This window comes from Streptomyces sodiiphilus (genome assembly GCF_039529215.1).
GTDB classification, from domain to species: Bacteria; Actinomycetota; Actinomycetes; order Streptomycetales; family Streptomycetaceae; genus Streptomyces; species Streptomyces sodiiphilus.
This window is the reverse complement of the sequence record NZ_BAAAMJ010000008.1, coordinates 113,340-278,849: the sequence shown is the minus strand read 5'-3', so window position 1 is coordinate 278,849 and position 165,510 is coordinate 113,340. Positions and strand designations below refer to the sequence as shown.

The 165,510-nt window shown below is 72.1% G+C and carries 135 protein-coding genes and 2 pseudogenes (1 of these 137 cut by a window edge); 69 read left to right on the top strand and 68 right to left on the bottom strand.

Annotation, left to right across the window (positions count from 1 at the left end):
* Nucleotides 1-30: 30 nt before the first annotated feature.
* From ABD299_RS04530 to ABD299_RS04520, 3 genes are read right to left on the bottom strand one after another with little or no spacing between them, the layout of a single operon-like run.
* Nucleotides 31-249, bottom strand: coding sequence for a YbdD/YjiX family protein (locus tag ABD299_RS04530; protein ID WP_344259001.1), 219 nt, complete (start codon nt 247-249; stop codon nt 31-33).
* Nucleotides 246-2,480, bottom strand: coding sequence for a carbon starvation CstA family protein (locus tag ABD299_RS04525; protein WP_425581248.1), 2,235 nt, complete (start codon nt 2,478-2,480; stop codon nt 246-248). Before ABD299_RS04525 ends, ABD299_RS04530 begins: the two co-directional genes overlap by 4 nt.
* 28 nt (nt 2,481-2,508) lie before the next feature.
* On the bottom strand, nt 2,509-3,330 hold the full coding sequence (locus ABD299_RS04520) for a GntR family transcriptional regulator (RefSeq protein ID WP_344258999.1): 822 nt from the start codon (nt 3,328-3,330) through the stop codon (nt 2,509-2,511).
* A 266-nt stretch (nt 3,331-3,596) separates the two neighbouring features.
* Here ABD299_RS04520 and ABD299_RS04515 point away from each other — a divergent pair, with 266 nt between their 5' ends.
* The 6 genes from ABD299_RS04515 to ABD299_RS04490 all read left to right on the top strand — a co-directional run bounded on the left by ABD299_RS04515 (nt 3,597) and on the right by ABD299_RS04490 (nt 11,353).
* Nucleotides 3,597-4,844, top strand: coding sequence for an extracellular solute-binding protein (locus ABD299_RS04515; protein WP_344258998.1), 1,248 nt, complete (start codon nt 3,597-3,599; stop codon nt 4,842-4,844).
* Between the two features lie 60 nt (nt 4,845-4,904).
* Nucleotides 4,905-5,858 (top strand): carbohydrate ABC transporter permease, encoded by a 954-nt coding sequence (locus ABD299_RS04510; protein WP_344258996.1) that lies wholly within the window; start codon nt 4,905-4,907, stop codon nt 5,856-5,858.
* A complete protein-coding gene (locus tag ABD299_RS04505; protein ID WP_344258995.1) occupies nt 5,855-6,814 on the top strand; it encodes a carbohydrate ABC transporter permease in 960 nt (319 codons plus the stop codon). The genes ABD299_RS04510 and ABD299_RS04505 overlap by 4 nt, the downstream gene beginning before the upstream one ends.
* Nucleotides 6,815-6,823: 9 nt before the next feature.
* Nucleotides 6,824-8,368 (top strand): glycoside hydrolase family 3 protein, encoded by a 1,545-nt coding sequence (locus ABD299_RS04500; RefSeq protein WP_344258994.1) that lies wholly within the window; start codon nt 6,824-6,826, stop codon nt 8,366-8,368.
* Between the two features lie 63 nt (nt 8,369-8,431).
* Nucleotides 8,432-9,505: an SIS domain-containing protein gene (locus ABD299_RS04495; protein ID WP_344258993.1), complete on the top strand. Its 1,074-nt coding sequence runs from the start codon at nt 8,432-8,434 to the stop codon at nt 9,503-9,505.
* 357 nt (nt 9,506-9,862) lie between these two features.
* A complete protein-coding gene (locus tag ABD299_RS04490; protein WP_344258992.1) occupies nt 9,863-11,353 on the top strand; it encodes a sensor histidine kinase in 1,491 nt (496 codons plus the stop codon).
* Between the two features lie 196 nt (nt 11,354-11,549).
* Here ABD299_RS04490 and ABD299_RS04485 read toward each other — a convergent pair whose 3' ends face one another.
* Both ABD299_RS04485 and ABD299_RS04480 read right to left on the bottom strand, forming a co-directional pair.
* On the bottom strand, nt 11,550-11,807 hold the full coding sequence (locus tag ABD299_RS04485; protein WP_019433310.1) for a WhiB family transcriptional regulator: 258 nt from the start codon (nt 11,805-11,807) through the stop codon (nt 11,550-11,552).
* Nucleotides 11,808-12,124: 317 nt separating this feature from the next.
* Nucleotides 12,125-13,093, bottom strand: a complete 969-nt coding sequence (locus ABD299_RS04480; protein WP_344258984.1) for a diacylglycerol/lipid kinase family protein — start codon at nt 13,091-13,093, stop codon at nt 12,125-12,127.
* 72 nt (nt 13,094-13,165) lie between these two features.
* Between ABD299_RS04480 and ABD299_RS04475 the strand changes: the two genes are divergently transcribed.
* Complete coding sequence (locus tag ABD299_RS04475) at nt 13,166-13,675, top strand: hypothetical protein (RefSeq protein WP_344258982.1); 510 nt, start codon at nt 13,166-13,168, stop codon at nt 13,673-13,675.
* Nucleotides 13,676-13,685: 10 nt separating this feature from the next.
* On the opposite strand, the gene ABD299_RS04470 is transcribed toward ABD299_RS04475, so the two are convergent.
* From ABD299_RS04470 to ABD299_RS04460, 3 genes are all read right to left on the bottom strand, one after another.
* The gene (locus ABD299_RS04470; RefSeq protein ID WP_344259036.1) at nt 13,686-14,714 is read right to left on the bottom strand and encodes an RNA polymerase sigma factor SigF; all 1,029 of its coding nucleotides are present in this window, start codon (nt 14,712-14,714) and stop codon (nt 13,686-13,688) included.
* On the bottom strand, nt 14,603-15,016 hold the full coding sequence (locus ABD299_RS04465; RefSeq protein WP_344258981.1) for an ATP-binding protein: 414 nt from the start codon (nt 15,014-15,016) through the stop codon (nt 14,603-14,605). The genes ABD299_RS04470 and ABD299_RS04465 overlap by 112 nt, the downstream gene beginning before the upstream one ends.
* Nucleotides 15,017-15,252: 236 nt before the next feature.
* Nucleotides 15,253-16,233 carry a 1-aminocyclopropane-1-carboxylate deaminase/D-cysteine desulfhydrase gene (locus ABD299_RS04460; protein ID WP_344258979.1) on the bottom strand — a complete coding sequence of 327 codons (981 nt, stop codon included), beginning with the start codon at nt 16,231-16,233 and terminating at the stop codon, nt 15,253-15,255.
* 205 nt (nt 16,234-16,438) lie between these two features.
* Between ABD299_RS04460 and ABD299_RS04455 the strand changes: the two genes are divergently transcribed.
* The 3 genes from ABD299_RS04455 (at nt 16,439) to ABD299_RS04445 (ending at nt 19,720) form a co-directional block, all read left to right on the top strand.
* Complete coding sequence (locus ABD299_RS04455; RefSeq protein ID WP_344258977.1) at nt 16,439-17,746, top strand: extracellular solute-binding protein; 1,308 nt, start codon at nt 16,439-16,441, stop codon at nt 17,744-17,746.
* Between the two features lie 88 nt (nt 17,747-17,834).
* Nucleotides 17,835-18,854, top strand: a complete 1,020-nt coding sequence (locus tag ABD299_RS04450; RefSeq protein WP_344258976.1) for a carbohydrate ABC transporter permease — start codon at nt 17,835-17,837, stop codon at nt 18,852-18,854.
* Complete coding sequence (locus tag ABD299_RS04445) at nt 18,851-19,720, top strand: carbohydrate ABC transporter permease (RefSeq protein ID WP_344258975.1); 870 nt, start codon at nt 18,851-18,853, stop codon at nt 19,718-19,720. Before ABD299_RS04450 ends, ABD299_RS04445 begins: the two co-directional genes overlap by 4 nt.
* Before the next feature lie 51 nt (nt 19,721-19,771).
* Here ABD299_RS04445 and ABD299_RS04440 read toward each other — a convergent pair whose 3' ends face one another.
* From ABD299_RS04440 to ABD299_RS04420, 4 genes and pseudogenes are all read right to left on the bottom strand, one after another.
* A complete protein-coding gene (locus ABD299_RS04440; protein WP_344258973.1) occupies nt 19,772-20,260 on the bottom strand; it encodes an NUDIX domain-containing protein in 489 nt (162 codons plus the stop codon).
* A 72-nt stretch (nt 20,261-20,332) separates the two neighbouring features.
* A complete protein-coding gene (locus ABD299_RS04435) occupies nt 20,333-20,614 on the bottom strand; it encodes a DUF1540 domain-containing protein (protein ID WP_344258971.1) in 282 nt (93 codons plus the stop codon).
* A 254-nt stretch (nt 20,615-20,868) separates the two neighbouring features.
* The gene (locus tag ABD299_RS04430; RefSeq protein ID WP_344258969.1) at nt 20,869-21,069 is read right to left on the bottom strand and encodes a DUF397 domain-containing protein; all 201 of its coding nucleotides are present in this window, start codon (nt 21,067-21,069) and stop codon (nt 20,869-20,871) included.
* Nucleotides 21,066-21,979 (bottom strand): annotated as a pseudogene (locus ABD299_RS04420) (helix-turn-helix domain-containing protein). The gene ABD299_RS04430 and the pseudogene ABD299_RS04420 overlap by 4 nt, the downstream one beginning before the upstream one ends.
* Before the next feature lie 368 nt (nt 21,980-22,347).
* Between ABD299_RS04420 and ABD299_RS04415 the strand changes: the two are divergent.
* The 4 genes from ABD299_RS04415 to ABD299_RS04400 all read left to right on the top strand — a co-directional run bounded on the left by ABD299_RS04415 (nt 22,348) and on the right by ABD299_RS04400 (nt 27,029).
* On the top strand, nt 22,348-22,698 hold the full coding sequence (locus tag ABD299_RS04415; RefSeq protein WP_344258966.1) for a hypothetical protein: 351 nt from the start codon (nt 22,348-22,350) through the stop codon (nt 22,696-22,698).
* Nucleotides 22,698-23,663 carry an ATP-grasp ribosomal peptide maturase gene (gene tgmB, locus ABD299_RS04410; RefSeq protein ID WP_344258965.1) on the top strand — a complete coding sequence of 322 codons (966 nt, stop codon included), beginning with the start codon at nt 22,698-22,700 and terminating at the stop codon, nt 23,661-23,663. The genes ABD299_RS04415 and tgmB overlap by 1 nt, the downstream gene beginning before the upstream one ends.
* Nucleotides 23,660-24,847 (top strand): methyltransferase domain-containing protein, encoded by a 1,188-nt coding sequence (locus tag ABD299_RS04405; protein ID WP_344258964.1) that lies wholly within the window; start codon nt 23,660-23,662, stop codon nt 24,845-24,847. Before tgmB ends, ABD299_RS04405 begins: the two co-directional genes overlap by 4 nt.
* Before the next feature lie 88 nt (nt 24,848-24,935).
* Nucleotides 24,936-27,029 carry an ATP-binding SpoIIE family protein phosphatase gene (locus tag ABD299_RS04400; protein ID WP_344258963.1) on the top strand — a complete coding sequence of 698 codons (2,094 nt, stop codon included), beginning with the start codon at nt 24,936-24,938 and terminating at the stop codon, nt 27,027-27,029.
* 121 nt (nt 27,030-27,150) lie between these two features.
* Here the strand turns inward: ABD299_RS04400 and sodN are convergent, their stop codons facing one another.
* A complete protein-coding gene (sodN, locus tag ABD299_RS04395; RefSeq protein WP_344258962.1) occupies nt 27,151-27,546 on the bottom strand; it encodes a superoxide dismutase, Ni in 396 nt (131 codons plus the stop codon).
* Between the two features lie 160 nt (nt 27,547-27,706).
* Between sodN and sodX the strand changes: the two genes are divergently transcribed.
* Nucleotides 27,707-28,093, top strand: coding sequence for a nickel-type superoxide dismutase maturation protease (sodX, locus tag ABD299_RS04390; RefSeq protein WP_344258961.1), 387 nt, complete (start codon nt 27,707-27,709; stop codon nt 28,091-28,093).
* On the opposite strand, the gene ABD299_RS04385 is transcribed toward sodX, so the two are convergent.
* Entirely contained in the window at nt 28,006-28,626 is a 621-nt protein-coding gene (locus tag ABD299_RS04385; protein ID WP_344258960.1) for a CGNR zinc finger domain-containing protein, read from the bottom strand. The two genes, sodX and ABD299_RS04385, sit on opposite strands and share 88 nt — an antisense overlap.
* Nucleotides 28,627-28,853: 227 nt before the next feature.
* Here ABD299_RS04385 and ABD299_RS04380 point away from each other — a divergent pair, with 227 nt between their 5' ends.
* Nucleotides 28,854-29,036 carry a hypothetical protein gene (locus ABD299_RS04380; RefSeq protein WP_425581247.1) on the top strand — a complete coding sequence of 61 codons (183 nt, stop codon included), beginning with the start codon at nt 28,854-28,856 and terminating at the stop codon, nt 29,034-29,036.
* A gap of 95 nt (nt 29,037-29,131) precedes the next feature.
* Here ABD299_RS04380 and ABD299_RS04375 read toward each other — a convergent pair whose 3' ends face one another.
* Nucleotides 29,132-30,328 (bottom strand): NAD(P)-dependent malic enzyme, encoded by a 1,197-nt coding sequence (locus tag ABD299_RS04375; protein ID WP_344258959.1) that lies wholly within the window; start codon nt 30,326-30,328, stop codon nt 29,132-29,134.
* A 555-nt stretch (nt 30,329-30,883) separates the two neighbouring features.
* Between ABD299_RS04375 and ABD299_RS04370 the strand changes: the two genes are divergently transcribed.
* Genes ABD299_RS04370 through ABD299_RS04360 form a run of 3 tightly spaced genes read left to right on the top strand, consistent with a single transcriptional unit; the run spans nt 30,884 to nt 33,667 of the window.
* Nucleotides 30,884-31,813 carry an ABC transporter substrate-binding protein gene (locus ABD299_RS04370; protein WP_344258957.1) on the top strand — a complete coding sequence of 310 codons (930 nt, stop codon included), beginning with the start codon at nt 30,884-30,886 and terminating at the stop codon, nt 31,811-31,813.
* Between the two features lie 49 nt (nt 31,814-31,862).
* Entirely contained in the window at nt 31,863-32,864 is a 1,002-nt protein-coding gene (locus ABD299_RS04365) for an amino acid ABC transporter permease (protein WP_425581246.1), read from the top strand.
* A 50-nt stretch (nt 32,865-32,914) separates the two neighbouring features.
* Nucleotides 32,915-33,667 (top strand): amino acid ABC transporter ATP-binding protein, encoded by a 753-nt coding sequence (locus ABD299_RS04360; RefSeq protein ID WP_344259033.1) that lies wholly within the window; start codon nt 32,915-32,917, stop codon nt 33,665-33,667.
* Nucleotides 33,668-33,740: 73 nt separating this feature from the next.
* On the opposite strand, the gene ABD299_RS04355 is transcribed toward ABD299_RS04360, so the two are convergent.
* The gene (locus ABD299_RS04355) at nt 33,741-34,274 is read right to left on the bottom strand and encodes a GNAT family N-acetyltransferase (protein WP_344258956.1); all 534 of its coding nucleotides are present in this window, start codon (nt 34,272-34,274) and stop codon (nt 33,741-33,743) included.
* Between the two features lie 274 nt (nt 34,275-34,548).
* Here ABD299_RS04355 and ABD299_RS04350 point away from each other — a divergent pair, with 274 nt between their 5' ends.
* The 3 genes from ABD299_RS04350 (at nt 34,549) to ABD299_RS04340 (ending at nt 38,949) form a co-directional block, all read left to right on the top strand.
* Entirely contained in the window at nt 34,549-35,070 is a 522-nt protein-coding gene (locus ABD299_RS04350; RefSeq protein ID WP_344258955.1) for a DUF6069 family protein, read from the top strand.
* Between the two features lie 118 nt (nt 35,071-35,188).
* Nucleotides 35,189-36,151 (top strand): zinc-binding dehydrogenase, encoded by a 963-nt coding sequence (locus ABD299_RS04345; protein ID WP_344258954.1) that lies wholly within the window; start codon nt 35,189-35,191, stop codon nt 36,149-36,151.
* A gap of 359 nt (nt 36,152-36,510) precedes the next feature.
* A complete protein-coding gene (locus tag ABD299_RS04340) occupies nt 36,511-38,949 on the top strand; it encodes a type 1 periplasmic-binding domain-containing protein (RefSeq protein ID WP_344258953.1) in 2,439 nt (812 codons plus the stop codon).
* Between the two features lie 55 nt (nt 38,950-39,004).
* On the opposite strand, the gene ABD299_RS04335 is transcribed toward ABD299_RS04340, so the two are convergent.
* The 3 genes from ABD299_RS04335 to ABD299_RS04325 form a co-directional block, all read right to left on the bottom strand.
* Complete coding sequence (locus ABD299_RS04335; RefSeq protein ID WP_344258952.1) at nt 39,005-39,886, bottom strand: PadR family transcriptional regulator; 882 nt, start codon at nt 39,884-39,886, stop codon at nt 39,005-39,007.
* Between the two features lies 1 nt (nt 39,887).
* Entirely contained in the window at nt 39,888-40,781 is an 894-nt protein-coding gene (locus tag ABD299_RS04330) for a DUF4097 family beta strand repeat-containing protein (protein ID WP_344258951.1), read from the bottom strand.
* Nucleotides 40,782-40,882: 101 nt separating this feature from the next.
* Complete coding sequence (locus ABD299_RS04325) at nt 40,883-41,068, bottom strand: DUF6104 family protein (protein WP_344258950.1); 186 nt, start codon at nt 41,066-41,068, stop codon at nt 40,883-40,885.
* A 146-nt stretch (nt 41,069-41,214) separates the two neighbouring features.
* On the opposite strand from ABD299_RS04325, the gene ABD299_RS04320 reads away from it, so the two are divergent.
* The 8 genes from ABD299_RS04320 (at nt 41,215) to fxsT (ending at nt 54,559) form a co-directional block, all read left to right on the top strand.
* Nucleotides 41,215-41,613 carry a CU044_2847 family protein gene (locus tag ABD299_RS04320; RefSeq protein ID WP_344258949.1) on the top strand — a complete coding sequence of 133 codons (399 nt, stop codon included), beginning with the start codon at nt 41,215-41,217 and terminating at the stop codon, nt 41,611-41,613.
* A 35-nt stretch (nt 41,614-41,648) separates the two neighbouring features.
* Nucleotides 41,649-43,706, top strand: coding sequence for a VMAP-C domain-containing protein (locus ABD299_RS04315; RefSeq protein ID WP_344258948.1), 2,058 nt, complete (start codon nt 41,649-41,651; stop codon nt 43,704-43,706).
* Between the two features lie 190 nt (nt 43,707-43,896).
* Nucleotides 43,897-44,895 (top strand): AAA family ATPase, encoded by a 999-nt coding sequence (locus ABD299_RS04310; protein ID WP_344259032.1) that lies wholly within the window; start codon nt 43,897-43,899, stop codon nt 44,893-44,895.
* A 6-nt stretch (nt 44,896-44,901) separates the two neighbouring features.
* Nucleotides 44,902-48,237 carry an SAV_2336 N-terminal domain-related protein gene (locus ABD299_RS04305; protein ID WP_344258947.1) on the top strand — a complete coding sequence of 1,112 codons (3,336 nt, stop codon included), beginning with the start codon at nt 44,902-44,904 and terminating at the stop codon, nt 48,235-48,237.
* Nucleotides 48,238-48,407: 170 nt separating this feature from the next.
* Nucleotides 48,408-48,713 carry an FxSxx-COOH cyclophane-containing RiPP peptide gene (fxsA, locus tag ABD299_RS04300; RefSeq protein WP_344258946.1) on the top strand — a complete coding sequence of 102 codons (306 nt, stop codon included), beginning with the start codon at nt 48,408-48,410 and terminating at the stop codon, nt 48,711-48,713.
* A gap of 114 nt (nt 48,714-48,827) precedes the next feature.
* Complete coding sequence (locus ABD299_RS04295; RefSeq protein WP_344258945.1) at nt 48,828-50,030, top strand: FxsB family cyclophane-forming radical SAM/SPASM peptide maturase; 1,203 nt, start codon at nt 48,828-48,830, stop codon at nt 50,028-50,030.
* Nucleotides 50,027-51,433 (top strand): aKG-HExxH-type peptide beta-hydroxylase, encoded by a 1,407-nt coding sequence (locus ABD299_RS04290; protein WP_344258944.1) that lies wholly within the window; start codon nt 50,027-50,029, stop codon nt 51,431-51,433. The genes ABD299_RS04295 and ABD299_RS04290 overlap by 4 nt, the downstream gene beginning before the upstream one ends.
* A 138-nt stretch (nt 51,434-51,571) precedes the next feature.
* Nucleotides 51,572-54,559: an FxSxx-COOH system tetratricopeptide repeat protein gene (gene fxsT / locus ABD299_RS04285; RefSeq protein ID WP_344258942.1), complete on the top strand. Its 2,988-nt coding sequence runs from the start codon at nt 51,572-51,574 to the stop codon at nt 54,557-54,559.
* 124 nt (nt 54,560-54,683) lie between these two features.
* Here the strand turns inward: fxsT and ABD299_RS04280 are convergent, their stop codons facing one another.
* The 5 genes from ABD299_RS04280 to ABD299_RS04260 form a co-directional block, all read right to left on the bottom strand.
* A complete protein-coding gene (locus ABD299_RS04280; protein WP_344258941.1) occupies nt 54,684-58,493 on the bottom strand; it encodes a multifunctional oxoglutarate decarboxylase/oxoglutarate dehydrogenase thiamine pyrophosphate-binding subunit/dihydrolipoyllysine-residue succinyltransferase subunit in 3,810 nt (1,269 codons plus the stop codon).
* A gap of 225 nt (nt 58,494-58,718) precedes the next feature.
* Nucleotides 58,719-59,801 carry a HAMP domain-containing sensor histidine kinase gene (locus tag ABD299_RS04275; protein WP_344258940.1) on the bottom strand — a complete coding sequence of 361 codons (1,083 nt, stop codon included), beginning with the start codon at nt 59,799-59,801 and terminating at the stop codon, nt 58,719-58,721.
* Between the two features lie 4 nt (nt 59,802-59,805).
* On the bottom strand, nt 59,806-60,666 hold the full coding sequence (locus tag ABD299_RS04270) for a response regulator transcription factor (RefSeq protein ID WP_344258939.1): 861 nt from the start codon (nt 60,664-60,666) through the stop codon (nt 59,806-59,808).
* Nucleotides 60,667-60,771: 105 nt separating this feature from the next.
* Complete coding sequence (locus ABD299_RS04265) at nt 60,772-61,458, bottom strand: spermidine synthase family protein (RefSeq protein WP_344258937.1); 687 nt, start codon at nt 61,456-61,458, stop codon at nt 60,772-60,774.
* 49 nt (nt 61,459-61,507) lie between these two features.
* A complete protein-coding gene (locus tag ABD299_RS04260) occupies nt 61,508-62,323 on the bottom strand; it encodes a hypothetical protein (RefSeq protein WP_344258936.1) in 816 nt (271 codons plus the stop codon).
* Between the two features lie 488 nt (nt 62,324-62,811).
* On the opposite strand from ABD299_RS04260, the gene ABD299_RS04255 reads away from it, so the two are divergent.
* Together ABD299_RS04255 and ABD299_RS04250 are read left to right on the top strand one after the other, a co-directional pair.
* Entirely contained in the window at nt 62,812-65,085 is a 2,274-nt protein-coding gene (locus tag ABD299_RS04255; protein WP_344258935.1) for a nitrate- and nitrite sensing domain-containing protein, read from the top strand.
* 86 nt (nt 65,086-65,171) lie between these two features.
* Nucleotides 65,172-65,606 (top strand): annotated as a pseudogene (locus tag ABD299_RS04250) (roadblock/LC7 domain-containing protein); the annotation flags it as partial.
* 116 nt (nt 65,607-65,722) lie between these two features.
* Here the strand turns inward: ABD299_RS04250 and ABD299_RS04245 are convergent.
* The 13 genes from ABD299_RS04245 to ABD299_RS04185 all read right to left on the bottom strand — a co-directional run bounded on the left by ABD299_RS04245 (nt 65,723) and on the right by ABD299_RS04185 (nt 79,307).
* Nucleotides 65,723-66,952 (bottom strand): C40 family peptidase, encoded by a 1,230-nt coding sequence (locus ABD299_RS04245; RefSeq protein ID WP_344258934.1) that lies wholly within the window; start codon nt 66,950-66,952, stop codon nt 65,723-65,725.
* A gap of 142 nt (nt 66,953-67,094) precedes the next feature.
* Nucleotides 67,095-67,364, bottom strand: coding sequence for a hypothetical protein (locus tag ABD299_RS04240; protein WP_344258933.1), 270 nt, complete (start codon nt 67,362-67,364; stop codon nt 67,095-67,097).
* Nucleotides 67,361-68,092, bottom strand: a complete 732-nt coding sequence (locus tag ABD299_RS04235) for a TetR/AcrR family transcriptional regulator (RefSeq protein WP_344258932.1) — start codon at nt 68,090-68,092, stop codon at nt 67,361-67,363. The genes ABD299_RS04240 and ABD299_RS04235 overlap by 4 nt, the downstream gene beginning before the upstream one ends.
* A 31-nt stretch (nt 68,093-68,123) precedes the next feature.
* Nucleotides 68,124-69,059 carry an AurF N-oxygenase family protein gene (locus tag ABD299_RS04230; protein WP_344258930.1) on the bottom strand — a complete coding sequence of 312 codons (936 nt, stop codon included), beginning with the start codon at nt 69,057-69,059 and terminating at the stop codon, nt 68,124-68,126.
* A 142-nt stretch (nt 69,060-69,201) separates the two neighbouring features.
* A complete protein-coding gene (locus ABD299_RS04225) occupies nt 69,202-69,579 on the bottom strand; it encodes an SH3 domain-containing protein (protein WP_344258929.1) in 378 nt (125 codons plus the stop codon).
* 319 nt (nt 69,580-69,898) lie between these two features.
* Complete coding sequence (locus ABD299_RS04220; RefSeq protein WP_344258928.1) at nt 69,899-71,011, bottom strand: cytochrome P450 family protein; 1,113 nt, start codon at nt 71,009-71,011, stop codon at nt 69,899-69,901.
* Nucleotides 70,996-72,441: a cytochrome P450 family protein gene (locus ABD299_RS04215; RefSeq protein WP_344258927.1), complete on the bottom strand. Its 1,446-nt coding sequence runs from the start codon at nt 72,439-72,441 to the stop codon at nt 70,996-70,998. The genes ABD299_RS04220 and ABD299_RS04215 overlap by 16 nt, the downstream gene beginning before the upstream one ends.
* A gap of 19 nt (nt 72,442-72,460) precedes the next feature.
* On the bottom strand, nt 72,461-73,057 hold the full coding sequence (locus ABD299_RS04210) for a GTP-binding protein (protein ID WP_344258926.1): 597 nt from the start codon (nt 73,055-73,057) through the stop codon (nt 72,461-72,463).
* Nucleotides 73,032-73,394: a DUF742 domain-containing protein gene (locus ABD299_RS04205; protein ID WP_344258925.1), complete on the bottom strand. Its 363-nt coding sequence runs from the start codon at nt 73,392-73,394 to the stop codon at nt 73,032-73,034. Before ABD299_RS04205 ends, ABD299_RS04210 begins: the two co-directional genes overlap by 26 nt.
* Nucleotides 73,391-73,801, bottom strand: a complete 411-nt coding sequence (locus ABD299_RS04200) for a roadblock/LC7 domain-containing protein (RefSeq protein WP_344258924.1) — start codon at nt 73,799-73,801, stop codon at nt 73,391-73,393. The genes ABD299_RS04205 and ABD299_RS04200 overlap by 4 nt, the downstream gene beginning before the upstream one ends.
* The gene (locus tag ABD299_RS04195; protein ID WP_344258922.1) at nt 73,798-75,162 is read right to left on the bottom strand and encodes an ATP-binding protein; all 1,365 of its coding nucleotides are present in this window, start codon (nt 75,160-75,162) and stop codon (nt 73,798-73,800) included. Before ABD299_RS04195 ends, ABD299_RS04200 begins: the two co-directional genes overlap by 4 nt.
* A gap of 453 nt (nt 75,163-75,615) precedes the next feature.
* Complete coding sequence (locus tag ABD299_RS04190) at nt 75,616-78,051, bottom strand: ATP-binding SpoIIE family protein phosphatase (RefSeq protein WP_344258920.1); 2,436 nt, start codon at nt 78,049-78,051, stop codon at nt 75,616-75,618.
* Nucleotides 78,052-78,155: 104 nt separating this feature from the next.
* A complete protein-coding gene (locus ABD299_RS04185; protein WP_344258919.1) occupies nt 78,156-79,307 on the bottom strand; it encodes a site-2 protease family protein in 1,152 nt (383 codons plus the stop codon).
* A 222-nt stretch (nt 79,308-79,529) separates the two neighbouring features.
* Here ABD299_RS04185 and ABD299_RS04180 point away from each other — a divergent pair, with 222 nt between their 5' ends.
* Both ABD299_RS04180 and polX read left to right on the top strand, forming a co-directional pair.
* A complete protein-coding gene (locus ABD299_RS04180) occupies nt 79,530-79,955 on the top strand; it encodes a DUF2267 domain-containing protein (RefSeq protein WP_344258917.1) in 426 nt (141 codons plus the stop codon).
* Between the two features lie 12 nt (nt 79,956-79,967).
* Entirely contained in the window at nt 79,968-81,704 is a 1,737-nt protein-coding gene (polX, locus tag ABD299_RS04175; RefSeq protein ID WP_344258915.1) for a DNA polymerase/3'-5' exonuclease PolX, read from the top strand.
* Nucleotides 81,705-81,726: 22 nt separating this feature from the next.
* Here polX and ABD299_RS04170 read toward each other — a convergent pair whose 3' ends face one another.
* The 3 genes from ABD299_RS04170 to ABD299_RS04160 all read right to left on the bottom strand — a co-directional run bounded on the left by ABD299_RS04170 (nt 81,727) and on the right by ABD299_RS04160 (nt 87,117).
* Nucleotides 81,727-83,082, bottom strand: coding sequence for a phosphoribosyltransferase family protein (locus ABD299_RS04170; protein ID WP_344258914.1), 1,356 nt, complete (start codon nt 83,080-83,082; stop codon nt 81,727-81,729).
* A gap of 106 nt (nt 83,083-83,188) precedes the next feature.
* A complete protein-coding gene (locus tag ABD299_RS04165; RefSeq protein ID WP_344258913.1) occupies nt 83,189-85,852 on the bottom strand; it encodes a SpoIIE family protein phosphatase in 2,664 nt (887 codons plus the stop codon).
* A gap of 104 nt (nt 85,853-85,956) precedes the next feature.
* On the bottom strand, nt 85,957-87,117 hold the full coding sequence (locus ABD299_RS04160; RefSeq protein WP_344258912.1) for an alkaline phosphatase PhoX: 1,161 nt from the start codon (nt 87,115-87,117) through the stop codon (nt 85,957-85,959).
* Between the two features lie 469 nt (nt 87,118-87,586).
* Here ABD299_RS04160 and ABD299_RS04155 point away from each other — a divergent pair, with 469 nt between their 5' ends.
* Nucleotides 87,587-88,357: a GAF and ANTAR domain-containing protein gene (locus ABD299_RS04155; protein ID WP_344259030.1), complete on the top strand. Its 771-nt coding sequence runs from the start codon at nt 87,587-87,589 to the stop codon at nt 88,355-88,357.
* Between the two features lie 11 nt (nt 88,358-88,368).
* Here ABD299_RS04155 and ABD299_RS04150 read toward each other — a convergent pair whose 3' ends face one another.
* A complete protein-coding gene (locus ABD299_RS04150; protein ID WP_344258911.1) occupies nt 88,369-89,631 on the bottom strand; it encodes a polysaccharide deacetylase family protein in 1,263 nt (420 codons plus the stop codon).
* A 170-nt stretch (nt 89,632-89,801) separates the two neighbouring features.
* Complete coding sequence (locus tag ABD299_RS04145) at nt 89,802-90,803, bottom strand: NAD(P)/FAD-dependent oxidoreductase (protein WP_344258909.1); 1,002 nt, start codon at nt 90,801-90,803, stop codon at nt 89,802-89,804.
* A gap of 88 nt (nt 90,804-90,891) precedes the next feature.
* Between ABD299_RS04145 and ABD299_RS04140 the strand changes: the two genes are divergently transcribed.
* The gene (locus ABD299_RS04140; RefSeq protein ID WP_344258907.1) at nt 90,892-91,470 is read left to right on the top strand and encodes a helix-turn-helix domain-containing protein; all 579 of its coding nucleotides are present in this window, start codon (nt 90,892-90,894) and stop codon (nt 91,468-91,470) included.
* 147 nt (nt 91,471-91,617) lie between these two features.
* On the top strand, nt 91,618-92,268 hold the full coding sequence (locus tag ABD299_RS04135) for a TMEM175 family protein (RefSeq protein WP_344258906.1): 651 nt from the start codon (nt 91,618-91,620) through the stop codon (nt 92,266-92,268).
* On the opposite strand, the gene ABD299_RS04130 is transcribed toward ABD299_RS04135, so the two are convergent.
* From ABD299_RS04130 to ABD299_RS04120, 3 genes are all read right to left on the bottom strand, one after another.
* The gene (locus ABD299_RS04130; protein ID WP_344258905.1) at nt 92,259-93,236 is read right to left on the bottom strand and encodes a DsbA family protein; all 978 of its coding nucleotides are present in this window, start codon (nt 93,234-93,236) and stop codon (nt 92,259-92,261) included. The genes ABD299_RS04135 and ABD299_RS04130 overlap by 10 nt on opposite strands.
* Before the next feature lie 141 nt (nt 93,237-93,377).
* Entirely contained in the window at nt 93,378-93,581 is a 204-nt protein-coding gene (locus ABD299_RS04125; RefSeq protein ID WP_344258904.1) for a DUF397 domain-containing protein, read from the bottom strand.
* Entirely contained in the window at nt 93,578-94,450 is an 873-nt protein-coding gene (locus ABD299_RS04120) for a helix-turn-helix domain-containing protein (RefSeq protein ID WP_344258903.1), read from the bottom strand. Before ABD299_RS04120 ends, ABD299_RS04125 begins: the two co-directional genes overlap by 4 nt.
* Before the next feature lie 187 nt (nt 94,451-94,637).
* Between ABD299_RS04120 and ABD299_RS04115 the strand changes: the two genes are divergently transcribed.
* The gene (locus tag ABD299_RS04115; protein WP_344258902.1) at nt 94,638-95,258 is read left to right on the top strand and encodes an ATP-binding protein; all 621 of its coding nucleotides are present in this window, start codon (nt 94,638-94,640) and stop codon (nt 95,256-95,258) included.
* A 35-nt stretch (nt 95,259-95,293) separates the two neighbouring features.
* On the opposite strand, the gene ABD299_RS04110 is transcribed toward ABD299_RS04115, so the two are convergent.
* From ABD299_RS04110 to ABD299_RS04090, 5 genes are all read right to left on the bottom strand, one after another.
* On the bottom strand, nt 95,294-96,238 hold the full coding sequence (locus ABD299_RS04110; RefSeq protein WP_344258901.1) for a 3-carboxyethylcatechol 2,3-dioxygenase: 945 nt from the start codon (nt 96,236-96,238) through the stop codon (nt 95,294-95,296).
* Nucleotides 96,235-97,941 (bottom strand): bifunctional 3-(3-hydroxy-phenyl)propionate/3-hydroxycinnamic acid hydroxylase MhpA, encoded by a 1,707-nt coding sequence (mhpA, locus tag ABD299_RS04105; RefSeq protein WP_344258900.1) that lies wholly within the window; start codon nt 97,939-97,941, stop codon nt 96,235-96,237. The genes ABD299_RS04110 and mhpA overlap by 4 nt, the downstream gene beginning before the upstream one ends.
* Nucleotides 97,942-97,960: 19 nt before the next feature.
* Nucleotides 97,961-98,821, bottom strand: coding sequence for an alpha/beta fold hydrolase (locus ABD299_RS04100; protein WP_344258899.1), 861 nt, complete (start codon nt 98,819-98,821; stop codon nt 97,961-97,963).
* 110 nt (nt 98,822-98,931) lie between these two features.
* Nucleotides 98,932-99,612 carry an IclR family transcriptional regulator gene (locus ABD299_RS04095; protein WP_344258898.1) on the bottom strand — a complete coding sequence of 227 codons (681 nt, stop codon included), beginning with the start codon at nt 99,610-99,612 and terminating at the stop codon, nt 98,932-98,934.
* 42 nt (nt 99,613-99,654) lie between these two features.
* Entirely contained in the window at nt 99,655-100,290 is a 636-nt protein-coding gene (locus ABD299_RS04090; protein WP_344258897.1) for a TetR/AcrR family transcriptional regulator, read from the bottom strand.
* Nucleotides 100,291-100,401: 111 nt separating this feature from the next.
* Between ABD299_RS04090 and ABD299_RS04085 the strand changes: the two genes are divergently transcribed.
* Genes ABD299_RS04085 through ABD299_RS04075 form a run of 3 tightly spaced genes read left to right on the top strand, consistent with a single transcriptional unit; the run spans nt 100,402 to nt 103,786 of the window.
* Nucleotides 100,402-101,934 (top strand): FAD-dependent monooxygenase, encoded by a 1,533-nt coding sequence (locus tag ABD299_RS04085; RefSeq protein WP_344258896.1) that lies wholly within the window; start codon nt 100,402-100,404, stop codon nt 101,932-101,934.
* Nucleotides 101,935-101,963: 29 nt separating this feature from the next.
* Nucleotides 101,964-102,929 carry a VOC family protein gene (locus tag ABD299_RS04080; protein WP_344258895.1) on the top strand — a complete coding sequence of 322 codons (966 nt, stop codon included), beginning with the start codon at nt 101,964-101,966 and terminating at the stop codon, nt 102,927-102,929.
* Nucleotides 102,926-103,786 carry an alpha/beta fold hydrolase gene (locus ABD299_RS04075; RefSeq protein ID WP_344258894.1) on the top strand — a complete coding sequence of 287 codons (861 nt, stop codon included), beginning with the start codon at nt 102,926-102,928 and terminating at the stop codon, nt 103,784-103,786. The genes ABD299_RS04080 and ABD299_RS04075 overlap by 4 nt, the downstream gene beginning before the upstream one ends.
* Nucleotides 103,787-103,865: 79 nt before the next feature.
* Here ABD299_RS04075 and ABD299_RS04070 read toward each other — a convergent pair whose 3' ends face one another.
* A complete protein-coding gene (locus ABD299_RS04070; RefSeq protein ID WP_344259028.1) occupies nt 103,866-104,594 on the bottom strand; it encodes an IclR family transcriptional regulator in 729 nt (242 codons plus the stop codon).
* A 115-nt stretch (nt 104,595-104,709) separates the two neighbouring features.
* Here ABD299_RS04070 and ABD299_RS04065 point away from each other — a divergent pair, with 115 nt between their 5' ends.
* The 5 genes from ABD299_RS04065 to ABD299_RS04045 all read left to right on the top strand — a co-directional run bounded on the left by ABD299_RS04065 (nt 104,710) and on the right by ABD299_RS04045 (nt 110,090).
* Complete coding sequence (locus ABD299_RS04065) at nt 104,710-105,582, top strand: 2-keto-4-pentenoate hydratase (RefSeq protein ID WP_344258893.1); 873 nt, start codon at nt 104,710-104,712, stop codon at nt 105,580-105,582.
* Between the two features lie 23 nt (nt 105,583-105,605).
* A complete protein-coding gene (locus tag ABD299_RS04060; protein WP_344259026.1) occupies nt 105,606-106,544 on the top strand; it encodes an acetaldehyde dehydrogenase (acetylating) in 939 nt (312 codons plus the stop codon).
* Entirely contained in the window at nt 106,541-107,575 is a 1,035-nt protein-coding gene (gene dmpG, locus ABD299_RS04055; RefSeq protein ID WP_344258891.1) for a 4-hydroxy-2-oxovalerate aldolase, read from the top strand. Before ABD299_RS04060 ends, dmpG begins: the two co-directional genes overlap by 4 nt.
* A gap of 70 nt (nt 107,576-107,645) precedes the next feature.
* Nucleotides 107,646-108,473 (top strand): DNA-formamidopyrimidine glycosylase family protein, encoded by an 828-nt coding sequence (locus tag ABD299_RS04050; protein WP_344258889.1) that lies wholly within the window; start codon nt 107,646-107,648, stop codon nt 108,471-108,473.
* Nucleotides 108,474-108,560: 87 nt separating this feature from the next.
* Complete coding sequence (locus ABD299_RS04045) at nt 108,561-110,090, top strand: helix-turn-helix domain-containing protein (protein WP_344258888.1); 1,530 nt, start codon at nt 108,561-108,563, stop codon at nt 110,088-110,090.
* A gap of 508 nt (nt 110,091-110,598) precedes the next feature.
* Here the strand turns inward: ABD299_RS04045 and ABD299_RS04040 are convergent.
* The 3 genes from ABD299_RS04040 to ABD299_RS04030 form a co-directional block, all read right to left on the bottom strand.
* A complete protein-coding gene (locus tag ABD299_RS04040; RefSeq protein ID WP_344258887.1) occupies nt 110,599-110,823 on the bottom strand; it encodes a hypothetical protein in 225 nt (74 codons plus the stop codon).
* 67 nt (nt 110,824-110,890) lie between these two features.
* On the bottom strand, nt 110,891-111,418 hold the full coding sequence (locus ABD299_RS04035) for a flavoprotein (protein WP_344258886.1): 528 nt from the start codon (nt 111,416-111,418) through the stop codon (nt 110,891-110,893).
* Nucleotides 111,415-111,723 carry a hypothetical protein gene (locus tag ABD299_RS04030; protein WP_344258885.1) on the bottom strand — a complete coding sequence of 103 codons (309 nt, stop codon included), beginning with the start codon at nt 111,721-111,723 and terminating at the stop codon, nt 111,415-111,417. The genes ABD299_RS04035 and ABD299_RS04030 overlap by 4 nt, the downstream gene beginning before the upstream one ends.
* Before the next feature lie 648 nt (nt 111,724-112,371).
* Between ABD299_RS04030 and amcB the strand changes: the two genes are divergently transcribed.
* The 3 genes from amcB to ABD299_RS04015 all read left to right on the top strand — a co-directional run bounded on the left by amcB (nt 112,372) and on the right by ABD299_RS04015 (nt 114,810).
* The gene (gene amcB / locus ABD299_RS04025; protein WP_344258884.1) at nt 112,372-113,580 is read left to right on the top strand and encodes a cyclophane-forming radical SAM peptide maturase AmcB; all 1,209 of its coding nucleotides are present in this window, start codon (nt 112,372-112,374) and stop codon (nt 113,578-113,580) included.
* Nucleotides 113,577-113,750 carry a multiple cyclophane-containing RiPP AmcA gene (gene amcA, locus ABD299_RS04020; RefSeq protein WP_344258882.1) on the top strand — a complete coding sequence of 58 codons (174 nt, stop codon included), beginning with the start codon at nt 113,577-113,579 and terminating at the stop codon, nt 113,748-113,750. Before amcB ends, amcA begins: the two co-directional genes overlap by 4 nt.
* Before the next feature lie 70 nt (nt 113,751-113,820).
* Nucleotides 113,821-114,810 carry a pentapeptide repeat-containing protein gene (locus ABD299_RS04015; RefSeq protein WP_344258881.1) on the top strand — a complete coding sequence of 330 codons (990 nt, stop codon included), beginning with the start codon at nt 113,821-113,823 and terminating at the stop codon, nt 114,808-114,810.
* Between the two features lie 198 nt (nt 114,811-115,008).
* Here the strand turns inward: ABD299_RS04015 and ABD299_RS04010 are convergent, their stop codons facing one another.
* From ABD299_RS04010 to ABD299_RS04000, 3 genes are all read right to left on the bottom strand, one after another.
* Nucleotides 115,009-115,281: a hypothetical protein gene (locus ABD299_RS04010; protein ID WP_344258879.1), complete on the bottom strand. Its 273-nt coding sequence runs from the start codon at nt 115,279-115,281 to the stop codon at nt 115,009-115,011.
* Nucleotides 115,282-115,434: 153 nt separating this feature from the next.
* The gene (locus ABD299_RS04005; protein WP_344258878.1) at nt 115,435-118,047 is read right to left on the bottom strand and encodes an NACHT domain-containing protein; all 2,613 of its coding nucleotides are present in this window, start codon (nt 118,045-118,047) and stop codon (nt 115,435-115,437) included.
* A 14-nt stretch (nt 118,048-118,061) separates the two neighbouring features.
* A complete protein-coding gene (locus tag ABD299_RS04000; RefSeq protein WP_344258877.1) occupies nt 118,062-118,964 on the bottom strand; it encodes a DMT family transporter in 903 nt (300 codons plus the stop codon).
* 37 nt (nt 118,965-119,001) lie between these two features.
* Here ABD299_RS04000 and ABD299_RS03995 point away from each other — a divergent pair, with 37 nt between their 5' ends.
* Both ABD299_RS03995 and ABD299_RS03990 read left to right on the top strand, forming a co-directional pair.
* Entirely contained in the window at nt 119,002-120,417 is a 1,416-nt protein-coding gene (locus ABD299_RS03995; protein WP_344258876.1) for an aminotransferase-like domain-containing protein, read from the top strand.
* A 308-nt stretch (nt 120,418-120,725) separates the two neighbouring features.
* Nucleotides 120,726-121,070 carry a hypothetical protein gene (locus ABD299_RS03990; protein WP_344258875.1) on the top strand — a complete coding sequence of 115 codons (345 nt, stop codon included), beginning with the start codon at nt 120,726-120,728 and terminating at the stop codon, nt 121,068-121,070.
* A 72-nt stretch (nt 121,071-121,142) separates the two neighbouring features.
* Here the strand turns inward: ABD299_RS03990 and ABD299_RS03985 are convergent, their stop codons facing one another.
* The gene (locus ABD299_RS03985; protein WP_344258874.1) at nt 121,143-121,709 is read right to left on the bottom strand and encodes an ArsR/SmtB family transcription factor; all 567 of its coding nucleotides are present in this window, start codon (nt 121,707-121,709) and stop codon (nt 121,143-121,145) included.
* A gap of 75 nt (nt 121,710-121,784) precedes the next feature.
* Here ABD299_RS03985 and ABD299_RS03980 point away from each other — a divergent pair, with 75 nt between their 5' ends.
* Nucleotides 121,785-123,074, top strand: coding sequence for an MFS transporter (locus ABD299_RS03980; protein ID WP_344258873.1), 1,290 nt, complete (start codon nt 121,785-121,787; stop codon nt 123,072-123,074).
* Nucleotides 123,075-123,099: 25 nt separating this feature from the next.
* Here ABD299_RS03980 and ABD299_RS03975 read toward each other — a convergent pair whose 3' ends face one another.
* Complete coding sequence (locus ABD299_RS03975) at nt 123,100-123,672, bottom strand: helix-turn-helix domain-containing protein (RefSeq protein ID WP_344258872.1); 573 nt, start codon at nt 123,670-123,672, stop codon at nt 123,100-123,102.
* Between the two features lie 74 nt (nt 123,673-123,746).
* On the opposite strand from ABD299_RS03975, the gene ABD299_RS03970 reads away from it, so the two are divergent.
* From ABD299_RS03970 to heR, 3 genes are all read left to right on the top strand, one after another.
* Nucleotides 123,747-124,424, top strand: a complete 678-nt coding sequence (locus ABD299_RS03970) for an AzlC family ABC transporter permease (RefSeq protein ID WP_344258871.1) — start codon at nt 123,747-123,749, stop codon at nt 124,422-124,424.
* 26 nt (nt 124,425-124,450) lie between these two features.
* On the top strand, nt 124,451-124,744 hold the full coding sequence (locus tag ABD299_RS03965) for an AzlD domain-containing protein (RefSeq protein WP_344259024.1): 294 nt from the start codon (nt 124,451-124,453) through the stop codon (nt 124,742-124,744).
* Nucleotides 124,745-124,885: 141 nt separating this feature from the next.
* Nucleotides 124,886-125,668: a heliorhodopsin HeR gene (gene heR / locus ABD299_RS03960; protein WP_344258869.1), complete on the top strand. Its 783-nt coding sequence runs from the start codon at nt 124,886-124,888 to the stop codon at nt 125,666-125,668.
* Between the two features lie 77 nt (nt 125,669-125,745).
* On the opposite strand, the gene ABD299_RS03955 is transcribed toward heR, so the two are convergent.
* The 3 genes from ABD299_RS03955 to ABD299_RS03945 all read right to left on the bottom strand — a co-directional run bounded on the left by ABD299_RS03955 (nt 125,746) and on the right by ABD299_RS03945 (nt 127,134).
* Entirely contained in the window at nt 125,746-126,003 is a 258-nt protein-coding gene (locus tag ABD299_RS03955) for a Txe/YoeB family addiction module toxin (protein WP_344258868.1), read from the bottom strand.
* Nucleotides 126,000-126,281, bottom strand: coding sequence for a type II toxin-antitoxin system Phd/YefM family antitoxin (locus ABD299_RS03950; protein ID WP_344259022.1), 282 nt, complete (start codon nt 126,279-126,281; stop codon nt 126,000-126,002). Before ABD299_RS03950 ends, ABD299_RS03955 begins: the two co-directional genes overlap by 4 nt.
* A gap of 127 nt (nt 126,282-126,408) precedes the next feature.
* Complete coding sequence (locus ABD299_RS03945; protein WP_344259020.1) at nt 126,409-127,134, bottom strand: polysaccharide deacetylase family protein; 726 nt, start codon at nt 127,132-127,134, stop codon at nt 126,409-126,411.
* Between the two features lie 322 nt (nt 127,135-127,456).
* On the opposite strand from ABD299_RS03945, the gene ABD299_RS03940 reads away from it, so the two are divergent.
* From ABD299_RS03940 to ABD299_RS03910, 7 genes are all read left to right on the top strand, one after another.
* The gene (locus ABD299_RS03940) at nt 127,457-129,007 is read left to right on the top strand and encodes a TIGR02677 family protein (RefSeq protein WP_344258866.1); all 1,551 of its coding nucleotides are present in this window, start codon (nt 127,457-127,459) and stop codon (nt 129,005-129,007) included.
* Nucleotides 129,004-130,242 carry a TIGR02678 family protein gene (locus tag ABD299_RS03935; RefSeq protein WP_344258865.1) on the top strand — a complete coding sequence of 413 codons (1,239 nt, stop codon included), beginning with the start codon at nt 129,004-129,006 and terminating at the stop codon, nt 130,240-130,242. Before ABD299_RS03940 ends, ABD299_RS03935 begins: the two co-directional genes overlap by 4 nt.
* Nucleotides 130,239-134,411, top strand: coding sequence for a TIGR02680 family protein (locus ABD299_RS03930; RefSeq protein WP_344258864.1), 4,173 nt, complete (start codon nt 130,239-130,241; stop codon nt 134,409-134,411). The genes ABD299_RS03935 and ABD299_RS03930 overlap by 4 nt, the downstream gene beginning before the upstream one ends.
* A complete protein-coding gene (locus ABD299_RS03925) occupies nt 134,408-135,703 on the top strand; it encodes a TIGR02679 family protein (protein WP_344258863.1) in 1,296 nt (431 codons plus the stop codon). Before ABD299_RS03930 ends, ABD299_RS03925 begins: the two co-directional genes overlap by 4 nt.
* Before the next feature lie 91 nt (nt 135,704-135,794).
* Nucleotides 135,795-136,985: a serine/threonine-protein kinase gene (locus ABD299_RS03920; RefSeq protein WP_344258861.1), complete on the top strand. Its 1,191-nt coding sequence runs from the start codon at nt 135,795-135,797 to the stop codon at nt 136,983-136,985.
* A 106-nt stretch (nt 136,986-137,091) separates the two neighbouring features.
* A complete protein-coding gene (locus ABD299_RS03915; RefSeq protein ID WP_344258859.1) occupies nt 137,092-140,124 on the top strand; it encodes an SNF2-related protein in 3,033 nt (1,010 codons plus the stop codon).
* Nucleotide 140,125: 1 nt separating this feature from the next.
* The gene (locus tag ABD299_RS03910) at nt 140,126-145,672 is read left to right on the top strand and encodes a class I SAM-dependent DNA methyltransferase (RefSeq protein ID WP_344258858.1); all 5,547 of its coding nucleotides are present in this window, start codon (nt 140,126-140,128) and stop codon (nt 145,670-145,672) included.
* Between the two features lie 52 nt (nt 145,673-145,724).
* Here ABD299_RS03910 and ABD299_RS03905 read toward each other — a convergent pair whose 3' ends face one another.
* Both ABD299_RS03905 and ABD299_RS03900 read right to left on the bottom strand, forming a co-directional pair.
* On the bottom strand, nt 145,725-145,913 hold the full coding sequence (locus ABD299_RS03905) for a DUF397 domain-containing protein (protein WP_344258856.1): 189 nt from the start codon (nt 145,911-145,913) through the stop codon (nt 145,725-145,727).
* A complete protein-coding gene (locus tag ABD299_RS03900) occupies nt 145,910-146,746 on the bottom strand; it encodes a helix-turn-helix domain-containing protein (RefSeq protein ID WP_344259018.1) in 837 nt (278 codons plus the stop codon). Before ABD299_RS03900 ends, ABD299_RS03905 begins: the two co-directional genes overlap by 4 nt.
* 373 nt (nt 146,747-147,119) lie before the next feature.
* Here ABD299_RS03900 and ABD299_RS03895 point away from each other — a divergent pair, with 373 nt between their 5' ends.
* The 7 genes from ABD299_RS03895 (at nt 147,120) to ABD299_RS03865 (ending at nt 162,642) form a co-directional block, all read left to right on the top strand.
* Nucleotides 147,120-149,207, top strand: coding sequence for a hypothetical protein (locus ABD299_RS03895; protein ID WP_344258854.1), 2,088 nt, complete (start codon nt 147,120-147,122; stop codon nt 149,205-149,207).
* Between the two features lie 76 nt (nt 149,208-149,283).
* Nucleotides 149,284-149,793, top strand: a complete 510-nt coding sequence (locus tag ABD299_RS03890; RefSeq protein ID WP_344258852.1) for a hypothetical protein — start codon at nt 149,284-149,286, stop codon at nt 149,791-149,793.
* Between the two features lie 168 nt (nt 149,794-149,961).
* Nucleotides 149,962-151,257: a DUF262 domain-containing protein gene (locus tag ABD299_RS03885; protein WP_344258850.1), complete on the top strand. Its 1,296-nt coding sequence runs from the start codon at nt 149,962-149,964 to the stop codon at nt 151,255-151,257.
* Nucleotides 151,254-152,432, top strand: a complete 1,179-nt coding sequence (locus tag ABD299_RS03880; protein WP_344258848.1) for an AAA family ATPase — start codon at nt 151,254-151,256, stop codon at nt 152,430-152,432. Before ABD299_RS03885 ends, ABD299_RS03880 begins: the two co-directional genes overlap by 4 nt.
* Nucleotides 152,433-152,486: 54 nt before the next feature.
* The gene (locus tag ABD299_RS03875) at nt 152,487-153,422 is read left to right on the top strand and encodes a hypothetical protein (protein ID WP_344258846.1); all 936 of its coding nucleotides are present in this window, start codon (nt 152,487-152,489) and stop codon (nt 153,420-153,422) included.
* A gap of 113 nt (nt 153,423-153,535) precedes the next feature.
* Entirely contained in the window at nt 153,536-160,357 is a 6,822-nt protein-coding gene (locus ABD299_RS03870) for a DEAD/DEAH box helicase (RefSeq protein WP_344258844.1), read from the top strand.
* A complete protein-coding gene (locus ABD299_RS03865; protein WP_344258842.1) occupies nt 160,354-162,642 on the top strand; it encodes a UvrD-helicase domain-containing protein in 2,289 nt (762 codons plus the stop codon). Before ABD299_RS03870 ends, ABD299_RS03865 begins: the two co-directional genes overlap by 4 nt.
* A gap of 140 nt (nt 162,643-162,782) precedes the next feature.
* Here ABD299_RS03865 and ABD299_RS03860 read toward each other — a convergent pair whose 3' ends face one another.
* The 4 genes from ABD299_RS03860 to ABD299_RS03845 all read right to left on the bottom strand — a co-directional run.
* Entirely contained in the window at nt 162,783-163,547 is a 765-nt protein-coding gene (locus ABD299_RS03860) for a hypothetical protein (RefSeq protein ID WP_344258840.1), read from the bottom strand.
* Between the two features lie 302 nt (nt 163,548-163,849).
* Entirely contained in the window at nt 163,850-164,626 is a 777-nt protein-coding gene (locus tag ABD299_RS03855; RefSeq protein ID WP_344258838.1) for a hypothetical protein, read from the bottom strand.
* Complete coding sequence (locus ABD299_RS03850) at nt 164,623-165,207, bottom strand: sigma-70 family RNA polymerase sigma factor (protein WP_425581245.1); 585 nt, start codon at nt 165,205-165,207, stop codon at nt 164,623-164,625. The genes ABD299_RS03855 and ABD299_RS03850 overlap by 4 nt, the downstream gene beginning before the upstream one ends.
* Before the next feature lie 140 nt (nt 165,208-165,347).
* A protein-coding gene (locus ABD299_RS03845) for a hypothetical protein (protein WP_344258834.1) crosses the window boundary here: on the bottom strand, nt 165,348-165,510 show its 3' end. Its footprint extends 296 nt past the window's final position; only the last 163 of its 459 coding nucleotides appear in the window; its start codon lies beyond the right edge, outside the window — the gene reads right to left on this strand; it ends in the stop codon at nt 165,348-165,350.

Here is a 165,510-nt window from a genome sequence, read left to right as displayed (position 1 = left end):
CGGACGCCCCTGTGGTGTCCTGCGAGCGGGTCAGCAGCAGCGGGCGCCGCCGCCCGGGTCACGGTCCCGGGCGTCCATCCGGCAGCGCTCGAACTCGCCGCGGCCGGGGACCGGGGCGCCGGGATCTGCCCGGCGGACCCGCTCCACGTGTCTGTGGTAGGCGTTCTCACCGGTCAGTTCGGTGAGATACCACCACACCCAGCGGATTCCCCGGCGCACCCGCCGCAGACCACGTCGCAGGGCGGTCATGCCCGGACCTCCTCCCGTGGTGCACCCGATCCGCCGTCCTCGCCGGGTACCCCTCCGCTGGAGGGCAGTCCGGCAGCGGCCATCTCCGCCCGCTCCTCCTGGGTGGCGACCAGCTCCGCGGGGGCGACGATGCGCGACTTCACGTACGGGGTCTCCAGGTCCTGGACGCTGTCCGGCTGCCGGATCGCCTTGACGCACACCCGCGCCGCGTCCGCGATGATGACCACGACGAGGACGGCGAAGAGCGCGGACAGGATGCCGTCCACGGTGGAGTTGGTGACGATCGCCCGCATCTGCTCCACGGTCTGGCCCGGCAGGACCGGCTCGCCGTTCTCGATGGCCTCCTGGTACCGGGCCCGCTGGGCGAAGAAGCCTACCCGCGGGTCGGCGGAGAACACCTTCTGCCAGCTCGCGGTGAGTGTCACCACGGACACGAAGGCGAGCGGGACCGCGGTGACCCATGCGTACCTGAGCCGCCCCGACTTGATCAGCAGGGTGGTGCAGATGGTGAGCGCGATGGCGGCCAGCAACTGGTTGGAGATGCCGAAGACCGGGAAGAGCGTGTTGATACCGCCCAGTGGATCGTGCACACCGACCCACAGGAAGTACCCCCACAACAGGGCGACCACGGCGCTGGTGATCCACACGCCGGGTTTCCAGCCGTGATCCTTGAACTTCGGGCTGACGCCGCCGATGACCTCCTGGAGCATGTAGCGGCCGATGCGGGTCCCGGAGTCCAGGGTGGTGAGGATGAACAGGACCTCGAACATGATGGCGAAGTGGTACCAGAAGGCCATCATCGCCTCGCCGCCGAGGAACTGGGTGAAGATCGCCGCCACACCCATGGCGAAGGTGGGGGCACCGCCGGTCCGGGAGAGGACCGACTCCTCCTCGATCGACGCCGCGGCGGCCTGGAGTTGCTCGGGGGTGATGGTGTAGCCCCAGGACGTGATGGTCTGCGACGCGGCCTGCACCGTGTCGCCGATGACGGCGGGCGGGGCGTTCATCGCGAAGTACAGCCCCGGGTCGAGTACGGCCGCCGCGATCATCGCGAGCACCGCCACCGAGGACTCCATCAGCATGCCGCCGTAGCCGATCGGGCGGACCTGGGTCTCCTTCTGGAGCATCTTGGGTGTGGTGCCCGAGGAGACCAGGGAGTGGAACCCCGACAGGGCGCCACAGGCGATGGTGATGAAGACGAACGGGAACAGCGAACCGGCGAACACCGGCCCGTCCCCGCGGGTGGCGAACTCGGTGACCGCCTCCATCTTCAGAGAAGGGTTGGCGATCAGCACGCCGGCGAACAGCAGCCCGATGGTGCCGATCTTGAGGAAGGTGGACAGGTAGTCCCGGGGGGCCAGGAGCAGCCAGACCGGCAGCACCGAGGCGATGAAGCCGTAGGCCACCAGCCAGATGACCAGCGTGGCCGGGCTGAGCGTGAAGGTGTCGGCCCAGGACGACTCGGCCACCCACCGTCCCGCCACGATGGCGAACAACAGCATGCCGATGCCGATGGCCGTGGTCTCGACCACCCGCCCGGGTCTGATCCACCGCAGGTAGACGCCCATGAACAGGGCGATGGGGATGGTGAGGGCCGTGGAGAAGACGCCCCAGGGGGAGTCCGCCAGGGCGTTGAGCACCACCAGCGCCAGCACCGCGAGCAGAATGACCAGGATCACGAAGACGGCGACGACGGCGGCGGTGCCGCCGACCGGGCCGATCTCCTCACGGGCCATGCGGCTCAGGGACTTGCCGTCCCGCCGCGCGGAGAAGAACATCGTGACCATGTCCTGGACGGCGCCGGCCAGGATGACGCCCACGATGATCCAGATGGTGCCGGGCAGGTAACCCATCTGCGCCGCCAGCACCGGGCCGACCAGAGGTCCGGCGCCGGAGATCGCGGCGAAGTGGTGTCCCTGAAGCACCCTGCGGTCGGTGGGATGGAAATCCACTCCGTCATTGAGCCGCTCGGCGGGCGTTGCCCGGGTGCTGTCCGCCTTGAGCACGCGGTAGGCGATGAACTTGGAATAGAAGCGGTAACCGATGGCGTAGGAGCCGAGAGCGGCCGCCACCATCCACGCGGCGGAGACCTCCTCTCCGCGGGAAAGTGCCAGCATGGACCAGGCGAACGCGCTGATCAGCGCGACCACCGTCCATACGGCGATTGTCTTCGGGCGTACGTTGCGCACGCTGCCTCCTTTGTGATTCCCCCGATTGTCCCGGCGGGACATTAGGGCAAAGGAGGCGGGAAGACCATGGTCAGGTCAGTCCTTTGACCGGCCTTTCCAGATTCGCCACGAACTTGTAACGGTCGCCGCGGTAGACCGAGCGCACCCATTCCACCGGTTCGCCCGAGGTGTCCCGCGAGTGCCGGGAGAGCATCAGCATGGGCAGTCCGACATCGGTGCCCAGCAGCCCGGCCTCGCGCGGGTTGGCCAGCGAGGTCTCGATGGTCTCCTCGGCGTGTGCCAGGTGGACGTCGTAGACCTCGGCCAGCGCGGTGTACAGGGAGGTGTAGCGCACCAGGCTGCGCCGCAGTGCGGGGAAGCGTTCCTGGGACAGATGGGTGGTCTCTATCGCCATCGGTTCGCCGCTGGCCAGCCGGAGGCGCTCGATGCGCAGCACCCGGCCGCCCTCGGGCAGGCCGAGCAGCCGGCTGAGCCGCTCGTCGGCCGTGATGTAACCGATCTCCAGCAGCTGGGAGGTCGGCTCCAGGCCCTGGGCGCGCATGTCCTCGGTGTAGGAGGTCAGCTGGAGCGCCTGGGAGACCTTCGGCTTGGCGACGAAGGTGCCCTTGCCCTGGATGCGCTCCAGGCGGCCTTCCACGACCAGCTCCTGGAGCGCCTGCCGCACGGTGGTCCGGGAGGTGTCGAACTCGCTGGCGAGGGTCCGCTCCGGAGGTACGGGGGTGCCCGGCGGCATCGTCTCGGTCATCTGCTGGAGGTGCCGCTTGAGCCGGTAGTACTTCGGTACGCGGGCGGTGCGGTTCCGGTCGGCGGCGTCCTTGGGGCCGGCACTTCCGGGAACCGTTCTCCTCGCAGGGTTCACGGCGCCCGCCGGCGCGCCCCCGTCCGTCACCATGGCACGCCTTCCGCCTTGTTCCTGTGCCGCTGTCATCGGCTCCTGCGCAGTGTGGTCGCTGCCATCGTGGCACGGACTAGACCACTGCGGGCACCCGAACAGGTGTCGGTCCGGTAACGGAGCGGGTCGCCTCCCTGTCGGTCCTTGACTCTCCAAGTGGTCTAGTCCAAGCTGCCGGGGGAGTGGTCCAGACCTCTTCCCCGCCCTTCCGGTCACCCGCGTCCCCGCACGTCAGGGGCCTGGCCGCCCCTGAGGAGAGTGACGAGTTGCGCAAGCTCACCGCGGCCCTGGCCGCTGCCGCACTGGCGGCCGTCGCCACCGCCTGCGGCACCGGGAACGGCGGGGGCGGAACCGGCGCGCTGACTGTCTGGCTGATGGACGGCTCGGCCCCCCAGGAGTGGCTGGACGAGCTCAACGCCGCCTTCGAGGAGGAGCACGGCGTGCGGGTCGACGTCGAGATCCAGCAGTGGGACGGCATCCAGGACCGGGTGACCACCGCCCTGTCCGAGGACGGCACCGTGGACGTGCTGGAGATCGGCAACACCCAGACCGTCGGCTACGCCGGCACCGGAGGCCTGGCCGGGCTGTCCGGCCTGGAGGACGAGCCCTGGAACGAGCCGATGCTCGCCTCCGCCCGGCTGGACGGCACGCTCTACGCCGTCCCCTGGTACGGCGCCAACCGCGTGGTCGTCTACGACCGGGCCATCTGGCGGGAGGCCGGGGCCGAGGTCCCCGCCACCCGGAAGGAGTGGCTGCGGGCGCTGGAGACCATCGAGGAGAACACGGACGCCGAGCCGCTGTATCTGCCCGGCCGCAGCTACTACGTGATGGGCGGCTTCGTCGCCGACGAGGGGGGCGGCTTCGCCGTCGAGGAGGACGGACGCTGGAAGGGCGCCCTGAACACCCCCGAGGGCGAGGCCGGCATGGCCTTCTACGCCCGGCTCCACTCCTTCTCCGATGCCCCCGCCGACAACGACGAGGCCTCGCCGCAGCAGTCCACCGAGATCGTCCCCAACCGGCCGGTCGCCTCCTGGATCGGACTGGGCTGGGAGGCCGCCGCCGCCATCGAGGCGATCGGCGAACGCGGGCAGGAGGCCGACTTCGGGTACTTCCCCGTCCCCGGGCCGACGGCGGACCGGCCGGGCCATGTCTTCCTGGGCGGCTCCAACCTGGCCGTGTCCGAGCGCGCCGGCGACAGGGAACTGGCCGAGGCATGGGTGCGAACCGCCACCTCCGCCCGGTGGCACCAGAGGTTCGTCGACGCCTACGACGGGGGCGTGGTCCCGGCCCGCACCGACGTGACCGCCCGGCCCGCCGAGGGCTCCTTCGCCGAGGCCATGGTGGCGTCGGCGGACGCCGGCTATCTGCCGCCGCTCACCGGCGGATGGTCCTACGTCGAGACGGAACCCAATCCGGTCAAGGACCTGATGACCCGCGTGCTGAACGGCGCGGACTACCGGACCGCCGCCGCGGAGGCCGACACCGAGATCACCGCCCGCATCAACCGCGACTGACACCGGCCGGACCCCCGCCCGGCCCGCCCCGCCGTACCGCTTCGAGCGAGGAAGACCCGCATGACCGCGCAGACCGGGCAACGCCCCTCCCCGGCGAGCGCTCCCGCCCGGGAGCGGCTCCGGCGCGGTTCCTCGCTGCCCTACCTGCTGATCGCCCCGGCGGTGCTCGCCCTGGCGGCGGTCCTCGGGTACGCGCTGGTGCGCAACGTGGCCATCTCCTTCCAGGAGTTCGGACGCCGCGAACTGATCTCCCGGACGACCCGGTGGGCGGGTCCCGACAACTACCTGCGGGTGCTGGAGGACCAGCGGTTCTGGTCGGCCACCGCACGCACCTTCGCCTTCATGGCCGTCAATGTGGTGCTCATCATGGTGCTGGGCACCCTGATCGGACTGCTGCTGGGCCGGGTGCGCAAGGCCGTGCGGCTGGTCCTCTCGCTGGCGCTGGTGGCCGCGTGGGCGATGCCGGTGGTGGCCACCGTCACGGTCTTCCGCTGGCTGTTCGACACCCAGTTCGGGGTGGCCAACTGGGCGATGCGCACCGTCGGCCTCAGCGGCTACGACCAGCACAACTGGTTCGGTTCCGGGCTGTCCACCCTGACGGTGGTCACGGTGCTCGTCGTGTGGGCGTCCGTGCCGTTCGTCGCCCTCAACCTGTACGCCGCGCTGACCACCGTGGGGCCGGAGATCTACGAGGCGGCCCGGGTGGACGGCGCGTCCGCCGTGCGGATCTTCGTGTCCGTGGTGGGTCCGATGATGAAGCCGTTCTTCCTCATCACCACGTTCCTCGAGGTCATCTGGGTCTTCAAGGCATTCGTGCAGGTGTACGCGATGAACGGCGGAGGTCCCAACCGGGAGTCCGAGACGCTGCCGGTCATGGCCTACATCGAAGGCATGGGACAGAACCAGTACGGCACCGCTGCCGCGATCTCCGTGCTGACCCTCCTGATCCTGCTGGTGGCGATGTCCTTCTGGTTCCGGCTGATCCTCCGGCAGGAGAAGGAGGGGCAGCCATGAGCACCACCGACCGCGCGGACGGGACCGGTCTGCCGGACCCCGGCCGGACGCCCCCGGCGCCGCCGCCGGCGGTGTCCGCCGGCCCCGCTGCCGCCCGGCCCGGGGCGTGGGGACGGCGCACCGCCCGTCGAGCGGGGCCGCGCCGGCGCCCGCTGTGGCCGGAGGCGCTGGCCCTGCTGCTCGCCGCGGTGTTCGTCTTCCCCGTGTACTGGATGTTCGCCACCTCCTTCAAGAGCAACTCGCAGGTGCTCACCCGCGACCCGGTGCTGTGGTTCACCCCGACCTTCGAGCACTACGCCACCGCGACCGGTGTCGAGCTGTTCTGGGTCTATGTCCGCAACAGCGTCACGGTCACCCTGGGCGCGGTGCTGCTGGCCCTCCTGGTGGCGCTGGCGGCGAGCTTCGCCCTGGCCCGCCTGGACTTCCGCGGCCGGCGCGGCATGGTGCTGGTGGTGATGGCGGCTCAGATGGCGCCCTGGGAAATCCTCATCATCGTGATGTACCTCAACGCCCGGGACCTGCGGATGCTCAACAGTCTGCTGACGCTCACGGTCGTCTACTTCGTGATGGCTCTTCCGTTCACCGTCTGGATGCTGCGTGGTTTCATCGCCGCGGTGCCCAGGGAACTGGAGGAGTCCGCCATGATCGACGGCTGCGGGAGGGGCGGGGCGTTCTTCCGGGTGATCTTCCCGCTCCTGGCTCCCGGTCTCATGGCCACCTCGCTGTTCGGCTTCATCATGGCGTGGAACGAGTACGCCATGGTGCTGGTGCTCAACAAGGCTCCCCAGGCCGCCACGCTGCCGCTGTGGCTGACCAGGTTCCAGACGAACTTCGGCAACGACTGGGGCGCCACCATGGCGGCGTCCTCGATGTTCACCGTTCCGGTACTGCTCGTCTTCCTCATCCTCCAGCGACGGGTCACCGGGGGCATGGCCGCCGGGGCCGTGAAGGGATAACGCACGCCCATGACCAGTTCCATAACCGACACCCTGACGCGGGACGCGCTGGCCGTGCTCCAGCCCGCCTTCGCCGGCACCACCACCGCCCCCGACTGGCTGCTGCGTCAGTTGGACAACGGCATGACCGGCGTCGGAATCTTCGGCCGCAACGTGGTGGACGCCGGACAACTCGCCGGCCTCACCGCCCGCCTGAGGGAAGTGCGCCCCGACGTGCTGGTCTCCATCGACGAGGAGGGCGGCGACGTCACCCGCCTGGAAGTGAATGAAGGGTCCTCGTTCCCCGGCAACCACGCGCTGGGCAGCGTGGACGACACCGGGCTGACGCGGGCGGTGGCCGGTGAACTCGGCCGCCGGCTGGCGGCCTGCGGGATCACCGTCAACTGGGCGCCGTCGGCCGACGTCAACTCCGATCCCCGCAACCCGGTCATCGGGGTGCGTTCCTTCGGCGACGACGAGAAGCTGGTCGCCCGGCACACCGTCGCCTACGTGGAAGGGCTCCAGTCCGCCGGCGTCGCGGCCTGCGTCAAGCACTTCCCCGGGCACGGCGACACCAGCGTGGACTCCCACCACGCCCTGCCGCGCATCGACACCGGACTGGACCTCCTGCACAGCCGGGAACTGGTCCCCTTCAAGGCGGCGGTGGCGGCCGGTACCCGCTGCGTGATGAGCGCCCACATCCTGCTGCCCGCGCTGGACCCCGAGCTGCCCGGCACCCTCAGCCCCGCGGTGCTGGGCGGTCTGCTGCGCGCACCGGCCGCCGAGGGCGGCCTCGGCTTCGAAGGACTGATCTTCACCGACGGCATGGAGATGGAGGCGATCGCCGCCGGATACGGCATGGAGCGCGGCTGCGTGCTGGCCATCGCCGCCGGAGCCGACGCCATCTGCGTGGGCGGCAGCCCCTCCGACGAGGCGGAGGTCCTGCGGCTGCGGGACGCCCTGGTGGCCGGCGTGCGCGGCGGGGAACTTCCTGAGGAACGGCTGCACGACGCCGCCGAGCGGGTCCGGGCGCTGGGCCGCTGGTCGGCCAAGGCCAGAGCCGCCGCCGGACCGGGGGAGGAGGACCCGCACATCGGGCTGGCCGCGGCCCGCCGGGCGCTGCGGGTCACCCGTGATCCGCTGACCGGCGGCCGGGCGCTGCCGCTCACCCGGCCCGCGTACGTCGCCACCCTCACGCCGGTGACCAACGTCGCCGTGGGGTCCGGCACGCCGTGGGGCGTGGGCGCCGAGCTGGAGCGGCTGCTCCCGGGCACCCGGAGCGGCAGTCACACTCGTCAGGAGGCGGACCGCGACGGCGTTCCCGCGCTGGTCGCCCGGGTGCTGGCCGAGGCCGGCGACCGCCCCGTGGTGGCGGTGGTCAGGGACATCCACCGGCACCCCTGGATGGCCGCGGCACTGGCGGCACTGCTCGACGCCCGGCCCGCGACGGCGGTCGTCGAGATGGGCGTGCCGCAGGCCGAGCCGTCCGGTGCCGTGCACCTCGCCACCCACGGCGCCGCCAGGGTCTGCGGCCTGGCCGCCGCCGAAGTTCTCACCGGCCGCCGTGGCGCCTGAACCCGACCGAGTTTCCCCCCGCCCGGCCCTTCGCATCAGTTCCGGCCCTTCCAGGAGGCATCCATGACCGCCACACCGCCCGCCCCGGACCAGCACCGCCCCGGCCGGATCATGTCCCGGGAGATGGCCGAGCAGCCCGCCGTGCTGCGCCGCCTGCTCACGAAGGGCGCCCCGGAGATCCGGGAGACCGCGCGGCGGATAGCCGCCCGGCAGCCGCGCTTCGTCCTGCTGACCGCCCGCGGGACGTCGGACAACGCCGCCCTCTACGCCAAGTACCTGCTGGAGATCCTGCTGGGCAAGCCCTGTGGGCTCACTTCCATGTCCACCACCACCGCCTACGGCGCCCGGCCGGATCTCACGGATGTCCTGGTGATCACCATCAGCCAGTCCGGTGGCTCGCCGGACCTGATCGACTCCACCCGGGCCGCCCGGGAGGCCGGCGCCGTCACCCTGGCGGTGACGAACAACCCGGACTCGCCGCTGGCCGCCGTCAGCGAGTTCCACATCGACATTCTGGCCGGCCCGGAGCGGGCGCTGCCGGCCACCAAGACCTACACGGCCTCGCTGCTGGCGCTCTACCTCTTCGTGGAGGGCCTGCGCGGCGTGGACGGAACCCGGGCGGCGGCCCGGCTGCCGGAGCTGACGGAGGGCATTCTGGCCCGCCGCGAGGAGGTGAGGGTGCTCGCCGGCCGCTACCGGTTCGCCGGGCGCATGGTGCTCACCTCGCGTGGCTACGGCTATCCGACGGCCAAGGAGGCCGCGCTGAAGCTTATGGAGACCAGTTACATCCCGGCCCTGTCCTACTCCGGTGCCGACCTGCTGCACGGCCCGCTGGCGATGGTGGACAACGTCTCGCCGGTCATCGCGATCGTCACCGACGGACGCGGCGGCCGTGCCCTGCAGCCGGTCCTGGAGCGACTGCGGGACCGCGGCGCGGACCTGGTGGTGATCGGCCCGCGGGACCAGGTGGACCTGGCGTCGGCGGGCTTCGCGCTTCCCGCCGAGCAGGTGGCGGAGGAGCTGCAGCCGGTGCTGGAGATTCTGCCGCTGCAGATGCTGGCCCACGAGGTGACCCTCGCCCGCGGGCAGGACCCCGATGCGCCCCGTGCCCTGGCGAAGGTCACCGAGACCCGCTGAGCGCCGGGCGCCCGGTGCGGGAGGGAGGCGCTGGGCCGCCGGGTCGTGACGCACCCAGGGCCGCGGCGCCGGCGAGGGACCCTCAACCCTCCCGGCACCGCAGCCCGGAGCATCGGGCCCGGTTCGCCGTCAGGGCAGAAAGCGCCGGGCCTCGCTCTGCCCTCCTGTGCGGGGAGGGCAGAAGTCTGCGCACTACCCCCGTATTCTCGCCCGCGGGCGGGCCGTGTGTCCATCCTTTGAACGGACTTCCGGATCTTCCCGGTCCTCGCGCCGGTGTGCCGTCATGCTCTGTTCCCACTCTCCGGGACCCGGGCAACAGCGTCCGGGTTTCGAACATGCGCCGGTAAGCTCGCTCCCGTGCCCTCCATGAACGACCTCGTCCGTCAGCACACCGATCTCGACGAGAAGGACCTCGAATGGCTGCATCTGCTCGTCTCGGAGTGGCAGCTGCTCTCCGACCTCTCGTTCGCGGACCTGGTGCTCTGGCTGCCCACCAGTGACGGCACGCGCTACGTCTCGGTCGCCCAGATGCGGCCCAACACCGGCCCCACCTCCTACCAGGACGACATGGTCGGCCACCTGGTGCCCCGCGGCCGCCGGCCGCTGCTGGACGCCGCGCTGGACGAGGGACGGATCGTCCGGGAGGGCGACCCGGAGTGGCGCGAGGAGGTGCCGGTCCGCATCGAGTCGATCCCGGTCCGCCACCAGGAGCGGGTGCTGGGCGTCATCGCCCGCAACACCAACCTGCTGACCGTGCGCACCCCCAGCCGGCTGGAACTGACCTACCTGCAGAGTGCCTCCGACCTGGCCCAGATGATCGCGGGCGGCGCCTTCCCGTTCCCCGGCCAGCAGGTCGGCATGGACAGGGCGCCACGGGTGGGGGACGGCTTCATCCGCCTGGACGCCGAGGGGGTCGTCCAGTACGCCAGTCCGAACGCCCTGTCCGCCTACCACCGGCTGGGGCTGGCCGCGGACCTGGTGGGTCTGCCGCTGGGGCCGACCACCGCCGAACTCGCCCCGACCCGCGGACCCGTGGACGAGTCGCTGGTGAAGCTGGCCAGTGGCTGGGCCCCGCGGGAGGCGGAGATCGAGGGGAACGACTGCGTCGTCCAGCTGCGCGCCATCCCGCTCAAGCCCCGGGGCGAGCGCATCGGCTCCCTGATCCTGCTGCGCGACGTCACCGAACTGCGCCGCCGGGAACGCGAACTGATGACCAAGGACGCCACCATCCGGGAGATCCACCACCGGGTGAAGAACAACCTGCAGACGGTCGCGGCACTGCTGCGGCTGCAGGCCCGCCGCATCGGGGGGACCGGTGACGGCAGTGCGCGGGCCGCGCTGGACGAAGCCGTCCGGCGGGTCGGGTCGATCGCCATCGTGCACGAGACGCTCTCCCAGAACCTGGACGAGCGGGTGGAGTTCGACGAGATCGCCGACCGGGTGCTGGCCATGGTGTCCGAACTCTCCCCCGGCCGGGTGACCGGGCATCGCACGGGCCGCTTCGGGATACTCGACGCGGAGACCGCCACCCCGCTGTCGATGGTCCTCACCGAGATCCTGCAGAACGCGCTGGAGCACGGTTTCGGCCCGGCCGAGCACGGCACGGTGGAGGTCTGTGCGACGCGTGGGGAAGCGGGCCGCGATCCCGGCCGGCTGCTGGTGACAGTGCAGGACGACGGGCGGGGTCTGCCGCCCGGGTTCGACCCGCGGACCGCCGGCAACCTCGGTCTGCAGATCGTTCGCACCCTGGTGGAGGGGGAGCTGGGCGGGCGGTTCGACATGCTCCCGGCGTCCACCGGGGGGACGAAGGTGGTGCTCGATATCCCGCTCACCGCGCACAAGCGTTGATCTGCCCGGCGCGCGGGCCGCGCGCGCCCGGCGCACGGTGCCACGAGCTGCTCCGGAACGGCCGAAGCCCCGGACCGCGGACACCGTGTGAACAGTGTGCGGTCCGGGGCTTCGGCTCAGTGTCGCGTACGCACCGGGGTGCTGCGCGCTGCGGCTCGGGGCAGCGAGTGGCGGGCGGTGGCCGCCGGGCGTGGGCTCAGGCAGTGGCCTTGCGCGCCCGGTTGCGAGCGGCGCGGCGCTTCATCGCGCGGCGCTCGTCCTCGCTCATTCCACCCCAGACACCGGAGTCCTGACCGGACTCCAGCGCCCACTGCAGGCACTGCTCCATGACGGGGCAGCGGCGGCAGACGGCCTTGGCTTCCTCGATCTGCAGCAGCGCGGGACCGGTGTTGCCGATGGGGAAGAAGAGCTCGGGGTCTTCCTCGCGGCAAACGGCGTTGTGACGCCAGTCCATGTCTGCTCCATCTCCTGCAGGGTTGCTTGTGAATGTGAACGCTTTCACGAATCCCTCCGCAGCGAAAGAGCCGCGCCCAAGGTTCTCCATGAAGAGGACCAACGCGGTCCCGTGGGGTGAGGAGGGGGTTCGGGGTCAGGGGGGCCGAAGCTCGGCCGTCCCGATCGCCACGAAAAGACTCGCAAACCTCGGCTTCGGATACAACCCCTTCCCGGAAGTTTTTTTTGATTCCTTGGTGTCGCTTAGCTCACAGCCTCACTTCCCGGGGGTGAGGTCTGGCGTAAACGTTCGACTGGAAGGACTTTGCGCCGATCTGGTCACACAATCACACGCAGTGCACGGCGTACACCTGTGAACGTCACGCTCGTACGCACTCCGAGGTGGTCACCATCAAGCTGGAACGGCAATGGCGCCTGCGATTGCAAGGTGAAGTCCGTTTCGTCGTGCAGCGAGACCACATGCTTGCCGCGCGGCCCCCGCTCGGGTGTGGACCGCAGCAGCTGGGTGCCGTACCGGGTCACCGCCGCAGGGGTCAGCCGGGTGAGAGCCAGCAGGTCAAGGGCGGTGTCGAAGGAAGCGGCCGGGGCGGCGTACACCGGTCTGTTCCCCAGAAAGGTCCACGGGGCGGTGTTGCAGACTATGGACAGCGCCAGCCCCGGCACCGGTTCGGCGCCCGGCCGCCGCAAGGTGATGCTCCCGGGGCCGTGCTGCGCCTGCCCGGCGAACTGTCGCAGCACCTGACGGACATACAGCGAGTGGGTGGAGCGCTTGCCGCGCTCGCGCTGCTGCTCCACCCGGCCCACCACGCCGGCGTCGAAGCCCAGCCCGGCGCAGAAGGTGAACCACCGGCTCGGCACCTCGGCGTCGGCGGTCCCCGGGGTGCCGGTGGCCAGCCCCAGGCCGATGGCCCGCTCCCGGCGGACGTGCAGGGCGTCCAGCAGCGCGCCGGTCGCCTCCACCGCGTCGTTCGGCAGGCCGAGGGCGCGCGCGAAGACGTTCGTGGAGCCGCCGGGCACCACTGCCAGCCGCGGCAGCCGCTCCGGATCCGGTCCGGCGTGCAGCAGCCCGTTGACGACCTCGTTCACCGTGCCGTCACCGCCCAGGGCGACGACCAGGTCGGCGGTGTCGTGTTCAGCGGCCTGCCGGGCGAGCGCGCGGGCGTGCCCGCGGCACTCGGTGGTCGCGACCTCCAGCTCGAGGTCGCTGGCCAGTGCGTGCGTGATGACCTCGCGGGTCCGCGCGGTGGTACTGGTGGCGGCGGGATTGACCACGAGGAGGGCGCGCATGGGGTGCAGCGTACCCAGACGGGAGCCGCGGGAGCGTGCCGGGACGCGGGCTGCGGCCGATACCCTGGCGATGTGAGCGAGCACCCCCCTCCCCCGGCGGAGCCCGCCGGCACCGCCCGGCAGGCCGGGAACAGCACACCGGCACCGTCCGGGCAGCCGGAACACGGCACCCCGGCCGGGCCACCCGCGGGAAGCAGGCCGCGCCGGGTCGCCGTGGCGGCCGCCCTGACCGCCGGGCAGGGCGCGGTGATCGCCGCCTTGGGCCTCTACATGCTGGTGCTGCTGTTCACCAGCACTCCGGACGGCGTGCTCCAGGCGGTCACCGGGGCGCTGACCGTGCTCGTGCTGTCCGTCCTGCCGCTCTCCGCCGCCCGCGGGCTGTGGCTGCTGCGTCGCTGGAGCCGCGGTCCGGCGGTCGCCCTCCAGGTGTTCGCGCTGCCCACCGGCTGGCAGATGATCGTCAGCGGCGGCCCGTGGGTGGCCGCCGGGCTGGCGCTGGGTGCCGTCGCGCTGACCGTGCTGGCCTGCCTGGCCTCGCCGACGGCGGCCAGGGCGCTGGGCATCGGCCCCCGCGCGGCCTGACCGCCGGGCGTCACTCCTCGACCAGCAGCTTGTCCCGCAGCTGCGCGAGGGTGCGGGCCAGCAGCCGGGAGACGTGCATCTGCGAGATGCCCACCTCCTGGGCGATCTGTGACTGGGTCATGTTCCCGAAGAAGCGCAGCAGCAGGATCTTCTTCTCCCGCGGCGGCAGCTCCTCCAGCAAGGGCTTGAGGGACTCCCGGTACTCCACGCCCTCCAGCGCGTCGTCCTCCGCGCCGAGCGTCTCGGCGACGGCGGGCGATTCGTCATCGGTGTCCGGGACGTCCAGCGAGAGGGTGCTGTAGGCGTTCGCCGACTCCAGCCCCTCCAGGACGTCCTCCTCGGAGATGCTCAGCCGCTGGGCCAGTTCGTGGACCGTGGGCGCCCGGCCGTGCTGCTGGGAGAGCTCGGCCGTGGCCGAACTCAGCGACAGCCGGAGCTCCTGCAGCCGCCGCGGCACCCGCACGGCCCAGCCCTTGTCGCGGAAGTGGCGCTTGATCTCGCCGACGACGGTGGGCGTGGCGTAGGTGGAGAACTCCACCCCGCGGTCCGGGTCGAACCGGTCCACCGACTTGATCAGACCGATCGTGGCGACCTGGGTGAGGTCGTCCAGTGGTTCGCCGCGGTTGCGGAACCGCCGGGCGAGGTGTTCCACCAGCGGAAGGTGCATCCGCACCAGGGTGTTGCGCAGCTCGGCGCGCGCGTCCGAGCCCTCCGGGAGCATCCGCAACTCCACGAAGAGGGCGCGGGCGGCCGCCCGGTCCTGCGGGTCGGGAGCGGTACGCCGCTGCCCGCCCTGCTCCGGCACGCTGTGCCGCTCCGGCAGGCCGGTCACCACTGCCTCGCCGGCCGGCGAGGACTCCGTCCGTGCGCCGTGCTCCACGTCACTCACCTCGGCCCCTTCGTCCTCCGACGGCCGCTGGGCGCCCGTCACGGCGCCCCGGGGGCGGCGCCGCGCTTCTTGTGCAGGCTGATTCTGACCGTCCGGTCCTCCGCCACCTCGGACTCCACCTCGCCCGCCAGCGCGGTGAGGACCGTCCAGGCGAAAGTGTCCCGCTCCGGCGCGTGGCCCTCGGTGGTCGGTGCCGAGACCGTCACCCGCAGTGCGTCTCCGACCAGGGTGAAGACGCAGTCGAGGGTACTCCCGGGAAGCGCCTGCTGGAGCAGGATGGCGCAGGCCTCGTCGACCGCGATGCGCAGGTCCTCGATCTCGTCGAGGGTGAAGTCCAGCCGGGCGGCGAGCCCGGCGGTGGCCGTGCGCAGCACGGACAGATACGCGCCTTCCGCGGGGAGCCGGACTTCCACGAAGTCCTGCGATCCGGCCTCACCTGGGATCTGGGACACCCTCACCTCCACAGTGACTTGCACACCTGACGAACCGACCGCACGGAGGGTTCGCGTGCGACGCTACCGTGATCCGCGCCGTGCTGTCGCCCGGAGGGAGGACGGTCCTCCCGGTCCACCTCGATGGCATCACTCATCGTAATGCAGCGGGCGCGTGCGGTGCCCGGCCGGGAGGGCGTCGATCCGTGCACCCGCGATCACGTGGTGCCGCGGGGAAGGCCGCCCGGCGCGGGGGATCAGCCGGTGATCACGGCGGCGAGCACGGTGCCCTCGGTGAAGGCGCCCTGCTGGGCCAGCGCGGTGAGCGCGAACAGCAGTTTGGCGACGTACACGCGGTCCGGAGCGGGCAGGCCGTGCCGGGCGGCGAAGTCCTCGGCGAACGCCTCCAGCGGGGCGGGAACACGGGCGAATCCGCCGTGGTGGTGGCCCTCCGCCAGGGACCAGTCGCCGCGCCGGCCGCCGAAGGCGGCGGTCTGGAGCTCCAGCACGGAGCGGCCGAGGAAGCCGCCGCGCAGGACGGGCACGCCCAGGGCCCGGTGCCGCGGGCCGAGCCCTGCCGCCAGACCGGCCAGCGTGCCGCCGGTGCCGCAGGCCACCGCGGTGACGTCCGGGGGGTGCGGGGCGTCGAGAAGTTCCCGGCCGAGCGCCGCACAGCCGCGCACCGCCGCGGTGTTGCTGCCGCCCTCCGGGACGGCGAAGAAGTCGCCGAAGCGGTCGCGCAGTCCGGCCAGGAAGCCGGGCTCGGTGCGCCGGCGGTAGGCCGCCCGGCTCACGAAGTGCAGCCGCATCCCGTCCGCCGCGCAGCGGGCCAGCGACTCGTTCAGCGGCCGGCCGGCGAGTTCGTCGCCGCGCACCACGCCGATGGTGGCCAGGCCCGTGAGCCGGCCGGCGGCCGCGGTGGCGCGCAGGTGGTTGGACCAGGCGCCGCCGAAGGTCAGCAGCGTGCGGTGGCCGCCCTCGGTGGCGGCGCGGAGGTTGGGGGTCAGCTTGCGCCACTTGTTGCCGGGGAGGTCCGGGTGCAGCAGGTCGTCCCGTTTCAGCAGCAGCCGCACGCCGCGCCGGGCGAAGCGGTCGTCGTGGATTTCCTGCAGCGGTGAGGGGAGGGCCGCCGGGGGGAGTCCGGGGAGGGTGGTCACCGTCTCATTGTTGCCCGGTGCGGCGCACGACCGTGCCGGAGGCCCGGGGCGTGAGGGGGGTGAGGGGCGCGACGCGCACATGTCGTTCCGGTAACGGAGCGGTCTCCGGGCCATCCGGGCCGTTGACCATCGCGGCAGGTCTAGTCCAAGCTCAGGGGCCTGGTCTAAACCAGTAACGGCCAGCCCCGGCCAGTCCCGCAGTCATGCCTGCGACGCCACGCGCGGTCACAGGAGGGGAGACCGCGACCGGCGGACGGGAGATCTCTGGCATCCGAGGAGGATGGAAGTGAATCGCAAGCTCATAGCGGCCATCGGCGCTGCGGCCCTGCTCGGTCTCACCGCCTGCGGGTCCGACGGGAACGACGGCTCCACCGGCTCCGACGCGGCCCCCGAGGACCGCAGCGAGACCCTCACCGTCTGGCTGATGGGTGAGGCCGACAGCACCTGGCCGCATCTCGTCGAGCAGGTCAACGAACAGTTCGCCGAGACGTATCCCAACGTCAAGGTCAACGTGCAGTACCAGCAGTGGGGTGACAAGACCACCAAGCTGGACGCCGCGCTCGGCGGGGACCAGTTCCCCGACATCGTGGAACTCGGCAACACCGAGACCATGCAGTACATCCTCAACGGTGCGCTGGCCGAGATCGACCCCGCGGACTACGAGAACTCCGACACCTGGCTGGAGGGCCTGGAGACGGCCTGCACGGCCGACGGCACCCAGTGGTGCGTCCCCTACTACGCCGGCTCCCGGCTGGGCATCTACAACGCCGAGATGTTCGAGCAGGCCACCGGCTCCGCCGAACTCCCGCAGACCGAGGAGGAACTGCGGGAGGCGCTGGACGCCCTGGCCGAGGAGTTCGGCTCCGACGACTCGTTCTCCGCCCTCTACCTGCCCGGACGCTACTGGTACGCCGCGATGTCCTACGTCTCCGCCTACGGCGGCGCGATCGCCGAGTTCGACGAGGACGCCGGCGAGTGGCGGGCCGCCCTGTCCACCCCCGAGGCCCAGCAGGGCATCGAGCACTTCACCGAACTGGTCAAGACCTACAACAACGGCGACCAGACCAAGGACGAGCAGGACCACGGCCAGGTCATGGCCAACGAGAAGTCCGCGCTGATCTACGGCCCCTCCTGGGAGGCGGGCGTGATCGTCAGCGAGGAGAACGAGGGCAACCCGGAACTCGACGGCAAGATCGCCGTCGCGCCGATGCCCGGCCCCGACGGCCAGGTGCTGCCCACCTTCATCGGCGGCTCCACCCTGGGGATCATCGGGAAATCCAAGGTCCAGGACCTCGCCACCGACTGGATCGCCCTCTTCACCTCCGCCGAGTCCATGGAGGTGCTGGCGGAGACCAGCACGCTGCCGAACAACACCGCGCAACTGGAACTCCTCTCCGGCAACCCTGACATGGCCGCATCGGCAGCCGCCCTGGAGAGCTCCTGGTTCACCCCGATCGCCCCGGGCTGGGCCACCATCGAGCAGCAGGGAGTCCTGCAGAACATGCTCCTGGAGGTACTGCGCGGCACGCCCGTCGAGGAGGCCACCGCAGAGGCCGACCAAAAGATCGACGAGCTGATCAACAGCGACGTCTGATCCGCGGGCGCGCCCCGGGGCGGGACCGGCCACCGGTCCGCCCCGGGGCGCGCCGAGGGCGACCTCCGAGGAACGAAAGGCCCGCACAGTGAGTGCTCCCACCACCGACCGCCCGCCCGAGGCGTCTCCGCCCGGGGCGACGGCGGGCTCGGCCGCAGGCGGCGACAGTGGCGTCGTCCCGCCCCCGGTCCGGCAGCGGCGTCGGCCCGACCCCGGGCACGGCCGCGGCATCCTGCCCTACGCGCTGGTCCTCCCGGCGCTGCTCGCCATCGCAGCCGTCTACTTCTACCCGCTGTTCCGCACGGTGGTGATGTCCTTCCAGGACTACCGCCGCAGGCATCTGTGGAGCGGCGACGCCCCGGACTGGGTCGGCTTCGACCAGTTCACCAACATCTTCTCCGACTCCCACTTCTGGGGCGTCACGCTCAAGACCGTCGTCTTCATGGTGGTCTGCGTCGTGCTCACCATGTCGCTGGGACTGCTCATCGCGCTGATCATGCAGCGGATGTCCGCGTGGGTCCGGCTGCTGGTGACCTTCGCCCTGATCACCGCCTGGGCGATGCCGGTCATCGTGGCCACCTCCATCTTCCGCTGGCTCTCGGACTCCGAGTACGGCCTGTTCAACAACCTGCTCAGCAGAATCCCGGGGCTGGACTTCCGCGGCCACAACTGGTTCCTGGAGACCTGGCAGGGCTTCACGGTGATCGCCGCGGTGGTCGTCTGGGGCGCCATCCCCTTCGTCGCCGTCACCCTGTACGCCGCGCTCACCCAGGTGCCCAAGGAACTCGTCGAGGCCGCCCGGCTGGACGGCGCCGGCCCGCTGGGCATCTTCACCAACGTGGTGTTCCCCGTCATCAAGCCGGTGTTCCAGCTGGTGGCCACGCTGTCGGTGATCTGGGACTTCAACGTCTTCGTCCAGATCTTCCTGATGCGCGGCAACAACGTGGAGCCCCAGTACGAGGTGCTGGGCATCTACTCCTTCCAGCTGGCGTTCCAGAGCGCCTCCTTCAGCCAGGGCACCGCCGTTGCCCTCGTCGCCGTGCTGCTGCTGTCCGGCGTCGCCGTGTACTACCTGCGCCAGCTCATGAGGAGAGGTGAGGTCGAATGAGCGCCACCGCTCCCGAGAATGTCCGGCAGAGGCTGCGCCCTGACCGCAAGAACCGCCGGGCCGGCTACAACCTCGCCGGGCTGCTCGTCTTCGTCGTGATGGCCTTCCCGGTGTACTGGATGGTCGCCACCGCCGTGCGTCCCCCCAGGGAGATCCGCTCCTGGGACCAGACGCTGTGGCCCTCCTCCTTCTCGCTGGACGGCTTCCGCACCGCCATCGAGATGAACTTCTTCTGGAGCTCGGTCCGCACCAGCCTGATCGTCGCGCCGGTCACCGTCCTGGCCGCCATGGTGCTGGCCCTGCTCGCCGCCTTCGCCATCGGCCGCTTCCGGTTCTACGGGCGCCGGGCGCTGCTGATCGTGCTGGTCCTGGTGCAGCTGCTGCCGCCACTGGCCATGCTGATCCCGCTCTACCTCCAGCTGAACGCCATGGGCGGGCTCAACCAGTACTGGTCGCTGATCGTCGTCTACACCGTCGCCGCGCTGCCGTTCAGCGTCTGGATGCTGCGCGGCTTCATCATCAACATCCCCAAGGACCTGGAGGAGTCGGCCATGGTGGACGGCTGCACCCGGATGGGGGCGTTCTGGCGGGTGGTCTTCCCGCTGATCGGCCCCGGGGTCGCGGCCACGTCGGTCTTCGCGCTCGTCAACACCTGGAACGAGTACCTGCTGGCCTATGTGGTGATGCAGGACAACGAGCGGTGGACGCTGCCGGTGTGGATGATGTCGATGACCACCCAGCGGGGGACCAACTACGGCGCGCTGATGGCGGCCTCCATCCTCATCGCGCTCCCCGTGGTCATCTTCTTCATGCTGGTGCAGCGCAAGATGGCCACCGGCCTGACCTCCGGCGCCGTCAAGGGCTGACCCCGCACGCCCGGCGCCGGACCCGGACCGCCCCGCACGCGGGGCGGTCCGTCACGTCCAGCCGTGCAGCGTCACGCCGGGCTCGCCGCCCAGTGCCCGCGTCAGCATCCGGTCGGTGGACAGCACCGTGTCCTCCGGCAGCGCCGAGGTGTCCACCCAGCACACCTCCGCGTGCTTGCCCGGCTCGGCGTTCACCGGTTCACCGTGCCACCGGTGGAGGGCGAAGACCACGGTCAGGAAGCCGTCGGGGGCCGCGGTGCCGCGGGCGGCGTGCACCACGTGGACCAGCCGCAGATCGGCCGGATCGGCGACCAGGCCGGTCTCCTCGCGCAGCTCGCGCACGGCCGCCGCGGTCACCGGCTCGCCCCGGTCGCACTTGCCGACCGGCAGATCCCACAGGCCGGCACCGAAGGACGCCCCCGGGCCGCGCCGCAGCATCAGCACCCGCCCGGCCTCCCGGTCGTGCACGACGACCGCCGCCACCAGCAGCGTCCTGGCCGCCACGGGCAGCACCGGCTCGGCCGGCCCGGTCACAGTCATGCCGTCACTCTATGTGGCCCCTCCCGGGCGGGCCAGGGCATTTCTGGGCCGGTAGCCGGCCGGGAAGCCGGGTCAGGCCGGAGCGTAGGTCATGCACTCGGCCTGGCCGGCGGGCAGACCCACCGAGATCCCGGAGGCCTGGCACTCCAGGTTGACGTTGTGGCGGCAGCCGGCCATCTTGCACGCCCCCACACGTCCCCCGGACGGGTCGCCGCCCGACATCGACGTGGTGAAGAAGGTGTCGCAGTGGGCGTGCCGGGAGTCCCCCACGGTGATGGCCAGGGCCTGGCAGGAGCCGGCGCTGTTGTAGGCGCACGGCTCGGCCGCGCACTCGGTGACATCGGGCATGTCCATGAGATCCTCCTGGTTTCCGGACGACGGTGCCGCTCCCGGCCGTTCCTCCGCTCCGGCTCACCGCGGGCTCCGGCGCCGGCCGGCCCCGGCGGCAGTACCAGGACACATCTCACCGCAGAACCCCGCAAGTCATCCGCAGCCAGACGATTTCCCTCTAAGGGTGGGGGGCCGTCGGCCATCCGGCGGCCTGCACGGTCACGGGCGGCAGTCGCTGATGAGCGAAGGCAGGTCGGGGCGTCTCATCCGGTGAAGTCTCAAAGGCGGGAGGTGGCGGTGAGGAACGCGGTCCATTGGCCGCGCGGGAAGGTGAGGTGCGGACGTCCGGGGTCCTTGGAGTCCCGGACGTGGACGGCGGCTGCGTCGGCGGCGGTCTCGGCGCATTCGGCGCCTTCGCCGTCGCTGTAGCTGCTCTTGTGCCAGACGAGGTCCGCCGGTGCGCCGTGCAGGGTGGTCATAGCTCTCCCGCCAACTGGTCGATGAACCGTGCCGATTCCTCGGTGTCCAGGGCCTGCATGCGGATGATCCCGTGGCGCTGGGCGTAGACCCGCACCTTCGCCCGGTCGGTGATCACGCCGCTCATCCCCTGCGACTCCGTGTACATGACCATACGCCGTCCCGGGTGTCGAGGAGCGTGATCGAGCCGTAAATCCCGTGGTGCTTCCACCGGGAGGTGGGCATCACCTGGACCGAGACGTTCCGCAGCCCGGACATGCCCCGGATCCAGCGCAACTGTTCCCTCATCACCTCCGCTCCGCCCACCGGCCGGCGCAGGACAGCCTCCTCCAGCACGAAGCCCGTCACCACGGCCCGCTGGCTCTCGAAGATGGCGCGCCGTTCCATCCGGGCCGCCACGCGGTCCTCCACGACCTCGTCGGCCAGCGGTGGGCAGTAGTCCCTCATCAGGGCGCGGGCGTACGCCTCGGTCTGCAGCAGCCCAGGAACCGTGAGGGCCGCGTACGAGTAGAGGCTGACCGCTTCCTTCTCCCACCGGGCGAAGTCACGGAACCGTGCCGGGAACCGGGCCTGGCTCACCTCGTCCTCGACGGCGTCCAAGACCCCGCGGGCGTCGAGGACCCGCTCCGACGCCGCCAGGAACTGTGGTTTCGGTGCCCGCCTGCCACGCTCGACCGACGCCACGAGATCCGCCCCGTAGCCGATGGCCCGTCCGAATTCGGGCTGGGTGAGACCGGCCAGCTCCCTGAGCCGTTTGATCTGCTTTCCCACCGTGCGGAGCACGGGGTCGATACCGGGGCGGTCGTCCGGGTTCAGCCGGTCCGCCACCCATTCCTCCGGATCCGGGTGCCGGGGCTCCGGCGTCGTGTGACGCTCCTCTCCGACCGGCACCTGTCGCTTCTCCGCATCCATGCGCTCTTGCCTTCCGCCGTGTACCTGTTCAACGGCGGTGCCGTCGGCAGGTCACTGCGGACCGTCGGTGCGGCCCGGTACGGCTTCCCGTCGTACCGTCCGGGCCTTCGCCGGCGAGGGCGAACGTCCCAATGTCGTCTCGGGGTCTCCCGGACATGCCGGGAGCCTGAGGGGTTCCGTAATGTGTTCCTCCCCTTTCCGGGTATCCCGAGGGGCGCACGGAAAATGGCGCGGAGGATTCCGTTTGCGCCGGAGGTGGTGGAAAGGGCCCCGCAACCGCACGCCGGGCCGGTTTCCTGGGTGATCCGGGCGGGCATAACCGAGCCGCCGACCGGGCGACAAAGATCACTATGACAGGGAAGTGAGTCATGTCCGTCACCACTGAACAGGAACGCGACGCGATTCCCGGCACATTGTGCCTCGACGCGCCGGAATCCCGGTTACCGCTGGAGAGGGGGAGTGCTCCCGATCTGCCCGAACTCGCAGCAGGCCCGGGCCCGGGCCCTTTCGCCCTCCGCTTCCTCACCCCCGTGGGCGATGCGGGGACCGGCGGTGTCCTTCCGCAGGACATCGGCTACGACGAGATGTCGCAGACCGGGACCTATGAAGGGCTTCCCCCCGGGGTCTTCATGACCAAGAACCCGCCGAAGACCTTCGGCCCCACCGACCCCGGCGGGCAGCTCGACGCCCCGGACGATCCCGGCCCCAGTGACGACTGATGAGCAGCGGAGGAACGGTCCTCGTACTCGCCGGCCGTTTCGATCCGACGGCGGACTTGGTGGTGGAGGAGCTGAACCGGCGAGCCGTCCCGGTGTTCCGGGCCGATCTGGCCGGTTTCCCCCAGGAACTCGTGCTGGACGCGACGATGGGGCCGAGCGGCTGGCGCGGCACTCTCCGAAGCCGTAGCCGGACGCTGTGCCTGGAGGCGGTCCGCTCCGTGTACTACCGGCGCCCCGCCCGCCCACGGGTGGCCGAGGGCATGCCGGGGGCGGCCCGTGCGGTGGCCGCGGCGGAGGCCCGGCGGGGGTTCGGCGGGCTGCTGCTGTCGCTGCCGTGCCGCTGGCTTCCTCCGCCGGGCCCGGCCGCCGACGCCGAGTACAAGCCGCTGCAGTTGCGGCTGGCCGCGGAGGCCGGCCTCAGTGTTCCCCGGACTCTGATCACCAACGACCCGGAAGCGGCTGCCCGGTTCTCCGGCACGCTCGACGGGCCCTTGCTGTACAAGCCGTTCTCCCAGGTGCGCGGAACCGTGGACGGTCGCACCGCCGCCGTGTACGCGAGCCTGGTGCCTCCCGGGATGCTGCCGCATCCGGACATCGGAACGACGGCGCACCTGTTCCAGGAATGGGTGCCCAAGGCGTATGACGTCAGGCTGACCGCCGTCGCGGAAAAGCTGTTCGGAGCAGAAATCCACACCACCTCGGAATCCGGCCACGTGGACTGGCGCAGGGACTACGCCTCGCACACGTACCGGATCTGCACGCCCCCGCCGGAGGTGGTGAGGGGGGTGCACAGGCTGCTCGAACGTCTGGCTCTTCCGTATGGAGCCTTCGACTTCGTGGTGACCCCCGAGGGCTCATGGCGGTTCTTGGAAGTGAACCCCAGCGGTCAGTTCGGGTTCGTGGAACAGGCGACCGGCCTTCCCATCACGGCCGCCATCGCCGACTATCTGGAAGCGGAGAAGTGACGGACATTCTTCAGGACGCGCGGCGGCTGGCAGCCGCGAGGATCGCCCTCACCCGGAGCATCGACCGCGGCAGCGTCGTGCTGTCCTCCCGGCTCGCCGAGGTCTTCCTCAACGTCCCCCGGCACCCGTTTGTCCCGGTCTTCTACCGGCGCGACGGCGAGCGCTTCACTCCCTGGCGGGTGACCGACGGTGATCCGGAGGGCTGGCTGGACCAGGTTTACGCGGACGACTCGCTCATCACCGAGGTGGACGGGCTGCACGCCGAGCAGGCGGGTCCTGAGGGCGTCACGGGGGTCCCCACGTCCTCCTCCACTGCGCCCGGACTGATGGCGGACATGCTGGACGCTCTCGACGTCCGGCCGGGAACGACGGTGCTGGAGATCGGCACCGGTTCCGGTTACAACGCGGCGCTGCTGAGCAGGCTGGCGGGCGATGGGTGCGTCGCCAGCGTCGACCGGTCCGCCGCGCTGGTGGCCCTGGCCCGTGACCGCCTGGCGGCCACCGGGCACACACCCTTCGTGCGGCAGGGCGACGGCGCGGCGGGGCTGCCCGGGCGGGCACCGTACGACCGGATCATCGCCACCTGCTCCGTGCGGCACATCCCTCCCGCGTGGCTGGAACAACTGCTCCCCGGCGGGGTGATGGTCGTTCCGGTCAAGGGCGCACTCGCCGGGGGCCTGGTGGTCAGACTCACCAAGCTGCCCGACGGCACGGCCGCCGGGCACGTCCTGCACACACCTGCCTCCTTCATGCCGCTGGAGTCCGGCCCGCGGCGTAGCGTGCCGGGGCCCGGAGCGGTCCCGTCCACAGCCGTGCGCCGTCGGTCACCGCTGCCCGCGAGTGTCCTGGACGACTGGACGTTCTCCTTCTTCGCCGACATCCGATTCCCGGCCGGCACGGTGCGGGGCCACGGCCGGGACAGTGAGGGACGCCGGGTGACGACCTTGTACGACCCCTCGGACGGTTCCGGCGCGCACATCGCGGAGCCGTCCCGTGGCGGGTCGGAGGTGACCGTCTTCGGGCCTCACGACCTGTGGTCAACGGCCGAGGAGGCCCACGAGGAATGGCTCCGGCTCCACCGTCCGCGCCGCGAGTGGTTCACCATCGAGGCCGCTCCCGGCCGTCAGACGCTCGCCCACACGCCCCCCGGCGGGCCTCCCCGTCACTGGCCGCTGACGGGCTGACCGGCCGTGGACGGGCGGAATCGGCCCTGGGCGCCTTTAATGGGAGTGTGGACGTCATGGTCGCTGCTGCCCGTGCGGCAGCGGGTGGATGACCGGCCGGGGCAGGTCACCCGGGAACGGCTCGGCGGGTGCGGGACATTCCGCCGAGCTGGTGCTGGGTGCTCACTGCGCGGTGCTGACGTGCACGCGACCGGCGCTGGAGCTGCTGGGCGGCACGGCCGGGGAGGTCCGTGGCCGGAACCTCGGACTTCTGTTCGAGGGCACCTCGGTGTGGACGAAGCTGCTGGAAGGGGTGGCCGGTGACTGGCAGGGCAGCATGCGTGCGGTGCTGCGGGACCTGGCGGGCGGCAGGACCACCGTCACGCTGGAGGCCGTCCCGCTCGCGGAGGGCACGGACGCCCGCCTCCTGGTCCGGCTGACCCCCGAGGACGAGGACGGCGCGGACGGGCACGTGGCGCTGGCCGGCGGGGGCGTGCTGGTCACCAACCCCCGCGCGCGTCAGCGACTGGACCTGCTGCACGCCGCGGCGGTGCGCATCGGCGGCTCGCTGGACATCACCGAGAACGCCGAGGATCTCGTGGCCATGCTCGTGCCGGCCTTCGCCGACCTCGGGGCCGTGGACGTCACGGAGAGCGTGCTGGCCGGGGAGGAGCCGGGCGAGTTCACCACGAGCACCCCGCTGCGGCGGATCGCGGTGGCGGCAGCGGACGGCCAGTGGCCCGAGGAGATCTACCAGGTCGGGGACCCCATCCGACTGGGGAACATCGAGGCCCAGCACGTCCGCAGGGGCGAGGCGGCCATTCTGCCCAACCTGGAGCAGCTGCGGGCGATCATGCCGGCCTTCGAGCGGTTCTACAGGATCGTCCCCGAGGCCGCGACGTCCTTCCTCATGATTCCTCTCCTGGCCCGGGGGCTGGTCCTCGGCGGCATCCTGCTGTGGCGCACCGGGGACCGTTCGGGCTTCGAACAGGCCGACGGGACCCTGGCGGAGGAGATCGCCTCCCGGCTGTCGCTCAGCCTGGACAACGCCCGGCGCTACACCCGGGAGCGCCGCACCGCCGAGCGGCTGCAGCGCAGCCTCCTGCCGCGCCCCGTGGTGCGTGTCACGGCGGCGGAGACCTCCGGCACGTATCTGCCGGCGAGTACGGCGGCGGGGACCGGCGGCAGCTGGTACGACGTGATCCGGCTCTCCGGCACCCGTATCGCCTTCGTGGTCGGACGGGTGGCCGGCCGGGGCGTGAATGCCGCGGGCGCGATGGGACGGCTGCGCGCGGCCGTGCAGACGCTGGCCGACCTGGACCCGGCCCCCGACGAACTGCTCGGTCACCTGGATGACCTGGTGGTCCGGTTCGGCGAGGACGAGGCACAGCGCAACCCTCGTTCCGCCGACGCCGCCTCACTGCTCAGCGCCACGTGCCTGTACGCCACCTACGACCCGGTCAGCCGCCAGTGCCTGGTCGCGGCGGCGGGGCACCCCCCGCCCCTGCTGGCGCGCGGGGGTGGCGCGGCCGCCGAGGAGGTGAAGCTCAGCCCCGGCCCTCCGCTGGGCACCGGCGGGGAACCCTTCGAGCCGGTGGAGCTGCTGCTGGAGGCGGGCGATGTGCTGGCCTTCCACAGCGGTGGACGGTTCGGCGGGCACCGGGACGCCGACCGGGATGTGGAGCGCATGTACGGGGCCGCACAGGAGGGCGCCGGCCGGACCGGCCCGCTGAGCGACGTGGGGGAGCGGTGGTCGGCCGAGCTGAGAGAGGGGCCGCGCGAGGAGGACCTGGCACTGCTGCTGGCGCGGGTGGGCGAGGTGCCCCCGGGCCGTACCGTCGCCTGGGAACTGCCCGCGGACCCCGGCGCCGTGGCGGGCAGCAGGTCCCAGGTGTCCGCCCAGCTCGGGGAGTGGGGCCTGGAGCAGATGGTCTTCAGCACGGAGCTGATCGTCAGTGAACTGGTGACCAACGCGGTCCGATACGCCGGAGGCCCCATCGGTCTTCGCCTGACCTGGGACGAGCGCCTGATCTGCGAGGTCTCCGACCCGAGCCAGACGCAGCCGCACCTGCGTCGCGCGCAGCTCTCGGACGAGGGCGGCCGCGGCCTGTTCCTCGTCGCCCAGGTCTCCCACCGCTGGGGCAGCCGCTACACCCCCGGCGGCAAGACCATCTGGACCGAACAGATCGTCGAGGAGCTGTGAGCTCCCGGAACGCCCGCACCCGGTCCGTGACACGGACGCCGTGGGCGGCGTGTGTTGCGGACCGGGTGCGGGGACGGCACGGCGGCCGGGAGAGCCGCGGGCCGGGTGGCGTGACGGAGGGTCAGGCCTTCTTGGTCTCCCAGAAGATCTTGTCGATCTGGGCGATGTAGTCCAGGGCCTTCTGCCCGGTGGCCGGGTCGGTGGACCCCTTCGCGGCGCTGAGGGCCTTGAGGGTGTCGTTCACCAGCTGGTGGAGCTCGGGGTACTTCTCGAAGTGCGGAGGCTTGAAGTAGTCGCTCCACAGCACCGAGACGTGGTGCTTGGCCAGCTCCGCGCGCTCCTCCTTGATGGTGGTGGCGCGGGCCCGGTAGTGCGGGTCCTCGTTGGCCTGGTACTTCTCCTGGATGGCCTTGACGGACTCGGCCTCGATGCGGGCCTGGGCCGGGTCGTAGACGCCGCAGGGCAGGTCGCAGTGTGCGCTGACCTTGACCGTGGGGGCGAACAGGCGGGAAAGCATGGAGCTGTCCTTCCTCGTGATCGTCTTCTCACGTGCGAGATTACTCGGTACGGGACGGCAATTTGCGGTGGACCCGGGTCCCCGGCCGGGCTTGGGCCAAAAGTCCGAGGGCCGGCCGGGCTTCCGGACCGGGACGAGAGGAGACGGCGGTGGGCGGCGGATGAGAGTGGGGCTGGCAGAGGTGTACAACCCGTCGATGCTGCCCACCCTGCGTCCGGGGGACCGGCTGCTGCTGCGGTACGGCGGCCGGGTGCGGCCCGGGGACGTGATCGTGGTGCGGCACCCGTTCCAGCACGACCTGCTGATCGTCAAGCGGGCGGTGGAGCGCCGGCCGGGTGGCTGGTGGGTGCGCGGGGACAACCCGCGGGTGACCAACGACAGCCGGGAGTTCGGTGCGGTGCCGGCGGATCTGGTGATGGCCCGCGCGCTGCTGCGGCTGCGGCCGCTGCCGTCGCGGGGTCAGCGCTCGCCGGTCGCGCTGCTGGGCTGGCTGTCCTCCGCGGTGCGGCCGTTCGGTTCGCGTTCCCGGCGTTTGCGGGCGCGGTAGGCGGCGACGTTCGCCCGGGTCGCGCAGCGGTCGGAGCAGTAGCGCTTGGAACGGTTGGTCGAGGTGTCGATGTAGGCGTTGCGGCAGGGAGCGGCCTCGCAGATGCCCAGCCGGTCCACACCGAGATCGGTGAGCTGGAACGCCAGCCCCATGCAGGCGATGGCGGCGTAGCCGGCCGTGGCGTTGGAGGGGTGCTCGGCCAGGTGCAGGTGCCACCGGGGACGGCCGCTGTCGTCCAGGTGGTCGTGGCCGGAGATCTGCGGGCTGGAGGGGTACTCCAGCAGCAGCGAGTTGAGCAGGTCGACAGCCTGTCGCTCGTTGCCCTCGGAGGCTGCGGTGAAGACCGCGCGCAGCCGGGTCCGGACCCCGCGCAGCCGTGTCACGTCGGCCTCGCCGGCCCGGCGGGCCGCGTGCCGGGCCTCCCCGAAGAGGTCCCGGACGGCTTCGACGGAGTTCAGGGTGTCCCGTGCCCGTCCGGGTTCCTCGGTGTTCACCAGACGCACCGCGAAGTCTGCGTAATAGGTCAGTTCCAATTCTGGTCCTTACGGCCCGGCGTGTATGGTCAGCAGCGTACAAGGTAAGTGGTCCATGCGCATGGCATCTATTACGCGAATCGCCGTCCGGCTGCGCCCGGCATGCCCGCGAGCAGCAGGAGTGGTATCTCCCGGACCCCGCGCTCGACAAGGCCCGCCGGGAGGAGGCGAAGGAGGCCGGGGCGCAGGACTGGACGGACTGGTGGCGCGCCGCCGAGGCGGATCCGGTGCTCGCCGGTCCGGTGCGGGAGCGCTATGCCCTCTTCGGCAATCCGGCCGACGGAGATCACTCCGACGGGCAGGCGCAGTCGCCCGGGTGGCACGCCGGAACGCTGCGGAAGGCCGGTTTCGCGGAGGCCCGGCCGGTGTGGGCGTCGCTCAGTGACGCCGTGGTGCTCGCGCTGCGGTGAGCGCGCGGGCCCGGTGACCGCGTCGGCCGCGCCGTCCCCGCCCGGGAAACGGGCGGGAAGGACGCGGCCGGCACGTGCGGGCGCGAAAGGGCCGGTCAGCGCCGGGCGACGCCCTCGTCGCGGGCGCACTGGGCCACCGCGGCGGCCACCGCCGGGGCGACCCGCTCGTCGAACGGCGAGGGGATGACGCAGGACGGGCTCAGCTCGTCGGCGACCACGGCCGCCAGCGCCTCGGCCGCGGCCAGCTTCATGCCCTCGGTGATCCGGGAGGCCCGGACCTGCAGGGCACCGGAGAAGATCCCGGGGAAGGCCAGCACGTTGTTGATCTGGTTCGGGTAGTCGCTGCGCCCGGTGGCCACCACCGAGGCGTACCGCGAGGCGATCTCGGGGTGGATCTCCGGATCCGGGTTGGCCATGGCGAAGATGAAGGCCTCCGGGGCCATCTTGGCGACGGCTGCCTCCGGGACGGTGCCGCCGCTCACGCCGATGAAGACGTCCGCGCCGTCCAGGGCGGTCTCCAGCGGGCCGCTGAGGCCCGCCGAGTTGGTGAGGCCGGCCAGTTCCCGCTTGACGTCGGTGAGATCGTCGCGGTCCCGGGAGACGATGCCCTTGCGGTCGCACAGGGCGACGTCCCCGATGCCGGCGCCGACCAGGATCTTCGCGATGGCCGCGCCGGCGGCGCCCGCGCCGGAGATGACCGCGCGCAGCTCGCCCAGCTGCCGCCCGGTGAGGCGGGCGGCGTTGCGCAACGCGGCGAGGGTGACCACGGCGGTGCCGTGCTGGTCGTCGTGGAAGACCGGGATGTCCACCCGCTCCTGGAGCTTGCGCTCGATCTCGAAGCAGCGCGGCGCGGAGATGTCCTCCAGGTTGATTCCGCCGAAGGAGGGGGCCAGCCGGGCGATGGTCTCCACGATGTCGTCGGTGTCCCGGCAGTCCAGCGCGATCGGGACCGCGTCCACGCCGGCGAACTGCTTGAAAAGGATCGCCTTGCCCTCCATCACCGGCAGCGACGCCTCCGGGCCGATGTCACCCAGTCCGAGCACCGCGCTGCCGTCCGTGATCACAGCGACGACCTGGGACTTCCAGGTGTAGTCGTGCACGAGTTCCGGCTTCTCGGCGATCGCGCCGCACACCCGGGCGACGCCCGGGGTGTAGGCGAGCGAGAGGTCGTCGGCGTCGCGCACCGGCACGGTGGAGCGGACGGCCATCTTGCCGCCGCGGTGCAGCGCGAACGCCGGATCGAGTCCGGTCGCGGTCAGTTCACTCTGTGGATTGATGATCTCCGATGCCACTGGGTTGACCCCTTTTATTTAAGTCTCTGTGCTCGAGGGTGGCCGTCCCCCGGTCGGGGAACGGGCGGGCACCACGTCCGCGGTCCGTCCGGCGAATGGGGCGCTGTCGGGACCGGTGAGCGAACGCCGGACGCGCCGCACACGCGCCCAGGTCCCCGGGTGAGGGGTGTAACGATCTGTTCTACCGGATGGGACGCCTCTCGCACGAGTGGGTTCGTCATCACATGAGCAGGAGTTGACTCACTCCGAAGGCGCCCATGACCTGGAAAACCGGCAGCTGTTCGGGTCTCGCACGAAGGGCGAGGCGGCTCTGGGTGACACATCTCTCACCCGGATGCCGGGCATGCCGCACTCTCGCCAAGGCCCGCGGCGGGGGAGGCTTTTTCGCACCCCCGGTGTCCGGGGCCCGGTGTCCGTTATCCGATCTTGACGTAGCGATGGGTCCGATGAAATGCACCGGATGGCAGGATGCCCCCCACCGGAAACTGTCCGGCCCGTTCGAACGAATGTGCACAGCTTTCCGGCCACTCCACCACTCAGCAGGAGGACCACGCGATGACCGCCAGCACCACCCGCCGCTCCCGCCTCGCCACGCTCGGGGCCCTCGTCGCCGCCGGTGCGCTGCTGCTGACCGGCTGCGGCTCCGACAACGGGGACAACGGCGGTGACACCGTCGGCGAGGCCGGCGGCTCCGACGCGCCGCTGTGGGACCTGCTCCCCGCGGACATCCAGGAGGCCGGCCGGATCAAGGTCGGCTCGGACATCGACTACGCCCCGATCGAGTTCTACGACGAGAACGACGAGGTGGCCGGCATCGACCCGGACATCGCCGCCGCGATGGGCGAGAAGCTGGGTGTGGAGTTCGTCTTCGAGAACGGCACCTTCGACGGCCTGGTGCTGGGCATGAACTCCGGCCGGCACGACATCATCATGTCCGCCATGACGGACACCGCCGACCGGCAGCGGGGCGCGACCGAGGACGCCGAGGGCGGCGCCGACTTCGTGAACTACTTCCAGGCCGGCTCCGCCATCCTGGTGCAGCAGGGGAACCCCGCGGGCATCAAGACGCTGGAGGACATGTGCGGGCAGACCGTCGCCCTCCAGCGCGGCACCGCCAACGAGGACCTCGCGGTCGCGCAGAACGAGGAGTGCGACGACCCGATCCGGATTCTCGACTTCGAGACCGACTCCGACTCGATCACCCAGCTGCAGCAGGGCCGTGCCGACGCCGTCATCACCGACTACCCGGTCGCCCTGTACAACGCGCTGGAGGCCGGCGGCGGTGACCTCTTCGAGGTCGTGGGCGAGCAGATCGACGCCGCCCCCTACGGCATCGCCGTCCCCAAGGACAACCCGGAGCTGCGCGACGCGCTCCAGGCCGCGGTCCAGGCCATCATCGACGACGGCACCTACGCCGAGGTGCTGGCCAAGTGGGACGCGGAGACCGGTGCCATCGACGAGGCCACCGTCAACGCCGGTGAATGACGTCGTAGCGCAGCCGACCAGTTCAGCAGTCAGACAGAGGTAACGCACCGTGTCCGAGCCACACGAACCCGAGGACCGGACGCCCGGTACGGCCCCCTACGCCGATGACGGCGGGGGGGCCGGCGCCGGAGCGCCGGACCACGACCGCACCGGCATACCGCCGGAGGCCATCAAGGCCGTCCCCGTCCGGCACTACGGCCGCTGGATCGGCGCCGCCGTGGTGCTCGGCGCTCTGGCCATGGTGGTGGTGGCCTTCGTCAACGCCAGGATCCGCTGGGAGGTCGTCGGCGACTACCTCTTCTGGCAGACGGTCATCACGGGGGCGCAGAACACCCTGTGGATCACACTGCTCGCCATGCTCCTGGGCGTGTCGCTGGGCATGCTGCTGGCCGTGATGCGGCTGTCCAGCAACCCCGTGCTGAGCAGCGTGGCGTGGGGGTACATCTGGTTCTTCCGCGGCACCCCGGTGCTGGTCCAGCTCTTCCTCTGGTACAACCTGGCGCTGATCTTCCCGAACTTCAACCTCGGGTTCTACGAAGCGCCGATGAACGACGTCATGACCCCGTTCATGGCCGCGCTCCTCGGACTGGGCCTGAACGAGGCCGCCTACATGGCCGAGATCGGCCGGGCCGGCATCCAGTCGGTGGACCGGGGGCAGACCGAGGCCGCCCAGGCCCTGGGCATGACCGGCAACCGCACCATGCGGCGGATCGTGCTCCCGCAGGCGATGCGGGTGATCATCCCGCCGACCGGCAACGAGTTCATCAACATGCTCAAGACGTCCTCCCTGGCCTACGCCATCCAGTACGGCGAACTGATGCTGGCCGGACAGCGGATCTCCTCGCGCAACCTCGCGGTGATGGAGCTTCTGCTGGTCGTCACCATCTGGTACCTGCTGCTCACCACGGTCTTCAGCATCGGCCAGTACTACCTGGAGCGGTATTACGCCAAGGGCTCGGAGCGTGAGCTGCCGCCCACACCGCTGCAGCGCATCAAGGCGCAGCTGACGTCGTTCCGCACGCCGAGCAAGGTGGGAGACGAACGGGTATGAGCGAGAACCCGACGCAGCCGGGCCCGGGCGCGGGCCCCGGTGACGACCTGATGGTCAAGGCCGAGCAGGTGCACAAGTCCTTCGGTCTCATCCATGTGCTCAAGGGCATCGATCTGGAGGTCCGCCGCGGTGAGGTGTTCTGCCTGGTCGGACCTTCCGGGTCGGGCAAGTCCACCTTTCTGCGGTGCATCAACCACCTGGAGAAGATCAGCGCCGGCCGCCTGTACGTGGACGGCGAGCTGGTCGGCTACCGGCAGCGCGGCGAGCGGCTCTACGAGCTGCGCGAGCGGGAGGTCGCCTTCCAGCGCCGGGACATCGGCATGGTCTTCCAGCGCTTCAACCTCTTCCCGCACATGACGGCCGCCGAGAATGTCATGGAGGCGCCGGTCCAGGTAAAGGGAATCGCCCGGGGCGACGCCCGGCGGATCGCCGAGGCCCTGCTGGAGCGGGTGGGGCTGGCCGACCGGATGAACACCTACCCGGCCCAGCTCTCCGGTGGCCAGCAGCAGCGGGTGGCGATCGCCCGCGCCCTGGCGATGGACCCCAAGCTCATGCTGTTCGACGAGCCCACCTCGGCGCTCGACCCCGAACTGGTCGGCGAGGTGCTGGACGTGATGCGCCAGCTCGCCGAGGACGGCATGACGATGGTCGTGGTCACGCACGAGATGGGCTTCGCCCGGGAGGTCGGCGACTCGCTGGTCTTCATGGACGACGGCGTGGTCGTGGAGTCCGGCCACCCCCGGGACGTCCTCACCGACCCGCAGCACGAGCGCACCAAGGCGTTCTTGTCGAAGGTGCTGTAGGGCGGCACGGGGGCGGTGGCGACCGCATGTCCCGCGAAGGAGTGCCGCGGCCGGGCCGCGGCACTCCTTCGCGTCACAGACAGCGGGCCCACGCCTCCAGCGGCGGGATGTCGGCGTGCGGGTTCAGCTCGCCGGCCTTGGCCCAGCCCCACTTCTGGTAGGCGGCCCGGGCCGCCTCGTTCCCCGGCTCGATGACGGTGATCGCCACGGCCGCGTTGGCGCGGTCCAGCAGCCGGTCCTGGAGCTTGGAGGCCACCCCCTTGTGACGCTGCCGCGGCAGCACCATCAGACCCGCCACCGTGAAGATCTGCCGCGAAGCGGTGAGTTCGTCGATCTCCGTGGGAATGCCCTGGAACTGCTCCCACCACCGGCTGTCGCGGTCCACCCGGAAGCCGTACGCGCAGCCGGCCAGCGTGGGGTCGTTGGCGACCAGCATGTCGAACTCCGGCTGCTGCACGTCCTCGGAGAACCGCTCGATGAACTCCTGCCGGGTCAGAGGCTGCGTGCCGGGGGCGTCCCGGTAGCACTCCGTGTACAGATCGGCGAAATCGTCCCGCTCGGTCTCCGCCTGCCAGCGGCTCAGCCGCCGCAGGAACACATTGCCCATGGGAAAACTCCCCCTGCCCTTCCCGGCGGCGCGCGGCCGTCGGGTACTCGTCCGGATCCGACCCTATAGCGTGACAGCTCACGGGAGGTAAGGGGAACCCGGGACGGCCCCGGAGGGGGCGGAGGACGACTCCGCCGGGCATCCGGTGTCCGGCCCGCATACTTCCCGGCTGCCGTGGTAGTCGCCCACTGGCACCCCTCGGGAGGCATTCCATGCGCAGTACAGACCGACCGTCCGCCGGAGCCCCGACGCGGCACCAGCGGGGAGGCACGCCATGACCGGCTCTCCGCCCCCCGGCTACGGCCGGGACCCCTACGGTCCGCCCGGCCCGGACGACCATGACAGCTACCACGAGTACAGCAGCATCCGCGGTTCCGGTGAAGGTCTTGCGGTCCGCTCCCGGCGGCTGTGGACCGGGGGCCTGATGACCGCTCTGGTCGCCGCCCTGGGCGCGGCGGTGGCCCTGATGCTGGTGCGCGGGGTGCTCGGCATTCCGGTACTCGCCCCCGAACAGCACGGCACCCTGGTCCTGGCCACCACCGGTGCGCTGGCACTGGGGGCGGCCGGTGCCGCCCTGGTGGCGACCGCCGTTCTCCAGCTGCTGCTGATCGCCACGCCGCAGCCGCAGCGGTTCCTGCTGTGGATCGTGGGGCTGGCCACCACGGCCGTGGTGCTGCTGCCGTTCACCGTCTACGCCGAATGGCCGACCCGGATCGGCACGGCCGGGGTCTATCTCGTCATCGGGATCATCATCGGCTCGCTGCTGAGCTCGGTCGGCCGCAGCGCCGCACGCTGAGCGGACCGTCTTCGGGGGAGAAGAGGCTGGTGAGGGCCTTGTGAAGTGTGGGGTGATATTGATCGCTTCCCGGAGAGGCCTCTGGTCCGGCGAACCGACCCGCCGGTAGCTTGAGCCCATGTTTGCTGCCTACGCCGCGCGATTCGACAGTGATCAGCCGCTCAACGGCCTGGAGCTGGGTGAGCGTCCCGAGCCTGATGCCCCGCCGAACTGGACGGTCGTCGACGTCAAGGCGGCCTCGCTCAACCACCACGACATCTGGTCGCTGCGCGGGGTGGGTCTGGGCCAGGAGTCGCTGCCGATGATCCTGGGCTGCGACGCGGCCGGGGTGGACGCCGACGGCAACGAGGTCGTCCTGTACTCGGTCGTCGGGGCAACCGGCCACGGCGTGGGCCCCCGTGAGCGGCCCTCGATCCTCACCGAGAAGTACCAGGGCTGCTTCGCCGAGCGGGTCGCGGTGCCGCAGTGGAACGTGCTGCCCAAGCCGAAGGAGCTCTCCTTCGAGGAGGCGGCCTGCCTGCCCACCGCCTGGCTGACGGCCTACCGGATGCTGTTCACCAACGCCGGTGTCCGGCCGGGCGACAGTGTGCTGGTGCAGGGAGCCGGCGGCGGTGTCGCCACCGCGGCCGTCGTGCTCGGCGCGGCCGCCGGGCTGCGGATGTTCGTCACCAGCCGCGACGAGACCAAGCGTCGCCGGGCCCTGGAGCTGGGCGCGGAGGGCGTTTTCGAGAGCGGTGCGCGGCTGCCGCACCGGGTCGACGCGGTGCTGGAGACCGTGGGAGCCGCCACCTGGTCGCACTCGGTGAAGTCCCTGCGGCCCGGTGGCACGCTGGTGATCTCCGGAGCCACCTCCGGCCCCAACCCGGCCGCCGCCGAACTCACCCGGATCTTCTACCTGGAGCTCAAGGTCGTCGGTTCCACGATGGGCAGCAAGGAGGAGCTGGCGGGGCTGCTCAACTTCTGCGCGGCCAAGGGCATCCGGCCCGTCATCGACTCGGTGCTGCCCCTGGACCGGGCCCGCGAGGGGTTCACCCGGATGGCGGAGGGAGAGCTGTTCGGGAAGATCGTCCTGACGGTCTGAGGCGGCCCCGGCTGCGACGCGTGATGCCGGGGCAACAACCGGGCACAAAATCTTTCGAGACCGTTCCCAGGTTCCGGGTGATCCGGTCATCCTTGGGCATGGCCTTATCACCAACCGAAGCGGGCATCCCGCCGTACCCCGGCATCCCGGATTTCCTGGACACGTTTGACGACTTGGTCAAGGACCCCCTGCGGTCCCCCTCGGCACTGATTCTCCTCGCCGGGGACTCGCCCGGGGGGAACGCCCGGGCGATGCTCGATGGTCTGCGAAGGCGGTGCAGCACTGCCGGCAACAATGCTCTGGCCCCGTGCGCCCTCGCCGAGCTGGGTCCGCCGGGCGAAGGCGATACACCAACCGAAGTGTTCGGCTTGATCGTGCCCGGCCTGCGGGAGATGCCGAGGGACGCGGGCAGGCTGAAACTCCCACAGTACGAGCTGCTGCGGGCAGTGGTCAGGATGAAGCAGCTGCCCTCGGACGCGGAGGACCGCGCGAAAAAGCTGCGCTCCCGCCTGTATGACGAGCGTCCCGGGAAGCGGACCCCCGCACTGGACTTGTCACCGAACGCCGGTCCTCTCTGGGCTACGGTGTGGCGGTCCGGTGTCTGGGCATGGCACAACGGGATCGCCAGGCAGCTGTTCGTCCTTCGGACGAACCGCAGGATGACCGGGAGCCGGGCGTGGTTCTCCGACTGGACCAAGCGGCACACGGGTGACCGTGCCACCTCCGGATTCTTCTCCGAGGCGCAGAAGTTGGCTCCCGGCGGTTCGTGGGCGGAGGACGCCGAGCAGGTCCTGATGCGGGCTCTGCTGGCGGACCTGGACGCGGCGGTGAAGCGCCGGCTGTTCTCTCCCTGGCGGGCTCGCCGTACCCGTTTCGTGATCCTGGTGGGCCCGGTGCAGGGTGAGGCGGAGACGGCCCAGCAGCGCGTCGCCGACTTCGTGCGCCTCTACCGCGCCGCGGTCAAGGACTTGTCCACCAAGGCGACGGTGCTGGTGGCGCTGGTCTCGACGGCGCAGCGGGACGCGCTGAGTGTGCCCAAGGCCGACGGCTTCGCCGCTGCCAAGCGGGTTCTGCGGGAGTCCGCGGGCCGCCAGGGCGGCAACACGGCGGAGGTGGCGCTCGACATTCCCGACCCGGCTCAGGCCGCCGATCGCAGTGTCGAGGAGTACCTTCGTACCAAGCCCAAGATCCAGCCGAAGCAGACCATCGGCCTTGTCCCCGCTCTCATGCTGCGCCTGACCGCGCTGCTGACCTTGCTGGCGCTGCTGGCCGGAGCGGCCTGGTGGGCGGGGGCCCCGCTGCCGGTGATCGGCAAGGGGGCGCCGTGTCCCGACGGGCAGTTCCCCGGCTCCGTCGGACACGACTGCGTCGGGCTCAGCGACGGCGGCAGCTACTTCGCCGGCATGTCGGAGAGCTTCGAGCCGCTGTTCGACGCCATTCATGAGACGAACCGGGAAGTCGAGAAGCTGGCGGCCACCGGAACACCGGTGCGCACCGTGGTGCACTTCGAGCCGTACACCAGCCGCTCCCGCCACCCGGGCGCAGTACAGGGGAGCACGCTCACCGAACTGCGCGGGCTCGCGCTCGCCCACCGGCAGATCTGGGCGGACGTGGCGCACTCCGACCAGGTCGTGGCGCTGCGCGTGGTGCTGGCCAACGCGGGTCCGGAGTTCGTCGACGGGGTGCGGGTCGCGGAGCGGATCGTGGAGTCGGCGCGGGAGGAGCAGATCGTCGGTGTGGTGGGGCTGGGGCAGAGCCGGACCAGTACCTTCCGGGCGATGGAGGTCCTGGACGAGCACGCCATCCCCATGGTCGGGACGACCGCCACCGCGGACGACATGACCCTCGTCTCCTCCCGGTACTACCAGCTCGCGCCGTCCAACGACCGTCAGGCGCGCGCGGCGGTGTCCCTGTTGCGGGACGAGCCGATCGTCGAACGGGGGGACGGGGAGGACCCGGTCCGGGCCAGGGCGGCGGTGGTCGTCCGGGACGAGAACGACGTCTACAGCGCCAATCTCGCCGAACGCTTCGCGCACCATTTCCGGGAGGAGACGGGCGGAGAGGTCGAGATGCTGGACTACCGGCCCGGTTACGGCATCCATGCCGAGGTGCCCTCCGACGAACCCGCCCCGGCTCAGGGGTTCGCCCGGATCGCCGACGCCACCTGCGCCTACCTGTTGAACGAGGAGCCCGACTCGGTTCTCTTCTGGGCGGGGCGCGAGGGTGATCTGATGGGATTCCTCAGCCAGTACTCCCGGATACCCGCCTGCGGTTCGCGGATCACGGTGCTGGGCGGCGACGCGGTCGCCAACGCGCTGAACGCGACGCACCCGGTGCGGCAGTACCCGGGCCTCACGCTGTACTACCTGGCCCACGCGGTGCCCGGCCAGGAACAGCTGTCCCCGCTGGCCGAGGCGTTCGTGCACCAGTACGAGGAGGCATACGACCCCGACGAGGTCTCCGTGCGGCTGGACGCCGGGATGGCCGCGCTCGGCCGGGACGGCCTGTACGTGCTGCGGGAGGCGGCGCACCAGGCGCTCAGCCGCCTGGGGGAAAGCAACTTCGACCACACCAACGCGCTCACGATGCTCGCCGACGGCAACGTCTCCCTCCAGGGCGTCACCGGGGTGCTGGAGTTCGAGGCCGAAGGGCTCCGGATTCCGCGGGACAAGCCCGTCTACATCCTGCGGGCCCGGGTCGACAGGCCCGAGGTGGTGCTGCGCTGCGGGCGGTTCGCGACCAGCGAGGTGTACGAGGTCTGGGGCCGTGAGGGACACCCGTGCCCGCGGGACGAGTGAGGCGGGCGAGCGGCCCCGGCGGCCCCGGCGGACGCGGGGCCCGCCCGCGGAGGGCTCAGCCGCGCGGCGGACGCAGCAGCACGCCCAGCCGCGCCGCCACGGCGGACAGCTCGCGGCGGGCCTCCCGCAGCTGCTCCTGGGTGACGCCGTTGTCCCGGGCGGCGTCCCGCACGCCGTCGCGGAAGGAGTCCAGCAGCCGCTCCAGCTCCCGCGCCGGATCGGGGACGTCCGCCGGCTCGGAGGGGGCGGATGCCCCCACGGTCTCCTCCATGAGCCGGCTCCAGCCGCCCACCTCGTGCGTCAGCCCTTCCAGGCCCTCGCGGACGGCGGCCTGCCAGTCACCGGCGGAGACGTGCGAGCGGACCCGCTCCTGGATGCGCCGCGCGGCCTGCTCGAAGTGGTCGCGGGCCGCCTCCTTGGCCTGCTTGTGCGCCTCCCGTGCCTGCCGGGCCTCCTGCCGGGCACGGCGGCTCTCCTCCTTTGCCCGGCGTGCCTCCTCCTGCCAGGCGGTCTTGTTGCCGGTGCCGCCGCCGGCGGCACGGCCGGTTCCGCGGGTGCGTTCGGCGGCCTGCCGCATCTCCTCGCGCAGGTCGCGGGCGGAGCCGCTGACGTCCTCCCGTATGCCGGCGGCCAGCGCGGCCAGGGAGTCCCGGATCTCGCGCTCCAGCCCGGCGAGCTCCTCGGCCCGCCCGGCCAGCTCGGCCTGCCCGGCGGCCGTCAGCGAGTACACCTTGCGGCCGCCCTCCACGGCGTGCGTCACCAGGCCCTCGGCCTCCAGCTTCGCCAGCCGCGGATAGACGGTTCCGGCGGAGGGCGCGTACAGGCCCTGGAAACGCTCCTCCAGCAGCCGGATCACCTCGTAGCCGTGCCGGGGCGCCTCGCTGAGCAGTTTGAGCAGGTACAGGCGCAGCCGGCCGTGGCCGAAGACGGGGGGCATGTCAGGCGTCCTTCCGCAAAGTGGTGGCCGCCGGCGCCTCGTCGGGGCCGGGCGGCCGGCGCAGTACGGCGACGGAGCCGGAGACCGTGGTGACCTGGACCCGGCCGCGGCCGGCCCCGAGCGTCCCGCCGAGCTTCTTGCCGGCCCACTGGCCGGTCGCCGTCAGCTCGTCGAACGCGGAGGAGACCGTGCCGCCGGCGGTACCGGCCGAGACCACCGCGTCGGCGGGGTCCGGCAGCCGGACGGCCACTTCCCCGGATACGGTGCTCAGCCGCAGGTCGGCGGGGGTGTCGGAGGGGGCGAGATCCAGCATCATGGTGCCGCTCATCGAGTCGGCGCGGACGGACGGGCTGCGGCCGTCGATGACGGTGAGCCCTCCGGAGACGGAGCCGAAGCGCAGTTCGCCGCCCAGCCCCTGTGCCTCCACGTCCCCGGAGACGGTGTCGGCCCGGGCCGGGCCGGTCAGCCCCACCAGGGTGGTGCCCCCGGTGACCCCGCGGACCTCGGTCCGTCCGGAGATGCCGGACACCATGGCCGAGGCACCCACCACCCCGACGGTCAGGCGTACCGAGGCCGGGACGGAGACGGACACCACGGCGCTGCGCTCCCAGCCCTTGCCGTCCAGCCATTTCAGGAAGCCCTGCCAGGGCAGGTCGTCGTATCCGACGGTCAGCCGGCCGTCCTGGTAACGGACGGTGACCGGCGCCCCGTGGACCTCGGTGATCTCCACCCTGGCGGCGGGTGCGCCGCCCGCCTCGCCCGCCGCCGCGGGGGCGTCGGTGCCGACCACGTTCACCGTGCCGTTGACGAGGCGTACGTGGAGCTCGTCGACGGGCCGGCCGTCGAAGTCGAGCGTCCGCGCCTCGTCGACCGCCCATGCGGATTGCTGCGCCACGGGACCTCCCCCGCTCGGGTACGCGTCAGGAATATCGCGTCTGAGGCAACACGATATATCGCGTAAGGGGGAAGTCAAGTGCGGGCGGCCCCGCGACGGGCTCAGGCCTCCTCGTCGTCCTCGTCGTCCAGTCGCGCCAGCCACGTCGCCAGCCGCTCGACGGGGACCTCGAAATCGGGGTTCAGGTCGACGAACACCCGCAGCTGCTCGGAGAGCCAGCCGAAGCTGACCTCCTCGTCGCCGCGCCGGTCCTCCAGCTCTTCGATCCCGCGATCGGTGAAATACACAAACTGCTCCCTGCGCACACAATGGACACACGATCAGGGCTTGCCCGCCTCAGGATATGCATGTCTCCCGGGCGCTCTCGCGCCGGTGTCACCCCGGCGGCTACGCTCGGAGCGCCGGGAGAGGGGACCCGGGGGAGGAGGGGGATGTGAGTGGCACTGTCACCGAGGTGATCCTGCCGGACGGCACCCATGTGTGGGCCCGCGTCACCGAGGAGGAGCCACCGCCCGTGGCCGGCCGGCCCGGTCCCTCCGCGGTACCCGGGGCGCCGCCGCCCGGCGGCGGCTACAGCGACACCGGCCTGGGCGGCCGTACCGCGGCCCGTCTGGAAGGGCTGCGGGAACTGGTCACCGGCGTCGCCGGCTCGCTGGCCGAAGGACTGCGCACCGTCCGCCCCGACGAGGTGAAGGTGACCTTCGGCGTGGAGTTCACGGCCCGGGCCGGCAAGGTCGTCGGACTGCTGGCCGACGGGGAGGGAAAGACGGCCGTCACCGTCACCCTCACCTGGAAGGGCACTCCGCCGGGCGCTCCGGGGCAGGCTGGATGAGAGGGGTGGGCACCGGGGGCGCACGGCCGCCGGACGTGGACCCTTTCGAGACCCTGGCACCCCTTGCCGCCGCCGCGACGGTGCGCATCCATGCCCCGCCGGCCGGGTATGCCCCCGACGGGCCGGACCGGCGGCCCTGGGGCAGTGGCTTCTTCATCGCCCCCAACTGGGCGCTCACCTGCGCCCATGTGGCGCTGGCCGGAGGCGGGGGCGAAGGAGGTGGGCGAGAGGTGGGCCTGAGTTTCGCCGGACACACCGCCCGCGGCCGCGTGGAGTGGGCCCAGCCGCGGGAGAACTCCTCGCCGGGGCCCTGGCCCGCCCCGGACCTGGCGCTCATCCGGCTGCTGGAGCCGGTGCCGCACGCCTGCGTCTGGCTCAGCGAGCGCACCGCCAAGGTCTTCACCCGCAGGGATGTCGCGTTCTTCGGCTGCACCGAGGAGAACGGCCAGGTCCACGACGTCAGCGGCGTGTGCTCGATCCGCGGTGAACTGGGCACCGGCGGCTGGCTCAAGCTCGGCAACGAGGACGAGATCCCCGAGGGCGCCTCCGGAGGCCCGCTGGTCGACCTCGAACGCGGCGAGGTGATCGGGGTGCTCAAGGCCCGCCGGTCCTCCGGCCGGGACGGCGGGCTCGCCGTCTCCGTGGTCCAGCTGCGCCGGCTGCCGTCCCCCCGGGGGCCCGTCGCCGCGGGCCGCGACGACCTCTACCAGCGGGTCGTGCACGCCCACGACCAGTACCACGCGGACCGTCACCGCGACGACCACACGCTCGACACCACCTGGACCGATGCCCAGAGCGAGCTGGGAGCCGGAGCCGGCCGCGCGCTGACCCCCGGCCAGCGCACCGAACTCCTGGGTCTGCTGGCCGAACTGCCTCCCCCGGTCAGCACCAAACGGCTGGACGAACTGCTCACGGTGCTCAGCGGGCGCCCGCACGACGGCAGGCTGCCGGCGCCGCGCGGCTGGCGGGACGGTCTGGGACAGCTCTACGGACTCCGGCAGGGCCACCCCGAACTGGAGGCGCTGCTGCGGTACGCCGTCCACGCGGCCACCGCCGAGCGGCCGTTCCCGGCACCGGAGGACGCCGAGCGCCGGCTGTGGGACTGGGTCGCCAGGACCGCCGCGGCCGCAGATCTGCCGCGTTCGTTCCGCGCCACCCTGGCCGACGAGCGGGCCGCGCGGCTCCGCGAGCGCGGCACCCGGGGCGAGGGGGCGCCGCCGCGGCCGCCGGCGGAGACCGGCCGCGCCCGGGCCGCCCCGGGCGCGCTCACCGAACCGTTCGTGCTGCTGGAGATCACCCGGCGCGGCTGGGAGCCGGAGGGCTACGACTGGCGGGTGTGCGTGGGGCAGCCCGAGGGCGAACTCGGCTCCGTCGACGAGGACCTGGGGGCGAAGACCTCGGACGGGCCGCCGGAGCGGCTGCGGGCCGCGCTGGCAGAGGCCTTCCGGCGCGCGGACGAACCCGAGCACCAGGCTCCCCTGCAGGCCGCGCTGCCCTGCGCGCTGCTGGACTTCCCCGTCGACGAGTGGCGGCTCACCCCCGACGGCCCCCCGCTGGGCACCCAACGGCCCGTCGTGGTGCGCCCCTCGGAGCCGCACGCCACCGGGGAGGACGAGCCCGGCGCCCTCGGCGGCGGGCTGCAGGAGCTGTTGCGTCACCGCTGGGAGCGCGCGCACGCGGGGCCGCTGGAGGCCGCGGTGCTCGACTGCGCGGACCACCGCCCGCACCAGGTGCCCGGGCCCGCGGACCTCCGCGCCCGGCGGGCCGGTGTGCTGCCCGTGCTGTGCCGCACCGAGGGGTCGGGTGCCGAACCCGGAGCGCTGTGCCGCGTGGTGGCCGGTGGTCACCCGGTGGTGCTGTGGCGGCGCGAGACGCTGGACCGAGGCACCACCTGCGCGGAGTTCCACCGCGGGGTGCACGGCACGGTGACGGACGCCCGGGGCGCGGGCCTGCTGCCCGGCGCGCTGTGGCGGCTGCGCGCCGCCGTCGGCGACGGCACTCCCGAGGCCTACTGGTCCAAGGGGCTCGCCCTGCTGTACGACGATCCGGCGGGGTCGCCGGCGGGTACGGACGATCCCCTGGAAGCGCCCTGACAGACGGGCTCTTCACCCCGGATCCCGTCCCCCGGCGGCCGGTACCCGGTACCGTCGGGTTCCCCGCCCGGCCCTGCCCCGATGCAACGGACGCACGAGCGACGAGGAGCACGCAGTGGCTGTCCCCGAGCACGACCCCGGCCCTCCGGAGAGCGGCACCCCCGGCGAGCGGGCGGAACGCGAGTGGCTCATCTACCGGGGTGCGGGCGAGCCGCACGACGGCATCCGCAGGCTGCCCGAGCCGCCGCCCTGGCGCGACTTCGACGGCGGCCCGCTGGTGGCGCCCGGTCCGGACATCGACAGCGCCTCCGCCCGCCGGCTGGGCAGCTACCGGTACCTCGCCGAGATGCACCGTCCCGGCGCGGAGGAACTGGAGCTCATCAACGCGGCCCTGTACCTGCGGCGTCCGCTGCTGGTCACCGGAAGTCCCGGCACCGGCAAGAGCACCCTGGCGCACGCCGTGGCCTACGAACTGGGCCTGGGCCGGGTCCTGCGCTGGCCGGTCGTCAGCCGGACCACCCTGGGCGACGGCCTCTACCGCTACGACGCGCTCGCCCGCCTCCAGGACACCCAGATCGCGGCCGGCAGCCGGGCAGCCGGTGCCCCCGGCGCCCCGGTGCCCGGCGGCATCGGCAGCTACCTGCGCCTGGGGCCGCTGGGCACCGCGCTGCTGCCCACCGCGACCCCCCGGGTGCTGCTCGTGGACGAACTGGACAAGAGCGACATCGACCTCCCCAACGACCTGCTGAACGTGCTGGACGAGGGTGAGTTCGCGATCCCCGAGCTGGAGCGCGTCGCCGACCGCGAGCCCGAGGTGGATGTCCTCGACGACGACGGCGCCAAGGTGACCGTCCGGGACGGCCGGATCCGCTGCCGGGCCTTCCCGTTCGTGGTGATGACGAGCAACAGCGAACGCGACTTCCCGGCACCGCTGCTGCGCCGCTGCGTCCACCTGGAGCTGGGCAGGCCCGGCCACGAACGGCTGGCCACCGTCGTCAGGGCCCACCTCGGGGACGAACTGGCCCGCATGGGCGACGACCTCATCGCGCGGTTCCTGGAGCGCTCGCGCAGCGAGCAACTGGCCACCGACCAGCTGCTGAACGCCATCTACCTCACCCACCACGCCGCCCCGCCGACCCGGGACCGGCTGGCGGACCTCCTGATCCAGCGCCTGGACCGGCCGAGGTAGGCGGACATGCCGGACGCACCGGTACCGCCGCCGGACCCGCTCGCCGGACTGATCCGCGCGCTGCGGGACTGCGGTCTCGACCCCGACGGCGCCGGGCTGGCCGACGCCCTGTGGCTCGCCAGGTTTTCCCGGCCGGTGGGAGAGCCCGGCGACGACGGCGGCACCGGGTCGAGGCCGGCCGCCGTCGGCCGGCCCGGACGGGAACACCAGGGTGGCGTACGGCATGCCACCGGGCGGCAAGGCGCCCGGGAAGCGGGGGAGAGGGAGGCGGAGGACGCCGACGGCGGCCGGGCGGCGCGGGAAGCCCCGGGCGGCGCGCCGGTGCCCGGGACCCGGACCCCCGCCGAGGAAGGCCCGCCGGGCAGCACGGTCCGCCTGTACGCCGACCCGGCCGGATCCGGTCCCCGGCTGCCGCCCGGGCCCCTCTCGCCGGTCGGCGTCCCGGAACCGGGCGTCCTCCCCGGCCTGCTCGAACTCGAACGCGCCCTGCGGCCACTGCAGCGCTACCGCTCAGGGGCCCGGCCGCTGCCCGGAGAGCTGGACGAGACGGCCACCGTGGAGCGCAGCGCCCGAGCCGGCGGCGTCCTGCTGCCGGTGTTCCGGCCGCGCCCGCGCTCGGGCGCCGAACTGCGGCTCCTCATCGACGCCACTCCCGCCACCCGGGTGTGGCAGCGGCTGCTCTCCGAGCTCGCCGGGGTCTTCACCAGGCTGGGCGCCTTCCGGGACGTCCAGGTGCATCATCTCCACGAGTCTCCCGACGGGCGGCCGGCGGTCAGCAGCAGCTTCGAGCCGGGTGCCGCAGCGCTGCGCCCGGTCAACCAGCTCGTCGACCCCACCGGCGCCACCGTGACCGTCATGGTCAGCGACTGCGCCGGACCGCTGTGGCGCAGCGGGCAGATCCACCGGCTGCTGCACCGGCTGGCCGGCCACGCCCCGGTGGCGGTGGTGCAGCCGCTGCCGCCGCGGTTGTGGGCCCGCACCCGGCTGCCCGCCTCCCACGGGACCCTGGCCCGCGGCGACGGGCCCGCGGGCGGGGTCCGGCTGCGCTTCACCCCGGAGAGTCCCGCCGTCCGGCCGCCTCCCGGTGCCGTGCCGGTGCCGCTGCTGCCGCCCACCGCCGCCGCGCTGAACGCGTGGGCCCGGCTGCTGTCGGGCAGTGGCGGCGGCCCGGTGCGCGCCGCCGTCGGCTGGGTGAGCGCCGCCCGGCCGCCCGCCCCGCGGGCCCGCGGACGCGCCCCGCTCACCCCCGCCGCCAGGGTCGGCAGGTTCCGCTCCACCGCATCGCCGGGCGCCGTCCGGCTGATGGTGCAGCTGTCCGCCGCCCCGCTGTACCTGCCGGTGATGCAGCTGGTGCAGCGCACCATGCTGCCGGACTCCGGCCCGGCCGAGCTGTCGGAGGTGCTGCTCAGCGGGCTGCTGCGACGCCGCGAGGAGGAGGACGGAGGCGACGGCCGCTGGTACCGGTTCGCCGACGGTGTGCACGACGAACTGCTGCGGTCGCTCGGGCATGACGAGGCGCTGCTCGTCCTCAAGCACTGCTCGGCTTATGTGGAGGCGAACTTCGGCCGGGCCGGCCCGAACTTCCCCGCGCTGGCACTGGCCCAGCTCACCGGCGGCCCCGCCCCGCCCGGCGAGGGAACACCGCCTCCGGCCGCGGACGCCGCGGACCGGGGGGTGCGTGTGCCGCAGCCGTTCGCCGACGTGGCCGCCGAGGTGCTGCGCCGCTATCTGCCCGAATCCGCCTCCCGTCACACGGACCCGGCACCGGAGGCGGCCCCGCCCTCCGCGGCGGTGCGGCAGTCCCGCGCCCTGACCGCCCGCTTCGAGGGCGACGGCCGGGTCGGACACCTGCTGGACGCCGTGCGGCTGCTGCGCCGGGCCGCCGTCCGGCAGCGCGAGGACCGGACCGGAACCGACCCGGGGCTGTGGAGCGAGCTGGCCGGACAGCTGCTGCGGCTGTGGCGGGTGCAGGGGGAGACGGCGCTGCTTGCCGAGGCGCAGGAGGCCGCGCGCACCGCCGCCTCGCACCCCGGCTCGGTGCCGGCCCGGACGGTACTGGCGAGGGTCCTGGACGCCGCGGCACAGGAGCGGCGGGCGGCGGGCGACCCGGAACGCGCCCTGGAGCTGTGGAGGCGCTCGGACCGGGAGTTCGCCGCGGTCTGCGCGACACCGGGACTGCCGCGCAGGGAGGCGGTGGACCTCGTCCTGGAGCGGGTCCGGGTACTGGAGGAGCAGTGGCGGCTGGGCGCGGACACCGCGCTGCTCCAGGAGAGCGTCGGCATGCTGGAGGCGATGGCGGACGCCTGGCCGGACGGGGAGGCGCGGCCGGCCGGGCTCGCGCTGGCCAGGGGCCGGGCCCTGCTGCACCTGGCCGGCGCGGCCGGGGACGGGGAGCGGGCCCTGGTGAACGCCGAGCAGGCGGCGGTCTGGCTCGCGGAGGGGTGCCGGGCGCTGCGGGAGGTTCCCGCCCCGCCGGGTGAACAGGCGGCTGCCCTTCTGCAGCTGGTCGACGCCCTGCTGCTGACGGCGTACGGCTGGACCGCGGCGGGGGAGCACGTCTCGCTCGCGCTCTCGCTGGCCGGCCCCGATCAGCGGGCCGGCTGCCTGGTGCGGTCCGGCCGGCTGGAGATTCGGTGGTACCGGGCCGACCGGGACCCCGCCAGGCTGGAGCGGGCGGCCGGACAGTTCGCCCTGGCGGGACGGTCGGTGGCCCGCGACCGGCCCGAGTACAGCGACCTGCTGGCCGAGTGGGGCGCGGCGGTGCTGGAGCGGGCCGCGCTTCCCGACGGCGCCGGATTCGTCTCCCGGGCGGTGCGGGTGCTGCGGGACTGCCGCACCGAGACCCCGGCCGAGGACCCCAGGACCCCGGACCGGCTGCTGCTGCTCGGACGGGCGCTGACCGTGCGCTACCGGCACGCGGCCGATCTCGTCGACCTGCGGGAGGCCGAACACCTCTTCGCGCTCGCCGCGCAGTCCGCCGGAACCGCACTCGTCCGCGCCCGGGCCTTCCACGCACTCGGGGACACCTTCCGCCGGGCCCACCGGCACACCCGCAGGGCGTTCCGGCTGGACCGGGCGGCCGAGGCGTACCGCAACGCGGCGGTGGCGGCGCAGGAGGCCGCCGGCGCTCCGGCGTCCGCGCGGCAGGCCCGTGAGGCTGTGCGGCTGGCCGCCTCGGCCTGCCGCCGCCGGGGCGAGATGTACGAGGCGGCCGCCCGGCCGCGGGCCGCGGCGGACGCCTACCGGGCGGCGCTCGGCTGGTGGCGCCGCCTGCCGGACGGCCCCGGAGAGGAGGCGGAGCGCACCGCTGACCGGCTCCGGGCACTGGAGGACGAGGGGTAGGAGGCGCGGAGCGCGGGCGGCGCGTGCTCCCCGCGCTCCCGACGTCCCCGCGCCGGCGCGTTTCCGCTCGGTGCCACCCGGGAATCCCCGCTGCGCCGAGCGCGCGGGGCCCGGGGCGCGCCCGCGGGCCGCACAGGCGCGGACCGGGCGGACAGGACGGAGGTGGCGCGGTGACGCGACGGGACGACGTGGGGGAGGACCCGGGCCGGACGGCCGGGCCGGGCAGCGGGGATCCGTCCGCCGCGGGGGAGACCACCGGGGAGCCCGCGGAGGCGGTGCTGCCGGACCTTCCGGACCTGCTGGGGCTGGGCCTGGAGGAACTGCGCCGGCTCGACCACCCGGTGCTGGCCGAGGTGCTGCGGGAACTGCGGGAGCGGGTGGTCGGCCGCCCGGAGCGGCTGTGGGCGTTCGACCAGGCGGCCTACGAGCCGCCGGCCGTTCCGGAAGAGGAGGTTTTCGGTCCGATCCGGCACTGAACGCGTCGGATCGGGGCGGGGTCCGTTTCACCGCGGCGGCAGGGGACAAGTGCTGCCCGGGGGAGCCGGACGGGGGCGGGGCCGGACACGGTCGCGGGGGCGGAGGGAAGCGGAGTGCCGACAGCGGGTGGAGCGGGTGGTCAGGAGCCGGCCGGGCCGGACGCCGCACCGCCACGAGCCCCCGGGGCGCCCACGGAGCCCTTCCGGCAGTTCGTCGTCAAGGTGGCCGGACGCTGCGACCTGGCCTGCCGCTACTGCTACATGTACTTCGCCGCGGACACCGGCTGGCGTGGCCGGCCCGCCGCCGCGCCGCCGGACGTCCTGCGGCAGACCGCCCGCCGGATCGCCGAGCACGCCGCCGCGCACGGCCTGCCGGAGATTTCACTGGTCCTGCACGGCGGCGAGCCGCTGCTGGCCGGGGCGGGCCGGCTGGGGGAGTTCGTGGACCTGGTGCGCCGGCTGGTGCCCGGCGGGTGCGTGGTGCACGCCGGCGTGCAGACGAACGGAACGCTGCTGACCGAGGACCGGCTCCGCGTGCTCGCCGCACACCGGATACGGGTCGCTCTCAGCGTGGACGGCGGACTGCCGGAGCACAACCGGCTCCGGGTGGACCACGCGGGCCGTCCCGCCTGGCCCCGGATCCACCGTGGGCTCCGTCTGCTCGCCGCTCACCCGGACTCCTGGGCCGGACTGGTGTGCGTCGTCGACCCGCGGACCGACCCGGCCGGGGTATACCGCTCGCTGCTGGCCTGGGAGCCGCCCTCGCTGGCCTTTCTCCTGCCGCACGGCAACTGGAGCCGCCCCCCGCCGGGCCTGCCGGCCGGTGCGGACCGGCCCGCCCCGTACGCCGACTGGCTGTGCGCCGTGTTCGACCGGTGGTGGGACGCGGACCGCCGCCGTACCCGGATCAGGCTCTTCCAGGAATGCGTCGCGCTGCTGCTGGGCGCCCCCGCCGCGACCGAGTCGCTGGGGCTGGCACCGTTCACCGCCGTCGTGGTGAACGACGACGGTGCCATCGAGCAGTCCGACGTCCTGCGGACGGCGTACGACGGGGCTGCCGCCACCGGCCTGGACGTCTTCCGGCACAGTTTCGACCGGGTGCTGGAGCATCCCGGTGTGGCCGCCCGGCAGTCCGGCCTCGCCGCCCTGTGCGGCCGGTGCCGCGCCTGCCCGGTGGTCCGCGTCTGCGGCGGCGGCCACTACGCGCACCGGTACCGCGAGGGGCACGGCTTCCGCAACCCGTCCGTCTACTGCCCGGACCTCGCGAGGTTCATCGGACACGTCGCCGGGCGCCTGGCCGAGGCGGCTCCGGCGTGACGGCCGCTCCCGGCGTCCGGGAGATCCAGGGACTCGGCAGCACCGACGCCGACCCCGGTGTGCTCACCCTGCTGGCGCAGCGTCAGCGGACCCGGCGCCTGCTGCTGTTCCGGGTGCTGCTGGACGCGGTGGCCGCCGCTCCCCGGTCCGTCCTGCCGCCCGGAGCCGCCGCACCGGCCCGCGACCACTGCGCGCTGCTGGAGGCCGCCGACCGGGCCGGCGCCGGCCGGGCCCGCCGCGTGCTGTTCTATCCGCTGGCCGGGCCGTGGGCCGAACACTGCCTGCGCCTGCTGCACCACCGGCCCGGGGAACCCCCGCGCCCCGGAGGTCCGGACCCGGTGCCGGCCGCCGTGGCCCACCTGGGGGGAGTGCTCGCCGTCGCCGCGCCCCCCGCCGGACTCGGCTTCAGCACCTCGGTCCCGGTCCACGGCAGCCGGCTCGTGCTGCCCACCCTGGGCGCGCTGCACTGCCCGGTGCCCGACGGCACCGCGGTGACACTGTGGTCCGGCGGTGACACGCTGGTCGTCAGCGCCCCGGGATTACCCGCCGCCGGGCTGCGCCGGGACGGACACGGCGGGCTCACCGGGGACCCGCGCTGGCGCCCGCTGCACCGGCTCACCGGCGGCCCCCGCCCGGTGGTCCTGGACGATCTGGACCCCGGGGGCACCGCGGGGCCCGCCGGCCTCGCCCCCGGTGCCCGGCCAGGCACCGTCCGGGAGCCGCTGGACCGTGCCGCGCGGGAACGCTGGCGGGGAGCGTGGCGGGAGGCCCTGCCGCTGCTGCGCCGCGGAGGTGCCGCCCGGATGGCCGAACTGGCGCTGCTGGACTGCATCGTGCCGCTGACGGCCCCCGGCGGCGGAGCCGGCGCCGGGGCCCATGCCAGCGGCACGCGGGCCGAGGCGTTCGGCGCCGTCCTGTCCAGCCTGCCGGTCACTCCCGTGCTGCTGGCGGCCGGACTGGTGCACGAACTGCAGCACGCCAAGCTCGCCGCGCTCGGCGAGCTGCTCGGCCTGCACCGTGCCGGCGACGAGGCGCGGTACTGGGCACCCTGGCGCCCGGACCCCAGACCCTTCGACGGGCTGCTGCACGGCGCATACGCCCATCTCGCGCTGGCGGACTTCTGGCAGCGCCTGGCACAGGAGTGCGACGATCCGCTGCTGTGCGACCAGGCGTGGGCCGCGCACGCCCGCTGCCGCGCGCAGGTGGGCGCCGTCCTGCCGGTCCTGCACGGCTCGCGTCACCTCACCGCGGCCGGCCGTACCTTCGTCTCCGCGATGGCCGCGCGCCACCGGGAACTGTGCGGCAGGCCGCCGCCGCACGGACACCTGGTCCGGGCCCTCGCCTACGTGGACACCGCCCGGACCATCTGGAGCCGGCGGTATGCCCGGGGGACGGTTGACTGACGGCCCGCCGGTGTATGTTCCCTGCACGGCATGTGACGGCCCGTCACGCAGCGATGCCCGGGGCCCGGCCGCGAACGACCCGAGAGTCCGCACGAGAAGAGAACCGACCGCATCATCCGCTACGAGGGAGAGGGCCGGATGACCGCAGAAGAGGCACCGGGCCCGGCCGCCGGTGGGCCGCAGATCACCATCAGCTACGCCGGCTTCAACAGGGCCTGGGCCGCGTGGATCGCCGACCGCCTGGAGCGTCATGGCTGCCGGGTGATCCAGGAGCGGTGGGACCCGTCCGCCGACGTGCCGCTGGAGGACGCCCTGCGGGACCTGATGTACGCCGACGGCCACATTCTGGTGGTGCTCAGCGACTGGTACTTCCAGCTCGGCCCGCGCACCACCGAGGCGTGGAACACGGCGCTGCGCACCGTCGTGGCGCCCAACGGCCGCCGGTTCACCGCGGTGTCCGTCACCACCGGACCGATGCCCTCGGCGGTGACGGCGTTCGGCGGGGCCGCCCAGCTGTGGGGCGTCGGCGCCCGGGAGGCCGAACGCCGGCTGCTGACCAGGCTGGGCATCGCCCCCGCGGCGGACGAGCAGGCCGACGGCATCGTGCGCCCCCGCGCCCGCTTTCCCTACGAGCAGCCCCGTGTCTGGGGCGGCGTGCCGCGCCGGAACATCCGTTTCACCGGCCGTGAGACGGCCCTGCAGGCGGTCTACCGGCGGCTCCAGGAGTCGGGCACGGTCACCCTGCTGGGAATGTCGGGGGTGGGGAAGAGCCAGATCGCCGCCGAGTTCGTCTACCGCTTCAGCTCGGACTACGACGTGGTGTGGTGGGTGCCGGCCGACCAGCGGGGCACCCTGCGCCAGCGGCTGGCCGAACTCGCCCCCGCCCTCGGGCTGACCACCGGACCCGAGTACGGGGAGCGGCTGCGCGCGGTCCGCGACGCGCTCCGGCGCAGCGCGCCCAACTCCCGCTGGCTGATCGTCCTGGACGGCGCCGACGAGCCCGAGGCCATCGCCGACCTGGTGCCCGAGGGGTCCGGGCACGTCCTCATCACCTCGCAGAACCGCCGGTGGGACGACTACTACAGCTCCCTGCTGGAGGTGCCGGTCTACCAGCGCGGTGAGAGCGTCGCCTTCGTCCGCCGCCGTGCGCGGCGCATCGAGGCGGAGGAGGCGGACATGCTCGCCGAGGCGCTCGGCGACCTGCCGCTTGCGCTGGACCAGACGGCCGGGGCGCTGAACGACACCACCATGCCCGTGGCGCAGTACGTCGGTCTGCTGCGGGCCGGGGCGGACGTCGAAGTGGGGCTGCGCGTCTCGCCCGACTTCCCGATGACCTACTACACCACCTTCTCGATACTCCTGAACCGGCTGCGCGAGACGGTGCCCGAGGCGGTGGACCTGCTGCGGCTGTGCGTGTTCTTCGCCCCCGGCCCCGTGCCGCTGCGGCTGCTGCGCGACACCCCCCTCCGGGACCTGCCGGAGCGGCTGTCCTCACTGATGGAGGACCCGCTGCGGTGGAGTGCCGCGGTCGCCAAACTGGTGCAGTACTCGGTGGTCCACCGGGAGGCCCACGAGGGCGGGGAGCCGGGCAGCGAGCCGGAGACCCTGCATGTGCACCGGATGGTCCACCAGGCGGTGCGGGCCGGGATGTCGGAGGAGGACCGCGACACCTTCTCCCGGGTGGTCCGCCGGGCCCTGGCCGCGGCCGACCCGCGTCAGCCCTCCGATCCGCGGCTGTGGCCGCGCTTCGCCGAACTGGTGCCGCACCTGGAGGCTTCCGGAGCGCTGCACAGCACCCACCGCGAGATGCAGCGTCTGATCATCAACTGTCTGCGCTACCTGTACCTGTCGGGGGAGTACCGGGGCGGGGTCCACCTGGCCGAGCGGGCCGACCGGGCCTGGCGCGAGGTGCTCGGCGAGAACGACCCGCTGCTGTGGGACCTCGCCTCGCACCACGCCACGGCGCTGCGCGCCACCGGGGCGTACGCCCGCACCGCGCGGATCAACCGGGAGGTGATCCGCCATCTCACGGCCGAGCGGGGACCGCGGGACCTCGGGGTGCTGCGGGCCCAGGACGGTCTGGCCGCCGACCTGCGGGGGCTGGGCAGGTACCAGGAGGCGTGGGAGACCGGCCGGCAGGTGCTCGGCGGATACCTGGAGCTGGTGGGGGAGTCCGACACCCGCACCCTGAACGCGCAGAACAACCTCGCCGTGACCCTGCGGCTGCTGGGCCGGTACGGCGAGGCGCTGGAACTGGACCGCAAGACCCTGGAGGCGCGCCGGGCGGCCCTCCACCCGCGGCACGGCTGGTCGCTGTCCTCGGAGACGAACTACGCGCTGGACCTGCGGCTGCTGGGCCGCTACGAGGAGGCGCTGTCGATCCAGGAACGCAACTCCGACCTGCACCGCACCGTTCTCGGCGCGGACAACCCGCAGACCCTGCGCAGCGAACTCAACCTCGGCATGTGCCTGCACCGCAACGGTGACCGGGCCGCGGCCGGCCCGCGGCTGGCCGGGCTGCTGGAGCGGGCCCAGCGGGTGCTGGGCGAGGACTCCCCGCTCACCCTGCGGGCCGCCGCCTGCTACGCCTGCGTGCAGCGGGCCCACGGCGACACCGACCTGGCCCGGAGGATCGGCGAGGACACCCTGGACCGCTACCGCCGCTCCCTCGGGCCCGGCCACCCCTTCACGGTCGGCACGGCGGCCAACCACGCCTTGCTGCTGCGCACCGCCGGGGAGCTGGAGCAGTCCCTGGCGCTGGCCGAGGAGTGCCTGGAGGGCATGACCGCGGCCGTCGGACCGGACCATCCGTGGACGGTGGGCGTCGCGCTGGACGTCGCCGTGGGCCGAAACCTGGAGGGCGACCCGGAGCGGGCCGCCGGACTGAACCGGGAGAACGTGCGCAGGGCCTCGGCCACCCTGGGCGCGGAGCATCCGCTGACGCTGTCCTGCATGCTGGCGCTCGCCTCCGACCTGCGGGCGCTGCGGCGGCGCCAGGAGGCGGAAAGAACGGAGCGGGAGGCGCTCGCCGGGCTCGGCCGCACCCTGGGCCCGCAGCACCCGCATACCGTCTCAGGGCGGTCCCGGGTCCCGGTGTACTGGGACTTCGAGCCCATGCTGACCTGACCTGCCTGGCCGGCCTGACCGTCATCCGCCACGGCAACGCCCCGGGGCGCGTGCCCTCCGCGAGGAAGGACACGCGCCCCGGGGCGTGCCGCCCGGCACCACCGGTGCCGGGCGGGAAACCGGCCTACAGGTCGAAGACCTCGTTGACCAGCTGCTGCTGCTCCGCCTGGTGGCGCTTGGCCGAGCCGACCGCCGGGGAGGAGGACGACGGGCGCGAGACCCGCCGCAGCCGGTCGGCGTTCGGCACCGGCTCGGAGCCGATGATCAGGTCCAGGTGGTCGACCAGGTTGAGCGCGATGAACGGCCACGCGCCCTGGTTGGCCGGCTCCTCCTGGGCCCACACGAACTTCCCGGCCCCGCGGTACTTGGCCATCTCCGCCTGGACCTCCTCGCTGGGCAGCGGGTAGAGCCGCTCCAGCCGGATCAGCGCGGTGTCCGTCACGCCCCGGCGGGTCCGCTCGGCGTCCAGGTCGTAGTAGACCTTGCCGGAGCAGAACACCACCTTGCGGACGTTCTCCGGCTCCACCCGGGTGTCGGGGATCAGCGGCCGGAAGCCGCCGGTGGTGAAGTCCTCCGCCTGGGAGGCGGCCGCCTTCAGCCGCAGCATCGACTTCGGGGTGAAGACGATCAGCGGCTTGTGGTGCGGGTTGTGGACCTGCCAGCGCAGCAGGTGGAAGTAGTTCGCCGGGGTGGTCGGGACCGCCACCGTCATGCTGTTCTGGGCGCACAGCTGGAGGAACCGCTCGATGCGGCCGGAGGAGTGGTCCGGCCCCTGGCCCTCGTAGCCGTGCGGCAGCAGCAGCGTGACGCCGGAGGTCTGGCCCCACTTCTGCTCGGCCGAGGAGATGAACTCGTCGATGGTGATCTGCGCGCCGTTGCCGAAGTCGCCGAACTGCGCCTCCCACATCACCAGCGCCTCGGGCCGGGCCAGCGAGTAGCCGTACTCGAAGCCCATCGCCGCGTACTCGCTCAGCAGCGAGTCGTAGACGTTGAACCGCGCCTGGTCCTCGGACAGGTACAGCAGCGGGGTGTAGTCCTCGCCGGTGTTCCGGTCGATGAGCACCGCGTGCCGCTGGCCGAAGGTGCCGCGCCGGGAGTCCTGGCCGGCCAGCCGCACCGGCGTGCCCTCCATCAGCAGCGAGCCGATGGCCAGGGTCTCGCCCATCGCCCAGTCGATCGTGCCGTCCTCGATCATGGCCGCGCGGCGCTGCATCTGGGGCAGCAGGCGCGGGTGGACGGTGATCCGGTCGGGGATGTTGACCTGCGACTCGGCGATCCGCTTGACGACCTCGTAGCTGACCGCGGTCTCCACGGCCACCGGGAACTCCGCCTGCGGGGCGGGGACCTCGGCGGGGGCCGGGCTGTCGGTGGCCTCCCGGACCTCCTTGAAGACCTTCTCCAGCTGGCCCTGGAAGTCCTGGAGCGCCTGCTCGGCCTCCTCCAGGGTGATGTCGCCCCGGCCGATCAGCGACTCGGTGTACAGCTTGCGCACCGAGCGCTTCTTGTCGATCAGGTCGTACATCAGCGGCTGGGTGAAAGAGGGGTTGTCCGTCTCGTTGTGCCCGCGGCGGCGGTAGCACACCAGGTCGATGACGACGTCCTTGTTGAACGCCTGGCGGTACTCGAAGGCGAGCCGGGCCACCCGGCACACCGCCTCCGGGTCGTCGCCGTTGACGTGGAAGATCGGCGCCTCGATCATCCGCGCGACATCGGTGCAGTACATCGAGGACCGGGCGGCGGCGGCCGTGGCCGTGTAGCCGACCTGGTTGTTGATGACGATGTGCACCGTGCCGCCGCAGCGGTAGCCGCGCAGCTGGGACATGTTCAGGGTCTCGGCCACCACGCCCTGGCCGGCGAACGCCGCGTCGCCGTGGATCAGGATCGGCAGCACGGTGAAGTCGGTGCCGCCCTTGCCGATGATGTCCTGCTTGGCCCGCGCCACACCCTCGACGACCGGGTCGACGGCCTCCAGGTGGGAGGGGTTGGCGGTCATCGTGACCTTGATCTGCTCACCGTTGAGCCCGGTGAAGGTGCCCTCGGTGCCCAGGTGGTACTTCACGTCGCCGGAGCCGTGCATCGACTTCGGGTCGAGGTTTCCCTCGAACTCGCGGAAGATCTGGGCGTAGGACTTGCCGACCACGTTGGCCAGGACGTTGAGCCGGCCGCGGTGCGCCATGCCGATGACGGCCTCGTCCAGCTCGGCCGCCGCGGCCTCGTCCAGCACGGAGTCCAGCAGCGGGATGACGGTCTCGCCGCCCTCCAGGGAGAACCGCTTCTGGCCGACGTACTTGGTCTGCAGGAAGGTCTCGAACGCCTCGGAGGCGTTGAGGCGGCGCAGGATGCGCAGCTGCTCCTCGCGCTCCGGCGGGGTGTGCGGACGCTCCACGCGGTCCTGGATCCAGCGGCGCTCCTTGGGGTCCTGGATGTGCATGTACTCGATGCCGGTGGTGCGGCAGTACGAGTCACGCAGCACGCCCAGGATGTCGCGCAGCTTCAGGACGGACTTCCCCGCGAAGCCGCCGACGGCGAACTCCCGCTCCAGGTCCCACAGGGTGAGCCCGTGCTCCTTGATGTCCAGGTCGGGGTGCTTGCGCTGCTTGTACTCCAGCGGGTCGGTGTCGGCCATCAGGTGGCCGCGGACCCGGTAGGAGTGGATCAGGTCGAAGACCCGGGCGGCCTTGGTGACCTCGTCGTCGTGGCTGACGTCGATGTCGCGGTTCCAGCGGACCGGCTCGTAGGGGATCCGCAGCGCCTCGAAGATGTCGTCGTAGAAGCCGTTCTCGCCCAGCAGCAGCTGACTCATGATCCGCAGGAACTCGCCGGAGGCGGCGCCCTGGATCACCCGGTGGTCGTAGGTGCTGGTCAGCGTCATGATCTTGGAGATGCCCAGCTTGTTCAGGGTGTCCTGTGAGGTGCCCTGGAACTCGGCCGGGTACTCCATCGCGCCCACGCCCAGGATCAGGCCCTGGCCGGGCATCAGCCGCGGCACCGAGTGCACGGTGCCGATGCCGCCCGGGTTGGTCAGCGAGGCGGTGACGCCGGAGAAGTCCTCCATGGTCAGCTTGCCGTTCCTGGCCCGCCGCACGATGTCCTCGTAGGCCTGCCAGAACTCGAAGAAGCTGAGCCTCTCCGCCTTCTTGATCCCGGCGACCACGAGCTGCCGGTCACCGCCCGGCTTCACCAGGTCGATGGCCAGGCCCAGGTTGATGTGCTCGGGCTTGACCAGGGTGGGCTTGCCGTCCCTCTCGGCGTACGAGTGGTTCATCGACGGCATCGCCTTGAGCGCCTGCACCATGGCGTACCCGATGAGGTGGGTGAAGGAGACCTTCCCGCCCCGGGCGCGCTTGAGGTGGTTGTTGATGACGATGCGGTTGTCGAACAGCAGCTTCACCGGGACGGCCCTGACGGACGTGGCTGTCGGCAGGTCCCGGGAGGCGTTCATGTTCCTGACGACGGCGGCGGCCGGGCCGCGCAGCGGCACGTACTCGGTGCCGGCGCCCTCCTGCTTCGCGGCGGGCCCGTCCTTCGCGGCGGGCTTCGCCTTGGCCTTGGCGGGCTCGGGAGCGGGCCGGGCGGCCGGCTCGGCCGGCACGGGCTTCGCGGCGGGCTTCGCCGCCGGGGCGGGTGCCGCTTCCCTCTCCGGAGCCGCGGCCCGGCCGCCGGTGGGCGCGGCCTCACCGCCGCCCGGGGGGGCGGAGGGCGCCGCGGCTCCGGCGCCGTTCTGCTCGCCCTGCCGGTCCGCGGAGGCGGCACCGGGCTTGTAGTCGGCGAAGAAATCCCACCAGGCTCGGTCCACCGAGTTCGGGTCCTGGAGGTACTGCTGGTAGATCTCGTCGACGAGCCACTCATTGGCACCGAAGCCCGCGGCCGGGCTCTTGCCCGGTCCGGCCTGTTCGGTGGAGACACTCGAGGTATTCGGGGACTGTGGCGACACGGCGGCAACCGCCCTCTTCCGCTCCGCAAGGTGATGGACAGCGGGAATCAAGGCTACGCCTGATCCGGCCTCGGCGCAGGGTCCCCCCTGTCAGTCGTCGCGCAGATCACATTCCGCAGAGTGTTTCGGGGGGTGAACCGGTGGGAAAACCGAGAGGTTCGGCCGCGTGCGGCATCGACTGGGAAAGCCGTGGCCACCGGCCGGGTGGCCGCCGCCGACCCTATGTCAACCGCCGGCCGGCCGGTGCCCCGGGAGGGTCAGCCGGATGCGGCAGCCCTTCCGGGACTCGGCCACGCCGATGGTGCCGCCGTGCAGGTCCACCGCCCAGCGGGCGATGGCGAGACCGAGGCCGGTGCCGCCGTCCCGGGGGCCGGACCCTTCGGTGCCGGCCCGCCCGAAGCGCTCGAAGACGATCTGGCGCTGCGCGTGCGGGATGCCCGGGCCTTCGTCCTGGACCTCCAGGACCAGGCTCCCGGGCTGCTGCCCGGGCCGGGCCCGGACACTGACCCGGCCGTTCGGAGGGCTGTGCTTGACCGCGTTGTCGACCAGGTTGGTCACCACCTGGTCCAGGCGCTCCGGGTCCGCGTGCGCGGTCAGGGTGCTCGGCAGCACGTCCAGGTGGAGGCGCACGTCCGTGCGGTCCCGGCCGCGGCCCAGCGCCATGTTGGCCTCGCTGAGGACCCCGAGCAGGTACGGCTCCACCAGGAAGCCGCGCGGCTGGAGCGGGACGACGCCGTTCTCCAGCCGGGAGAGATCGAGCAGCTGTTCGACGAGTCGGCCCAGTCGTTCCGTCTGCCGCAGGGCCAGGGCCATGGTGCGCGGGTCGGCCTCGGAGACCCCGTCGACCACGTTCTCCAGCACGGCCCGCAGCCCCGCGATCGGGGTCCGCAGCTCGTGCGAGACGTTCGCCACCAGTTCCTTGCGGTGCCGGTCCTCGGCCTGGAGATCGGCGGCCATGCGGTTGAACGCCTGCGCCAGGTCACCCAGCTCGTCCCGCCGGGCGACGCGGACCCGCCGGCCGTAGTCGCCGCGGGCCATCGCCCGCGCGGCCGCGGTCATCTCCGTCACCGGCGCCGCCAGGCCGTGCGCGACGAACTGGGTGACCAGCAGCGAGGCGATGATCGCGATGATGGCGATCATGCGCAGCTCGATGGCCGAGCGGTATGCCATGAGGATGAGCGCGGTGGTGATCGCCACCGAAAGGATCACCAGGGCGCCGAGCGCGGCCTTGACCGAGCGGAACGGGTCCAGGGGGCGCACCCCCTCCCAGACCCGGCGCCACCAGGGCAACTGGACGAGCTCGGGCACCTGGTCAGCCCTCGTCGGCCAGGGGACCCCGGACGGCGCTCTCGCCCGCGAACCCGGGAGGCGTCTCCAGGGCGTAGCCCACGCCGTGCACGGTCCGGATGCGCTCCGCCCCGATCTTGCGGCGCAGCGCCTTGACGTGGCTGTCGACCGTGCGGGTGCCGGAGGCGTCCGCCCAGTCCCACACCTCGGCCAGCAGCTGTTCCCTGGTGAGCACCGCGCGTGGGGAGCGGGCCAGGCACATCAGCAGGTCGAATTCGGTGGGGGTGAGGTGGATGTCCTTGCCGGCCGCCCGGACCCGGCGCTGCGTCCGGTCGATCTCCAGGTCGCCCAGGCGGACGCTGCCCGGCCGCGGGGTGGTGGCGGCCACGGCCGCCCGTTCCACCCGGCGCAGCAGGACGTGGGTCCGGGCGACCAGTTCGCGCATGGAGAACGGCTTGGTCATGTAGTCGTCCGCACCCACGCCGAGCCCGACGAGCATGTCGGTCTCGTCGTCCCGGGCCGTCAGCATGAGAACCGGCACCGGGCGCTGGGCCTGCACGCGGCGGCAGACCTCCAGGCCGTCGAAGCCGGGGAGCATGACGTCCAGGACGAGCAGGTCCGGCTGCCAGGCCACGGCGGTCTCCACGGCCGCCGGGCCGTCCGCCGCGGTCTGGACGAGGAAGCCCTCGGCACGGAGCCGGGCGGCGATGGCGTCGACGATGGTGGGGTCATCCTCGACGACCAGGACCCGGCGCTGGGCGCCGGGTGTGGTGGCGGTGGTGGTGTTGTGGGCCCGTTCCCGGGCCTCGGGGTCGGTCCGGTCCTCCGGCTGTTCGGCCGGCAGAGCCCGGTCCGACGGTTGCGATCTGGTGTCTGTCTGATCCATCGTTGTCCCGCCCCGGGATGTCGTACGGCGCCAGTCGGCTGGATCTGGCTGTCACGTCTGCAGATGAACGCTGGCAGCAGCGTAAAGGCCGGAACGGACCTGCGGCTACGCCACTCGGGTGGCGAGATGGATCGCATCGGGAACTCCCCGGACGACAGCAACCTCTTCGGTCCGAACCCTGCCGAATCCGGCATTCCGCAAGGAATCCTCGAATTCTTCCGATGGCTGCGCCGACCATACGGCGAGCACGCCGCCGCGCGTCAGCGCCCTCCGGCAGGCGGCCAGCCCGTCACCGGAGTAGAGCCCCGCGTTGTCCTCGGTCACGGTCCACTGCGGCCCGTTGTCGATGTCCAGGCACAGCGCGTCGTAGCGGGTGCCGGACGCGCGCAGGTGCGCCAGCAGGTCGGTGCGGAGAAGTCCGGTCCGCGGATCGGCGAGGGCCGCGGAGGTGATCGCGGACAGCGGGCCGGTGCGGTGCCAGTCGATGACGGCTTCCTCGCGTTCGGCCACCCGGATCAGGCCCCAGCGCGGCTCGGCGGCGGCCTCGGCGAGCGAGAAACCCACGCCGAGCCCGCCGATCAGCACCGAGGGGGAGCCGCGGTCGTCCAGCGCGTCCAGCGCGGCCCGGACGAGCAGCCGCTCGGAGCGGCCGTCGGAGGTGTCCATCAGGAAGCAGCCATTGGCGATGATCTGGAACAGGCCGCGGTGCCGGCGCAGCACCACCTCGCCGTGCGGTCCCTCCCGGCGGTCGAGGACGACGGGCCGCTCTCCGGAGGCATCCGAGGTGATCATGCTCCCATTCTTCCCGATCGGACGTGTCCGGGGCGCTGCGGTGTCCCGCTCACGGTCCTGCCGCCCGCAGTTCGGCCACGAGGGCCGTGGCGTCGTCGTGGATCTTCCCGCGCGGGAAGGCGGTGCCGCCCGGATCGGACCTCTCGGCCGCCCGCACCTGGCCGATGAGCGCCTCGGGTCCCTCCCCGGCCAGCAGGGCGAACAGCCGTCGCCAGCCGCCGAACCCGAAGACCTCCGTCCACCGGGTCGCGCCGTCGCTCAGGGCGGCCAGCCGGCGGACGCCCCCGGGGTGTACGGTTCCGGTCACCGCACGGCCGGCCACGGCGGGGTCGGCGGCCGCGGTGAAGAATCCGCCCTCGGTGTTGCGCGCCTCCTCGATGAAGGCGGCCCGCTGAGGGCCGGACGGCAGCCGCCGCGCCCGCGCCCGTACCGCGTCGAGCCGGTCGTCCAGCACCGCGCGCACCCCGCCGCCCGGCTCCTCCAGCAGCAGCACCGCGTCACTCAGCACCAGGTACTCCAGTCCGGCATCGCCCCAGCGTGCGGCGGCCACCGTGGCCTGCGGGGTGCGCGGGTGAGAAAGGTCACAGCCCGGCCGGTGTGTCGCGGCCGTCCGGCCGATGGCCTCGGCCAGGCAGCCGGCGAGCGGGACATCTGGGTGCGAAACGGAGAACCCGAGGAGCTCCCCGCCCAGCCTGGAGGTGAACCACGGCACGTCGTGGAGGCAGCCGGAGGGGCCCTGGGGAGGAGTCACGCCGTCCAGAAGTACGACGGCTCCACCGGCTCCTGAGGCGGGCAGGGCGGTGGCGGCGAAGTCCTCGTTGGGGGTGGCGGGGCTGCCGGGATCGGTGGCGTACCGGATGCGCATGACCGCAGTCTGCCGCACAGGCGAAGTGTGCGATATGCCCGATAGGTTCGGGCGTACGGGCGGATACTGCCAGGAGCGGCGCGCGAATTCCAGTCCGGGTGTTCTTCGGTCTTACTCCGTCTAATCTGCGGCTTGTCCGCCAACTCCCGGTTGATGTTCACTCCTTCGGGTGGCCTGACGGGGGAGGACTCCCCCTGCCCTGTCGGCGCTGGCAAGGTCATTGCCACAGCGCGGGACACCGTTTCGCGCGCTCTCGCGCGCGGAGCTCTGGACCACCAGCGGGCCTTCCCGGCTGCCGGACGAGAATGCGAGCACAGGTGCGGAAGAAGAAGTTGCGCGAACCTGCAGGCCCGTCCCCCTCCATACCCTCCGAGGACTCCCCGCCTCCGCCCGCGGCGGCCTCGGAGGACCCCGGCCCGCCAGGCCCTTCCGCCTCCGGCACGGCTCCCGAGGACGTCGGCCGGGCCGCTCGCGGGCGGCGAGCCCGGGTGCGCAACCGCCTCCTGGTGTCGGTGGCCCTCACCGCGACCGCCGTGCTGTCCGCCGGAGCTCCCGCCGTCCTCGGTTCGGCCGACGATCTGCGGCGCTCCCAGCATCTGCTGGAGGACGCCGAACTCGCCCGCCAAGCGGTGTCGCTGTCCCACATCCTGGCCGACGAACGTGACGCCCTGGTGGTGGCGCTGGCCTCCGGTGACCCCGCCGCACCGGGGGCCGCCCTCGACGACTCGGCCCTGGCCCGCGCCGACCGCCGCGCCGGTCAGCTGCGGCCGGAAGCCGGTGCCGGGGTCCGCGAGCAGCTGGACGCCCTGCCGGCCATCCGGGAGGCCGCGCTGTCCGGGGAGAGCACCCCGGCCGAGACCCACGCCGCCTACACCGCGGTCATCGAGGCGCTGGACGGCATCGGCCGGACAGTGGCCCGGGTGAGACCCGGGCGGGCCGCCGACGCCACCGCCGACGCGCTGCCGGACCTGGCCCGCGCGGTCGAGGCGTCCTCGGCGACCCGCGCTCTGCTCCTGGCCGCGCTGGCGCAGGAGGACGGGACGGAGCTCCATCGCCTCGCCCGCACCAGCCATGCCCGGGAGACCGCCGCCCTGGCGGACTTCTCCGCCACCGCCCACCCCGAGGGCCGGGAGCGGTACGGCTCGGCCGTCACCGGCCCCGACGTCGACGCGGCCGAGGACGCCCTGCTGCACCTGCTGCTCCAGCCGTCCCCCGCGGCCGCCGGCCAGGACACGGACCCGGGCCGGGGCACGGTGCCGGGCCAGGAGGTCCTTCCCGGCCAGGACGCGGCACCCGGGGAGGACTCGGCGGGGCAGCCCGCCCCCGATACCCAGGAGGCCGGTGCCGCGCTGGCCGCCCGCACCGAACTGCAGCGCGGCGTGCTGGCCTCGCTGAGCACCGCACAGGTGCAGGCGCTGGAGCAGTTGCGCGACGACGACCTGACCGCCCTTCAGCTGCGGATCGCCCTGGTGGCCGCCGCGCTCCTGCTGGGCGTCGGTGTGAGCGTGCACACCGCCCGGTCGCTGACCCGCCCGCTGGCGGCCGTGCGGCTCGGCAGCCGACGCGTCGCCCAGGACCCGGCAGGCCAGGAGCCGGTCCGCTACACCGGCCGCAACGACGAGTTCGCCGAGGTCGTCGCCTCCGTCAACGCCCTGCACGCCCGTGCGGTCACTCTGGAGGAGCGTGCCTTCGAGGCCGGCGGGCTGCGCGAGGAGCGGGACCGGCTGGCCGCCGAGCGCGAGCAGTTGCTGCGCGAGTGCCGCGATCTGACCGGCCGGCTGGCGGACCTGCACGACGCCGTGCACAGTGCCTTCGCCCACCACGCGCAGCGCACCCTGTCGCTGGTGGGGGAGCAGATGGCCGTCCTGGGACGGCTGGAGGAGCGGGAGACCGACCCCGACCGGCTCGCCGTCCTGTTCACGCTCGACCACCTCTCGGCCCGGGTCCGCCGGCACGCCGAGAACGTGCTGCTGCTGGCGGGGGCCGAGCGGGCCACGCGGAGCGGCGAGCCGGTGGAGCTGATCGACGTGCTGCGCGCGGCCGTCAGCGAGATCGAGCACTACGAGCTGGTCGACCTGGTCCCTCCGCTGCCGGAGGTGGCCATCTCCGGTGCGGTGGCGCGGGACGTGGGTCATCTGATGGCCGAACTGCTGGACAACGCGACGGCTTTCTCCCCCGCCGGTGCCCAGGTGCGGGTGACCGCCCGGCGCGGCGCCGACGGGGGGCTCACCCTGGCGGTGGAGGACGACGGCATCGGGATGGCCGAAGGACGGATCGCCGAGCTCAACGACCGCCTGGCCTCCCCCGCGAACCTGTCGCCCCCCGGCCTGGACGGTGACCCGGTGATGGGCATGGGGCTCTACACCGTGGCCCGGCTCGCCGACCGGCACGGTCTGCGGGCCGCGCTGTCCGCCCGGCAGCGCGGCGGCATCACCGCCGAGGTGACCCTCCCCCGGGCGCTCGTGGAGGAGCTTCCGGGGGCCGGAGCGCTGCCACCGCCGCCCCCTGGCGCGGCAGCCGTGGAGGCGGGCGGCCCCGCCGAGCACGGGCGCGCCGCCGAGGGCCCGGCGGAGCCCGGCACCGGGCATATCGCGACCGCGTCCGCCGGCCGGGGCGATGCCCTGCCGGCGCAGCGGGCCGCCGAGGTGGACCCGGACGAACTGCGCAACCGGCTGGGCGGATTCCAGCGCGGTGCCCGGCAGGGCCACCGGGACGCGGCACGTCCGGCAGCGCCGCCCGCCGGGGAGGAGCTGCCGTCGTGAACGGACCGGACATCGCTGTGGAATCGTCGGTTCCCGGCAGCGGCGAGGCCGGCCCGGGCGGCGAGGGAGCGGGCGATCTGCGCTGGATGCTGGACCGGCTGGTCGAGGAGGTGCCGGGCCTGCTGGCGATCGCGGTGGTCTCCTCCGACGGACTGCCGCTGCTCTCCCAGGAGGCACCCGCCGCACCGGCCCCCGGCCCCGATGAGCGCGCCGGCCGCGCCGGGCCGCGGGGTGCCGCCGCGGGACTGGCCACCGTCGTGTCCGGGCTGGCGGGCCTGACCGCGGGCGCCGCAGAGCTGATGGACGGCGGCGGCGTCCGCCAGACTCTGGTGGCCATGGACACCGGAAGCCTGCTCGTCATGACGATCAGCGCCGGTTCTCTGCTGGGGGCGCACACCTCGCCGGACGCCGATCTGAGCGTCGTCGCCTACCAGCTCGCACTGTTCACCGGGCGGGCCCGGCACCTGCTCACCCCCGGGCTGCGGGCGGAACTGCACGGTGCCGCCGCGAGCAGGGCCGCCGCGCGCGCCGGGTCCGCGAAGGACGGGACCCGGGGCGCGGACGGGACGGGCACCGGCGGTGGTCCCGCCGCGCCGGGGCCGCTGCCGCGCCGCAGGCCCCGGGCGTTCCTGCGGGATCAGGGGCCGGGGGCCGCGGCGTAGTCGTAGCCGCTGTCGTCACCGCCGCCGGCTCCGGCCGGCAGCGGAGGTGGCGCGTAGTGGGCCAGCGGCCGGTCACCGGCGTCCGGGCGCACCGCGCCCAGCACGGGGTTGGCCGTCAGCGGGGAGACCTTCACCCGCGCGCCCGGCCGCGGGGCGTGGACCACCTGCCCGCGCCCGGTGTACAGGCCGACATGGGTCGCGCCGCGGAAGTACACCACCAGGTCGCCCGGGCGCAGCGCGGACAGCGGCACCCGCGGCAGCCGGGCCCACTGCTGCTGGCTGGTGCGCGGAATCGGCCGCCGGGCGTGCGACCAGGCCTGCGAGGTCAGCCCGGAGCAGTCGAAGGAGTCCGGGCCCTGCGCGCCCCACACGTAGGGCTTGCCGATCTGGCCCAGCGCCCAGTCCACCGCCCGGGCGCCCCGGACGGACGGCGGCCGCGCACCCGGGCGGCGGCCCTCCGCGCCGGTGAGCCCGGCGCCGGGCGCTCCCGGAGCCGCCGGCAGACCGGCCGTTCCGCCGGAGCCGCCCGGGTCCGACGGCCCGTCCGGGCCGGCCGCCCCCTCGCCGGGCCGGTCCGGCGAGAGGGCGCGGGCCTCCTCGTCCTCCTCCGCACCGAGCAGGGCCTGGAGTTCCTCGGCCTCGGCGGTCCGGCTGCGGGCCAGGGCGAGCTGTTCCTCCCGCTCCTCGGCCAGTGTCTGACGGCTGTCCAGTGCCTGGCGGGCCTGCCGGGCGAGCCGGACGGCGCGACGCTCCCCGCGTTCCAGCGCTTTCAGGGTCCTGGCCTCGTGCGCGGCCGCGCGCCGCAGCACCGCCCGGTGGCGGAGCGCGCCGGACGGATCGTCGCCGAGGAACAGCGCCAGCGAGGACGGCAGTCCGGTGGCACCCTGCCGGTAGTGTTCCCGCGCCAGGCGTCCCACGGTCTCCTGATGCGACGCCAGCTCGGTGCGGGTCCGGGCCAGGCGGGCCGAGAGCCGCTCGACGCGCTCCTCCTCACGGCGCAGCCGCCGCTCGGCGGCCCGGGACGCCTCGGCGGCCGCACCGGCCTGTTCGTAGAGGGCGCGGAGCTCGGCCGGACCTCCGGAGGGGGCGCCGCGCTCCGGGTACTCCGGGTCGGCGGCCGCCTGCGGGGCGGCCGGCAGCAGCAGCACGACGGCCAGGACCACTGTGCCGAGCCGCACGAGCGGGCGGCGCGGGAGGACGGGCACGGGCACCTCTTTCGCCGGGGCCGGACAGCCGGACCCGACGATCATGGGCACGGGAACGGTCCGGACGCATGCCGGGCGCCCCCGTCCGGGGGACGGCCGCCCCCGGATGGGCGGGAGTGCCGGAACGCCGCCGCGGCGATCCTCAGCGGCCGGGCCGCGACCAGGGCCAGCGGGGGCCGCCGCGGGGGGCCGCGCCGGGTTCGTAGCGGTAGCGCCAGCCGCGCGGCAGGCCCAGCCGCGGGGTGTGGCCGGCGGGCTCCAGCCGGTAGACGTGGACCGTCCCGGTGCGGCCGTCGTCGCCGGGAACCGGCACCTGGTAGGTCTTGGGGGGCCGCCCGGTGGGCCCCACCAGCACCGGCAGCACCCGTCCGTCCAGCGGCCCGCCGATGAACGGGGTGTCCTCGCTTCTCACGGCTCCAGTGTGGCAGCCGTGAGAAGCGGTGCCGCGCGGCGGATCAGTTCGTCGACCCGGCCGCCGGGCGGCTCCGCGGACAGCGCGGCCCGCAGCATCGAGGCGGTCTGCGGGTCGCGGGCGGCCGTGGCCACCAGCGTCGTGACGAAGTGGTCCAGCAGCCAGTCGCGCAGCTCCGTCAGCGGCGGCTCCTTGTTCTCGTCGAGCCAGATCAGCGAGGCGGCTTCCACCGCGGTGATCCAGGTGCGCACCGACATGCGCAGCAGCAGTCCGGGCCGGGTGACCTCCATGTGCCGCAGCACCTGTTCGCTCGCTGCCCGGCGCACTCCGTCCACGATCGCGGTGGTCCGGCCGGTCTCCACCACGCTGCCGCCCTTGAGCAGCGCGGTGAAGCCCTCCCCGTGCTCGTCGACGAATGCCAGGTAACGGTCCAGAGCCTTGGAGAGGCGTTCGCTGAGCGGACCGGTCTTCGGCACCACGAAGCACAGCTCCAGATGCTCGGCCGCGCTGTGCAGCGCGGCCTCGTACAGCTGCTGCTTGCCCCCGGGGAAGTACCGGTAGACCAGCGGCCGGGACACCCCGGCCGCGCGTGCGACGTCGTCGAGGGAGATCTCCTCCGGGGGACGCTGGGCGAACAGCCGCTGCGCGGTGCCGATGAGCTGGCCCCGGCGCTGTTCCACGCTGAGGCGCCGGTAGGCGGGGCCGGGCGGTACGGGGCGGCTGCTCATGGCTGTCAGCGTATCGGGCCGCACCGCCGGGTCAGGCAAGAAGGCCGGACTGCTTCCACATTCTGCGGCCGAGGCCCCGCAGCACCCCGACCTCGTCCAGGAAGTCGGTGAGCTTCCTGGCGCCGGACTGCATCACCTCGCGGCGGTGGCCGCTGGCGCGCACCTGGGCCACGGCTTCGCGGCGGTCCAGCCCGACGTTGGTGTACACCTGCGGGTTGATGAACGCCACGGAGAAGACGCGGGCGAACTCGCCGCAGGTGAGCCGGGTCATCTCGCGCTCCCAGCGGGGGGCCGTGCGCATCTGGCGGCGCAGTTCCTCGCGGGCGTACCGGACGTGGCGGGCCTCCTCCACCACGTGGATCCGGGTCACTCCGCGGACCAGCGGCTGGATCCGCTCGTCGGGGAAGGTCAGCCGCTGCATCCAGTCCAGCACCTCCTCACCGAGGAGGGTGGCGGTGAACGAACCCGGCGTGGTGGAGATGGTCTTGAACAGCCTGCCCAGGTTGTGGTGGAGCCGGGTGACCGGGTAGGCGGGGGTGCCGCTCTTGCCGATGAGGCGGGCGAACATCATCGAGTGCCGGCACTCGTCGGCGATCTCGGTGAGCGCGTAGCGCACGTGCGAGCTGGTCAGCGACTTGTCGTAGATGTGCCGCACCAGCAGCTGCATCAGGATGAGTTCGAACCAGATGCCCAGGGACGCGAGTGCCGCGCTCTCGTGCCGAGAGAGGTCGATGCGCTGTTCCTCGCTCATCTCGTACCACAGCGGGGTGTCGTAGAGGGAGACCAGCTCCGGCGGCCAGTACCACTTGCCCTCCTCCCAGGGGGCCTCCCAGTCCAGTTCGGTGTCCGGGTCGTAGGAGTGCCTGGCCGAGGAGGCCAGCAGCCGTTCGGCCACCTTCTCGCGGTCCTTGAGGGCCCCGAGGGCGTCGCGCAGTGCTTCGAAGTCGATGTCCGGAGCGGTGGTCATGGGGGAGCTCTCCTCACGGTACGACGGCTGCTCCCCTTATGAGACTACGTGTCAACAAGGGCGTCAATCCCCTGTGCGGCACGGGCCCGCCCGGGCCGCTCCGCGGGAGCGGCCCGGGCGGGCGCACGGCAGGGGGCGCCGGTCAGCACCACTCGGGGGTGTGGCGGACCTTGATGTAGTGGGCGGAGGCCCAGGCGTAGTAGCCGTTGCTCAGCAGGTACCACTCGTTGGTGTTGCCCACCCGGTCGGCGAGCGTCCGGCACAGTACGTGCACCCGCTTGCCCGCGGGGAGTGTGCCGATGACCCGGGAGTCCAGGGTCGGTGCTTCGCGGATGTGCAGCGGGGCGGTGGTCACACCGTTGACCTGGCCCCGGTGACGGTCGCGGTCGCGGTCGTGGTGGTAGCCGCGGGTGTCGTCGGCCGCCGGGGTGGCCGCCGCTGCGGGGCCGGTGAGGGTGGCTGCGGCCATGGCGCCGCCGGCCACGGCCAGAGCGGCATTGCGGAACACGGTTCGGAACATCTGATACCTCCTGCGGAGGGGGAATGGCGCCCGCGGGATACGGGAACCAAAGCGGTGCAAATGCGCCGAAATCAGACTAAGTTCCCTCAAGTGGGCCTGCAACTTCACCCGTACGCCAAGGCCGGGGACCTGCGCATACTCCGGATGGTCGATGCGGTGAGTGCCTCGTTCCGGCGAGGCCGCGGGTCCTCGCTCCGGCCGGCCATCCGGGAAGCCGAACCGGTTCAGCGCACATCCGGGGGCGGGGCGGGAGGCGGGAGCCGCCGACGGCGCCANTGCCCCGCGTCACGCGGGGCGGCCCGTTGGGATGCCGGACGGTTCAGCGCAGCAGCACGGGCAGTTCCTGGTGCCCGTTGGCGATGAACGAGACCTGCGGCACCAGTTCCTGAGGGGGAACGGCAAGCCGCATGCCGGGGAAGCGCTCGAAGAGTGCCGGCAGGGCCACGGCCGCCTCCAGGCGGGCCAGCGGTGCGCCGAGGCAGTAGTGCACGCCGTGGCCGAAGGCCAGGTGTTCCTTGTCCTCACGGGTGAGGTCGAAGGTGCCGGCGCTGTCGCCGTGCAGCCCGGGGTCACGGCCGGCGGCGGCGAAGGCGACCAGAATCGGGTCGCCCTTGCGGATCAGCACGCCCTCGCCCAGGTCGATGTCCTCCACGGCGAACCGCATCGGCATGTGGCTGATCGGCCCCTCGGCGCGCAGCGTCTCCTCGATGACATCGTCCCAGGTGGCCTTGCCGCTCTCCAGCAGCAGGCGCTGCTCGGGGTGGGTGAGCAGGGCGTGGGTCGCCTTGGCGATCAGGTTGACGGCGGTCTCCGCGCCGGCGCCGATCATCAGGATCAGGGTGGAGATGAGCTCTTCCTGGCTGAGCCTGGAGCCGCTCTCGTCGTCCCGGGCGGCCAGCAGACCGCTGGTCATGTCGTCCCCGGGGTGCTCGGAGCGGTAGTCGGCGATGGCCCGCATCGCCGCGTACATCCCCTCGACGTTGGCCTGGGCCTCCTCCGGGGTGGCGGAGGTGTCGAGCGCGGCGTCGATGACCCGCATGGTCTCGGCCCGCAGGTGACCGGGGACGCCGAAGAGCTCGCAGATGACCTCGGTGGGCAGCCGGTAGGCGTAGTCGGCGCGCAGGTCGACCGGTTCGCCGGCCGGGGCGGCTTCGAGGCCGGCCAGCAGTCCGGCGACGATCTCCTCGATCCGCGGACGCATCGCCGCGGTGCGGCGGGCGGTGAACGCCTTGGCTATGAGGTTGCGCAGCCGGGCGCGCTCGCTGCCGTAGGAGGTGAACGCGCTGGTGACCGCGACCCAGCTGACCAGCGGCCAGTCCGGGGGAATCTCGCCGTTGTACCAGGCGGGCCAGTGCTGTCTCGGGTCGCGGGAGACCCGGTCGTCCGTCAGGAGTTTCTTGATGACGTCGTAGCGGGTTACTGACCACGCCACCACTTCGCCAGGGAGCTCCACACGCGTTGCGGGCCCCTGGGTCCTGAGCCTGTCGGCCTCGCCGTGGATATCGGTTCCGGAGGGGTCGAGACGGCCGGGGCGGAGCTGGGTGTCGTCCATCGGTATTCTCCAGTGTTCGAGGTGGACTGGACTGAACTGGACAGGGCGGGGAACCTCACCGGGAGCGCGGTCAGCGTCCGGTGGAACGGCCCGGGCCGCCAGGTCAGATGCTCGACCGGGACCGCCAGGTCCATGTCGGGCAACAGGTCGAGCAGCTTCTCGATCGCGGTGGTGGCGATGACGTTGGCCGGGTCCTGGGCCGGGCAGACGTGCGGGCCGGCGCTCCACGCGAGGTGGGCGTGGTTGCCCGCCTTGCGCACGTGCGCCCCCGCCAGGGAGGGGTCGGTGTTGGCGGCGGCGTGGCTGATCAGGACGGGGACGTCCTTGGGGATCAGCACGCCGGGTGCGCCGGGGCGCTCCTTCAGTTCGTAGTCGTCGATGGCGTAGTGGAAGCAGAAGTTGGACATCGGCGACAGGGTCCACAGGACCTCGGTGAGTGCGTCGCCGATGGGCATGCTGCCGCCGGACATCTCACCGGCGAACCGGTCGTCGGTCAGCAGCAGCATCGTGGCCGAGGCGATCCAGGCCGTGGTCGGCACCGATCCGGCGCCGATCAGCACCACGAGCTGGTGGATCATCTCCTCGTCGCTCAGCCGGGCGGGGTGGGCCAGCAGCCAGGAGGTCAGGTCCCGGCCGGGGTGCTGCCGCTTGATGGCGATCAGTTCGCCCAGGCACATCGCCAGGTTGGCGCCCGCCTGCTGGGCGTCCTGGGAGGCGTCGATCATCCCGGCGCAGGCCGTGACCATGCGCTCCACGAGGGAGTCGGGGGCGCCGAACAGCTGGGTGAACACCAGCAGCGGCAGCCGGTCGGCGTACTCCGAGACGAGGTCCGCCGAGCCGCGCTGCGCGAACTCGTCGATGAGCTGGACGGCGCTGTGCTCGACGTATCCGCGCAGGGCGACGGGATCCACCTTGGCCAGGGCGTCGGTGACCGAAGTGCGCAGCCTGCGGTGCCGGTCGCCGTCGGCGAACAGCAGGCTCGGCCGCCAGCCCATCATCGGGATCACCGGGTTGTCCGGCGTCACCCGTCCCTCGTTCAGGGCGCGCCAGCGCCGGGCGTCCTTGACGAAGTTGGGGTGCCGCAGGACCTTGAGCGCCGCGTCGTAGCTGGTGACCAGCATGGCGTCCACACCGGGGGACAGCTCCACCCAGGCGGCCGGTCCCTGCGCACGCAGCTTGTCGTAGGTGCGGTCCGGGTCGGCTGCGAACTCGGGCCCGTACAGCGGGGGACCGGCGGGGGTGTGTCCGCCTCCCCGGTGTGCGGGGCAGCCCGGCGGCGGCGCGTCGATGGGGCCGGGTGGCTGGCTCAATGGTGGCTCCGAGCGGTTGTCAGACGGCCTGGGAAGGCCTGGTGTGCAGATACTGGACAAGGGTGATGAGCGCCTCGGTGGCCGACCTGCGGTCCCGGGCGTCGCAGGTGACGAGGGGGGTGTCCGGGGCGAGGTCGAGCGCCTCCCGGATCTCCTCCATCGGGTGCGGGGGCGCGCCGTCGAACTCGTTCACGGCAACGGCGTAGGGGACGTTGCTCTCCTCCAGGAGGGCGAGCACGGCGTCGGACTCCGCCAGCCGCCGGGTGTCGGCGAGGACGAGGGCCCCCAGGGCACCGCGGCTGAGGTCCTCCCAGAGGGTGGTGAACCGCTGCTGCCCGGGGGCGCCGAACAGGTAGAGCACGAGCTGGTCGCTCAGGGTCAGCCGGCCGAAGTCGAGGGCCACGGTGGTGGTGGTCTTGTGCGGGACGCCCGCGAGGTGGTCGACGTGCGCGCCGGCCTGCGTCATATTCTCTTCGGTGCGCAGCGGGCGTATCTCGGACAGCGAGCCGACGAACGTGGTCTTGCCGACCGCGAAGTGGCCCACGACGAGAAGCTTCACCGCCGTCTGGACGCTGGGCCGCAGGTACGTGTCAGCGGAGTGAACGGCGGAGTCCATCGAGCACCTCCTGCAGAATGTCGATGTCGGGGCGCTCGCTCGCGGGGATGGGCGCCCGGGTGGTGATGTGACCGCTGTCCACGAGGTCGGACAGCAGCACCTTGGTGACGCTGATCGGGAGCTCCAGATGGCTGGCGACCTCGGCGACCGAGAGCGCCCCGCCGTGGCACAGCTCCATGAGCCGGCGCTTCTCCGGGGTCAGCAGGTCCATCGACAGGTCGTTGCTGGCGATCACGAGGGTCACCAGATCGAAGGTGTTGCGGGTGGGGTGGGCGCGGCCGCCGGTCACCACGTACGGCCGGACCAGCCCCTTCCCGTTGCGCTTCCGGGGCGTCATACCGAACTGCCGGTGTGACGGGCGGGAGAGGTCAGTTCCTGCCCGAGTCTGCCGACAAGCTTGTGCATCCGGAAGGTGACCGCCTCGACATCGACCTTCTCCGATGCCGAGACGGCCAGGTAGGCGCCCTCACCAGCGGCGATGAGGAACACGAAGCCCTCGTCGAACTCGATCAGGGTCTGCCGCCACGGGGCGCGGGTGTCGCCCACGAACTCCGCGGTGCTGCGGCTGGTGGACTGCAGTCCGGCCAGGCCCGCGGCCTGCCGGTCGGCCTCGTCGCGGCTGAGGCCGGGGGAGTGGGCCCGTACCAGCCCGTCCGCGGACAGCAGGATCGCGTGACGGCTCTCGGGGACCTGGAGCACGTCGTCGAGCATCCATGCGAGCCGGTCGTTCAGCGAGTCGTTCATGCGTCGTTGTTCCCTTCATCGTGCGAATGGCTGGTGGAGCGGCCGAAGCGGGTGCCGCGCGCGAAGGCCCCGTTGACCGAGGCCGCGTCCTCCGGGGACCGGAGCTGCGTGCTGGTCGGCGGTGCCGCGGGGGTGCGGTCGGCGACCGGCTGACGGCGGCGGCGCCTGGGCAGTCCACCCGTGGTGGCCGGGGGGGCCGCTTCCGCGGTGGGTGCCGGCGCGGGTGCCGGTGCCGGTGCCGGTGCGGGGGCGGTGGCCCGGGCCGGGTCCTGCGCCTGCGCCGGGGCCGCCGGCGGGATGATGCGGGGCGCGGACGCCGGGTCCTGGGCGGTGACCGGTGCGGGAACGGCCACCGGCGGCTGCTCCGCCTCGGGGAAGGTGAGCAGGGAGTCGGGGAGGAACACCACGGCCCGCACGCCGCCGTAGGGCGAGCGGGAGTCGACGGAGACCTCGAAGCCGTAGCGGTTGGCCAGGACGCCGATGGTGGGGAATCCGAACTTCGGCGGGTCGCCCAGCCGGTGGATGTCCACGGTGGCGCGGCCGGTGAGGATGTCGGTGGCCCGCGCCAGCTCCTGCGGGTCCAGGCCGACGCCCGCGTCGTCGATGACGATGGCGAGTCCGTTGTGCGCCGGATGGAAGTTGACCTGGACGGTGGTGTCCGGGCGCGAGTGGCGGGCGGCGTTGTCCAGCAGCTCGGCGATGGTGAGCACCACCGGCTCCACCGCCCGGCTGGCGATCAGCCGCTCCTCCTCGGCGTGCACCTCGATGCGCTGGTAGTCGCGCACCCGGGAGGTGGCGCCGCGCACGACGTCCACCAGCGGCGCTGCGGACCGCTGCCGTCCCGGCCAGGCACCGCAGAGCACGGCGATGGCCTGCGCGCGCCGTCCGAGCTGGGCGTTGGTGTGGTCGATCTCCAGCAGCCCGGCCAGCACCTCGGGGTGGTCGTGCCGTTCCTCCATGCCGGAGATGGCCAGCTGCTGCTCGGTGGCCAGGGCCTGCAGGGCGCGCATCGAGGTGGCCAGGGTGGACTTGGTGGTCTCCCTGGCCCGCTGCCGCACGTCCTCCAGGGACCGGTGGAACAGCGCGGTGACCGACTGCAGATGGTGGGCGTAGGCGCTCCCGGTCAGCTGGGAGTGCTTCAGCCCCGGGGGCTGCTCGTCGGGGAAGTCCGCCAGTGCCGGGAGGCGTTCGGTGACGAGGTGGTGGAGCTCGTCCTCCCGGACACGGACGCTTTCCTCCAGGGCGGCCGCTCTCCTGCGGAGGTTGACGGAGACGTGGCGCTGACGCACCAGCAGAATGGAGAGGATCAAGGCGCCGGCCAGCGAAGACCAGAGCGCCACCTCCAGTATGTTCTGATTCATCGAGTCCTCAGGACGCCTGTGGGGTGAGGGGCTGGGGAGGGGCACCGGGCGCCGGCGGCCGTGCGGCCCGGCCGGACATGCCCGAAGAGCGTGGCCGCGTGCAACCGGCGGTCACGGGACGGAGGTTCGTTGACCGGGGCTCTCCCGCCGTAAGATGCGGCGGTACTCGGGCGCGGCGACTCCGTGAGGATCGCCCAGTCGCATGCAGTGCTCCCGGTTCGTGTCAGGAAACGGTTTCCGCCTCGCCTTGCCTCCTGTTACCCCCCGCGCATGCACCGTGGCGCAGACGCGCCGTCAGTATTCCACAGTCACATGCCGAAGCTCACCCGCAAGAGTGAACTCCTCAACTCGTCCACCGAGTTGACACAGATGGCTGACCAGCACTCATGTTCGACGGCGGCGCCCTCGTGGTGGTGAAAGCAATGGTCGGAGGCGGTCTTGCTGACGGTCCGTCTAGTTCTGGCCGGTGTCCATTTCGGCCCAGATCGTCTTGCCGTCCGCGGTGTGACGTGTGCCCCACGCCCGGCTCAGCTGCGCCACCAGCAGCAGTCCCCGGCCGCCCTCGTCGTAGGTCCGGGCCCGCCGCAGGTGCGGGGCGGTGCTGCTGGAGTCGGACACCTCACAGATGAGCCGGCGGTCGTTGATGAGCCGGAGCCGGATCGGGGCGCGGGCGTGCCGGATGGCGTTGGTGACCAGCTCGCTGGCCACGAGTTCGGCGACGAAACCGGTCTCGTCCAGCCCCCAGGAGGACAGCTGCCCGGTCACCAGTTTCCGCGCCTCGGAGACCACGGCCGGGTCGGCGCGCAGTTCCCAGGTCGCGACCTGCGAGGCGTCCAGCGCCCGGGTGCGCGCCAGCAGCAGCGCCACGTCGTCCTCGGGCCGCACCGGAAGCAGAGAGGAGAGGACCGCGTCCCCGGTGTTCTCCAGCGACAGGGACGGCCGCCGCAGGATCTCGGCCAGCCGGGCGGTCTCCGCCTCGCGGTCCCGGCCGCCCGCCTCGACCAGACCGTCGGTGTAGAGAGCCAGCAGGCTGCCCTCCGGCAGCGGGTACTCGGCCGACTCGAACGGCAGCCCGCCCGTTCCCAGCGGCGGCCCGACGGGCGGTTCGAGCAGCCGGGAGCTGCCGTCCGGCAGGACCAGGACGGGCGGCAGATGCCCGGCCCGGGCCATCGTGCAGACGCGGGAGACCGGGTCGTACACCGCGTACAGGCAACTGGCCCCGGTCTCTCCGACGGTGCCGGCGGGCGGTTCGGCGTCCGGGCCTGCCTCGGCGGCGGCCTCCGCGGCAAGCCTGGCCACCAGGTCGTCGAGATGGGTGAGCAGTTCGTCGGGCGGCAGGTCCACATCGGCCAGCGTCCGCACCGCGGTGCGCAGACGTCCCATCGTCGCCGAGGCCTGGACACCGTGCCCCACCACGTCCCCGACCACCAGTGCCACGCGGGCGCCGGACAGCGGGACCACATCGAACCAGTCGCCGCCGACCCCCTCCTCGACACCGGCCGGAAGATACCGGGAGGCGACCTCCACGGCCGCCTGCTCGGGGAGCTGCCGCGGCAGCAGGCTGCGCTGGAGTGCCAGAGAGGTGTTGCGTTCCCGCGTGTAGCGCCGGGCGTTGTCGATGGACACCCCGGCCCGGGCCGTCATCTCCTCGGCGAGCAGCAGATCGTGCTGGGCGAACGGCTCCGGGTGCCGGTGCCGGATGAACTTCGCCACTCCCAGGGTGATGCCGCGCGCCCTGATGGGCACGGCCATCACCGAGTGCATGCCGAACTCCCGGATGCGGGCGGCGCGCCGGGGGGCCAGCCCGGCCCAGGCGCTGATGGTGGGGGCGGACATCTTCCGCACCACCGCCCGGCCGTCGGACAACGACTCGGCCGCCGGCGAGAGAGGGGGATAGCCGGCCACCTCGCCCAGCTCCACGGCGGCCTCCGGAACCCCTTCCAGGACCGACCGGTGCGCGACGCGGCTCAGCGGAACCGGCCCGGAAAGCCCGCCGGGAGGCGGCTCCCCGCCGTCCAGGACGGCCGGCAGCAGGTCCACGGTGACGAAGTCCGCGAGGCCGGGCACGGCGACCTCGGCCAGCTCCTGGGCGGTCAGGGTGATGTCAAGGGTGCTGCCGATCCGGGCGCCGGCCTCGTTGACGAGCCGCAGCCGCTGGTGGGCCCGGAAGCCACTGGTCTGGTCGTGCGCGGAGAGTACGACCCCGTTCACTCCGCCGCCACCGGGACGGTCCCGCAGCGGTGAGAAGGAGACCGACCAGCGGCTGCGGCGGGTACGGTCCGCGGTGAACAGGGAGAGCTGCAGATACTGCGGGGTGCCCGTCCGCAGCGTCATCGTCATCGCGTCCTCGGCCTCCGTCCCGGCCGGGCCGACGATCTCCGACAGCCGCAGCCCGCGCATCTCGTCCCCGGTCAGCCGCAGCACCCGCTCCATCCGGGCGTTCACCCGCCGCAGCCGCAGGCCGTCGTCGAAGACCGCCATGGCGCAGGGGGCCTGCAGGAAGGCGTCCGCCAGCAGTCCGGCCGGGTCCGGGGAGGCGCCGTCGCCCGGGACCGGGGTCAGCAGCAGCCAGTCGGAGTCCCCCGCCTCCGGCACTCCGCGGTGACCGATCAGGTTCACGTCGACGTCGTGACCGTCGCGGTGGCGCAGCGTCAGCCTGCCGTTCCAGCGCTCCCTCACCGCCAGGTCCTCCGGGAGCAGCGGCGGGTGGTGGCGCTCCGCGAGCAGCCGGGCGGCGGGCATCCCCACCACGTCCGCGGGGCGGTGGCCCAGCAGGCGGTGCGCCCCCTCGCTCCAGGCGGTGACCCGCCCGTGGCCGTCGACGCGCGCCCAGGCGGTGCCGGCGGCCCCGGTGCCGAGGCCGTCCTCACCCGCGTCGTGGTGCGTCATCGCTGCTCATCCCGGAGGCGTTATCGCGAATACCGTTCCTGCCCGTGCTCCATACGATGGCATGGTTCCGGCCGTGATGTCCCCGATCCGGCGATTCCGCCGCGTCACGGCGTTCCGCGGGCCGGCCGGTGGCCCGCGGCCGACATCATCCAGCGCACCGTGCGGTTCACGTCCGACGGGGAGACGATGCCCGCCAGCCGGCCCTCCTCCAGCACCAGCACCCGGTTGTCGGCGCCGGGATCGAGCTGCGGCAGAAGGTCGGTGAGCGCGTCCTGGGGCCGGGCCGTCCGGGCCTCGGCCAGTGGCAGCATCACCTCGTCCACCGTGGTGGTCGCCCGTAGTTCCTCCGGCACCCGGCGTGCCCGCTCCAGTGTCACCAGTCCGGCCGGGGTGCCGTCGGGTCCGGCCACCGGGAACGCGGAGTGCCGGAACCGGTAGCGAGGATCCTCCAGCAGGCCCGTCACCGCGAGCCCGGTGGGAGCCGTCACGGGATCGGGGGTCATGGTCTGCCGCACGGTGACGCCGCCCAGCAGGTCCTGCATCTTGGCCTGCCGACCCTCCATGGTGGCGGCCGAGATCATGAACCAGCCTATGAGTGCGATCCACAGCCCGCCGAACGCCGCGGTCCACAGAAAGAGGTAGAGCCCCAGGGCGACCAGCAGCCAGCCGAAGATCTGGCCCGCCGTGGTCGCCCCGGCGGTCGCCCGCAGCCGGTCGCCGGTCAGCCACCACAGGAAGGCGCGCAGCAGCCGCCCGCCGTCCAGCGGCGCCGCCGGGATGGAGTTGAACAGCGCCAGCAGGATGTTGATCGCCGCCAGCCAGGCCACCGACTCCACGGCCAGCGGCGGGGCCCCGGTCCCGGCCAGCAGCCATGCCACGATGCCGAAGCCCACCCCGAGAAGCAGACTGACCAGCGGGCCGACTCCGGAGATCCGCAGTTCGGCGCCGGGACTGGGAGCCTCCGCCTTCATCCGTGCCGCCCCGCCCAGCAGCCACAGCACGATGTCGTCCACCTCGACGCCGTTGCGCCGGGCGACCAGGGCGTGCGCCAGCTCGTGCGCCAGCAGGGAGGCGAAGAACACCACCGCGGTGATCAGACCGACCGCCGCGTACAGCACCCACGGCCGGTCGGGATGGGCCTGCGGCAGCCGCCCGGCCGCGAGCACGAACGCGATCAGCCCGAAGATCAGCAGGACGCTCCAGTGCACCCCGATTTTGATCCCGCTGATCCGTCCCAGCGCCAGGGTCGGCCGCACCTGCTCTCTCCCCTCGTCGTGCCCGTGAGCACCTGTTCACCGGCCGGGCCGTGTGGTCCGGCCGGTGAGGGGCGGGTACCCGAGCTGCCGGGTCCCATGCGACGCCCTAGCATGGAAGACGGTGGGAAATGCCCGCTTTGTGCTGTTCGCGGGCCGACGCTCCCGGGCAGACGCTCACGAGCAGTCACGGATATCCGTGACCTTCCGGTGAAAGGGAAAACCATGTCCAAACGACCGGACAGCCTCGAGCACGCCCTGCACACCTCGCACACCTGGCTCAACAGCGTGGCCGAGGCGCTGGGAACAACCGACCACCAGCTCGCCTACCGCGCCCTGCGTGCCTGGCTGCACACCTTCCGCGACCGGCTCACCGTCGACGTCGCCGCCAACTTCGCCGCCCAGCTGCCCGAGCTGCTGCGCGGCGTGTACTACGAGGGCTGGGACCCGAGCACGGTTCCCGTCAAGTACGACCGGGAGGCTTTCACCGAGCGCTTCGCCCGGGAGGCGATCATCCCCGTCGAGGAGGTCCCGGACACGCTGTCCTCGATCACCGCGGGACTGCACCAGCGGCTGTCGCCCGGCCAGCTCGAACTGGTGCTCCAGCAGTTCCCGCACGACGTGCGCGCCCTGCTCCAGCCGCTGCCCTGAGGCCGCGGCGCCATGGCCCGCCCCAATGAGGAGGTCGCGGCGGTACTCCAGGAGTACGCCGGCCTCCTCGCCATCACCGGCCAGGACGCCTTCAAGGCCCGCGCCTACGAGAAGGCGGCGCGCGCCGTCGCCGGCCACCCGGCGGACATCGGCCGGCTGGACGAGGCGGACCTGCGGCAGATCCCCGGCGTCGGCCGCTCGATCGCCGGCAAGATCACCGAGTACCTGGAGACCGGCCGGATCCCGGCGCTGGAGGAGACCCGGACACAGATCCCGCCGGGCGTCCGGGAACTCGTCGCGGTGCCCGACCTGGGGCCCCGCAAGGCGATGACGCTCCACCGGGAACTCGGTGTCTCCTCCGTGGACGAACTGGCCGCCGCCGCCCGCGCCGGGCGCGTCCGCGACCTCAAGGGCTTCGGCGAGCGCACCGAGGCCCACATCCTGCACGGCGTGGAGCTGATGCGGCAGGCCGGGGACCGCATCCTGCTGGACGCCGCGACCGGGATCGCCGGGGAGATCGCGGCCGCCCTGCGGGAGGTGCCCGGCTGCGCGGACTGCGCGCCGGCCGGCTCGCTTCGCCGGATGAAGGAGACCGTCGGGGACATCGACATCCTCGTCGCGGCCCGCGACCCAGGACCGTTCATGGAGGCCCTCACCCGGCTCCCCCTGGCCGCGGAGACCGTCGTGCACGGGGACAAGAAGACCTCGGTGCGCACCTCCGCCGGGCTCCAGGTCGACCTGCGGGTGCTGCCCCCCGAGGCCTGGGGCTCCGGACTGCTCTACTTCACCGGCTCCCGGGCCCACAACGTCCGGGTCCGCGAGATCGCCGTCCGCCACGGCCTCAAGCTCTCCGAGTACGGCCTGTTCGACGCCGAGACCGGGAAACCGGTCGCCTCCGCCGCGCGGGAGGAGGACCTCTACGCGGCGCTCGGGCTGCCCTGGATACCGCCGGCCATGCGCGAGGACCGCGGCGAGATCGCCGCCGCGCTCCGCGGTGAGCTGCCCGGCCCGGTCACCGTCGACGATCTTCGCGGCGACCTGCACACGCACACCGACCTGACCGACGGCGTGGCCTCACTGGAGGACATGGCGGCCGCGGCGGCGCGGCGCGGCTACTCCTACTGGGCGGTGACCGACCACGCACCGGGGCTGGCCATGCAGCGCATGACCGACGAGAAGATCCTCCGCCAGCGCGAGCAGCTGCGCGCCCTGGCACGCCGGCACCGGGGCATGCGCCTGCTGCACGGCGCCGAGCTCAACATCGACGAGCACGGAGGGGTGGACTGGCCCGCGGAGTTCCTGGCCGGATTCGACGTGTGCGTCGCCTCCGTGCACTCGCACTTCGGCCTCGGGCGCCGGGAGCAGACCCGCCGTCTGGTGCGTGCCTGCGAGAATCCGCACGTCCACATCATCGGACACCCCACGACGCGCCGGATCGGCCGGCGGCCGGGCATCGACGCCGATCTCGACGAGGTCTTCGCCGCCTGTGCCCGCACCGGGACCGCCCTGGAGATCAACGGCAGCCCGCACCGGCTCGACCTGCGCGACGAGGACATCCTGCGGGCCCGGCGGTACGGCGTGCGGTTCGCGGTCGACAGCGACGCCCACTCCACCGCCGAACTGGACCAGGTGCGCTACGGAGTGGGAACCGCCCAGCGCGGCTGGCTCACCACGGACGACGTCATCAACACCTGGCCGCCGGCCCGGCTGCGCCGCTTCCTGCGCAAGGACCGTGCCCGGGCGGACTGATCCCCCTTCCGTGCCCGGCCGCTCAGCCGCCGGCGCCCTCCTGCCGGGCCGGGGGAGCGGCGAGGTGTCCGGTGAACCAGTCCCTGGCCAGCGCGGCGGCTTCCTCCAGGGTGCCGGGCTCCTCGAACAGGTGCGTGGCACCCGGCACCACCGCCAGCCGGCTCTCCCGGGTGCCCAGCTCCGCCAGTGCCTGGCGGTTCAGGTCCAGCACGACCGGGTCCTGCCCGCCGACGACGAGCAGCACCGGAGTCCGCACGTCCGCCAGCCGCGGCCCGGCCAGGTCGGGCCGGCCGCCCCGGGAGACCACCGCCGCGATCTGCCCGGGCCGGTCCGCGGCCAGCCACAGGGCCGCTCCGGCCCCGGTGCTCGCGCCGAAGCAGCCCACCGGCAGGTCCTGCGCGGCCGGCTGTCCCTTGAGCCATCCGATGACCTCCGACAGACGCCGGGCCAGCAGCCCGGTGTCGAAGACGTTGGCCCGGTCCCGCTCCTCGGCCTCGGTGAGCAGGTCGAACAGCAGCGTTCCCAGCCCCGCCTCCTGCAGCACCCCCGCCACGTAGCGGTTGCGGGGACTGTGCCGGCTGCTGCCGCTGCCGTGCACGAAGACCACCACGCCCGACGCCCCCGGCGGCACTGTCAGCCGCCCCTGGAGCGTCACGTCTCCCGCCCCCACGGCCACCTCGGTGTCCGTACCCGCGCCCGATTCCCCCCGGGGCTCCGGCCCGGCTCCCCCGGTGCGGCCGGCCGCCTCGTCCAGGCAGGCGATGACCTCCTCGTCGCCGGTCTGGGCGAAGTCGGCGTAGAACTGGCCGACCGCCATGAAGTCACGCGGGGTGTCCACGGCCACCAGGTCGTCGGCGTCCTCGCCCAGCCGCTCCTCCCAGCCTCGCGGGGCGACCGGCACCGCGAGAACCACCCGTGCCGCGCCGCGCCTGCGCGCCGACCGGCAGGCGGCGCGGGCGGTGGACCCGGTGGCGATGCCGTCGTCCACCAGCACGGCGGTGCGTCCCGTCAGGTCGGTGCGTTCCCGGCCCCGGCGGTAGTCGTGGGCGCGTCGTTCCAGCTCGGTCCGCTCGCGTGCCTCCACCCGGGCCAGCGCCTCGGACGAGGCGCCGGCCAGCCGGACGACCTCGTCGTTGATGACGCGGACCCCGTCCTCACCGATGGCCCCCATGCCGAGTTCGGGCTGGGAGGGCACACCGAGCTTGCGCACCACTCCCACGTCCAGCGGCGCGTCCAGCGCCGCGGCGACCTCGGCGGCGACCGGCAGTCCGCCGCGGGCGAGCCCGATGACCACCGGCTCCGCGTCGCGCAGCCCGTTCAGCCGCTCCAGCTCCTGGGCCAGTCTGCGCCCGGCCTCGGCACGATCGGTGAAGAACACGGCAGCCACCTCCGTCAGGCCCCCGTCGTCCGCTTCCGGTTCCCGGCGTACCCGCGGGGCACGGGTCCATTCCGTTCAGGGCCCCGCCGCCCCCTTCCGGCGCGTCTCACCCGTTCCCGCCCGGTGGGAAGGCGGTACCGGGCAGGGGCTGCTCGGCCCAGATCACCTTTCCCTCCGGGGTGTAGCGGGTGCCCCAGCGGTCGGCGAACTGGGCGACCAGGAACAGTCCCCTGCCGCCCTCGTCGGTGGCCTCGGCGTACCGCAGGTGCGGCGAGGTGCTGCTGGTGTCGGAGACCTCGCAGATCAGCGCGCGGTCGTGGAGCAGCCGGACCCGGATCGGGCCGCTGGCGTGGCGCAGTGCGTTGGTCACCAGCTCGCTGAGGATCAGCTCGGTGCTGAACGCGATGTCGTCCAGGTCCCAGGCGGTCAGCCGGCGGGAGACGTCCGCGCGGACCCGGGAGACGGCGGCCGGGTCGTCGGGGATGTACCACTCGGCCACCCGGCCGGGGTCCAGCACCCGGGTCCGGGCGACGAGCAGCGCGATGTCGTCCCCGGATCGGGCCGGGAGCATCGCGTCGAGCACCTGGCGGCAGGTCTCCTCCGGGGACCGGTCCGGGCCGGCCAGGGCATCGCGCAGCATCTCCAGCCCTTCGTCGATGTCCCGTGTGCGGTTCTCGACGAGGCCGTCGGTGTACAGCACCAGCCGGCTGCCCTCGGGCACCCGCTGCTCGGCCACCTGGAACGGCAGGCCGCCCAGGCCGAGCGGGGGACCGGCCGGCAGATCCCAGAACCGGACGCTTCCGTCCGGGTGCACCAGGGCGGGCTGCGGGTGACCGGCCCTGGCCATCGTGCAGGTGCGGGAGACCGGGTCGTAGACGGCGTACAGGCAGGTGGCCCCGGTGATCGCGCGGGCGCTGAGGCTGCTGGAGCCGGAGACGTCCGGCTCCTCGTGGTCGATGCGGGCCACCAGCTCGTCGAGATGCGCCAGCAGTTCGTCGGGCGGCAGGTCCAGGGTGGAGAAGTTGTGCACCGCGGTGCGCAGCCGGCCCATGGTGGCGGCGGCGTGCAGCCCGTGCCCCACGACATCGCCCACGACCAGGGCGACCCGGGCCCCGGACAGCGGGATCACGTCGAACCAGTCCCCGCCGACTCCGGCGTGGGCCGGCAGGTAGCGGGAGGCGACCTCCAGGGCGTTCTGTTCCGGCAGGCCGCGCGGCAGCAGGCTGCGCTGGAGCGTCACGGCCATGGTGTGCTCCCGGGTGTACCGGCCGGCGTTGTCGATGCTCACGGCGGCGCGGGCGGCCAGCTCCTCGGCGAGCGAGAGGTCCTCGGCGTCGAACGGCTCCCGGTCGCCCGAGCGGTAGAAACGGGCCACGCCCAGCACCTCGCCGCCCGCGCGCAGGGGCACCGTGCACAGCGAGCGGATGCCGCGGCGCTCGAGCTGTGCGGTGACCTCGGCGGGCTCGGGCCTGCCGTCGGTCAGTTCCCAGAGCCGGGGCACGGCGGTGAGGGCTTCTCCCAGCTCGCCCGGCGGATACAGCGGGACCCGCCGGTCGGTGCCGCTGGTGGCCGCGCGGCTCAGCCCGGGGGAGGGCCGCAGCGGCTCGTCGCCCCGCGTGGCCCTCTCGGTCAGGTCCACGGTGGCGTGGTCGGCGAACCGGGGGACCACCACGTCCGCCAGGTCCTGGGCCGTCCGCGTCACGTCCAGCGTGGTGCCCATGCGCACCCCCGCGTCGTACAGCAGCCGCAGCCGCCGCTGGGCGGTCTCGGCCCGTCCGGACAGGGCGCGCAGTTCGGTGGTGTCGCGGAAGGTGGCGACGCTTCCGGCCGGGCCGCCGTGCACGTCGGTCGGCTGCTGGTTGACGGCCAGCAGCCGGTCCCCGGCCATGTGCACCTCGTCCGCGGCGGGCCGTCGCGAGGTGAGCAGTTCCGCGGTGGCCGGCTCCAGCCCGAGGTCGGTGGCGTGCCGGCCCTCGGCGTCGGCGGGCAGTTCCAGCAGTCGGCGGGCCTCGTCGTTGGCGAGCAGCAGCCGGCCCTCTCCGTCGAGGATGAGGACGCCCTCCCGGACGGCGTGCAGCACGGCGTCGTGGTGCTCGTACATGCGGGCCATCTCCAGCGGGCCCAGTCCGTGCGTCTGGCGGGACAGTCGTCTGCTGAGCGCAGCGGTCCCGAAGACGGCCAGCGCGAGGCCCGCGGCGCCGGTGCCCAGCAGCAGGGGGAGTTCGCGGCCGACCTCCTCGGCGACCGAGGAGACGGTGATGCCGGCGGCGACCAGGGCGATGATCGAGCCGTCGGGGCCGTAGACGGGAGCCACGGCCTGCACGGCCGGGCCCAGTGGGCTGGCGATGCTCTCGGTGACGGTCGCCCCGAGGCGTGCGGGGGTGATGGTGCCGACGAAGCGTTCGCCGATCCGGTCGGGGTTGGGGTGGGTGTAGCGGACACCGTCGGTCGTCATCACCACGACGAAGTCGACACCGGAGCGTACTCTGACGCGGTTGGTGAGCGGCTGGAGGGCGGTGCTGGGGTTCTCCCGCATCAGCATCTCGTTCAGGCCGGGGGCCCTGGAGAAGGTCTCGGCGACGGAGACGGCGCGGGCCTCGGCCTCGCGCTCGTTCTCGCGCTGGGTCTGCAGGACCAGCACGGCCCCCCACACGGTGACCAGCATCAGGACGATCACCATCTGCAGCACGAACACCTGGCCGGCGGCGCTCCGGCCGCCGAGCCACCGGGGCCGGGGGAGCGACGCCGTGAAGCGCCCGATTCGTGCCATAGTACGCCCATAGTGACATTCGCCCGCAGGTGCGGGCGAACGCTGGTGGGCGGACCGTGGCACGGCGCCCCGGTCCGGTGGCCCGGCGGGGGTTCCGGGACCGGTCAGCGGAAGGCGCCGGTCACTTCGTAGGTGATGCCGCCGGACGAGCTGCCGGAGGTGCCGCGCTGCGAGGAGAAGTACAGGCGGTTGCCGGCCGGGTTGAAGGCCGGACCGCAGATCTCCGAGGAGTTCTGTCCGGTGATCCGCAGGAAGGGGGCCACCGTTCCGTCCGGGGTGATGATGCAGATCTCCATGTTCCCGCCGTCCTCGGCGACGAACAGGTCGCCGCCGGCCGAACCGGTGATGTTGTCCACCCCGGTGAGCGGTGGGTTCGGGGTGAGGTTGTCGTCGTAGACCAGCTCGTAGGTGTTGTCGGCGGCGTTGAACTGCCAGACCCGGTTGTCGCCCTTGGTGGTGAAGTAGCACTTCCCGGCGGCGTAGTAGCAGCCCTCGCCGCCGTTGAACCGCTTGGCGCCGCTGACCTGGCTGCGGGTGGGGGTGGAGCCGGAGCCCGGAGTGGGGTTGGGGACGCGGGCCCAGGTCGCGGTGCCCGAGGTCGCCGATCCGGCCACCATGACCTCCAGGGTCCCGCCCTCGGAGAGGCTGCCCCAGGTGTTCGGGCGGAACCGGTAGAAGCAGCCGTTGGTCTCGTCCTCGGTCAGGTAGATCACCCGGCGGTCCGGGTCACAGGCGGCGGCCTCGTGCTTGAAGCGGCCCATGGCGTCGCGGCGGGTGGCGGCGGTGATGCCGCGCGGGTCGGTCTCCCACACGTAGCCGTAGGGCACCTCCTCGCAGGACAGCCAGGTGTTCCAGGGGGTGGCGCCGCCGGCGCAGTTGCGGTCGGTCCCCGACAGTGTGCGGTACGCGCCGGTGACGGTGCCGCTGCTGTTGAACCGCAGCGCGCTGACGCCGCCGGAGGGCCGGCCGAGCTCGGCGTTGGAGACGTAGATCCAGCCGGACCCGTCCGGGAAGCAGGCGCCGCCGTCGGGAGCGCCGTGCCAGACGTAGCCGGTACCCGGGACGGTCCGGCCGGAGCGGGCCACCACCCGGCTGGTGAACCCGGCGGGCAGCCGGATGCCGTTGGCGTCCGCTGCCTGCAGCGGCCCGTAGGGGCTGGGGCCGGTCTGGGCGGGAGCCGCGAAGGACTCCTTGGTCATGGTGAAGCCGAGCGCCACCGGAGTGGCGCCCAGCACGGCGGCACGGAGAAACGTACGACGTTCCACAACTGCTCCTTCGGGTAGGAACCCTCGACGTGGCCACCGGGAAGTTACGGGCCGGCCGCGGACCGGCACAGCGCCCGTCCGGTGAACGGTTCCTTTCCTTCCGGTGTGCGAACCCCCTGGTGAACGGGGGTCACCCGGACGGGGAAGCCGGAACGAGGGGTGGGTGAACACTCGCGCCGCCGGAGTCGGCTGCTGCGGGTCGAGGGGGGGCGTTGTGGCGTGCCGCCGGACATGAGACGATCGGGTAACTGTTGCCGCACGACACTAGTTGCCCAATGCAATTATTTTACCGGGACGCCAACGGGGTACTCGCTCCCGTCGAGGTGAACGAGCCCGACGTACCGGGCCCCGTCCACCCGTCCGGCTCATCCGCCGGACGGCGGACGGTCCCGGTGCGGGCGGAGCGCCAGCGCCCGGCCGGCCACGGGGGAGAAGGCCGACCGGACGGGTCAGGAGGTACCCGTTGACCATGCACGATCTCCCCGCCGAGAAGGACACGCCCCAGTCCGCTGCCGAAGCCGGGACCACCCAGCTCATGGGGCTGCTCCTGGCCGCCGAAGGACTGGAGGAGTTCCTCGAAGGGCTGGCCGAACGCGCCGCCGGAGCGGCCGGAATCCCGCTGTCCTGCGGTGTCACCGTCCAGCCCGGGGAAAGCGGGCCGGTCACGGCGGGCAACGACCCCCGGGCCGTCGGCCTCGACGAGGAGCAGTACGCGGCCGGAGAGGGGCCGGGCCTGGACGCCCTGCGCTTCCGGGACACCCAGCACCTTCTGGACACCGCCGACGCCGACGCCGACCGCTGGCAGCACTTCCGCGGCAGGGCCCTGGCGCACGGCGTCCGCAGCGCCCTGTCACTCCCCCTGATCGTGCCGGGGGACGTCCGCCCCGCCGGCTCCCTCACCCTTTACGCCCCGCGGGCCGCCGCCTTCGACACGCAGGCCCGGGAACGGGTGGAGATCTTCGCCCGCCAGGCGGCCGTCGCGCTCGGGGTGAGCCGGAAGATCGCGGACCTGGTGGAGACCACCGAGGACCTGCACGCGGCCCTCGCCTCCCGGCCCGTCATCGACCAGGCCCTGGGCATCATCATGGCCCAGCGCCGCTGCGACTCCGAGGTGGCCTTCACCGTGCTGCGCCGCGCTTCCCAGCGCCAGAACGACAAGCTGCTCACCGTCGCGCGCCGCTTCATCGAGCACATCACCGGCAAGCCACCCGTCGTCCGCCCCTTCCGCCCCCGCCGCTGACCCGGGCGGTCCTACGCGGGCACCACCGACTGCCAGCCGCCCAGCGGGGCCTGGCCGACTCCCAGGCCCCGGAGGTTCTCCACCACCTCGGGGGTCTGGGCCTCCAGCCAGTCGCAGAGCTGCCGGAACGACACGAACCGCACCTCGTCGTGGGTCGCCATCTCCCGCAGCGCGTCCTCGACGGCGTCCATGTAGATGCCGCCGTTCCACTGCTCGAAGTGGTTGCCGATGAACAGCGGCGCCCGGTTGGAGGAGTAGGCACGCTCGAAGCCTGCGACGAACGTCCCCCGGGCCTCCTCGCGCCACCGCGCGTACTGGGACGGGTCGCCGTTGGTGGTGCCCGACTGGTTGGCCAGGATGTTGTAGTCCATGGACAGCACCTCGAAGCTGTAGCCGGGGAACGGCAGCAGCTGGAGCGGGAAGTCCCACACCTCCCCCCGGCGGACCGGCCACGTCTGGTGCCTGCCCGGCGAGCTGGCGTCGTAGCGCCAGCCGAGATCCGCGGCGGTGGGCAGCAGATTCTCCTGGCCCAGCAGGCACGGGGTACGGCCGCCGACGAGTTCCTCGGTGTAGTCGAAGGGCAGCGGCTCCAGGTCGTCGAAGCCGGTGTTGGTCCGCCACTGCGTGACGAACGCCACCGCCTGGTCTATCTCGCTGCGCCAGTCCTCCGGGCTCCAGTGCTCCACGGACCCGGGGCCGCCGCAGAAGTGGCCGTTGAAGTGGGTGCCTATCTCGTGGCCCTCCAGCCAGGACGCCCTCAGCTGCTTCAGGGTCTCGCGGATGGCGGCGTCGCTGAGATAGCCGATGTCGGAGGCTCCCTGCGGGTTGCCCGGCGGGTGATAGAGGTCCCGCCGGGACTCCGGCAGCAGATACAGCCCGGACAGGAAGAAGGTCATGGACCCGCCTATGTCCTGGGCGACCTTCCGGAACCGGGAGAACAGCCCGTCGTCCAGCGAGGCCGCGCCGTCCCAGGAGGCGACGACGAACTGCGGCGGACGCTCACCGCGCTCCAGCCGCCGCGCCTCCGGCTGCCCGGGCTGCGGCCCGGTGTACGCGGTGGAACCGTCCCCGATGAGTCTCGGGTGCTCCACGCTGGGGTCCGGCTCCACGGTCGGCGTGGGATCCGGCGTCCAGTCGTCGGCCCCTGTCGGGATCGGCGGCCTGGCACATCCGGCCAGCCCCGGCGCGCCGGCTCCGAGCAGTCCTGCGGCGCCCAGGCCCAGCAGGCTCCGGCGGCTGGGTCTGCCGGGGCGGAAGCGCGGGTCGGTGGTCATGCGAGTTCCCCCGTTCGTCGCCGCGCCGCGCGTACGGAAGACCTTCACACGGCGCGCCATGTCTCCTCACACGATTGGACAGTCCGAGCGGCGACGCGGACGTCACGACGAGGCAACAACCGGGCACCGATCGGCCCGCGCGTCGCGCCGGGCCGGACCCCGCCGTGACGTCAGCGGGCGGATGTCCCGCCCGCGGCGAGGGCCGCCTCGGTGTCCGCGGCGGCCAGCAGGGCGTTGATGTGGGCCCCGGCCAGGGCGCCGGCCGCCGCGGAGGCACCGACCTGGGCCATGGGGTCGGTGGCGTTGCCGGCCACCCATACGCCCGGCACCTCGGTGCTGCCGGCCGTGCCGGAGACGAAACGGCGGCCCATCCCGTCGGGCAGGTCCTCCACCGGCAGCTTCAGACCGTCCAGCCCTTCGCTGCGGACCTCCAGTCGCGTGGCGACCGCCAGGACACGGCGGCTCACCACCCGGCCGTCGGCCAGGCGTACTCCCGCCAGGCTGCCGTCCTCGTTGTCCAGCACGTCCCGCACCGGGGTGTCGACGACGCGGATGCCCCGGGCGGCGAACCGGGCCCTGATGTCCTTCTCCAGGTGGGTGCCGTGCGTGAAGTAGGTCAGGTCCTCGGTCAGCTGGCGGAAGAGGAGCGCGTGGTGGACGGAGGCCGGGCCGGTGGCGAGGATGCCGATGGGCTCGTCGCGCACCTCCCAGCCGTGGCAGTACGGGCAGTGCACCACGCCGTGCCCCCAGTGCCGGGCCAGGCCGGGGACCTCCGGCAGGACGTCACGCAGGCCGGTGGCCACCAGCACCCGGCGCGCGGTCACGCTCCGGCCGTCGGCGAGGGCGACGGTGAAGCGCGGATCCCCCTCGGCCGCCGGGGCGGCGGGCTCGGCCGAGGCCACCTCGCCGTGGACGACGCGGCCGCCGTACTGACGCACCTGCTCCCGGCCCCGCCCGAGGATCTCGGCGGGCGGCATGCCGTCCAGGACGAGGAAGCCGTGCATGGCCCCGGCCGGCGCGTTGCGCGGCGTTCCGCTGTCGATCACCACGACCGAGCGCCGGGAGCGGGCGAGCATCAGCGCACCGTTCAGCCCCGCCGCACCGCCGCCGATCACCACCGCGTCCACGGTCCCACCGGGCAGTGCGTCACTCGCGTACGGAGAAGTCGTCACAGCAAGGCCTCCTGCTTCCACATGTGCGGCCCGGACGCTCCGAACCGACTGCCTCGACGCTAGCCCCGGTTTGCGTTGACGGCATACTATGCTGCGTATGACGCAAGAAGATGGCGAGCTGGACGGCCTCGTACGCAAGCGGATCCGCGCCCTGCGGGTGGCGCAGGGCTGGTCCCTGGAGGAGCTGGCCGGCCGCGCCGGCATCAGCCAGTCCTCACTGAGCCGCATCGAGAACGGCCGGCGCCGCCTCGCGCTGGACCAGCTCGTCATCCTCGCCCGCGCCCTGGACACCACGCTGGATCAGCTCGTGGAGAGCGCCGCCGACGACGTCGTCACCAGCCCCGTGATCGACAGCGCCCACGGCATGATGCGCTGGGCCGTGAAGGCCGACCCCGGCATGATCGTCGTGCGCCGGCGCCTGACCGGACCGCCGCCCGCGGATCCGGCGCGCATGCGTGCCCATCCGGGACATGAATGGCTCGTCGTCCTGTCCGGCACCGCGGCCCTCATGCTCGGCAACCGCCGCTACCGCATCGAGACCCACCAGGCCGCCGAGTTCCCCACGATGATGCCGCACGCGATCGGCGCCGAGGGCGGCCCGTGCGAGATCCTGGGCATCTTCGACCGCGACGCCCGCCGCGGCCACCGGAACGAGGGCGACGACTGAGGGCCGTCGCGCGCCGGAACACGGATCCGGGCTCCGGTGCGAGCGCGAGCGCGGTGCCCTTGGAGACGTGCGGGGCCGCGGGGGCGATTCGCGGTGTCACCGGCGTGTGACACGGGGTGAGAGTGCGCCCGTCCCTAGAGTGCGGACGTGGACAGCTCAGCCGCCGGCACCGTGGCCGGGCCGCAGGGCGCCGAGCGCCTGACCGCCCTGTCCGACGGCGTCTTCGCCATCGCCATGACCCTGCTGGTGCTGGACCTCTCCGTCCCCCCGGGGCTGGGCGACGAGGCCTTCCGCTCGGCCCTGCACGGCACCCTGCCGAACCTGGGCGCCTACGCGCTGAGCTTCGTGGTCATCGCCCGGTACTGGCAGGGCCACCGTCGGCTCCTGGCAGAGCTGCCCACCCTCGACGCGCAGGTCACGGCGCTGACCCTGCTGGGCCTCGCGCTGATCGCCCTGCTGCCGTTCCCCACCTCGCTGCTCGCGGAGTACAGCGACCAGTCGCCCGCCGTCGCCGTCTACGCGGGCACCGTGGCCGCGACCCTGGCGGTGCACGTGGCCCTGCTGCTCATCGTCCACCGGCAGCGCCGCCTGCGGGGCGAGCCGGGCGACGCGCGCCGCCGGCGCCTGGAGGTCGCCGACCTCGGTGTCACTCTCGTGGTCTTCGCCCTCGCGGTACCTCTGGCGTTCCTCTCACCGGGCGGCGCGCTCCTGTTCTGGCTCTCCCTGGTCCCCGCCAAGGTCGTCATCGGACTGCTCCAGCGCCGCGCGGCCCGTGACGCGGCTCCCGGTCAGCCGTAGTCCGGGTTCATGGCCGCCGCCACCCGCAGGTGTGCCGTGGCCTCCCGCTCGCGGCCCTGCCGCTGGAGGACCCGGCCGAGCAGCAGCTGGACGTAGGAGTCGTCGGGCGCCTCGGCGGCCAGCGCGCGCAGCGCCTCCTCGGCGCGCCGGAGCTGAGCGGAGTGGAACCAGGCGCGGGCGGCCAGCAGCCGCACGCCCCGGTCGGTGCCGTGCTCCTCCAGCAGGGGACGGAGCAGGGTGAGCGCGCCCAGCGGGTCGCCGCCGTCCAGCAGCGCCTCGGCCAGCCGCAGGCGCTCCACCTCGGCGGGCAGCTCACGCGGCGTGTGCCGGGCGGCCAGGTGCAGGAAGTCGGTGATTGCCTGCGGGTGCCGGGCGCCGGTGAGCGCCTGGCCGTTCACCACCAGCGTCGGCGAGGTGGTCACCCCCGTGGCCTTGCCCCGCAGCAGCAGCTCGGTGACCTCGTCCGCCCCCGCGCCGGACGCCAGCAGGTCCCCTCCCTCGGCGAATCCGGCCCGCCGGGCCACCCGGGCCAGCACGTCGTGGTCGCTGATGTCGAGGGCCTCCACGAAGTGGGCCCGCATCACCGCCTCGGCCACTGCCCCCTGGAGCGGGGCGCCGCCGTGCTCGCCGGCGAGGTGGAGCAGCCGGTGCGCGTCCTGACTGGAAGCCCGCCAGGCCGCGCCCCAGCGCGGGCCGATGCCCTCGGCGGCGGCCGCCTCCGCGACCCGCTCCTGGTTCTCCACGGGGGACAGGCCCGGGGCGGACTGCCGCGGTGCCTCCCCGGCCCCCGGCTCGGCCAGGATGCCCGCCGCCGGGGTGGCCTCGGCGGGGGCCGTCGGGTCGATGCGGAACGGCCGCCAGACCACCTCGGCCTCGGCGCCGTCCCAGGAGGCCAGCGCCTTCTCCAGCCGCCGCTTGCCGATGTAGGCCCAGGGGCAGACGACGTCGGCCCACATCTCGATACGCATGCCACCGAGGCTAATCGACACCTGTTTCCCGACCGGCGCCATCACCGCCTGGACCCCCGCCCGCCGGCGGACACCGCCCTGGCCACCTGGCGGCTCTTCCGCAGCGGACAGACGGGCGGGCGCCCCGGCGGACGGTCCGGCTCAGCGCAACCGGTCGAGGAAGGCGTTCCACGCCTCGTGGCGGAACGCGAGGACAGGTCCCGAGGGCCGCTTGCTGTCACGGACGGGAACGACGTCCGCGACGTTGCCCGCCACTTCGACGCAGTCACCCTGACCGCCGCTGTGGTTGCTGGTGCGCCATATCGCTTCCGCTGCAAGCGGATCTGTAACGGCTCCGGGTGTCATGACGTGTACTCCTTGGCGAGGCGCCGGATGAGTGCGAGCGACTCCGCCGGTGGCAGTGCTGTCGTGCGTGCGTCATCGAAGAGCGCGCGGTAACACGTGACCTCGGGTTCCCTCTCCAGCCAGATGTTGCCGCTCGGAGTCTCCGTGAGGACCAGGTCGAGCGATGCCACTTGCGGGAAGCTCATCAGCAGGTACGGGCCGAACATACTCGAGTGCGCGCCGCGCGAGAACGGGAGCACCTGGACGGTCACGTTGGGCTGCTCGGCCATGGTGAGTAGATACTCGAGCTGCGCACGCATCACCGAGGGACCGCCGACCTGTTGGTGCAGTGCTCCTTCGGCGAGCACGGCCCAGAACTCCATGGGCGATTCCCCGGTGAGCCGTTTCTGTCTGGCAAGCCGTACGTTCACGAACTGGTCGATCTCCTCGGGCGTCTGCCAGGTGCGGGAGGCGACGGTGACAGCTCTGCCGTACTCGGCGGTCTGCAGAAGGCCGGGAACCAGTTGTACCTGGTACGTCCTGAGGCGGTCACAGATGGACTCCATCTCGATCTGGTCCCTGTAGGTGTCGCCGAGAACGGGGTCGTACTGGTGCCACCACCCCTCCCGGCGCCGCCGGTTCGCCCGGCGCGCCAGGGTGCCGAGGCGCTCGCACACCTGCGGATCCTCAATGCCGTACGCGTGCACGAGAGCGTTCAGATCCGGGGAACGGACGGGCACGTGGCCGTTCTCGATGCGGCTGATCTTTCCCTTCGTGCAGTCGAGAACTGCTGCGGCGTCAGCTGTCGAAAGCCGGGCCCGCTCTCGGTATCTGCGCAGTTCGTCGCCGAGTTGGCGCCCCAGCACGGTTGACGGTTTCACGGTTGGCATAAGCAACTGCCTATCAGAGCGCGAAGGCTGGTGGCCTCGCAAATACCCGAACGGGTGAATCGTGCGTCGATGCGCCATTCAACGTTGCGCCAGCTGTGTCCGTGCCGTCACGCTTCGTACGGCGGGCAGCTCAACCCTGCTGTACCGCGCGAATCCCGCCACCGGCGATCGACCATTGGGGGCTGTCATGGCCGCACTGCACGACATCACCTGCCGTCTCGCTCGTTGCTCCAGCAGCGTGCCCAGAGCCCGAGCGCTGCTGCACGCTGTGCTGGACTGCTGGTGCGTCGGCCAGGAAGCCTGCGACGCGGCCGAGTTGGTGCTGTCGGAACTGGTCACCAACGCGCTCAAGGCCCCCGACCCCGGCGGGGGACAGGTAGGTGTGCGCATCGCGCGTTCCGAGGAGGACGGCCTGCTGCGGCTGGAGGTGAGCGACGCCGGCGGGGGCAGGCCCCAGGTGCGAAGCCCCGCCGAGGACGAGACGGGCGGGCGAGGGCTGTTGCTCGTGGACTTGCTGGCCCACCGCTGGGGCGTCCAGGAGTGCGTGGGGGCGGTCGGCAAGACGGTGTGGGCCGAGCTGAAGGCCCCGGACGTCGTCCCCGTCCCGGCCGGGACGACGGTCGCGGCGGTGACCGTCCGTCCGGGGCAGCGCGTCCGGCTGCGGGAGGAGTGGCGGACTATCCGCGGCGTGCGCGCCGAGCACTACACCTCGGGCGGACTGGCCGTTCTGCTGAGCCTGGACGACGGGCAGGTGCTCCGGCTGCACGCCGCCGAGCCGGTCACCGTACTGGACGAGGGGAGTGCCTGAGACGCGAGACGGCCCGGCGGGGGCAGCCGGTCCGGTCAGGGCGCGGTGCGTGCTGTCATGACCCCGAAGCCGGCGATGTACTCCCGGATCGGCCGGTAGAACTCGTATGTCACGTTGTAGGGGCCGGCGGCACCGAGCGCCGCGAAGGCGGCGACCCAGGTGCGGACCTCGTGGGAGGAGTTGCCGGCTTCCTCGGCCATCCGCTCGGGTGTCATCGCGTCGATCGGGGAGAGGTCTCCCGAGGCAAGGGTGGTCATCAGGGCCCGGTCCCACTCGGGGTTGAGGTCCTTGATGCTGGCGGTGCCCGCGGCGAAGGCTCTCCCCGTGTCGATGACCCGCCGCTGCCGGGCCTCGCGTGCCGCGGCCGTGGGGTGCCTGCCGTCGAGCAGCATGGCGCGAACGGTGTCGTCGGCCGTGGCCCACTGCGGTACCGGGGGGTCGTGGGAGAGACCTCCCGATCCGATGACGAGCACGCGCTCGTTCCGGAGCGTGGTGAGGAAGCCGCCGATGGCCTCGCCGAGGCGGCGGACCCGGCGCATCGTCACGAAGGGCCTGGCCACGCCGTTGACGAAGACCGGGATGGTCGGCACGGCGGTGAGCGTTCCGAAGAGGACCTCCAGTGGCTGGACCGCTCCGTGGTCGATCTGCATCCGTCGGGAGACGGCCACGTCGATGTCACGTTCGGCGACCCACTGGGCCAGTTCCTCGGCGCGCTCGGCCGGAACGTCCAGTGGCCCCTCGGCAGTGCCGTAGTCACCGACCCCTTCTGCCCGGTAGCCGATGCAGAACGGCGGCATCAGGTCGTAGAAGAAGCCGTTGTAGTGGTCGGGCGCGAAGGAGACGACCAGTGTGGGGTCGTACTCCTGGACGAAGGCACGCGCGGCGCCGAAGGCGTCCTGGACGGCATCGGCCACCTCGGCGGGCGGATCGGCGTACTTCAGCAGGGGACTGTGGGACATGGTGACAAGGGCGAGGCTCATGCCGGGGTTCCTTCCTTGACGAGCGACCCCGCCGCGACGACGGCCGCGAGGGTCCGGGAGGCCTGCTGGGCGAGGGAGGCGGCGGCGACGAAGCGGTCCGGGCGCAGGACGACCAGGCCGCAGGCGCGGACGTCGAACCAGTCCTTGAGTGCCCCGGTTCTGTCGCCGACGACAATGACCGGTGCCGGGGAGCCGGCGTACCGCTTCTCGGCCCAGGTGCGCTGGGTCTCGGGCGTGAAGGAGACCAGTGCGATCCGGTGACGGCGGATGAGCGCGAGGTCGGCGGGGGAGAGGAAGGCCGTCGGGTCGGTGCCCCAGGTCGCCAGTGTCCACCAGTCGCCGATGGCCTCGTCGAGAAGAATGCCGGTGGCGCCGGATGTGTTGACCCGCGGCTGGATGAACTGAAGTCCGACCGGCGAGAGTGCGCCGGCGGAGTCGGTGAACGGCGCCAGCCGGCCGCGCTTGAGACCGGCTTCCGCCCTGCCCGGGGTGAGGGTGACCTGGTCGACGACGACGCCGGTGGCATAGCGGGGCATGGGCTTGAACCGCAGCTCGGTGAAGTACGACTTCCACTTCGGAACGATGTTGAGCGCGGAGGCGGCCACGTCGCGGAGCCTGCCGCCGAGGCGGCCCATCTTCATGACGCTGCCGGCGGCCATGTTCACGTCGATCATGTCGGAGGCGTGCTTGCGGCGTTCCTCGCCGTAGGTGTCCAGGAGGGTGTCGTCGGCGTCGCCGCCGAGAACGGCTGTGAGCTTCCAGGCGAGGTTCGTCGCGTCGCGGATGCCGGAGTTCCAGCCCTGACCGAGCCAGACCGGCATCAGGTGGGCGGCGTCACCGGCGATGAAGACGCGGCCCTTGCGGAACTCGGCGGCCACGCGGCCGTGGTGGGTGAAGGTGCGCTGGTTGATGACCGTCAGCGCCGCCGGGTCGGGGACGTGGCGTTCGAGCAGGGAGTGCAGGAAGGCGGGGCTGTCCACCGATTCGGTGGGCTCGTCGTCGCGAAGCATGAACTCCCAGCGCCGGATGCCCTGCGGGAGACCGATGGACACGTACGGCCTGCGGGGGTCGGCGCCGAGGTAGACCGAGGGGGTGCCGATCGGGTCGTTCTCGACGTCGATGACCACCCATCGGGCCGGGGGCGACTTGCCCTCGAACCGCGTTCCCATCCACTTACGGGTGAAGGAGCTGCCGCCTTCGCAGCCCACGGCGTACCTGGCGGTGAGGGTGACCTCCCCGGTGCCGCGGTCGTCGGCGTCGAGCCGCTCGGCGGTGACGGCGACGTGGTCGCCGCGGTCCTCCAGCCCCACAACCCGGTGGCCGAAGCGCAGTCCGGTGCCGGGAAACCGGGCGAGGCCGGCGGCGAGCTCCCTGTCCACCAGCGGTTGGATGAAGCCGTGCTTGCGCGGGTGGCCGAACTCCCGGGTCTTCGGGTCGTTGGTGGCCAGTACCCGGCCCGCGCCGTTGACCAGCCGGACCACGTGATGCGGGACCGTGTACGGCCGGATCCGTTCCCACAGGCCGGCCGTGCACAGGGTGCGGACGGATTCGTCGTCGAGCCCTACGCCGCGGGGGTAGTCGATCAGTTCGTGGCGGGCCTCGAGAACGGTGGCCCGGTGGCCGCGCACGCCGATCAGGTTGGCGAGGGTGAGGCCGACGGGCCCGGCTCCGATGACGATGACGTCGGTGTCCACAGTGGTCATGGGCTGCGTCCGCTCCGGCTCAGTTGTGCGTCAGGAAGTCGACTACGAGGCGGTTGAACTCCGCGGCGTGCTCGATCATCGCCCAGTGGCCGCAGCGGTTGAGGAGCACCAGCCGTGAGTCGGGGATGTTGGCCAGGAGCCACAGGCTGATCTCGTAGTGGAGGACCCGGTCGTCCTTGCCGTGGATCAGCAGGGTCGGCGCCTGGATGCCGGGGATCTTGTCGCGGTCGACCTTCACCGGGATCGGGGCGCCGTGTGCGAGGCCTTCGACGTAGTTCCTGAGGTGGTCGGGTCGTGCGAGCGCCGCCCGGGAGCGGGCCCGGGTCAGCTCCGGGGTCGCGAAGCGCTCCTTGTCGTAGGTCATGATCTCGACGAGTGCCTTCATGTTCTCCGGGCTCGCGTCCTTGTAGGCCCTGACGAGAACCTTCAGTCCTTCGCTCGGCCCGTCGCCGGCGCCGAAGAGGGTGGCCGGTCCGCGGCCGAGCGAGGCCCCCATCGTCACCAGGTGGGTGAGGCGCCGGGGATGCAGGGTCGCGAAGCGGATGGCGGTATGGGCTCCCATCGAGTTGCCGACGAGGGCTGCTTCCGGCAGGTCCAGGGCGTCGAGGAATTCGACCAGCGTCCCGGAGTGGTCCATGTCCCGTGTCGCCTGGGGGTCGGAGTCGCCCCACCCCGGCATGTCGGGGGCGAGGACGCGGAACCCGGCGTCGGAGATCTCGCCGATGTTGCCCGAGAAGTTCGACCACCCGGTCGCGCCGGGGCCGGAGCCGTGCAGCAGGACGACTGGCACGGCACCGCTCTCCCCCGCCTCGTAGTACCGCATGCGCAGGCCCGAGGGGAGGGCGATGGTGCGCGCTGCGGATTCCTTCGTGACTGACATGATCCGCTCCTTGTGCAATATATGCACGGCTCTCGTCGATATTTGCACGTGGTGGACATGGAACGCGTGCAGCGGGGGCAATGTCAAGAGGGGGCCGCGCGCCGCGGTTCTCAGGCGAGGTCGCCGCGCAGCCGTGCGGCCGCGGCCATGAGCGGCGGCGCGGCCCGCCCGGCGACCTCGGCACGTGAGGTGATCAGGTTGAGACAGGCGGCCGGGAGGCCCTCGGCCGTGATGGGCACCGCCACTCCGTGTGCGCCGGGCTCGACTTCGCCGAACGTCGCGGCGAAGCCGCGCTCGCGAGCCTCGGTGACGGCCGTGGCCTCGCCGGGGGAGGGGGACTGCGCCGCGAGCAGGGCGACCCCGGCCGAGCCGCGTCCCAGCGGGTGCCGGCTGCCCGTCTTGAAGCTGAGCCGGTACGACGCTCCCGGCGGCTCGACCACGGAAAGGGCGACTGCCTGGCTGCCCTCGATCACCAGGAGTGAGACCGTGGCGCCGAGATCGGCCGCGAGTTCGTGCATGACCGGTTCCGCGGTCGCGCGCAGGGTCGCGTGGATGCCCGTGGCGAGTGCGGCGAGTCCGGTGCCGGTGCGGTAGCGGCCGTCGCTGCCGCGTGTCACGAGATGGAAGTCCGCGAGGGTCGAGAGCAGTCGTGAGGCGATCGACCGGTGGACGTCCAGTTCCCCGGCGACCTCCTGGATGGTCAGGCCGTCGCTCGCCGTGCTGACGATCTGCAGGGCGCGCAGACCGCGGGCGAGTGTCTGGGTTCCTGTCGCGCGAGGGGAGTCCGCCATACGCGGAAGCCTAGAGCCGGTGCTCGTGCCGGCCGGTCCCGGTCAGGCGTCGAGTGTCTTCCGGCCGAGGGCCGACAGTGCGACGGCGAGCTGCTCCATGAGGTACCCGTGCGTGACGGCGGGGTTCGCCTGGAGAGCCAGAAAGGCGCCGTCGAAGCCCGCGAGCGCGAAGTCGACGGTGTCGTCGGGCGCCCGGGCGGCCCGCTCGGGGGCGATGGTGCTGAAGGCGTGGCTGAGCAGTGCGTGGAGGTTGGAGCGTGCGTGCGTGCGCACCCGTTCGACGATCTCGGTCGTCTCCCGGGCGCTGCTGCTCAGCAGGAGCAGGACGAACAGCCGCAGGAACTCGGGATGCCCGGTGAACGCGGCGCCCGCTTCGTCGAGGGCGCGGCGCAGGTACGTCTCCGGTGTGTCGCCCGGCTCCGGTTCCGGCGTGCTGACGCTCGCGAAGAAGCGGTCGGCCCCGCGTTCCATGACCGCGGCGAGGACGCCCAGCTTGGAGTTGAAGTGCCAGTAGATCGAGCTGTTGGGCAGCCCTGACTCCCGGGCGATGTCGGCGATGCTCGTCCCGTCGAAGCCGCGCAGCGACATCATGTGTGCGGCGGCGTCGAGGATCTCGTCGCGCGATCGCTCGCCCTGGAGTCGGCGCTTGTTCTGGCGCCCGGCAGCTGTTGTCGGCATTCCCGGATTCTACTGGATCGATCGCTCCAGACTCTTGACACCCCCATTTCGGGCACCTCTAATGGTCCCCAATATTCTGTCTGGAACATTCGATACAGAACCGGGGCATGCATGCGTCCTCACGATTACGACACCGACGTCGCGATCATCGGTTACGGGCCCACGGGTGTCGCAGCCGCCAACGCACTCGGCTCGCTCGGCGTCAGCGCCACGGCGTTCGAGCGCGAACGCGACATCTACAACCGTGCCCGCGCCGTCACGGTCAACGACTGGACGATGCGCCTCTTCCAGCAGATCGGACTCGACGAACGCGTCAAGGCCGACATGGATCCCACGGTCGCCCTGCGCTGGATCACCTACGACGGCACCGAGCTGATGCGCCTGCCGTTCCCGCCCGGCCGGCTCGGCCACGCGACCTCGTACGCGATCTACCAGCCCGCCATGGAGCAGACCCTCCGCGACGGGGCCGAGCGGTTCGGCGACAGCATCAAGGTCACGTACGGCGTCGAGGTGACCGATGCGGCCCAGGACGCCGACGGCGTCACGCTCACCACGCGCGACCTCGCCACCGGTGAGTCCTCCACGACGCGGGCCCGGTACGTCCTCGCCTGCCACGGCGGCGAACCCGCCACCCGCGAGCGCCTGGGTGTCAACCTCCTCGGCGACACCCTGGACGTCCGCTGGGTCGTCATCGACGGCAAGGTCAAGCGCTGGTGGCCCGACCGCCACATCCTCACCTTCTGGTCCGACCGGGAGCGCCCCGTCGTCGACATCGCGCTCGGCCGGGACAACCACCGCTGGGAGATCCCGCTCAAGCCCGGGGAGACCGACGCGGACTTCGCCACCCATGAGGACGTCTGGCCACTGCTGGAGTCGGTCGGGGTCTCGCGCGACGACGTCGAGATCCACGGCCACGCCTTCTACAGCCACCACATCCGTTCCGCGGAGTCGTGGCGCCTCGGCGAGCGCGTCTTCCTGCTCGGCGACGCCGCGCACCTGATGCCGCCCTGGGCCGGGTCGGGCATGCAGTCGGGCATCCGCGACGCCTTCAACATCGCGTGGAAGCTCGCCGGCGTGCTCGGCGGCTCGCTCCCGGCCACGATCCTCGACAGCTACGAGGCGGAACGCCGCCCCAATGTCGACTTCTACACCGAGGTCTCCGTCCAGCTGGGCCGCATCATCAAGCAGGAACTCACCGACGAGGAGAAGGCCGCGCTGGCCGCCCAGTCGGACGAACTGCCGCCGCTGCTGTGGCCTCCCTTCTACGTCGCCGGCTGGTTCACGGGTGACGCGGCACCCGGCAACGCGGTCGGCAAGATGATTCCGCAGCCGCGCGCCGCCTCCGTCAACGGCCTCATCGGCCGCCTCGACGACCTGCTCGGCGACGGGTTCGTCGTGCTCGGCGACAACATCGACCCGGCGGCCGTGCTGTCGGCCGAGGAGAAGGCCGGCTGGCAGGCCCTCGGTGCGCGCTTCCTCGCCGTCCGCGCCGCCGACAAGGGCACCGAGACCCCCGACGAGATCGTCGACATCGACGGAACCCTCCTCGACTGGCTGCGCGAGCACGGCGCCCGCGTGATCGCCGTGCGCCCCGACCGCTTCGTGGCCGCGGCCGATCCCACCGGTCTCTCCGTTCCCGCCTGACCACCACCCGCCACCCGAAGGAAACAGACGTGACCGCAACGATCAAGGAACTCTCCTACGTCGGCATCGAGGCCGACGACCTGGACGCGTGGAGCGGCTTCGCCGGACAGCTCCTCGGCCTCATGCCGGCCCGTCACGAGGAGGACATACGCACCTTCCGGCTCGACGACCGCGTCCACCGCACGATCATCGTGCGCGGCCCCCGCAACGACCTGGCCTTCGCCGGCTTCGACTGCGGCTCCGACGCGGACCTCGACGAGGTCGTCGCGCTGCTGCGCGATGCGGGGCACGACGTCACCGACTCCGATGCCGGACTCGCGGCCGAGCGCGGAGTGGCCCGCATCCATGTCACCGCGGACCCCGAGGGGAACCGCGTCGAGCTGATCAACGGCCTGAAGAAGGCCGACGAGCCCTACGCCAACGAGGTCAACAAGTACGGCTTCCAGACCCGCCAGGGCGGCGCCGGCCACATGTTCCTGCTCTGCACGCCGGGTGGCGGCCGCGAGCGGATGCTCGACTTCTACGGCCACCTCGGCTTCAAGCTGTCGGACTACATCAAGGACGAGGTGGCGCCCGGCCTCTTCGTCGATGCCGCCTTCACCCACTGCAACGGCCGCCATCACACCCTGGCCTTCGCGGAGATGCCGGCGCCGTTCAAGCTCCACCACTTCCTGATCGAGAACAACAACATGTCCGATGTGGGCTGGGCCTACGACCGCGTCGTGGAGTCGCGGGTCCCGCTGCTTCACACGATGGGCATGCACCCCAACGACAGGATGTTCTCCTTCTACGCGCACTCCCCGTCGGGCATCGCGGTCGAATACGGCTGGGGCGGGCTGATCATCGAGGACGACGACACCTGGGAGATCGCTGAGTACGACTCCATCAGCGCGTGGGGCCACAAGAACCCGATGGAGCTCGGCACGGCCCTGGTCGAGCTGGCCGGACGCGGCCAGGAGATGCAGGAAGCGGCGGCGGAGAAGGCCGCCCGGTGACCGGGGGCTCTGCCGGCAACCGGGACATCCGCACCCAGGACGTCCGGGCAGGCGGGCACCGGCTGCGGGTGCACACCTGCGGCGACCCGTCCAAGCCCGCGATCCTCTTCGTCCACGGCTCGGGGCCGGGGGTCAGCGCGGCCTCCAACTGGGAGCACCTGATGCCCGTGTTCGCCGAGGACTACTACTGCGTCGCACCCGACGTCCTGGGGTTCGGCGACTCCGAGCATCCGGACCCCGCCCCGGCCGGCGGCATGCCGGAGTACACCACCGTGCGTGCCCGGTCACTCGTCGGTCTGCTCGACGCTTTGGGCATCACGAAGGCGCACTTCGTCGGCAACTCGATGGGCGGGATGATCACGCTCCGCGTCGCCCGGACGGACCCCTCCCGAATCGACAGGATGGTCCTGATGGGCAGCGGCGGAGCACCGATCCCGCCGGGCCCGGACCTGATGAAGCTGATCACCTTCTACCAGGACCCGTCGCCCGAGGCGATGGCCGACCTCCTCCTGCGCTTCGTCGACGACCCCGGCCTCTTCGCCGGCAAGCTGGAGGAGATCGCACGGAACCGGGTCGCGCTGGCCACCCGCGACGACGTGCGCCGCTCGCACCTGGGGACGTTCGTTCCCGAGTACGGGGCGGCCACGTTCACCGAGGACGAACTGGCCGCCATCCCCCATCAGGCCCTCGTCCTGCACGGCCGTGAGGACCGCATGCTTCCGGTGGCGGCCGGCTACTACCTGGCCGAGAATCTGCCGAACGCCCGGCTCCACGTGCTCCCGCACACCGGCCACTGGATGCAGATCGAGCGGGCGGCCGAATTCACCGCACAGACGAAGCTGTTCCTTGCCGAATGAGCCTCCGGCAGATCGAGGGCCCCGGATCGCTCCGGGGCCCTCGGCACAGGTGTCCGGAACAGACCGGTGCGGTCGTTCGTCAGCCGTGCCGCCGCAGGGTCCGGGAGAGGCCGAGTGCGGCGGTGCGCACGGCCGGAGCGAGCCGGGCGGGGCGGAACCTGGCCCGTGGGACGGCGACGGAGAGCGCGGCGACCGCCGTGCCGCCGCCGTCGAAGACGGGGGCGGCGATGCAGCACACCCCCAGGGCGGCCTCCTGCTCCTCGTAGGCCAGGCCGGAGGCCTGGACCTGCTCGACGGCGGTGCGCAGCCTGTCCGGGTCGGTGATCGAGTACGGCGTGAGGCCGGTCAGCGGCGGCTCGGCGAACGCGAGCTCGGTGAGCTCGGGGCCGGAGAACGCCAGCAGGGCCTTGCCTACGCCCGTACAGTGCAGCGGCAGTCTGCCGCCCACCCGGGAGGGCAGCGGCAGCGGGTCGTGGCCGTGGATCCGCTCCACGTAGACCACGTCCCGGCCCTCCACGACGCCGAGGTGCACGGTCTCGTGGGTGGCCTCGTACAGGTCCTGCACGAAAGGGAGCGCCGTCTCGCGCAGCCCGTGGCGCCGGGGCACCAGGGTGCCGAGCTCGAAGAGCCTGCCGCCGAGCCGGTAGCCGACGCCCTCGCGCTCCAGAAAACCCAGGCGGACCAGGTCCGCGGACAACCGGTGCGCGGTGGTCTTGCTGAAGCCGGTGCGCTCAGCCAGTTCCGCCAGGCGGTACGTACCCCCGTCCGGGCGGAAACAGTCGAGGATAGCTGCGGCTTTGTCCAGCATATTGCCCTGGTCAGCGTTCCGTGTCACGGAACAAGAATTGCTCATGCCTGCCCGTCGCGTCTATACCGGACCGCATCACACCCGCACCCGTTCCCGGCCTTCCCCTGGAGTTGCCATGCCGACGACACCCCCGCCCGCCGCACCCCCGCCCCCGGCGGTGACCGAGGCCGCCGATGCCCTGGCCGCCGCGTCCCGCAGCGGGGTGCCCTGCCCGCCGGTACGGTCCCTGCTCGCCAAGGGCGGCATCGCGGACGCCTATGCCGTGCAGCGCCTCAACCTCGAACGCGCGCTCGCAGCGGGCGGGCGCCGGGTGGTGGGTCGCAAGATCGGGCTGACCTCCCCGGCGGTGCAGCGGCAGCTGGGCGTCGACCAGCCGGACTTCGGCGCCTTGCTCTCCGACATGGCGATTCCCGACGGCGCCACCGTGCCCGCCGGGCGGCTTCTCCAGCCCAAGGTGGAGGCCGAGGTGGCCCTCGTGCTGGGCAGAGACCTGCCGCACGAGCAGTGCACGGTGGCGGATGTGCTCCGCGCCGTCGACTTCGCGCTCCCCGCACTGGAGATCGTGGACAGCCGCATCGCCGGCTGGGACATCACCATCGTCGACACCGTCGCCGACAACGCCTCCTCGGGCCTGTTCGTCCTCGGCGCCTCCCCCGTGGCGCTGACCGCGGTGGATGTGCGCGCCGTGCGGATGACCATGACCCGCGACGGGCGGACGGTCTCCTCGGGCACCGGCGCGGACTGTCTCGGCGGCCCTCTCAACGCGGCCGTCTGGCTCGCGTCCACGCTCGCCTCCGTGGGCGATCCGCTGCGCGCCGGCGACATCGTCCTCACCGGAGCCCTCGGCCCCATGGCGGCCGCCGGCCCCGGCGACACCTTCGAGGCCCGCGTCTCCGGCCTCGGGTCGGTACGCGTCGCGTTCGCCCCGGAAACACCGCAGGACACCGCGGGTACCCCGGATGCCCCGGAAGAAGGAGAGAACCAGTGAGCAGCACGAGCGCCGGGGGCCGGATGAAGGTCGCGGTCATCGGGTCGGGCAACATCGGCACCGATCTGATGATCAAGGTTCTGCGCACCTCCGAGGTCCTCCGGATGGGTGCCGTGGTCGGCATCGACCCGGACTCCGACGGGCTGGCCAGGGCCGCCCGGCTGAAGGTCCCCACCACCCACGAGGGCGTCGACGGTCTGGTGAGGATGGACGAGTTCGCCGAGATCGGCATCGTCTTCGACGCCACATCGGCCGGCGCCCACCGCTACAACGACCGGGTGCTGCGCGCGCTCGGCCGCACGGTGGTGGACCTCACCCCGGCCGCCCTCGGCCCCTACGTGGTGCCGTCCGTCAACCTGGACGAACACCTGGACGCCGGCAACGTCAACATGGTCACTTGCGGCGGCCAGGCCACCATCCCAATCGTCGCCGCGGTCGCCGCCGTGACGCCCGTCCACTACGGAGAGATCGTCGCCTCCATCTCCTCGCGCTCCGCCGGACCCGGCACCCGGGCCAATATCGACGAGTTCACCGAGACGACCGCCTCGGCCATCGAGAAGGTCGGCGGCGCCGCCCGCGGCAAGGCCATCATCGTGCTCAACCCCGCCGAACCCCCGCTGATCATGCGGGACACCGTCTACTGCCTGACCGGGGACTGCGACGAAGCCGCGGTCACCGCCTCGGTGGAGGAGATGGCCGCCCGGGTCCAGGCCTACGTCCCCGGCTACCGGCTCAAGCAGAAGGTCCAGTTCGACCGTGTCGCCCACGACGACCCGCTGCGCTCACTGCTGCCCCCCACCGCCTCCGGCCCCGCGACCCGGGTGTCCGTGTTCCTCGAGGTCGAGGGCGCCGCCCACTACCTGCCCGCCTACGCGGGCAACCTCGACATCATGACCTCCGCCGCCCTGCGCACCGCCGAACGCATGGCCACGCACCCCATCCAGGAGGTGGCTCCCCGATGAGCACACACCAGCCGACGGCCCTGTACGTCCAGGACGTCACCCTGCGGGACGGCATGCACGCCGTACGCCACCGCTACTCCGTCGAACAGGCCCGCACCATCGCCGCCGCCCTCGACGCCGCCGGGGCCGGCGCCATCGAGATCGCCCACGGCGACGGCCTGTCCGGCTCCAGCATCACCTACGGGGTCGGCGCCCACACCGACTGGGAATGGATCGAGGCTGTCGCCGACGCAGCCCGCAACGCCGTGCCCACCACGCTGCTGCTGCCCGGCATCGGGACCCTGAAGGACCTCGGACAGGCCCACTCCCTGGGGATCCGCTCGGTGCGGATCGCCACCCACTGCACCGAGGCCGACATCTCCGCCCAGCACATCTCCGCCGCGCGCGAGCTGGGCATGGACGTCGCCGGGTTCCTGATGATGTCCCACATGGCCGAACCCGCCGAACTCGCCCGACAGGCCAAACTGATGGAGTCCTACGGCGCCAACTGCGTCTATGTCACCGACTCCGGTGGCCGCCTCACCATGGACGGCGTACGCGAACGCTTCCGCGCCTACCGTGACATCCTCGACCCGGACACGGAAACCGGCATCCACGCCCACCACAACCTCGCCCTCGGCGTCGCCAACACCGTCGTCGCCGTCGAGAACGGCGCCACCCGCGTCGACGCCTCCCTCGCCGGCCAGGGCGCCGGGGCGGGCAACTGTCCGCTCGAAGCGTTCGTCGCCGTGGCCGATCTCATGGGCTGGGAACACGGCTGCGATCTCTTTCCCCTCATGGACGCCGCCGACGACCTCGTCCGCCCCCTGCAGGACCGCGAGGTCCGGGTCGACCGCGAAACCCTCACCCTCGGCTACGCCGGCGTCTACTCCAGCTTCCTGCGCCACGCCGAGACCGCCGCCGCCCGCTACGGCCTCGACACCCGCTCCATCCTCGTAGAGGTGGGCCGCAGGAAGATGGTCGGCGGCCAGGAAGACATGATCACCGACATCGCCCTCGACCTCACCACCGGAGCCGGTCACCGCGACTGATCCGCCGCGAAGCCGGTGGTGCCGCTGCCGGGGCAGGGGCACCGGCGGCCGGGCGGCGCATGATGGAGGTATGCCCGAAGGAGACACCGTCTGGCAGGCCGCCCGCAGGCTCGACACCGCCCTCGCCGGACGGCGGCTCGTCCGCTCCGACCTGCGCGTGCCCAAGCTCGCCACCGTCGATCTCACTGGCCGTGACGTCCTGGACGTCACGCCGCGCGGCAAGCATCTGCTGACCCGGATCGAGGGCGGGCTGACCCTGCATTCCCACCTGCGCATGGACGGCGCCTGGAAGGTGTTCGCCCCCGGCGAGCGCTGGCGCGGGGGCCCGGCCCACCAGATCCGGGCCATCCTCGCCAACGAGCACCGCAGTGCCGTCGGCTACCGCCTGCCCGTGCTCGGCCTGCTGCGCACCTCCGACGAGCAGCGGGTCGTCGGCCACCTCGGCCCCGACCTGCTCGGCCCCGACTGGGACCGGGACGAGGCGCTGCGGCGGCTGCTGGACGACCCCGCCCGGCCGGTCGGCCGGGCCCTGCTGGACCAGCGGAACCTGGCCGGCATCGGCAATGTCTACATGGCCGAACTGTGCTTCCTGGCCCGGATCACCCCCTGGCTGCCGGTGGGGGAGGCCCCGGACCTGCCCGGGCTCGTCGCCACGGCCGAACGGCTGCTGGACGCCAACCGCGAGCGGCCCGCCCGCACCACCACCGTCCGTGAAGGACTGCGGATGCGGACCCGCAGCGTCGAGCGCCTGTACGTGTACGGGCGGGCCGGACGCCCCTGCCTGGTGTGCGGAACACCGGTGCGGGTCGTGTCTGAGGCATCCGGGGACCCGGGGCGCGAACGCCCCGCCTACTGGTGTCCCGGCTGCCAGTCGGGTCCGGCCCCGGGGCGGGCCTGACACGGGCTCCGGGACCGAGGCCGGTGCCGCTGTCGCACCCGCGTACTAACCTCGTGGGCTCCTGCCGGGTCGTGAGGGAGTCTGACCGTGGAGTCCGCAGAAGCACAATGGCACGCCGGCCGGCTGGACGAGCTGCTGCACTGGCTGCGGCGGCAGGGCGCGCGTGATGCCGCGCCGGACCTGGCTGGGCTGCTGGACTGGCTGCACCGGCGGACCGGCGCGGCCGTCGGCCTGCTCAGCGGTACAGGCGAGACCGAGATGGCGACACCCGGTCTCCCGGCCGATCTGCCGGAGGCGGTGCGCCCGATGCTCGCCCGGCTGGCCGAGGGGCGGATGACCTCCGCCGTCACCCAGTCGGGGTCCGCGCAGATCCGTCTGGAGGCACTCGGCACCCGGCCGCCGCGTCCGGTCCTCGTCGCGGTGAGCGAGCGGGCCCTGACGCGGGAGGAGGCATCCGTCATCTCCCACGCCGGGCACCTCCTCCCGGTGCTGCGGCGGGCCCGGGAGGCCGACGAGGGCTTCCGGGCCTTCGAGCGCACCGCACACCAGCTGCGCCTGGCGGTGTTCGTCGCCCTGATGACCGGCGAGCCCGCCCTGGCACGCCGGATGACCAGCGGTGCCGTCCCGCGAGTGCTGGACTCCGGCCGCGTCCGGCTGCACCTGCTGCACTGTCCCCCGCACGAGCGCGACGGCATCGCCCGCGCCCACCAGGATCCCTCCGGCTACCACGGCAACGGCCTCCTGCTCCGCTGCCCCGTCTACGACGAGCACCTGATCTGCCTGATCCGCGACGAGCGGCCGCTACCCGGGACAGGGGAGCCCGGACTGGCCGAGCGGCTGCGCCGACTGGTGCGCGACACCCCCGGCTACGCGCTCGGCGTCAGCCTGCCGCACCCTCTGCGGGCGACGGCCGAGGCATACGACCAGGCCCGGCACGCCCTGGCCGTGGCCCGCAACAGCCCCGGCCGGGTCGTCGCCTACGAGGGCCAGGCGTCGCTGGCGGGTGTTCTGCCGAGGCAGGTGGGCGCCCGCTGGGCCCGCGGCTTCCTCCGGCCGCTGCGCGCCACCTCCACCCGCACGGTCGAGGTCACCCACCTCGCGCTCCAGTTCCACCGGGGCGGAGTCGCGCAGATGCTGGGCATCAGCCGGAACACGGTGACGGCCCACGTCCGGCGCGCCGAGGAGGCCCTCGGCCTCGACCTGCGGGACGTCCGCCCCCGCGCCGCGCTCGCGCTGGCCCTGAACATCCCGGACGACGAACCGGCCGGGCCCGCGGAGCCCGGGCTGACGCTGGCGGACGTGCTGCACACCGACGACGCCCCCGCCGAGTGGGCGCACACCTTCCTCGAACCATTGCGCCGCGACGGCTCGGGGCGCGACCTGCGCGGCACCCTGCGGGCCTGGATCGAGACCAACGCGGACGCACAGGAGACCGCCCGCCGGCTCGGCAGGAGCCGCGCCACCGTCAGGGAACACCTGCGCGTGGCGGAAACCCTGCTCAACCGGGACCTGATGGCCTCCGGCTCCGGCATCCACGACGTCGTCCACGCCCTTCACCTCACCGGAGACATCCCGCAGTTGCTGCCCCATACGGGCGCCGGACAGCCGGCCGGCTGAGCGGACGGACCGCCCGCGCGGCAGCCGGAGCCGCCCCGGGGCGGTTCCGGCCGTGCCCGGGGCACACCGGAGAATGTGAGGGGATGGACATGCCGCACCCCCCCACGGTGCGGCACGTCTCCCTTCCCCCGTCCCGGGGTCCCCCGTCACGGCCGTTCCCCGGTCTTCCCCCTCGCGAAGGGTTTCCCCCTCGCGAAGTGGACTGTAGGAGACGTGGGGCAGTGGACCAATGTCCACGGTGCACAACCGAAGAACCCCGAGTGCGCACGGTGCACAACTGGAGGGGGCCGGTGCGTGCTGCCAGGACGCGGTCACCCACCGGCCGTCCGGCGGTACAGAGCCCGGAGCCCACCCGAGACGTGGGTGAGTGCCGCGTGAACGAGACCTCAGACCACGCAGCCAAGGGCTTCGGCTGCCGCTCGCGGCTCCATGATGTTGGACCATGCCTGTTCCGCCGGAAGAAGCTCCCTCTGGGGGAGTGCGTATTCCGGGCACCAGCCCCTCCGCCTCACAGCCCGGAACGTTCTTCAGGATGATGGTGGTGAGGTTCGTCGGAGCCGGTGATGCGCACGGCGACGTACGTCTCATGACCGTCGTCCGCGCGGACTTGCACTCCCACAGTGAAGGTGTCGAAGTCGACGGCGTGCTCACGGCCGTCCCGCAGAGTGGCCCGCGTCAGACCGAGCAGGGTGGCGCGTAGTCGCCGGGCGAATGGCCCGTCTCGCGGCTTCAACCAGCGGCCCTGCCACCGCCCGGACACCCCGCCGCAGCAGTAGGGCCCATGCCGTCGGGACGTCGGATCAGGGCAATGCTGCGAGGGCTCGGCACCATGGGAAGGCCGCAGCGTCGCCGGTGCGCGGCGGGTGGGGCTCGTAGCCGTCCGGGCCGCCGAGAAGGACGCGGACGCCCTGTTCGCGCAAAATGGCCACTGCCCGGGGAACGGCCGGCTGGGCACCCAGGGCGGTGCTCCAGAATGGTATGGCGACCACCGGCACCCCCAGGTGGACACCCTCCGCCGGCAAGCCGAGGGAAAGGGTGTCGGTGATTCCGGCCGCCCAACGACAGGCGCTGGTGGTGGTCAGCGGCGCGACGAGCATCGCGTCCGCCGAGGGAAGACCACCGGACTCCCCCGGCCGGGTGTAGCGCCACCGCACTGGATGCCCCGTCAAATCCTCCAGCTCCCCCATCCGCCCCTCCCACCACCCCGCCGCCGTGGGCGACAGGATCAGGCACACATCCCACCCCGCCTCCCGTGCGGCCCGCACCCCACGATCCACGTACTCGGCCGGACCGGCGGCGGTGGCAATGAGATAGAGCACCCGGGTCATGACCGCAGTCCACAACGCCCCGCCAGAGCGGTCAAGTCCGCACTCGGCGAGGGCGCCAGTTCCATGAGTTCACCGACCAGTTGGGTCACCGCCGGCCGGCGCACCTCCTCCGGGGCCAGCCGATCGGCGTCCAGCAGGGCACGCTCGGCCAGAGCCCGTTCGCGGGTCAGTGCGCGGGCGCGGGCCACGGTGATCAGGTGGCGAGCCCGGCGTTCGCGGCCTAGGACACCGACAGCGGCCGGCTCCAGGCGTTGGGCGACCTCGATGGCGGTGCAGGCGTCGTCCAGACGGAGCAGAGTGTCCACCCGGTGCAGTGTCACATTTGTGGCACCGAAGCCGGTGAAGTCGGCGTCCGGGCCGGACTGCCTCTCGGCGACCTCGGATGCGGCAGCGAGCCGGTCCTCCGTCGCGCCGACCGCCCGGTCGGTGACTGGAACATGGGAGTTGACCAATGAATGGGCTTTTGAGTCGGGCGGGCTACTGGTGGTGGGGAGTCCGTGGCCGATGGCGGTTGTCCGCCCGGCTTTCGTGCCCCACGAGTGGTCCGCCCCGGCAGGGTACCGCCGGGACACGGAGCACCGTGTCCCCGGGGCCCGAAGGGGAACTGGCGCTGGGGTACCGGTCCTTCGGGCCCGATGACGCGGAAGGCGTCATGCGGGCGGCACGTGAACGGGCCCACCGCCTCGGTCGCGCGGATCTCGTGACGAGTGTGCCGGGACACCGGAGCGAGTGCGACGCACCCGGCCCCGCCGGCAGGCCGGATGGGACGCCGGGCTCTCCGGAGCGAGAGGTGTTGCCCTGTTCGTCGCCCGGGGTTGCCGTCACCGGGAACACCTCGCAGCGCAAGGCAAAAATGGCCTCGGTGACGCGAGCCGAATCTCCCGCCAAATCTCACGACATTCACCGAGGCGCCCCACTCGCCCCATCAGGACCCGGCGGGGCCTCTGTCACGGATGTTGGAGACTCCCACCCCTCGGCGGACCCGGCGAGCGAGGGGACCGGTGCCGGTCATGAGTGAGGAGATGCTGCTCGCGTCCTACCGGCGCCGTATCGCGTCGGTGCCGCACACCGTGGTCCTCCAGCCGACGAGCTTCTGCAACCTGGACTGCGCCTACTGCTACCTCCCCGATCGTGACCGGCGGAACACCATGCCGCCGGACATGGCGGAAGCCGTCGCCCGTTCGGTCGGCGAGATCACCGAGGCCGGCCCGAACCGGCGCGTGGATGTGGTCTGGCACGCCGGCGAGCCGCTGGCCCTCGGCCGGCGCCGGTTCGCTGAACTGCTGGAGCCCTTCGAGTCACTGCGGCAAGCAGGGCGGGTCCATCACTACGTGCAGACCAACGCCACGTTGATCGACGATGCCTGGTGCGAGTTCCTGACCCGTCACGGCTTCCGCATCGGAGTGAGCATCGACGGCCCCGCCGCACTGAACGCACAGCGGGTGGATCGGGTCGGGCGACCCACGTTCACCAGGACGCTGCGCGGCATCACCCGCCTGCGAGAGGCCGGGATCGGTTTCTCGGTCATTGCCGTTGTCACCGCCGACAGCATCACCCGCCCAGAAACCTTGCTGGACTTCCTCGTCCGACTTGGCTGTCACACCGCAGGACTCAACATCGAGGAAGCCGAGGGCGTCAATACCATCCGCCGGCAACCCGGCCGTGGCCCGGCCACGGAGTTCTGGCGACGCACGCTCGCTTGGAGCCACCGCAACCCGGACGTGACCATTCGGGAGTTGGCCCGTCTCGGCGACCACCTCGGCCTGGTTCGCACCGGACGCGGCACGGAGTGGGGGCAGCGGCTGATCGACCCCATCCCCACCATCGCGCACAACGGCGATGTGGTCCTGCTCTCTCCGGAATTCGCCGGGATCACCGCTCCCCGCTACGGCGACTTCCGCGCCGGCAACATCCGCGAGCAGTCCCTCGCCGAGATCCTGACCCGGGCCCACCGGCTCCCCTATGTGCGGGAGTTCCTGACCGGCCTCGACCGATGCCAGGCCGCGTGCGGTTTCTTCGACTTCTGCCGGGGCGCCCAAGCCGGCAACCGGTACTTCGAGAACGGCCGGTTGGACACCACCGAGACCAACCACTGCCGCACCTCGCGACAAGCCCTCATCACCGCACTGTCCGATACCGTCCGAGAGGAACACGCAGCGTGACTCTGCTGGAACTACTGGCCCTCGCTGACACTCCGACCATCTCTCACCTCACCGGTCATGGCCGACCGGACCCCACCGTGAACATGTTCAACAACCAGCCCACCTGGGACAACGCCGGCGGGAACACCTTTGACAACCGTCCCGCCTGGGACAACTGGAACAAGAAGTGACCGATCGCGTCGGCCCCGCCGCCCACGGGCCCTGCGGGGCCGACGCCAACCTCACCGGAGCGCACACCCCATGACGGAGCAGACATCGGGCCGAGTCACGGCCACCCTCCCGGACCTGAACGAGCCCGGGCTCTACCTCACCAACGTCACGTCCCTGGAAAGCGGACGCGGCGTCGTCCAGGACTTCCGCTACTCCGGCGCCGACCTCCGCGACTTGGACATCACCGACGCCCGCCTTATCACCGGGCTCGTCACCGGACTGACCGCCAAGCGCGTCCACCTGCACGAGACACGGGTCGACTCCGTGGAGTTCACCGGCTGTGACCTCGGCACCGCCGAGATCACAGCCGGCAGGTTCAGCCGCGTCCTCTTCCGCGACTGCAAGCTCATGGGCGCCACCCTGAGCGGGCTAACCTTCGAGAATGTCGTCTTCGACACCTGTCGGCTCGACTATGCGACCCTCACCGGGATCCGCGCCACCGGACCGGTCGTCTTCCTGCGCTGCGTGCTCACCGAAGCCGTCCTGGAGCGCTGCGACCTCTCACACGCGGCCTTCGACCGCTGCACCCTACGCCTGACCGACTTCGGTCCTGGCCGCTACCACCGCACAGACCTCAGCGGCAGCGACCTCTCCACCGTCCGCGGCGTCACCAACCTGCGCGAGGTTCTCATCAACCGCCACCAGCCGAGCCCCCCACTGAACTGTTTCCCCACGACGGGTCCACAGATGGAGAGCCCCACCCCTCCACCACCGCCCACTGGCTCGGCCACTGGCCCGGCAACGTCCTCGAACGCCTCATCTGACCGGCTCACCGTTCACATGCCGCGCCCCCCCCGCAAGCCGGAGCAGCTGCAGGAGTGTCCGCTGCTCTGCCCTGTCACTTGCCCGGTTCAGCGCCTCGGGCTCCGTAACGTTGTGCCGGGCGCGGGTCGATACACCCTCCCCCCTCGAGCGTGGCGTAGCAGTCGGCCCCAGGGCCGTCCTCCCGCCCCCCTGCTGCGACCAGCCACGGCAGGTCCGCATCTGTCCAGACAGCTACCCGCCGGCGTCGCACCTTGACCTTGAACAACACCTGGTCATCGATGGAGCGGATCCGCTGGTGCTTGGCGTCGGGACCGGAGAACTGCCCCGCTGTCTTGACCAGAATCGGTGATCGATTTCGTCCAGCGGCACAGTGGTCGACGGGAGCGGAAGACCGAGAGCTTCCCGCAGACAGCGCAGGGTGGGGCGTGCTGGGCGCATCGGAGTCCGATCTCGTTACTCGTCGACCCCGCCGACCGCATCGATCTCCTGGGCGGTCAGGCCGGTCAGCAACATCACGTCCGACTTCGGTGACCCGTCGAGGACCTGAAGTGCTTCGACCATCCCGGCCCTCAGATCCTCACGCCTTTGCTCCAGGTAGACCTGCACGGCCTCGGTAACCAGGTCGTTCTTTGTCAGGCCCAGAAACCGTGCACCCTGGCTGATGAGCTGATCCGTCTCCGGATCCACTTTTAGCGGGGACTGGCGAGCCGCCTTCGACACTGCCATGGGTTCTACCTCCAACTACATATGGCAAGTACTTCATGTGCACCAGGGGCTGGCTGTGGTGCGTCTCGCCGGACGGTATGCGGCGAGCCTGCTGCAGCCCCGCTCGAGCGCGCGACCGTATCGCCCGCGACCACCAGGATCCGGCTGGCGGCTCTAGCTGTCCTCCAGGCCCGGGAGTTCCGGGCGCTGACGAGGAAGAGGAAGGGGGCCGTGTGAAGGCCGCCCGGCCGGCTGCTTCGCGCGCTGCCGCCGTGGGTGGGTGGACATCTTGAGGTGAGGGAAGGCGGCCCGCCACTCCTCACCGGTCACGGTGGTTTCGTCCTCGGGGAGCCAGAGGTGGGTGAGGCGCTCCGGGGGCAGGTGGTCGATGAGTTCCTGCGCGTGGAAGGTGCCGAGGAGCTGGATGCGGGCCCTGCCTCCCATGGCGCGCAGGGCCTTGAGGTGGCCGGTGTGGTGCGCGCAGAAGTACAGGTCGGTCTCGTCGAGGTGGCGCACGATCTCCTCGGCGTACTGGGCGGTGTCGAAGCGGTGCCAGGACCAGGCGAGCTGGCTGCGCACCTTCAGCGCCGGGTGGTGCCGGAAGCGGGCGAGGACGGGGAGTGCGGCATCGGTGCCGATGCGGGTGGCGGTGACGACCACGTTGTCCGCCTCGTCCTCCCTCAGCCCTTCGGGGCCGGGGAGGAGCTTGAGCACCATGGGGCCGCCCACCTCGGCGAGCATGGTGCTCCACAGCCGGCTGCGCGGGGGCACGAGAAGAGCGGCGAGGTCCAGCACCTGCTGCCGGATGCCCGGCGCGATCTCCGTGGCGTGTTCGAGACAGGTGGCGGCCAGGAGTACCTGGCGGAGGCGCTCCGGCTGGACGAGCGAGCGGGGGGACAGCTCACGCAGTGAGGTGATCTCGTCCGGCCCCATCCCCTCCACCAGGCCGCCCAGTATCCGGGCGCGCTCGGCGGGGCGGCCCAGCGCGACGGCCATGCGGATGACGTCCTCCCACTGGTCCTTGCCCGCGTTGTTCAGCAGCAGCGGGAAGTCGCCCTCCTCCACGGCGGCCTTCGCCCCCAGGTAGTCCTGGAACGTGCGGTGGACGAAGTCCACGCGGCCCTCGGCCGGTTCGCGCAGCAGGCCGGAGCGCACCAGCAGGTGCGCGAGAACCTGCTCGGGCGTCGCCGGGACATGGGCCATGTACTCCAGGGCGCGTTCCAGTTGCCGCAGCGCGTCGGAACGCTCCATCTCCGCCGCGTCGTTGCGGATCAGCCAGTGGGCCAGCTTCTGCAGCAGCTGGATCTGGGTCTCCTTGGACAGCCGCAGATCCTCGGTGGCCGGGACGCCGCGTTCCACGTCGCGTCGTTCCAGCAGCATGCCCAGCGCCGCCTCGTACAGGTCCTTGCGGCCGCTGGGCAGGAACCCGTGCCGCTCGCGGTGCAGTGCGCACAACAGCCCGCACATCAGGGGGTTCACGGCCAGCCGACCGAGGTCGGTGTCGGTGCGGATGGCCGAGCGCAGGGCCTCGCCGAGCTCCGGCCCGGCCCCGGCCGCCTCGTGCCAGCGGCGCACGAACAGCGAGATGTCGTGGTGCGACATGGGGGCCAGGGCCAGCTCGGTGAAGCCCTCACCGGCCAGCCAGTCCTCGCGGACGGCCGAGGGGCGCGCGGTGACCAGCCACAGATTGTCCGGGAAGTCGGCCATGAGCTCGCGCATCCAGCGGCGGGCCTGTTCGCGCCGGTCCGCCGGGATCTCGTCGATGCCGTCGACGAGCAGGAACGCGCGGCCGGCGTGCATGACCCGGTCCGCCCATCCGGTGGGCTGCGACCCGGCCACCGCGCTGCGCACCGCGTGCAGGAACTCGTCCGGCGTCGGCAGCCGGTCGTCACGGAAGACCCGGCGCAGCGGCAGGACGAACGGCACCCGGCCGATGAGGTGGGCCAGGTGCGGGTCGTAGTCGCGGCGGGCCGTGGTGACCGCCAGCCACTGCACGAGCGTGGTCTTCCCGGAGCCGGCCCCGCCCCGCAGCAGCACCTTGTCTCTGCCTGCCAGCGCCCGTTCGGCCGGCACCGGAACGCTGTCGTCCTCGCCGGTGGCCTCCAGCGCGATGTAGGCGGAGTCCAGCCGCCACTCGCGGGCGTGCTGGAGGTCCAGCCCGTAGATGGTGAGTTCGCCGTGCTTGCGGACGATGTGCTCGGCGTAGCGCTGCTCGAAGCGGGCGTCCTCGGCGGACTGGGAGGGGATGCGCTCGCACAGCAGGTCGGTGACGGCCACGAGGCCGTTGATGGCCCGGGTCTGCTCGGTCAGGGTCCGGGGGACGAACGTGGAGCGCTGGGTGAAGAAGTGCAGGATGTGCAGGCAGGCGGTGTGCAGGAGCGCGTCGTAGCGCGCCTCGGCGTCCGCCGACAGGCCGGTGGGCGGGGAGGGCAGGCGGGCGGCCAGCTTCTCGGGGCCGAGTGCCACGGCCTGCGCGTCGTCCATGTCGAGATCGCCGAGGCCGTGCAGGGCCCGGGCGAGGGCGTCGGCCAGTTCCCGGCGGGTCTGCGCCGACGGTGCCTCGTGCGGCCCGTCCGCCTCGGCGGCCCGGTCGACCAGCTCGGCGGCCAGGGCGCGCAGCTGCTTCTCGCCCAGGGTGCGCCGCTCGCCGGTGAAGGAGAGCCGGCCGGACATCCGGACGGGTCTGTCCACCAGCCCGGCGCCGGGCCCCTCCACCACGAACAGCTTCTTGACCAGCGAGGCCACGGCACCCGAGGCGAGGCGTACGGCGGCGGCGGACGGCTCCATGGGGTGATGGTAGGTCAGCCGCCCGTGGCGCCGGGGCGCTTCTGGCGGGTGCGGACGGCGGTGGCCGCGCAGGCGATCACGGCCGCGCCGCCGAGGACCATGGACCAGGTGACCGGCTCGCCCAGGAGCAGCCCGGCCCAGCAGACACCCATCACCGGCTGGACGAGCTGCACCTGGCTGACGTGCGCCATCGGGCCGATCGCCAGGCCGCGGTACCAGGCGAAGAAGCCGAGGTACATGCTCACCACGGACAGGTAGCCGAACGCGGCCCACTCGGCGGGTGTGCCGCTGGGCGGCCGTTGTGCCACCGCCAGCGCGGTGAGCACGGTCATCACGGGCGCGGCGAGCACGAGCGCCCAGGACACGGTCTGCCAGGCGCCCAGTTCGCGGGCCAGCAGCCCGCCCTCCGCGTAGCCGACAGCCGCCGCGACGACGGCGCCGAACAGCAGCAGATCCGCCGGGTGCAGGCCTCCCGCCCCGCCGCCCCCCGCCGCGGCGAAGGCGACGGCGGCGACCGCGCCGAGCGCCGCGGCGGCCCAGAACGGCACGGCGGGCCGCTCGTGCCCGCGCAGCACCGCCGCCACCGCGGGGGCGGCGGGCAGGACGGCGATGACGACGGCCCCGTGGCCGGCCGGGGCGGTGGTGAGGGCGTAGGCGGTCAGCACGGGGAAGCCCAGGACCACGCCGCCGGCGACCACGGCCAGCCGTCCCCACTGGCCGCCCCGCGGCAGACGCTGCCCGGTGAGGGCCAGGGCCGTGGCGGCGAGCAGCGCGGCGACGACCGCCCGGCCGGAGCCGACGAACAGCGGGGACATGCCGCCGCTCTCGACGGCGGCGCGAGTGAAGGGGATGGTGAAGGAGAACGCCAGGACCCCCAGCAGGCCGAAGCCGAGACCGGCCCGGGAGGGCGGTATCACTGGTGGGCGCTGGAGAGTAGCGCTACTGTTGGCTGACATGGTCAACGATAGCAGTGCGCGGATCGCCGAGGATCTCCGCGAGTGGATCGCAGCGGCCGCACCGGGGGCGAAGCTGCCCCCGACGCGTGCGTTGGTGGCCCGGTACGGGGCGAGCCCGGTCACCGTGCAGAAGGCGCTGCGTACCCTCGCCGCCCGGGGCATGGTGGAGAGCCGCCCCGGGGTCGGCACGTTCGTCCGGGCCGTCCGCGTCGCCCGCCCCAATGACTACGGGTGGCAGACCGCCGCGCTCGGGTCCCCGCCCAGCCGCCTGCCGCAGTCGTCCACCGCGCTGCGCACCGCCCCCAACGACGTGATAGCGCTGCACTCGGGCTACCCGGACCGGGAGCTCCTGCCGGAGCGGCTGGTGCGCTCCGCGTTCACCCGCGCGGCGCGCGGCGACGCGGCCGTCAGCAGGCCTCCGGCCGCCGGTCTTCCGGAACTCCAGGCGTGGTTCACCACCGAGCTCGGCCGTGCCGCGCCGGTCGGCGTCGCCCCGCCCGCGCCGGGCGACGCGATCATCCTGCCGGGGAGCCAGAGCGGGCTCAGCACCGCCTTTCGCGCGCTGGTGGGCGCCGGCCGGCCGGTGCTGCTGGAGTCGCCCACCTACTGGGGGGCGATCCTCGCCGCCGCGCAGACGGGGGTGCGGGTGGTCCCCGTGCCCAGCGGCATCGACGGCCCCGACCCGGACGAGCTGGACCGTGCCTTCGAGCAGACCGGGGCGCGTGCCTTCTACGCGCAGCCCAGCTTCGCCAACCCCACCGGGGCCCGGTGGGCGCCCGACCTGGCCGGCCAAGTACTGGAGACCGTGCGGCGGCACGGGGCGTTCCTGATCGAGGACGACTGGGCGCACGACTTCGGGATCGACAGCGACCCGGTGCCCCTGGCGGCGCGTGACGACGGCGGGCACGTCGTCCACCTGAGGTCGCTGACCAAGAGCGTGTCCCCGGCGGTGCGCATCGCCGGGGTGATCGCCCGCGGTCCGGCGCGCGAACGGATTCTCGCCGACACGCAGGCAGAGTCGATGTACGTCAGCGGCATGCTGCAGGCCGTCGCGCTCGATGTGGTCGCCCAGCCCGCCTGGCGCACCCATCTGCGCGGTCTGCGCCACCAGTTGGCCGCCCGCCGGGACCTGCTGGCCGGCGCCGTGCGCGAGCACGTGCCCGGCGCGCACCTGGCGGCCGTGCCGCGGGGTGGGCTGCACCTGTGGCTGAGGCTGCCGGACACCACCGACCTGGCGCGGCTGGTGAGGGACTGCGAGGACCGCGGTGTTCTCGTCGCCCCCGGCGACGAGTGGTTTCCCGCCGAACCCACCGGCCCGCACCTCCGGCTGAATTACTCCGGGCCGAACCCCGGGGCCTTCCCGGAAGGCGCACGGATCATCGGACAGGCGCTCAGGAAGCAGCAGGAACGATAAACGCCGGCCGTCCCCCCCCGGCTGTTCCCTCCTCCTGGCTCTCCCGCCGCCGTGACGCGGTGTTCTCCCGTCCCAGCCGGATGCCTCTCGGCGCGCTGTCCCAGCAGGTCAGAGCGTGGGACGGTCCATGAGTACCCGCATTCCCGGGGATTTGCCATGAACGGTGCCGCGCACGGCAAAGAATGGTTCACGTCCGAGGGGCGGCACCGTTCGCTCACGCCGCCCGCCACCGGTTACGGCACCCGGCGGTAAGCCATTCCCGTACCTGCGCCGGGCCGGTGCTCCAGGAAACTCCGAGAGGAATTCTCATGCGCAAGATGAAGAATGCCGTCATTTCCGCGATGGCGAGCGGCGCTCTGGCCGGAGGTCTGCTGCTGGCCGGCGGCTCACCGGCCGCCGCCGCGTCCTGCCCGTCGGGCGCCTCACCGGTCATCCCCGGCGGCAAGGCGAGCTGGACGCTCAGGTGCTCGGGAGGCCAGCTGAGCGTGTACGGCTGGGTGGAGGACACCCGGCGGGACGGCAAGTGCGCGCGGGTCACCGTCCGGGCATCCAGCACCCAGACCCGCACCGCCTGCGGGAAGGGCCAGCGCTCGCACTTCGACTGGAAGTTCCCCAACAGGACGTCGGCCACGGTGACTCTGTCGCTCACCTGAGCCGGGCGCCTCCCGCCGCCCCTTGCCGGAGGGAACGGTCCGGGCCCGGTACTGCCGGGCCCGGACCGGATCTCACTCGGGGAGCCGGTGCAGAACGAAGACGCCGCCATGGGCGGGCCGGTCCAGGCGCTCGTGGTCGGTCTCGACGTACTCGTCGAGGACCGCGAGGATGCGCCGGTCCAGTTCGGCGGCCTCCTCGGGCGACAGGTGCAGCATGAACCGGGCGAAGTTGCTGACGGACCCGGGCCCGGCCTCGCGCAGCTCCTCGTGGAACGCGTCGAAGGCGCCGAAGCCGTCGGGTTCGATGTCGGGCCGGGCGGAGTCCAGCCACCAGGAGCGGTTGGTGGAGCGGTAGGGCTTCTCCAGGGCGCCGCTGGCGCCGGTGCGCACCGGCGCCTGCTCCAGGAAGCCGGCGTCGGCGAGCAGGCGCACGTGGTAGAGCACAGTGCCCGGGTCGCGGCCGAGTCGCTCCGCGAGCTGCTTGTTCGTCATCTCCCGCTGCCCGCACAGGCGCAGGATGCGGGCGCGCAGCGGATGAGCCAGGGCCTTGGCCTCGCGCACCGTGGCCATCCGTCGTTCCCGGGGCCCGCTGCCCGGCTGTCCGCCCGTCGCCTGCTGGTCAGCGGCCTCGTCACCCATGCCGGCCAGGGTAGGGCACCCGTGGAGTCCCGCACATCGATTGAATTTTCTCCATCGATGTGGGAATCTCCATCAATGACCGACAGCGATGTGGCTCCCGAGCGCGTCCACCCCTCCTCCGGGCCCGGCGGAGCCGCCGCCCGGGCCCGCCTGGGCGGTGCCTACTGGCGCCTGTGGATCTCCTCCGCCCTGTCGAACCTCGCCGACGGCGTCTTCAAGATCGCGCTGCCCCTGATCGCCATCGGCTTCACCCGCTCGCCGGTGCTCGTCGCCGGCGTCACGTTCGCCCTGACCGTTCCCTGGCTGCTCTTCGCCCTGCCGGCCGGCGCGCTCGCCGACCGGCTCGACCGCCGCAAGGTGATGCTGGCCGCCAACACCGTCCGAGCCGTGCTGCTCGCCGCCCTCGCGGCCACCGTCGCCCTGGACCTCGCCTCGATCTGGGCGCTGTACGCCGTCGCGTTCTGCGTCGGCGTCGCCGAGACCCTCTACGACACCACAGCCCAGTCGATCCTCCCCAGGCTGGTGTCCCGCGACCAGCTCTCCCGCGCCAACGGCCGCCTCTACGCCGCCGAGCTGACGGCCAACCAGTTCGTCGGCCCGCCCCTGGGGGGTCTGCTGGTCGCGGCCGGTGCCGTCGCCGCGTTCAGCGCGCCGGTCGCGCTGTGGGCGGTCGCCGTGGGCGCCCTCCTGATGGTGCGCGGCACCTACCGCGTCGGCCGGGAGCGGCCCACCACCGTGCGCGCGGACATCGCCGAGGGGCTGCGCTTCCTGTGGCGGCACCGGCTGCTGCGCACCATGGCCGTGATGGTCGGGGGCTTCAACTTCGCCACCAACGCGGCCTGGGCGGTACTCGTCCTCTTCGCCGTCGGGCCCGCCTCGCCCGTCGGGCTGTCGGAGCAGGGCTTCGGTCTGCTGCTGGTCACCGTCGCGGCCGGCAGCCTGCTGGGCTCCTTCCTCGCCGAACGCGTCGAGCGGCTGCTCGGGCGGGCCCGCGCGCTCGCGCTGTCCGTCTGCACCGGCGCGCTCATGCTCGGCGCCCCGGCCGCCACGGCGGACCCCTTCCTGCTCGGCGCCGCGTTCTTCACCGGGGGAGTGGGCATCGTCGTCTGGAACGTCATCACGGTCTCGCTGCGCCAGCGCGTCACCCCCGACCGGCTGCTGGGGCGCGTCAACAGCGGCTACCGGCTCCTCGCCTGGGGCACCATGCCGCTGGGCGCCGCCGCCGGCGGACTGCTGGCCCAGCTCGCCGGCCTGCGCGCGGTGTTCGCCGCCTCCGCGCTGCTCACCCTCGCCCTGCTCGCGGTCATGCCCCTGGTGACCGACCGGGCCATGGCCGCCGCCGAACGCGAGGCGGGCCCCTCCTGACAGCAGGGAGGTCCGGCCTCCTCCGTCACACGTGCTCGGTGACCACGACCGCCCGGGTGCCCGGGGCCAGGGCCTCGAAGACGTGCGGCAGATCCCCCGGGTAACAGACGTAGTCGCCCGGACGGAGCTCCACCTCCTCGCCGGCGACACCGGCCCGGGCCCGGCCGTGGGACAGCACCACGTGCTCGACCACCCCGGGCATGTGCGGATCCGAGGCGTGCACCGTCCCCGGCTCGGCATCGACGTGGTAGATGTCGCGCCGCGCCCCGTGCGGACAGGCCGCCAGCAGGGTGGCCCGGTAGTCGGCGTGCGCGGAGGCCACCGCCGGGCCCTGCCCGGCCCTGATCACCCGGGTGCGCACCCTCGGGGGGTCCAGCAGTCGGGAGAACGGCACGTCGAGCGTCACGCACAGCGCCCACAGCGTCTCCAGGCTCGGGTTCCCCCTGCCCGCCTCCAGCTGGGAAAGGGTGGACTTGGAGACGCCCGCCCTGCGGGCGGCCTCGCTGAGCGACAGGCCCGTTCTCGCGCGCTCCCGGCGCAGGGCCGCCGCGATGGAGTCCAGCGGGACCTTGTCCGCGGTGGGTTCGTCCGCCGCCATACGTGCGCTCCGTTCGGTGTGTCAATCCATCGTTCGCCTTGACGAACGCCGGGCGGGTGTTCATTCTGATGCTCGTGCCTTCGATATGGAGAACGGTAGACCGGGGCCTGCTGCGGGACATCACGCCGGTGTGCCTGGCGGTCGGAGTCATCGGCCTGTCCTACGGAGCGATCGCCGTCGCGTCCGGCTTCCCGCTGTGGCTCCCGGTGACCCTCGGCCTGCTGGTGCTCGCGGCCTCCTCCGAGTTCCTCTTCGTCGGCATCATCGCCGCCGGAGGCAGCCCCGTCGCTGCCGTGCTGGCCGGGCTGCTCGTCAACAGCCGGCACATCCCCTTCGGGCTCGCCGTGCCGGACGTGCTCGGCCGCGGCGGAAAACGCCTGCTGGGCACACACCTCATGAACGACGAGACCGTGGTCTTCGCCCTCGCCCAGCAGGACCCGCGGCGCCAACGGGCCGCCTACTGGATGTGCGGCCTGGGAATCCTGCTCTGCTGGCCGCTCGGCGCGCTCGCCGGCGGCCTCATCGGTACCGTCGTCGAGGACACCGGCGCGCTCGGACTCGACGCCATGTTCCCGGCCGTTCTGCTGGCCCTCGTCCTTCCGGCCCTCCGCGACCGCGACAAGCGCCGGCCCGCCCTGGCCGGAGCCGCGATCGCGCTCGCCGCCACACCGTTCCTTCCCGCCGGGCTGCCCGTACTGCTCGCTCTGACGGCGCTGCCGCTCACCGCCGTCCCCCGGCGGAGCGGCCGGTGAACGACCACCGCGTCCTGATCGCCGCGATGCTCGTGCTCGCCGCGGGCACCTTCGCCTTCCGGTTCGCCGGCCCGCTGCTGCGCTCCCGTGTCACCTTCCCGCCGGAAGCGGAGAGAGCGATGGAACTCTCCGCCCTCGTCCTGCTCGCCGCGCTGGTCGCCACCACCGCGCTCACCGAGGGGCACGGCCTCGCCGGCGTCGCCCGCCCGGCCGGAGTGGCGGCCGCCGGCCTGCTCGCCTGGCGCCGGGCCCCCTTCCTGGTCGTCGTCCTGGGGGCCGCCGCCGTCACCGCCGTGCTGAGACTGCTCGGCGTGCCGTGACCCGCCGTTGGCGGGCCACATCACGGCGGTTGGCCCAGCCGTCGACACGCCTCGCCCACGCACGGACCTTCTGCGGCGATCTGCCGGTTCCCGTCTAGATTCGGCGTGATACGGGCGGTTCGGGATCCGGGAGGAACACCGATGCACAGCGATGGCAGCGCGCCGACGGCAAGCGGCGTCACCGAGAAGCGTCTGGCCGGGCTCCGCAGGTGGAACCTCGGTCTCACGCTGCTGCACCTCGCCCAGGCCGCGCTCGTCCTCCTGCTCGCCGGGAGCTTCGCGATCACGGTCACCTCCTCCGTGCCGGAGGGGCCTCCCGGCACGGCCCCGCCCGCCCCCGAGGCGCTGTTCGACGTGCGGATCGGCTGGGCCGTCGCCGTCTTCCTGGGACTGGCGGCCCTGGACCACCTGCTGACGGCCACGGTGATGCGCGGCACCTACGAACGCGACCTGCGGCGCGGCATCAACCGCTTCCGGTGGCTCGAGTACTCGGTCAGCGCCACTCTGATGATCATCCTCATCAGCTTCTACTCGGGCATCACGAGCATCAACGCCGTCATCGTCATCGCCGCCGCCAACGCGGCGATGATCTTCTTCGGCTGGCTCCAGGAGCTCATGAACCCGCCCGGCCGCACGGCCACCACCATGCTTCCCTTCTGGTTCGGGACCATCGCCGGGCTGGGCCCGTGGGTGTCCATCGCGTACAACATCGTCGCCTCCGAGACCGTCCCCGGCTTCGTCTACGGCATCGTTCTGGCGCAGGCCGCCTTCTTCTTCAGCTTCGGCGCCAACCAGTGGCTCCAGTACCGCCGGATCGGGCCGTGGGCCGACTACGCCTACGGCGAGAAGGCGTACCTCGTGCTCAGTCTGGTCGCCAAGTCCGTGCTGGCATGGCAGATCTTCGGCGGCTCCCTGGCGGAATGACGCGCCCCGAGACCGCGATCGTCAGCAGGTGCGAGGCATGGCAACGCGCTGTTCACGCTGGGGCGGTAGAGAGCTTGTCAGTAGTGGTAGCGGGCTTTGATGATCTTTACTTCCTTGTCGTCGCTTCGGTAGACGAGCCGGTGTTCGTCATCGATGCGTCGTGACCAGTAACCCGTGAGGTCGCCCTTCAAAGGCTCGGGCTTGCCGATGCCTTCGAAGGGCGTGCGCTGGATCTCGCCGATCAGACGTGTGATCCGTCGAGCCGTCTTCCGGTCCGACGCGAGCCAGAACAGGAAGTCCTCCCCTGCGGCAGGGTCGAAGTTGACGTTCCTCACGCCTCGCCCCCAGCCATGTCCCGAAGTTCGTCGAGTGTCCTGGTGACCCCGGACTCGCCCGCCTTGTCCCGGGCGATCGCTTCCATCAGCCGCCGTGCGTTCGCAGGGGAACGGAGGAGGTAGACGGTCTCCATCCAGGAGTCGTAGTCGTCGGCGGACATGAGGACGGCATCCCCTGCCCTGGAGGTGATCCGCAGAGGATCGTGGTCGGTGTTGACACGTTCGATGAGCGGGAACAGGCACTTGCTCGCTTCGCTCGCGCTGATGCTCTTGGGGATGCCTTGGTTCCAGGAAGGACTGCACAGCCGTACCGCTATCGTACCGGGTTGTGGTACCGCTCGGGGTGGGGCTTCCGTGGCAGGCGGTGAAGACCGGACGGGCAGCGCGCCTGGCGACAGCGGGACGTCAGGGCCGGTAGATCACGCCCGGCTCCGGCACGGCGGGGGCCATCAGGTCGGAGACGGTGACGAAGGTGTAGCCCTCGGCCTTCAGCTTCTCGATGATGCCAGGAACGGCGGGCACGGTCCCGTCGTAGATGTCGTGCAGAAGAATGATTCCGTCACGGTCGGCCTGCTCCAGCACGCGGCTCTCGATGAGATCGGAGTCGGTGGTGGCGTAGTCCTTGGCCGTGACGCTCCACAGGATCTGCGCCAGCCCGAGCTCCCGGGAGATCTCCGAGACCGTGTCGTTCGTGCGGCCCTGCGGCGGCCGCATGAGCGTCGGCTCCTCGCCGGTGATCTCCGCGATGGCCTCCTGGGTACGCACCAGCTCCTCCCGTATCTCGTCCGGCTCGATCTCGGTCAGCCGCGGGTGCGTCCAGGTGTGGTTCGCCACCTCGTGCCCCTCGTCCGCGATCCGCCGCACGATGTCCGGGTACTTCTCAATGCGGTTGCGGCCGAGCAGGAAGAAGGTCGCGGGCACCTCCTCGTCCCGGAGGATGTCCAGCAGCTCCGGGGTGTTCGTGCCGGGGCTGGAGTCGAACGTGAGGGCTATGCAGGTGGCCTCGCGGCAGTCCACCGTGCCCGCCCCCACGAGCACCACGGGTTCCGCGGCCTCCCTGGCCTCTCCGGGCGAGGTGGTGGCCATGGCGCATCCCCCCAGCACCAGCGTCAGCCCGGCGGCGACCGCCATCCGCGCGAAGCGCGCGCCGTACCGGTTCCCGGACTTCTTCGGTATCCCCACCAGGTTTCTCTCTCTCGTCTCCGGCCGGAATCCGGAACCTTCCGTAATGCCCGGCCCGTGGCTGTCATCGGACGCACGGAAACAGAGAGATCCGCTGTGCTGTTGTCACAACCCCCGCCCCCCATCCCGTCGAACAGGAGTCTACGAGTGGGTAACGCAAAGGAGTTGAGGAGGGCGTGCCGCCCGCGTGCCGGAGGGGCCTTACCACGACGGGGCGGATCCGGCCATCACCGTCACGGGGTGTCGGTGGAGTGGTGCAGACTGTGGGGCGATGAATGAGCGTGCGAGGCCCGCCGGGGACGCGGAAAGGGCGGGGTATCGGCCGTTCGCGCACCTCACGGCGCCGAACGCCGGTCTGTACCGGGCGGTGATGGGCGTCTTCACGGCCGCCAAGGAGCGGTTCACCGTGCATCTGCGGCCGGAGGACGTGCTGGGGGCGCTGCCGCCGGAGCACCGGCCGGGCGATGTCGAGACCGTGATCCACGCGCTGGACGGGCTGGTGGGCTGGGGCAATCTCCGTGCCGATCCGGACACCACCCGGGTCACGGCCGTCGAGGACTTCTACCGCCGGCGGCTCATCTACCAGATCACCGCGGCCGGTGAGGCCGCCGAGGAGGCGCTGAGCGCCTACGACACGGCGCTGGGGCGGCGCGGAGCGCTGCAGGCGGTGGCGCTGGCGGACATCGCGGAGCAGCTGCGGGTGCTGCTGGCACTCGCGGACGGCCCGGAACCCGACCCGGCGAAGACACATCTGTCGCTGCTGGCCCTCACCGACCGGTTCACGGCGCTCGCGGACAACGCACGGGCGTTCATGGGTTCACTGCAGCGCACCATCGACCTGCACGACGCGGAGGTCGAGGCGTTCCTCGCCTACAAGGACCGGCTGATCGGCTACCTGGAGCGGTTCATCCAGGATCTGATCACCATGGGCTCCCAGATCGCACGGCTCATCACGGAGCTGGAGGAGACCGGCGCGGCCGGCAGGCTCCTGCGGGTGGCGGCCGGACGCGAGGCGTCGGACGCCGCCCCCGAGCAGTCGGCCGACGCGGTGGGGGAGGCCGAGGAGCACTGGCGGGAACGGTGGGCCGGGCTGAGGTCCTGGTTCCTGAGCACACCCGGGCATGACGCGCAGGCGAAGCTGCTGCGCGGCGCCGCCCTGGGGGCCATCCCGCAGTTGCTGGCCGTGGTGCGGACGCTGAACGAACGCCGGTCGGGCCGTTCGGACCGGTCGGCGGACTTCCGCAGGCTCGCGCTCTGGTTCGCCCAGGCGCCGGACGACGACGCCCGGCACCGGCTGTGGCGCGGTTCCTTCGGGCTCTACCAGGCGCGGCACCTGACGGTCGACGCGGACACTCTGGCGGAGCGGGAGGCCGCTCCGGTGGCGGCCGACACGCCGTGGGAGAAGGCGCCGCCGCTCAGGATCAGCCCGCAACTGCGCCGCACCGGCTCGTACGAGCGGCGGGGCAAGGCGCGCAAGGTCACCGACCGCAGCGCGGACCGCGCCTACCTCGCGGAGGTCGCCCGCGCCCAGGCCGAGCAGGCCGCCGCCGCCCGGGCGGCGCTGGACACCGGCGGCGAGCTGCGCCTTTCCGAGCTCGCCGAGCTGGACCAGGCGGCGTTCGGCCTCTTCCTGCAACTGCTGGGGGACGCCCTGGGGACGTGGCGGCCGGGCACCACCGAGACCCGGGCGACCAGCAACGACGGCACCATGGAGATCCGGCTGCGGCTTCTCGAGGGTGGCGGCACCGCCACGGTGCACACCCCCGGCGGCGTGTTCACCGGGCCCGACCACTGGGTGGAGATCCGCGAGGTGGCTCCATGAGCGACGACCAGCGCACCGCGGAGTTCCGGCGCGCCGCACGGGCTCTGCTGCGCAACCCCCTGCTGCGTGCCCAGGGCGACACGGCGGACGACTTCCGGCTGGTGCGGCAGCACGCGGCGGAGCTGCGGGCGTGGTTCGACCGCAACACCGGCTGGGCACTGCGGGTGGACGCCACCGCGGCCCGGCTGTTCAAGGTCCCGGGCCACCACGGCGAGCCCACCCACCCGGCGCGCGAGCCCAAAGGCGCCGCCCTGCCCTTCAGCCGCCGGCGGTACGTGCTGCTCTGCCTGGCACTGGCGGTCCTGGACCGGGGAGAGGCACAGATCGCACTCGGACGGCTCGCCGACCAGGTCGCGCTGGAAGCGGCCGACCCCCAGCTGGCGGCCGCGGGCATCGGCTTCGCGCTGGAGGCGCGCGAGGACCGCCGGGACCTGATCGCCGTCGTCCGGCTGCTGCTGAAGCTGGGGGTGCTGACCCGGGTGGCGGGGGACGAGGACGCCTACCTCGGCCAGGCAGGTGACGCGCTCTACGACGTGGAGCGCAGGGTGCTCGCGAGCCTTCTCGCCACCCGGCGCGGGCCGTCGCTGGTGGCCGCCACCGCCTTCGAGGACCGACTGGCCGAGCTCACCGACGAAACCACCCTGGACACCGGGGAACTGCGCAACCGCCGGCTGCGCCACACGCTCACCCGGCGGCTGCTCGACGACCCGGTGCTGTACTTCTCGGAACTGACGGACGAGGAGGCCGCGTACCTGACCGGGCAGCGCGGCGCCCTCACCCGGCGGATCGGCGAGCTGACCGGACTGGTCGCGGAAGTCCGCGCCGAGGGCATCGCCATGGTCGACCCGCACGACGAGCTGACCGATGTGCGGATGCCCGAGCAGGGCACGCACGGGCACCTCACGCTGCTGCTCGCCGGCCACCTCGCCGGGCACGGCCCCGCCACGGTGGCGGAGCTGCGCGCCCGTACCCGCGAACTGGCCGCCGAGCACGCCGGGTTCTGGTCCAAGTCGGCCCGGGAACCGGGCTCGGAGAACGACCTGGTGGAACGCGCGGTGGCACGGCTCACAGCACTGCGGCTGGTGGAACGCGTTCCCGGCGGCACGGCCGACGGCGAGACGGTCGTCCCCCGGCCCGCGCTGGCCCGCTACGCCCTCGGCGAGACCGTCGTCCTGGAGCCCGGCGGACGGCGCACGGCACGCACGAAGACCCCCCGGCGAAGGACCACCCGGTGAATCACGACCGACTCCCCACCCCGACCCGCTCCCGCTGGCAGCCCCTGCGCATCGGGCTGGTGGACATCTTCTACTACGACCGCGAGGAGTTCTGGTTCCGGGACGGCCGGCTGCTGCTGCGCGGCAACAACGGCACCGGCAAGTCCAAGGTGCTGGCGCTGACCCTGCCCTTCCTGCTCGACGGCGACCTGCGCGCCCACCGGGTCGAGCCCGACGGCGACCCCAAGAAGCGCATGGAGTGGAACCTGCTGCTCGGCGGGGAGCACCCGCACCCCGAGCGGCTGGGCTACACCTGGATCGAGTTCGGGCGGCTGGACGAAGCCGGCGAGCCGCACTTCCGCACCCTGGCCTGCGGGCTGAAGGCGGTGGCCGGACGCGGCATCGCCCGGCACTGGTACGCCGTCACCGAGCAGCGCGTCGGGCGCCCGGAGGACGGGCACCTGTCGCTGCTGGACGCCACCGGCGCCGCCCTGGGCCGGGACCGCCTGGCGGAGGCGGTCGCCGGGCACGGCATGGTCTACGACCAGGCGAAGGCCTACCGGCGGGCCGTCGACGAGGCGCTGTTCGGACTGGGCGAGCAGCGCTACGGCGCGCTGGTGGACCTGCTGGTGCAGCTGCGTCAGCCGCAGCTGTCCAAACGGCCCGACGAGCGGGCGCTGTCCCGCGCGCTGACCGAGGCGCTGCCGCCGATGGACCAGCGGATCGTCGCGGACGCCGCCGAGGCGTTCCGGTCGCTGGACGACGAGAAGGCCGGGCTGGCCGCGATGGACGAGGCCCGCCGGGCCGCCACCGGATTCCTGGAGCACTACCGCCGCTACGCCCGGGCCGCCTGTCGCCGCAAGGCGGTCGCGCCCCGCGAGCGGCACTCCCGTTACGAGGCCGTCCACCGGGAGCTCGGCGAGGCCCGCGAGGAACACCGGAGCGCCGGGGAGCGGCTGGCCGCGGCCGACCAGGCGCTGACCGAGCTGGGCGGGCGGGCGGTCCGGCTGGAGGCGGAGGAGGAGGCGCTGCGCGCCCGGCCCGAGATGCGCAGCGCCCAGGAACTCGACCGCGCCGCGCGGGAGGCGGAGCGCACCGAGGCGGCCTCCCGCACCGCCCGGGCCGACCACGACGGTGCGGCGGAGCAGCTGGCACGGGCCCGGGGCAGGCTGGACACGACCGGGAACCGGCTGGCCGCGGCGCGGGAACGCCTCGGCCAGGCACTCGCGGAGAGCCAGGAGGCCGCCGCGGAGGCCGGGATCGGCCCGGGGCACGGCGAGCGCGTCGCCGGACCGGCGCGCGCCGGGGAGCAGCGGGACGTCGCCGCACTGCGGCGGGCCGCCGCCGGACTGGCCGACGGCCGGAGCCGGGCCGTGGACCACCTGGAGGGCCTGGTGGGCGCGGCCGAGGAGGCGGAGGCCGGGCACCGGGCGGCCCGGGCCCGCCTGGAGGCCGCCGCCGCGGACACCGAGGAGGCGGCCCAGGGGCAGGAGGAGGCCGCCCGGCGGGTCGCCGAGGCCACCGACGCGCTGGTCGCCGCCGTGCGGGAGCGGCTGGACGTCGCCGTGGAGCTGCGGCCGCCGGACACGGTCGGCCTGCTGGACCGCCTGCAGCAGTGGGCCGGACCACTGGACGGGCCGTATCCGGTGCGGGCCGAGGCCGAGGCCGCCCACCGCCGTGCCGCCGAGGAGTTCGTCACGGCCCGTGCCGCTCTGGAGAGCGAGGGCGAGACCCTGCGCCGTCGCTCCGCGGAGCTGAGGGACGAACTGGCACGCCTGGAGAGCGGTGGCCAGCGGTCCCCGCGCCCCCCGCACACCCGCTCGGCCGAGGCGCGCGAGCACGTCCCGGGCGCCCCGCTGTGGCGCCTGGTGGACTTCGGCGACCAGCTCACGGACTCCCGGCGGGCCGGTCTGGAGGCCGCGCTGGAGGCGTCCGGCCTGCTGGACGCCTGGGTGTCCCCGGACGGGACCGCGCTGCGGGCCGGCACCCATGACGTGCTGCTCACCGGCGGCGAGCCGGTGACGGCCGGGCCGAGCCTGGCCCGGGTGCTGCGCCCCGCCGTGGACGCCGGGGACGAGAACGCCGCGGCGGTCGGGGCCGAGGCAGTCCGCCGCCTGCTGGACACCATCGCCTTCGGCGAGGACGCCGAGGCGGCGCACACCTGGGTGGACGACGCCGGACGGTTCCGGGTGGGGGCGCTGTCGGGATCCTGGGCGAAACCCGCCGCCGAGTACCTGGGCGCGGGCGCCCGGGAGGCCGCCCGGCGGGCCCGGATCGCCGACCTGCGCGGCGAACTGACCGCGCTGGACGGCGAACTGGAGCACGTCGCACAGCGGCTGACCGCCCTGGAGGAGCGCCGGACCGTCCTGGACGACGAGCTGGCCGCGCTTCCCGACGACACGGAGCTCCGCCGGGCCCACGCACTGGCGGGCGCCGCCGCCGACGCGCTGAACCGGGCCAGGGAGCGCCAGGACCACCACGCACGCCGGTGCGCCGAGGCCGCGGAGCGGGAGCGGCAGGCCCGCGACACGCGGGACGCCACGGCCGCCGGGCTGCGGCTGCCGCCGGACCGGGAGGCGCTGCGGACCGTGCGGGGGGCGCTGGCCGCCTACCGGGAGGCGCTGGCCGGCCTGTGGCCGGCGCTGCGCGAACACACCGACGCCGAACAGGCCGTGGCCGCCGACCGCGAGGAGGCCGAGCGCGCCGCCCGGCGGGCCGAAGAACTGGCGGTCCGGGCGGAGGAGGCCGGCCGGGAGGCCGCGGCGGCCGGCCAGCGGCATTTGACGCTCCAGTCCACCGTCGGCACGGCCGTCGCCGAACTCCAGCGCAAGCTGGGCGAGGTGGCCCGGGCGCGGACCGCCTGCGCCGAGGAGCGGCGGGAGGCGACGCGTCGCCGGGAGGAGGCCCTCCGCGCCGAGAGCCGCGCACAGGGCCGCACGGAACAGCTCGCGGCCGACGTCGAGGACGCGGTGCGGCAGCGGGCGGAGGCCATTGAGGCGTTGCGCCGGTTCGCCGCCACCGGGCTGCTGTCGGTGGCGCTGCCGGACCTGGTGCCGCCACCGGGAATCCCGGCCGCCGACCTGGCCGGGACGGGGCCCGAGGAGGTCCCGGCGGAGCAGCCGGGGCAGGACGGGGACTGGTCGCCCACCGCGGGCGTGGAGCTGGCCCGCTCCATCGAGCGGGAGCTGTCCGGAACGGACCTCGCCGACACCGCCTGGGAGCGGGTGCAGCGGCGGGTCAACGACGAGTTCAAGGGCCTTCAGGACGCCCTGGCCCGGCATGGCCACTCCGCCTCCGCCCAGGTGCGCGAGGACGGCATCGTGGTCGAGGTGGTCTTCCAGGGGCACCGCAGGGCCGTGCCGGAGCTCGCCACCGCTCTGGAGACGGAGGTCGACCAGATGCAGCGCATCCTCTCGGCCAGGGAGCGGGAGATCCTGGAGACCCATCTGCTCACCGAGGTCGGCGGCACGCTGCAGGAGCTGATAGGGGCGGCCGAGCGGCAGGTACTGGAGATGAACGAGGAGCTCCAGGAACGGCCGACCAGCACCGGGATGCGGCTGCGGCTGGTGTGGCGGCCCTCCCGGCAGGCACCGTCCGGCCTGGGCCCGGCCCGGGAGCGGCTGCGCCGCTCGGCGGACGCCTGGTCGCCCGGGGACCGGGCGGCCATCGGGGAGTTCCTGCAGGCCCAGATCGGCCGGGCGCAGGCGGACGACCCGTCCGGAAGCTGGCTGGAGCATCTCACCCGCGCCCTGGACTACCGGGACTGGCACGAGTTCTCCATCGAGCGGCGGCAGCACGGCCGGTGGCGCAGCGCCACCGGCCCGGCCTCCGGCGGGGAGCGTGTGCTGTCGGTGTCGGTGCCGCTGTTCGCCGCGGCCTCCTCGCACTACCGCACGGCCGGAAACCCGCACGCGCCCCGGCTGGTGACGCTGGACGAGGCGTTCGCGGGGGTGGACGACGACGCCCGGGCCTCGTGCCTGGGGCTGCTGAGCACCTTCGATCTCGACGTGGTGATGACCAGCGAACGCGAGTGGGCCTGCTACCCGGAGGTGCCCGGCGTGGCCATCGCTCAGCTCTCCCGGGTGGACGAGGTGCCGGCCGTGCTGGTCACCCGCTGGGAGTGGGACGGCCGGCGCCGGGCGGCCGGCCCGGAGCCGCGGCCGGTGCCGCTGCCCGCCCAGGCACGGTGACCGTGGCCGGCGAGGAGTCCGAGGAGACGCGGGAAGCACGGGAGGCGCGGGAGACCCAGGTGGTCGATCTGCCGCGACTGCGGCGGCTCCTCGGCACCCCCGAGCTGGCCTGGCTGATCGACCGGGCACGCCGCCGCATGGCCCGTGGCGAGACGCTGGACGCGACCGTGACCCTGCGGCCGGCCGGACCCGCCCAGCGCGCCGCCGCCGAGCGGCTGCTGGGCCGGGCCCCCCGTCCCGGCGCGGGGCTCACCGTCTCCCTCGGCGCGGTGGACGCGCTGCTGCGGCGGGCGGAGATCTGTCCCGGCGGGCTCGCCGAGGCCGTCACCGCGCTGACCGGCGAGGTGTCCCCGCTGCGGGAGGAGCGGCGCCGGGTGGAGGAGGCGTGGCGCCGGGCGCACGCCCCGCTGGCCGCCGAGTGCGCCCGCCGCCCCGGGCTCGCCGCCTGGTACGAAGGACTGCCCGGCACCGGCCTGGTCCGGCGGCTCAGCGGCAACGACCCGGACGTGGCGGCACCCATGCTGTCCGACCTGGCCGCCGTCCTGCGCGAACTGCCGCACCCCGGGACGGAGCTGGCGGTCCTCGCGGCCCGCGTCTGCGGCGACGCCCACGCCCTGGACCAGGACCGCCCGCTGGCCACCCTCGCGCTCGGCGCCGTCCGCGCGCTGACCGGCGCCCCGGCCGGCAGCGGCGCGGAATGGCGGCGCTCGGTGTGGGCCGCGGCGGGGCTGTTCACCGACGAGCTCTCCAGCACCGTGCTCACCCTCGGCCTGCCCGGCGACCGGCGCGGCGCGGTGGGCCGCTCCCTGGAGGCGCTCCGGGCCGCGGGGCAGCCCGCCGTCCTCACCCTGCGCCAGCTCACCCGGGACGCCCCCCACATCTCCTGCGACGTCCTGTTCGTCTGCGAGAACCCCTCCGTGGTGAGTGCTGCGGCCGATCAACTGGGCCCCGGCTGCGTGCCCCTGGTGTGCACCCAGGGGCAGCCGGGAACCGCGGCCGTCACCCTGCTGCGCCGGGCGGCCGACGCCGGGGCCCGGCTCCTCTACCACGGCGACTTCGACTGGGGCGGCCTGCGCATCGCCAACACCCTGCTGCGCCGGGTGCCCTGGCAGCCGTGGCACTACGACTCCGCCGCCTACCGGGCAGCCCTCCCGAAGGCCCGCGGCCCCCTCACCGGCACTCCGGCCACCGCCGACTGGGACGACCGCCTCGCCGGCCTGATGGCGGCGAGCGGTGTCCGCGTCGAGGAGGAACTGGTCCTGGACCGGCTCCTGCCCGACCTCGCCCGCTGAGCGGGCCGGGCCCGCATAGACTGATTCCGGCTCGGGACCAGCGGCCATGTCCGGAGCGGCGCGCAAGCTATCAGGGGGGAGACGTAGCAGCGTGGAACCACTGAGGGACGAGGACCCGAAGGAGATCGGGGGCTTCGCCCTCGTCTGCCGGATCGGGGCCGGCGGTATGGGGCAGGTGTTTCTCGGTGAGTCCGCGGCGGGCCGGCAGGTCGCCGTGAAGGTCATCAAACCCTCTGTCCTGGACGAGGACACCCGTGCGCGCTTCCTGTCCGAGGTGGACAGCCTGCGCACCGTGTACGGGCCGTTCGTCGCGGCCTTCGTGGGGGCGGACGCGGATGCCGACAGGCCCTGGCTCGCGGTGGAGTACGTCCCCGGTCCGGATCTGCGCGCCCTGGTCGGAGAGAGCGGGCCTCTGCCGCTCGTCGAGACCGCCAGTCTGGGAGCGCTGCTGGCGGAAGGGCTCGGCGCGGTGCACGAAGCGGGCCTCCTCCACCGTGACCTGAAACCGCAGAACATCCTGCTGTCCCCGTACGGCCCCAAGATGATCGACTTCGGTCTGGCCGTCCTCGCGGAGCGCCGCACCGCCCTGACGGCGACCGGCTTCGTCGTCGGCAGTGTGCTGTGCATGCCGCCGGAGCAGGCCCGGGGCGAGCACCGGCTGGACACGCCGGCCGACGTCTACGCGCTGGGTGCGGTGCTGCTGTTCGCCGCGACCGGGCACTATCCCTACGAGGGGCCGACCTGGCAGGCCGTCGCTCTGATGATCGAGGACCCGGCGACTCCTCCCGACCTGGCGGGCCTGCCGCCCGAACTCGAATCCCTGGTCACGGACATGCTCGCACTGGACCCCGGTGCCCGGCCGGCTCTGCCCGAAGTCATCGACCGTCTGGTGCGCGTCATCCGCGAGCAGGGTCTGACCGCCCTCCAGGCCAAGCACCGTCTCACCGGCCTGACGCCCGAGATCGTGGTGCCCCAGCTCCCCGCACCGGACCTCGGGTCCGCGCCCGGTTACACACCGGCCGTCGTCGATCCGGCCGCGGTGGAGGAGGACGAGGCGGGGGCACCGGCGCCGGCCGGGGCCGGGCAGCACGCCGCCGACGGTGAGGACGGCGAGGACGGCGAGGAATCCGGGAACGCCGGTCCCTCCGCCCCGCGCGACAACGTCCCTCGCCAGGAGGAGGACGTGTCCCCCGGCGGCAGGCTCCTCGGAGTCCGCCCCTCGGAGCCACTGAGGATCGCCGAGGGAATCCGCGCCGCGTATGCGCGCGAGGCACGCTTCTGAGCTGCTTCTGTCCGCTTGCCGAAGCCCGCACGACCCCCTCCGCCTTCGTGACAGACTTGCGGCCGCAGGACAGCACCACGAACGGCAGGGCGAGAAGGGACCGCGGGTGACCGACCAGGGGGAGACGCAGGACGGGACGCGGTTTCCGCCGGGAGCGCAGATCCTCGTGCGGGACGAGGAGTGGCTGGTCCGCAGCACCATCACGACCGACCATGACGGGGAGAGAATCGAAGCCGTCGGTGTCTCCGAGTTCGTCCGGGACGAGGAGGCCGTCTTCTTCAGCGGGATCGACACGGTGGAGCTGCTCGATCCGGAGAAGACCCGTCTGGTCCCCGACACCTCCTCGTACTTCCGCCGCAGCCGCCTGTTCCTCGAAGCCGTCCTGCGCAAGACGCCGCTGCCCCAGTCGGAGCGGGGACTCGCCCTCGCCGACCGCTTCCTGCTGGATCCGCTGGTCTACCAGCAGCGTCCGGCCGAACTCGCGCTGTCCATGCGCAACCTGCGCCCCCGGGTGCTGATCGCCGACGTGGTGGGTCTCGGCAAGACGCTGGAGATCGGCCTGACGCTGGCAGAGCTCATCCGCCGGGGACGCGGTGAGCGCATCCTGGTCGTGACCCCGCAGAGCATCCTGGAGCAGTTCCAGCACGAGCTGTGGACCCGGTTCTCGATCCCTCTCGTGCGTCTCGACTCCCTGGGCATCCAGCGTGTCCAGCGGGAGATCCCGGCCGGCCGGAACCCGTTCACCCAGTACAAGCGTGTGATCATCTCCGTGGACACGCTCAAGAACATCGGACAGTACCGGCACCACCTGGAGCGCATCCGCTGGGACGCCGTCGTCATCGACGAGTCCCACAACCTGATCAACCCCGGCAGCCAGCGCCGTGCGCTCGCCGAGACCCTCGCTCCTCGCACGGACGCCCTGCTGCTCGCCAGCGCGACCCCGCACAACGGCGACAAGAAGTCCTTCGCCGACCTGATCTCCCTGCTCGACCCGGCCGCCATCGCCGACCCGGAGGACTACGACCCGGCGGTGGACCTCGGTCACCTCTACATCAGACGGACCAAGATCAGCCCCGAGGTGCGGGACGAGATCAGCACGAAGTGGCCCGACCGCGGGCCCACGCTCTCCCTCCACTGCGCCGCCACCGAGGCGGAGGAGCGGATCTTCGCCGAGCTGGCCGAGTACTGGATTCCCGCTCCGCCGGCGAGCACGGACTTCGGCTCGGCCGACCAGGACCGGGTCTCGGTGGCCACCGAGTCGCTCTTCGCCTACAACCTGCTCAAGACCTTCCTCTCCTCCCACGTCGCCCTCGGGGAGACGGTCGACAGGCGCGTCGCCACGCTGGACGGGCGGGTCCGCGCCGCGGAGGAGAACGGGACCCGGCCGGATCCGGCCATCGGGCCGGAGCGGCGGGCCCTCGAACGGCTGCGGGAGATCGTCACCGGTATGGGCGACGGCACGGCCCCCGGCGACTCCGCGAAACTCGACGCGCTCGTCGAGCAGCTGAAGGAGATCGGCGTGGGCCCCCGGTCCACCACCCGGGCCGTGGTCTTCTCCGAACGCGTCCGCACGCTCAAGTGGCTCGCCCACGTCGTCCCCGCCCGGCTGGGCTTCCCCGCCGGAGCGGACGGAACGGCGAAGGCCGTGGCCGTGATGCACGGCGGCCTCAGCGACGACGAGCAGGGCAAGGTGCTGGAGGCGTTCGGCCTCGCCGACACCCCGGTCCGGCTGCTGTTCACCGGGGACGTGGCCTCCGAGGGCGTCAACCTGCACCGCCAGTGCCACCACCTGATCCATTACGACATTCCGTGGTCGCTGATCCGCATCGAACAGCGCAACGGCCGCATCGACCGGTACGGGCAGGAGCACCAGCCGCAGTTCCGGGCGCTGATCCTGACCTCTTCCGTCCCCGGAGCGAAGGACGACCGCACGGTCGCCGAGAAGCTGCTCCGCCGGGAGGAGGAGGCCCACAAGCTGGACGGCACCGCCGAGGCCGTGTCCGGGCTCTACCGGGCCGAGGAAGAGGAACGCCGGCTGATCAGGGAACTGGTCCGGGGCGGCACGGTCGAGGACTTCCTGGAACCCGCCCCGGGCGGCGACACCGCGCTGGCCGACTTGTTCAGCCAGGTGGACTCGATCACCGAGCAGGAGCTGCCCGCGCGTGCCGAGCTGATCTCCCTCTTCGAGGGAGACACCGCCGACTTCGTCGCCACCGCCTTCGACGAGGTCTACCGGGAGCGCGCCGAGGACCTGGTCGGCCTGTCGTCCGGCACCGACGCCAAGGGCAGCGCGTACTTCTCGCTCTCCCCGGCCAGTGCCCCGGACCTCCTCCACCGCCTCAAGGCCCTGCCGCCCTCCTACCTGAAGGAGCAGCGCGTCGCCGAGCGGATGCGCGTCACCTTCGACCGCGCCCTGGCCTTGCGGAAGCTCACCGAGGCCCGGGACAGCAGCACGACCATGTGGCCGGAGGTCTCCTTCCTCACCGACATCCACCCGGTGGTGGAGTGGCTGACGGACAAGGTCCTCGTCGAGTTCGGCCGGCAGGAGGCCCCGGTCATCACCACACCGCATGTCGACGGGCCGGTGTTCCTCATCCAGGGCATCCACTCCAATGCCCTCGGCCGCCCCACCGTGGTCCGCTGGATGGCCGTGACCGGTCTCGGACCCGACGGCACCGGTACGCCCGAGGTGCGCCCCATGGCCGACGCGCTGCGCGACGCCAAGGTCGGCCCGAGACTCGCCCGCACCGGCGATCCACGTGACCTGGACCGGCTCCAGGCTCTCGTCCCCGAAGCCGTTGCCGTCGCCCGCCACCACCTTGACGCGGGGAGGGCCCAGTGGGAGGAGCGGATCAGCGAGCCCCTGGCCGCTTACCGCGAGCGTGTCGCCCGGTGGCGCAGCGATTCCCTGCTGCCCGGCATCACCGGCCGCCGGGAACGCCTCGTCGAGGAGACCGCCGACGAACTGGCCCGGCTGCTGGACCAGCTGCACACCACCGGCCGCCCGCTGCTCCGGGTCCTGGCCGTTCTCGACCGCCCCGGCGGCCCGGAGGCCACCGGAGCCGATGACGACACCGGCTCCCCGGCGCGGCCCCTCGTATCCGACGCCCAGCCGTCCGACGCCCAGGCGGAGAACTGACGTGACGTATGACTCGCTGGTCAACCACGGCGACTACCTCTCGGCCCACTACCTGGCCGAAGTCCTCCCCAAGGACCTCAAGGCCAGGGACGGCCTCCTGACCCGCTGGGCCGCCTTCGAGGAGCGGGAACGCCGACGGTACGCGGACGCGGTGGCCGAGGCGAAGCGCCGGGGACTGGGCCCCGACTCCGTCCCTCCGCGCGTCCGCACCCCCCGTGAGGGCCTGCGCGCCCTGCACGGCCCCTACTTCGCGGGCCGTGCAGCCCTCGCCCAGGACGCGGAAGCGCTGGCCGACCCCGGTGCGCCCGTTCCCGCCGGGTGGCAGAAGCGGGTCACCGAACTCCATCTCGACACCCTGCGCGCCCTCGGCTACACGGACGCCCACGAGCAGACCGTCACCGTTCACCGGGCCGACCACGAGTACACCCTCCAGGTCGCCCACGCCGAGCCCGGCCTGTATGCCGTCTCCTGCGGCTGGACCACCCGGCCCGACGCCGCTCTCGACCCGGACGGCGCCGGCCGCCTGCTGCACCCCGTGGCCCTGGAGGCGTCGGCCACGCTCGACGACGCCAAGGCCCTCACCGACTTCCTCTTCGTCTGCGACACACCTCCGCGCTACGTCCTGCTGCTCGTCGGCGGCGTCATCGTTCTCGCCGACCGCCTCGCCTGGCCCGAGGGCCGCTACCTGGCCGCCGGCCTCGACGCGGCCCTCAACCGGCGCGACGACCGCCACGGCGGCGAACTCGACACGCTGGCCGCGCTGTTCGGCGCGGACTCGCTGCGCGTCCCCGCCGAGGGCGGCACCGCGCCGCTCGTGGGCTTTCTCGACAAGTCCGGCAAGCACGCCGTCGGAGTCTCCACGGAACTGCGCGAGGGCCTGCGCCTTAGTGTCGAGTGGATCGCCAACGAGGTCCTGGACCGCCTGCGCGAGCCGGGGAACGGCGTCTGCCCGGCCGACCTCGACGACCCGGCACGTCTTGCCAAGGAACTCAGCCGCGAGTCGCTGCGCTACCTGTACCGGATCCTGTTCCTCCTGTACGCCGAGGCCAGCCCCGCCCTCGGCATCCTGCCCTCGGACCACCCCGAGTACGAGCGGGGCTACGGCCTCCAGCGCCTGGGCGACCTCGTCCTGCGCGACCTCGTCGGCGAGCGCTCCCGGCGCGGCTTCCACCTGTACGAGTCGCTGAACCTGCTCTTCGACAAGGTGGAGAACGGCCACCGCCGCTACGGCACCGAGCCGGAGGACCTGGCGGCCGAGGCCGCGGCCCGCGAGGCCGCCGAGGCGGAGAACGAGGCGGCCGCGCTGCTCGCCGCCGGCACCCTCACCCGGGCCGAGTACACCGACCGCGTCCGCGAGGCCGACCGCGCCCGCCGCGCCGCCGCCCGCAGCACGAGCGCGGGCCTGCGCTTCGAGGCGCTGCGCTCCGAGCTCTTCTCCAGGGAAGCCATCCGCCTCATCGCGGACGACCGGATCGAGAACCCGGCCCACCGGGGCGGTGCGGACGAGCACCGCCGCCCCTTCCTGGACACCCGGCTGCGCAACGAGACCCTGCACAAGGTGCTGCGCCGTCTGATGCTCACCCAGGGCCGGGGCAGGGAGCGCGGCGGTTTCATCTCGTACGCGCAGCTCGGCATCAACCAGCTCGGCGCGGTGTACGAGGGCCTGATGTCCTACACCGGCTTCATCGCGGAGGAGGAGCTGTACGAGGTCGCCAAGGGCGGCGACCCCTCGGGCGGCAGCTGGATGATCCCCGCCTCACGCGTCCAGGACTACCCGGACGAGGTCTTCGTCCAGCGGACGAACGAGGAGACCGGCCGCCGCGAGCGGGTGGTCCACCCCGAGGGGGCGTTCGTCTACCGCCTGGCGGGCCGGGACCGCCAGACCTCCGCCTCGTACTACACCCCGAAGTCCCTCACCGAGGTCACGGTCGAACTGGCGCTCAGGCACCGGCTCGACCAGAACGGCACGGTCACCCCGGCCAGGGAACTCCTGGAGTGGAAGATCTGCGAGCCGGCTCTCGGCTCGGGCGCGTTCCTCAACGAGGCCATCGACCAGGTGGCGGCCGAGTACCTGAGGCGGCGGGAGCACGAGCTGGGACGCCGGGTGGACCCCGAACTGCGGCAGATCGAGCTCCAGAAGATCAAGGCGTACATCGCCCTGCACAACGCGTACGGCGTCGACCTCAACGCCACGGCGGTGGAGCTGGCGGAGGTCTCCCTGTGGCTCAACTCCATGCACCCCGGCATGCGGGCGCCCTGGTTCGGCCTGCACCTGCGGCGCGGCAACTCGCTCATCGGCGCGGCCCGGAAGATCTACCGGGCCGACGTCCTGACGTCGGGCCGGTGGCTGGCGAGGAAGAACACCCTGCCGCCGGCGGACCTGCCGTTCCGGGAGGGGCCGCTGCCCGAGGGCGCGGTGCATCAGTTCCTGCTGCCCGCGATCGGCTGGGGCGCGGTCGCCGGCGAACCGGAGGCGAAGAAGCTCGCGCCGGACGAGGCCAAGGCGCTCGGCACGTGGCGCAAAGGCGTGCAGAAGCCGCCGAAGGGGCCGAAGCCGTTCCCGGAGCGCGGCGACGAGAGCGCCGAGGCACGGCGCAAACGCTACGACAGGTGGCGCAAGGCGGCGGAGAAGACGGAACTGTACCGCTTGCGCGGCGTGGCCCGCCGGGCCGAGTTCCTGTGGTCGCTGGTCGCCACCCGCCTCGAACTGTCCGAGCGGAAGGTCTCCCGCCGCGTCGACGTGTGGGGCGCGGACTGGCTGGAGCAGTCCTCGGAGGCGGAGGACAAGCAGCGGGTCCTCGACGACCTGACACGCCCCGGCACGCCGTACTGGCGGCTGAAGACCGTGATGGACGCGTGGTGCGCGCTGTGGTTCTGGCCGCTGGACAAGGCCGGCGAACTCGACGGCACCGACCAGGTGTACGGGACGGGCGGCGCCCTCGTCGACGAATCGTCGGTGGCGGGGCTGCTGTCCGGGGGACGCGGGACGGCCGCCGCCGAGGAGCCGACGCGGCCGGTGGAGCCCGTCGGTCCCCCTCCCGGCGACCAGTCGTGGCAGGCGGCCGGACTGTTCGACGACCCGGACGGCGAGCAGGAGGCGCTGGACACGGTCACCGACTCGTCGGCCAGGCCCCCGCGGGGGACATCGCGCCGCAGGACCGGCGGTGGCCGGCAGGAGCGGAGAACGGTCCCGCTCCAGAGCCTCGGCGACTGGCTGGACTTCCTGGAGAGCGTCCTCGGCAGGACCGACATGCCGGAGAACTCGCTGCTCTCGGGAATCGACAAGCTCAGCCCCGATGAGGCGCTGGACGTGCTGGCCGACGTGGAGGACCGCCTGGAGGGCTTCCTCGGCATGCGGCCGGCCCGGCTGCTGCCGTTCCGTTACCCGTGGCTGAACACGGTGGAAGACATCGCCGGCACGACGGAGAAGGACATCAAGGCGGAGGACGGCCACGGCTTCTTCCACTGGGAACTCCACTACGCTCACGTGTTCCGGGGGCCGGCGGGAGGTTTCGACCTTCAGGTGGGGAACCCGCCATGGGTACGACCGAGGTGGGAGGAAGACACAGTTCTGGCGGAGCTGGAGCCGTGGTTCAAGCTGGTGGAGAAGCCGAGCGTCACGTTGTGGCGTGAGCGTAAGGCAGCGCTGCTCGACCAGCCTGGCGTACCCCGCTACTACCTGCGCGAACTGAGTTCAAACGCTGCCTTGGGGGAGTGGCTGGGTTCGGCGGTCACTTATCCGGTACTCACTGGGACGCAACCGGACTTCTACCGGGCTTTCATGTGCCGAACCTGGGCGAACCTGGGCTCGGACGGCCTGGTCGGACTGGTACACCCCGACACGCATCTCGGTGGCAGCAAGGATGGCGGGATTCGTGCAGCGGTCTACCCCCGTCTAAGGCTTCACGCCGGTTTTGTGAATGTGGGAAACTGGGCGTTTGAGGCAAGCCGCAATACCGAGTTCGGTGTGCATGTCTACGGGATGCCGCAACAGCAGATCGCATTCCACAACCTCAGCCGGTTGTACGGTGTGGAGCCGGTTGTGGCGTCCTTGACCCATGACGGAGAGGGCGAAGTTCCCGGCATGAAGCATGATGGGGGATGGGACCTGCGCCCCCACTCGGCGCGGGTGATCCGAGTGGATCACGGAACCCTGGCAGAATGGCAGAGGTTGACGGGGGCCACGGATGCGCCTGTCCATGAGGCAGCGTTGCTTCAGCCTGTCACGTCAAAGGAGCAGGGAGCTATCGCGGCCTTGTCGGAAGTGACGAGCCGGGTCGGGCGGGAAGGCCCGAGCATCAGCGCGGGCTATCACGAGAAGATGGGAAAAGAGGGCGGTTTCATCGCCTGGAAAACATCACAGCCTGAGTCGCTTTCTGGCCTGATCCTTCAGGGGCCGCACTTCGGTATCGCTACTCCGATCAGCAAACAGCCGAAGGTGCCGTGTCGAGGTAATCATGACTGGTCCAGCTTCGACCTCACAACCCTCCCGGTTGATGCCGTACCTCGGACGAATTACGTCCGTCCTGAGACGTGCTCGCTCGGTAAGTACGAAAGAGAGCAGGGTCGCTGGTTGGATGAATCGCGACTCAAGGGCGACTGGCAGCCGAGCGCTGAGGAGTGGGAAAACCGCAGCGAGGTGCTGGCCGACTTCGAAATGGAGTTGGACAAGAGCGAACAACGGGAGCTACTGCGCCGACGGCTATGGCTCTACCGTCCCTATACCCAGTTCTACCGGCTGGCATGGCGTCGGATGATCCCGTTCAACACTGAGCGGAGTCTCTTTGCGTGTATTATCCCACCCGGTCCCGCGCATATTAACACCGTGCAATCGATGGCTCTGAGTGATAATCGGGGCATTGCTCTGAACGCTGGTTTTTGGGCTTCTTTGCCGCTTGACTACCTACTTCGCATCACAGGTCGCTCCGACCTTCAGGTCGCTGAAGCCCACAAGATGCCCTACGCGGACCACACTCACCCACTCGCCGGCCCGCTCCTTCTCCGTACTCTCCGCCTCAACTGTCTGACCGATGCCTACGCGGTCCTGTGGGCCGAGCTTTATGACACATCATGGTGCGATCGCGAGGACTGGGCCCGGAAGTGGCCCCGCCTTGCGCCGCTCGCCAGCGGGACGTCGGCGGAATGGAACTATGGCACGCCCCTCCGCACCGAGTATGAACGTCGCGCTGCCCTTGTGGAGATCGACGCCTTGGTGGCGGTGTGGCTCGGAATGAGTGCGGACGAACTCATCGCTGTCCACAAGGCGCGGTACGCGATCCTCGCAGACAGGGAGTCGCACATGTGGTTCGACGCCAACGGGCGGCAGTTGGCTCAGGACCCGTATGCTCACGGTCACGGGCAGACGAAGAAGCACTACGAGCACTTCCTCGCCTATCAGAGGAAGGAGCGGTCCGAGCCCCCGGAGGGGTACACCGCTCCCTTCTACAAGGCCGACCGGGAGAAGGAGATGCGTGCGGCGCACGCGCACTTCTCCGCGCGTCTTCAGGACGCCGTGAACAGGGGTGAGTGGACGCCGCCTGCCCGGTGAACGGCGGAGCCCCGCGCCGGACGGCTCCGGCGCGGGGCATGAGGGCCGGTTGTCAGCCCTGCGCGGTGTGGGTGACGAAGTCCCTCCACGCGGCGGCGGGGAAGGCCAGCTCGGGGCTCCGCCGGTCCTTGGAGTCCCGGACATGTATCGCCCGGGTGTCCCGTGCCACCTCGACGCACGCGTCACCGTCGGAACCGCTGTAGCTGCTCTTGAACCACGCCCGTTCGTCGATGCTGTTCATAGCGCTCCTCGCAGTTGCCTCAGCAGGCTCCTGGAATCCTCGGAGTTGAGGGCCTGCGAGCGCAGTCTCGCATACCGCTGGAGCATGATGCTGACCTCCTTGGGATGCGTGATCAGCATGCCGCCGCGCTGCCCCTCCGCGTAGCCGAACCACTTGTGGTCCGGGGACTCCAGCAGCATCAGCGGCCCGTCGAAACCGGCGTGGTCGGGCTGGAGTCGCGGCATGATCTGCAGCTCGACGTTGAACTGTGACGACCGTTCCAGCAGATGGTCGAGCAGTTCCCGCGTCACCTCGGGGCCTCCCGTGCCGCGCTCGATGAGTGCCTGCTCGATGACGAAGCTGAACGTGATCGCGGGCATGCGGTCGAAGAGCTGCTGGCGTTCCAGCCGGGCCGCTACCTGCTGGGCCACCTGTTCCTCGTTCTTCACGGGCGGGACGCTCTTCGTCACGGCCCGCGCGTACCGCTCGGTCTGGAGCAGCCCGGGAATCACCCGGCACTCGTACGTCCACAAGGTCACGGCCTTCGTCTCCAGCCGCGCCCACTGCCGGAACCAGCTCGCCAGCCCCGCCTGCCGGGACAGATGGACAGCCGCCCGCCGCAGAGCCCCCGTGTTGCCGAGCACCGCCTCCGCCCGCTCCACGAAGTCGCAGTCCGGCATCCGCCGGCCCTGTTCCACCGAGGCGACCGTGTGCTTCGAGTAGCTGATCAGCTTGGCGAACTGCGCGCGGGTCAGGCCCGCGTGCTCCCGCAGGGCCTGGACGAACGCCCCGAACGTGCGCAGACTGTCCGACACCTCCGGCTCCGGACCGAACCCCGTGCCCGGCCCTCTCATCACCGCTTCCGCGGCATCGTCCCCCGTGTTCTCGTAGGTCACCGTCGACCACCTTCCGCGCGCACGCGCTTCGCCGCACCGCTTCTGACGCGTCCCATCGTCGCCCGGGGCGAGGGGCATCGTCCACTGAACGTACGCGTACGCTGACTCTGCGTACGCGATCCCTTGCTGATGCGGGCCCGGATCCACGGGAGGGGCCCGAGCCGGTGTGGCGCAGCCGGACTGCGGTAGTCCGGACCCCACCCTCACCTTCCGGCCGTACGGGCCTCAGCCCTGGGCCCCGGGCGGCCGGGCCAGGGATGAACACCACGCGTCATGACACACTTACAGCCGTAAAACGGGCCGGGGCCGTTCGACGTGTGGGGGTGGCGAAGTGTCGCTGAGCTATGAGGACCTGTACCACCTGCGGCTGGGCAATCTGTCGGAAGCCGTACAGGCATGGGGAGACACCGCCCAGCGCCTCAAGGAACAAGCCGAGGAGGCACGCACGGGGATGCGTGCGAAAGCTGTGGCGGCCCGATGGCGGGGCGAGAACGCCGAGGTGACCCGGCCGTTCGTCATCACGACCGCCGGCCGCTTCGCCGCAGCCCACGCGCAGGCCGAGGGGATGCACGCCATCCTCCGCGACCTTCACCACGCCCTGTCCCTTCAGCAGCGAAAGCTGCTCGCTGCCGAGTCGGAGGCCGCTGCTCAGGGCTTGTCCATCCGGAGGGACGGAACGGTCACCATCGGTTCCCGAGCGCCCCTCGATCCCGGAGAAGTTGCCGGAAGAGAACAGGCTGCCGAAGAGATCTCGGCCCGGGTGACGGGAATCCTGCGACAGGTAGAGATCACCGATGCCGAACACGCCCGCGCGCTGTACCATCTCGCTGGTTCGGACGGGAACGATCATTTCACCGGGCATACCTTTGAGAGTGTCGGTGATTCCTATGAGCTGTTCGGCAGTGAGGCCGACCGGGCAGCATCGGACTTCCTCGGACTGGTGCAGAGCGATCGTATCCGCACTGTTGAGGGAATGGAGGAAGCGCATTCCCTTCTTCTTCCCTGGAGCGATGACCCGGACTTCGCTGCTGCGGTGGCTCTCGCTCTCGGTCCTGAAGGCACCTTGTTGCTCTGGGCCGAGCTCAATGACCGTCAGGAAGTGGGAAAGGTCACCGAAGACCGCGTGCGGGCTGTGGCGAACCTGCACGAGAGTCTGGGCAACACGATTGCGACGGCTACGCACGTGCAGTCGCCGGAGATGAAGGCGTGGCGTGATGAGGTTGTTGCTCATGGTGCCGGTCCGGTGCCGATGCGATCCGGCATCCGGGTCCACGGTTTCCAGATCATGAGCAGTCTCATGGAGCACGGTGATTGGGATGCTGACTTCCTCAACACCTACGGAAACTCCTTGATCGCTATGGAAATGGAGAGCAAAGTTTGCTGGCCCGGTCGCGGTCCTGGAGATTTCGTCTCGGTGCTCGGTGATGACTTCCGTCATGATCCCATGACCGGTTTCATGTCCGCCCTCAGCCGGGACCCGTCCGCCTCCCTGGAGTTCTTCGGACCCCACGGCCACCTGGAGCGGGAAACGATCACCATGCAGTATCTGCTCCGGGACCGGGACATGGGAAGCCTACTCGATGAAGAGGTTGCACAGAGTGGTCTTGTTGCCAGCCGTGTGGCGATCGGGGATGCCTTGACAGCGGCAGCGACTGGACTTGATCCCAACGGTCCGGAATCTCAGGAGCACACGCACACCGAGGCGAACAAGCAGATCGTGGACCGTGCCCTGAGGTTGCTCGACGAGGCGGGTGACGACTTCGCTCCGGAGTTCCGCCAGCCCATGGCCCGCGTGCTCGTGAATCACGGTGCGGCCTTCATCGACACTGCGGGTAACACCATGGTGGAGCGTCCTTTCAGTGTCAGAAATCTTTCCGGTGTGGTTGTCCAGTTGTCTCGTGATCCGGTTGCCTATGGCATCCTCAACGGGGGGATCAATCATCAACTTTTCGATTCCATGGCTGATGAGGCGACTGTTGTCGGGCAGGATCTGAACCCCAAGAACATCCTCGATCGGGCGGGCAAGGTGGTCGGATTTCTTGGCCAAGGGAGGCATGACGCACTTTCTGTTGAGTCTGATGAGGAGGTATCTCGAGCCGAATGGCAGGCGAGGTACGCGTACCATGGAATCGGTGGCATTGTGACCTTCTTGCCGGGTGCGGGAGATCTGGTGCAACGGGAGGTGGATATCCGATCTCAAGGCTGGCTTGAAGACGAAAAGAAGCGGCTCGGAGTCGAGAACGAAGCAGAGAATTGGGATGTTCGAGAGGCGCGCGAGCAGCAGCTTGAGGCACTGGCGGATGAATGGTACCGAATGTACTCCGATTGGGCGGACGGGGAAACGGGTTACCAAACGCGATTTGGCCGGAGTCAAGTGATCGGTGCGGCGGCGAACGATGGAAGGGATGACACCAGGTGACGGAATCTTTTTATGGTCGCGGTGGCGGGCCGGGCTCATGAGGGGAGGCTGGATGTCCCGTTGGGGGGTGATGTCCTTGACCTTCGCCCTGTCCATACTCTTGTGCGCGTGCAGTGGTGCCGGGCAGGCGAAGTCGTATGACATCCCTTCGGATGTGTGCGGAATTTCCGTCAAGCCCGAGCTCCTCTCTCCGCTTCTCGTCGCGGGAGATGTGCTGGAGGAAAGGAAAAGTGCGGAAGGGGGGGAGTATTGGAAATGCCGGCTGCTGGTTGATTCGAAGCTGTCTCTGGTCGCGGAGGGAGGCATGCTGGGCGGGTTCCGCGATCCTATGGAAGAGACTGCTGTGGCGAAACGGAGAGAAGAAGACGTCGTGAGGGTGAGGATCGGCGGAGAGGAGGCGGTTCTGTGGGCGAGTGGGGCCGCCGTCACCTTCCCCTGCGAGACCAGCCTTTTCGGCTCTTTCGTGGGCGTACGGCTCACCACAGGTGACACCGAGGGAGAGCAGAAGGAGCGCAGGGCTCATGTCAAGGCGTTTGCCGAAGACTTCGTGGCTGAGCTGAAGAACCACCATCAGTGCGCTTCCTGAGGCCCCGTGCGAGTCCTGGCCCCCACGCCCATGGGAGGCAGCCGCGCCGACGTGGAACTCCGGCGACCTGCCTCCGCTCACTGGCCCGGACGTCGCGCTGACAGGCTGTGATGCCGCATATAGGCTTTGCCGGACGGCATCGGGCGGCGGCGGAGGGCAGCAGGAACCATGACGGGCCTGGAGGACAGCGGTGGCGGCCGGGCCACCGGCCGGAACCGGCCGGTGGGCATCCAGCGGTACGCGGCACCGGTGGACGTGCCCGGGGAGCAGGATCCGCTGTTCCTGCCGCTGGAGACGCCCTTGGAGATCGGTTCCGACGGCCGGCCGACCGGTGTCGAGCTGGAGCTCACTTCCGGCGGGGACGACGAGAGGGAAGTCCACTACAGCGACGCGGACGGCATCTCCGCCCCGTTCCGGCCCGACAGCATCAAGATCCACACGGAGACGACCACCGTCGACCTGCTGCTGTCGCGGCTCCGTGAGGGCATGATCGACCTGGCGCCCGACTTCCAGCGCCGGGCCGGCATCTGGAGCGACGTCATGCAGAGCCGGCTCATCGAGTCGCTGCTGTTGCGCATCCCCATCTCGAACTTCCACATGGCCCAGGACAGCGAGGACAACTGGGCCGTGGTCGACGGGGTTCAGCGGCTCACCGCCATCGCCCGGTTCATCGCGCCCGATGTCGTCAAGATGCCACCGCTTGCTCTGCGCGGCCTGGACTACCTCACCGACTTCCATGGCAAGGGCTACGAAGACCTCTCCGGCAGGCTGAAGATCCGCTTGCGGGAGACGCAGCTCGTCGTCCACATCATCCAGCAGGGCACCCCGGAGGCCGTGAAGTACAACGTCTTCTCCCGCATCAACACCGGCGGGTTGCCGCTCAAGGCGCAGGAACTCCGGCACGCGCTGGTGCAGGGGCCCGTCCGCGAGTTCCTCGCAGACACGGCGGAGCACCCCTCGTTCGGTGAGGCCACCGGCTGGAGCGTGTCCAACGAGCGGATGGCCGACCGGGAGATGGTGCTTCGCTTCCTCGCCTTCCGCCTGACCGACCCGGCCGAGCACAACCAGCAGGACTTCGACCACTTCCTGGTCACCGTCATGCATCAGGTCAACCGGCTGAGCGACGCGCAGCGGGAAGCGCTCGCACGGGAGTTCCGGGCTGCGATGGTGTGCGCCAAGGACCTCTTCGGCGACCACGCCTTCCGTAAATGGCGTGGTGGCCCTGCGCGCTCGCCGATCAACAAGGCGCTGTTCGAGACCGTCGCGGTGAATCTCGCCCGTCTCAGTGATCACGAGCGGGCGAAGCTGGTAGCGTCCCGGCAAAGGGTACTCGCCGGATTCTTCGACTTGATGAAGGACTGGGACTTCGACCGGTCCATCTCCATCAGCACCGGCGACCCGAAGAAGGTCCGCACGAGATTCAGCGCGATGGCACAGCTTTTCCGAGGGGTAGTGGGGCAGTGATCGACCGGCTGACGCTGAGGAACTTCAAGGCGTTCGGTGACGCGTCCTTACCGCTGGGCCCGCTCACCCTTCTCACCGGGCTGAACTCGTCCGGCAAGAGCAGCGTCCTCCAGGCTCTCGCACTGCTGCGGCAGTCGTACGAAGCGGGTGTCCTCATCGCCTCCGAGAGCCCGCTCGGAGCGCGGCTCCGTTCCGGCGTCGCCAGCGAGGGCTTTCTGCTCAACGGCGAACTCGTAGGCCTCGGTACCGGAGAGGATGTCCTGCACGAGGAGTTCGCGGAGGACAAGCCCCGGATCGAACTCAGCGTCGACGAGGGGCCTTACCACTACGGCTGGACGGTCAAGTACGCGCCCGAGCAGAACCTGCTGCCGCTGTCCGAGGCGGACCTGCCGCTCACCGGTGAGGGGGCCGCCGCGCCCGCCGGGCCCGAGGCCGTCAGGCCGGCGTTCTTCACCGCTCCCTTCCAGTACCTGCACGCCGACCGCATCTCGCCCGCCGAGTTCTACCCGCGCGACCACCACGCGGCCGTCGGCCGGGGCTTCCTCGGCGTGCGCGGCGAGCACACCGTCAACTTTCTCCGGCACCATGCCCGGACAGGAATCCCGGCGGGCCCGCTGCACCACCCGAATGCCGACTCCGACCTCCTGCTCGACCAGGCCGCCGCCTGGATGGGGGATCTGTGCCCCGGAGTGGACATCCAGGCAGACGCCATCGAGGGCGCCGACGCCGTACGGCTCTCGTACGGGTTCCAGGGGATGCTCGGGCCCACCCGGCGCCGCCGGCCCAGCAACGTCGGCTTCGGGCTCACCTACGTCCTGCCGGTCGTGGTCGCCTGCCTCACCGCGGGCCCCGGCTCCCTGGTGCTTCTGGAGAACCCGGAGGCGCACCTGCACCCCCAGGGGCAGACCCGGATGGCCGCGCTCGCCGCGGCCGCCGCGGCACAGGGCGCGCAGGTGATCATGGAGACGCACAGCGACCACGTCATCAACGGCGCGCGGCTGGCCGTCAAGGAGGGCCGCATGGCCCCCCGGGACGTGGTGTTCCACTACTTCCGCGGTGACGGCACCGGCGCGGAGGTCGTCAGCCCGCGGGTCGACGCGGACGGCATGCTCGACCAGTGGCCCACCGGGTTCTTCGACGAGCTGGAGAACACCCTCGACAAGCTCATCGGCTGACACCCGCCCGGGGAGGGCGGGGCAAGACACCCACATCGTCGCGGAGGGGGAGACGTGCCGCAGCTGTTCCTGAACGAGAAGTCCTGTGAGACGACGGCGGACCCGGACCGGGTCAACCGGTCGATGACCGAGATGGTCAAGGCCGTGCTCGCGGTGGCCAGGGAGGACCGGGCGGGGACCCTGCTGGTCTCCCGGGAACCGGTCAAATCCCTCCAGCTCGCCCAGGGGCACGCGATCGGCAAGTGGATCGGCCTGCCGGAGGCCAAGGACCTGTGGCGGCGGCTGCTGATCCTTCAGGCCAAGTGGCCCTACCGGGAGGTCTATCCCGAAGGGGAGACCTACTCCGATGTCGAGTACCGGCATGGCGAGGAGGTGACCGAAGGGCTCGGAGCCGCCCATCTGACCGGTGGTCTCGGAGTTTCGCTGCCGGTCGAGCCACGCTGGGACGCCGAGCGGCTCGCCCTCGTCCGCGAAGAACTCCTGGACGACGGAGGCTCGCACGTCACCCGGGTCGAGGTGCCGCACGCCGCCAGACGGGAGCATGTCGCCGCTCATCTGCCGTGGATCCGGCGCGGCGCGGACACCGCCCGGCAGGAAGCCCTCGCGGGCCTGCGGTCCGGGGCCGAGCTGTGGGGCCTGCGCGCGGACCTCTTCCCGCTCCTCCAGTTTACGCCGCTCGCCGAGCAGCACTTCGCCGAACTGCACGAGGTGTGGGTGCGGCCGGTGGGCGAGCGGCTCGGGGAACTCCAGGACGCGGTCAGCGACTGGGACCCGGTCCGGCAGCCCGTCTCCCCCCAGTGGCGGTCCCACGTCCGCACCGAATTCCAGAACCGGCGGCGGCTGTGCTGGTTCCCGGACACCGACGGAGAGAAGCGGCTGTTCGACTGGCACTGCGACTTCCTGCCCAGCCCCGGCCGCATGCACTTCCGGCTGGTCCACGAGGACCGCACCCTGCGCATCGCGTACGTCGGACGGAAACTCGGCGTGTGAATCCGCCCCCGGGAGCCCGTCCGCCGCTCCCGTTACCGTAGGGCGGTGACCGGGCACCCCGGTCTGCCCGGCCCCGGTACCGCCGGCACCACCAGCACCAAGGAGGACCGCGCGTGCGTCCCACCCTCGCCGCCGACCAGGTACGGGACAGCCTCAGCCAGTACCTCGCGACGACGTACGCGCTGGCCGACGAGAGCACCCGCCGCGCCCTGGAGAACTTCCTCGGCGATACCGAGGACGGCATCTTCCGCGGCCCTTACCTCCGCATCCGCACCCACTTCCGGAGCGCGGAGGGGAAGGACTGGCAGCGGCACCTCACATGGTGGCCCAGCGATGACGACTTCACCCCCTACCGGCACCAGGAGCTGGCCTGGGAGCGGCTGTCCACACTGCACGGCCCTGCCCGGCCCACCCTCGTCACCACCGGTACCGGATCGGGCAAGACCGAGTCGTTCCTGGTCCCCGTTCTCGACCACTGTCTCCGGGAGCGCGAGGCCGGCCGGGAGGGCGTCAAGGCGATCCTGCTCTACCCCATGAACGCGCTCGCCACCGACCAGGCCCAGCGCATCGGCGAGCGGATCGACGACGTCAAGGACACCCGGCTGCACGACGCCGGCGTCCGGGCGGCCCTCTACATCGGCGACACGCCGTCGCAGGAGTTCACCCGGGACAACCCCGCGATCGCTGTCGACCGCGACGAGATCCGGCGCACCCGGCCGGACATCCTCATCACCAACTACAAGATGCTCGACCTGCTTCTCCAACGGCCCCAGGACCAGCGGCTGTGGCAGGACTCCGCGCTCGCCTACGTCGTCCTCGACGAGTTCCACACCTACGACGGCGCCCAGGGCACCGACGTGGCCATGCTGCTGCGCCGGCTCGGATCCGTCACCGGGCTCGCGGAACCCGGCCGGCCGCTGGGGCCGGTCTGCCCCGTCGCCACGTCGGCCACCCTCGGGGCGCACGGCCTTCACGGAGGCGGAGCGGGTACGGACGGCCGGGGCGAGGCCGGGCGGCCGGGCGGCGGGCCGGGCATGCTGGAGGTCGCCGGGCAGGTCTTCGGCGTGCCGTTCCCCCCGGACTCGGTCGTCGGTGAGGACCGGCACTCCACCGAGGGCTTCACCGGCGAGTGCGACTTCACCCTCCCGTTCCCCTCGCCGGAGGAGGTCGTCGCCCTCGGCGACCCCACCCGCGACCCGGGCGCCATGGACGACCTCGTGACCGCGTTCTCCGGCCTCAGCCGGCCCGGCCCCGAGGAGCTCGGGGCCGCGCTGCGCCGCCACCGGCTCACCGCGGCCGTCCTGGAGATCCTCGACGGCGCCCCCAGGACCCTCTCCGAGATCACCGAGGTACTGCCCCGCTACGCCTACCACTGGGGCAGGACCGTGCAGCAGCGGCCGCGCGTCGCCACTCGCGCCCTCGCCTGCTACGTGGCCCTCCTGTCGTACGCCCGTGACCCCGAGCACCCCGGCCGGCCGCTGCTGTCCATCGAGGTCCACCACTGGGTCCGCTCGGTCTCCCGCGTGCTGCGGGGCATCAGCACGGCCCGCGCCGAGTTCCGCTGGGACGACGAGCGGGTGACCCCGGGCGGCGCACTGGCCCGCAACGACCCGGTCCCCGCCGCCCGGCCGTCCCCGTACGACGGGGAGGGTCCGGCCGCTCCGCTCGACGCCGCCGAACAGGCCGCCGTACCGGCCGACGACAGCGCCCCGCCGCCCGCCGAGGTCTACCTGCCCGCCGTGTTCTGCCGCGAGTGCGGACGGTCGGGCTGGGCCGCGTACTCACCCGAGGTCGACCCGGCCGAACTCGACCTGAACTCCACCAGGATCCGCCGCGCCTCCGTGAGCCGTGACAAGCGCCGGGTGCGCAACATGATCGCGGCGACCCCGCAGGAGGTCCACGAAGCCGCCTTCGGACCCGGGGCGGAACGCCGGCGCGGCGGGCCCGCCGTCATGGTCCTGGAAGGCACCGGCGGACGGCTGCGCCCCCTGTCGCCGGAAGCCGACTTCACCGGCCCGGCGGACGGCGGGGGACCACGTCGGCTCAGGACTCTCCACAACGCCGCGTTCGTCCACATCGACCTCGACGGCGACCGGGCCGCGGAACGCGACCAGTGCCCCGCCTGCCGTACGTTCAACTCCATCCGCTACCTCGGCACCGGCCTCGCCGCGCTCGCCGCCGCCGCTGTCACCCAGCTGTTCACCGGCCAGGAGCTGGACAAGAACCTGGGCGAGGACAAGACCCTCCTCTTCAACGACTCCGTGCAGGACGCCGCCCACCGCGCCGGATACGTCGCCAGCCGCTCGTACACGTTCTCGCTGCGCGCACTGCTCGCCAGCCGCATCGACGAGGACGAACCGGTCAGCCTGAACGACCTGACCGCCGACCTCATCGCGGACGTCGTCGGCAGCAAGGCGGTGCAGGCGGCGGTCGTCCCACCCGACCTGCACCTGGACCGCGGCGTGGAGACCCTGCTCTCCGGCCGCAGCCGCGGTTCCGCCCGCACCTGGGAACTGATCGCCCAGCGCCTGGCGTTCGCCACCGTCATGGAGTTCGGCCTCCGCTCCAGGCGGGGCCGCACCCTGGAGCTCACCCGCACCGTCGCCGCCGATGTGCCGCTGCCCGACGGATGCGACGTCGACGACCTCGTGCGGGAACTCCTGCTCACCACCCCGGGAGAGATCGCACTGCCCGACGGATCAGTGCCGGGGCCCGACCGGTGCGTCGGCTTCGTCCGCGGTCTGCTCGAACGCCTGCGCATCCGAGGAGCGGTCCGGCACGCCTGGCTGGACCCCTGGCTCGGCAAGGCCGGGGTACGCCGGTGGTTGATCTGGGGCGGACGGGAACCCGGCATGCCGGCCTTTCCCCCCGGGGTCTCCGCGCCGTCCTTCCTGCTCGGCTCACCCAAGAAGGGCAGCGAGGACTTCGACGTACTCACCGGCCGGCTCGGCTGGTACCAGGACTGGGCCGTGCGCGCCCTCGGCCTGCACCGCGAAGCCGCCGCCGGCTTTCTCGCCCGGCTGCTGCCGGCGCTCGCCGACGCCGGAATCCTGTCCGTGCGCACCGCGCTCGACGGCGCCACGCGTGTCTACGGTCTCCAGCCCGGCCACATCCAGGTCCGTAAACTCGCCGACGACGTCCTGCCCGACGCCACCGCACACTGCCCGCGCTGCTTCTGGGAACAGACCATCCACCCCGACCTCGCCGACCAGTGGCACGGGCAGCCGTGCCCCCGCTACCGCTGCGGGGGAGTCCTCGGCACCGGCCGTGACCTGGACACCGGCCTGCGGCAACGGGACTTCACCGAGGACTTCTACCGGCGGATGTACCGCGAGGCCGGAGTCTTCACCATCAACACCGCCGAGCACACCAGCACACTCAGCCGGGCCAAGCGCGAAGCGGTCGAAAAGGCGTTCCGCGAAGGGACCGCCGTCCACTACGCGAACCCGCAGGTACTGTCCTGCACCCCCACGCTCGAACTCGGCATCGACATCGGAGACCTGGCGGCCGTCGTCCTCGCCTCGCTGCCGAAAGGCCCGGCCAACTACATTCAGCGGGTGGGCCGGGCGGGCCGCTCCCACGGCAACGCCTATCTGCTCACCGTCGTGGACCGCGGCCCGCGGGAACGCTACTTCCTCGAAGAACCCCGGCTCATGATCGCCGGGGAGGTCCTGCCGCCCGGCTGCTACCTGTCCGCGGCCGAGATCCTGCGCCGCCAGTACCTGGCCCACCTCCTCGACCTCGCGGGCGCCGGACGGCTGACGAACCCCGACGGGACGCCACTGCGGCCGCTGCCCGAACGTGCCACCGAGCTGTTCGGAGCCTCGGCCTGGCAGGCCGAGTTCGCCGAAGCCGCGCTCGCCGCCGGACAGCGGCTGGTACAGGGCTTCCTGGACCTGTTCCCTCCCTATGACGAGCGCAGTGGTACGGGCGTCAGTCCACACGCCCGCGCCGCCCTCGTCGCCTACGCGACCGACCCCGGTGAGGAGGGGCTGCGAGGCGCCCTGGACGCCGCGCGCCGTCGCTGGGAGGAGCGCCGCGCCGACCTGCAACGCCGGACCGAGGCCATCGACCGGGCACACGGACTCCTCGTCGCCGGCGATCCCGACCACGAACGGCAGGGACGTGAACTGCGCGCCGAACGCCGGGACGTGGCACGCCTCTCCGGCGAGATCAGCCGCACCACCGCTCACGGCGCCCTCGTCGACCTCGGCCTGCTGCCGAACTACAGCCTGATCGACTCGGCCACCGAACTGGAGGCCACTCTCACCTGGAGCGAGAAGGCCGACGACGGGTCCGCCCCGAAGAAGCGCAGCAAGATCCTCCGCCACAGCCGGCCCGCACGCCTGGCGCTCACCGATTTCGCTCCGGGAAACCACTACTACGCGCAGGGCTACAAGCACCGCGTGACCGGCCTGGCCATCGGCAGTCCCGGCCGCCCGGCCTGGACCTGGTGGCGTGTCTGCCCCGACTGCGGATACGTCCGCACCCACCGGGCGGAACAGGTCGCCTCCCCCTGCCCCCGCTGCGAGTCCCCCGCGATCGGAGACGTCGGCTGCCTGCACAAGGTGCTCGTGCCGCGCCGCGTCACCTCCCGGGACGAACGCGACGACGCCCGCCTGCGTGACGACACCGAGGAGCGGGAGAGACGGCACTACACCGTGGTCCCCGCCGTGGACATCGACGCGGGCGACATCGAACAGGCCTGGAGACACCGGCACGTCACCTTCGGCTGGGAGTTCACCCGACAGGCGTTCATCCGGCACATCAACGTCGGAGCGACCCGGGTGGACGGCGGGACGGACACGGACTTCGCCGGCCACGAGGTCCGTCTCAACCCCTTCTGGGTCTGCGACGCCTGCGGCTACGCCGACCCGGACGGCGGGCCCGCCGCGCACGACACCGGGGACTCGTCCGCGCCCGGCAGGTATCACCGTCCCTGGTGCCCCCGGCGGCGCGGCGGAGCCGACGCCGCACGGCGGGGAGAGAAGGTGCTGCTCGCCCACGTCCTGCGCACCGACGCACTGCGTCTCCTCATCCCCGCCGTCACCGCGCACACCCGGGAGCGCCTCGCCTCCTTCAAGGCGCTGCTGCTGGCCGGCATCGCCCGCAGCTACGGCGGGGACCCCGACCACCTCGAGGTCGTCACCGACTCCATGCCCGAGGAACGAGGTGAGAGCGGCCACCGCCGCCACTACCTGGTGCTGTACGACACGCTTCCCGGTGGCACCGGGTACCTGCACCGCCTTGCCGGCCGGGACGGCCTCAAGGGCGTCCTGGAGCACGCCCGTCAGGTGATCGAGACCTGCGTGTGCGTGCGGCAGGGCCGGCCCGCGTGCCACCGCTGCCTGCTGCGGCACGTCACCGACATCGAGTACGCACACGTCTCCCGCGAGCACGCCCTGGACATGCTGGGCGACCTGTTCGGCCCCACGGGAGACCGATGGACCGCCGAACCGGTCGCCACCACCCGGGACATCACGCTGGTGCACCAGGTGGAGAGCGAACTGGAGGCACTGTTCCGGCGTGGGCTGCTGGAGTGGGCCGAGCGGGCGGACGAGGCCAGTGTCCGCACCGCACTCACCGCCGACGGCACCAGGGACACGACGCTGCGCTTCACCGCACCCGACGGAACCGTCCGAGGCTGGCAGATGGAGACCCAGCCCTCCCTCGGCTTCACCCGGCCGGACGTCGTCTTCCGCAGCACCGACGACGACCGCCGAGTAGCCGTCTACCTCGACGGATACCGCTACCACGCGAGCCGTGAGCACCTCACCGCCGAGCCGGACGCCGTCAAACGCACCCGGCTGCGCGCCGACGGCTGGCAGGTCTTCCAGCTCACCTGGGACGACGTGCAGGCCTGGACAGGGCAGACCGGACCGAAGGCCGACCCCGTGTGGACCCCCTACCCCCACACCGCGCAGAAGACGGCCATGGACGTCCACCGGCGCATGCACGCCGGCGACACCCGTGACCTGCCGCGCCTGGTGTGGGCCAACCCGGTCGATACGCTGATCGGCTACCTCACCGACCCGGACCCCGCCGCATGGCGACGCCGCACCCAGAGCGCGCTCGCGGGGTTCGCCGCCGTATCGGCGACCAGCAGGGCTCTGGCCGACGGGGAGGAGATCGCCCACAGAATCGCCGCGGCCCTGCGCGGGCGGCGGCTGGCCGGAGGAAAGGGCGCCGTCCAGGTCATGGCGACCCGGGACGCGTCGGGGTGCCCGCTCACCATCACGCTCGACCTGCGCCGAGGGCAGACCGGGGCGGTCTGGACAGCGCTGACCGTGCTGGACGACAGCCCGGACACGGTCACGGCCGACGAAGCAGCCCATCGCAGGCGCTGGCAGGCGTGGCTCTACTGGAGCAACCTGCTCCAGTTCCTCGACGCGGGCGAGGGGGAGGGGGTCCAGCTCACGACCGGCATGCTGGCCGGATTCGACCCGGCCGGGCTGGCGGTCACCGGCGGAGCCGGATGGCTCACCTCCCAGCGGCGGGCGCACGCACCGGCGGCGGACGGCCGCGAGCCCGCAGCGGACCGGCGCGACGCCGAGGAGGCTCCCGCAGCGCCTCGTGACCCCGCCTGGCAGGAGGTGATCGAGTACCTCCTGGACGATCCCAGCCTGCCCGCTCTCGCCCGTTCCCTCGCCGCCAGGGGCGTGCCCGCGCCGGAAGCCGGCTACGAACTGGGCGCGGCCGCCTGGCCCGCCGAACTCGCGTGGCCCGGCCGGCGCGTCGGAGTCGTTCTCGCGCACCGTCCGGGCCCGGGCAGCGAACGGGACATCGACGCCGAACAACGGGACCGCGCCTACCGTGAGGCGGGCTGGCAGGTCCGCACCGCGACGGAATGGGATGCCGACGAACTCGCCCGACTGGTGGATGGCGCCACCGAAGCCGGCAGGGTGACGAACGACCACGAGGAGAACGAGCGATGACGGTCACCGGCGCGCCGAGGACGGGCGTGACCCTGCGCCTGCTCGACAAGGCCGACAAGGAAATCGTCGGACTGGACCGTGCGGTCCTCGGGGCGTTCTACAAGTTCCAGCACGATTTCCGTCGCAACCCGAACGCCGGCGGGCTCCGTCTCAAGCAGCTGGAGGGCCACGACCGGCTCTGGTCAGCACGCGTCAACCGCGAGTGGCGGGCCCTGATGATCCGCCTCAGCGGTGACGACTGGCTGCTCGTCTCCGTCAAGCACCGCAGCCACGTCCACAAGAATCTGGACAGGCTCAACTACGGCATCAACCACATCACCGGCGCCATCGAGTACGTCGACCTCCAGGTTGTCGAGGAGAGCGTGCTGCGGCGCGAACTCGCGCCGCCCGGCGCTCCCGCCCCGGAGCCCGCCGCTGCCCCCGCCCCGGAACCCACCCGGCCGGAACCTCTGGAAGAACCCCTCTTCGCCGCGTACACCGATGAGCAGCTCGCGGACCTCGGAGTCGCCGAACCGCTCATCCCGGTCGTCCGGAAACTCACCACGGACGACGAACTGCTCGGACTGGCCGAGTACGCGCCCCGCCACACCGGGGAGGTCCTCCTCCGGCTGCGGGACGGCGTTCCGTACGACAAGGTCATGGAGCAGGTGACCGCGCCCGTCGCCGTGACCGAGCGCGAGGAGCACCCCGGAACCGACGAGTGGCAGGCGGCCGTCGACCGTTCGTCTGCCGTCGTGATCACTGACGACAGGTCTCTGCAGAGCATCCTGGAGGAGGGCGACTTCGGACGCTGGAAGGTCTTCCTCCACCCCACTCAGGAAAAGTTGGTGCACCGGCGCTACTCCGGCCCGGCCCGGGTCGGCGGCGGCCCGGGGACGGGCAAGACCATCGTGGCCCTCCACCGCGTGTGCCATCTGGTGCGAGAACTCCCTCCCGGTCACAACAAGCCCGTCCTGCTCACCACGTTCAACAGAAACCTGGCCGCCGACCTGCGGGCCCGGCTCGTCTCGCTCGGCGGCCCCGACGTGCTGGCCCGCGTCGACATCGCCCATGTCGACCAGCTCGCCACCCGCATCGTCAGGGAGGCGGACCCGGGCAACACGAATCGGCGGATCGACGACACGGCGGCGCTCCGGGAGTGGCGCGAGCTGCTGGTGGAGGCGGGGGAGACCCGCTGGAGCGCCGAGTTCCTCAGCGACGAGTGGAACCAGGTCATTCTCGGCCAGGCCGTGACCTCCCGGAGCGACTACTTCGCCGCCCGGCGCGCCGGCCGAGGACGCCGCGTCTCCCGAGCGGAGCGCGCCGGAATCTGGCAGCTCGCCGAGCGTTTCACCCAGCGGCTGGAGACCAAGAAGCTGGAGACTCACCGTCAGGTCGCGGAGCGGGCCGCGCGGCTGGAGATGGCACGCAGGGCAAGGATCGAGCGCAAGTCGGAGGAACGCGAGGAAAGGGGCGGCCTGGACAACATCCATGCAGAGGCCGGCTCCGGCGCCCGGCTGCGCTACCGGTACCGGCACATCGTGGTCGACGAGGCCCAGGACCTCAGCTCCGCCCACTGGAAGATGCTGCGCGCCATGGTGCCGACCGGGCCCGACGACATCTTCCTCGTCGGCGACACGCACCAGCGGATCTACGACAACCAGGTCACCCTCGGCAGCCTGGGAGTCCACATCCGCGGCCGGTCCTCCCGGCTCACACTCAGCTACCGCACGACCAGGGAGATCCTCCGCGACGCGATGGGGATCCTGGACGATGCCGACTACGACGACCTCGACGGCGGCGCCGACACGCTGGCCGGGTACCGCTCGGTCCTGCACGGCCCGGCCCCGCTGCTGCGTGGTGCCCGGGACTGGGATGAGGAGATGGATCACGTAGTGGAGCAACTGCGTTCCTGGTACGACGTGCCCCGTGAGTCCACGGCCATCTGTGTCCCGACCAACGACATGGTCACCCAGCTTGCCGACCGCCTCGCCCGATGTGGCATCACTCCGACGGAGATCACGCAGGACGGCCCGCGCAGCGACCAGGGCGTCCACATCGGCACGATGTATCGCTTCAAGGGACTGGAGTACCGCTGCCTGATCATTGCCGGGGTGTCCGAGGGGCTCGTTCCCCGCGCCTCCGTGGATGCCTGGAAGCACGCGGACCCGAGTCGCCACCGGCGAGAGCTGCACCGGGCACGCTCGCTGCTCTTCGTCGCGGCAACCCGGGCCCGTGACGCGGTCGCCATCACCTGGCACGGTGAACCGAGCCGCTTCCTGGCGCCGTTGCTCGCCTCCCGGTGACAAGAAGCGTCCTTTGCCGTCCCAGCGATCGACGGCGCGCAGCGTGGGGAACCTGAGGTCCCGTCCCTCACACCGCCGTGACCGGAGCAGACTCATGTGCGGACGGGGACCGCGAAACCGCCCTGCGGAGGCTGCCGCGGTTACGTCTCGCCACTGGTCAGACGTAGCGCCGCTGCAATCTTCTCGTTTCGCAGCGGCACGAACTGGCCCTCCAAGTCGCGACCTCCCCCAAAGATCCTCATGAACTCAGCCGACGCCTCTTCGCTGAGCAGAGAAGAGTCCGCCTCAAGCGCCCGGTTGATGCTGTCGGTGATCTGCGGAGCTGTGAGCTTCCTCATCGCACTCGTCAGCTCCGGAAATGCGTCATCGTCTTCAATGCGGGCATTGGTGAGCGCCCTCATCTGATCGGCGATGAACGCCGCAGCTGCCACAAGGGCAAGAAGGCGCTTCTGAGCTTCCGCGCCGCTCATGCTCGCTCCGCACTCTTCGAGTACAGCATCAACTTCATGTGCGAAGTCCGCAGAATCGCACCTGTTGGGTGTGGCTATCTCGGCGCTGGCGACTTTGCCGTCACCTTGTTGTTCTTCGTGTTCTCTTTTCCACTTCGACTTGAGGCTCTTCATCCTGCTTGCAATGTGTGGTGCTGCCTTAATGGCAACGAACGTCGCGACAGCGACTACCGTAATCCCCAGGACGATCTTGAGTGATGTGTCCGATGGATCTTGCTCGTCTTCCTCATCGGTGACAGGGAGCAGCGTGACATGTGAGGTAAGCTCATTCGTGTCATCGTCGCGCACAAGAGGGCTGTTGCCGCCGGCGGTGTGCGATTGCGAAAGATGCGTTCCGGCTGGGCGTCCGACCCACATCTTTTCCCAGATCATCGCGGCTGGCTCGTCTGAAGGCATGCACCAACTGTACGTGCGGCAACCGGCGGTTCGCAGAGAGATTCGAGAAGATCTCTGCCGTGCGGGAGTGTTGCTGTGCCCGGTGATCTCGAGAGCGCTGACAGCACGGCCACGAGCATGGTTTCGGTGATCTTCAGCTGGACAGAGCCCTGCAGCGAGCCACGCCAGTCACCACCGCGAGGGCGCGGTGGGCCGGCTCCGCATCTCGGCGGCTTTCGCTTCTGCCCTTTCCTGGATCTCAGCGTGCTGCGGGTGAACGCAGTGCTTCGACGTATCGGAATGCCTTGAAGGTATGCCGCCTCTCAGTGGACGGCAGGGCAGGGGAGCCCTCGCGACTCCTCGAGCGATGCGTCCACCATCGCCCGACCCCACACCAGCGCATCCCCTGATCCGCCCGGAGTGTCGCCGTCCGGGGCAGGCCCGCCCTCCCGGAACACCTCGCCGAGGGCACCTTCGTCCTGTGGCAGCAGTACCAGTGCCCGGCTGCCGGCCCAGTCGTCGGCGGCCGTCGGCCCCGCGGCCAACTCGTCCTCGGGCAGGCTGAACGTCAGCAGCGGCTCCCCGCTCTCGGGCTTGTGATAGCGGTCGACCCTCAGTGTCACCTCGACTAGGCCATCCGCCGGTTCCGCTGTCTCCACCACCGTGCCCTCCGCGATGATCTCGGTGCAGGCCAGCCGTCCCGCCGGGGAGAGGGCCGCCCCCGGGGAGCCGCTACCGCCCTCTGCGCCGTCCCAGAACAGTCCGGCGAGTACCACCCCGGCGGCTGCCGCCGCCGCGACGCCCGCCATGGCCCAGCGCCGACGCATCCGGAAGGCAGCGCCCCGAGGAGCTGTGTCGACAGCCGCAGCCGCAGTGATCCGGGGGGCCGAGACCGGCTCCTCGGTCAACGTCCGCGCGAGCAGCCGCAGGTCGTCGGGGAAGGCCGCTGTGTCCGCGGCGGCCGCGCGGTACTCGGCCACGAAAGCGGGGTCCCGCGCCAGCTCCGGGGGGAGTGGGGCGCCGGTGAGCGCGTACATCAGTGGGTCGTCCGGGGCGCAGGGTTCTTCCCGGTGTACGTCGTGCCGGTGCTCCACCGTCATGCCCCCTCGACATCGTGCAGCGCAGTGCGGAGGCTCCGCACCGCCGTGTGCAGCCTGCTCTTCACTGTTCCCTCGGGAATGCCGAGTTCCTGCGCGATCTGACGCACGGACAGGTCCGCGTAGAACCGGAGTACCACCACCTGCCGTTGGGCCCCGGGCAGGGACTCCATCCCCCGCGCCACGGTGAGTGCCCGCACACGGGCCTCCTCGCCGCCGTCCGTGTCCCCCGTGGCGGCCCGAAGAGAGCCGAGTCGTTCCTCCAGCCGCCCGCTTCGGTGCCTGGCTCGATGCCAGTCCATCGCCAGGTTCGAGGCCACGGCCGCTGCCCACGCGGAGACGTTCCGGGGCGGCTCCACGCCCTTCGCCACCCGCTCCAGCAGCCGTAGCCTGACCTGCTGTACCCCGTCGTGCAGTTCCTCGAAGGGCACGCCGCCCAGTGCCATGACGGCCCGGACCCGTTCCTCCTGCCCCGCGCTCAGCAGTTCCGCTGCCTGCTCGCTGTCCGTTCCTGGTCGCGACAACAGAGTCCTCCCTTCCCGAATCCCTCCTGAGACGCCGCAGCGGGTCGAAACGTTCGGCATCGGTGCAAGGACGTACCGGACTCGCTGGCGCGGGACGGTGGGCGGAACCCAGCGGGCCCATGTCTCGGGCCTCTCGCCGGGCGTCGACGCCGGCAGAGCCCGAGGCCGTGGGCCATGCTGCGCCGCCTCGGCCGCCGCGATCAGTTCGTTGAGATTTCCCGCTCGAACTGCCGGGCGACGTCGCAGGCGACGTCGGCGGAGAGTCCGATGGTCACGTACTCGGTCGGAGGGGTGGTCCGGTGTTCGCGCAGTGTCAGACATGTTTCCGCTACCGCCCTCTGCCTGATCTCGTGGATCTCGGCG

Coding starts and splice junctions, on each gene's coding strand:
- ABD299_RS04530 (WP_344259001.1), bottom strand. CDS start 249: ATGACCGCCCTGCGACGTGGTCTGCGGCGGGTGCGCCGGGGAATCCGC.
- ABD299_RS04525 (WP_425581248.1), bottom strand. CDS start 2,480: ATGTCCCGCCGGGACAATCGGGGGAATCACAAAGGAGGCAGCGTGCGC.
- ABD299_RS04520 (WP_344258999.1), bottom strand. CDS start 3,330: ATGGTGACGGACGGGGGCGCGCCGGCGGGCGCCGTGAACCCTGCGAGG.
- ABD299_RS04510 (WP_344258996.1), top strand. CDS start 4,905: ATGACCGCGCAGACCGGGCAACGCCCCTCCCCGGCGAGCGCTCCCGCC.
- ABD299_RS04505 (WP_344258995.1), top strand. CDS start 5,855: ATGAGCACCACCGACCGCGCGGACGGGACCGGTCTGCCGGACCCCGGC.
- ABD299_RS04500 (WP_344258994.1), top strand. CDS start 6,824: ATGACCAGTTCCATAACCGACACCCTGACGCGGGACGCGCTGGCCGTG.
- ABD299_RS04495 (WP_344258993.1), top strand. CDS start 8,432: ATGACCGCCACACCGCCCGCCCCGGACCAGCACCGCCCCGGCCGGATC.
- ABD299_RS04485 (WP_019433310.1), bottom strand. CDS start 11,807: ATGGACTGGCGTCACAACGCCGTTTGCCGCGAGGAAGACCCCGAGCTC.
- ABD299_RS04480 (WP_344258984.1), bottom strand. CDS start 13,093: ATGCGCGCCCTCCTCGTGGTCAATCCCGCCGCCACCAGTACCACCGCG.
- ABD299_RS04460 (WP_344258979.1), bottom strand. CDS start 16,233: ATGTGCGCGTCGCGCCCCTCACCCCCCTCACGCCCCGGGCCTCCGGCA.
- ABD299_RS04445 (WP_344258975.1), top strand. CDS start 18,851: ATGAGCGCCACCGCTCCCGAGAATGTCCGGCAGAGGCTGCGCCCTGAC.
- ABD299_RS04440 (WP_344258973.1), bottom strand. CDS start 20,260: ATGACTGTGACCGGGCCGGCCGAGCCGGTGCTGCCCGTGGCGGCCAGG.
- ABD299_RS04435 (WP_344258971.1), bottom strand. CDS start 20,614: ATGGACATGCCCGATGTCACCGAGTGCGCGGCCGAGCCGTGCGCCTAC.
- ABD299_RS04430 (WP_344258969.1), bottom strand. CDS start 21,069: ATGACCACCCTGCACGGCGCACCGGCGGACCTCGTCTGGCACAAGAGC.
- ABD299_RS04415 (WP_344258966.1), top strand. CDS start 22,348: ATGTCCGTCACCACTGAACAGGAACGCGACGCGATTCCCGGCACATTG.
- tgmB (WP_344258965.1), top strand. CDS start 22,698: ATGAGCAGCGGAGGAACGGTCCTCGTACTCGCCGGCCGTTTCGATCCG.
- ABD299_RS04400 (WP_344258963.1), top strand. CDS start 24,936: ATGACCGGCCGGGGCAGGTCACCCGGGAACGGCTCGGCGGGTGCGGGA.
- sodN (WP_344258962.1), bottom strand. CDS start 27,546: ATGCTTTCCCGCCTGTTCGCCCCCACGGTCAAGGTCAGCGCACACTGC.
- sodX (WP_344258961.1), top strand. CDS start 27,707: ATGAGAGTGGGGCTGGCAGAGGTGTACAACCCGTCGATGCTGCCCACC.
- ABD299_RS04370 (WP_344258957.1), top strand. CDS start 30,884: ATGACCGCCAGCACCACCCGCCGCTCCCGCCTCGCCACGCTCGGGGCC.
- ABD299_RS04360 (WP_344259033.1), top strand. CDS start 32,915: ATGGTCAAGGCCGAGCAGGTGCACAAGTCCTTCGGTCTCATCCATGTG.
- ABD299_RS04355 (WP_344258956.1), bottom strand. CDS start 34,274: ATGGGCAATGTGTTCCTGCGGCGGCTGAGCCGCTGGCAGGCGGAGACC.
- ABD299_RS04350 (WP_344258955.1), top strand. CDS start 34,549: ATGACCGGCTCTCCGCCCCCCGGCTACGGCCGGGACCCCTACGGTCCG.
- ABD299_RS04345 (WP_344258954.1), top strand. CDS start 35,189: ATGTTTGCTGCCTACGCCGCGCGATTCGACAGTGATCAGCCGCTCAAC.
- ABD299_RS04335 (WP_344258952.1), bottom strand. CDS start 39,886: ATGCCCCCCGTCTTCGGCCACGGCCGGCTGCGCCTGTACCTGCTCAAA.
- ABD299_RS04305 (WP_344258947.1), top strand. CDS start 44,902: ATGCCGGACGCACCGGTACCGCCGCCGGACCCGCTCGCCGGACTGATC.
- fxsT (WP_344258942.1), top strand. CDS start 51,572: ATGACCGCAGAAGAGGCACCGGGCCCGGCCGCCGGTGGGCCGCAGATC.
- ABD299_RS04270 (WP_344258939.1), bottom strand. CDS start 60,666: ATGGATCAGACAGACACCAGATCGCAACCGTCGGACCGGGCTCTGCCG.
- ABD299_RS04265 (WP_344258937.1), bottom strand. CDS start 61,458: ATGATCACCTCGGATGCCTCCGGAGAGCGGCCCGTCGTCCTCGACCGC.
- ABD299_RS04260 (WP_344258936.1), bottom strand. CDS start 62,323: ATGCGCATCCGGTACGCCACCGATCCCGGCAGCCCCGCCACCCCCAAC.
- ABD299_RS04235 (WP_344258932.1), bottom strand. CDS start 68,092: ATGAGCAGCCGCCCCGTACCGCCCGGCCCCGCCTACCGGCGCCTCAGC.
- ABD299_RS04230 (WP_344258930.1), bottom strand. CDS start 69,059: ATGACCACCGCTCCGGACATCGACTTCGAAGCACTGCGCGACGCCCTC.
- ABD299_RS04225 (WP_344258929.1), bottom strand. CDS start 69,579: ATGTTCCGAACCGTGTTCCGCAATGCCGCTCTGGCCGTGGCCGGCGGC.
- ABD299_RS04210 (WP_344258926.1), bottom strand. CDS start 73,057: ATGGACTCCGCCGTTCACTCCGCTGACACGTACCTGCGGCCCAGCGTC.
- ABD299_RS04205 (WP_344258925.1), bottom strand. CDS start 73,394: ATGACGCCCCGGAAGCGCAACGGGAAGGGGCTGGTCCGGCCGTACGTG.
- ABD299_RS04200 (WP_344258924.1), bottom strand. CDS start 73,801: ATGAACGACTCGCTGAACGACCGGCTCGCATGGATGCTCGACGACGTG.
- ABD299_RS04195 (WP_344258922.1), bottom strand. CDS start 75,162: ATGAATCAGAACATACTGGAGGTGGCGCTCTGGTCTTCGCTGGCCGGC.
- ABD299_RS04190 (WP_344258920.1), bottom strand. CDS start 78,051: ATGACGCACCACGACGCGGGTGAGGACGGCCTCGGCACCGGGGCCGCC.
- ABD299_RS04180 (WP_344258917.1), top strand. CDS start 79,530: ATGTCCAAACGACCGGACAGCCTCGAGCACGCCCTGCACACCTCGCAC.
- polX (WP_344258915.1), top strand. CDS start 79,968: ATGGCCCGCCCCAATGAGGAGGTCGCGGCGGTACTCCAGGAGTACGCC.
- ABD299_RS04165 (WP_344258913.1), bottom strand. CDS start 85,852: ATGGCACGAATCGGGCGCTTCACGGCGTCGCTCCCCCGGCCCCGGTGG.
- ABD299_RS04155 (WP_344259030.1), top strand. CDS start 87,587: ATGCACGATCTCCCCGCCGAGAAGGACACGCCCCAGTCCGCTGCCGAA.
- ABD299_RS04150 (WP_344258911.1), bottom strand. CDS start 89,631: ATGACCACCGACCCGCGCTTCCGCCCCGGCAGACCCAGCCGCCGGAGC.
- ABD299_RS04140 (WP_344258907.1), top strand. CDS start 90,892: ATGCTGCGTATGACGCAAGAAGATGGCGAGCTGGACGGCCTCGTACGC.
- ABD299_RS04130 (WP_344258905.1), bottom strand. CDS start 93,236: ATGCGTATCGAGATGTGGGCCGACGTCGTCTGCCCCTGGGCCTACATC.
- ABD299_RS04125 (WP_344258904.1), bottom strand. CDS start 93,581: ATGACACCCGGAGCCGTTACAGATCCGCTTGCAGCGGAAGCGATATGG.
- ABD299_RS04120 (WP_344258903.1), bottom strand. CDS start 94,450: ATGCCAACCGTGAAACCGTCAACCGTGCTGGGGCGCCAACTCGGCGAC.
- ABD299_RS04115 (WP_344258902.1), top strand. CDS start 94,638: ATGGCCGCACTGCACGACATCACCTGCCGTCTCGCTCGTTGCTCCAGC.
- ABD299_RS04110 (WP_344258901.1), bottom strand. CDS start 96,238: ATGAGCCTCGCCCTTGTCACCATGTCCCACAGTCCCCTGCTGAAGTAC.
- mhpA (WP_344258900.1), bottom strand. CDS start 97,941: ATGACCACTGTGGACACCGACGTCATCGTCATCGGAGCCGGGCCCGTC.
- ABD299_RS04100 (WP_344258899.1), bottom strand. CDS start 98,821: ATGTCAGTCACGAAGGAATCCGCAGCGCGCACCATCGCCCTCCCCTCG.
- ABD299_RS04095 (WP_344258898.1), bottom strand. CDS start 99,612: ATGGCGGACTCCCCTCGCGCGACAGGAACCCAGACACTCGCCCGCGGT.
- ABD299_RS04090 (WP_344258897.1), bottom strand. CDS start 100,290: ATGCCGACAACAGCTGCCGGGCGCCAGAACAAGCGCCGACTCCAGGGC.
- ABD299_RS04085 (WP_344258896.1), top strand. CDS start 100,402: ATGCGTCCTCACGATTACGACACCGACGTCGCGATCATCGGTTACGGG.
- ABD299_RS04070 (WP_344259028.1), bottom strand. CDS start 104,594: ATGCTGGACAAAGCCGCAGCTATCCTCGACTGTTTCCGCCCGGACGGG.
- ABD299_RS04065 (WP_344258893.1), top strand. CDS start 104,710: ATGCCGACGACACCCCCGCCCGCCGCACCCCCGCCCCCGGCGGTGACC.
- ABD299_RS04060 (WP_344259026.1), top strand. CDS start 105,606: ATGAAGGTCGCGGTCATCGGGTCGGGCAACATCGGCACCGATCTGATG.
- dmpG (WP_344258891.1), top strand. CDS start 106,541: ATGAGCACACACCAGCCGACGGCCCTGTACGTCCAGGACGTCACCCTG.
- ABD299_RS04050 (WP_344258889.1), top strand. CDS start 107,646: ATGCCCGAAGGAGACACCGTCTGGCAGGCCGCCCGCAGGCTCGACACC.
- ABD299_RS04035 (WP_344258886.1), bottom strand. CDS start 111,418: ATGACCCGGGTGCTCTATCTCATTGCCACCGCCGCCGGTCCGGCCGAG.
- amcB (WP_344258884.1), top strand. CDS start 112,372: ATGTTGGAGACTCCCACCCCTCGGCGGACCCGGCGAGCGAGGGGACCG.
- ABD299_RS04015 (WP_344258881.1), top strand. CDS start 113,821: ATGACGGAGCAGACATCGGGCCGAGTCACGGCCACCCTCCCGGACCTG.
- ABD299_RS04010 (WP_344258879.1), bottom strand. CDS start 115,281: ATGGCAGTGTCGAAGGCGGCTCGCCAGTCCCCGCTAAAAGTGGATCCG.
- ABD299_RS04005 (WP_344258878.1), bottom strand. CDS start 118,047: ATGGAGCCGTCCGCCGCCGCCGTACGCCTCGCCTCGGGTGCCGTGGCC.
- ABD299_RS03995 (WP_344258876.1), top strand. CDS start 119,002: ATGGTCAACGATAGCAGTGCGCGGATCGCCGAGGATCTCCGCGAGTGG.
- ABD299_RS03990 (WP_344258875.1), top strand. CDS start 120,726: ATGCGCAAGATGAAGAATGCCGTCATTTCCGCGATGGCGAGCGGCGCT.
- ABD299_RS03985 (WP_344258874.1), bottom strand. CDS start 121,709: ATGGGTGACGAGGCCGCTGACCAGCAGGCGACGGGCGGACAGCCGGGC.
- ABD299_RS03980 (WP_344258873.1), top strand. CDS start 121,785: ATGACCGACAGCGATGTGGCTCCCGAGCGCGTCCACCCCTCCTCCGGG.
- ABD299_RS03975 (WP_344258872.1), bottom strand. CDS start 123,672: ATGGCGGCGGACGAACCCACCGCGGACAAGGTCCCGCTGGACTCCATC.
- ABD299_RS03965 (WP_344259024.1), top strand. CDS start 124,451: ATGCTCGTGCTCGCCGCGGGCACCTTCGCCTTCCGGTTCGCCGGCCCG.
- heR (WP_344258869.1), top strand. CDS start 124,886: ATGCACAGCGATGGCAGCGCGCCGACGGCAAGCGGCGTCACCGAGAAG.
- ABD299_RS03945 (WP_344259020.1), bottom strand. CDS start 127,134: ATGGCGGTCGCCGCCGGGCTGACGCTGGTGCTGGGGGGATGCGCCATG.
- ABD299_RS03940 (WP_344258866.1), top strand. CDS start 127,457: ATGAATGAGCGTGCGAGGCCCGCCGGGGACGCGGAAAGGGCGGGGTAT.
- ABD299_RS03935 (WP_344258865.1), top strand. CDS start 129,004: ATGAGCGACGACCAGCGCACCGCGGAGTTCCGGCGCGCCGCACGGGCT.
- ABD299_RS03905 (WP_344258856.1), bottom strand. CDS start 145,913: ATGAACAGCATCGACGAACGGGCGTGGTTCAAGAGCAGCTACAGCGGT.
- ABD299_RS03900 (WP_344259018.1), bottom strand. CDS start 146,746: ATGAGAGGGCCGGGCACGGGGTTCGGTCCGGAGCCGGAGGTGTCGGAC.
- ABD299_RS03885 (WP_344258850.1), top strand. CDS start 149,962: ATGACGGGCCTGGAGGACAGCGGTGGCGGCCGGGCCACCGGCCGGAAC.
- ABD299_RS03865 (WP_344258842.1), top strand. CDS start 160,354: ATGACGGTCACCGGCGCGCCGAGGACGGGCGTGACCCTGCGCCTGCTC.
- ABD299_RS03860 (WP_344258840.1), bottom strand. CDS start 163,547: ATGCCTTCAGACGAGCCAGCCGCGATGATCTGGGAAAAGATGTGGGTC.
- ABD299_RS03855 (WP_344258838.1), bottom strand. CDS start 164,626: ATGACGGTGGAGCACCGGCACGACGTACACCGGGAAGAACCCTGCGCC.
- ABD299_RS03850 (WP_425581245.1), bottom strand. CDS start 165,207: ATGCCGAACGTTTCGACCCGCTGCGGCGTCTCAGGAGGGATTCGGGAA.